Origin of the sequence: Formosa sp. Hel1_31_208, from assembly GCF_900104785.1 — a bacterium.
GTDB lineage: Bacteria > Bacteroidota > Bacteroidia > Flavobacteriales > Flavobacteriaceae > Psychroserpens.
Map to the genome: position 1 here is coordinate 32,501 of NZ_LT629733.1, position 230,686 is coordinate 263,186.

Consider the following 230,686-nt stretch of genomic DNA (forward strand, 5'->3'; position numbering starts at 1 on the left):
AACTCTTTGATATAAGATCGTATTATCCAGCGCAAACTTGCCTAATTTGATTTCCTTTTCTAATTTTACTTTTAATAAACTGATAGATTGATCTATCTGTGTTGGTTTAATTGCATTTAAATCTTCATTAAATCTAAATAACGAGAAATTATCAAGATTTGAATATTGAACAGACAAACTTACTAGCTTTTGAGATTCAAATTTAAAACCAACATTCTTTGTCTTCTCATTTTTAAAACTTTCAGTATTATTCCAATTATAATTAATATAATCGCTTTGATATAATAAGAGATTATAATTAGCCGCATTTGTATTAGCATTAACATTTCCTATTAACTTAATATCATCGCTGTATTGATATGAAGCCTTTCCATTAAAAAAACTGCTATCAAAATCACCATAGATGTTTGTTTTAAATTCAAAATCAAAGTTTATCTTCCCTATTTGATTAATGTAATTGACACCTAGATTGACCAGTTGATCTTGTATTCGATTTGGAATTTGTATATTATTAATAAGCGTTACTTTATCATATCCGTAGTTGATATCATTATAACCAACACCTAAATTAAGGTCTCCCAAAAAAACATTCTTATAATTTACAAATACACTAGTTTCAAAATTTTCAAGGGTTACTCTATCTCTAATATTTGATTGATTAAATGATTCTCCAAAAAAGTCTTCGCTAGAGGTTTGATCAAATTGATAGTATTTATCTTCAAAACTAATGATATTCTTTATGGATAATGAACTATCTAAAGAGTCTTTCGCAGTTTTAATATTATATTGTTGATTTAAATAAAATCGTTTACCAACAAGAATATTCTCTGCATTTTGAAAATTAGGATCAAATACAGCTCTATCTATAAAATCTTCATTTCCTGAATTGAAATTTTCCAAATCTTCCGCCCTCAAACCACCATTTTCTTGATTCAATAAATCTTGCGTCGTGATATGCGCTTTAAAACTATATTTTTGATTCTTGGTTTTAAAATTCGTGGTAAATCTTAAATTACCTGTACTTGTTAATACGTGTTGGTAATTTCCGAGTGAACGAAGGCCCTTGTAAGCGATAGAAAAATTAAATTGTTTGGACGTGTTAACCGTAAAAAAGGCATCAAGCAGTTGTCCTTGTTTAAACGCGGTTTTAAAAAATAACTCAGTTAAAGGTGTTGGGACTTCATAATACTTAGTATCCTCCGCCTCCATGTAATTAAAATGTCTCGCTCTCGCACCAAACTGTGGCAATACATGTCTGTGATTGAAATCTCGAGTTAGTTGGTTATAGCCTTGACCTATATTGGCTAATGGCATTAAACCGAAATTATCTTTTCGCAGATAATTGAATTTATACGCTTTTTGGAGAGTAAGTGACGTATCCACTATACTCTCATTTCCATTAACACCAAACAGTTTGTACTGTTCTATTGATGCTTTATCTTTAAAGCCTTTCACTTTATTTTTCTTAGATAAAGAGTCATTTTGATCAAATTGCTTAGACTGGTTTTTGTCTAATGCAATCGTCTTTTGCGCAATGACCTGATTTACAGCAAAAAGCAAACATAATAAAACAATAATGTACTTTTTCATTTATTACTCTTATGTGAAGCAAAAATAGTTAGAAATAAAAAACAACATAAGCTTTTAACAATTTATGTATGTTTGGCTATTTAAAAGCATAAAAAAAGGCCGAAGTAAACTTCAGCCTTTTTTCAAATTATATTAAGATGTTTAATTTACTATTGCTTAGTAAATGTAAACATGTACTCTCCAAAATTTCCTAAAGGTCCAACAGCTGTGATTACACCGTCATTAGTATAAGAAGTTGATTCAATTGTCATTGTACTAAATAAAGCCAATTCCAAAGGAGATTCACTAAAGCTTACATTGAAGTTACATGTATCAAAGTTCATGATTGTACCATTCGCCATGTATGTATCAAATCCAGGAGAATTATTTACAATTACAGAAGTTTCAGTCACATCATCGGTATTTACGAACATATCTAATTGATATGATTCTCCGAAGAAGAAAGTAAGTCCGTTTGGCCCATTAGGTGGTCCTGTGAACATTTCTACTACATCATACGTTCCTTCGAAACTATTGATATCAATAGGACATGGTGTAGAGATTCTATAGCTAGTAATACTACCATCATCTAAACCAATTTGTACGCCATTATTATCTACAGCCGTTAAAACAACATCAAATACAACAATTTCATCTAAATCACCTACTCCACTAAAATTAAGTGTTATAGGTACTACTCTAGAATTACCATTTACAGATGTAGGCTCTGGTGCAGCAAAAATACTTGTTCCCGTAGAAACAATGCCACTAAAATCACCCTGTACCGCTACTAAATCATAACTAATTGTTAGTCCGTTTGGATACTGAGGTACTCTTACCGATACTGGTAAAAGTAATTCTTCAGTAATGATAGAGATTGTTGTTCCACTTGTAGGTGTAGAAAATTCTACCCATCCAGTTGTTGGATCACTTGTGAATCTATTCTCTTCATCATCCTCACAACTTGAAAGTGTGAAAACCAGAAGAACGAAAGGTATAAGTTTTAATATGTTTTTCATAATATGTGTGTCTTATTAAATTATTTATTACTCTGCGTTTATAGTAAACATATCTGAATTCTCCGCTCCAAAGTTACCTACCGCTCCTGCATAAGAAACTACAGGTTGCGCCGCACAGAACAGATTGTAACTACCAGTTGTATTTCCATCAAATAAACCATCTCCGAAAGAATCAAAGAACGTCATTGTATAATCTCCTGGCGCTAAACTAATAGCTGTAAGTTCAGTTGTACCAGCTCCGCCATCAGCGTATGGTCCTCCAGATTCAACAACAGCTCCAGTTGCATCATCTACTATTTCCCAAGTATTTTCTGAACCAAAGTTATCAAAGTTGATTTCTAAAGTTAAGTCAGAACATATAAACTCATCAATATCAAATTCTCTTAGTAATGTATAAGCTATACCTCCAAATGCCTGAACACCGTCTGGTACATCTAAATTAATTACTAACAAATATTCTACGAAATCTTCTAAACCATCATAATTAAAAGTTACATCCAATGTACCTTCATGAGAGTTAGCAGGAATAAACACAGATCCTAATGAATAATCACTTGCATCTAAATTTGTCTGGTCAGTATCAACCGCTACGTTAAACGTTCTATCTTGTGCTGAAACTGTTGTTGAAAACACCTCAGTCGTAGCTGTAATACCACCTACAGGTACCGAAATATCCAATACTTCAGTTCCAAAACCGATACCGGTTTGTCCTGTTGCTGGGTCAAAAATAGTAGACTCCGTTTCATCACATGCAGTGAATAGAAGCGCTACTATACATAATTTTATAAAAATTCTCATAATTTAATTTTTTTTGTTATTAATAGTTAGGCGCTTGTTGAGCTGCAATTACCGGGTTAGCATTAATTTCCGTAGTTGGAATAGGGAAGATCCACTTTTCCGACGTAATTGCTAAATCGCATGGTACTGCACCTTCACAATCAGAAGCATCTCTAGTAATACCATCATTAGTTATAGCTCTTACTCTTTTAATGTCATTATATCTATGACCTTCAAAAGATAACTCCAAACGTCTTTCAGCGATGATATCATCTATTGCCTGACCTAAAGTACCATAAGGTGATACTGTAGCTGCAGGGTTTCTAATTGTTCTTACAGCAGAAACATCTCCAGCGGCTAAACCAAACTGTGTTGTCTTAGCATAAGCTTCAGCTCTAATTAAGTAAGCTTCAGAAACTCTCATTGCTTTAAAATCGTTGATCGCTTGAGTATCTGCATTAATAGGATATTTTCCAATAATGAAGATATCGTCATCTGGCGTACTTGCAGGATCAATATTCACACTACGTCTAATATCAGTAGATTCATATAATCCAGCTAATTCGTTAGACATTTCAATAAATGGTCCAGGACCAGTAAAGTTCCAGATAAAGTTTAAACCTAAGTTAAAACCTTGTACACTATCATACTTCCAAATTACTTCTGTAGTATCTGCATCTTCGTTAAACATATTGAAGTACTGACCTGCAGTTGCTAAAGGATAGTTATTGATAATATTTGTAGCGAATCCAATTGCACCTTGATTATCTCCAGTTTCTAAAGCTATTCTAGCTCTTAAAAAGGTTACAAAATCTGGAGTTGCATAATTAATATCAGTTGTACCAGAAGGGAATAAAGCCAACGCCTGATTCAAATCTGCTTCAATGGCTGTTAAAACTTCTCCTGTAGTGTTTCTTGCAGGAGTTGCATCAGCAGAAACATAATCTACATAAGGCACACCTAATGACGTATTATCTCTTATGTCTAAACCATAGTACAATAATAAATCATAATGAATTAACGCTCTAAACGCATATGTTTGGGCTAGAATATTATTATACTGAGCCACTTCTGCTGTAGTTGGTGAGATACCAGCTGCTGCAGCTAACAATCTGTTAAAATCATTTAAAGTTGAATAATGAGACGTCCAAATTCCACGGTCTCCACCATCAGCATTTAAAATCTGATTAAGCGTATTTAACTCTTGTCCACCGTTATCCACACCTAAAGCACAGTTATCAGTGAAAATTGAGTTGAATTCAACAAAATTATTCGGGTTATAATTCCCTATAGCTCCTGCTAATCCTAGTTGTAGGTCTCCTACCGTTCTATAGGCTGTTTCTTCAACCAACTGATCAATTGGAAATCTATCTAGCGAATCACTACAACTACTAAGTAGTACAGTAACGGCTAAAGTTAATATTGATAAATATTTTTTCATTTTTATTTTTTTTTAAAAAGTTAAGTCAAATCCTAATGTAAATGTTCTTGGCACAGGATAATCAAAGAACGTCGCTGACGAAGTTCCTTCAGGATCAAATCCTCTAAATTTCGTCCATGTAACTAAGTTTGTAGCTTGTACGAATACTCGAACACCAGTAAATACTTTAGTTTGTTCAAGTACTTTTCTATCTACACTATATGATAACGACACATTTCTTAAACGTAAGAACGAAGCGTCCTCTAAATATCTATCTCCATCAACAGCTCTTAGTCCTCCGAAAGCTAATGAAGGGATATCTGTAACTTGACCTGGTGTAGTCCATGCATTTAACATTGAAACTGATTGGTTAGCAAAACCTGCTAAACCAGCATCTTCAATAATTGCTAAAGAACTATTTTGTTTCCATCTGTCTGCTTGGAATGCAAATAACATATTCATAGAAAATCCTTTATATGAAATATCTGCTCCAAATCCACCAGTATAAGTAGGATCAAAGTTTTTATCTAAGTAAACAGCGTTATCTGGGCTGTATACATTAGTAACATTACCATCTACATCTAAGTATAAAGGCTCACCATTTGCAGGGTTAACACCAGCCCATCTTGGTAAGAACCAAGTGAATGCTTGTCTACCTTCTGCAATTCTCAGTGTGTTTCCTGTGAAACCACCTGGTAAACTTGTTACTTCGTTTTTGTTGTAGTTACCATTTGCGTTTAATCTAACAGACCATGGGTTCGTATCAGACTTTCTTAATAAATCATAAGAAATCTGAAGGTCAATACCTTGGTTTGTCATATCACCAACGTTTGTTTGAACAGAAGTTGTTCCAGTACCAGAGATTGACAATGGCTTACCTGCAAATAAATCTGTAGTCTCATTGTTATAGAAATCCAACTCACCAGTTAATCGGTTTTGCCAGAATCCAAAACTTAAACCAACATTCGCTTGGTTTGATGTCTCCCACTGAATAGCCGGATCAATCAATGTTCCTAATAAATAAGCATTAGCATTTTGATATCCAGCACCAGAATTTACAGTTTGTAAACCTTGGTAACGTGAACCAACATTTTGGTTACCTACAACACCATAACTAGCTCTTAGTTTAAGAGTCGATACCCAATCAACATTTTCCATAAATGCTTCATTGTCGATATTCCATCTACCAGCAACTGACCAGAATGTACCTTCTCTGTTTTCAACAAATCGAGAAGTTGCATCACGTCTTATAGATGCAGCAAAACCATATTTCCCATCATAATCTAAATCCATTGTAGCGAATATAGATCCTAAAGCGATTTCAGATTCTGAAGAGAATACACCTGGAATGTAGTTATAAACATCATTATCTTCACCTTCCGTTAAATCTCCAGCAGTAAAACCTGCTCCAGATCCTGGTAAGGCTGGGTTTAAACCAAATGCGGTATAACCGTCATTTTGTGTGTTCGTATAGTTATATTCACCAAAAACAGCAACGTTTAAGTTTAATTTTTCAGTGATATTATTATCATATCTCACGAATGCGTTAGCAATCATATTTGCGTTTCTGAAGAAACTTTCAGATTGAGAACCTTTTAATTCTGAACCTTGATTAGGAGTAATTACACCTCTAATACTTTCAGGAGCAGTGATAAATAATGACTCAACATTAGTATAATCAATACCGTAAGAAGCTCCAACTGTTAAATTTTTAGCAAAGTTGTAATCTCCAGATATTCTACCAACAATCTTAATCTCTGATTCTTGGTCAGTATTAAGGGCTGCAGTATTTAATGCAATATATGGTGTGTTTTGGAATCCATTGGCTCCATCAGCATTTAAAGATCCGTCTGCATTGAATGCTCCAGAACCTCCACCACTTGTTGGACCACTACCCCAAAGGTTAATTGAACCATCAGGATTATAAGGTGATTGGTAAGGCAAACCAATGTAAGGAACAATAAATGGATTATCTAATTGTCCACCAGTGTTTCCTCCTCTCGCTGCATCAACTACGAAGCTACTCACCGAGTAGTTCATTGTTAAGTTTGTAGCGAAATTAAATTTATTATCTCTTGAGCTTCCATTGAAGTTATTTCTAAAAGAAAAACGCTTCAAATCAGAACCAATAGTAATACCTTCTTGCTCATAGTAGTTAACAGATGAGAATGATGATGTATTCTCTCCACCAGTCGTTACTGTGATTTCATGAGATCTAGTCTTACCTCTTCTAAAGAAGATGTCTGTCCAATCTGTATTTGATTGATTTGCTATTAATGCAATTGCTGCATCATCTAAACTGTCACCAAACTGAGTGCCTGGTAAAAGGTCTCTTTGGAACGTTAAGAATTGCTGAGCGTTCATAACATCAAATCTAACTTGTGGCTCTATTGCAGTACCATATAAACTTCTGTACTGAACTTTTACACCAGAACCTTTCTTACCAGTTTTAGTTGTAATAAGAATTACACCACCTGCACCTCTGTTACCATAAATAGCAGTTGCAGCAGCATCCTTTAACACAGACATTGTTTCAATATCATTCTGGTTTAAACTACGGAAGTTATCCTGATCTACAGGAACACCATCAATAATGAACAATGGCTCAATATCACCATTTAGAGAGTTTCTACCTCTAATGATAATTGTTGCACTCTGTCCAGGTTGTCCAGAAGCAGTACTTACGTTAACACCGGCTGCTTGACCTTGTAGTAATTGGTCAATCGAGTTAATTGGTACTTGCTCAATAGATTCTGCAGATACAGTTGATAATGATGAGGATATCTTAGAACTGTTTGTCGCTCCACTATAACCTGTAATAACTACAGTTTCTAGTTCGGCTAGATCCTCAGCCATTTTGAGATTGATTGTTGAACTTGCTCCAACTGGCTTTTCAGCAGATTTCATACCAACGAAACTATAAACTAGTATTTCACCAGTACTTGCTTTGATAGAATATTTCCCATCAAAATCTGTTTGAACTCCACGTGTAGTTCCTTTTACTATTACACTTACACCCGGCAACGGCAATCCGTCCTCCGCAGATGTAACTGTTCCTGTGACCGTTTTCTCTTGTGCGAAAGAGAGTTGCATCACAAACGCCATAAATAGCGTCATTAACCATGTTAACTTTAATTTCATAAAACAATTATTTGAGTTAGTCTAGCGCAAACATCTTAATAATATATTAAATAAACAAGTATTTATGCCAAAAAAATGTTAACAACGGACGAAATATTTGAAATACATTTTTACGAGCGAAACCTTATAATTACTAGTAATTAGATACATAAAGTCAGAATAGGTTGCGTTAAAATTTTAACTTTGTTCAAACTTTAACATATTGGGACTCAAATCTTCTTTTTCAAATTTAAGTTTAGAATGCGGTACAGATGAAGCTGGACGCGGTTGTTTGGCTGGTCCGGTCACGGCGGCAGCCGTGATTTTACCATTAGCTTTCAAAAATTCAATTCTGAACGACTCAAAGCTGCTTTCAGAAAAAAATCGTTTACGACTTCAACCAATCATTGAATTGGAAGCGTTAAGTTATGCGTGTACTCATATTTTTCCAGAAGAAATAGATAAAATAAATATTCTTAATGCATCCATATTAGCCATGCAAAACTCTATTGATCAATTATCGGTCACTCCTGAATTTATAATAATTGATGGTAATAGATTTAAACCCTACAAAAATGTTCCATTTCAAACTATAGTGAAAGGCGATAGTAAATATTTATCTATAGCGGCAGCTTCAATTATCGCAAAGACACATAGAGATGCTTTCATGACAAAAATCCATGATGAATTCCCTATGTACAATTGGAAACAAAATAAAGGGTATCCAACTAAAGAACATCGCGCTGCTATTAAAAAATATGGAATAACGAAATACCATAGAAAATCTTTCAGATTATTACCCGAACAACTAAAATTAGAACTGTAACTTTTTATATTTGCAAAAATCACTTTCCATGAAAAACATCTGGTTCATCTGTTTTTGTGCTTCTCTTCTTTTAAATTGCAAAAACACAAGATCAAACACTGCTCATCCCATCGCTATTGTGCCAGAAAATGCCGAAATTATATTGAAAATCAATTCGGCCGAAAGTTTAGAAAACGGATTGAGAAACAATGCACTCATTAAAGGATTAATGAATTATAAAGAAATTAAAGACTTTAATTTACTCTTAGCTCCTTTCTATTCTATTAATGTTCACGAAAGCTATATTGCCATATCCGAAACTAATAAAGACAGTTTAGATCTCAGTTTTATTATACCTCTTTCCAAAAACAAATACACTCTTGATTCTATCCCTGGATTGCAAATAGATTTTTCTTTTGACAAAAAGAACAGCATCCATAAATTAACCTATAACGACAACACGTATTACAGCAAATTTATAGACAGCATTGTTTTTATATCCAACAATATCGAGTTAGCAAAAAACGCATCTAAAGCAAAGAGCGTAAAACCCGAATTTGAATCTTTCAACACCATAACTAATAATGAAAAAATGATTTCTGTTTTCATCAATCAAAATGAACAGAATCATAAATTTCAATTTTTTAAAGATTCAATACTGCAGAACAGTAAATTTTCAGATTACATGATTTTTGATAGTGAAATCTCTCAAAACGCGATTTTACTTAACGGAATTACCAAATCATCCGATTCTACCAAAAGTTTAATCAATATATTTAAAAATACAATTCCGCAAGCGAATAAATTAGCAATGGTACTCCCAGAGGACACAGAGTATTTTAAAAGTATCACTTTCAGCAATTACGATATATTAAGACAAAATTTAATCAATCATCACTTTCAAGACTCTTTAACTCTGAATTTCGATATTTTGGAAACTATTAGCGAAGCTGGATACACTAAAAAAAATAATGAAGAGGCTCTTGTCTTAAGATCAATCGATCCAACAATAACTTCAGGATATCTAACCGATGCCCCAATAAGCAACTATAGAGGTGTTTCTGTTTATGCTTTAGAAGACATATCTTTCTTAAAGCACTTTGCCCCTGTCTTAACAATTGATAAGGCCGACCTTTATATTACGATTGACGAATTCTTTATCTTTTCAAACGATATTGACTATTTAGAACACATTATCACAAATTACCAGAATAACACCATTTTATCTGAAAGCAATCACTTTAAAAGTTTAAATCAAAATTTAAGTGACGAAGCCTCACTTCTCATTTACACGAATTCATCAGCGCTAAATGATCTGATTAACTTCAATTTTAATGACGATATAAAACTAGACATATCGCGTTACAAGTCTTCGGCCATTCAATTTATTTATGATACTGATTTTGCTCATGTTAACGCTGCTTTGGTCACCCATAAAGGCAATGAAAAACGTCATTTTGTTAGTGAAGAATTGAACATTACTTTGGATGCTGAATTAATTGGAGCTCCTCAGCTTGTTAAAAACCATAAAAACGATCAAATGGACATTGTTGCACAAGATGTGAACAATAATTTATATCTCATTTCTAATGAAGGTAAGGTATTTTGGAAGAAACAATTAGACGGACATATTTTAGGCAAAATCAAACAAATTGATACGTACAAGAATGGACGGCTACAATTAGTATTTAATACGTCAAAGCGACTTTATGTGATTGATAGAAATGGAAAAGATGTTAATGCATTCCCTTTAAAATTTAATGACGCGATTACTCAGCCAGTTTCTGTCTTTGATTATGATAACAACAAAAACTACCGTCTATTGATTACTCAAGATAAATCCTTGTTAATGTATGACAAAAACGGAAAGGGAATATCAGGGTTTAACTATAAGTCGGCTAAAAACAGCATCTCAACACAGCCTAAGCATTTTAGAATTGGCAGAAAAGATTTCATAGTTTTTGCTGAAGGCAATCAATTAGAAATATTAGATCGTATTGGTAGAACTAGAATCGACGTTAAAGAACGCATTAGTTTTTCTAACAATGACGTCTTTTTATATAACAATAAATTCACTACGTCCAACAGCAACGGTGAGCTCCTGGAGATTAACCAAAAAGGAGCAATCGCTCACACTAACCTCAATGCGAATAGCGACCACAAAATAACCACAACCAGCAAAACACTCGTGGTATTAAATGATAACAAACTGACGATTAAATCTAAAACAATCGAATTAGATTTTGGGGAATTTACCGCTCCAAATATTTTCTATATTAACGATAAAATTTATGTCAGTGTTACAGATTTACAGTCGAACAAAGGTTATTTATTCGATAGTCAAGCCAAACCAATAGCCAATTTCCCAGTGTATGCAAATTCTGAATTAGAAATTCAAAATATTGATAACGACAATGCACTAGAAGTCATCACTAAAGGTGAAAAAGACGCCATTATCATCTACAAAATCCATTAATGGTTAGACGCGTTTGTTTTCTGCAATACTCAATACATAAGAACTATTTAGACATAGTTCTTTGCTGTTTAAAAAGGAATGTTTACCTTTAAACATGCTATTAATCAAATAATTACATTTCTAAAGAAGACTTTCAAAAGTTTCATCGAGAGCTGTTAAATACAGCAAACCTAAATTTTTAAAACATTAACACTCCTGCACAGCCTTACAATAACAAAGTTAAAATTGAACCTATTGGAGATCATGAAACAATTGAAAGCAAAGCTCGAAATAAACAGGTCATCGGCTTCAATTAATAAAAGACATTAACAGCAACCAAATCGCTCCCTAAATCTTAAGTGAAGCGCCAAAGTTTTCTTTGGCGTTTTACTATTTAATAAGCCTAAATTTTAGTAGTATTGTGACTTTAAATTTATGACATGATTAAACGCAATAAAGCCTCTATTTCTAAATGTATTCTTCATAAAGTCGGGAACAAATTTAATAGTACGAAAAACGCCTTTTCTGAACAGCCAATTGATTTTGAAGAAGTAAGTTATGATTTAATGCTACCTTATTTATTGCGACCATTTACTAATCTCGCTGAATCTTTTCGCTTTAATCATCATGCAAATATTGACTTAAATGAAATTAATAGCTATGCCACACAACTTCTAAATGATGATGCCAATTTTGTAGAAATATCAAAGCACATTGTTATGCACTTATTTGAGCAGTCTAATTCGGCTCAAATTAAAACTGGCGATGTTTTGGTATGCCTGTTTCATGATATCCAATATGAGGATTACCAAACTGATGCAATCGGTATTTTTAAAATTGAAAATAAATCACATTTCTTTCAAACCTATTTAGAAAATGGCAGCTTTGATATTATTACGCAAAAAGGAATCGCCACTAAAAAAGTAGATAAAGGTGTTTTGATACTGAATGCCGCCGACACTGAAGGTAAAATCGTATTAAGCGTGGATAACAACAACTATGATGCACAATATTGGATTAAAAGTTTTCTAAATATTAAATATCCAGACGATTCAAATCAGCATACCAAGAATTACATTGAAATGTGCCGGGAATTTTCAAAAGAAATCATGCAACCTCAATTTGGCGGACAACAGCAAAGTAATTTCTTAGCTAAAACAGTAGATTTTTTCAAAGAAAATGAAATTGTAAATGTAGAAACGTTTAAAGAAGAAGTCTTTGATGAAGAAGACACCATTCAGTTATTTGAAGATTATAAGAAAACCTACGAAACAGACCATAATATCCTAATTAGGAACCAGTTTGATGTCTCTGAAGTCGTTCTTAAAAAACAAAAGCAAAAAATTAAAACTGAAATCAAACTCGATACTAATATTCAAATCAAACTCGATGTTGATGCTCCTGATGCTTCAGCTGAATATCTAGAACGCGGTTATGATGACGAGAAAAAAATGCACTTTTATAAGGTGTTTTTCAATGAGGAAGGCTAAGATAATTGAAGGTTGCTATTATGTCGAAGTAATTATCAAACAAACTCAGCCTCGAATAAGGTTTTAAAATGTTTTAGTAAGGTTTCTTTCACCTGCTCTTCATCAACGGTTTGAACACCTAACTCAACATTTAAAGAAGACACTGCTTTACCACGAATTCCACAAGGAATAATATTATCAAAATACCCTAAATCGGCATTGACATTTAAAGCAAATCCGTGCATCGTCACCCAGCGACTAGCACGCACTCCCATAGCACAAATTTTACGAGCAAAGGGTGTTCCAACATCTAACCAAACACCTGTTTCACCAGGACTACGTTCGGTTTTTAACCCGTATTCAGCTAAGGTAAGAATTATAACCTCTTCCAAAAACCTTAGGTATTTATGAATGTCTGTGAAAAAATTATCTAAGTCTAAAATGGGATAACCTACAATTTGACCTGGCCCATGATAGGTGATATCTCCTCCTCTATTTATTTTGTAGAAGGTCGCACCCTTTTGGGTGAGCTGTGCTTCAGACAACAATAAATTGGACATATCGCCACTTTTACCCAGAGTGTACACATGAGGATGTTCTACAAACAAAAAATAGTTTTCTGTTTCTAAACCAGCGTTCTCTCGCCTGTTTTTTATTTTAGTATCTAAAATGCCTTTAAAAAGCACCTCTTGGTAATCCCAGGTTGCTTTAAAATCTTTAGACCCTAAATCTTCTAAAATTATATGCTTATTCAATGTTATTTATCTTCTAAAACGATTTCAAAATCTAACAACTCAGGATCTCTTAAAACGTCCATAAATCCAACATCTAATGTGACCGTTTTTCGATCTTCACTGTACATAGCGCCTTCTTTTGAAATTGATTTAACAGGTTTAGGAAAGTGATAATTAATCTTGTATCTAGACGATCCAAACATCATCGCAGCTTGCCCTAAACTATCCATAGCTTGCTGATGCTTTTCTTTATCAATTATCTTTGCTGTGCGCTTAAATACAGATCCATCAAATGAATAACTCACATCTGTTGACCCGTCGGATCCCAAACTTGAAAATGGACTAGATGACGAAGGATTATTCGAGGTTCCTCCTGCGCCTTGCATATCACTAAAGCTATTTAATGCCCCAAACACATCCTGAAGTTCGCTCGCATTATTGAATTCGGAAGTTAGATCAAACACCATTTTTTGACTTTCAGGATCTACAATCATATGCATACTAAATTTCTCCAGTGCTTTAAGTTTTTCCTGTTCTTCTTTTGGTAAAGTAGCTATACTATCTCTTTTCTCGTAAAGAAAATCTTTAAAAACGACAGTTGAGTCCATAGCTTTGTCCATTCCTGAAGCTTCATTACCTTCTCCCATTTCAGCTACCATTTTCATCATCTCTGAAGCGTCCATTGAAAATTCCATTTTTCCCGTTCCATCTTCATTGATATAAATATTTTCAGCAAACTGGCAACTAGTAAATCCGAGCATGAGTGCACACGCAAAACATATAAAAATTTGTTTCATTGTAAATTCGTCTTGATTTTGTGTAGCAAAGATACGATTTATCTTTCAGGATTATTCAGGATAACTAAGGCGGCAATAACGCCTGGAACCCAGCCACAAATCCATAGTAAAAAGACAATTAAAATAGAACCACAGCCTTTACCAATAACAGACAAAGGAGGAAAAATGATGGCGAGAAGTACTCTCCAGAAACTCATACTATTAATTTTTTTGATGATTGATGTAACTATTTGACGCAAAGTCATTGTATTTGTTACATCCATTGACTAGGACGATGCAAATTTCCTATTAGTTAAAAATATCTTAGTTTAGTGCTGTGAAGAATTTCATCTACATCATTGCTTTTTTATACTTCGGAAATTTAAGCTTTGCGCAGCATCGCTTTAACGGACATATCGATAATGATCAATGGCAAAATCAAGTATTCTTGTCTGTTATTGATGACTATCGCACACTTGAAGGAATCAATGATGAACAGATTATTAATAAAACTATTGCAGACAGCACTGGTTATTTTCAATTCACAGGCAATCAGTTAGAATCTGAACAACACATCTACAAACTCCATGTAGATAATTGCTCTTCATTAAATCAAGGTAGTAACCATTTTGAAGGGCATTGTTCTGACAGTAAGGATATTTTATTTATTGCGAAAAGCACGGATACAATTACATTCCCTTTGTCATTTGAAGCAGAGATGTTTTGTGATATTGTTTCAACCAATCCAAAAACGGCCACATTTATCAAAGTAGATTCTCTAAAAGAAGAAATGAAATTTGCCTATTCTGAATTTAGAAGCAAAGCGAACCGAGATTTAAACAATAAGAAATGGTTTAAAACACTTCAAGATTTCGGTCAGAACCTTAACGAACCACTTGCTGAATTATATATCTATGCATTTTTATCAGATAGAGGTAATCAATTGCACCACTACTATCTTGAAGACCTAAAAAGCAACACATACTATGATGAATTATTAGGACGGCTGCAAGACAATTATCCTAATTCAACTTATACCAAACAATACGAAGCAGAATTAAGCTCAGACAAATTTATCGTATCTCCTTCTTCGGAAAAAGAAATAGATTTCAATTGGGTTTATTTGGTCATTGGATTGTTAATTGCATCGGTATTATTAAATCTATGGTTTGTCTTTTCAGCAAAAAGAAGAAAAATAAACCAACATATTGAAGCTAAAGAGCAACTCACTAAACAAGAACAAAAAGTACTTGACTTGTTATTAAATGATAACTCTAATAAAGATATCGCCGAAACCCTTTTTGTTAGCGTAAGTACCGTAAAAACACATGTAAACAACATTTACAAGAAACTTAACGTGAATTCTAGAGACGAGCTAAAATTACTGTTTAACAGATAGTTACCAAATTCAACCCAGGTACTAGTACTCATTTCCACCCTATAATAGCCCTTGATGCTTAATTGTATTCATGATGTTTGCGATTCTATTAATCGTTAAAAACAGAAATTATGAAATCAGTTAAAACATCTATTATTCTACTATTTTTTTGTCTTGTTACAACCATAAGTTTTGCTCAAGATGACGTCAGCAATCAAGAGATTGGTGTGTTTGAATTCGAACAAGACACAATTGATTATGGTACCATTCAACAGCATGATAATGGCGTAAGAGTCTTTAAATTTACAAACCGAGGACTTGCACCAATAGTCATTTCTAAAGTAAAAACATCTTGTGGCTGCACGGTTCCAACTTATTCTCAAGCACCAATACTATCGGGAGAATCTGGCACTATCGAAGTTAAATATGCCACTAATCGGCTTGGAAAATTTTCTAAGACATTGACCATATTATCAAATGCCAAAAACAATCAAAAGCGACTTCAAATCAAAGGCAAGGTTATTAAAAAGGACTCAAAAACTATAAAATAAGAATTATGAAAGTAAGAATCCCACTACTCATAGCTTTCATGTTCTACATGACTATGACAGCACAAAACCTGAACAAAGAAATTGAAAATGAAGGAAACACACCTTTTCTCCTCGGAACTATTAATAAGGCAGGTTTAACATCTAACAATTATAACGCATGGTTCTCTGAAAATTATGATGCGTACAATTTAGAGCAAAATACTATTAACGTGCTAAGTTCGGCATTAAAAGACTTCAATATTACAATTTTTATGGGAACCTGGTGCGGTGATAGCAAGCGCGAAGTACCTCGTTTTTACAAAATATTAGAGGCCTGTAACTTCTCAGAGAACCAATTACGGGTAGTTGCATTAAGCGGACAGTCAAATATGTACAAACAAAGTCCAAATCATGACGAAGCTGGTTTAAATATTCATCGCGTCCCTACCTTTATTTTTTATAAAAACGGAAAAGAAATTAATCGCATCGTTGAATTTCCGGTTGAGACTTTAGAAAAAGACATGTATAATATTGTAACTACAAATACCTACAAATCCAACTATCAAATCGTCGCTACAGTTCATACCATTCTCAAATATGATGGGTTAAAGGGTCTTACAAAACAAAGTGAAAAACTCGTCGAGGAATACGAAGGTAACGTAAGTAATATGTTTGAACTGAATACCTATGGTCGTGTATTATATTTAAAGAACCAGTGGGACGAAGCCATTGAAGTTTTTAGATTAAACAATAAATTGTTTCCTAATAATCCTAGAACTTTTATGAGTTTAGCCAATACTATTTCAATAAATGGAAACCCAAAGCTAGGTCGTGACATATTAAAAAAAGCAACCGTATTATTTCCTGAAAATGAAAATCTAAAGGAAAATTTAGAGAACTTAAATTCGATGCGCTAACACATTTGAAATTAAACATAAAACACCCTTCACGTACATTAATCGTGAAGGGTGTTTACAAAATAGTTTTATACTTATTCACAAACCGCTTCTAGAGCATCTTCGATATTTCCAGGAGTACTCATAATTTTCATAAAGGTACCCATAGTCAAATCTGGCCAATGCAATGCAATTCTATATTTACCATGTAACATACTGGCTTTGTTTCCTTGTAAAATAATTTCATAAGGAAGAGCTGCAATATGAGCCTCTCCAATCTTTGGAAGAAAACTTGCTTCCCCTTCATCAGGACTCTCTAACCCTACACCAAAAACGGCTACTTTTTCTTCAGAATAAATCAACTTATATACCAGTTTCGTTTTGCCTTTTTTTGAATTCAAATTGTTTTGAATTGTAGTTAGGCCTTTTTCAAAAGAATCAAATTCATGCAACACGACAGGATCAGTAAAATATGGCATCATTATTTTGTAATGATATTTTTTAAGTTTATCTGCTTTTACTGTTCCACCAAAAGGGGTAAATTCATTTCCTATGCTGGATAAGGCTGTTTTTAAATCCTTAGAAAACTTCACAAACGTGCTTTTGTATACCTCATAATTATCCATTAGATAGGCTCTTAATATGTAATCTGGATTGGTGTAAGAGATGACTACATTACCATTTTTCTCTTCTAGCCCTACCTTAAAAATGGCCGCTAGAGCACCTCTGTCTTTAATTTTTACAACTTTTGTCTTTAAACCATAATTTGTAAAGGCTATAACCTTTAGTGTTGCCTTTTTTGATGGATTATAAGAACCTAAAACCTGAAATCCATTAGTTTTTAAAGTACTAATGACTTTATTTGATAAATTGTCTATAGATTCCGTGGATTTACCAACTTTTATATACGGTGACAGATCTTGTCCGAAAATATAGAAACCAAAAAACCCAAAAGCTATGAAGCTCAAAATATATTTTTTCATGATACAATATTTAGATATTTATTAACTTGTTTAATAATGCTTTATCACTTTTTAGAACAGGAACAAAACATCATATAAAGTAAAGCTTTTAGCATCAAATAAATTATGACTTATATCATAAGAAACTAGGTTAAAAACAAAGCGAGAACTTTTGTAATTGTGCAAAAGCAATCTTTAACTTCAAATTATTCAAAAAGAGTTCTTTCTATTTTTTAAAATAGCTTAATTTTGTTCCTTAAAATTTGGCAGTATGCAGCTTTCAGAACAAGAATTGGTAAGACGAGATAAACTCGCAAAATTAAGAGACTTAGGCATTAATCCTTATCCTGCAGATTTATTCCCTGTAGACCATACATCTAAACAGGTGAAAGACACCTTTGAAAACGGAAAAAAGGTAATTATCGCTGGTCGTTTAATGTCACGTCGAATTCAAGGAAATGCAAGTTTTGCTGAACTCCAAGACAGTGCTGGAAGAATACAAGTGTATTTTAACAGAGACGAAATTTGTACTGGTGATGACAAGAGCAAATACAACGATATTTATAAAAAATTGCTAGATATTGGTGATTTTATTGGTATTGAAGGTGAACTATTCACAACTAAAGTTGGTGAAAAAACGGTCATGGTTAAAGACTTCACTATTTTAAGTAAAGCGCTTAAACCATTACCACAACCACGTGTGGATAGCGACGGCATAGTACATGATGCTTTTACTGATCCTGAACAACGTTACAGACAACGATATGCCGATCTTGTTGTAAATCCACAGGTCAAAGAAGTCTTTGTAAAACGTACAAAATTATTCAATGCCATGCGCCAATTTTTTAACGACGCTGGTTATTTCGAAGTAGAAACACCAATATTACAACCCATTCCTGGTGGTGCCGCAGCAAGACCATTCACTACGCATCACAATAGCTTAGACATTCCGCTCTACATGAGAATAGCCAACGAATTATATCTCAAACGATTAATTGTTGGTGGTTTTGATGGTGTTTATGAGTTCTCTAAAAACTTCAGAAATGAAGGTATGGATAGAACACACAATCCAGAATTTACAGCCATGGAAATCTATGTGTCTTATAAAGATTATAACTGGATGATGCACTTCTGTGAACAATTACTTGAGCATTGTGCTATGGCAGTAAATGGAACCACTGAAGCAACTTTTGGCGAACATCAAATTGACTTTAAAGCGCCTTACCCTCGCGTCACAATGACCGATTCAATAAAGCACTTTACAGGATTTGATATCACCAACAAATCAGAAACAGAAATTCGTCAAGCCGCCAGAGACATGGGAGTTGAAGTGGATGAGACAATGGGCAAAGGAAAGCTTATTGACGAAATTTTTGGCGAAAAATGCGAAGGCAATTACATACAACCAACCTTTATTACAGATTACCCAAAGGAAATGAGTCCGCTATGCAAAGAACATCGCGAGAATCCCGAATTGACAGAGCGTTTTGAATTAATGGTATGCGGAAAAGAAATTGCTAATGCTTACTCTGAATTGAATGACCCAATTGACCAACGCGAACGATTTGAGCACCAACTAAAATTGGCTGCAAAAGGCGATGATGAAGCAACTGAATTTATTGATCACGATTTCTTACGCGCCCTAGAATACGGCATGCCTCCTACCTCTGGAATGGGAATTGGTATGGACAGATTAGTGATGTTCTTAACCAATAACCAATCCATTCAAGAAGTACTCTTTTTTCCTCAAATGAGACCTGAAAGAAAGCAAGTGGAAATGACCGAAGATGAAAAAACGGTATTCACCACATTGAAATCAAATTCGCCTATCGATTTAAATACACTTAAGTCACAATCTGGGTTAAGTAATAAAAAATGGGACAAATCTATCAAAGGGTTAACCAGTAAAAAAGTGGCTAAAGTAGTCAAGAATGATGATGGTTTGTTTGTGGAAATGGTCTAAATTGGGCCTATCTCAAAACAGATAAAATCTTCACAAGACATCAAGGAATTACTCGAAGTAATTCCTTTTTTTATGTAATCTCGGTCGTCATTTACTGCCATTACAACCCATCAGGGTGATACACATAAGCTGGTCCATATAATTTTGAATGACTTTAAATTACTCTTTTTAAAAGGAAAAAAACAACTTCATATCGAATTAAATTTTTGTTAAAAAAGATTTTTATTACATTCGCTATCAGCTATTAATCTCAAATTTTAACCCAAATGTTAAAACAAACCTATCTTTCAATTCTAGCAGTGTTCTTAGTGTTTTCATGTAGTAATGATGACGATTTAGTTGCAGCTTGCAATAGCGTTACTAACGTGACCTCTAATTCCATTACCAATAACTCTGCAACGATCACATGGGAAGAAGCGAATACAACGGCTTTATATACGTTAGAATACGGTACTTCCGGATTTATTCTGGGCACAGGAACTACGCTTTCTGAAACCAATACCACAGCAGAACTTACTGGCTTAGAGGCGAATACAACTTATGATGTTTATATCCAAACCATCTGTTCAGCGACTAATGTGAGCCTATACACCGATGTTTATAGCTTCACAACACTAGCTCCAAACGTTATCCCTGAGTTTAGAACAAACATGTCTGAAATGAATCTGTTTGTCGGAAACCTTGGAAATTTAGAGGTAACGCCTTATGCTTTTGAATACGATCTTAATACCAGACTGTTTTCAGATTATGCCCACAAACAACGTTTTATCGTATTACCTCCTGGTGAAAAACTAACCTATGACGGAGAAGGGTTACCATTATTTCCTGATAATTCCCTTATTGCAAAAACGTTTTACTATAACAATGATGAACGTGACTTATCATTAGGAACTCACATCATAGAAACTAGAATTCTTATTAAAATTAATGGCTCTTGGGAAACAGGTGACTATAAATGGAACGAAGCTCAAACTGAGGCTGTTCTAGATTTAAATGGAAGTATTGTACCGGTCACATGGATTGATTCCGAGGGATTATCGAATAGTATCAATTATGCAATTCCATCAGATACAGATTGTTTCACCTGTCATAGAATAAATACAGATAAAACACCAATTGGACCAAAAATGAGAACCCTCAATTTTAGTGTTGACGGTAGTAATCAATTACAAAGTTTAATTGACAATAACCTTCTAGAAGGTTTATCAGACCCTTCAACAGTTAGCATATTACCAAAGTGGGACGATGCTGTGAATTATACTTTAGAAGAAAGGGCAAGGGCGTACTTTGATGTCAATTGTGCACACTGCCATATTGAAGGTGGATATTGCGAAATTCAATCTACATTGAGATTAGACTTTGAAAGATCCCTTTCCGAATCAAATATTCAAAATAGAAGAAATAGTATTATCAATAGAATGTCTTTTTATAGTCAGGGTTTTAGTATGCCATTAATTGGAACGACTATTATTCATGAAGAAGGTGTTGACCTAATTCTTGACTACTTAAACACACTGGAATAAAATTAATTCCTACATATTAAAAAGAGAACCATAGATTAATGGTTCTCTTTTTGTTTTAACAAACTTGATTTATTACGTTAAAATAGTATTAAAACCAAAGTATCTTTTTTATCGGTGTAGCATATTTCTTATTTTAGGTGACTAATTTAAAAATCAACTACATTGAAACACTTATCATTTAAACTACTTCTGGTAGTCTCGTTACTTTTTTTTGCTGTTTCATGCTCCACAGCAAAAAAAGCAAGTAAAGCAAAAGCAGCAACTACAGCTGCCAAACCACCAGCAAAAAAGCCTGGAAAAAACGATCCAAAACCTTATAACAAAGTTATCACTAAAGACGCTAAAAGCGATGTTGGCCTTTTTACAGTACACCAAGTTGATGACAAACATTACTATGAAATCCCTGACAGTCTTTTTGATAGGGAAATGTTAATGGTAACTCGTATCTCCAAAACAGCTAATGGCTTAGGCTTTGGCGGTGGAAAATTGAGCGAGCAAGTATTGCGCTGGCAAAAGAAAGACAAAAAAATACTTTTGCGTATGGTCTCTCATCAAGTTGTTGCCGCAGACTCTCTTCCTGTAAGTGAGGCAGTAACAAACTCCAATTTTGAACCTGTTATTGCAACTTTTCCTATTAAGGCATTTAGTAAAGACTCTTTGAACATCGTAATTGACGTTACAGACTTGTTTTCTAAAGATGTAAAACCTTTAGGTTTTCCACAACGTAGAAGACAGCAATACAGAATTACACGTTTAGACGGCCAACTTTCATACATAGAAAGCATTAAATCATACCCAACAAATATTGAGTCTCGTACAGTAAAGACTTATTCGGCTGGTAATCCACCTTCAAATTCTAACACTGGAGCGATTACTTTAGAGATTAACAACTCAATGATTCTGTTACCTAAAGTACCTATGAAACGCAGAATGTTTGACCAGCGTGTTGGATGGTTTGCTAGAGGACAAGTTGATTACGGTTTAGATGCACAAGAAAGCAAAACCTTACGCTACTTAGATCGTTGGAGATTAGAAGTAAGAGATGAAGATATTGAGAAGTTTAAAAGAGGAGAATTAGTAGTCCCTAAAAAACAAATCGTTTATTATATAGACAGAGCAACTCCAGAACAATGGAGAAAGTATATCAAACAAGGTATTGAAGATTGGCAAGTTGCTTTTGAAGCAGCAGGCTTCAAAGACGCTATTATTGCTAAAGACCCTCCTACGAAAGAAGAAGACCCAGAATGGTCACCTGAAGATGCACGATACTCTGTAGTGCGTTATTTGGCATCACCAATACCAAATGCTAACGGACCTCACGTAAGTGATCCGCGTTCTGGAGAAATTCTTGAAAGTGATATTAACTGGTATCATAATGTCATGACCTTATTACGCAACTGGTATTTTGTACAAACTGCTGCCATTAATCCAGATGCAAGAAGCGTCGCTTTTAAAGATGAAGTTATGGGACGTTTAATACGTTTCGTATCTGCGCATGAAGTTGGACATACGCTAGGCCTACCTCATAACATGGGAAGTAGTGTTGCTTATCCAGTTGAAAAATTAAGAGATCCTGAATTCACTAGAATAAATGGAACCGCACCTTCAATTATGGACTATGCACGTTTTAATTACGTAGCTCAACCAGGTGACGAAGGCGTAGCTCTAATGCCTAATATTGGTATTTATGACAAGTATGCTATTAATTGGGGATACAGACCTATTTTAGACGCTGAGACTGCAGCAGATGAAAAGAAAACTTTAGATAGTTGGATTTTAGAGCATGCAGGTGACCCAATGTACAGGTTTGGAAGACAACAATTTGGTGTAATTGATCCTAGTTCTCAAACTGAAGACTTAGGAGATGATGCAGTTTTGGCATCAGAATACGGTATTAAAAACTTGAAACGCATAGTACCTAATTTAATAGAATGGACAGCTGAAGACGGTAAAAATTATGATGACTTAGAAACTATGTATGGCCAAGTTCTTGGACAATTTAATAGATATATGGGTCATGTTGCCTCTAATATCGGTGGAGTTTATGAGCATTATAAAACTTATGATCAAGAAGGTGCTGTCTATACTCATGTACCAAAAGATCATCAGAAAAAAGCAATGAAGTTTATTCAAGACCAATTGTTTTCAACACCATCATGGATGTTAGACACTAATATCTTTAATAAAATTGAAAGCGCTGGTAGCGTTGAGCGTGTAAGAGGTATTCAATCTAGAACTCTTAATAACATGTTAGATTTTGGAAGAATGGCTCGTATGCTGGAAAACGAAACAATCAATGGAAGTGATGCCTATGGCATGTACGATATGATGAAAGATTTACGTCGTGGACTGTTTAGTGAATTACGTACCGGCAAGAAAATTGATATATACAGACGTAATTTACAACGTGCATATATTGAGCGTATGGAATTTATTATGACAGAAGAGCAAAATATTCCTGCTGCATTTAGAAGATTCTTCGGAGGAACCTCTGTAAATGTGAGCCAATCAGATATTAGAGCTGTTGTTAGAGCAGAATTAAAATCATTACGTAGCTCATTAAGAGCGGCACGTGGTGGTGATGCTATGAGTAGAATTCATATTGCTGACGCCATAGAGCGCGTAAATAATATTTTAGATCCAAAGAATTAAATCGTCTTAAGATTATTCTCCTATAAAAGGCTTCAAATTACTTTGAAGCCTTTTTTTTATAATATCTGTTAGCAGCTTTACTTTAAAAGCTTATCAATAAACTTGGTATAAGCTTTAAATTCAATAAGATTATTATGGCCTCCACCTTCAACAGTCACTAAAATAGTACTTTGAATTGGGGCAACATTTTTTAACTTTTCCCCCGAACTAAATGGAACCACTTGATCATCAGTCCCATGAAACATCACAATTGGACATGTCACTTTCTTGATATAGTCATGCGATGGAAATTCGTATTTAAGCAGTGATTTTATTGGAAATATTGAAAAACGATGTTGGGCCACATCCAGTATACTATAATAAGGCGTTTCTAAAATGAGTTGTTTCGGGTCATTTTTCGCTGCCAAATAATTAGCAATACCTGTTCCTAAAGATCTCCCATATAAGGTGATGTCAGTTTCAGCATACTGATTTAGCAAATAATCGTAACAATACTGCGCATCATTATAAAGCGCTTGCTCACTCAGCTTACCTTCACTCTTTCCATAAGTACGATAATCCATCACTAAAACATCGTAGTTTTTCGCCACAAAATATTCTGTAATTTTCCCCCACCGACTTAAATCACCTGCATTGCCGTGAAAATACAAAATCACACCTTTAGGTGATTCGGCTTTAAAATGAATGGCATTGATACGCACATTCTCTTCAGGTTGTAGAAATAATTCTTGAAAAGGATAAGCGAACTCATATTCATAATCCTGAGGCAATGTTGTTGGGAAAAACATCAGTTTTTCCTGCAAAAAATAAAGTGAGGCACCTATCATGATATAGAGAACTAAAAAAACTTTAAAAACTGTTTTAAACTTTCTTTTTATTGAGTTTTGAGGAGTGGATGACATTAATACTTGTATTTTCTAGATCAATAGTTTTAGGTTTGCTATGCAATATATCTTCTAACATACTGTGATAGGATTCAAAATTATTGAGATTTTTATGTCCACCACCTATAACAGTGTGAATTTTAGTAAGATTTGGATTGACCTTAGACAATTTAACACTTGATTTATAAGGGATCAACTTGTCATTTGTACCATGAATAATATGTATTGGGCAACGTGCATATCGCAACCACTTATATGTTGGCAATGGATATTTCATGAGTAATGATAATGGCATAAATGGCATATAGCGTGCGGTGACCTTAGTCAGGCTATAATAAGGTGCATCAAGAATAAGCATTTTTGGATTATTCATAGATGCTAGTTTTGCCGCAAAACCAGAACCTAATGATCTTCCATAAAGAATAATACGATCTTCATTGGTTTGCTCCTTTAATTTATTATACACCAATTGTAAGTCTCGTTTTATGGCTTTTTGCGAACGCCTGCCTGTACTTTTTCCGAAGCCACGATAATCAACCATAACCACATTATAACCATGTCTAGTGAAATCTACAGCGAATTTACCCCAACCTTTTATGCTTTTAGAATTTCCTTTGAGATACAACACAACGCCTTTACTTTCACCTTTAGGGTAAAAACGCAATCCGTTAATAACAGCACCATCACGAGTTTCAAGGTTATATTCTTTTGTGACTTGATGCTCATAATCAAATTGAAAATCTGCAGGAAGCTTTTCAGGTTTGAATAAGACATAATCTTGCAAATAGTATAATGCTATACTAATTGCAATATAAATGGCAAGGACCGTAATTACTATAGACAACCAATATGGCATAACAAGATTTTGTTGCAACAAGATAGCAAAAATTTAGAACGCACTGGCTCTAGTCTTTTTCTACATAGGTCGCAATAGGAATATCATTAATGAAAACGTTGTCTAAAACGGCTTCACCATTTTTTACAAACACCAAGGCATAGGTGTTGTTTGGTACAGAATCGCGCTGTGAATCACGATAGGCTAGTTCAGCATCATAAGCTTTATGCTCATTCATATAAAATTCACTGAATGGATATCTAAAATCTAATGACTTATCATGCGCAGAGTAATAGTTAACTTTAGCCTTAACATATGGTCCTGTTTTAGGCTGATCTATACTTGCCAATATTGGTTTTGCAAACCCCAAACTATCTTCGATTATGGTAATGTAAACCTCTTGATGTCGTTGCCAATTTTCATTCTGCGCTTTAACACGTTCATTATCATAATTCAGAAAAATATACTTCCCTTTAAAAGGATCTGCAGGATCAATAGGTTCTGTTTTAAACTTGTATGCTTTTCCTGTTTTTAAAATTGACTCTCGATGTAAAATCATTTGGGTTGGAACAGCTACTTGTGCGATAGCTAAAATGATAAACAAGATATATATATATATGGTTTTCATAAGATTAGTTTTTTAGTGATGACGCATTCGTTTTCTGTTTTTTAAGCATGAAATAATTGGTGAGGAAAAAGCCAACACCTATTATAACAAACAATAATCCTCTAATCACAAAACTCATATTGGTATCGAAAAACCGGCAGGTCACCAAAGCTGTAATGATGAGAAGTCCGTAATTTAAAATTCCAAAATGGAATTTATCAGCTCCAATTTTAATGGTAGTAATTCCCAATGCTAAGATGATCAGATTGACCAATATGGTTCCAACAAATGATACGTTTAACCCTAACAGGTATATAGCCGTAAAAATGATAAACACAAATTGAAAGAGATTAAATCCTTTAATCCACTTTTTAGAATAAGAATGGAGTACCACAAATACATTTAGAACTAATAAAACGGCAGACACATAGTTTTCTTGAGCATTCAAGAAAAAATACTCGATGAACCAAAAGTCATCAAAACTCATAATAAGAAGCATAATTATAAGTCCTAAAGACCCAAAAATCACATACCCGTTACGTCTTAATTTTTGTTCGTCAAAGAATGGTATTTTTCCGAGGTTATAAAGAAGACTAAATAGCAATACATACATTAAAAATCCAAGCTCGGAGATATCATTAACAAAGGTTCCGAGTACAATTGTAATGCTCAAAGGAAAGAGCCAATTAAAAACAGAAGTGATATTAGCGCCATTTTGATGCTTTAACAGTTGCCAATAATGCGGAAACAGCAGTACTATCAAAACAAGATACAACCAGGGAGTATTCTCAACACCAGAAAAGCTATACCCTAATTCTATAGCATAAAAGGTTATGAGAATCATATTTAAAATAGCTAAGGCATTTGATTTGAGGAGATACACCAATGGCAAACTCAGCACAATCCATGTTAAGACATAATCACCTAAGTTTCCTGGTATATTATAAATTTGACTCACCAATGCAATACTCGAACCTATGGCGCAAAATAAGAATGTGCCCGAGGCTTCTTTCCATGTTTTACTCTTCTTTTTCAGTATAGAAAAAGACACTAGTATTTGTCCAATAACCAATGGTGAAAATGCAAACACCGTTTTTATTAGTCTGCTGAAGTTATCCCAATTATGAGCGAGAATTAGAATAATTCCCAAGCCCACTAATAAAGCACCTAATACACCAAATATCGTAAACAAACGATTAGGTGTATCAATTTTTTGCTCTTGGTAATACTGTTCTATTTTTGAAGCTACCTCTTTAGAGATCACTTCATGTTTTATCAAAGCTGGTAATTCCTTTATAATTTTAGAATTCATAATTCTTAATTTAAATAGTTTAGAAATACATCTGCAAACGGATCTTGATTTACTACGGTATAATAAAACAAAGCTCCCAACCAACCATGCAATAAGCCTAACACATAAAGGTTTTTAGATTTGAGATAAAAAAATCCATAGACTAAAGCTAGTATAAAAGTTCCAACTAACAACCATATGGAAGGATAATGCACCAGTGAAAAGAGAATTGCAGTAATTAAAATTACGCTCGTTTTCTTTAGGGTAATGGATTTCATTGTACTGAGATTACCTGCCACCAATCCTATGGTTAGAAATTGTTGAATGGTTCCCCATATAGGATACGTTAGTAATAATGGCAGAATGTGCCACGAAGCACTAAGTGTTCCCTGCAGATAGCCTATTATAATAAATATTATTACTGAAATGCTAGAAAAAGGAAGCATCAGCTTTAAGGCCTCTCTAAAATTATCTCTTTGAAACCCCCAATCTTTTAGGACTTGATGGTCCTTTTTATAACGATATAAAACATAACCAGTCCAAGCCAAAATAGTAACAACAACAAAAGGCAATCGCCAATTGAGATAATCCATAAAGATAAATTTCCCGGCACCTGTAAGAACCACTCCTAAAATTTCTAAGACGCGTACTTTGTCTGAAATAGGTCGTGTTAAACTAATGTTTGAGAAGTTAGTTAGATATGAAGTAAGTCTTGTTTTCATATAATGCATTATTTAAAACGGATAAGCCAAAAAGTTAAACGCAATCATAAAAAACAATAGAATAGCAAAGGTGATTTCTTTAACATCCATGTCGTTTATTTTTTTTGAAATAAATCGGTATGCAAAAGCAAAAACCACACCTAAAGTCATAAAAAACGGCACCGTTATCATAAACATCATACTTGCTTCTGCAGACGCACTTGACAATGTAGCTGCCATGATTAAAGTCAAAAAGCCTGAACATATTAAGGTCCAAAATTTATAAGAATCTTTCATTTTAATACATTTTAAAAGTTAAAACCCTCAGGCTTTAACACCTGAAAGGTCTTGGGTATAGGACCCATCATCAAAACAAAAAGATCATATAGACAATAATACCTTCGGCAATACCTGTTACAATGCTCATGCCCAGAATATCTTTAATCTTACTTTTCAAAAAGAACACGGTACTTAAAATCGCCATGATAGCCGCCAATAATATTTCCAAAGCATCAATTTTTGAGAGTAAAAAAGTAATCCCTGTGAATGTCGCAGTGATACCCAGAGTAATGAGGCAAAACTTAATAATCTCATCTTTTGTATAATTGCCTTCCTTGAAACCATCGCGTAAATCTCTGAGAATTGATAAGATGAATAACAAAGGTACTACCGATAAAAAAGGGGCAAAAATAACCTTAATACCTTTAACTATGGATAAATCATAATAAAAGAAGAATGCAATTGCCGTAAAGGCTAGCAAGCCTGTGACAATAATGGACTGAAATGTAAATAACAGTTCTCGTTTGTTCGAATTTGTTCTAGGTTTTGGAGGTTGCATAATTGGATTCATAATTTTAAGTTTTAATGATTTGACATAAATGAGTTACGCGGTTAGAAAAAACACATGAATAGCTAATGAAAGCAACACACCGCTTAAAACTCCGTTGACTTTTAAATTGTTGTATAAAATATAATTAAGTACATAACTACTTATGGTAGTGGAGTTAATCAAATGAGCAAAAATGAGATGATCTTCTAATTTCTGACCTGACATCCATTCTACAAATTGCATACTAAGAACACCTATGAGTACACTTAATATGAGTAAGATAGTCGCTGGCCTTTGGTTTTTGCGTTTATATTCGTCGGTGTTTTGAGGCAAAAAATGTTCTATAAGCACGAAACGCACAAAAAACAACATTGGAATTGGAAATAAAATAGATGCAATAATTTTAATGACATCTTTTACTGTTTTGATTTCGTCATATCCTAAAAACACCAAATAAATAAACACCACTACAGAAACTGCAGTCGTGATAATAAAGGCGGTATTGACTTGCTTAAGTTTCATCTTAGAAACCTGACAAATTATTACTAGCCAAGGTTCTGTTAGATAGCTCCCCAACGCAATGATTATAACTACTTACGATCTGGTTCTGAATCTGTTTTGAAAATATAACCACTGCACTTATCGCAATTATAAAAGCGGTGGTTTTAATAACTTGTTGAATTTGCATGTCCTTTTGTTTTGTTGATTATGGTACAAAGTTGCAACAGATAGGTCCTCAAAAAAATACAAGTTGCAATTATAACTGACGATATATTTTATAATAATCACATTATAAATATTACTTTTACTATTAATATTAATATTTAACTGACGATTTAATGACCGATTTAAATGCTATTGTGGCGACCTTATCTACGGAAGACGAGCAACGTTTTATTCAGTTTTTAGAAAGAAAAAACAAACGAAGCGATACTAAAAACATCCAATTGTTTAAACTTTTAGTATGCAATGAATTAAACTCAAAAGACATTTGTAAGACACTATACAGCAGCGACAATAAAGTGGCGTATCATGCTTTAAGAAAACGCTTGTATCAATCGCTTATCGATTTTATAGCGAATATCAATTTGGAAGAAGAGAATTCTATCGATATGCAAATTATTAAATACATATTAGCCTCTAGAACCTTTCTCATTCATAAACAACCTAAGATAGCATATCAAATTCTCGATAAAGCTGAAAATTTAGCGCATGAACATCAGTTATTTCCTATTCTGAATGAAATATATCACACCAAAATTCAATATGCCTATCTGCATCCATCCATTGATCTTGATGACTTGATATCCAATTTCCGAAATAATCAAAAACAACATTATATTGAAGAGGAATTAAACCTTGTCTATGCAAAAATACGTCGCACCTTAAGCGATATGACCTATAAAGGAAAAGTACTAGATTTTGAAACAATACTTAACAATGCCTTAGAGGAACACAAGATCGATATTTCAGAATCTCTATCTTTCAAATCCCTATATCAGTTAATAACCATTGTGAGTTTATCGGCTTTTGTTACCAATGACTATTTGAAAATCGAACCTTTCTTAATAGACACCTATCAAAATCTAAAAGATCATAAAACTAAAGAGAAACAGCTCGTATATCACATCCAAGTGGTATATATGATTGCGAATACGTTGTTCAGAAATAAAAAATTCGATCAGTCGCTACAATATTTAGATATCATGTCGTCATTAATGAAACAGCAACGGCATAAGTACTTATCAAGTTTTAAGCTTAAACACGATCTACTTTGTGCGCTTAACAACAACTACCTCAACAAACAAGACGATGCTATTAATCTTCTTGAGTCGGTAAAGCATACTAAACACTCCGATATTGAATCACTCCTAGACATTCATCTAGCTTTGGTCATGTTTTATATTCAAAAGTCAGATTTTAAAAGTGCTAAAAGTATTTTTTCAAAATTCTACCATACAGACAATTATTACATCGAAAAAGCAGGTAAGGAATGGGTCATTAAAAAAAATATAGCCGAAATTATTCTGTATTTGGAATTAGGAGAATTTAACTTAGTAGAATCTAGGCTACTGAGTTTCAAGCGTTCATATTTCAATTATTTGCAACAAATTAAGCAAGAAAGAGCAATTATTTTTATAAATTTAATTGAGTTTTATTTTAAAAAGCCAGAAGAAATTAGATCTGAAAATTTTAAAACTAAAGTAGAAGGCGCCTTTGACTGGGTAGATGAAAAACAAGAAGATATTTTTGTCATGAGTTTTTATGCTTGGCTAAAGAGTAAAATGGAAGCTAAACCACTTTATGAAACAACATTAGAATTGGTAAAAAAGGCGCAAACTGTTAATTAGAAGTTAAAACACCTAACGGGGTTTAAACTAATTTAAGCTATAACAGTCAAAGGAATATCAATTAAAAACGTAAAATATTAAATTAAAAACATTATGAAAAAATTAATATTAGTAGCCATGGCATTTATAACATTACAAGCCGTTGCGCAGGACAAACCTCAAGAAATGCAAAGAGCCAGCAAAAAGGAAGGCAGACAAATGATGAAAGACATGTCGCCCGAAGAGTTGGCCACAATTAGCACAAAAAAAATGACCTTAGCTTTAGATTTAAACGATAAACAACAAGCACAGGTAAAAACACTTTTTTTAGAGCAAGCAACTAACAGACCCAAAAAACGAGGAGCAAAAAAAGAACTCACTAAAGAAGAGCGAGTTAAAATGATGAATGATAGATTAGATGAACAAATTGCGATGAAACAAAAAATGAAATCTATCCTAACTAACGAGCAATACGTGAAGTATGAAAAAATGCAAGAAAGACGTTCGCAAATGGGTAATAAAAAACGTAGAATGAAAGAAAAACAATAATTTTTAAAATTTTATAATCATTAGAAAGCATCGATTTTTTAAGTCGATGCTTTTTTTTATCATAAAAATCGTTAATTTTAAAATCTTAATAATTGATATCAATACCACTACGATGAAAAAATTAATTACACTTTGCTTATTTTCCCTCGCAATTATGTTTAGCACTCAAGATGCAATTGGGCAAAACACTTTAGAAATCAATGCTGAAGCTAATACTAAAACTAAAGAACTAAGAAAAGTGATTAAGTTTGAGCAAGCTAAAATGCAAGATGTATACAAGGCCTATCAAGAATATGGAATTGCTTATAAAAAAATAAGTAACAACTTAAAAGACAATACAGAACGTTTAGAAAAAATAAACAAGGTATTTGACGAGAGATTAAAGAGCATTCTTACCGAAGAACAGTATGTGAAATATCTCGAATACTTTCGCGAAAGATAAGCACCATTAAAATAAAAAAGCGACTCATAATAGTCGCTTTTTTTATGGATTATAAAGACTGGGCCACCTTACTTACTGCTCTTATCGTTTCGTCTAAATCATCATAGCTTAATGCATCCGAAATAAACCAAGTCTCAAAGGCGCTTGGCGCAATGTAGATCCCTTCATTGAGCATACCATGAAAAAAGGCTTTAAAGGTGTCATTATTTCCTTTGGCCGCACTTTCAAAATCCACCACCTCATCTTTTGCAAAGTGTATTGAGATCATTGAACCTTCTCTATTAATCGTATGTATAATACCATGTTTTGTCAATACTTCCGCACATCCTTTATGCAAGTAGGCTGTTTTTTCTGCCAATCGCTCAAATAAGTCGTCATCAGAATCAATTGCATTAAGCATGGCCAATCCAGCAGCCATGGCTAGAGGGTTTCCACTAAGTGTTCCTGCTTGATAAACAGCCCCAAGTGGCGCTAAATGATTCATGATCTCGTTTCGAGCCGCAAACGCACCCACAGGCAATCCTCCTCCTATCACTTTTCCAAAGCACAAAATATCGGCATCAACACTATAAAGCTCTTGCACACCACCTTTAGCTAATCGAAATCCGGTCATAACCTCATCAAAAATAAGAAGGATATTGTGTGTCGAACAAAGTGCTCTTAAATCCTTTAAGAAATTTGGTTTAGTAGGAATACACCCCATATTTCCGGCAACTGGCTCAATAATAATACAGGCAATCTCTCCTTTATTGGCTTGTACTAATGCCTTTACATTTTCGATATCATTATATCTGGCTAATAAAGTATCTTTTGCTGTCCCCTGAGTAACCCCAGGACTATTAGGGCTTCCAAATGTCACTGCACCACTTCCGGCCTGAATTAAAAACGAATCACTATGCCCATGATAACATCCGGCGAACTTGATGATTTTTTCTTTTCCTGTATAGCCTCGAGCCAAACGAACAGCACTCATGCAGGCTTCTGTTCCAGAATTTACAAATCGTATTTTATCTACATTAGGAACCATAGACACAGCCAATTCTGCGATTTTTGTTTCAATCTCTGTTGGCATTCCAAACGATGTCCCATTTTTGGCCTTTTCGATAACTGCATTAACTACGGGATCAAAAGCATGACCCAGTATCATAGGTCCCCAGGAATTTATATAATCGATATAGCGATTATCATCTTCATCATACACATAGGCCCCTTTTGCCGATTTCGCAAAAAGCGGTGTTCCTCCAACGGCTTTAAAAGCACGTACCGGAGAGTTTACACCGCCTGGTATTACCTGTTCTGCTTCCTTAAATAACGCACTACTACGTTGATATAACATATTAATTAGATTTAATAATAAGAATTTGACCTAATATCAGGTCATTAGTTTCTAAATCATTTAAACGCTTAAGCTCCTCAACCGTTGTCTTGTATCGTTTAGACAAAGAATACAAGGTATCTCCTTTAACCACTTTATGATTCATCGAAACAGTTTCTGCGCTTACATAGTTTTCAGGTTTTCCACCCAAAACCATGGCGTCATAACTAGCCAGATTATAACGTTCAACTAGGCTTATTAGTTTTTCAGGATATTTCTTGTCGGTCGCATAGCCTGCAGCACGAAGCCCTTTTGCCCAACCTTCATAATCATCAGGCTTCAACTGAAACAACTTAGAATAACGACCTCGTGAGGTTAAAAATTCTGAATGGTCTTCAAAAGATAATTTGGCTTGATTATATTTTCTGAAACATTCCTGAGACTTATCATCATCATGATAGATTTTTTTCCCTTTCCAACCATGGCATTTTATTCCGAAATGATTATTTGCCATAACAGACAAACGTCCTTTTCCTGATCCAGACTCTAAAATTCCCTGAGCTAATGTTATACTAGCAGGAATTTTAGACTTGCGCATTTCCTCCATAGCTATTACACTGTAATTCGCAATATATAATTCAGTAGCATTAAGAGCAGGAGCATTATTAGGAGTTTCTGATGTTGGCGATGTAGTTTTTACAACGCGTTCAGTTTTTTGTTTGGTCTTTTCTTTTTTAGTTACAATTCTTTTTTTAGAACCACAACCAAACAACACTAAACTCATAAGACTCAATACTATAATTTTCTTCATAAATCTTAAACGATTAATGGCTTATTTTGTTGTTTTAATCTTTGATTCATCCCTTCTATTCCTAGTAGTCCACCCGTATGAATGGCTAGTATTTTAGAGTTCTTCGGAAAATAGCCTTTTTTGATTAAGTCGTAAATACCAAACATCATTTTACCCGTATATATGGGATCCAGAGGCACATTATTAGACCGCTTAAACGCATTAATAAATGCTATTAATTCGGTTGTAATTTTTGCGTACCCTCCAAAATGATAATTCGTATTTAGTTCCCAGTTTTTATTAGTTGCAAATTTACTAATTTCTTCTTGTAAAAAATCACCTTTTAAGGCCGGAAACCCAAGAATTTTTTGATGTGGTAAAGCTGAATTTATCAGTCCAGAAATTGTACCTCCTGTACCTACCGAGCAGCAGATAAAATCATAAGTTTTATCCCTTTCAGTAAGTATTTCTTTGCAACCTCTCACAGCCAAATCATTGGTACCTCCTTCCGGAATTAAATAAAAGTCTCCAAACTCTTTTTCGAGTTGCTTCAAAAACCCTTTAGATGTTTTGTGTCTATAGACTTCTCTTGACACAAATTTAAATTGCATACCACAAGTCTTTGCATACATCAATGTAGAGTTTAACTTGTCGGAATTCTCTAGTTCTTCGCCACGAATGATGCCTATGGTTTCGAATCCATATTCTTTGCCAGCAGATGCAACCGCTGCAATATGATTAGAATACGCCCCACCAAAGGTCAATAGCACTTGCTTTTCCAAGAGTTTTGCTTCAATAAGGTTGTATTTTAATTTTCGGTATTTATTACCAGAAATATAGGGATGAATTAAATACTCTGGTTTTATATCAACCTGATTATCAACATGTAAGTTCCTTTTGTCTTTGAATTGTATCATTTTATCGAATAAAATTACATTTAATCAGCTAAAAAAGCTAAAAAAACTATTTTTAACTTGGCTTATTTCTCACTCGTAGCTGTTTATTGAATAAACTGAAAACCAATGAGTTAATATCCCGAACCCAAATCTTTTGTATAATAACGTTTTTTCCTACTAAGACCAAGCCTAAAAACTTGAGGTTTTATACTGAAACAAAATCATATGAAAAGAAAATTACTATTAATTATAATTGTTACTACTTTTGTAAATTCATTAGTTGGAGCACAGGTTTCTATATTCTCAGAAGGGTTTGAAACAGCTACAGGTGCAGAGAATATAGCTAGCCCTTATTTGAGCTGGCAAAATGGTTTTTTCCCAACAACACCCCCAACAAACAACAACTTTTTCTGGGTATTTGACAATACTAGATGCAATGTTATATCTGGTAATTATTCAATGGCCGTAAGTGAAAATAGTCCGGTAACTACTGCCCCATTCCCAGAATATAGAACTACAAGAAATGCAGCGACATTAGTGTATCACACCACACCTATAGACGCAACAAATTATACAAATCTGACGCTAGATTTTAATTGGATATGTGAAGGTGAAGCTGGTTTTGATTTCGGAACCGTTTTATATTCTTTAGACCAAGCCAATTGGTTTGTTCTTCCTGGAGTATACCAAGGTCAAAGTACCGTACAAAATGTTACTAATTTAGATCTTTCAGTTCTTGACGGACAAGTTTTCTATTTAGCTTTTGGCTGGGAAAATGATGGTTCCTTAGGAAACTTCCCAGGGTTCATTATTGACGATATAGACGTTCAAGGCATTCTACTCTCGCCATGCACAACTCCTAATCAGCCAACAGTTTTAAATCTGACGCCTACAGGAGATACCATAAATGGTTCATTTACGGCAGCTGCGCCAGCACCAGACAACTATCTTGTAGTCGTTAGTACAAATGCAACAGCTCCAAATCCAACAAATGGAGCGGCTTACAACATAGGAGATACCATTGGCGCTGGATATACGGTAGTTGATAATGATGGCGACACCACCTTCACAGCAACTGGATTAAACCCATTAACCATTTACTACTTGTATGTGTTTTCATACAATAGTGCTTGTTTAGGTGGGCCTCAATACAATTTAGTGAACCCACTCACAGGGAATACCGTGACTACGAACTCTACGTATTGCACTCCAAATACAACTAACAATATCAACCTAAAATATATTAATGATGTCGAGTTCATAGGAACGTTAAACGATGTGGCAAATTTCAATAACAATACATCTACAACATCCAATGGTTATTCAGACTTCACTAGTTTAACCAATAGTGTTCAGGCACAAGGTGAAGGCGTTAATATCTATGTTGGATCTAATACGGGCAGAGGCAGATATAAGGCATGGGTAGATTGGAATAAAGATGGTGTATTCAATAATGATGCTTCCGAAATTGTTTATGATTCTGCAGGTATTCTAACAACAACAACGACATTCGGCTTCGTAATCCCAGCCAATCAAACCATTGGTGATTATAGAATACGAATTAGGTTCAATAATAATTACAGATCAAGTACAGGTGCGATTGAATTAGGTTCATATAACTTCACTGCCTGCGAACCATTTGACTTTGTAGATAATCCAGGACCAAATAACGATATATACAGATTCGGCGAAGCTGAAGACTACACCTTTACAGTTGTTGAAAGTTGCACTGCAAAAATCACAAGTATCACCGATGCATCGACTTGTGGACCAGGCCCTGTAAATCTTCAAGTAACTGGGAACGCTAGCGCTACAATATTCAATTTATACGAAGCAGAAACTGGCGGGAATTTGATAGATTCAAACAATACAGGTTCTTTCGCCCCCAACATAGCTACTACCACAATTTTCTGGGTAACAGCATCTGACGGTTCTTGTGAATCACTCAAGCGATTAAAAATAATTGGAACAGTTAATCCAATCACAGAATTAACAATAACACCTGGCGTCCCAGTTGTATGCGGGGAAGATGATATCATTGAAATTTCAGCAACAGGAGATATTGAATTGGCGTACCTAATAGACGAAGACTTTGAAGGTGGAGGATTAGGTGTGTTTTCAGTGGTAAACCTTATTGATAATGGTCCCATACAGAACAGTCTCACGGAATGGCAAAACCGAACCAGCACATTCGTGCCATCTCAACAAGTATGGTTCCCTGCAATTTCATCTGGTTTTGGAACTAATCAATTTGCTATGGCGACATCTGATGTAGCTCCAGCAACCGGATTCGTATATACTTCAATGGAATCACCAACTGTAGACTCATCTACATTTACAGATTTGACATTAAATTTCGACATGTATTTTTCTAAATATCTCACCGGTATAGATCCTGACCTTATCGAAATCTATGTTTCCACAAATGGAGGAGCCACATGGGCCTTAGTTCAAGATTACACAGATGACATAGGCTATGGAACTAGTTTCAATACTATTAATATTGACTTATCTGCATACATCAATGAACCAAATTTAAAAATATCGATAGATTATATCGCCCAATGGAGCGATGGCGTAGCAGTTGACAATATTCAGTTATATGGTTCAAGACCTTTAAATCCGTCTTTTACATGGACCGGTACTGTTGATGCCTATTCTGATGCGGCGGCAACAATTCCATATGTGCCAGGGTCAACAGCATCATCAGTTTATGTAAGACCAACTCTTACTCAATTAGAGCAATCAACATTCACGTTTACTGCAAATGCAACCTTATCCAATGGATGTACAATTACTAAGGATATAACAATTAATAATAACACTAAAATATGGAATGGCAGTCAAGGTACTTCTACATGGAATGACCCTGATAACTGGTCTCCTTCTGGCATACCAACAAGTGACAATTGTGTCATTGTAAAAGATGTAGGTGCATTGCCTGACCCTGTTCTTCTTGGACCTCCATTGCCACCAAGTCCAGCTTTTGCCAGAAATTTAATCATTAAAAATGATGGATATCTTGAACTTGAATCATCGACTTCGTTAACAGTGACCGATTGGATTACGGTAGAACCAACAGGTATATTTGATGTGCGAAGTGGTGCAAATTTAGTTCAAGTGACTAATGTTCCTGTGAATAATAATACCGGCAGTATCAATATGGAGCGCGAAGTGACAGGTTTGGCTTCTAATGATTATGTCTATTGGTCCTCAGCAGTGGAAAACTTTGGCGTTTTAGGGGTGTCACCAAGCAGTAACCCTGCTTTAATATTAAATTGGGTGCCAACCATTATAGGAAATGGCGTAGGAAATTATGGTGAATGGCAATCTACTGCGGAGAACATGATAGCGGGTAAAGGTTACGCAATTCGAGGGTTATTAGGTACCGCAACTGCAAATACTGCATTATTTTCAGGCCGACCTAGCAATGGCATTATAAATAGGGCTATTTCAAGAGGAAATTACAATGGTGTAGATTATCCTGGTGCTGGATCTACAATTGCAACCGCAATAGATGATAACTGGAATTTAGTTGGAAATCCATTCCCATCTTCAATTTCAGCTGATGACTTTATTTCAGCCAATGCTGCTATTATCGTTGACGATGTTAATCCAGCCATTGCTGGAACTGTTTACCTTTGGACTCACGCTTCAGCACCTAGTAATGCCGTTACTGATCCATTCTATGGTGACTACGTTTATAATTATAATCCTAATGATTATGTTGCATATAATATTACGGGCTCTACTCCAGCAGGATTTAACGGGTTTATCGGAGCAGGACAAGCATTCTTTGTTTTAATGGACAATGCCGCTGCGAGCCCATCAAATCTTCTATTTGATAATACCATGAGAAGTGGCGTGTACGATAACAATCAATTTTATAGAACAGATTCATCTGGAGATGATGAAACTCCCGCTGATATTGAAAAAAACAGAATTTGGTTAGATTTAATCAATACCAATAATCAAGCAGTTTCAACGCTTGTTGGATATATTTCAGGAGCAACTAATGACAAAGACCGACTTTATGATGGCGATCAATTTAGTGGGTCAGGCATGTTATTTTACTCCCTCATCAATGAAAATAAAATGGTGATTCAAGGACGAGCATTACCATTTGCAGAGCTTGACACAGTTCCTTTAGGGTTTGCCGTATCTCAAAATGGAAATTATTCAATAGCTATAAATCAAGTTGACGGTCTATTTAACACAACTAACCAAGACATTTTCATAGAAGACACACAAACCGGAGCAATTCATGACTTAAGACTAAGTCCGTATACATTTTCATCGGAAGCAGGAGAATTTAACAATCGGTTTGTTTTAAGATATACAGATGATACGTTATCGCAAAATGAAGTTAGTTCACTTGACGAACTTGAAATTATTGCACCTGAAGGCAAATATCTTAAAGTTACTTCTCAGTTAAGTTTGATAGCAGATATTATCATTTACGACTTACAAGGAAAGGTTGTTCTTAATACAAATGAAGTAAATCTATCTGAATATACTATAAGCACAAAACATATGGCTAATGGAGCATATATTGTAAAGGCTTCTCTTATAGATGGGAAAGAAAAAGTTCAAAAAGTAATTCTTAACCAATAAAAGTAAAATTTTCTTCTTAAAATATAAGTGTGGTTTATATATTCTGGTTCTTAAAATCATGATAGTCAATAGCACTGCGGTTTTTATCAATAAAAGGAAACGCTTTATCAAAAAAGCAAATAAATCTCTAAATTTTTGATGATATTATATATTTTTGGTTAAATTGAAACCCAAAACACCCTTAATCTATCTTATAATTCATGAACCTTTTTAAAACCATGTACACGCATGGCTTTAATAGTTATGTTTTAAATTTTAGATAAGATGATTAAAAAACTACCCATAAGAACTATTAATATTGGAAAAAACTCATTAATTCCAGTTTTAATCCTCACACTGAGTTTAATAACCAATTTCAGTAGTTATTCTCAAACCACTGTAATTGATCCAACTGGAGACGGAGGATTTGAAAATGGTGTAACTTTCGTAGCAAATGGCTGGACCTCTGACGCCCCAGCAACCACAAATACTAACCAATGGGTTTGTAGTACTGGTGCAACAACTGGTTTTAGTGGTATTCGGGCAGCATATGTGACTAATAACACCGCTGCGACACCACCACCACATACATATACAAATAATGTTACTAGAGTATCTCATTTTTATAGAAATGTGACTATTCCTGCAGGTGAAAATTCAATAACCTTAAATTTTGATTGGATAGCGCTTGCTGAAGTTGGATTTGATTGGATGCGAGTTTGGGCTGTTCCTACTACTTTTAATCCAACATACGGCAATCAAATAGGTGCTATAGGAACTGCACCAACAGGCAGAGTGCAAATAGGCGGTGATTTTAGTGGACAGAATACATGGGGCAATAGCACCTTTGCTATTCCTGCTGATTATGCAGGGATTACATTTCGTTTAGTTTTTGAATGGCGAAATGATGGCAGTATTGGAGGCAACCCTCCAATTGCAATAGATAATATTTCTTTAGTATCTGACATTCTAAGTGGATATTGTGCACCTGCAAGCGCGAGTAATGCGAATTATATTGACGATTTCTCTACATCTGGAGGTGTTTCAAATATAACAAATAATAATTCTGGTTATTCCGCTGGTGGTTATGCTGATAACACGAGCCAAATTGTTTCTAATTTTGCTGGAGGCACTATAAATTTTAATGCTGATTTTGTCTATGGTTTTATAGGAATGGGAGCTGGTATATGGATAGACTGGGATGGAGACTTTTTATTGAATGGCCCAGGTGAAATCATTTATTTATCGAATGCCTTTGTTGACTCCATTAATTACAGTTATGTGATTCCTGCAGGAACTCCAAATGGTACTTACAGGATGAGGATTTTAGCTGATTATTGGGAAACAGTAGTTGACCCCTGCACGTTTGATCCTTTTGGTCCATCAGGTGAAGCAGAAGATTACACGCTAGAGGTCTTAACTTTAAATTGTGTAGATGATCCTTCAAATATTGTAATCTCAAGTATTACAACGACTTCGGCAGATTTAAGCTGGGACGCTCCGGCATCCGCTCCAACCGACTATTTGTATTACGTTACAACGAACCCTATTCCACCTAATTTTAGTGATTTACCAATAGCCCCTGGAGGGACTTCTCCTAGTTCTCCAGTAACTCTAACACTCCTACCAGGTACTACATACTATGTATGGGTTAGATCTGACTGTGGTAGTGGTGATTTAGGTGCTTTTATTGGCCCTGAAACATTCACAACACTACCTGAACCTCCGGTAACTACTGGAGCAACTATTTGTCAAAATGGAACAGGAACAATTTCTGCCGTAGCTTCTTGTACTGCAAATACCAATACTAATACCATAAATGGTAATTTAGACTCATCTGTAGATAATGTTGCCATCCAACCACTAATCTTTATTTCTGATGCCGATGGCTGTGCTTGGGACGGTGCAGGTGACACTGCAAATTACACTCTAACAACCTTTCAGGTCACTACAAGTGGGATCTATTCATTTGCTTCAAACGCTCCTAATTTTGATGTTATGGGATATATTGTTGCTGACCCAAGTGGTCTTTTTAATCCAGGTTCTTGCGCTGGAGAAGGCGTAAACTGGGATTGGATTACTGGAGATGATGATTCTGGCGTAGGGCTGGAAGCTATTTTAACAGCAAATTTAACAGCTGGTATAACATATACACTTTACACAACAGCATTTGGAGGACCTGGGACATTAGAAACTGAGTCTTATACATGGAATGTAGCAGGGCCTGGAAGTTTAACTGTTGGAACTGCCGGAGTTTTAGAATGGTATACAGATGCTGCGGGTGGAACACCTATAGGAACTGGAACACCTTTTAATCCTGTTGGGGGACTTTCGGATTTATTGGATTCGGCCACCCCAGGAACATATACATTTTACGCGGCTTGCTCCATTGATTCTTCAGTTAGGACTGAAACTATTTTCGAAATCGTTGAGGGACCAACTGCAACAATTTCTGGATCTGGGACAGTGTGCGGATCGAGTAGTGTTGATATCACTGTGAATTTAACAGGCACACAACCTTGGAGTATAACCTATACAGATGGAACAACACCTACCACAGTAAATGGAATAACAACTTCCCCATATGTATTTAGTGTTTCTCCAACTTCTCCAACAACTTATACTTTAACAGCCACTACTGACGCAAATTGTGTTGCAAAACCACCAAGTCTACTTGGCAGCGCAGTTGTTTCTGGAGGTAAAATTTGGGACGGCTCTGAAGCCACAAACGACTGGATGGAACCATTAAATTGGTCTGATGATGCCATACCGACTGCAACAGATTGTGTAATCATTCCAGTTACTGGTAATAACCCTGTAATTTATGACAATGATAATGGTGATGGCTTAAATTTAACTATTGCAACTGGTGCCTCTTTAACATTGACATCAGATACAGATGCAAATAACTTTGCATCCTCTCTAACCATTCAAGATTTTATAGATATCCAAGGTACTGGAGTACTCACAGTTGAAGATGATGCCAGTTTGATACAGGTGTATGATAGTTCAACAGCAATTACTCCTTCGGCTCCTAATAGCGGAAATATAATACTTAATAGAAATACGGATATTAGGCAAACAGATTATGTCTATTGGTCAAGTCCTGTTCAAGGTTTTGATATTTCAAATGTTTACGGTGCTTTCACACCTACAAATTTTATTTATGAATGGGTACCTACTATTCCTACTGGTTTAATTACACCTCCACCTGATAACATCCCGATATGCTATGGTGATTGGAATCCTTTAAACTCTGGAGCAATGAATCTTGGTAAAGGCTACATCGTCAGAGGACCTTCAAATCATACCGCTACCGTTTCAACAGCCACTGCTGTATTTACCGGAGTACCAAATAATGGTGTTATTACCCAACCTATTAGCAGCGGGACTAATAATAATGCAAATACTTTTACATATAACCCTTACGGAGTGGACGTATTAACCGTTACAAATTTTGATGATAACTGGAATCTACTCGGTAACCCTTACCCATCTGCACTTGATGCTCAAACTTTTTTAACGCACCCGAGCAATTCTATTATTGAAGGGGCAGTTCACATATGGACTCATGGGAGCCAAATTGGTACTTTTACTGATTCGTTTTATGATGACTTTGAACTTTCTTATAATATTAATGACTATATCACTTATAATTTTTCTGGAACAAACACTTATAATGATGAATCATTTTCTGGTAAAATTGGTTCAGGTCAAGGCTTTTTTGTGCTCGCTTTGAATGATAGTGAAACAGCTAGTGTCACTTTCAATAACAGTATGCGTGACAGAAGCCATAGCAATACTGAATTTTATAGAACGTCCATAAACTCAACTGAAAGCGCTTCAAATTCAGACCCAATTGACCGCAACAGAATTTGGCTAAGCCTCATTGCAGCAGATGGTACAGCATCAAATATATTAGTTGGCTATATTGAAGGCGCTACTCAAGAAAAGGATAGATTATTTGATGCCTATAATAGAGAAGTCAATAGTTTGAATATGTATTCTATAATTGGTGATGAAGGGATGATCATTCAAGGAAGAGCTCTTCCTTTCGACGCTAACGACCAAGTACCATTAGGCACCATTCTTCCTGAATCAGGAGCATATAGTATTGTTATTAGCGGTTTAGATGGCTTATTTTCAGATGAAAATCAAACCATTTATTTAGAAGACACCTATACGAATACTATGCATGATTTAAGAGCTTCACCTTATACGTTTTCTGTTACTAACGGCATCCATTACAGTGATAGATTCATTTTAAGATATACCGATGACACTCTCAGCATTAATGAAATTGAAACGGGAACAGGGTTGACGATTATAACTCCTAAAAATGAATATATCAAAGTTAATTCTGATGGAAGTCCAATACAATCAATTATTGTATATGATTTATTAGGTCGCGTATTATTTGATAAAAAATCAATTAATCAATCCGAGTTTATTTTAGAAAATCACAACTTATCTGATGGCACCTATATTGTGAAAGCTACTCTAATAAATAGTATATCTAAAGCACAACAAGTAGTTTTAAAACATTAGATATTGATATATTTTTTAAAATTCAAAAAAGGCCTTGACTCGAGATAATTAAGGTCTTTTTCATTTGCATAGGCTTCTTTTTCAAATGAAATATTTTGATAAGCCTGTCTCCAATTTCTATGTTTGACTAATCGCACTATAAATTCTATCCCATAAAAGACATAAAAGGGTATGATAAGTAATTCTAATTGTTGTCTTAAATGAATACGCTCATGATTAATCAATTTCTGATTCGTCTTTAAATACTGATATTTTAGAATTACAAACGGAAATACGGTGATTCCAATATAACCTTTAGGTACCAAAAATTTAGAAATAAAAACCATATAATCTTACAATCAAAAATCTTTCCAATTTACATTATCTTTGTAATATGAAGAAGATAATTCCACTAGAGGATGGAGATTTTTATATGACGCCAGAAGGCTATCGTTGCTTTACAGCGCAGTATCTTTTAAAAAGAGGCTATTGCTGTGAAAGTGGATGCAGACACTGCCCATACGGTTTCGATAAAAATACCTTAAAAAAAAAGTAATGCAAACAACCAAATCATCATTTAAAGATCAAATAAAAGAAGGCATACCAAAGGTACTACCTGAACCAAAACCTCACGACGCCTCCATCAATCATGCTCCGAAACGAAAAACGATTTTATCGGCTGAAGAGGAAAAATTGGCACTTAAAAACGCACTTCGTTATTTCGATAAAACAAATCATTCCGTCCTAATTTCAGAATTTAAAAATGAATTAGACACCTACGGAAGAATTTATATGTATCGCTTACGTCCTGATTATAAAATGTATGCTCGACCCATCGAAGCATATCCTTCAAAATCAAAACAAGCAGCAGCGATTATGCTTATGATCCAGAACAATCTAGATTATGCTGTAGCACAACATCCACATGAATTAATTACTTATGGTGGAAACGGTGCCGTTTTCTCCAATTGGGCACAATACAGATTAACAATGAAGTATTTGTCTGAAATGAACGACGAACAAACGTTAGTGATGTATTCTGGTCATCCTATGGGATTATTCCCTAGTCACAAAGAAGCTCCGCGAGTTGTAGTCACCAACGGAATGATGATTCCGAATTATTCAAAACCCGATGATTGGGAAAAATTTAATGCTTTAGGTGTTACGCAATACGGACAAATGACAGCGGGAAGTTATATGTATATTGGTCCACAAGGTATCGTTCATGGGACAACAATTACTGTACTTAACGGCTTTAGAAAAATAAATAAATCTCCAAAAGGAAATCTATTTGTAACTTCAGGTCTCGGCGGAATGTCTGGTGCACAACCCAAAGCCGGAAATATCGCCGGATGTATCACCGTATGTGCCGAAGTAAATCCGAAAATCACACAAGTTCGTTTAGACCAAGGCTGGGTAGATGAAAAAATCACTGATTTAGAAGACCTAGTAGCTCGTGTGATTAAAGCAAAAAAAGCAAAAGAAACCGTCTCACTGGCTTACCTAGGAAATATCGTTGATGTTTGGGAAAAATTTGATGACGCCAATATTTATATAGACTTAGGTAGTGATCAAACATCACTCCATAATCCCTGGGCAGGTGGATATTATCCTGCCGATTTATCTTTTGAAGCCGCAAATGAGATGATGGCTCACGAGCCTGAAACATTCAAAACAAAAGTACAGGAAAGTCTGCGTCGACATGCTGCTACAATAAATAAACACACAGCTAAAGGCACTTATTTCTTTGACTATGGAAATGCATTTCTTTTAGAAGCCTCGAGAGCTGGAGCAGATGTCATGGCTCAAAATGGTATTGATTTTAAATATCCATCCTATGTTCAAGATATAATGGGGCCCATGTGCTTTGATTATGGCTTTGGACCGTTCAGATGGGTTTGTGCCTCAGGTAAACCTGAAGATCTTGCAAAAACTGACTTAATCGCTTGTGAGGTTCTAGAAACCATCAAAAAAGAGGCTCCAGAAGAAATTCAACAGCAAATGGCTGATAATATTCAATGGATTAAAGGTGCCCAACAAAATGAACTAGTGGTCGGTTCACAGGCGCGCATCTTGTATGCAGATGCCGAAGGTCGAATGAAAATCGCAGAAGCATTTAATGTTGCCATAGCAAATGGTGAAATTGGTATCGTTATTTTAGGTCGAGATCATCACGATGTCTCAGGAACCGACTCTCCATATAGAGAAACCAGTAATATTTATGATGGATCTCGATTTACAGCAGACATGGCCATTCATAATGTGATTGGTGATAGTTTTAGAGGTGCCACATGGGTAAGCATACACAATGGCGGTGGTGTTGGATGGGGAGAGGTGATTAACGGCGGATTTGGTATGGTTCTTGATGGTTCTAAAGAAGCAGCAATACGTATAAAACGCATGTTGTTTTGGGATGTAAATAATGGCATTGCGAGGCGCAGTTGGGCAAGAAATGATGAAGCCATTTTTGCCATTAAACGCGCCATGGCAACTGAGCCAAATTTAAAGGTAACATTACCTAATAAGGTTGATGACAATTTATTAAATTCACTATAACAAGAAAAAAATATTTGACTATGAAAAAATTACTAAAATTATTATCAATTGTGATGGTAACACTAGTTATCTCCTCTTGTAGTTCCGTTAGAGTAGCTGCTGATTATGACAAGGCTGCCGATTTTAATAACTATAAAAGTTTTGCTTTCTTTAAAACAGGTATTGATAAAGCAGAAATAAGTGACCTCGACAAACGAAGAATCCTACGTGCCATTGAAAGTGAACTATTAGCAAAAGGTTTTACCAAATCGGAAAATCCTGATATCCTTGTGAGCATTTTCACAAAATCTCAACAACGTGTAGACGTATACAATAATGCTTGGGGCATGGGTGCCTGGGGCTGGGGCGGTTTTGGCCCTTGGGGTGGTGGTTTTGGTCCGGGTTGGGGCTGGGGTTGGAACCAACAACCTATGGTTAGCACAAGATCAGAAGGCACTTTATTTATAGACCTTATTGATGCTAAAAAGAAAGAACTTATTTGGCAAGGCATGGGTACTGGATACTTACCACGAAATGTCGAAAAAAAAGAAGAACGAATTAATGAATTCGTTTCTAAAGTAATGGAAAAATACCCACCAAAAATGGAAAAATAGAAGACCTTACAAACTATCAAAAGCATCAATATCAAATTGATGCTTTTTTTATGTAAACCCTCCAATCTTTTTCACTTCATTTCTAAAACCCTATATTTGCCGACTTTTAAACGAAGTGTTATGATATTAGGCCAAACCACCAGAAAAAACTTTACTCAAAACCCGAAAAATGATATTCTTTCAGGCTTAACAGTAGCATTAGCTTTAGTACCAGAAGCGGTGGCATTTGCATTTGTTGCTGGTATTCCGCCGTTGGTTGGTCTTTACGGAGCCTTTATGATGGGTATTGTGACTGCACTTTTTGGAGGCCGACCTGGAATGATTTCTGGAGCCACTGGAGCTATGGCTGTGGTAATGGTTTATTTAATTCAAAAAGGAAATGAAGTAGGCCTTAGTTTAGATACACCTATAGATCAATTAGGGTTGCAATGGCTTTTTATCACTCTATTATTTGTTGGAGGGATCCAAATATTAGCCGGCTTATTTAAACTTGGAAAATTTGTGCGACTCATACCACATCCAGTAATGATGGGCTTTGTTAATGGTTTAGCCATTGTTATATTTATATCTCAACTTGGTATGTTCCCTAATGCTGTACCACATGACATTTCTTTTTTAAATAACACTTCAGAATGGTTTTCTGCTTTATTCTTAAATACTACCTTTTGGAAAATGATTGCTTTTATAGGGTTAACCATGGGCATTATGTTTGGCTTACCTAAACTAACAAAAAAGGTTCCAGCCGCTTTAATTGCAATTATTGTCGTGGCATGTATTACCATTTTTGGAGGTATTGAAGTCAATACTGTTGGTTCTTTTATAATAGAGAAAGGTGGTACTGGATTAGAAGGAAGTCTTCCTACTTTCCAAGACCAAATCTTTGGCCTATTCGGTACACTCGATGGTCATTTTATGAGCACTATTTTACCAACTGCTTTTGTGCTTGCAGCGATTGGTTTAATAGAGTCTTTAATGACACTTAATTTAATTGATGAAATCACCGAAACTAGGGGTAATGGAAATAGAGAGTGTATAGCACAAGGTGGTGCTAATATGCTAAATGGATTATTTGGAGGCATGGGAGGTTGTGCTATGATTGGCCAATCCATTATAAATGTTGATTCAGGAGGACGCGGACGACTTTCAGGTGCTGTTGCAGCGATTGCTTTATTGTGTTTTGTATTGTTTGGAGCACCGCTAATTGAACAGATTCCAATCGCAGCATTAATTGGCGTTATGTTTATGGTAGTTATAGGAACCTTTGCATGGAGTAGTTTCAGAATTATTAGAAAAATCCCTTTGTCTGACGCCATTGTTTTAATAGCAGTATCTGCCATTACTGTATGGCAGGATTTAGCGGTTGCAGTGATTGCTGGAGTTATTATTTCAGCACTAGTTTTTGCATGGAAAAATGCAACAATGATTAGAGCCCGAAAGCGTATTCAAAGTGATGGGACTAAAACCTATGAAATTTGGGGGCCTCTTTTCTTTGGGTCAGTTCAAAATTTTAATTCAAAATTTGACATTAAAAACGATCCTGAATCTATTGAAATCGACTTTGTAGAGTCTCGTGTTAGCGACCACTCTGCTTTAGAAGCCATATTTAACTTAGTTCATAAATACGAGGCCGAAGGTAAATCTATCAAATTAAAACATTTGAGTGAAGACTGTAAAATTTTACTTTATAAAGCAAGCCCGAAATTTAAGGAAGTCATTGTTGAAGACATTGATGACCCAAGATATCATCTAGCTGCCGATCCTGAAAAGTTCACAAAGCCACTTTCAGAATATAACATATAAAAAAAGCGACCTAAAAGGTCGCTTTTTTTATACTGTATCTTACTAATAAGCCTGTTTCTCTATATATACTTTATATTGTTCTGGTGATAATACTTGTTGTAGTTTTGAATTAATATAAACTTGCATTTTAGACTGTTTTGCTTGTCGTTCTTCAGTATTTTCAATAGTCTCGATTGCTTTCATTTTTTTATCAACAGCTACAAAAATATCATATATTTTTGTTTTTTGCTTTTCATCAAGCTTGGTGTGCCTTTTTAGTAAGTTAATGACTTTCTCTGCATTTTTCTTTACAGAAGAATCTGCATTTTCAATCGCTACTTTTTGTTTTTCCATCTTTGACTGTGCAAAGGAAAATTGGCTGCCCGCAAATAAAAAGCATGCGAAGCTCAATAATAGAAGTTGTTTTTTCATGATCTTAGTTAATATATTATTGGTTCAATATACAAAAATGAACTAAATTATCTGAATTTTAACACTTTAATAATTCAATAACTGCTCTATTTTATCTTTTACTTTTGATGTAGACGGGATCATTGTTTCTTCTAATGTTGAATTCAATGGAATTGCTGGCATATTCTCACTTCCTATAGTCATCACAGGAGCATCTAAATATTTAAAACATTCTTCCTGTATTTTACCAGCTAAAGCTCTGGCAAAACTATTATTGGAAGGCTCCTCTGTTACGACTAGGCATTTTCCAGTTTTTTTTACTGAAGCCATTATCGCGGCTTCATCCAGTGGAAATAAGGTTCTTAAATCTATAATCTCTATTTGATCTCGCATACCTAATTCACCGGAAGCATTATAGGCCCAATGCACACCCATTCCGTAGGTAACAATAGTACAGGTTTCAATATCTTCTTGTTTCCAAATTTCTTGTAATACCCATGCTTTTCCAAAAGGCAATACATAATCTTCTGAGGGCTCAACTGAAGTTGCTGTTAGTGTTCCCGGTACTTTTGACCAATACAAACCTTTGTGTTCTAATATCACCACAGGATTTGGATCATAATAAGCAGCCTTCATCAACCCTTTTAAATCTGCCCCATTACTCGGATAAGCTATTTTAATACCACGAATATTAGTAATGACGCTTTCCACGGAAGACGAATGATAAGGTCCACCACTTCCATAAGCGCCAATAGGCACACGTAAAATCATACTTACAGGCCATTTTCCATTAGATAAGTAACAACTGCGACTCACTTCGGTAAATAATTGATTGAGTCCTGGCCAAATGTAATCAGCAAACTGAACCTCAACAATAGGCTTTAATCCAACAGCGCTCATTCCAACTGTTGACCCTACAATAAAAGCCTCTTGAATAGGTGTATTAAAAACACGGTCGTCTCCAAATTTTTGTGCTAAAGTAGCCGCTTCTCTAAACACACCTCCCAGTCGTCCACCAACATCTTGCCCGTAGAGCAAACATTCTTTGTGTTTTCGCATCAATTCTTCAACTGCAAACAATGCACAGTCTACCATCACAACTTTATCTGCACCTTCTGGTTCACGAATTCCTTCTTCTTCGGAAATTAGCGTTGGCACAAAATCATGAGTAAATAAATCTTCAGGCTTCGGATCTTCAGCTTGTAACGCTTTTTCAAAATCAGAGGTCACATTTTCTTTTGCAGAACTCTCTAGACCTTCTACTATTTCCAGAGAAATTCCATTATCTAATAGCTGCTGTTTTAATACTGGATAAGGATCACGGGATTTAGCTTCTTCTAAATCGTCTCGATACCATTCCATCCGTACGCCAGATGTATGGTGATTTAACAACGGTACTTTAGCATGAATTAAAAATGGTCGCCGTTCTTTACGAATAGTAGCGATAACGCTCTCAACGGCATTGTAACTCTCTATAAAATTAGCCCCATCAATAGAAATAGCTTCTAAGCCATGAAATCCTTGTGCATATTCAAAGGCATTTTGCGCTCTAGTTTCTGCAGCATTAGCTGAAATATCCCAACCGTTATCTTGAACCAAATACAAAATAGGCATTTGCTTTAAGGCTGCCATTTGAAAAGCTTCCGCAATTTCACCTTCCGTTACTGAGGCGTCACCAAGACTACATACCACAAATGGTAAATCCTTAAGGGCTTTATCATCTAAACCTTGGAGTTCTTTATACTGCATCCCCATAGCAACTCCTGTTGCAGGAATGGCTTGCATGCCAGTTGCTGAAGATTGATGTGGGATTTTAGGTTTATCATCATCCTTTAGACTTGGATGCGAATAATAGGTTCTTCCACCAGAAAACGGATCCTCTTTTTTAGCCAATAACTGTAACATTAAATCATAAGGTTTCAATCCAAATGATAACAACATCGCATCATCTCTATAATATGGAAACGCATAATCTTGTGGTAATAACTGCATTCCTAAGGCCACTTGAATAGCTTCATGTCCTCGTGAAGTCGCATGTACATATTTTGAAACCTGCTTGAAGTTGGCTTCGTATAATTCTGTCATTGCTTTAGCAGTGCATAACGTCGAAAATCCTTTTTTTAGTATGTCTTTATTCATATCTAATGGCTGCTAATGCAGGAATCTTTTTATTTATTTTGTCATTCCGCACTATGAAACGCAATGACGTAATCTTTTTTTTATATTTCTCTATTCACATCAAATTGCTCAAAATAATCTGCTACACGACGAACAAAACTTCCACCTAGAAAACCATCAACCACACGATGATCGAAAGAAAGGGATAAGTACATCATACTTCTAATAGCAATTTCGTCTCCTTTTTCTGTAGTGATTACCTCTGGACGTTTTTTAATAATTCCCAATGCAAGAATAGCCACTTCCGGCTGATTAATAATTGGAGTGCCCATGACGCTTCCGAAGGTTCCAACATTAGATATTGTGAATGTGCTCCCTTGAATATCGTCTGCTTTTAAATTATTATTTCTGGCTTTATTAGCAAGTTCATTGACATCCGCTGCTAAAACTTTCAAATCTTTCGATTCTGCATCTCTAACAACTGGAACAATTAAATTCCCACTTGGTAATGCAGTCGCCATACCAATATTTATATTCTCCTTTACAATAATTTTATTACCATCAACAGAGGCGTTAATATTTGGAAAATCTTTTACTGCTTTGGCTACAGCTTCAACAAATAAAGGGGTGAATGTTAATCGCTCACCGTATTTTTCTTGAAAAGCAACTTTGTTAGCATTCCTCCAGTTGACCATATTGGTGAGATCAGCCTCAACATAAGCTGTTACATGAGGTGATGTATGTTTTGAATATACCATATGATCAGCTATCATTTGGCGCATACGATCCATTTCTATGATCTTCCCTTTTCCTTTATCGAATGAAAGCTGCGGAATGCGATAGACCGTAGGATCTTGAACTACTGGTTGCGCAAATTTATATGGTCGACCATCTTCTATATATTGAAATATATCGCTCTTACGCACACGTCCCTCTAGTCCTGTAGCGGGAATTCTAGCCAATTCTTCAAAACTTATGTGATGTTTTTTAGCAATTTCGACAACTAATGGTGAAAAGAAATGATTGGTATTCCCCAGGCTTAATTGATTCAAAGGCACTGTAGAAATCGGCTGAGGTCTTTTAGACGTTTTTGTTTTTTCAACCTTCTGGACTTCTGGTTTAGCCTCTGTTTTTTTTGTATCCTTTTTATGAGAAACTGAAACTTCACCATCCGTATTTATAACAGCTATAGTTGCTCCTATTTTAATGACATCATTTGCTTCGTACAAAATATCTTCAATAACTCCAGTAACGTTTGAAGGCACCTCAGAATCTACTTTATCTGTTGCTACCTCTAATAACATTTCATCTTCTTCTATGGTATCACCAACATTTTTAAACCAAGTAATAATGGCTGCTTCGGTAATACTTTCACCCAATTTGGGCATTTTAAATTCAACTTTCGACATAGTTATTTTTTCATAAAATCACGAAGTGTTTTGTAAACATCTTCTTGTATTTCCATATGTTTGGGTACCTCTCTTAAAGGCTCAACTTCTTTTAAACTCTCCTGACAATCAGCTGGTAATTGTTGATACAATTGTGTGCCTTTTGTTTTCCATTCTATCATTTCATCACTTACTTCTTTAATCACTTTAGCGGGATTACCAACTACTAAGCTACGCATTGGAATAATCGTTTTTGCTTTCACAAATGCCATAGCTCCAACGATACATTCATCTCCAATTTCAGCATCATCCATAATAACGGTATTCATTCCAATGAGACAATTTCTACCCAAATTAGCGCCATGAATAATGGCTCCGTGACCGACATGAGTACTTTCTTTTAAGGTAATTGACTTTCCAGGAAACATATGTACCGTGCAGTTCTCCTGAACATTGACGCCATCTTCTAAAATAATTTGCCCCCAATCTCCACGAATGGCAGCACCAGGACCTATATAACAATGTTTTCCAATGATAACATTTCCAGTTACTGCAGCCATAGGATGCACAAAACTGCTTTCATGAACTACGGGTGTATAGCCTTTGAAACTGTAAATCATGATTATTTAAATCCTTTTAATTTCTCTTTTGTGAACTCTGAAAGCACTAATCGTCCACTAGTTTGTGCACGTTCTGCTAATAAATCATCCCAATCATCTGTTCCTTTCCAAAACACTTTTTTCATCTCCATCATCGCCTCTGTATTATAGGTACATAAATGTTCTGCTGTTGCTTTTACAGCATCGTCTAATGCTTCTGTACTCTCATAGACATGTGTAAACAGACCTTTTTGTTTTGCCCATTCTGCGGGATAAAATGAATTAGCATCTATGGCAATTTGCGACATCGCACTTAAACCCATTTTACGTTCAATGGCTGGGCCAACAACAAATGGTCCGATGCCAATATTCAATTCACTCAATTTGATAGCAGCAAATTTTGTTGCCATACAATAATCGGTTGAAGCGGCTAAACCTACACCACCTCCAACAGTTTTGCCTTGGATGCGTCCGATAATAAATTTCGGACATTGACGCATGGCGTTAATCACATTAGCAAACCCAGAAAAAAACACTTTTCCAGTGGCTGGATCATTAATAGTGATGAGTTCGTTAAAACTTGCTCCAGCACAAAACGTTCGATCACCTCCACTTTTTAAAACAATAACTTTGATGTCATCATTTTGTCCAGCTTCAGTTATCGTCTGCGCTAGTTTTGCTAAAACATGTCCTGGTAAGGAGTTGTGTGCAGGATGAAAAAACTCAATGTATCCTACTTCGTTTTCTATAGTTTGTTTAACGTATGCTTCTGTCATGATAAATTATAATAATCCAAATTGTTCAAAGTGATGATTTAAATGTTTCCGTTCTAATAAATACCACTCGTATCTTTTTAATTCACCAAACACCATATTATTTAAAATAGCATCTGGATGTTCTTTGAAAAATGTGAGATAGGCTTGTCTTTGCGTCTTAAATTTTTCTATTGCTGTTACTAAGTCGTCATATCTTAACTGATCTAATGTGTCTTTTTCCAACAATGGAAATCTTGAATTCTGTGGAAACTTGTCGTAGTTATATAAACTATTTTTAACTTTTTCTAATATTTTTTCTGGTGTAGCCACTTCAAAATCTTGAATATCCCCAGCAGCAATTTTATACGTGTATTCTAGATGTTCAATCATATGTTGAGGGGTCATGATTCCCCATTTAGGCTTCGCATCCTCTTTCAATTTTGACAAACATTCTTCAATTTTCGCATCGGTCATTTCAATAAACGTCTCTTGCTTTTTTTGCACCATGGTTAAAATAGTAGCAATTGCTACTAACTCATCTTCGGCATCAAATACTTCAACGAACCATTTTACAATACCGCTCGGATGTTCGGCAGATGCCACATCACGATCTATTTTTTGTTTACATGTTAATCTTACATACACCGTATCATTATGATACAATGGTCGTAAGAATCTACATTCTTCTAATCCGTAGTTTGCTGCTACTGGTCCTTTATTTGGATATACAAACAATCCTGCTGCCGCTGAGATAATAAAATAGCCATGCGCAGTTCTTTTTTCAAAAATACTGCCGTCTAAAGAGGTGATATCTGTATGTGCGTAAAAATGATCCCAAGTCAAATTCGCAAAGTTGATAATATCAGTATCTGTAAAGGTACGCTTGTGAGTTTTGAGAGACATTCCTGGTTGGATATCTTCCCAATGGTATTGAAATGGATGTTGTTCTGCTTCCTTGTATTTAGCATTTTGTTGGTAAATACCTGTAATTTCAGTAATCGTTGTTGGAGAACCTTGAATGGCGGTGCGTTGCAAGTAATGTTTAATACCACGCATACCTCCCATTTCTTCTCCACCTCCAGCACGTCCTGGACCTCCATGCACTAAATAAGGTAAGGGTGAACCATGACCTGTACTTTCTTTTGCACTTTCTCTGTTGAGCACTAATATTCTGCCGTGATGACTTGCCGCATTTATCACATAATCTTTGGCTATTTTATCGTCATTAGTAGCTATTGAAGACACTAACGAGCCTTTACCCATTTGAGCTAGAGTAATCGCTTCATCTAGATTTTTATATGGCATTATGGTACTTACTGGACCAAAAGCTTCACGCTCGTGAATTACAGTATTTTGGAACGGATGATCAGTACGTAATAATATTGGACTAATGAAAGCACCTTTTTTCGCGTCTGCTCCAATGGTTTCAATTGTATCTAAATCACCATAAACAATTTGTGCTTCTTTTGCTAAATCATTTACTGAATCTCTTACCGCTTGCACTTGCTGATGACTTACCAGTGACCCCATTCTCACTTCTTTTAATCTTGGATCACCTATAGTGACTTTATCCAACGCTTTCCCAAGGGAAATTTGAACATCCTCAACTAAATTCTCAGGAACAATTATTCGTCTAATCGCCGTACATTTTTGTCCCGCTTTAACGGTCATTTCTTTACGCACTTCTTTAATAAATAAATCAAATTCTGGTGTTCCTGGAATAGCATCTTCACCTAATATCGAAGCATTCAATGAATCGGCTTCCATAGTAAATGGCACAGACTCTTGAATTAATCTAGGATGCGCTTTTAATAATCGCCCAGTTGCAGCTGAACCTGTAAAGGTTACTACATCTTGAGACTCTACAGTATCTAGAATTGATTTTACGGTGCCGTTAATAATCTGTAGTGCACCTTCTGGTAAAATCCCAGAATCAATAATTGTTCTCGCTACCGCTTCTGCCAAGTATGAAGATGATGGCGCTGGTAATACCACTGCGGGCACACCTGCCATCCAATTCACTGCACACTTTTCTAACATTCCCCATACTGGAAAATTGAAAGCGTTAATATGTACAGCTACCCCTTTTTTAGGCACCATAATATGATGAGCCATAAATCGACCACCACGCGATAAGTCGATAGGATCGCCTTCAACATGAAATGGCTGATTAGGAAACAACTTTCTTAAAGACGCATTGGCGAATAAATTACCAAAACCACCTTCAATGTCTATCCAGCTATCAACTTTCGTTGCCCCTGTTCTATAACTTAACTCATAAAAAGCATCCTTTCTTTTCGTCAAATACAAGGCTAAAGTCTTTAGCATGTTTCCACGCTCTTGAAAGGTCATTTTACGAAGTTTCTCACCACCTTGAGTTCTTCCGTAATTCAAAATTTCAGGGATATCTAGGCCTTCAATAGCGATACTTGTAAAGGCTTCACCAGTTATGGCATCGAGAATTGGAGTCCCTTCTTCTTTTCCACTGACCCATTGACCTTGAACGTAATGTTGTATTTTTTCCATAATTAAACGCGTTCTATAATTGCTGCATACCCTTGTCCGACACCAATACACATGGTGATTAAGGCATATTTTTTATTCTGTTCGTGTAACTCTAAAGCCGCAGAGTAGGCTATTCTTGCCCCAGTAACACCTAATGGATGACCAATAGCAATCGAACCTCCATTTGGGTTTAATCTCGAATCATCATCTGCCAAGCCCCAAGCTCTTGTGCAAGCTAATGCTTGAGCTGCAAAGGCTTCATTTAATTCAATGATATCCATATCTTCCATCGTCAAACCTGCTTTTTCCAAAGCCTTGTTAGACGCTTGAACTGGACCAATTCCCATGATTCTTGGTTCTACGCCAACCACTGCAGAACTTACTATTCTAGCTAATGGCTTTAAGTTGTATTTTTTAACTGCATCTTCTGATGCTATAATCGTTGCTGCCGCTCCGTCATTTAAACCTGACGAGTTTCCTGCCGTCACACTTCCACCTTCTTTTTTAAATGCCCCTCTTAGCTTTCCAAGAACGTCCAAAGATGTATTTGGTTTTACAAACTCATCTTTAGAAAATAGAATTGGGTCCTTTTTACGCTGGGGAATTTCAACGGTTACAATTTCTTTTGCTAATCGACCATTTTCTTGAGCTTTAGTCGCTTTCGTCTGGCTCCAATAGGCAAACTTATCTTGGTCTTCTCTTGAGATGTTATATTTCTCTACTAGATTTTCTGCGGTATTTCCCATGGCGTCAGTTCCATATAGTTCTTGCATTTTCGGATTGATAAATCGCCATCCGAAACTAGAGTCATACATTTTGGAGTCGTTACCAAAAGCACTTGAGGGTTTTGCGATGACGTATGGTCCACGTGTCATGTTTTCAACACCTCCAGAAATAAATAGGTCTCCATCGCCTGCTTTGATTGCGCGATTGGCATGAATAATTGCTGACAATCCTGAGCTACATAAACGATTCACTGTCTCTCCAGGAACGGTAAATGGCAAGCCTGCTAATAAAGATGACATTCTCGCAACGTTACGATTATCTTCTCCAGCTTGGTTTGCACATCCCATAATGACATCATCATAAGCTTCTTTTGGAATGTTTGGATTTCTTTTTACGACTTCGGAAATCACTAATGCTCCTAAATCATCTGTTCTTACAGCAGATAAGGTGCCTTTGTAATTTCCTATTGGTGTCCTTACTCCGTCTATTATATATGCTTCTTTCATTTGATGTTTTCTATTTTCTTTAATTGTTCAAATGTAATCTTCGATTTCATATTAGTCTTCCCAATCTTTTTGTGTTCTGTATACAACCCCTTTAAACAGTGCCACTAATTCATGTCCACGTTTCACTTCAATAATATTGAACCCAAGTTTCTTATTTACTTTTTCTATCACAGATTCTGCAACCAAATAATCGCCTTCATCTAAGGCCTCAATATGATTTATACTTGTCTCAATAGACACTGCGTATTTCCCATGTGTGTTGGCTGCAAAACCAAATGCGGTGTCTGCCAATGAATAACTAATTCCGCCATGGGCTTTGTTCATGCTATTAAGCATATCTTTTCGGATGGTCATGGCGACTTTACAGCGACCAATCTCACATTCTAAAATCTCGATCCCTAACCATTGGCTAAAGGCATCTTGACTTAACATTTTATATGGAATTTGCTCTCCTTTCATTTAAAAGAAGGTGTTATTCTCTTTATTCATTTTTCGTAATAATGGGCTACAACGGTATCTGTCTTCGTGATAATTGTCGTACAATTCATCTAATTTAGACACACACCAATCGATACCTTTTTCATCTGCCCATGCCAATAAACCTTTAGGATAATTAACTCCTTTTGTCATGGCATTATCGATATCTTCAGCTGATGCAATATTTAAAAACAGAGCATCTGCCGCTTCATTGATTAACATCACTAAAACACGATCAAATATGTGTTGTCCGAGTTTATTCTTTTGAGATTCTGAAACCAGTTTAGAATGACGAGGTACTATCTTACCATTTTGATCATAATCATAATAGCCTTTACCCGACTTTCTGCCGTAATACCCTGCTTCAGCAAATCGTTTTTGTGTGAATGCTGGTTTATATCTAGGATCAAAATAAAAGGCTGTAAAAACGGTTTCTGTAACCGTATAATTCACATCATTACCTATAAAATCCATGAGCTCAAATGGTCCCATTCTAAAACCTCCTATCGTCTTTAAACTCCAATCTATTGTTTCAAAATCAGCAATTCCTTCTTCATATAATCGTAAGGCTTCTCCATAGAATGGTCTAGCTACTCTATTGACGATAAAACCAGGTGTATCTTTGGCTACGGCCACCACTTTTTTCCATTCAGTAATCGTTTGGACCGATGTTTCTAGAACTGCCTTTGATGTTTGAATTGCTGGGATTACTTCCACCAATTTCATTAGAGGAGCTGGATTAAAAAAGTGAATCCCAATGCAACGCTCAGGTTTATTTAAAGCGGCTGCAATTGAAGCAATAGATAAACTGGATGTGTTTGATGCGATGATGCAATCGTCTGCTACATAGCTTTCCAATTCTGAAAAGACTTTTTTCTTGATATCAAGATTTTCTAGAATCGCTTCAATAGTCAAGTTTGAATCTGCTAACGCTTTCAAACTATCTACATAAGAGATATTAGATTGAATTCTATCTTTTTCAGCAGAATCGATACGCCCTTTTTCGATAAGACGTGATAATATTTTTTCTAGAGCAGCTTTAGCTTTATTTAAAGCAGCTTGATTAGTATCGTATAATTTAACGTTGCAACCAGCTGTAGCTGCTACTTGAGCGATACCACTTCCCATTGTTCCTGAACCTATAATGCCTACGTTCATATTTATTTACCTTTGAATTGTGGTTTACGTTTTTCAATAAAAGCAGCAACACCTTCGGCATAATCTTCACTTTGTGCCGCCTCAATTTGTAATTTTGACTCTAAAGCCAGTTGTTCATCTAGCGTATTTGTCATTGATTTATTAAATAACTCTTTAATTAACCCGAGAGCTTTTGTTGGCATATTCGCTAATTTTACTGCTGTATTTTGAGCTTCCTCCTCAAAATTTTCTAAAGCAGTCACTTTGTAGATCATACCTAATCGCTCGGCTTCTTCAGCAGTCACTTTATCGCCTAACATGGCTAAAGCCAATGCTTTTTGGAAGCCTATTAATCGTGGTAAAAAAAATGTTCCTGCACTATCAGGAACCAAACCAATTAGACTAAACGCTTGAATAAAGCTTACTTTTTCATGCGCAATAACAATATCACAAGCTAAAGCAATGTTTGCTCCTGCTCCAGCTGCCACGCCATTTACAGCTGCAATAATTGGTTTTTTAATACTTCTAATTCTGGCAATAATTGGGTTGTAATGTTCTTCAAGAATTTTTTTAAACCCCGGATTCAATTCTGGATTGGTGACTTCTTTTAAGTCTTGTCCTGCACAAAAAGCTTTTCCGTTTCCTGTGAGAACAATTGCTCTTACATCATTATTAGATTCGCAGTCATCCATAATAGACTGGAGGCTTAACGCCATTTCACGATTGAAACTATTAAATACTTCTGGTCTATTGAGCGTTATATACGCGACCTTATTTTCAATTTTTAATAGAATTGAATTATTGCTCATACCTGATTTTCTTATGCGTTAAGGATTAAGGCTTTGTTGGAGCTCCTTAAAATTTTTAATTTTAAGAGCGACTGCCGCAAGCCTGACCCTTGGGTAACGCTATACTTATTTTAAACATTTAAAATAGTCGAAAGGTTCTTGGCAATCCTCACACTGAAATTGTGCTTTGCAGGCCGTTGAACCAAATTGACTAACCATTCGTGTGTTTTGAGACCCACAATTGGTACATTTTACAATGCGCTTGCCATGAAGCAATACCTCTTTATCAGCATCGGCTTCTAAAGGAGCTGCTATCCCGTAATCTTCCAGTGCTTTTCGTCCGCGCGGTGTTATCCAGTCGGTCGTCCAAGCTGGATGCAAGATCAAGTCAATTTCAGACTCATAACCAGCATCTTTTAATGCTTTTTTAATATCATCTCCAATGACATCCATAGCAGGACATCCACTGTAGGTTGGTGTAATTTCTACTTTGACTTTTCCATTAATAATAATGGCCGACCTCACTACGCCCATATCCATAATTGACAACACTGGAATTTCAGGATCTGAGACCTTTTCCAGTATTGAAATTAAACTACCGTCTATATGTTGTTCTGTTGTTGTCATGTTTTTAAACCTCCCAGCTATGAGCGAGGCGACATTTCTTTTACCATTCCATGTTTGGATATGCGCGTTGCATGTATTGTAATTCGGCTAGGATATATCCCATATACTCTGTATGAATCCCATTTTTACCACCTTTTTGGAAGTACTTTAATTGAGGAACCTCCAATGTTGCTTCTCCCAACACTTCATTTAGACGTGTGTAATAGGCGTCTTTTAATGTCGTAACATCAACTCCAATGCCTTCAGCGACCATGGCTTTATCAGCATCAGTTTGATGAAATAACTCATCTGTATACCGCCAAAGATCATTAATGGCCTCTTGCATTTTTGCGTTACTCTCTTCAGTACCATCGCCTAGACGTTTGATCCAATCTGAGGAAAATCGTTCGTGATAGCTCACTTCCTTTATGCATTTATTAGCAATGGCTGATAAGGTTAAGTCTGTACTCTTTTGCAATTCTCCTAGAAATGCAAGGTGATATACATCAAATAAAAATTGCCTACCAATAGTAAAGGCAAAATTCGTATTGGGCTGTTCTACCAATAGTACATTTTTATAGTCACGCTCTTTTCTGAGCATTGCAATATCGTCTTCAGAACGCCCATCTCCGGCTATTTTTCCTGCATATTGAAAATAGCTTCGTACTTGTCCGAATAAATCTAAAGAAATATTGGTACAAGCAATATCAGTTTCTAAACTTGGACCATGTCCTGTTATTTCACCTAGGCGTTGACCGAGAATTAATGAATTATCAGCAATACCGAGGATATAATTATATAAATTTTCGTTTTTCATTTTAACTGTAAAACCTCTCGACTCTGCTCGAGGTGTTGTTTTAGTTATTGTTAATTATACAATTCCCACACAAGTTGGGACTCATAAGAGTATTACATGTGTTTTATCTCATCTGGCACATCATAAAATGTGGGATGACGATACACTTTATCTTGAGCAGGCTCAAATAATTCTCCGTTATTTTCAGGATTTGAAGCGGTAATATGTTTTGATTCTACCACCCAAATACTTACACCTTCATTACGTCTTGTATAGACATCACGGGCATTCTCTAGGGCCATTTCTGCATCTGCAGCATGGAGGCTTCCGAAGTGCCTGTGTTCTAATCCGTTTTTACTTCTCACGAAGATTTCCCAAAGCGGCCAGTTTTTTGTTGACATAAGCTTATAGTTTTAAACTGCTTGTTTTTCTTTTCTTGTTCGTTTTTTTTCTGCATGTACCATGGCAGCATCACGCACCCACTCTCCATTTTCCCATGCACCAACACGTGCTTTCATTCGTTCTTTGTTCATTGGACCGTGCCCTTTGACTACTTGCCAGAATTCGTCCCAATCAATAGCTCCAAAATCATAACTCTGACGCTCTTCATTCCATTTTAGGTCTGGATCTGGAATCGTTAAGCCTAAAACATCTGCCTGAGGCACCGTTTGATCAATAAATTGTTGGCGCAATTCATCGTTAGTTTTACGTTTTAATTTCCATTTCATGGACTGTTCGGTATGCACAGATTTGTCATCTGTTGGACCTAACATCATTAAACTTGGCCACCACCAGCGATTTAATGCGTCTTGAGCCATATCTTTTTGCTCAGGGGTTCCATTTGCAAGTTTTAACATGATTTCAAAACCTTGTCTCTGATGAAAGCTTTCTTCTTTACATACACGAATCATAGCTCTTGCATAAGGACCATAAGAGGTATTGCATAATGGCACTTGATTAATGATAGCGGCACCGTCAACCAACCATCCAACAGCACCCATATCTGCCCACGTAAGAGCAGGATAGTTGAAGATACTTGAATATTTTGCTTTACCAGAATGAAGTTGTTGGTACAATTCATCTCGAGAGACTCCTAAAGTTTCACATGCGCTGTATAAGTACAGCCCATGACCGGCTTCATCTTGCACTTTTGCCAATAAGGCTACTTTACGTCGTAACGAAGGCGCTCTGGAAATCCAGTTCCCTTCAGGTAACATCCCAACAATTTCAGAATGTGCATGCTGAGAAATTTGCCTAATATGTGTCTGTCGATACTTTTCGGGCATCCAATCTTTTGGTTCAATTTTCTCATCACGCGAAATGCGCTCATCGAATTGTCTTTCTAAACTTCTAATTTGTTCTTCACTCATAGTTTTTAGCTTTTAGCTGTTGGCTTGAGGCCACAAGCGAGTTTCTTTTTCTTTTTCATTTATGTTGATTGATGTAAACTTCTCATATCATTTATACATCAAAATCCACTACTACTTTTTCAGCTGTTGGAACAGCTTGACAACTTAATACGAGTTGCTGTGACACTTCTTTTTCGTCTAGTGCATAATTGATTTTCATTTCCACAGACCCCTCTATAACTTTACATTTACAAGTGCTACATACCCCTCCTTTACATGCAAAAGGCAAATCGGCTCCGGCATTTAAAGCCGCATCCAAAATATTATCATAATCTTTAGTCATGGTAAACTCAAATTCTTTACCACCATCAACAATTGTAATTTCTACACCATCAACATTTTGTTGCGCGAGACGTTCAGCCCTTTTAATATCTTCTTCTGACAATCCCGACACAAACAGCTCGAAATGCACCAGTTCTTTTGGTAGTCCCTTGTTTATGAGATACTCACTTACATAATTTACCATTTTTTCTGGACCACAAAGAAACACTTCACTTGTATCAGGAATATCGATAAATGTTTTTGTGAGAACTTGCATTTTATCGTCATCAAATCTTCCATTAAACAACTCGATATCTCGACGTTCTTTAGTTAAGAAATAGTAGATTTCTAATCTTCCAAAAAAGGCATTTCTTAGTTGCTCAAGCTCTTCTTTAAAGATAATAGATTTAGCCGTCTTATTTACATAAAACAACTTACATGTCGAATTTGGTTCTACTTTAAGATGTGTCTTTATCATGGACAAAACTGGCGTTATCCCGCTACCTGCAGCAAAGAATAAATAGTTTTTATGTTCTTCCGGTTTAACAGGAACTCCAAATGTTCCACTTGGCACCATCACTTCGAGATGGTCACCAGTTTTCAACTCTTCATTAATAAAGGTTGAAAATTTTCCGCCTGGAATTAGCTTAACCGCTACTTTCCATTCGTGTTCAATAGGACTTGAACACAACGAATATGATCGACGCACGTCTTCGCCATTGATATCAGCTTTTAAGGTCAAATGCTGTCCTTGTCTAAACTCATACACCTCCTTTAATTCTGAAGGAACCTCAAAAGTAACCACAGAAGTATCTTCAGTTTCTTTATATATATCTGCAACTTTTAAGTTGTGAAATTCTGCCATATCTAATCCTGAATCTTTTAACTAACACTTGTTAGTTTGGTGAACAAAGATACAAAATATAATTCTTAACTAATTGTTAATTCCTTCAATGAGAACATCACTAAGGCTCTGAGCTAAATCCTTTGCGTTAAGGTCTTCTTTTTTGGGTATCCATAGGTAGAGTGAACGCAATGTTGTAAGCATTGAAAACATAATAAGTTCTGGATTATTCTGTTTGACTTCAGCGGTAGAGATTCCTTCTTCTATAATCGCAAGAAAGTTCGCTTCATACTCATTTCTCAATTGCAAGTAATACTCCAATTGATCCTCGAGATGCATCCAATCATTATTTAATGATGCCATGCCATTTGTATTTAAAGCGGTAATATTGACATGTAATGACACAATTGCTTTAAGCTTTTCAATCGTGGATATTTCAGATAAAATAATAGTTTGCATTCCAGTTGTAAACGCCTCTGCAATATCAATAATAATAGCTTTTAGGATGTCTTGCTTAGAATTGATGTGGTTATACAAACTAGCGGCTTTCATGCCCATGGCAGTTGCTAAATCACGCATGGTCACAGCGCTGTAGCCCTTTTCTTTGAAAAGTCTAGCTGCGGTGGTGATAATTTCATCCTTACGTGTTTCTTGCTTCATTTAAAACTTAATATTTTGCAAGGCATCAATTTCAGTAATTGGAGACCCATCATACTGAAGTGTCCAGCCTAATGAATTCGTCAAAATATAGAATTTCGCTAATTCGCTAATTAATCGGTTTTGTGCATTCAATTTCAAGTCTGATGCTTCCACTTTCTTCATCAATGAGGCTCTAACCGTTGCTTTGATGTCATTATAGTCTTGAGCTTCAAATTGATTAAAGAAATCGGCCTGAATGTCATAATATTCAAAATCTGGACTGATTGTAATTTCTTCTTCTGGGATGGATAAAATTAGAAGTGTTTTGCTAGTTTCATCAATTTCATATTCTATTTGACTCAAATCGTAACCAATGGTGACATCGGCATTAACAATAACTATAGCTTGTTTTTTAGCTTCGAGTAAATCGCCAAATATGGCTTTAGAATTTTTATAGGTAAACACTTCACTAAAGTGACCTTCAGTCACTACAAGTTTACCAACATTTCTCACCTGTTCTTTTATAAGTGCCGAATGTTCTTGAAGCACCATCTTATCCTCTCTTTTATCTCCACAATATTTGAACGTGAACAAAATGATAAGCGTAATGACAACTCCAAAAACTATTTTTCTCATATCGACTACTTTTTAAGCTCTAACTTTTCAGCAAAATAATCACAAAAATCTTTCATAGTTGCGGTCATTTTTTCATCTTGCGTTGCTCTATAGAATGTATTGCTCATTTCAACTAGCGTTTGATGAAAAAATTGCTTCATTTCATCAACAGGCATATCTTTGGTCCAAAGGTCAATACGCAAGGTTTCTTTTGCATTCGAATCCCAAACTGCTAGCATCATTGCTTTCGCCTCTTCATTTGTAATCCCTCCATCTTCGGCGGTCCAATGCAATTGTTCTGGAACTTTATTTTCGTCTAATTGCACTTTAAGTTCAATAGTTGATGTATGATTCTTTCCCATTATTTAGGTGGTTTATAATTTGATTTATTAAATATTTCCGCTGCTTCAGTTTGCAACATTTCTTTGAGAGACACCTTATTATTTCTCATATAAGCTCTCACAATTTGCCAGCCCAAAAACTGACCTAGGCGTCCTGGAGTTTCATTATCAATCTCTAAATAAAATTTCGAGAATGGTGCATCTGCAATAAATCGTGCGGGCAAACTACTATCTGAATCGAATAACATTTCATTTTCTACAAAATGTGTCCATATCATATCTTCGTTAGCTATTGCAAATTCTAGTTGCTGTTCTGTATAACCTATTTTTTCAGCGTCCGTTTTAAAAGGAATCATTTTATCTTTAAAATACAATTGCTTTCCAAAAAATATCATTTCGTCTAACAAGGTCTTTTTCTCAGTTTGAAAAATTTGCTTTTCGCTATATGCCTTTGCCAGATCAACAACTATTTGAGAGGGCCTCATGTTTTCGGCCAGATATTGTGGAATATTATTGTAGAATTCATGATCACTCCCTAAATAATTATCTATGGCGACTAGAACAATTGTATCCGTAACGGCAATTTTAGTTCTGTATTTTACAAAATTGGTCAATGTAATTACTCGAGGCTCACGAAAACTTTTATCATAATATTTCAAATGTTGAAATAACCGTTGAATGTCTGTAGTTACCGTTTTGAAATCACCGAACTTGGTATTTGTTGCGTCGTGTAATGCTAACTGAAAAGAATCTCTCATTCGTTCTATCCAAATGGAATCGGGAATGTTTTTAGAAAACAAAAACGGGAAGCCCGATTTCAAACTTGATAATTCGTTTGGTTTTGCAGATGCAAATGCACGATCAAAACGTTCAACGATAAAACTAGTTTCAATTTTTGAAATTTTAGCCTCCAAGGCGTCATCACTTTTGCAACTCAAGAATGTGACTAATAATAGACTTAATATGGTAAATTGTTTCATATGTGACTTTACAAAAACTTAATTAGAGTAAATTTTTATAACTAACGCTATTACATTATTTTTGTTACGCAAAGGTACTTATTCTTTGCAAAAAATCTCATTAAAATGCAAACAGAAAAAGTTGTAGACCATATTGTAAATTGGCTAAAGAACTATGCCATGAATGCTCGTGTCAATGGATTTGTTATTGGAATTTCTGGCGGAATAGACTCTGCAGTTACCTCATCACTTTGCGCCAAAACAGGATTAGAAGTTTTATGCATTGAAATGCCAATTCATCAAGCCGCTAGTCATGTAAGCAGAGCGCAAGAACATATTACTCATTTGAAATCACGTTATTCTAATGTAAGAGCTACTCGAGTAGATTTGACACCTGTTTTTGAAGAGTTTAAAACCGAAGTCTCACTTGATGGCACACAAACTACTGTTGATATGGCTTTGGCTAATACGAGAGCTAGATTAAGAATGACTGCCCTATACTATCACGCGGGTCTACTTGGAATGCTAGTAGCTGGTACTGGGAATAAAGTTGAAGATTTCGGTGTTGGTTTTTACACAAAATATGGTGATGGCGGAGTCGATTTGAGCCCGATTGCCGATCTTCTAAAGTCTGAAGTCTATAAGATTGGTGAATACCTTGAAGTACCCGAATCCATTATGAAAGCAGCACCTAGTGATGGGCTTTTTGGCGATGCGCGTAGTGATGAAGATCAAATTGGTGCTTCTTATCCCGAATTAGAATGGGCCATGGAAATGAAAGATCAAGGACAAACAGAAGATGATTTTGAAGGACGCCAAAAGCAAGTGTTTCAAATCTTTATGAGATACAATCGCTCAAATACTCACAAAATGATTCCGATTCCAATTTGTGAAATTCCTAAAAATTTAAAGTAATCCTTGTCTTTATTGCCTTAAATTAAGGTTTATATTGATTTTTTTAGTAATTTTATAAGGCAAATCTCCACATTCTTGAATTTATTTTTTTAAGTTCTGGCACCTAATACCAAATAACCAACTAACTAACTAATTAATTAATATATTATGATCAAGGTACTCGTCGTTGACAATCATCCTATCGTAACTACTGGATTTAAACTTTTGTTTGAAAATCATGATGAAATTCAAGTTATAGGCACCGTTAGTAACGGTGTTGATATATTTGAATTTGTGAGACGGCACGATGTTGATGTTATTGTTTCAGAAATAGAACTTCCAGAGTTGAATGGAATTACAGCACTAAGAGCCATAAAAAAAGAACATGGCCACATCAATATTGTAATGTTTAGTTATCATCCTGAAGAAATTTATGCTATTAGCACTATAAAAGCTGGTGCATCTGGATATGTTTCAAAGTCCGAATCTATTGAAGTTATCATTAAAGCTATTAAAAAAGCTTATCAGGGTGAAATTCACTTAAGTGATAAAATGTCTAAACACCTCAATTACAATGACACCAAACAATCTAAAAGCAGAATTTACAAACGCTTATCAACTCGTGAAGTTGAAGTATTAAAATTGTTATCCTCTGGAAAAAAGAACAAAGAAATTGCTCAAGAACTGGATATTAATGAAAAAACAGTAAGCACCTACAAAGCTAGATTGTTTAAAAAGTTAAATGTTACAAATCTTATTGATTTAGTCAACCAAGGAAAGCAGTTAGACATTACATAATTCTCTCAACCTACAACCTTCCCCAGTTTTCTTGAGAGTAACATTTTTAAACCAACGTAGTCTTTTATATCCTCTAGAATGCTTCGTGAATTTGCGTTTTCTCTCAAGGTATCATTTTGATACTCTGATACTTTTTTATCAATCAAATAACATCTTAAGGTCAAAATGGTTTGTGTTACTAGCTGCGAAACTGTGTGCTTTTTTTCCTTCGGAATAATATTATTTCGTTCCCAATCATGTAATCTATAGCGCTCATCATTCATCAATATCGTGGTAACATCGCTCGCTAACTGTTGGTCGAGTTTGTTCACAAAATTTTTAGTTGAAAATTCAGGATCCTGATGCAACGTATCAATAATGGTATAGTATAGGGTCTTAAAATTCGGGTTTGAAAACTGCATTTCATCTTCTTGTAAATCCAGGTAAATTTTCTCAAAGACTTTCGCACTATGAATAACAGGCTCAAGGTCTAATTCACCATCTTCCGTTTCCTTTAAGACTAAATCTTCAAAGTCTTCGGTCTCGGTTCCATAGAGTAATAAAATCTCAATAATCTTACGTTCCAATTCGTATTGCAAATCTACTTTTGGTGCTTTAATTTCAGGTTTAACAACATCAAACGCTTTTTGTTGTGACTTGTAATTTTTGTTCGCTTCTTGTAACTCTTTTTTATCAATTTGAGCAAGCGTACTAAATAAGACATCTTCACTTATATCCATGATTCGTGAACACTCTTGAATATAGATCTCTTTTTTAATTTGATCTGGAATTTTAGCAATGCTATTAACAATATCTCTTATGGTTTCTGCTTTTTTTATTGGATCGTTATTCGCTTCTTTAATTAATAAAGAGGCTTTGAACTGAATAAAATCCTGAGCGTTACCTTTTAGATAGGTTTGAAGTTCTTCTAACGTATTTTGTTTTGCAAAACTGTCTGGGTCTTCTCCTTGCGGAAAACCACACACTTTGACATTCATTCCTTGTTCTAGAATGAGGTCAATACCGCGAAGTGAGGCTCTAATTCCAGCAGCATCACCATCAAAAAGCACCGTTATGTTATTGGTCAAACGGTTTACGAGTCTAATCTGCTCAGGGGTAAGCGCCGTTCCTGAAGATGCAACGACATTCTTGATTCCAGTTTGATAAAATTGAATGACATCGGTATAACCTTCCACCAAATAACAATTGTCTTCTTTTGCTATATGTTGTTTAGCATGATAAATTCCGTAAAGTATTTTACTTTTATGGTAGACTTCACTTTCTGGTGAGTTTAAATATTTAGCCGCTTTTTTATCGGCAGTTAAAATTCGACCTCCAAACCCGAGTATACGACCACTCATACTATGTATTGGAAACATCACACGACCCTTAAATCGGTCAAACTTCTTATCTGGTTTTACTATGGTGAGCCCAGTTTTATCGAGATAATCTATGAGATAACCTTTTTTAAGAGCTTCATCTGTAAAGCCTTGCCATTCGTCAAGACAATATCCTAAATTGAATTGTTTAATGGTGTCGTTGGTAAAGCCCCGTTCTTTAAAATAGCTCAAACCAATGGCTTGCCCTTGATCGGTTTTAAACATTACTCGTTCAAAATAATCTTTAGCAAATTCATTGACGAGATACAAACTCTCACGTTCATTAGCTTCTTGTTTCTGTTCGTCAGTTTGTTCTGTCTCTTCTATTTCAATATTGTATTTTTTAGCTAAGTATTTTATCGCTTCAGGATATGTGAAATGTTCGTGTTCCATTAAAAAGGTCACGGCATTTCCACCTTTTCCGCTAGAAAAATCTTTCCAAATTTGCTTAACGGGAGACACCATAAAACTTGGTGAACGTTCATCACTAAACGGACTCAAGCCTTTAAAGTTACTTCCTGCTTTTTTCAATTGCACAAAATCGCCTATCACCTCCTCAACTCGAGCGGTTTCAAATACTTGTTCTATGGTGGATTTTGATATCAATTTCTAAATTATTAGAGAACTGTAAATTTAGGCTATTATTAGAAAACAAAAAAGCTCCATGACGAATATACATGGAGCTTTTTATGGATTGATTGATTAGACTAATCCAAATCGAGTCGGAATCCTAATGAAATATTATTTTGCTCAACCGTTTGATCTTTAAAAAGTGGATTGAGATCATATTTAGCATAGAGTGCTAGGTCTCCAAAACCAACGTAGGCACTTAGACCATAAACAAAATTTGAAACATTATAGTTACGTCTAATCTTGTCTTTGACACGATCGCCATCTACTTTGTATTTTAATTTTTGCTGTGTTCCAACTCTGAAGCCACCATAAGCTCCTATTCCAACCTTAAATTGATTATCTGTGGTATATCTAATTCTGTTATCATATTCTCTCTTTCTTGACGGACCAAACTCAAGGTGCATTGGAAATACCAGATTAGTAACTCTAAATTGAGACTTGTTTAATTCTAAAGGGAATTCTTGTAATGTAGTTGCATTCCCATCTTGAACAAAGTAGAGATTATCCTTAATATTGAGTTTATTCCATTGAAATGAAAATCCATAATTCAATCGAAAAAAGTTAGAATCTTTCAATAAGCGTGTACTCCAAACCCAACCTAACTCCACAAATCCAGAACCACCGATTTTGTATGGTGAATCGTCCAAACTTTGACCATCAATGAGAGTATTATTAATTCCAATAGCAAAAAGAAGCTTATTACTTGTTCGAATATCATACTTAGGAGGTGTTTTATTCCCTGTGTTAATTGACAAGCCTATTCTACCTCCATTTTCGCTATCTGTCACAAAACCAATATAAGAGACATTACCACTGTCTAAATCTTCTTTATATGGATTTCTCTTTATTAATTCTATTCTTTTATCAATGATAGCTAATCGGTCTTCTATATTTGCAGCTCTTTTTTTTGCAGCTTCTTTTTTTAATTGCTCAGCTTCATCAGCAGTAATTTTACCATCATTTAATCTCTTATTAATGGCTTCTACTTCTGCCTTTAAGTATTCTCGTTCTTGAGTTTCAATATTCTTTTTTGTTTCTATTAAGGTATTAATCTGCATTTGTTTAAATGCATTTGAAGTTTCAATAATAGAATCTTTTTGTTTTTCTTGTGCCGTTACGCTGGTTGTTATAAAACAAAAGGTAAGCAGCACTACATACTTTGTAATAGTGTTCATAATGTTTGTTTTTTAATGATGAATATTAATTAATTGTTACGCTCGGCTACAGCAGTTTTTACCGTTTTATAACTTGATTTTAAAGTTTCAAATACTCTAGTTCTAAACGATTGTTCGAGATCATCTTCAACGTCTTGAAGTAATGCATTAGCGTCTACCGTTCGAGTTGTTTCATTATATATCTGTTGTCTGACTATATCTTTTTCTGCCTGTTTTAAAAGGTTTTCAATTTCGGCATCGGTAACGGTTCCATTTTTGGTTTCTAAATCTTTTATTTGGTTCACCACCTCAACTACCTTGGCTTCATCTAAGGTTAGTTTATTAACAGGCAATTCTTGTTTTTTGATTGCACGTTCATTCACCATCGCAACAGATTGTTCTGACGCACTTGTATTAATGAGTTCCTTTTGATTAGCATTTTCAACGTTCCTTCCTTCGGAAATAGCAGTTACTTGCACTTCCGTCTTTTGTATTATTAGGTTTTTCGTCGTTTCTATCTTTTCCGCTTTCACATCCTGAAGAGCATCGTCGTTTGAATTCGCCATTTCAGTTTGTTTGGATGCTTCCAGTTCTATACTTTCTTTATTTTTAGTAGCATTCTTAATTTCAGTATCGACGACTTTTGGCAATAGCGTTGCATCTTCCGAAGTATTGAAAAATAAGGTCGAGACAAACAATACACCAATGATACTAGCGGCTATTCCGATATATAAATACAGGCCTTTATTGTTCTTTTTGTCATGAGTGTTCAGTCTCTCAGCTAAGGAATTCCAAGCATCACTAGATGGTTCTAGTATTCGCTTTTCTAACTTATCTTTAATGTTCTCGTCAAACTTAATTGGTGCCATAACTTGTTGTGTTTATGTCCTTAATTTTTTTCTGAAGCATTTGTCGTGCTTTAAACAATTGTGATTTGGAAGTGCCTTCTGAAATGTTCAATAACTCTCCAATTTCACTGTGCTTGTAGCCTTCTATCGCATACATGACAAATACCATTTTATAACCTTCTGGAAGCTCATCAATGATTTGTTGAATTTGAGCAACTTCAATTTGAGACTCTACATTATTGTATTGCTCCTGATGGACAACTTCATCTTCAACAGAAAATTCTACATGTTTTTGCTGTCTCAAAAACGAAATAGATTCTCTAACCATAATTCGTCTTAACCAACCTTCAAAACTCCCTTCATTTTTAAAAGTTTTCATATGAGTAAAGGCTTTAAAAAACCCAGTTAACATCACAGACTCGGCATGTTGTATGTCTTTGATATAGTAGCGACAAACACTCAACATTTTTGGCGCATGAATTTCAAACAACATATGCTGAGCATCACGTTTTCCTTTTGCTGCTTTTTTAATAAGCGCTGTATTATTCTTCTGATGTAGTTGAATGACTTTCAAAATAACTTTCGTTTGGTCTTCTATTTATAAAGACGCAAAAATCGTGAAAAAGGTTGCCTAAGTATAGAAAAAAAATTATAATGCTTGATTACCAGTTAAATACATGTTATTTTTTTCTGTCTATAACGTAATTCACCATTAATTCTAAGGCTATTTTATACTCAGACTCGGGATAGTGATTTAAAATTTGAAGCGCTTCTTCCTGAAATTGCTTCATTTTAGAAACGGCATAATCGAGACCATCATTTGCTTTAACAAAAGTGATAACTTCCTTGACGCGCTTTTTGTCTTTATTGTGGTTTTTCACAGAATTGATTAACCAGGACTTGTCTTTTTTAGAACAATTATTGAGGACGTATATAAGCGGAAGCGTCATTTTTTGTTCTTTGATATCGATGCCTGTCGGTTTACCGATAGCCTCTTGACCATAATCAAACAAATCATCTTTGATTTGAAAGGCCATCCCAATTAATTCACCAAATTTTCGCATAGATTCAACATCGGGAGAATTAGGTTTTACCGATGCCGCACCCAAACTGCAACAAGCAGCAATAAGGGTTGCTGTTTTTTGCCTAATGATTTCAAAATAAATTTTTTCTGTAATATCTAATTGACGTGCTTTTTCAATTTGTAACAACTCTCCTTCACTCATTTCACGCACAGCGACAGAAATTATTTTTAGAAGATCAAAATCATTATTATCAATTGACAATAGCAAACCTTTTGATAATAGATAATCTCCAATAAGCACTGCTATTTTATTCTTCCAAAGAGCATTTATTGAGAAAAACCCGCGTCTGCGGTTACTATCATCTACCACGTCATCATGCACTAGAGTCGCAGTATGTATTAGTTCTATAACCGAGGCTCCTCTATAAGTGCGCTCGCTTACTTGTCCGTTATCAACCATCTTTGCCACTAAAAACACAAACATAGGTCGCATTTGCTTCCCTTTTCGGTTGACAATGTAATGGGTAATTCGATTTAATAACGCAACTTTACTAGACATGGAGAGCAAGAACTTTTGTTCAAAAAGCTCCATTTCATAGGCAATCGGTTGTTTTATTTGTTCAGTAATCTTCAATTATCGCGGGAATTCTTTTGTGGTTTTTACAAAATTACTAATTAAGTCGCTATAGAACTGAATAACTAAAAATAATTAGATAAAATTTAAGACTTAAAAAAAGCTGTTTTATAATTTTTGTATATTTAATAGCTAATTAATTCAAAATCCATACTTTATGAAAAAAATTACTTTATTATTTTTATGCTTAATCGCATTTCATTTTGGTCAAGCTCAAAATGATTGTGCTAGCGCATTACCAGTAACTGCTGGTACAACCACTGTGAGTGGTTATGATGGCGCCTTACCAAACCCAGATTGTGCGGAAAATGCCGGTCTAGACCCAAGAGAATTTGGAGAATGGTATGTGTTTACTGCCACTGTAGATGGTGTTGTTAATGTTACTACCGACATCCCAGCAAATATTGGAGGTGACACACGATTACATGTCTATTCTGGAACTTGTGTAGCCCTCACTTGTGTGGCTGGTTCTGATGATGTAGACGGAACTAACTTCCTTTCAGATGTGACCTTTCCTGTGACAATTGGTGAGACTTTTTATATCGCATGGGACAATCAATGGTCTGATGCTGCCTTTGATTTTGTTATAACAGAAACCAGTGTCTCTTGTAATTACACCTTACCATTTGCAGAAACATATGATGATGGAAATGCGTTTTCTGTCTGCTACATAACTGAAGATTTAGATGGTGACACCATTTCATGGATTTCACAACAAGATTTAGATTTAGATGGCGACTTAATCCCTGAAACATTTGCAACTAATGGTAATTCAACAGCAGGTGCTAAAGATGACTGGCTATTTTCTCCAGCACTAGACCTAACTGGCGGAACAGATTACACCGTAACGTCTATTTTTAATACCTTTTCAGGAAATGGAAGTTTAGAAGCATTTTTAGTGAATTCAGCGTCATCAGCTGCCACTATACAATTACCACTATTTTCTCAAACGAATATTGCACCAATGGGAGATTTTGCAACGTTAGAAACCATGGCTTATCAGGAAATTAATACGGTCATTCCGCCCACTGATGGAGACTGGCACATCGCATACCATTCTTTTGGCCCTGCTTCAAGCGGGTTCATTTTGCTATTTGATACAGAATTAGAAGCGACACTTAGTGTAGAGGAATTCAATTCTAATGTATTTACACATGCTTATAATAAAACAAATGACTTATTGAGTTTACAATCGTCTAACCTAGCGTTTGATGCTATTGTTATTTACAATATTCTTGGTCAAGAAGTCATTAACAAATCTTTATCCCAAACGGAAGAAACCGTGGAAATGAAGACATTGAAAGACGGTATTTATTTGGCTAACGTGTCCATACAAGGCCAAAGTAAAACGATTAAAATTCTAAAGAATTAAATAAAGTATTGTTTATTTAGAAAAAGCGACCAATTGGCCGCTTTTTTTATTAACTTTTATTTGCGAGTTGACCACATGCGGCATCAATATCTTTACCACGAGAACGTCTGACGGTTACGGTAATATGATTTGCTTCGAGCATAGCCACATACATGTCTATTGCCTTAGAACTTGCTTGTTGAAATTCGCCATCATCAATAGGGTTGTATTCAATTAAATTGACTTTACTGGGTGCAAATTTGCAAAAAGCAATGAGTGCCTCTACATCCTTTTCAGTATCATTGATGCCTTCCCAAACCACATACTCATAAGTGATTCGGTCTTTAGTTTTGGCATACCAATATTCTAATGCTTCTCTCAAATCTTCTAACGGAAATGTCGCATTAAAAGGCATTATTGATGTACGAACTTCATTTATTGCTGAATGTAACGAAACAGCTAATTTAAACTTAACGTCATCATCGGCCATCTTCTTAATCATTTTAGGCACTCCTGATGTCGAAACCACGATACGCTTTGGCGACATCCCTAGGCCTTCAGGGGAGGTAATCTTATCAATGGCTTTAAGCACATTATTATAATTCATAAGTGGTTCTCCCATACCCATAAATACAATATTGCTTAAAGGTCTATCAAAGTATAAACGACTTTCATTATCGATGGCTACCACCTGATCAAAAATTTCATCTGGATTTAGATTACGCATGCGTTTTAATCGTGATGTAGCACAAAATCTACAATCTAAACTACAACCTACCTGACTAGACACACAGGCTGTTGTTCGTGTTTTTGTTGGTATTAAGACAGACTCTACAACTAAACCATCATGAAGGCGTACTGCATTTTTAACTGTACCATCAGAACTACGTTGCATTTGGTCAACTTTGATGTGGTTAATCACAAAGTTGTCTTGAAGCTTTTGACGCGTTTCTATTGAGATATTCGTCATATCATCAAAAGAGTGGGCACCTTTACTCCAAAGCCATTCGTAGACCTGATTGCCTCGGAAAGCTTTATCTCCCTCTTTAACAAAGAACTCTCTTAACTGCTCTTTTGTTAATGCTCGTACGTCTTTCTTTTTAGTGTCCATAGATTATGCAAAAATAAACAAACCATTTTTGATTTTAGTTGATGATTTGAGCTAGTCGTTATAATTTCCGAAGCATAAAAAAAGCCTTACGATGACATAAGGCTTTGATTATAAACTATATGTGTAATTAAATAATCAACATTGCATCACCATAGGTGTAGAAACGATATTTTTCTTTAACCGCTTCCTCATAGGCTCTTTTCATAAAATCATGACCAGCAAATGCAGATACCATCATCAATAAAGTTGATTTTGGCGTATGAAAATTAGTAATCATACTGTTGGCAATGCTGAATTCATAAGGTGGAAAAATAAACTTATTGGTCCATCCAGAATATTCATTCAATAATCCGCTAGACGACACTGAACTCTCAACAGTACGCATGGCTGTTGTTCCAATGGCACAGACACGTTTTTTATCTTGAATTCCTTTATTTATAATTTCCGTTGCCTCTTTAGTAATAAAGATCTCCTCACTATCCATTTTGTGTTTAGACAGATCTTCTACTTCTACTGGATTAAACGTCCCTAGACCTACATGGAGTGTTACTTCTGGTAATTCTACACCTTTAATTTCAAGACGTTTTAATAAATGTTTTGAAAAGTGCAAACCAGCGGTTGGTGCTGCAACAGCACCTTCATTTTTAGCGAATATTGTTTGGTAACGCTCTTCATCTTCAGGTTCTACATCTCTCTTGATGTATTTTGGCAAAGGTGTTTCGCCAAGTTCGGTCAATTTTCTTCTAAACTCGCTGTAAGACCCATCATATAAGAATCTCAAAGTACGTCCTCTAGAGGTCGTGTTATCAATAACTTCAGCAACTAACGTTTCATCGTCACCAAAGTATAATTTATTACCAATTCTAATTTTACGCGCTGGATCTACTAAAACATCCCAAAGACGTTGCTCTTCATTTAACTCTCTTAACAAGAACACTTCAATTCTCGCTCCTGTTTTCTCTTTGTTTCCGTACAAACGTGCTGGAAACACTTTGGTATTATTTAAAATCATCACGTCACCTTCATCGAAATAATCAATAATATCTTTGAATAATTTGTGTTCGATGGTTTGATTTTTTCGATCCAGAACCATTAATCTAGACTCATCTCGAATATCGGAAGGACGTTCTGCTAATAATTCCTCAGGAAGGTCAAAATTAAAGTGTGATAATTTCATCTTTTAGTTTTTATGTATTTTAATTTTCAGATAAATTTCACCAAGGGTAATTGCCTTAAGTATGGCCTTAATTTTCTTGGTTCTTTTTATTTCTACTGTTTTTAGAAGTTGCAAATATACAATCTCGAGATAGGCGTTGTCAAGTAAAACGCCTTATTTATTTCGAAATTCTAAATCCTATGGTTTCCAAATCATTCCAAAACGCAGGATAGGACTTAGACACAACCTCATGGTCATCAATATTTAATGTTGTTTTTAATGCTAATGGCGCAAAAGCCATAGCCATTCTGTGATCGTTATATGTAGAAATGGAAATCCCAGTTTTTATCTTTGAAGACCTATGAAGTTTTAGAGATTTATCCGTAATATCAACCTGAGCCCCTAGTTTCTCTAATTCAATTTTAAGTGCAACTAATCTATCGGTCTCTTTAATTTTAAGTGTATGCAACCCTGAAAGGTAACATTCAAGACCTAAGCCAAAACAAGTAACCGCAATGGTTTGTGCTATGTCCGGCGCACTGTTAAGCTCAAAGCTCAAGGCTTGTTTGGTAATTTCATGTGTCTTTTTCAAGGTCATGATATTACCATTGAAAGATGTTGACACTCCAAATTCCTTGTAAATCCCTGTTAATACAGCATCCCCTTGTAAAGAATTGGGTTTATAAAATGAAAGTGCAATTTGAGTATCTATAGGACTCAGTGCAATGACACTAAAGAAATAGGATGCCGAGGACCAATCAGACTCTACCGTTAAGGTCTTAGATAGTATATTTTTTAACTGAGGCTTAACTGTTATAACTTGACCTTTAAAGACTGATGAGATACCTACCTGATTTAATAAACTCAAGGTCATTTTAATATAAGATACTGAGGTAATCTCGCCTTCTAATGTGAGTTCTAATCCGTTTTCTAAACGAGAAGCTATCAATAGTAATGCAGAAATATACTGACTACTCACATTGGCATGCAATGTGACTTTGTTATTGATTAGTTTTTTACCTTTTATTTTAAGTGGCGGGCAGCCATGTTGCTCTAGATAACTCACATCTGCCCCTAAGTTATTTAAAGCAGTTACTAAAATTTCTATAGGTCGTTCTTTCATACGATCAGAACCTGTAAGGATGACCTCTCGTCCTACTTGACATGCAAAATAGGCAGTAAGAAAACGCATTGCTGTTCCTGCGTGATCAATATCTATGACGTCAGCAGTAGACACGAGTCCTTTTGACATCACTTCACTATCATCTGAATTAGACACATTGTTAATTTTTAACTCGGGATAGAGTGCCTGTAGCAATAACAATCGATTTGATTCACTTTTAGAACCTGTGATTGTGAGGTTAGATTGTTTTTTAACTTCTGATTTATGGAGTTTTATTGTCATAAAAAAATTCCTGCTTAAGCAGGAATGGTTTATTTTAACTTATCGTTGTTGTGATGCCTATCGTGATCGCGTTTGGTTTTTTTGTCCATTTTCAAATCGAAAGCACTCTGTAAATCTATTCCTGTTTGATTTGCCAAGCACAAAACTACAAAAACTACATCGGCTAGCTCCTCACCAAGATCTTTATCTTTATCACTATCCTTTTCACTCTGTTCTCCATAGCGTCTAGCAATGATTCGAGCCACTTCTCCAACTTCTTCTGTAAGTTGCGCCATATTGGTAAGCTCATTAAAGTAGCGAACCCCATGTTCTTTTATCCACTTGTCTACTTCTGATTGTGCGTTTTTAATATTCATTATTCTTGTTTCTAATTAAGAACAAAGTTATTAAAATAATAAAACAAGGCATCGCAATATATTTAAACTCACTAACGAGGACATTAATTCCCCATTCTGAAAAGAATTTTTCCACACCAATAGGCGAGACTTTTATCATTCTAAACGGAAAGAAATATTTAGAGTTCTCAAATGGAATAAAAAAACCAACGCCTCGCCCTCCTGTGGTCATTGCATCTAAAATACCATGAGATACTGTAGATAAGAATAAGACGATCACAAAAATCGTTTTTCTAGTCTTTCCGAAGAAAAAAGCCAGCAATCCACTCCAAATAAACGCAAATAGTATAGAATGTGTAAACCCGCGATGGCCTAATGGATGAAGATAAGGAATGCCAAATTTAAAAGCCAACACATCTAAATCGGGAAATATAGCAGAACTAATAGCCAGAAAAACCAACAGCTTATTAGTCTTCGAATCTATGAGCTCAGTTGTGGTGTATGCAACCAATGCGTGACCAAAGAGAGATGCCATTAGGTTTTATCCTTAGTATCAATGATGATTGTTACAGGCCCGTCATTGAGCAACTCAACTTTCATGTCGGCTCCAAATTGTCCAGTTTGTACTTTTTTGTTTATGTCGATTTCCAACTGGGCGATAAACGCCTCATACAATGGAATGGCAATATCTGGCTTCGCCGCTAATATATAGCTTGGTCTATTGCCCTTTTTTGTACTTGCATGAAGGGTAAACTGACTCACAACAATGACATCGCCTTGAGATTGCAGAAGTGAGGTATTCATGACTCCATTTTCATCGGGAAAGATGCGAAGATTGGCAATCTTATTAGACAACCATTGAATATCGTTTTGTGAATCTGCATTTATTATTCCGAGAAGGATTAGTAATCCCGTTTTAATCTCAGCTACTTTTTGTCCTTTAATAGTTACTGAAGCTTGAGATACACGTTGAATGACTGCTTTCATATTATTGCTCTTCCCAATTATCGGTTCGGTAATGTTCGTCTTCGCCCTCTAAAATTTGCAGATAGCTTCGGTATCTCGAATAGGAAATTTCATCCTTATCTAAGGCAGCTTTAACGGCACATTTTGGCTCCTCAACATGAAGACAATTATTAAATTTACAATCTTGTTTGAGTTCGAAAAATTCTGGGAAGTAATCCCCAACTTCTTCTTTATCCATATCTACAATACCAAAACCTTTTATCCCTGGTGTATCAATAATTTTAGCATCAAAACTGAGGTCGAACATTTCGGCAAATGTTGTGGTATGTTGTCCTTGACTATGCTGCATTGATATGGCTTTAGTTTTCAAATCAAGATTAGGTTCAATGGCATTAACCAAGGTCGATTTTCCAACGCCCGAGTGACCTGCAAACATACTTACTTTCCCTATCATCAGGGCTTTCACCTTGTCTACATTTTTTCCAGTTTCCGCAGAAATACCTATGCAGTCATACCCGATCTTGCGATAGACATGTGCTAAATAGCGCACCTCGTCTAGGGTTTCCTCATCATAGGTGTCAATTTTATTAAACAGTAAAATTGTTTTAACTGAATACGCTTCGGCAGTCACTAAAAAGCGATCAATAAAACTCGTGAATGTTGGCGGATTGTCAATTGTAACTAGCAGAAATACTTGATCTATATTAGACGCAATGATATGTGTTTGTTTGGATAAATTAACCGACTTACGCACAATATAATTTACGCGATCATGAATTTTATGAATAACTCCTGTCACATCATCGTTATTGGTTTCTAGTTCAAAATCAACACGATCACCAACAGCAATTGGATTGGTGCTTTTAATGTCCTTTAGTCGAAATTTCCCTTTAATTCTGCATTGATAGGTAGCCCCTAAATTTGTTTTTACGGTGTACCAACTTCCTGTAGATTTATAAACGGTTCCAGTCATAATTTATGCAGTTGCAAATTAAGGTTTTTCATTTTAAGAATTAGCCGTATCTTAGATCAAATTTTTTATATAATATACAACATGAAAAAAATAGTACTATTAATTACCCTAATTTTTGTGTCATTTACAGACGCATTTGCCCAAGTGGAATACAAAATTATTACGAGTGTAGAATCTATTGTCCCTAATGGTTTAGGTCGATCAAGAATTGTATCAGCAACCGAAGATCGAGATTATAAAGAATATACTTCGCTGCGTTCTGATGACAAAAAAGAAGACAAGAGAAATAAAGCGGATAGAAGTGAAATTAGAGTTAAGAACTTTGAAGAAACAAAATTATTAAACTTTTACAACTTAGGTGGTATCCGTTTTCAGAATATTGCAGCTAACGATGCTGTTTTGACTTCAAAAGTAAATACAATGATTGAAGAAGGCTGGGAATTGGCTTTTGTCACCAGTGCTGTTGAGAGTGCGGGTAAAGGAGATGGTAACGGTATTTTTATCACACGTTTTATATTTAAACGAAACAAAGAATAACACTCATTATAACACCGTAAAAAGCCTCGAACAATCGAGGCTTTATTTTATTTAGTGGTTTATAATTTTTTCTTGATGATTAATTGATTCTTGGTGAATCGCCTTGAACATTCGTAAGATAAATTCTTCGCTTAACCCCTTTTCATCACCTTCCAAGACCATTTTACCTAAAATCTCATTCCAACGTTTGCTTTGTAAAACGGCTACGTTCTTTTGTTTTTTAAGCTCACCGATTCCATCAGCTACTTTCATACGCTTTCCTAACAGTTCAATAATTTGATTATCTACCACATCTATCTGAGCTCTTAAATTATTAAGCTCAGTATTATAAGCGGCTTCAGGGTCTGATTCTTTTCTAATTTTAAGATCTTCCATTATTTGGACTAAGGTCTTTGGTGTAACTTGTTGAGCAGCATCACTCCATGCATTATCAGGATCTGTATGTGTTTCAATCATTAATCCGTCAAAATTAAGATCTAAAGCGGTTTGAGAGACATCAAAAATCATATCTCTTTTTCCTGTAATATGAGATGGGTCATTAATTAATGGTAAGTCGGGAAACTTCGTTTGCAGTTCAATGGCTATTTGCCATTCTGGATTGTTACGGTATTTGGATTTTTCATAAGTTGAAAACCCTCTATGAATCACACCAAGATTTTTGATATTTGAAGATGCTAAACGCTCGATAGCACCTAACCACAATGGCAAATCTGGATTTACCGGATTTTTAACCAAAACAATTTTATCTGTGCCCTTCAGAGCATCTGCAATTTCTTGAACTATAAAAGGGCTTACTGTTGAACGTGCGCCAATCCATAATAAATCGATATCGTGTTCTAAGGCCAATTCAACATGATTTCTATTAGCCACTTCTGTGGCCGTTTTCAAACCAGTTTCTGATTTTACTTTTTGCAACCATTTTAAACCTAATGCACCTACACCTTCAAAATTCCCTGGACGTGTTCGTGGTTTCCATATGCCAGCTCTATAATAATTGACATCGGTATCTTTAAGCTCATGCGCTATTTTTAATACTTGATCTTCAGTTTCTGCGCTGCATGGTCCTGCAATTACTAATGGATGATTTAATCCTAAATCATCTAACCATGTTCTCATTTCTCTCTTATTCTCCATAATATTCTCTTAAGCAATTCCTTTTAAAATATCTTTAATTCGATTTGTGTTTTTCATTTCCTTATAGATTTCATCAAAATTATCAGATTCCATAAAGGCTTTGAATTGTTTTAAATTGTTAATATATTCGTCTAATGTTTCTACAACATTATTGCGATTTTGTTTAAAAATAGGAGTCCACATTTCTGGAGAACTCTTTGCCAAACGCACTGTACTCTCAAAACCAGAGCCCGCCATATCAAAAATATCACGTTCGTTTTTCTCTTTTTCGATAACCGTTTTTCCCAACATAAATGAACTGATATGTGATAAATGCGATACATAGGCAATGTGTTTATCGTGTGCTTCAGGATTCATATAGCGAATACGCATTCCTAAGTCTGAAAATAACTCTAAAGCTTTCTCCTGAAGTTTAAATGTTGTTTTTTCTACTTCGCAAATGATATTTGTTTTCTTCTGAAATAGTCCATGGATAGCCGCTTTCGGTCCAGAAAATTCAGTTCCAGCAATTGGGTGCATCGCCAAAAAATTACGTCGTCGTTCATGATTTACAACTGCATTACAAATCGGTAATTTAGTCGAACCTGCATCAATCACCAAGGTCGAATCTGAAATAGCATCCAACACTTTTGGTAATTCTATTACAGCTTTATCTACAGGAATAGAAAGCACAACCAAATCGGCATCTTTTAAATCCTCATAAGTCGCTTTCTTATCAATAATATGAAGTTCTAAGGCTTCATCTAGATGATGTTCTTTGGTATCTATTCCAAAAATCTGAGCTTCTTTATTAGTTGCCTTGATATCTAATGCTAGACTTCCGCCAATTAATCCAACACCTATAACATATATCTTGTTCATATTATTCTATCTCAATCGTTCTAATGCTTCCTCTAGTTCTTCTTGTGGCGCGCAAAGTGATATGCGAATATATCTATCTCCATTACTTCCAAAAATTGTTCCTGGCGCGATAAAAACTGACTTTTCTTTCAGTATCAGATCGACGTATTCTTCGGCATCAATGTAGTCGGGTAGTTTTGCCCAAACAAACAAACCTGTCGCACCTTTATCATACGTGCAATTCAAGGCTTCTGCAATTTGCCATACAATTTTTCGACGTTGTTCGTACACGCTATTTAAACTTAAGTACCACATTTCCGAACAGTTTAAGGCCTCAATAGCACCTTTCTGAATCCCTAAAAACATTCCAGAATCCATATTACTTTTAACGCGTAATACCGCTTTCACATACTCTGTTTTACCTAAGAGCATGCCAACACGCCAACCCGCCATGTTAAACGTTTTACTCAAGGAATTCAACTCTAAACATACCTCTTTCGCATCTTTATATTTTAGAATACTTCGCGGATAACGATTTAATATAAAACTGTAAGGATTGTCATTTACAATCAAAATATCGTTGCGTTTTGCAAAGGTGATTAAATCTTCAAACAACTTATTTGAAGCCTGTGCACCAGTAGGCATATGCGGATAACTGACCCACATTAATTTAACCTTTTCTAAACCTCTTTTTTCTAAGGCCACCAAATCTGGAAACCAATTGTTTTCTTCTGTCAAATCATAAGCAACAGGCACAGCGCCAACTAAATTAGTCACTGAATTATAGGTGGGATATCCAGGATTCGGGATTAACACCTCATCACCTTCATTTAAAAATGCTAAAGAAATATGCAATATCCCTTCTTTGCTTCCCATGAGCGGAAGGACTTCTGTTAACGGACTTAAAGGAACACCAAATTGTCTTTTGTAAAAGTTAGCAATAGCTTCACGTAATTCGGGAGTGCCTTGATAGCTCTGATACTTGTGCGCACCAGTTTCATTAAAGGTTTCCACAAGAGCATTGAGTACGCGTTCTGGTGGATTTAAATCTGGGCTACCAATTCCTAGATTAATAATAGGTTTTCCTTGTGACTGAAGCAATCTTACTTCTCGCAATTTCTTAGAGAAATAATATTCTTCTACATGTTTAAGTCGGTTCGCAATCTGTATCATAGTCTTGCATTTTTATATTCTCCCAATACTTTAAAATCTTGTGCCATAATTTCCATTATGGATTTTGCTTTATGATAATCACTATACATTTCGAATGTAACATCAACAAAAAAAGCATATTTCCAAGGTGTATCTATCTTCGGAAGTGATTGTATTTTAGTTAAATTTAACTTACAATCGCTTAATACGTTCAATATCGTCGCCAAACTTCCTCTTTTATGGTCTAGTTCAAATTTAACAGAGGCTTTATTAATCTCATCTTCTGAAATTTCAGAGTTTTGAGTTTTTACAATGAAAAAACGCGTTTCGTTATGTGTAATCGTTTGAATACTTCTCGCCACAATCTCTAAATTAAATAATTGAGCTGCCAATTCTGAGGCTATCGCTGCCACGTGTTTTGTTTGCGACTTTTGAATACGTTGTGCGACTTCAGCCGTGTCTTTATCTTCTATAAGCTTGATGTGTGGATATTGCTTAAAAAACGTCTTACATTGCAACAGTGCCATAGGATGTGAATATACTTCCTTAATATCATTTATCGACTGATCTGGCAAGGCCATCAAATGATGCTGAATATCTAAATAATGCTCCCCTACAATACGTAAATCATGTTGGTCAATTAATGCATAATTAGGGATGATAGATCCCGCAATTGAGTTCTCAATAGCCATAATCGCGGCACCATCTTTTTGATTTAAAATACTATCTACGACGCTATCAAATGACAAATATTCATTGACATTTATCGACTCATCAAAAAATTGCTGTGATACAATGTGATGAAAAGATCCTCTAATTCCTTGTATGGCTACTGATGTTATCATAAAAAAAGTCTCGATTTTCATCGAGACTCATATTATATTTATTGTTCATAAATTATACATATATCGCCTCTCTCTTTTCGTTAAAAAAGAAATAAAACCAGCTGTAATATGTATGATTTATTGAATTCATATCGTTATTAAAGTGCTAATGTACTTATTATTTTAAGAAATTAAAATTGTTATAACATAATTTTTAGGGTTGAAGAATGAGTTTTAAAGATTTAGCAATTTAAAGCATCTCCTGAGTAATAATTATTATTTTTGAATAAATAAATCGATGTATGTCAATTGAAGTAGCAAATATTTCTAAACTATATGGCGAGCAAAAAGCGCTAAACAATATTTCATTTTCTATAAACAAAGGTGAAATCGTAGGTTTTTTAGGACCGAATGGCGCAGGCAAATCAACATTGATGAAGATTTTAACCACTTATATCAATGCCTCCGAAGGTGTTGCTAAAGTGAGCGGTTTTCATGTGGAAACACAAAAACAAGATGTGCAACATAATGTTGGGTATTTACCCGAACACAACCCGTTGTATTTAGATATGTATGTAAAAGAATATCTAACATTTAATGCTGGCATCTACAAGGTTTCTAAATCTCGAATTCAAGAGGTCATTGAACTTACTGGTTTGACGCCAGAAACACATAAAAAAATTGGTCAATTATCTAAAGGTTATCGTCAGCGAGTTGGTATAGCGACTGCTTTGCTACATGATCCTTCAGTTTTAATTTTAGACGAACCAACTACGGGTCTTGACCCTAATCAACTGGTAGATATAAGACATCTAATTACCACTATAGGAAAAGATAAAACTGTATTTCTTTCGACTCATATCATGCAGGAAGTTGAAGCCATTTGTGATCGTGTCATTATTATTGATAAAGGAGTCATTGTTGCCGACAAAAAATTAGAGGCATTAAGAGATGATAAAGAGCAAACCGTTATTGTAGAATTTGACTATCGTGTGGAAGACACCTTTCTTCTAAAGCTCCCTAATGCCAAATTGGTTAAAAACACACATGGTTTTATTTATGAAATTACATTTGCCACAACCCAAGATATGAGATCTCATGTATTCGATTTTGCACATGACAATGATCTAAAAATTCTTCAGTTGAACCAAAAAAATGCGAGTTTGGAAAGTTTGTTTAGAGAATTAACTTCAAAATAAAGACTATTCAAAAATCAGCTGACCTGTATAGAATTGTTGCACATTCACGGCTAACGGCGTATTAACTAGAATAACATCACCTGTACTTCTAATTTCACCGGTTAATGATTGCTGTGCGTTAATAATCATATCATTACTACTGCGCTGAAAAATGGACACATCTTGTGCTACCAAATCACGTCCTTCAAATCGGGCGTCTCCTGAGTAATATCCAACAAATAAAGTCTCAACAAATCCACTTATATATATGGTAGATAAGTTATTAATCACAATATCTATAGCATCACAATCAACTTCTAAATCAAACATCCCATTGGTGTTTACACCATTATCTTCAATAAAGTCTTCAGAAACTAACTTAAGGGTTTCATAATTTAATACGCCATTACTACTCACGGTATAACTCGATCCATTTCTTATTTCAGTAAGATTTGGCGCACTCACGAATACTTTAGTAATCCCATAGTCTCTTGTGAGATTACATGCATTATCGTTAAATAGCTTTAATCTCCCATTTTCAACACGAACATCAATTTCAGGCATTAAATATTCACCAGTTTGAACTCGTACTTTTTGAGTTGGTGCATCTGTTACAATTAATTCTATACGAGGGTAAACGGTAATTTGTGAAAAGGCATCTACGCTGAATTCTTTTTCAATAATATCACCAGCATTTTGAAAGCAATCTGGCACATTTTCGCCGTTACATGATACGAGTAAAACCGCAACTACTATGTAAACTATTTTTTTCATAATCTTACGCCTATTCCAAATTCAACTGCTTCAGCTTTTGCTCCATGAGATTTAAGTGTTATGGCGCCAAAAAATGTGTCGCCAAAATAACGTTTCATTCCAACCCGATTGTACACCTGCCCCTCAAAATCGTATGGGTAATAGATATAATAGCCTAATTGTGTAATTATGGACATCTTATTAATAAATAATTCATGTCCAACAAATATACCAACGCGTTTCCAGTCTTCATCACCGGACACATTCAATTCGGGAAAAGCAACCGAATAAAAATAAATCAATTCCTCTAAAAACTTAGAAAAGAACACATCTGTACCCACTTGAATGGCGCTTTTACGATTTAAACGCTTATCGGCATATGCAGAGAAAATAAAGAATGGGTGTTGTCCTAATCCAATGACGTCACTTTCATTGACACCTGTGCGAAATACAAAGTTATATTTTATCTTTTCTGTATACTTTTTAGTTTCTGTTGAAGCCATATATTCTGGCTCATTTTCAGAATCGAACACATAATTAGTCCCAATATTAAAGGCAAAAGTATTAGTAGATGTATTTGGAGCCCTAAAATTCGCGTTAGAATAGTGAATTAAAGAAATTCCTGCTTGCAAGCCAAAACCCTTAAATATATTTTCTTTCTTATAATTAAACATAAGATAGGTCGTACTTAACAAATCTGAACCATAAGCACTATTTCTGAAGTTTGACACCTTATCATACGGATTTGTAGTATAGGCTACCCCTTGTCCGATTCTCAAATTAAGATTCCGTTTTAGGAAATAAAAGTTATAATGTGCATAGAGCCCGTAATTCTCACCGAGTGTCTCGTTTGCCATGTTTTGATACACCATCGAAAACCCCCAATCTGGATAGTTGAAACGACTTTCCCAATCATTAAATCCATAGGTTTTCCGGTTGTAAGCAAGAATAAAGCCTGTTGGATGTTCCGTTATTAAATGAGAAATATCAGGATTATGCTCTAGTATGGTTCCATAGAATATATTGGCGTCAATACTGAAACGTTTAGGGTCTTCATCTTGAGCACTTACAAGGAGGTAAAAAAAGCAAAATAAGTAGGATAAAAAGCCCTTCATTAAATTTAGTTATGGCACAAAAATAACAGAATATTTAGATTTCCTTGTCTTCTGCTACTTTAAAGCCACTTCTTCTTACCCAAGACACATGTAAGTCTTTGTTTATTAGACTATAAGCCTCACTAGAAGCGTACGCCACAGAACAATGTTAAAAATAAAATATGCAACTATAGATGAGTAAGGACGTTTAAGTTATCTATCCAAGTCTGCAATAAATGAATCGCCTCTTTAATAGAATATAGTATTTTCTTAAATAAACTGAGGGTTGCTATGGCTTCATCGGGTCCTATCCTTCTGCCTTTCTTGATACCATTTCAATAAGTTTTTCAACTTTGTTTCCGACAGAAAATTTAATATCCAAACTTTTTGCAAAATAATTAACTCTCGCTTTTATTTTTTTTACTTTTACGCCGTAATAATTTGGAGGAAAAATTTGTTCTGATTGCAACCTCATAAAAAAAATGCTAAAGCAGTTAGTTTAAGACTTCTTTAGCGACCAAGCAATCTCTACTAGTTTTTCAAAAACACACAAAACAAAAGGTTTATATGGCATATTTATTTACTTCGGAAAGTGTCTCTGAAGGACATCCAGATAAAGTCGCAGATCAAATTAGTGATGCGTTAATTGACAATTTTTTAGCTTTTGATCCAGAATCAAAAGTAGCATGTGAAACTCTTGTGACTACTGGACAAGTTGTACTTGCTGGTGAAGTGAAATCAAATACGTATCTCGATGTGCAAAAAATTGCGCGTGATACTATTAATAAAATTGGATACACTAAAAGCGAATATATGTTTGATGGCAATTCTTGTGGTGTCTTCTCTGCTATTCACGAACAATCTGAAGATATTAATCGTGGAGTAGATAGAGCAAATAAAGACGAACAAGGAGCTGGTGACCAAGGTATGATGTTTGGTTATGCAACTCGTGAAACAGAAAACTATATGCCTTTGGCTTTAGATCTTTCGCATCGCATATTAAAAGAGCTCGCCGATTTAAGACGTGAACATGAAGACATCACCTATTTACGTCCAGACTCTAAAAGTCAGGTAACTATTGAGTACAGTGATGATAATATTCCACAGCGTATTGATGCAATAGTGGTTTCAACACAACATGATGATTTTGGAGCTGATGAAGATATGCTTACCAAGATTAGAAAAGATATTGTCGACATTTTGATTCCAAGAGTGATCGCTAAATTACCCGAACATATTCAAGTATTATTCAATGACAACATTACCTACCACATTAATCCAACAGGGAAATTTGTGATTGGTGGACCTCATGGAGATACTGGATTGACTGGACGAAAAATCATTGTAGACACTTACGGTGGAAAAGGTGCTCATGGTGGTGGTGCTTTTTCAGGTAAAGACCCAAGTAAAGTAGATCGAAGTGCAGCTTATGCCACACGACATATTGCTAAAAATATGGTCGCAGCGGGTATTTGTGACGAAGTATTAGTGCAGGTGAGTTATGCTATTGGTGTGGTAGAACCTACTTCTATTTATGTTGACACCTATGGTACCTGTCCGTTTAATCTAACCGATGGAGAGATTGCCTCAAGAATTAAAAACATTTTCGATATGCGCCCTGCTGCTATCGAAAAGCGCTTAAAACTGCGCCAACCGATGTATAGTGAAACAGCAGCTTATGGTCATATGGGTCGCAAGTCTGAAACAGTAAGTAAAACATTTGAACAGCCAAACGGAGAACCAATAAGCCTGGAGGTTGAATTGTTTACGTGGGAAAAACTAGATTACGTAGATAAAATAAAAGCAGCGTTTGAATTATAAAAACGGATCATTTATGTAACAAAAAAGTCCTCTCAAAATAATTTTGAGAGGACTTTTTATTTCAAAGCATTTCGAGATATGACGCAACCAATTCCTATATTCTGCATCTTACATTTATATAACACTTAGGAATTTTTACCTTTTGACTGTTATATATAAAACAACGTTAAAACAACTTATATGAAATCAATGCAACAGTTATCAAAATCCATTACCCTCGTTTTAATTAGTATGTTACTTGTATTTTCCTGTGAAACCGATGATGGTCCGAGCACTCCACCAAATCAAAATCAAGGCCCAGACCCCACAGCTTTTATTCAAAATTTCGGAAGTGAAATCACAAGAGACTTTTTAGGAACCATCGTAGACACCAATAATAATCCCATTGAAAATGTGATGGTAAGTATTGGCTCTTCTTCAGTAATGACTGATAGCAATGGTGTGTTTATTATCAATAATGCAATTGTTAATCAGCGCTTTGGATATGTAAAAGCTGATAAAACGGGTTATATCCATGCGTCAAGAGCTGTTGTACCTAGCAGTGGTACGAATAAAATTCGCATTATGATGCTTCCAGAAACAGTGGCGGGAACTACTGCAAGTGGTACTCAAGAAACCATTAGCTTAGGAAATGGTGCTTCGGTTGCACTTGAAGGCGATTATATAAAACCTGACGGAACAATTTACTCAGGAAATGTGAATGTCATCATGCATCACTTAGATCCAGTTGATGAAGATATGCCAGATCAAATGCCAGGCATGTTATATGCGGCAAATGCACAAAATGAAGAGCGTATGCTGCAAACTTTAGGGATGTTAGCTGTAGAACTTAGAGGTGATGGAGGTGAAGATTTAAATCTGGCTGAAGGTTCAACTGCTGAAATCAGAGTACCGGTAGATGCGAGTTTAATTGCCACGGCTCCAAATACGATTCCGTTGTGGTATTTTGATGAAACCAATGGGTTTTGGATTGAAGAAGGTCAAGCAACTTTAGTAGGCAACGAATATATAGGAAATGTATCACATTTTTCATTTTGGAACTGTGATATTCCTGCTGAAGCGGTGAATTTATGTATTACGGCTTCAGATGAAACTGGTAGTTTATTATCAAATTTAAATATCACTCTAACGAGTAACACATTTGGCACTAGTAGTGGAAATACCAACGAAAATGGTGAAGTTTGCGGATTGGTCCCAAGTAATGAAACCCTAGAACTTAATGTCTATATTTTTGATGTTTGTGGTAACAATTCTATATATACTCAAACTATCGGGCCATTTAATGCAGATTCTTCTATAGGTATTGTTATTCCTGACAACCTTGATATCGTTTCTGAGACAGTTATTGGCACGTTTAATACTTGTAATGGTGATTCAGTAACAGATGGTTATGTGCAATTAGGTTTTGGCAATCAGGTTTTTACTGATGCCGTAACTGACGGAAATTTTGAAATCAATCTTATTAGATGTAATAGCTCTGATACGTTTTCAATTGAAGCGAGTGACTTTGTAAACCTTCAAGTGACTGATAGCATTAACTATACGTTTACCACCCCTTTAACAGACATTGGAACTATTTCTGCATGTAATGCGGTGACTGAGTTTATACAATATACAATTGATGATGGTGCTGAGAGCTTATTTATTGTAGATGGCATTTCGGCTGATTTCACAACATCAAGTCCGAATACAAACGGTCCGAGTTTAACTATCTTTGGGAGTCAACAAGAGTGTTTTTATTTATTCGGAGTACTTAATGAAGCACCTTATGTAGGCGAATACGGTTATTTAGAGTGGAACGATGTGACTTCTATTGGTTTTAATATTTCAGAATGCAACAATATTAATGACAACAATAATGGTATCGTATTCAATCTAACAGCCTTAGGCGACGTTGGAGAATATATCGATATCAACTTTAGTGGAAGTTATGAAGACTTTAATGGCAATCCACATACTATAACTGGTATTGTTCATGTCATAAGAGATAATTAATTAAAATTATTAGTACAAAAAAGCCTTCTCGATTGAGAAGGCTTTTTTTATATTTTAAAGTTTTGCTTATCCTCTACTTCGTCCCATACGATTGTTACGAAATTCTTGCATTTTAGTAACAATGGTTTCTTGATACGCTTTTTTCGTGATTTCTTTTCCTTTGTCTGGTGCTTGAATCTCTACTTTCTCTTCAGGGTTGATAACCAATTTAGAGCATAACATTGTCGTGTCTCCTGCACTTACTTCAAGTATTAATCCAGGAAGTCCCCAATATTCTGATGGACCATGACTTACGGGGATTTGAGGTGTATACCAAGCCTCAACTTCTGTCATTGGAATCTCTGTCTCTGTGGTTTCTCCTTCAGCTGTTTCTCCTTCTGCTTTATCTGCAGCTGGAGCGTTACGTCTTAGTTTATCCCATGAGAAGGCATACCATGTTAGATCATCACTAGGTATGGTCGCCGTAGCTTTAAAACACATATAGTTTCCAATTTGTCTCGACTCTGTGCCCATTTTCCATTCTATTGGCTGTAACTTATCTTTAACTAAAAAGCGCTTTCCATAAAACTCTTGGTCTTGTATCTGTACGTTATCTTTAACGTTCTTGTATTGTTCTCCTGCAGCAAAATTTTTACCCCAAGAATCTGTGGCACCAGACATGGCATCTAGCTTATCACCTTCATTAAATATAGATTCTTCTTTGTTGAAGGTTAAGATATATGTCTTTTCAAGTCTGTTTTTTAAACGTGCCATGACTTGCTTTTTTTGAGCTTCACTCATTCGCGCTCCCCAAGCTCCTAAATCCATAGTAGATTTTGAAATATAAGTTGCTTGTCCTTGAAAGTCTTGAGCATTAACGTTTAAAGTAAGTAGTAAACCTAACGTCAAAATGCCTATATGCTTCATACGTATTTTCATAATAAAAGTAAATAATTGATTAAATGTCTAACAAATCTAATCAATTGTTAAACAAATATTGTGTCTTTATCATAAAATTAACAGTATAATCCTTTCATCTCTCGGGTTTTAAAATAACCGAAGTCACCTCAAAAGAGGTGACTTCGGTTTTGCGTTAAGGATGGAAATGGCATCCTTTTGTTTACAAAAGATATAATGGACAGCCTGACCTCAACCTTGCATAACGTTTCGTTGTGAAAATGAGGGAACGCCCAAATTACGTTATAATGTATATATTACTCTAAATGTAATGAATCGCGGTTGAATAAACGTTGATGAATTAAATACTGAAATATTACCAGCACTATTGTTTATTCTAGCATCGATATCTAATAAGTTAGAGGCTTTTACTTCATATTCCCATTTTGCGTCTCTATCTTTTCTATAGGCTAAACTCGCATCCCAAGTTTGGAAGGATTGCGAAGGCCTAACACCATCATCTTGATTGGTATAGGTATAATCTGTTCTAAAGGTTAATGACTTCCATATATATGCATCAAATTCAATCGATGGTGCATTGGTAACAAATTTTGTTGATGTCGTACCTTGATCATTATTTGTAATAGAGTATTGATATCTCAATCGTACATTTGGTGCTTCTCTAAAATTAGTACGCAACTCTGGTGTATAAGATTGACTAAAGCTTTCACTTACTGTTCGCAAGTCTTGAACGAATTGGTTTCTTTTAGAGTAAGAAAAACGCACACCCATTCTAGCTCTAATCTTTTTAAAGGTACGTTCAACACGACCGAATACACTAGCGGTTTCATCTGCGAAGTTTGAATTGAAAAACGAACTTGTTCTAATGACATTATCAAAATTCGTTGCACTTCTAATTTGATCAATATTCTTACTATAATTTGCAATGGCAAATACGTTGGTATAATTAAAAAGATTGAAACTAAAATATCTCAAACTCAAGTTATGTGATAATGAGTTTTGCAATTCAGGGTTACCAAAACTAATATTGTTAAAACTGTTTAATACTAGGCCTTCAGCTAAACTATTAACATCAGTAAACGAGTTACTCATGTTGTAACGGAAGGTTAAGGTTTCGCTCTTTTTAAATTGAATTAAGGTTTCAAATTCAGGCAACACTCTAAAGAAATTATCTTTAAACTCTTCTCCAAATTGTGTGTTTTTGTTTCCGTATGCGTGTAGTGATAATCCAGGAGTAATTGTGAACTTTCCCGATTTTACACGGTAGCGGAATCCCAAATACACATCGCTAAAGTTGTACTCTGTATCATTTTCATTTCTTAGAAGATTGCCTTCGCTATCTGTTAATTCTGCTACGGGATCAAAAAATGAGCCATCATCTAAGAATTGAAATATGTTGGAATTAAAACGTTGATTACTTAGAATCGTACCTAAGGTGACATTAATATTACTCTTATTATTTAAGATATAATAGTAATCTACTTTAGCGTCTAATTGATTCGACTTGATTCGTCTGTCTTGATTAAGGTTATAACCAAATTGATCTCTATCAAATCCTAAAGCAGTAGCTGTATTATCAAAAGCATCCTGGTCTTGAGGATCGTCATCATTGTTTGTTGGGTCATTCACTAACAACGCATTATAAAATGGATCTTCATCTTTTATTAAATGCTGTGCTTCAAGTGCAAAAATATTCTTTTCGTCTAGCGTGTAATAATAGTTGAAATTTTGATTGATACTAAATGGTGTCACCTCTTCTAATTCATTTGTACCACCAACAACTGATGAGAATACATTTTGCCGTTCTGAATCTTTTGAAAGTCGACCAAGAAGGTCATAATCCATTTGATTATTAAAGTTAGGTTTGTAAGAGGCACTTAACTTTGCGACACCCTGGTTACTGGCCTCTCTGCCCGTTTGTACCGTTTCTTCATCGGGAATTCCTAAATCTGAATTGATATATCTCACAAAGCTTTCTTGACGTGTTCTTAAACGGCTACTGTTGTAGATTACAAATCCACTAAGATCTAAAGCTTTGTTTGGAGAATAACTAAAGTTACCTGCACCTAGCTTTGTTTCAATCTCTTGAGCATTACCAAGGTTGGTTAATCCTCCAAGTCCGTTATCCCCTAAATTAATGTTGGTTCCACTACCTTGGCTAGGACGTCTAAATCCACCTCCAAAATTTCTAATATCACGATTGGTCAATGCGACTTCACCGATATTATTCATATCACCTATGACGTTAATGCTATATTTCGGACTATAATAAAAGAGTTTAGGTTGTACCAAATACAATTCATTATCGGGAGCTGTTCCGGCGCCAACGGTAACATCACCAAACCAGAAATTCTCTTTTCCTTCTTTCAGTTTGATATTAATCGCCACATTATCTTGGTTGTTAGTCACGCCTCTTAATTGACCAACTTCTGAGTAATTTCGTAATACTTGAATTTTATCTACGGCATTTGAAGGAATATTTTTAGTCGCTAATTTTGAATCCCCATCAAAGAAATCTTTTCCATTTACCATCAATTTATTAACGACTTTACCTTCGACTTCAATTTGTCCGTCGTCATTAATTTCCACACCCGGTAATTTTTTCAGGACATCTTCAAGCTTTCGCTCTGAGCCATCTTTAAAAGAATCGGCATTATAAACTAGGGTATCACCTTTAATAGTTACAGGCATTTCATAGGTTAACTCTATTGCATCAAGGGCATTATCAAGTTGGAGCTTATAGTCCTTAGTAATATTTGTTTCCTTGGTTGTTATTTCTTCAGAAAGTGTCTTCATCCCAATATAACTTACCTGCACCGTGTAGGTCGTGTTTTTTTCAAGATCAAGTTTATAGAGCCCTTTATCATTTGTAATGGCATATGATGCCATTGCTTTAGTGGCTTTGTTAATTGCAATAACATTAGCAAGTTCTAGTGGGTTACCAATACTGTCTTTAATTACGCCTCTAACTGTCACTTGAGCACTAACTATACTTGTTACAAACAAGACTGTTAGTAGAATTAGTTTTTTCATCTGCTAATTTCTGTTTTTGGTTTGGTGAGTTTTTACATCCATACGCTAGTCATTGATTTAATTGACTACTGAACGCATGACTGTTTTTGGTTTGGTTATATTTAATTTTAAACTGATTTATCAGTGGATCATTCTAATTTAATTTCGACGCCCCCTTCCGCGTCCGCCATACATCTCTCTCATTTCTTCGATTTTATCTTTCATGATTTTATTATATTCATCACGAGTTACAATTTCACCTTTATCTGGCATTTGGATTTCAGCTTTATCTTTAGGGTTCATTATAATTTTGGTACAAAGCATGACCGTTTTATCTGCGGTAACTTCTAAGATTAAACCTGGTAATCCATGATATTCACCCGGACCTGTACTCACTGGAATTTGCGGTGTATACCAAGCCGTGACAACTACAAATTTTGGTACTTCAACACCATCAAAAATATTTTCAGATTTCGTTGTGGTTGAATCTGTTGCTACTGAATCTGTCTTTGTTGAATCTGTTGACTCTTCACTTTCATTCTTTTCATCATTACCTCTACCTCTTCTACGCATGCTCATAAAGTCCATCTCATCAACAGGTTTTGTTGTTGTTGCTTTAAAACACGTGTACTGGCCAATCTGTTTTGATTCACTACCGAGTTTCCATTCTAGCTTAGGTAAGGAATCTTTAACCAAAAATGATTTTCCAAAGAACTCTTGCTCTTGCAAGATTAAGGCTTCTTTTATATTCTTATATTGAGGTCCACCAGTAAAGCTACTCATCATACCTCCCCAACGACTACCACCAGATCCTGGTGCTGCAAGTTTATCTTCTTCTTTATAAGTGGATTCACTACGGTTAAAATTGAGTACATAGGTTTTTTCTAACATACTCTTCATTCGTTCTGCAATCTGCTTTTTTTGCTGTTCAGACATTTGACCGCCACCCCATCCGCTCATATCCATGGACGTTTTGGTTTGATAAATCGCTTGCCCTTGAAAATCTTGGGCATTTAAATTGAATGATAAAAGTAGGAGTAAAACCGCACTACTGAATTTAGTTACTAGTGTTTTCATGATAGAGTCAAGTCTTTAACTTGTTTAACAAAACTAAACAAGTATTAAACATAAGTTATTTATTTATAATAACATTAACGTTCAAAAATACTTTAATTAAACACATAAGACTTTAAAAACAAGCAATAGTTAACTATGAAAAGGTTAAAATTTTCTTAATTAATTTACTACCCTCCAATTCTAATCTCAACACGCTCACCATCACGACCATTGGTATTGACTCTTGTCCGTTCTTCCATTTCTTTTAGCTTTTTTTCCATGATTTGATCATAGGCATCTTGCATGATTTCTTTTCCCTTAACAGGTTCAGAAATATCTGTTGCGTTTTTTGGATTGATTACAATTTTACTGCATATTACTGTTTCGCTTCCGTCATTGACTTCAAGAATCAATCCTGGAAGTCCGTGATAATTTCCAGGTCCAGCACTCACTGGGATTTGAGGCGTATACCAAGCAGTAATTGTAATTAGTTTCATTTTAGGTTCCTTATCAGCTGTACTTAAATCTTTATCTCCATTAAAACTAATTCCGCTTTCGACATCTTCAACCTCACGGGTTGTTGTTGCTTTAAAACAGGTGTATTCTCCTATATTTTTAGTCTCCGATTCCAAGTTCCATTCAATATCTTTTAAATCATCTTTAATTAAAAACAGTTTACTAAAGGATTCGTTTTGATTGGTATATCGCTTTTCCTTGATATTCTTATATAGCAAATCAGAACCTCCAGAGCTCACCATAACCACGAAGCCTCCTTGTGGCTGCGGTGGCGCCAATGACTCTTCCTCTTTATAAATTGATTCCTCTTTATTAAAGGAAAGGATATAGGTTTTTTCAAATTGCTTCTTAAGCATTTCCATCATTTGTTGATGCATTTCAGAATTCACTTGAGTGCTGTCGAGTTTAATGTCAATTTTTCGTTTAGACTTGTAGGTAGCCTCACCTTGAAACTCTTGACCATTCACTTTTGTTATTAATAAAAGTGTTGATATAATGATTAATTTAACTACTAATTTCATCTGTTTGGATTTATTTATTTTGATAATATTTGATTGCAGCTTTTCTAATTTTCTTTAAACTTTTTAAAAAGCCATTTATATCCTTTGTGTTTCCAGTTACGCTATAAGATAATGTACTTTTAGCTCCGTTAGACATGTTGTTACCGTTACAAATAATTTCGAATGAAATATCTTCATTTTCTTTTACTTCTCCTAAAAGCGCCTTAATATCTTTTAAATCAAAAACAGCTTCCACTTCTTTGGCTGAATCAACCGTTACCGAAACTTTCAAATCTTTCAATTGAATGTCCTCCATGGTCACTTGGCCTTTGATATCTTGCGCATAACTCATGCTTACAGTGGCAATTAATAACCCTAAAATAGTTAATACTTGTTTCATTCTCTTTGGTTTTAATGATTAATACACTACAAATGTAATTGACACTATAATGGTTTTGCGTTAACCAGTGTTAACGTGTGTTAACCGATTAGTTTTTAACCGTTTTAACATTTACATTTGACCTATGAATGATTCTAAATACAAATATATACTCTATGTAATTGTCATTGTTATTCTTTCTACTATCGGCATACAGGCCTTCTGGAATTATAAGAACTATCAAACAAATAAGCAGCAACTAACTAAAGACGTGCAAACCAGTCTTGATAAAGCCGTAGACGATTATTATACCGCATTAGCTCAAAATACCACACTGGGTTTAAAACTTGAAGGAAACGCTCAAAAAAATGTCTTCGATGACGGTGGATTTCTCGACGAACTTTCTTTATCTATTGATGAATCTAACAAACGGTTTAATCACTTAGATTCTCTTAAAATTGGGGATTTAAAAGGAGTTACTGTATTAAGAGGGTTACAAATAGATTCTGTAGAAAAACTGGAAAAAAGTGAGAATAAAAGTATATCTCCAAAAGAGTTCAAACAAAAACTTAAGGAGATTAAGGCTAATTATGAAACGGACAGCTTTAAAGTCGATATCTCAGGCATTGAAATGCTTACCTCAAAAATCTTCATATCGATCAATAATGACACTTTGGATTTAAAGAAAATTGATAGCTTGTTCAAATCAGATTTAACCAGAAAAAATATAAATCTCGAATATCGCTTAGATTTCAATGACTCCATAGCAGAAGACCATAACAATATAAATCTATTGGAGTATAAGAACTCAGATAAAAACCATAAACTCGTTTTGAGCAATACCGCTAAATCTACATTACTACCAAAAAACAGTGAACTTAATATTTACTATGAAAATGAGACATGGGTGGTTTTAAAGCGAATTGTTTGGACTATTATCATTTCGACACTTTTAGTGCTCGCTGTTATTAGTTGCTTATTTTACCTATTGAAAATTATCAAACACCAAAAACAATTAGCCGAAGTAAAAAATGACTTGATTAGTAATATTACCCATGAATTCAAAACACCAATAGCCACCATAGGTGTTGCATTAGAGAGTATACAAAATTTTAATGCTCTAAATGATAAAGCCAAAACAAATAATTATTTAGACATGTCTACCCTACAACTCTCTAAATTAAATACCATGGTAGAAAAGCTTTTGGAAACGGCCACTCTAGACAGTGAAAACTTAGAACTCAATATTGACACTTATAATATTTCCGAGGTGATTACAGCGATAATTGACAAACATAAGATTCAGAATGATCTCAAATCTATACAAAGCAATATCCCTAGCGATATTATAGCAAAGGTTGATGTTTTTCATTTTGAAAACGCCGTTAACAACATTATTGACAATGCCTTTAAATATGGTGGTGATGACATTATTGTGGATTTGAAACAAAGCGAATCAAAAATTGAACTTACCATTTCTGATAACGGTCACTCATTATCTAAAACGAATAAAGAACGTATTTTCGAGAAATTTTATCGCGTCCCTAAAGGCAACACACATGATATAAAAGGGTTTGGGATTGGTTTGTATTATGCCAAAAAAATTATTGATAAGCACCATGGAAGTCTCACACTTGATCTAAAAAACAAACGAACCACATTTAAAATCTCCTTGCCCAATGTCTAAAATCACCATTTTACTCGCTGAAGACGAACCAGCATTAGGGCAAATTATCAAGGAGAGTTTAGAAACAAGAGACTTTCACGTACTTCTATGTGAAAATGGTGAATTAGCACTTGAATCATACCAAAAAGAATCCCCAGAACTTTTAATATTAGATGTGATGATGCCTAAAAAAGATGGCTTCACTTTAGCTAAAGAAATAAGAGCCATTGATGATAGGATTCCTATAATATTTCTCACCGCAAAATCACAAACTCAAGACGTCGTTGAGGGATTCACCATTGGAGGCAATGATTATTTAAAGAAGCCCTTTAGCATGGAAGAACTCATTGTTCGAATTAACAACCTACTCAACCGCACTAAAACTCAAAAAACTTCAGAGATTTTTGAGGTTGGAGCTTACACCTTCGATTTCCCGAAGCAACAATTACACTTCGAAAATGAATCGCAACAGCTCACACACAGGGAGGCACATTTATTATTTCATTTGATTAAAAACAAAAATCAGGTCTTAGATCGGTCATTAATTCTCAAAAAACTATGGGGAAATGACGACTTTTTCTCTGCTCGAAGCATGGATGTTTTTATTTCTAAACTGCGCAAAAAACTACAAAAAGACGAAAGTGTACAAATCATAAACGTAAGAGGATTTGGATATAAGTTGGTGAATTAAACGCCCATTGACCTGCGTTTTATTTACTATGGCATGAGTACTGAGATTACTAAACATCTAAATATGGATACATAATTTTTATAATTAAAAGTAGTTTGATTAATAATGGTTCAATTTTTGTATTTTTCAGTTCTATAAAAGTGATATGACAGTTCTAAGATATGTTTTGATGTTTTTTTCTACCCTAGCTGTTGGGCAATCAACTATGACATTAAATATCAAAGAGACTATAGCACTAAAAGCAGATCACATTGTTGCTGTTGACAACTTTGAAACGATCTATTATACGGTTAGCAATATCCTTTATAAAAAGCCAAAGAACCAGCCATCTATTAATTATAGCAATGTACAACTCGGGATTCCAACAACTGTAAATGCCTACAACCCTTTAAAAATCAATATGTTTTTTCAGGATTTTAATAGTGTAGTCATCTTGGACAATCGTTTAGCCGAAATTTATAAAATCGATTTTAATCAACTTCAACCTTATAGATTTGTAACGCATGTCTCAACGGGATATGACAATACACTTTGGGTTTTCAATCAAGAGATCCAACAACTAGAATTATACGATTATAAAACTAACAAAAGACGCATCACTACAGTTCCAGTACAATCCAATGTTTTAGATTTAAAAAGCGACTATAATTATTGCTGGATGCTTACTGAAAACTATCTATATCAATATACTTACTTTGGTAGTTTAATCTCTAAAATTGAAAACAAGGGCTATACTTCTATGGCGCTTAACAATGAAAATCTTGTTCTAAAATCAGATGCAAGCCTCTTTTATAAATCCAAAAAGAGTGATGCCATCATTCCGCTTAAAACACCAAAATTGTTAATAAATCAGTTTTTACTAACCAATGAAACCTTGTATATTTACGATTCTGAAAAACTCCACATATACCAATTAAAAATCGAATAGATATGCACGTTGCCGTCGCAGGAAATATTGGTGCGGGTAAAACCACACTCACGAAATTACTAGCAAAACACTTCAGATGGGAGCCACAGTTAGAAGATGTGGTAGACAACCCTTATCTAGACGATTTTTACAACCAGATGGAACGTTGGAGCTTCAATCTTCAAGTCTATTTTTTAAACAGTAGATTTCGCCAGGTGGCACAAATTCGTAAAAGTGGTAAAGACATTATACAAGATAGAACCATTTATGAAGACGCTCATATTTTTGCGCCTAACCTTCACGCTATGGGATTAATGACTAATCGCGATTTTGAAAATTACCGTTCATTATTTGATTTGATGGAAGGTTTTGTAGAAGGGCCTGACTTGCTTATTTATCTCCGTAGCTCAATTCCAAACTTAGTAGCACAAATTCACAAGCGAGGTCGTGATTATGAGAATTCTATAAGTATTGACTATTTAAGCCGTCTTAATGAACGCTATGAGGCATGGATTCATGGCTATGACAAAGGCAACTTGTTAATTGTTGATGTCGATAATTTAGATTTTGTGTCAAACCCAGAAGATCTTGGAGGCATCATTAATAAAATTGATGCACAAATTAATGGTTTGTTCTAGTGTTCGGATTTGGTTATTACGAGTCAATCTTGATAAGAACCCAGCATTTCTATTTTTTATAGAAGTTCTTGATAGATAAAAAACTAAATCACAATTAAGTGCTCGTTAATTTTTTATAAAGCCATTTAACTTCGCATGCTTAATGGCTTGGGCACTACTCTCAGCCAACAAAACTGGAATTTGATCATAAGCTTCGAATAGGTCTTTTATGCGTTGCATTTTCTTTTTATGTTTAACAACCCTTAAGTAGATGGCCGCAACTTGATTAGGAAATTCATTAGCGATGTCAAGATAAATATCAGCATCAGATTCACCACTATCACCGATAAGAATAAATTTTAAATGCGGATATGTTTTTAAAATATTGATAATCTCTTTATGTTTTTGAGGCTGATCTCCAGATTTCTTTTTAAAGATATCTTTAAAACTTCTCAGTAATATCGGACCTTTAGGAAATGCATTTTGCTTAAGAAAGAATTCAAGATAGCGGTAAAGATTCCACGGACTATGACTCACGTAAAAAATCGGATTTGCATTCTCTCCCGATGTGCCTCGATGTAATTTATGATAGAATTCGGCTGCCCCTTCCAATGGAATTCGGCTTGCAGCACTTTTGAAAATACTATTTAACAGTACCTTCCATTTTAAAGTAGATACCACACCCGTATGAATGATAGTATCATCAATATCACTGATAACACCATAATCAGCATTTTGAGAAGGAATTAATAGTTCTCCAGGAAAACGATTCGAATTCTGAATATGCCGCTTAATTTGAGGATCATCATAAGCCACTTCAAAATTTAACCACCCTTCTGCATTAGCCATTTCTGTTAGGCCATCGACCTTCTCATCAAATTTAAAATAACCGTGATCATCCGTAGAAGCTCTTAAAACAGGCCCTCCTGGTAGTTTAATTTTAAGAGCTGTATGCTTGATTTCATCGCTTTCAAAACGTTTCCATGAATTAATAAATAATCCAAACAAACCCTTTTGTTCCAAATTAACAGTTTCGTCTTCTAATGCACGACCACGCATATAGAAATGCGTAGCCGTACCATAACTTTGAAATGTAATAATTTGTAAAGGATCTTTTTTAAACACGCACCAAATAATTAAGTGTTCAAGATACTAAAATCGTAAATATGAGCGTGAGATTAATGATGCTTATTGAGTTCATTTTTGATAAATAACTCAATATCAGTCTTTAGCTGTTTAAGTTGATTCATAAGTCCATCATGTTTCTCTTTCAACAGAGCCTTAGACTCTTCCAATTTTGCCCTCTCATGCATAAGCCCATCAATTTGACAGTGCCCCAACTGATGTTCCAAATGTCCCATTTGATGATCAGTAGTATAAATCTTTGTAATTGTTGCACTGAACGAGGTTTTTAGACTACTAATTATTTCAGACTTATGAGGCATGAGGGCTATCAGTTTGTCTAAAGTGCTTTCGAACTTTACATTGACCCCTGAGTGAGCACAACCTAAACGAACGTTTCGCAATTCGTGAGTGCAAAGGGGCAAACGATCAAAAACCGTGACACTATCCATTGTTGAATATTTTGGTGTTCCGTCAGGATTAATTGCTACTCCTTCATGAAACATGCCGCATTTTACAACTTGCAGCTGTTCAATATTTTCATATATCGACTGTATATCACTAATTAAATTCACAAGTATAAAATTACCAATCATTTGGCATTTAGAATCAGGTATAAACACCTATTTCTAATCCAAAAAAAAAAGCCGCGATATACGCGGCTTTTTTATATTTATGTGAACGGAATTATTCTTTAATAACGTTCATTTCTTTAATTATTTTTTTCGAGTCTCCTTCTAAAACATCATTCGCCTTTTCAAAAGCTCTTAGTTGAGCTTCAACTTCAGCTTCAGTTCCAGAAAATAATTCTTCTTTAGTAACTTCTTCACCATTTTCAATGGTTGTATACGTAATGGTAGCTTCAGCTATGTCTTTAGACCCATCTACAACCATTTCAATTTCTGATTCGTTGTTTGCTAATCCTTCTTCCGATGTATGTCCACCTAAAATTGGAGCTATAACTAAACCGATTAAACAGGTTAATTTGATTAAGATGTTCATTGAAGGTCCAGATGTATCTTTAAATGGATCCCCAACAGTATCTCCAGTTACAGCTGCCTTATGAGCTTCAGAACCTTTGAAGGTCATTTCTCCGTTGATTTCTACACCAGCTTCAAAAGATTTCTTAGCGTTATCCCAAGCACCTCCAGCATTGTTTTGGAAGATTGCCCATAATACACCAGAAACCGTAACACCAGCCATATAACCACCTAACATTTCAGCGATAGCTAAATTATCCATACCAAATAACATTGGCAGAAAAGCAATAACTAAAGGAAATCCAATAGTTAATAACCCTGGTAACATCATTTCTCTTAATGACGCTTCAGTTGAAATCGCCACACACTTATCATATTCTGGTTTCCCAGTACCTTCCATAATTCCAGGAATGTCTCTAAACTGACGACGTACTTCTTCTACCATTTCCATAGCAGCTTTTCCTACTGCATTCATTGCTAAAGCAGAAAATACAACTGGTACCATACCACCAACAAATAGCATCGCTAAAACTGGTGCTTTAAAGATGTTAATTCCGTCAATTCCTGTAAACGTTACGTACGCTGCAAATAATGCTAGAGACGTTAAAGCTGCAGATGCAATAGCAAAACCTTTTCCTGTTGCCGCTGTTGTATTACCAACTGAATCTAAGATGTCAGTACGTTCTCTTACGATTGGTTCTTGTTCGCTCATTTCAGCAATACCACCTGCATTATCAGAAATTGGTCCGAAAGCATCAATCGCTAATTGCATAGCTGTTGTTGCCATCATTGCAGAAGCTGCTAAAGCTACACCATAGAATCCAGCAAATGCATAGGATGCCCAAATTGCTCCAGCAAATAATAATACTGAAGGAAATGTAGATATCATACCTGTTGCTAAACCAGCGATAATATTAGTTCCTGCTCCAGTAGATGATTGTTGTACAATATTTAAAATTGGTTTTTTGCCTAATCCTGTATAGTATTCAGTAACAGAAGAAATAACTGCACCTACAAATAATCCAACTAAAGTTGCATAAAACACTCGCATTGAAGAGATCTCTTGTAGACCTTCTCCGAAGAAATTCATTTTCATTGTTTCTGGTAACATCCAAGTTACTAATCCGAAACAAGCTGCAGCAACTAAAATAATAGATGTCCAGTTTCCAACATTTAAAGCGCCCATGACTTGAGCTTCTTTAGCATCGTTACTTTTTATTTTCACCAACATCGTTCCTATAACAGAAATAATAATTCCTGCACCAGCTATTGCCATTGGCAATAAGATTGGACCAATACCTCCAAACGCATCAGAAATAGATCCACCCATATCTTTAATCACATAGTTACCAAGAACCATTGCAGCTAAAACTGTTGCTACATAAGATCCAAATAAATCGGCTCCCATACCCGCAACATCACCTACATTATCACCTACGTTATCTGCAATAGTTGCAGGATTGCGAGGATCATCTTCTGGAATACCAGCTTCAACTTTACCCACTAAATCAGCACCTACATCGGCAGCCTTGGTATAAATACCACCACCAACTCTTGCAAAAAGAGCAATAGATTCAGCTCCTAATGAGAATCCAGCTAAGGTTTCTAGTACGATAGTCATATCCATTGTACTTGTCCATACACCTCCCATAAAGTAATGGAAGAAAAGTATAAAGAACGATGTTAAACCTAATACAGCCAATCCAGCAACACCAAGTCCCATAACTGTTCCACCGCCAAAAGAGATTTTAAGGGCGTTCGGTAAGCTAGTACGCGCTGCTTGAGTTGTTCTAACGTTTGTTTTGGTAGCGATTTTCATTCCGATGTTTCCAGCGAAAGCAGAAAATACAGCTCCAAAAACAAATGCGATTACAATTAACCAGTGAGTCGTTGGCACTATAAAAGATACAGCTGTTAGTGCAGCTGCTACGATTACAACAAAAATTGCAAGTAATCTATATTCAGCATTTAAAAACGCTAATGCACCTTCGTAGATGTGATCTGAAATTTCTTTCATTTTACCATCTCCAGCATCTTGTTTCATAACCCATAATTTTTTAATGATCATGTAAATTAATCCTAAAATCGCCAAAGCTATTGGCATGTAAATCATCAGTGATTCCATATAGTTTTATTATTTGATTAGTTTTTAACGTGTGCAAAAGTAACAAAATCAATGTTAATAGAAAAGCCCTTTTATTTAGAAAACAAAAGGGCTTTGTTGATTTATATATTTTTCCTTTTAAATTGTAAAATCACCATTGACTTTATGCTCGCTAATTTCGTAGCGATTAACACATTTATTAAGAATATCATAGGCTTCATCAGCATTCCCCCAGCCACCGACATCTACTCTCTTTTTCTCCAAATCTTTATAAACTTGGAAAAAATGTTCAATTTCTTTTATTTGATGAGGGTTCATATCGGCTAAATCATTCAAGTTATTCCAAATAGGATCAGAAACAGGCACACAAATTACTTTTTCATCTGGCCCTTTTTCATCGGCCATATGAAATACACCAATTGGTTTTACCTCAACCACACACATTGGAAATGTCGGTTCGCCTCCTAAAACTAAGACATCCAAAGGGTCACCATCTAAAGCTAATGTCTCTGGAATAAAACCATAATCAGCAGGATACATCATAGATGAAAATAGCATACGATCAAATCTGATTTTTTTTAATTCAAAATCATATTCATATTTATTACGACTTCCTTTTGGGATTTCAATTAGTACGTCGAAAGTCACTTTTCCTGCTGCTGTCATATTGTTATATCATTAAATTTTGGGATGCAAAGATAGTGTATTGTTTGGGCTGGACAATAAAATTAAGTTTGAGTTTATCAGAAAATTAATCGAACTTAGTTTCCGTTTAAAATAGGTGCCTCATCAAAAAAAAATTAAATATCAACATGAAATTTCGTACCCTTATTGGTTTTTCAATTCTAGTATTACTTACAAATCTCATAAATGCTCAAGACCTGTCAAAACATCAATGGAACAATAGAGTCCTATTAATAATAACCGAGGATACAGGAAATACTGTTTTTCAAAATCAAATTAATTCATTAAATAATCAAGACCAAGCATTAAAAGAAAGGAAACTCTTAGTGTATCAAATCTCACCAACCCATTATAAGATTGGCATTTCAGAGCATCATACTTGGACAGTAAGTCAAAAATTATATAGACAATTCAAAACGGAGAAAACATCATTTGTAGTACTACTCATTGGACTAGACGGCAGTGTGAAACAAAAACAAGATCACATATTAAATCCTAAAACACTTTTTAACATCATTGATGGCATGCCCATGAGGCTGTCTGAAATAAGAGGAAACAAATAGTTCAAAAACTTGATAATTACAGATATATTTGTGATCGGCTCTTTAAATAAAACGATATGCAAGATCAGTATTCCATTTTTAGAAAATTTAGAAGCTTAGAGGAAGCTATGGATATCAAAGCCCTCCTAGCTTCCAACGATATAAATTGTATTATTGATGATAATGTCCCAGCCGTAGACATTACTTTCGCTGGTAGCACTTTAAACAACCAAGTAGAAATTAGAATTAAACAAAACGACTTTGATAACGCCGAATCCGTTTTAGAACAACACTCCAAAACCTTTGTTAGTGATGTGGATAAAGATTATTATCTCTTTGAGTTTACTAATGAAGAGCTCTATGAAGTATTATTGAAATCTGACGAATGGAGTTCTTTTGATTATACATTAGCACAACATATTTTATCTGAACGTGGTAAGCATATTGATAAAGATTTACTGAGCTCTCTTAAAAAACAACGGTTAGCGCACTTAGCAAAGCCTGAAGGAAACCAAAAGCCTTGGATTATTTGTGGTTATTTCTTTTCAATCATTGGTGGATTTATTGGTTTAATAATTGGATATTTCCTCTGGACTTCAAAGAAAACATTACCTAATGGCCAAAAAGTCTATTCATATTCAGCCAAAGACCGGACACATGGAAAATACATCTTTTATATCGGGCTCATTTTCTTTCCTCTCATATTACTCTGGAGAATCCTTTATCAAAGCTACTAGAAGTTAAACCCAAAACTACCAGTGACACCAAATGGTCTCGCATCTGGAGTAGAAAGATAATTTCCTCTAAAGTTAAAATCGATGCGTAAAATTTTAAAAATATTACCAATGCCAAAACTGTACTCGTAATAAATATCTTGACTTGGTGCAACAAGTGGTGTTTCGGCAAGGTTACCAGTTGTGTTTAAGGCAATATTATCATTAGACAAGTCGCCCCAAACTCCGCGAACCCCTATTATAGCTCTTAGATTATATTTTTTTAGAAATGGGATTCGTGAAAATATACGTCCATTGAAATTGTGTTCTACATGTAAAGACGTATAGGTATCAGTCACGAATTCATAAAAATCTAATTGCGGAAATGTATTATAGATTGAGAAATATGATTGATTTCCAGGAACCACACTTAACAAAGATAATGGCACTTCTCCAAAGGTCTTCCCAGCCTCTATGGTAGTTGTTAAACGTCCGAATCCTCCAACTTGCCATGGTTGAATGTACGAGAATTGCACTTTGGTATAATCAAAATCACTATTAAAAATATCTTGATCTCCTCTTGTAATCTGAGTAAATAAACTTGCAAAACCATCATTCGCCACGCGACGTTCTACTCCAAATCCTGTCATTTTTCGCTTCGGAAAATAGGACAGCGATATCGCTGTTTCAAATTGCTTGACTTCGGAAGAAATTCCAGATGGTGACTCGGGATCATTATAATCTAAACTGAAAGTTGGTGATGCCGATTCTAAAGTTTTATATGTTCCACTCGTGCGAATAACAAAATTCCTTGCGGGTTCAATCTCAAGTGACATCGTTGTCAAATTGATACTGGTAAGCTTATCATTAACGGCTGTTCCTACAACAGCAGATGAGGCTAAACTTCTACCTAAGACATCTGTTGAAGCGGTTAAGTTTGCACCTATTTGCTCTACGTCACGACGGTTTCCTGCTGAGATGATAATTCGTCGTTTTTTATCTACCAGCCATTTTCCAGAAATACCATATTTGAATTTATCATCTCTAAATCCGTAGGCTAAAAACCCTTCAATACGCCAAAGATCATTGGGTCCAAAATAGGTACGTCCTCCTGTTCGAATCCGAGTCCCTTCAACCTCATTAAATCCAAAGGTTGAAAATATCGGACCGTAGTCAAAATTGATACTTGGAAATTCTATGTAACCTGAAGCCAAAATACTACCAATACTATATAAACGTTTAAATTTTTTCACCGTTTTTAGTGTATCTAGCATTTTATAAACCCCTTTTTCGTCTTTACTCAAGGATTCCATTCTGTTTTGTGTCCAAAACTTATCATCACGGTTATAGACATCTTCATTATAATTGTATACTTCAACATCATAGAACTTATCATCCTTGGGAATATCAAAGGTGTAATTATCATATAAAGTTGTACGCTTTCCGTAAACACCACGTGACTTTTCTTTTTTATTCAAGGCGAAATCAGACAACATATAGTCTCGCTTAATCAAGAATATAGAATCATTCAACACATCAAATTCCTGTTCGATATAAATTTCCTTTACCCAGTTAATATTTGCGCTTTTAGACGCTTGCAGATTGATGTCTTTAATGGCGTAGGTAGTATCATTGACCCAAAAATCACCTTTAAAAGTGAGTTCATTTTTTCGTCGTGGATAGTAAATGATGTTATAGCACCACTTATTGTCTATAAAGGCACTATCAGATAAGATATAATTATACGTCTGTATTCCCGTTCGCGACAAGGGACTTACAAAACTCTTATCGAAGAACTTCAAATAGTTATCGTAAATATCAAAATCGGCATACAAATCATCTATGAAATCAATAATAATTTGATTGTTACTAAAGCCTGAGTTTTTATTTCCTTTTATGTCTTCCTTTTCCTTGCTTAATAAATTATCACCATACACCTTACTCACAGATTCATTAATGAATATTGGTAAATATGTTTTTCCAGTGATTCTTGAGGTATCTACTTCTTTAAACACAAATTCCATACCTCTAAACAACTTACTTTTAATCAATGCACTATCTATAGTATTAAGATCAAACTCTACCTTTTCGTACTTATCATACTCATATTGCTTGAACTGTCCCAATCCGTTTTGCCGTTTGCGCTCCCAAATTTTCTGTAGAATTCGTATTGCTGGATTTTCAGAAGCTTTTTTAGATTGTTTTCCAGTAATGATTACGACTTCGTTAAGGGCATCTGCTTCTTCTTTTAATACGAATTTTAGATCGTAATTAACTTTTTTATCCAGTGTAATTTCTAGTTGTTGATAGCCTAAAAAAGAAACAACAACAATGTCCCAAGTATTGTCAGACTCAAGGTAGAAGAGCCCATTTTCATTAGTAATAGTACCCTCAGTTGAACCTTTAAAAAATACATTAGCAAAGGCAATGGGCTGATTGTTTTCATCATTTACATAACCACTTATTTTGGTTTGTGAAAACGCAATCGAACCACCTAAGAATAAAACAAGAATTAGTAGATTTAATTTCATAAGTAAAAAACTTCATCAACAATCGTGCTAATGAAGTTTTGATAACGCAAAAATTTGCGGTTTATTTATTTGTAAAGTACTTTTTTTACTGCTTTAATGACTTCATCTTTATTTGGCAACCACTGTTCTAATAAAACAGGTGAATAAGGTGCAGGTGTGTCTGCTGTATTAATTTTCACAATTGGAGCATCAAGAAAATCAAAAGCTTCAGATTGCACTAAATAGGTAATTTCTGTTGCGACGTTACCAAAAGGCCAAGCTTCTTCTAGAACTACGAGTCGGTTTGTTTTTTTAACCGATGCTACAATTGTTTTCCTGTCCATAGGTCGCACCGTTCGCAAATCGATAATTTCACAAGAAATACCTTCCTTCTCTAACTCATCAGCAGCTTTATAAGCTTCTTTAATGATTTTTCCAAAGGATACAATAGTTACGTCTGTTCCTTCACGTTTGATTTCGGCTACACCTAAAGGAATCGTATATTCACCTTCTGGCACCTCACCTTTATCGCCATACATCTGCTCACTTTCCATGAAAATTACTGGATCGTCATCACGAATAGCCGATTTCAATAAACCTTTTGCATCGTAAGGGTTTGAAGGCACGACTACTTTCAGACCAGGAGTATTTGCAAACCAACTCTCAAAAGCTTGTGAGTGCGTAGCTGCTAATTGACCAGCAGATGCTGTTGGTCCGCGAAATACAATCGGACATTTAAATTGTCCACCAGACATTTGTCTAATTTTTGCAGCATTATTTATAATTTGATCAATACCAACGAGAGAGAAGTTAAAGGTCATGTATTCAACGATAGGGCGATTTCCTGTCATTGTAGAGCCAATAGCAATACCTGCAAAACCTAGTTCAGCAATTGGCGTATCAATAACACGCTTTGACCCGAACTCATCCAGCATCCCTTTTGAAGCTTTATAAGCTCCATTGTATTCTGCAACCTCCTCACCCATTAAGTAGATGCTATCATCTCTGCGCATCTCTTCACTCATGGCTTCACAAATCGCTTCTCTAAATTGAATTGTCTTCATGTATTATTTTTTTACGAATAGCAAAAGTAATAATTATTGACCATAAAATAACAAGAAATTGAGCTTGAAAAACCGAATCAAAACCTAAAGAGGACGGAGACATTCTATATTTTGAATGGATTACACATGAAAAGTAAGAAAACATTAGTCAATTCAAATGATAAATATTTGAATTATTAATGATAAAGTGGGCTAATTATAAGAAATCTTCAACTAAAATCACTTAAACTCTAATTTTCATAAAATTTTATTATGCACGCATAGTAAAATTAGAATTTTTATAATTATCTTCGTGCTCTAGAAAAAACATTACTCAAAATAAATTATTTCGATATGAAAATATTAGTATGTATTAGTCATGTTCCTGATACGACTTCAAAGATTAATTTCACCGAAGGCGACACAAAATTTGACACTAATGGTGTTCAATTTGTGATCAACCCAAATGACGAATTTGGTTTAACTCGTGCCATGTGGTTTAAAGAAAAACAAGGTGCTAACGTTACGGTTGTTAATGTTGGTGGACCTGAAACTGAGCCTACCCTTCGGAAGGCATTGGCCATTGGCGCAGACGCTGCTATTAGAGTAAATACTGAAGCTAAAGACGGTTTTCAAGTGGCTAAAGAATTGACCAATGTTGTAAATGAAGGAGGTTATGATCTCGTTATTGCTGGTCGTGAATCTATTGACTATAATGGTGGAATGGTGCCAGGAATGCTTGCTGCTTTAACTAATGCTAACTTCGTAACAAACTGCATCAGTCTAGAAATTGAAGGCACAAATGCAACTGCAATGCGTGAGATTGATGGTGGTAAAGAGACCGTATCTACTAGTTTACCCCTAGTAATAGGTGGACAAAAAGGATTGGTTGAAGAAAGTGATCTTCGCATACCGAACATGAGAGGAATCATGATGGCACGACAAAAACCTCTCAATGTCATTGAACCTATTAATGCAAATGTAGAAACTACCGCCGTGAAATTTGAAAAGCCTGCTCCAAGAGGCGCAGTAACTTTAGTTGATGCTGATAATATTGATAAATTGATCAACTTATTGCATAACGAAGCTAAAGCGATTTAATTAACCCTTTAAACGAAAACACATGTCAGTTTTAGTATATACAGAATCAGAACAAGGAAAATTTAAAAAAACAGCATTTGAAGTCGCATCCTATGCCAAAGCTGTTGCTGATGCTATGGGAACTAGCGTTACTGCAATTACAATAAATACAGATGACGCCAACGAATTAGGTAATTACGGCGTTGACAAAGTATTAAATGTCAACAATGGTGATTTAAAAACATTTAATGCGAACTCATACGCAAGTGCAATCGCACAAGCGGCAAAACAAGAAAATGCTAATGTCGTTGTCATTAGCTCTAGTGCAGACAGCAAATACTTAGCACCAATATTAGCGATAGGTTTAGATGCCGGATATGCTTCAAATGTAGTCGAGGCACCTTTGAGTACTGCGCCATTCACTGTGAAGCGAACTGCTTTTACTAATAAAGCATTCAATATGACCACTATTGATACTGATGTTAAAATTGTAGGTGTTTCTAAAAACGCTTTCGGTTTAGTAGAAACGAATGGAAGTGTTGCTTTAGAAGATTTTACACCAACAATCCCTTCAACAGGAGTAACTGTAGAATCCGTTGATAGAGCTACGGATAAAGTAACCATAGCCGATGCGGAAATTGTAGTGTCTGGAGGACGAGGACTTAAAGGACCAGAAAATTGGGGAATGATTGAAGAACTTGCCGATGTCCTTGGAGCAGCCACAGCATGTTCTAAACCAGTATCCGATTTAGGATGGAGACCTCACAGTGAACACGTAGGTCAGACAGGAAAGCCGGTTGCATCTAACTTATACATCGCAATAGGTATTTCGGGAGCAATACAACATTTAGCAGGAATCAACTCCTCTAAAATTAAAGTGGTCATCAATACCGATCCAGAAGCGCCTTTCTTTAAAGCAGCTGATTACGGAGTAGTTGGTGATGCCTTTGAAGTTGTACCAGCACTCATTGAAAAATTAAAAGCATTTAAAGCTCAAAACGCATAATTTTTTATAAATTGTAGTTTGAAAAGGGCTGTTTTGATTTGGTTCTTTATGAATAAATCTGCATGTTGCAGTTTGGTAAAGTCCTAATTAAAACAGTTCTTTGTGTTTTATAAATTATGAGTCTAGTTAGATTAAATATCAAAGGAATATCATATAGCCAAACCCAAAATGGCGCTTATGCTCTAATTCTTAATGAAGTGGATGGTGATCGCAAATTACCAATAGTTATTGGAGCTTTTGAAGCCCAATCGATTGCTATCGCTTTAGAAAAAGAAATTAGACCTCCTAGACCCCTCACGCACGACTTGTTTAAAAATTTTGCAGATCGATTTGATATTGTTGTCAAACAAGTGATTATACACAAACTAGTTGACGGTGTATTTTACTCGAGTCTTATTTGTGAACGTGATAAAATTGAAGAAATTATTGACGCCAGAACAAGTGATGCCATTGCCCTAGCCTTGCGCTTTAAAGCGCCTATTTTTACGTATAAAAATATTTTAGACAAAGCCGGTATATACTTGAAAGTGAATCCTAAAAAAGAAAATGAAGATCAAGATTCAATTCTTGTTGATGACTTGGTCGTGGAAGAAATTGAAGCGAGCATCCAAGATAATTATATGGATAAATCTCTTGAAGAATTGAATACGCTCCTAGACGAAGCTGTCAAAAATGAAGACTATGAAAAAGCCGCTAAAATAAGAGACGAAATCTCCAAACGTTAATCCGATTCATATGAGACATTTTTTACTAGCTATTACAGCTATTTTTTTTGGAATTACGACAACACTCGGACAAGACTTAGAAAAAAAATGGCAGTTTGAAGCAATACAAAATGACACTGGCGAGTCTTTATTTGAAATTTCCAACTCTGATGTCTTAAACCTAAATAGTGGTGAATTTGACTATACATTAATAGCCAAAGATAATTTAAAAGCATCTGGAGATTACCTCTATCAAAATAACTTATTAGTGTTCTATTATTCTAAACCTAATGACACGATAAGACGCTATAAGATATCTGAACTTACCGATTCTACCCTCGTGTTTAAAGAGAATTCTATATCATATAAATTTATAAGCCCTAAAACTGATGAATTAGTTATACCAATAACAGATGTAGATAGCAATGGGATCATTCCGAGTCAGGGTTTTTCGATGAACAGCCTCTGGAGAGGCACACTGGGTATGGTGACCTTGATATTTGTTGCTTTTCTATTTAGTAGTAATCGCAGAGCTATCAATTGGAAAACAGTTGGAATTGGACTAGCATTTCAATTAATAATAGCCATTGGTGTTTTAAAAGTAGGGTTTGTAAAAACAATTTTTGAATGGGTAGGGCAGCGATTTATTGATTTGCTGGATTTTACAAAAGCAGGAAGTAAATTTTTATTTGAAGGCTTGGTTATGGACATGGATACCTTTGGATTCATTTTTGCATTTCAGGTATTACCTACCATTCTGTTTTTCTCTGCTTTGACCTCGGTTTTATTTTATTTAGGCATTATTCAAAAAGTTGTAAAAGCTATGGCTTGGCTCCTTTCTAAAACATTACAGATTTCAGGTGCTGAAAGTTTAAGTGTTGCGGGAAACATCTTTTTAGGACAAACCGAAGCTCCTTTGCTTATAAAAGCATACTTAGAAAAGATGTCAAAATCTGAAATTCTCCTAGTAATGATTGGTGGTATGGCCACAGTGGCTGGTGCTGTTCTTGCAGCATATATAGGTTTCTTGGGTGGTGATGATCCAGAATTGAGATTGGTATACGCTAAACACTTGTTAGCAGCTTCAGTAATGGCTGCTCCTGGCGCTATTGTGATTTCCAAGATTTTATATCCACAAACCGAAACAATAAATACCGATGTTTCAGTTTCTCAAGAAAAAATAGGCTCTAATTTATTAGATGCCATTGCTAATGGAACAACAGAAGGTCTTAAACTTGCAGTCAACGTTGGGGCCATGTTATTAGTTTTTGTCGCATTTATTGCCATGATCAACGGACTATTAGGTTGGGTTGGAGATGTGACTACTTTAAATGATTGGGTAGTAGCAAATACGCCTTATCAAGCACTATCTCTTGAGCTCATCTTAGGTTATGCTTTTGCACCACTCATGTGGCTTATTGGAGTGGCCACCGATGACATGGCCCTAATGGGGCAACTACTTGGAATCAAATTAGCAGCGAGTGAGTTTATTGGTTATATTCAATTAGCTGACTTAAAAAATGCAGCGAATGCAACGCATCTACAATATGAAAAGTCAATTATCATGGCGACATATATGCTCTGCGGTTTCGCCAATTTTGCCTCTATTGGCATACAGATAGGTGGGATTGGTTCTTTGGCACCAGGTCAGTGTACTTTGTTGTCAAAATTTGGAATGAAGGCTTTAATTGGCGGTACTTTAGCATCGTTAATATCAGCAACGATAGCAGGAATGATTATTGGTTAATTCAAGATTTTAAGATTATCTACTAATTGCAATATAATAGTTAATAACTTTTGATATAATAAAGGGTTGAACTCATGGAGATTCAACCCTTATTTTTATTTTTATTTTCTGAAAAATTTAAGTTAAACTAAAAGAAACTTCTGCTACTGCGGAACAGGCATATGAAGCAATATCACGATTTAGTTAAGCACGTTTTAGAACACGGCAACCAAAAAGAAGACCGAACAGGAACAGGTACAAAAAGTGTTTTTGGATACCAGATGCGTTTTGATTTGAGTGCGGGTTTCCCCATGGTAACTACTAAAAAATTACATTTAAAGTCAATCATTCACGAATTACTTTGGTTTTTAAATGGTGACACCAATATCAATTATTTAACTGAAAATGGTGTGCGTATCTGGAATGATTGGGCAGATGATAATGGCGATTTAGGTCCTGTATACGGTCATCAATGGCGTAATTGGAACAGTGATGATATCGATCAAATTAAAGACGTTGTGGATACATTAAAGAAAAATCCTGATAGCAGACGTATGTTAGTTTCGGCTTGGAATCCATCTGTTTTACCTGATACATCTAAATCATTTAGTGATAATGTGGCTAACGGAAAAGCTGCCCTACCACCTTGTCACGCTTTTTTTCAATTCTATGTGGCCAACGGAAAACTATCTTGCCAATTATACCAGCGTAGTGCAGACATCTTTTTAGGCGTCCCGTTTAACATTGCATCTTATGCATTATTCACGATGATGATGGCTCAAGTTTGTGGCTATGAAGCTGGTGAATTCATTCATACATTTGGCGATGCTCATATTTATAGCAATCACTTGGAGCAATTAGAATTGCAATTATCAAGAGATCTAAGACCCTTACCAAAAATGGTTATAAATCCTGAAGTAAAAGATATTTTCGGTTTTAAATTTGAGGACTTCACATTAGAGAATTACAATCCGCATCCACATATTAAAGGTGTTGTAGCAGTTTAAAATGTTTTTACAAAAATCACACATAACAGCATTTTTAGTTTTTAGTATTTCAGTTGCTGTTCAATAAACGTTCAAAAAAAAGCTTTCAGTGATGAAAGCTCTTTTTTTTATTGATTTTTAATTGCCATTATAATTATGAATTGATTTCCAATTTAAATGTATGAAAGTAACTATCGTACTGAAACGATTAGTTTCTTAGAAATACAAGGTTTGCTCTTTTGATGATTTTAGACTGATTATAGATTCATATCTGAAATAAATCGCAACGAAAACTGTTAGGTTATCAACAACAAAAACGGTTTTGTTTACTGATTTCCATCAGTTTAAACACTTAAACATTTTCGTAGACTCCCATTTTCCGTAGAAAAAAATAATTACAACCTTTACGTTAAAAAGACTAACTTTACAATTCATAATTTTTTAATTTATGTTCGGAAAAAAGAAACAAATTCCTGAAATAGATGCAGCCCAACTAGCACTTATTAAATACGCTGAAAAACGTATCAAACAGAAAAAACGCGTGTACCTTCATTTCGTGGTTTTTTTAATTGGAGCCGTCTTTTTGATTCTTGCCAATACCGTCTTGGGTATCGGAAAAGACATTAAAATTGCCGGTCTTGATTGGTTTGTTATTGCCATAGTATTATGGTTATTTTTATTTGTCTATCATTTTGTTCGTGTTTTTATTACACACTCTTTCATGGGTAAAGACTGGGAAGATCAACAACGTGAGGTTTTAGTAGCAAAGCAAAAAGAACGAATTGAAAAATTAAAGCTACAGTACCTAAAAGAAGAAACTGAAATTGCTAAATCTGAAGCTTACAACCAAACCTTAGATAAACAGATAGTAACTCAAAAAAAAAAATCTGAGTTAACAATTATCGTTGCCGCTGGAGAGAACAACGCCATAGGCAAAGACAACGACCTTATCTGGCATTTGAGTGATGACCTTAAACGTTTTAAATCCCTAACCAATGGTCATCACATTATCATGGGACGAAAGACCTTTGAAAGTTTCCCAAAACCTTTACCCAATCGCACACATATTGTCATAACACGACAAGAGGATTACAAAGCCCCAGATGGCGTGATTATTGTAAACAATATGGGCGACGCTCTTGATGCTGCACGTCTAGACCAACAGCCTTTTATTATTGGTGGAGGAGAAATATATAAACAAGCGATGCCTCTAGCTGATCGACTTGAAATTACACGTGTGCATCACAGCTTTGAAGATGCAGATACGTTTTTTCCAGTAATTGATTTATCAGTCTGGAAAGAAACACACAGCAAGTTTCATGAAAAAGATGACAATCATGAATTTTCGTTTACATTTTCAACCTATGAAAGGAACAACTAGTACTTAATAAAACGCTTTAAAAAATTCATGATCAAACAACTCCAACTCCGTATTACCCTTCAAGAAGAACGACAAGCGGATATTTTGATCAAGAAGGCTTCTCATTATCTCAATGTTAAAGTAGCCGATATTTCCGGTGTTAAAATACTTCGGAAATCGATTGACGCTAGAAAAAAACTCATCATTTTAAATTATAAAGTCGACGTCTATATCAACGAAAAACTTCCTGAAGATTCTGCTTTTGTATTTGATTATAAAGACGTATCCAAGGCAAAACCAATTCATATTATTGGTTTTGGTCCTGCAGGCATGTGGGCAGCGTTACGCTCTATTGAACTCGGCTATAAACCTATTGTTCTTGAACGTGGAAAAAACGTGCAAGACAGACGTCGGGATTTAAAAGCTATAAATCAAGATCATATTGTTAACGAAGATTCCAACTATTGCTTTGGAGAAGGTGGCGCCGGAACCTATAGTGACGGGAAATTATATACAAGAAGTTTGAAACGTGGCGACGTAAGAAAGGTATTCGAAAGCTTAGTATATCATGGTGCTACTGATCAAATATTGATTGATGCACATCCTCATATTGGAACGAACAAACTCCCAAAAGTCGTTAAAAACATTAGAGAAACTATCTTAAAATTTGGAGGTGAAGTCCATTTTGAAACTCGGGTAACCGATTTCAATGTTAAAAATGGTCTTATAAAGACAATCGTGCTACAAAACGGAGATGATATGAATGTTGATAAAGTTATTTTAGCAACAGGACATTCCGCTCGCGATATCTTTTATTTACTCAACGAAAAAAACATCCAACTAAAAGCTAAATCTTTTGCTATGGGTGTTCGCGCAGAACATCCACAACAAATTATCGATAGTATTCAATACCACTGCAAAGGTGAACAACGCGATGAGTTATTGCCTGCCGCGGCTTACAGTTTAGTCCATCAAGTAAACGATCGAGGTGTCTATTCATTTTGTATGTGCCCTGGAGGTTTTATCGTTCCTGCAGCAACAGCCAATGGTGAAGTTGTTGTCAACGGAATGTCGCCTTCAAAACGGAATAATGAATTTGCGAATTCAGGTATTGTCGTTGAAATCAATGCCGACAGAGACTTATACAAATATGAACATCATGGTGCGCTCAAAGGACTAGAATATCAAAAAGATTTAGAACGACTGGCTTTTACAGCTGGTGGAAGAACACAAACAGCACCAGCTCAGCGCTTAACCGATTTTGTTGAAGGTAAGCTATCTTCAGATTTAAATCCTACATCCTACCAGCCGGGACTTAAATCAGCCCCACTGCATTCGCTTTTACCAAAACTAATTGGAAGTTCACTTCGGAAAGGGTTTAAAGCTTTTGGAGAAAAAATGCATGGCTATTATACGGCTGAAGCTAATATTATTGGTGTAGAATCTAGAACCTCATCTCCTGTAAATATCCCTAGAAGTGAAAGTTTAGCACATCCTGAAATCTCTAATTTATTCCCCTGTGGTGAAGGTGGTGGTTATGCTGGTGGAATAGTTTCAGCTGCAATGGATGGCGAGCGTTGTGCAGAAGCCGCAACTAGACATGTATAGAATTAATCTGAGTTATAGTAGTCCCTCTTAATTTTAAGATATTATTCCTATTTTTGTCGCATAAAAATTGATTACAATGAACGCATATATATTTCCTGGTCAAGGCGCCCAATTCTCTGGAATGGGACTTGATCTCTATGAAAACTCTCCATTAGCACAAGAACTGTTTGAAAAAGCAAATGCTATTTTAGGCTTTCCAATAACAGACATCATGTTTGAAGGGACTCCTGAAGATTTAAAAGAAACGAAAGTGACACAACCAGCTATCTTTTTACACTCTGTGATTCTCGCGAAGACACTAGGTGATAGCTTTAAACCAGATATGGTAGCAGGTCATTCGCTTGGAGAATTCTCAGCATTAGTTGCTAATGGCGTGTTAAATTTCGAAGACGGACTTAAATTGGTTTCTCAACGCGCTCAAGCCATGCAAAAAGCTTGTGAACTTCAACCAAGCACAATGGCTGCTGTTCTGGGATTAGACGATGATATTGTAGAAAAAGTATGTGCAATGACTGATGGTATTGTGGTTGCAGCCAATTATAACTGCCCAGGACAATTGGTGATTTCTGGAGAAATAGATGCTATAAATACTGCTTGTGAAACTTTGAAAGAAGAAGGCGCTCGTCGTGCTTTAGTGCTTCCTGTTGGTGGTGCATTTCACTCGCCTTTAATGGAACCTGCTCGTGAAGAATTGGCTGCTGCTATTGAAAACACAACATTTAACAAACCGAATTGTCCAATCTATCAAAATGTAACCGCCTCTGCGATTATTGATGAAAATGAGATTAAAGCCAATTTAATTTTACAATTAACTGCCCCTGTGCGTTGGACTCAATCTGTACAGCAAATGATTACCGATGGCGCTGCGCACTTCACAGAAGTTGGACCAGGAAAAGTTTTACAAGGATTAGTCAAAAAGATCAACAGAGAAGTAGAAACTGCTTCTGCAACTTTAGAATCAAACGCATAAGCCCCTATGAAATTATCAAGAACTGCTGGCATAATTTTGCTTATAGCCTTTAATATTGCGATTGACCAAATTTCAAAGATTATGGCTAGAGCAAACATTGACCCTAATGAACGTATAAATGTTATAGGTGATTTCTTCATCATGATGAATGTTGAAAATACAGGTGCTTTCTTAGGTATGGGAAGCGATATGAATCCTACATTAAAACTGATCTTCCTTCTTGTTTTGCCTATTGGTGTCTTAGGTTATTTAATTTATTATATCCTTAAAACAAAATCTCTAGACCGCCTCAGTTTGATTGCGCTTTCTTGTATCGCTGGAGGAGGTGTAGCCAATGTATTTGATCGGATTGTCTATGGTTCGGTAACTGATTTTTTCTATCTACATATCAACGACACTTTAAGAACAGGCATCTTTAATGTAGCAGATATGTCGGTGACCTTTGGAATGATTGTTTTATTATTAACGACGTTATTTCCAAAAAAGAAAAATACACTTGAATAAAAAACCTCATTCAAAAATGATGAGGCTTTTTTAACTATCTAGCTAAACTAATATTTTCACAATCTTTCACTTCTCCATAATAGGTTTCGCGATATTTATGAATTGTTTTGTAAGGAATTTTTAAAAACTGTTTTTTAATATAGGTGACATTAGTTGTCAACTCTCCCATTTTTCTTGTGAACCTCACTTCTAGTTTTGTTTCACGTTTGATACTAATCAATTTCATTGGTTTTCATTTAGCATTAGTTTCAAAGAAACAAAGATGTCTGTTAATCACCAAGCTTTTAGCATTAAATGATTGTTAATCAATTTATTGAGCGAACACTCTTTAAAAATTAAGGGTAATCATTGAAAGAATCTTAGTATTAATCACAATGTATTACAAGTTTTATAATCTACTGTTTATAGACTTTCCCTTCCTTCATAACAAAAGTGACATTTTCCATAGTAGCAATATTTTTGGTAGGGTCACTATCTACGGCAACAATATCTGCAATAAAACCTTCTTTTAACTGTCCCAATTCATTTTCCATATCGAGTAATTTCGCATTCGTAATCGTGGCACTTTGTATTGAAAACATTGGTGACCATCCTACTTCAACCATATAAGCAAACTCTTTGGCATTTTCTCCATGAGGAAAAACACCTGCATCAGTACCAAAAGCGATTGGAACACCTTCCCTAAGCACCATTTCTAATGTTTCATCAAGCACTAGCATTGTACTTTCTATTTTTGGAAGAATTACGGGAGGATAGTAATTTGGGATTTTTGCTTTCTTTTCAACATAACGTCCTGCGGAAAGTGTTGGCACCAAATAGGCACCATATTGCTTCATTAAAGTCGCTGCTTCTTTATCCATAAACGACCCATGTTCTATCGTTTGAACTCCAGCCTTGATAGCGCGCTTCATCCCTTCTTTCCCGTGGGCATGGGCGGCAACCACCATTCCATATTCACGTGCTATTTTTACAATTTCATCCACTTCTTCTTGCGTAAATTGAGCGTTTTGACCATTTTTAGCCACACTCAACACACCACCCGTTGCGGTTATTTTTATTAAATCGGCTCCATTCTTATATCTCTGTCTCACGGCTTGCCTGGCATCTTCAACACCATTAATAACACCTTCCATTGGACCAGGATTACCCATTAAAGATTTCTTCCTTCCATTAGTAGGATCTGCATGACCTCCTGTAGTTGAGATAGCTTTTTCAGCAGTGAAAATTCGAGGTCCAGATACTTTTCCTTGAGCAATCGCATTACGCAAAGCGACATTGACTCCCGATCCTCCCAGATCTCTTACTGTGGTAAAACCAGCCATGAGGGTTCTATTAGCAATTTCAACTGAGGTAAATGCTACATCAGCCTCATTTTTTGTAAAAACATCTAAATACCTCGTCGGACTCGTTTCTCCTTCAATATGTACATGCATGTCTATAAGTCCTGGCATAACCGTTTTGCTTTTAAGATCAATAACGCTATCATCTGAAGCCTTCGGAGATATATATCCGTTCTCGATAGCAATTATTTTACTCCCAGATACTATGATTGTTCTTTCTGTTAAAATAGTTCCAGATTTCGTATCTATTAGTTGCCCACAGTGTAAATAGGTATTTTGTCCAGTTACTGATAGTGTCAGTAAAAGGATAATAAGTTGTAGTAATGATTTCATTATAGTTGAATTAAATATTTCTAATTTGTTTTTCCCAGTGCCATGCCGAACGTATTGCATCGTCAAGTGTTAATACTGCTTTCCAGCCTAAGATTTTATTTGCTTTTTCAGTATGTGCATAAGCCGAAATAACGTCCCCTTGTCGTCTTGGAGCAAATATATAGTTAAGTGACTGACCTGAAACACGCTCAAAAGTTTTAATAACTTCAAGCACAGAACTACCAACTCCTGTACCAATATTAAAGGATTCAAAATTAGAAGTGTTTTTGCCATTAAGTAGCCGTTGCAATGCCACAACATGAGCTTTGGCTAAATCTACAACATGAATATAATCTCTTATGCAAGTTCCATCTTCAGTTGGATAATCGTTTCCGAAGACAGATAAACATTCTCTGAGTCCTGCTGCCGTTTGCGTGATATAAGGTACTAAGTTTTGAGGAACTCCAATAGGTAATTCACCAATTTTTGCACTTGGATGTGCTCCAATAGGATTAAAATAGCGCAAAGCAATCGCATTGAGCTCAGGGTTTACATAGCAAGTATCCATAATAATCTCTTCTCCAATTTGCTTGGTATTTCCATAAGGAGATTCTGCTGGTTGCACAGGTGCTTTTTCAGTAATTGGCATTTCCTCAGCCTGACCATATACCGTACATGACGAACTAAAAATAAAATTTGACTCGTCGAGACCTATAACTTCCTTTAAGGTATAAATGAGTGTGTTTAAATTGTTTTCATAATAGTGTAAAGGCATTTGCACACTTTCTCCTACCGCTTTACTTGCCGCAAAATGAATGACGCCAGAAATATCTTTATGTTTTTGGAAAAATTGTTCAACTAGGGCTTTTTCTTTAAGATCTATGTTTTCGTAATTTGGAGTTTTTCCTGTAATTGAACTAATGCCTTTTAAAACATCGAGGGAAGAATTGGATAAATCATCAATAATGACAACTTCAAAACCCTCATTTTGTAATTCTACAACCGTATGAGAGCCAATAAATCCAAGCCCTCCAGTAACAAGGATTTTTTTCATACTAAGAATTGACAAAATTTTTCACAGTTGATGTTATGAATTCAATTTGATCATCATCTAACTCTGTGTGCATTGGTAAAGAAATCACTTCTTTTACCAACTGATTGGTCACTTTAAAATCGGCTTCATTATATCTAGAATCTAGATACGCTTTTTGGCGATGTAAAGGAATTGGATAATAAACACCACACGGAATACCTTTATCATTCAAATGTTTCACTAAAGCGTCACGATCGCCTTTTAGAACCCTTAAGGTATATTGATGAAATACATGACAATCACAGCTGCTACAAATTCCTAAACACTCTGATTTACCTGAAGGTGTAATTATATACTCTTCATTTGCAAAAGCAGTATTGTATGCTCTAGCAGCATTTTGTCGAGCTTGATTATAGTTATCTAAATGCTTTAACTTAATGTTTAAGATAGTAGCTTGTATAGAATCTAATCTCGAATTCACACCCACCACATCATGATGGTAACGTACATACATACCATGATTTACAACACCTCTAATTGTATGCGCTAAATCATCATCGTTAGTGAAAATAGCACCACCGTCGCCATAGCAACCTAAATTTTTTGAAGGAAAAAATGATGTAGAGGCAATATGTCCTATGGTTCCTGCTTTTGCTTTTCTGCCGTCTGTATATGTATATGTGGCCCCAATACCTTGAGCATTATCTTCAATAACAAATAAATTATTTGTTTGCGCAATATCCATTAGCGCTTCCATATTAGCGCACATTCCAAAAAGATGAACTGGAACAATAGCCTTTGTTTTTGGTGTGATTGCATTTTTAACAGCTTCAACATCAATATTGAAGGTTACTGGATCTACATCAACCAAAACAGGAGTCAGATTCAATAACGCGATTACCTCAACGGTTGCCGCGAAGGTAAAATCAGCCGTAATCACTTCATCTCCCGGCTTCAACCCTAAACCCATCATTGCAATTTGTAAAGCGTCTGTACCATTGGCACAAGGAATGACATGTTTAACCCCTAAATATTTCTCTAAGTTGTTCTGAAATTCATGAACCTTTGGTCCATTAATATACGCTGTAGAGTCTAAGACCTCCAAAACCGATTGATCTACCTCTTCTTTTATTTTGTTATATTGACCCTTGAGGTCAACCATTTGAATTTTTTTCATACCAGACGAAAATACAAAATTCATTAGCATTAAGCAATGAATTTATTTCAAAGAACAGTATTTTAGCATTAATCTAAACGATTAGATATTGTACAATTTAGGAATCTATATATTTTCTTTTACATTGAAGCTACTCGGCTTTTTCAATCCTAAGATCAAACGCGGAATTGAGGGTCGTAAAAACACCTTCAAAACACTTGAAGAAACAATTAACACTGCTGATAAAATCATTTGGTTTCATTGTGCTTCTTTAGGAGAATTCGAACAAGGATTGCCCGTTTTCGAGGTGATAAGAACTCAATATCCCAATCACAAAATTGTGCTTAGCTTTTTTTCTCCATCAGGTTATGACATTAGAAAAAACACCAATGTGGCCGATGTTGTTATTTATCTTCCGTTAGATACGAAAGCCAATGCAAAACGTTATGTGGAAATCGTACGTCCAGAATTTACGGTATTTGTAAAATATGATATTTGGCCTAATTTACTTCTCGAATTACAACGACAAAAACGGCGATCTATTTTAATTTCTGCATTATTTAGACCAGATCAATCTTATTTTAAATTTTATGGAGGAAAACGAAAATCTGCTTTACTTGCTTTTGAACACATCTTTGTTCAAAATGAGAATTCTAAAACTCTTCTCAATTCAATTCAGTTTCATTCTGTAACCATATCTGGAGATACACGGTTTGACAGAGTTGCCAATCAATTGTCACAAGTCAATACCCTTGACTTTATTTCAGAATTCAAAAATGATAGTACATGTATTGTTATTGGAAGTTCATGGACTGAGGATGAAGCTGTTCTTATTCCATATATAAATGCAAATGCATCGAAAGACTTAAAGTTTATCATTGCACCTCATGAAATTAAAGCTCACAATATAAAGGCAATTACTTCAAAACTGGAGGTAGATTTTGTGTTATTTTCTGAAAAAGATCATAAGCCACTAACAGACAAAACCGTTTTTATTATTGACACCATTGGCATTCTATCTAAAATCTACAGTTATGCTGATATTGCATATGTTGGCGGTGCCATGGGCCAAACAGGCTTGCATAACATCCTAGAACCAGCTGTATTTCAAGTACCTATCATTATAGGTAAAAACCATAATAAATTCCCTGAAGCTAAAGCTATGATCGAAAAAGCAGGGGTAATATCAGTAGCTGATAGAAAGGATTTAAGAACCGTTTTAGATTCACTCACGACATCTCCTCAAATGCGCGACGCATTAGGTAAAAAAAATTCAGAATTTATTGAAAAAAATAAGGGTGCAGTAGTCCAAATAACTAACTACATACGTATATAAGGCGACTATTGAATAATACTAAATTTCGATAAATGTTAAAAAATTAACAGTTATTCAATTTAAGTTATTAATTTCGTGAATTAACAATTACACTAAAACTATCAAAAATGAAAAAACTGATTTTAAACCTCGCATTAGTATTGGCACTTATAGTGTCTGTAACATCATGTAGAGAAACCAAAGAAGAAGCAGCTAAAGCTGGTGATGCTGTTGAAAATGCAGCAGATAAAGCTGAAGACGCTGTAAAAGATGCTACTGAAGCAACAGGTGACGCCATAGAAGAAGGTGCTGAAGACGTTAAAGAAGGTGCTGAAGACGCTGTAGATGCAGCTGGTGACGCTATGAAAGAAGGTGTTGACAAAATGAAAGAAGGCGCTGAAGATATGGCTAAAGACGCCAAAGACGCAGTAAAAGAAGGCGCTGACAAAGCTAAGGAGGAAGGTTCTAAAGCTTTAAATGATGCTGCAAACAAAGTAAAAGAAAACAACTAAATTAAAGTTGCTTTTATAAAAAAAGGGTCTGATATAATCAGACCCTTTTTTATTTATAATTATTCGTCTACTATTCATCTCCCTGTCGCTACAATATTCAAAATCAATAAAGATAAGAGCTATAACTTTAATTAGTTTTTTTAATACAAGCCCAAAAACGGAAATTGAATTCGTCTAGTCCTATATCAACAATTTGAAAAAAGTCAATCCGAATTATCAGATTGCTTTTTTCTTTTTAAAAGGGCTGATAGTCTTGTTCTTATGGTCATTTTAAAAAGAAAAAAGTCGAAACTTTCGTTTCGACTTTTCATCTGTACTGAAGACGGGACTTGAACCCGTACGTCCTAATGGACATTGGATTTTAAGTCCAACGTGTCTACCAATTCCACCACTTCAGCTTGGTATATTTTTAAGGCTTAGAGCGAAAGACGGGATTTGAACCCGCGACCCCCACCTTGGCAAGGTGATGCTCTACCCCTGAGCTACTTTCGCATTATAGCAATTTTTTAAATGAACGTTTATTGTAATTGCGAGCGCAAATTTAAGACTTTTCTTAGAAATCCAAAGCCTTTTACTAAAAAAAATACAGATTTTTTATGCACGTTTCTTTTTCAATAACATACGCTTAATTTCATTGAGTTTCATCAATGCTTCTACCGGTGTTAAAGTATCAATATCTATATTTACAATCTCCTCTTTAATCTGCTCTAACAAGGGGTCATCCAAATTAAAGAAACTTAACTGCATCTCATTATTTAGGGTTTTCACTTTATCGGTTAACTCCTCACTTGAGTGCGATTTTTCTAATTGTTTTAGTATTTTATTTGCACGATGAATGACCTGTTGTGGCATTCCTGCCATTTTAGCTACATGAATTCCAAAACTATGCTCACTACCACCTTCAACAAGTTTTCTAAGAAATAATACGTTATCCTTTAATTCCTTTACTGAAACATTAAAATTCTTGATACGATCGAAGGTTTCAGACATCTCGTTTAACTCGTGATAGTGGGTTGCAAATAAGGTTTTTGCTCTGCTAGGATGTTCATGTAAATATTCACTGATTGCCCAAGCAATAGAAATCCCATCATAGGTGCTAGTTCCGCGACCTATTTCATCTAAAAGCACCAAACTTCGCTCTGATATATTATTTAAAATCAAAGCTGTTTCATTCATCTCAACCATAAAAGTTGATTCGCCCATCGAAATGTTATCACTGGCACCAACTCTTGTAAATATTTTATCGGTCAATCCTATAGTCGCCACTTCCGCAGGAACAAAACTTCCCATCTGTGCTAATAATACAATCAAAGCTGTTTGACGTAAAATTGCCGACTTACCAGACATATTCGGACCCGTAATCATTATTATTTGTTCTTGTTCTCTATCGAGATACAAATCATTGGCTATATAAGGTTCTCCAGGAGGCAATTGTTTCTCAATAACTGGATGCCTTCCATTTTTTATATCTAATTCATGACCCTCAGTTAAAAATGGCCTTGTATAGTTATTTTGAATTGCCAGTTGTGCAAACCCAGTTAAGCAATCTAATTGCGCAATCAATGCTGAATTTTTTTGAACTGGCTTAATGTACTCCCCAATCCATTTCACCAATTCTGCAAATAACTGCTGCTCTATGGCTAAAATTCGCTCTTCAGCCCCTAAGATTTTAGTTTCGTATTCTTTTAACTCTTCAGTTATATAGCGTTCGGCACTTACTAATGTTTGCTTTCGTATCCAGTCTTCAGGAACTTTGTCTTTATGGGTATGACGAACTTCAATATAATAGCCAAACACATTATTAGACGCTATTTTAAGTGAGGTAATACCTGTTCGTTCACTTTCACGCTCTAACATTTGATTTAAATAATCTTTACCTGATGCGGATAGCTCACGAAGGTCTTTCAACTCAGCAGAAAAATCAGAAGAAATCGTATGTCCTTTTAGAATATTAACAGGTGCGTCCTCATTTAGAGTAGCTTTAATTCGTTCACGCAAGACTTCGCAATCATCTAATTGTTCTCCAATTAACTGTAAGGCCTTATTTTTAGTTTGAAGCGCAATGGCCTTTATGGGAACTATAGCTTCTAATGCATTTTTAAGTTGAACAACTTCTCGAGGTGTTATTTTAGCTGTAGCCACCTTTGAAATAAGGCGCTCAATATCTCCAATTTGTTTTAATTGATGCTGAAATTTTTGTAATGTAACTGTATCCTTTATCACATATTCTACAACATCATGACGCTGATTTATTGATGACAAATTCACTAAAGGCAAAGCCAACCATCGCTTCAATAATCGCCCACCCATTGGCGAAATAGTCTTATCAATCACATCAATAAGTGTCACTGCATTTTGGTTTGTAGATTGATATAGCTCTAAATTTTTAATAGTAAAGCGATCCATCCACACATGTTCGCCTTTTGTCAAGCGTTGAATAGATGTGATATGCTGTAATTTGTGATGTTGTGTTTCACCTAAGTAATGTAATACAGCTCCGGCGGCTACAATACCTTCATAAAGATCATCGATTCCGAACCCTTTGAGTGACTTTATATTAAAATGTTTTAACAAAGTCTCATTAGCATAATCATCTTGAAGTACCCAATCGTCTATATAAAATGTATGAAAATCATGACCAAAAGCGGCTGCAAATTTTTGTCGGTTTGGTTTGGATACCAAAACTTCACTAGGTCTAAAGTTTTGAAGCAATTTATCTACGTATTCTTCATTACCTTGTGATAAAAAGAACTCTCCCGTAGAAACATCTAAAAACGAGACACCAACCGCCTTTACCCCAAAGAATACAGCTGCTAGGAAGTTATTTGTTTTAGAATGTAATATATCATCATTGAGAGCCACACCAGGAGTCACCAATTCAGTAACGCCACGTTTCACAATAGTCTTTGTTTGTTTAGGATCTTCAAGTTGATCACAAATAGCAACACGCTCTCCGGCTTTAACCAGTTTTGGTAAGTAGGTATTAAGAGAGTGATGCGGAAAACCAGCCAATTCAATTTCAGTCTCACTTCCCGCTCCACGCTTGGTTAATATAATATCTAAAATCTTAGAGGCTTTTACAGCGTCTTGACCAAAGGTTTCATAAAAATCGCCAACTCTAAATAGTAATAAAGCATCAGGATATTTTACCTTGATGGCGTTATACTGCTTCATTAATGGTGTTTCTTTTTTTGCTTTCTTGGCCAAGGCTTGTCCTATTTTAAATTGTATTTTTGCTTAAATGATAAGATTGCTAATGTACTTATAATTTCAAGTTTTATAAAGTTCAAACCACATAAGTTATCTACAAAAAAGCTAAGATTTTAACATGCGAAAACTAAAAAATAGCGAACTCGACCGGTTGAATATTGACGAATTTAAGTCGGTAGAAAAAACACCTCTTATTATTGTATTAGATAATATTAGAAGCTTAAACAATATTGGTTCAGTATTTAGAACAAGTGATGCCTTTTTGGTTGAAAAAATTTATCTCTGCGGAATTACGGCAACACCGCCTCATAATGACATTAGAAAAACCGCGTTAGGAAGCACCAAAACCGTTGATTGGGAATACGCTGAACACACGCTAGATGTGGTGAATAAGTTAAAATCTGAAAACGTCAAAGTCATTTCTATTGAACAAGTTGAGCGTGCCATCATGTTAAACGACTTTCAACCTAAAATTAGTCAAAAATATGCCTTGGTGTTTGGCAACGAAGTGAAAGGCGTTACTCAAGACATCGTTAATGCTAGTGATTTGGTAATAGAAATCCCTCAATTTGGCACGAAGCATTCCCTAAATATCTCTGTGAGTTGTGGTGTTGTGGTTTGGGATTTATTTTCGAAAATGCAAAAAAAAGAAAAGGTGTCATTCTAAAAGCATTTCAGGATTTCAGAAGTGTTGATTCTATTTCAAATGAGGAGTAACATATTAGGTTCCACAAATCTCTCTCAATAACCATAAATAATCTTTACGACTACCAACAAAATCTTTATCTGAAACATCAATGATTTTCACATTGAGTTCAGTTTGGTTTTTTAAAAAATCTAAATAGCCTGCATTGATTTTCTCTAAATAGTCGTCATCAATATTCTGTTCGTAATCGCGACCTCGCTTTTTAATATTTTCTTGCAAACGTTGCGTATTTTGATACAAATACACATACAAGTCTGGTTTCGCAATATCCTTATACATAAGATAGAATAACTTTCGATAGAGTCGAAACTCATCTTCTGGCAAAGTGATTTTTGAGAAAATAAGGGATTTATAAATATCGTAATCGCTCACTATAAAATCCTTAAACAAATCTAATTGCGATAAGTCATCACTAATTTGTTGGTAACGATCGGCGAGAAAAGACATCTCTAACGTAAATGCATAACGCTGTGGTTCTTCGTAAAATTTTGGCAAAAACGGATTATCTGCAAAGCGCTCCAGTATCAATTTTGCATTAAAATCATATGAAATTTGATGGGACAAACTTGTTTTCCCTGCTCCAATATTTCCTTCAATAGCGATATAATTAAAATTAGAAAAATTAAACTGCTTCGACGGATTTTTCAACCAGATTTTAATGGCTTCTATTTCACTATTATCTTCACATTCAGCAGTTAATTCTAAAACGGTTTTTTCTAATTCAGGATGCTCAAATTTTGGAGCTATATCTTTTAAGGGTTGCAATACAAATTGTCGGTTTTGAAGTTCAGGATGCGGAATGACTAATCCATCTTTAGTAATGCGTTCAGCATTAAAAAACAAGATATCTAAATCGATAGTTCTAGCTTCGTAAGTTTCAGATTGCGTTTTTTCACGTCCTAATTTAACTTCAATAGTCTGTAATTTTTCTAATACCTCTTCCGAAGAAAATAGGGTTTCAATAGAAATGCAAGTGTTTAAAAAATCGTCACCTTTAAACCCTATTGCTGGTGTGTTATAGACTTTTGCGATGCTATTGACATTTCCTATTTCAGAAAAAATCAAATCCACAGCGTCTTGCAGATATTTTAACCTGTCGCCTTTATTACTACCAAGTGAAATGTATACGTGATGAGTTGAATTCATATAGCAGATCAAAATAATGAAAAGAAAATCACTTTAACGTATATTTGTATGAAGTTTTTATTCACAATTTATGACCTTAAAAGACAAACTTGCTGCACAGCGGATTTATCTATTTTTAGCGGCACTGTTTATCACCTCTTTAGTTGTTTCTAATATTATTTTTCAAAAGTTTTTTTATTGGTATCCTTTTGACGTAGAAATTTTTGGTGCGAAGTTGTTCGAGATTTCAGTAGGAATCTTACCCTATCCTATTACCTTTTTAATTACTGATCTTATTAGTGAGATTTACGGAAAGAAACAAGCGAACCAAGTCGTAGTAGCTGGAATTTTTGCTTCGGTATTTTCATTGTTGATTATCTGGCTAGCAGATAACGTTCCAGCGATTGAAAACTCACCAATTCAAGACGATTTATTTACTCGCGTTTTTGGAAATTCGGTAATCGCTGTATTTGCGTCTATGTCGGCGTATTTATTCGCCCAATTTATTGATATCCAAGTGTATCACTTTTGGAAACGACTCACTAAGGGTAAACACTTATGGCTGAGAAATAACTTTTCAACTTGGTTTTCACAATTTATTGATACGTTCTCTATTGTATTACTGTTATGCTCATTTGGAATTATCCCATGGGAAAATTTTAAAGGGTTATTAATTAGTGGATTTCTTTTTAAAGTGTTCGTTGCGGCCTTAGACACTCCTTTTCTTTATTTAGGAGTTTACCTGTTTAGACGGCGTTTTAATTTGAAAGTAAATGAAGATCTCAAAATAACATGAACACCCGAGATAGCAAGGTTTGGGTTAAAATTTTATTAAACTTTTGGTGAAATAGAGCCTAAATGATATTCTTACCGTATATAGATTACAAAACAACCTTATGAAGAAAACACTCAAGATTACAGGAATTTCTATTCTTATTATTCTATTCTTATTAATCGCCATCCCTTTTGCCTTTCAAGGCCAAATTAAGGATATGGTAAAAAACTTTATCAATGAGAACCTCAACGCTAAAGTAGAATTTAGTGATGTGAGTTTGAGTTTCATTCGTAGTTTTCCCCAAGCCTACGTAACTGTTGATAATTTAGTCATTACTAACTATAAACCCTTTGAGGACGAAACTTTAGCGACAGCAAAGCAAATCGCGTTTACAATGTCAGTAAAAGAATTGTTCAAAACCGCTAATGAAGATCCGATAATAGTAAATTCTATAAGTCTTGACGAAGTCCTTTTAACACTTAAAACGAATACACTAGGAGATAACAATTACGATATTTCCAAAGAAAACAATCCTAGCAAAACAGTCTCAGATTCAACCAGTAGTTTTTCATTTGATATTGAAGATTATAGCATCAATAATAGTGCATTGACCTATTTAAATGAAAGTTCAAACACCAAAATTTATATTACCGAGCTCAACCATTCTGGTCAAGGTACATTTTCAGAAACACAATCTCAACTCGACACTGAAACATCAGCGAATGTAAGCATGAACATTGATAGCACACAATATCTGAATCAAAATTCTATAAAATTGGATGCTCTTATTGCTATGAATCTTAAGGAACAGAAATATACTTTCATGGAAAACAAAGGGTATATTAATCAATTGCCTCTAGTTTTTGATGGCTATGTGCAACTCATAGAAGACGGACAAGAGATTGACATCGCTTTTGAAAATCCTGAATCTTCCTTTAAAGACTTTTTAGCAGTAATTCCTGAAGCCTATTCAAAAAATATATCGTCTGTAGAAACCTCAGGGGATTTTAAAGTCAAAGGTAAAATAAAAGGGCAAGTGACTGATACAACCATTCCGACATTAGATATTAATATCACCTCTAATAATGCTTCTTTCAAATATCCAGATCTTCCAAAACGGGTGAGTAATATTACGATCAATACTGTTATCAAAAACACTACGGGACAACTGGATGATACCTTTCTAGACATTAAAACCTTAAACTTCAAAATTGATGACGATGTCTTTAAGTCTAATGCTACAATCAGAAATCTCACAGAGAATATGTTGGTGAACGCTAATATCGATGGTACATTGAACTTAACTAAAATTACAAAAGCATATCCCATTGATTTTGACAAACAACTCAGCGGAGTCTTGAAAGCCAAACTAAATACCGCATTTGACATGAATGCCATTGAAGCCAATGCCTATGAACGCATAAAAAACAATGGTAGCCTTAGTATTACAGATTTCATTTTTTCTTCAGAAGACATTGTCAATCCGATTCAAATCAATAAAGCAGATATGACCTTCAATCCAGGTAATGTCTCACTTAATCATTTTGATGCTATCACTGGAACAAGTGATTTGAAGGCCACCGGATCGATTAAGAATTTACTAGGCTTCTTATTGAGTGATAAAAAACTTCAAGGAAACTTCAATGTAAACTCTAACAACTTCGTAGTTAGTGATTTTATGGTAGCAGATGCCTCCGTTGAAGCGTATAACAAAACAAGCTCAAATCGTGAATCTTTGAAAATCCCTGACTTCTTAGACTGCACAATTAACGCTAAAGCCGAAACTGTTGTCTATGACAATCTTCAATTAAAAGAAGTAACTGGCATTTTATTAATAAAAGACCAGGAAGCTACGCTCAAAAATTTAACTTCCAATTTATTTAATGGTGTTCTCGCACTTACTGGCAAAGTATCTACACAAACCGACATCCCTGTATTTGATTTGAATATGGGCGCTGAAGGTTTTGATATTTCCCAATCGTTTAAAGATTTAGAGCTCCTGCAAAACTTAGCTCCAATTGCCAAAGCTTTTGAAGGCAAACTCAATACTATGATTTCTTTAAGAGGAACGCTGGACAAAGAATTTACCCCGAAGCTGAGTTCTATTTCAGGTGACGCTTTTGCAGAATTATTGACCACAAGTATCAATAAAAATGAAGCTTCGGTTTTGAGTAAGTTAGATGGTGCATTAAATTTTATTGATTTTGACAAGATCAACCTAAAGAATCTTAAAACACAATTACAGTTTTCTGAAGGACAAGTATCGGTGAAGCCATTTAATTTAAACTATGAAGATATAACTATTGAAGTTTCAGGAACACACGGCTTTGATAAAACGTTAAATTACAATGCTATATTTCAGGTACCTGCAAAATACTTGGGTAGTGATGTAAATCGTTTACTCGGTAAAATTAATGATCCTGAAGTCAACAAGATCTACATTCCAGTAACCGCAAACATTACTGGAAGTTATACCAATCCAAATGTAAAAACGGATCTTACGAGCGGTATTAGCTCACTCACCAAACAACTTATTGAAATTGAAAAGCAGAAACTTATCGATAAAGGAACCGATAAAGTAAAAGGGCTTTTAGGTGGTATTTTAAGCGGTTCTAAAAACCAAACGACAAAAGACTCAACAGGAGTTAAAACTGATACTACAAAAACAACTGATCCAGTTTCAGATGGTGTCAAATCAATTTTAGGCAGCTTACTGAAAAAACGAAAAAAACAAAAAGACTCTATAAAAAATTAGTCGATTTTCCCAAAAATCGTTAATAAAACATTAAAAATTAGAAAAAACAGGGTCGTTTTCAGAAAGAACTGGTAATTTATTTGCTTTTGTCATTTTAAAAGTTATTATGTACTCTTGCAAACTTTTTAAACAGGACATTATATATGAGGCAATTAAAAATTACCAAACAAGTTACCAACCGTGAATCTAAATCTCTAGACAAATACCTACAAGACATCAGCAAATTACCGATGATTACTGCTGAAGAAGAAGTTGAACTTGCTCAACGTATTAGAGAAGGCGACCAACAGGCTTTAGACAAACTCACGACAGCTAACTTACGTTTCGTAGTTTCTGTTGCTAAACAATATCAAAATCAGGGATTAACGCTTCCCGATTTAATCAATGAAGGTAATGCTGGATTAGTAAAAGCTGCCAAAAGATTTGATGAAACCAGAGGTTTTAAATTCATCTCCTACGCAGTTTGGTGGATTAGACAAGCAATTTTACAAGCTTTAGCGGAACAATCTCGAATAGTTAGATTACCTTTGAACAAAATTGGTTCTATTAATAAGATCAATAAGACGTTCTCCCATTTAGAGCAAACTCATCAAAGAGCACCTAGTCCTGAAGAAATAGCTCAGGAGTTAGACATGACCGTAACAGAAGTGAAGCAGTCATTGAAGAACTCTGGAAGACATTTATCAATGGATGCTCCGTTGAAGGAAGGAGAAACCTCAAGTTTATACGATGTCGTAAAATCTGGAGAGTCACCAAATCCAGATCGTGATTTGATGAAAGAGTCTTTAAATGTTGAAATTAATAGAGCTTTAGATACATTATCTCAAAAAGAAAGTGATGTGATTCGTTTAAATTTCGGTTTAAGTGATGAGCCACCAATGACTTTAGATGAAATTGGTGCTACTTTTGATTTAACAAGAGAGCGTGTAAGACAAATAAGAGAAAAAGGAATCAAGCGTTTACGCCAAGATTCAAAAAGTAAAATATTAAAAACCTATTTAGGATAGTCCTAAAGATATAACCACAAGTATTACAATGATTAAAATTTTAGTAAAAGAAGGAGAAAGCATTGAACGTGCTTTAAAGCGCTACAAAAGAAAACACCGTAACGTTAAGACCATGCAAAACATTCGTGAAAATCAATTCTTCACCAAACCATCTGTAAAAAGAAGACGTGAAATTCAAAAAGCTGGTTATATCCAAAATATGAGAGATCAAGAGGATATTTAGTCCTTTTTCTTCCTCAATACATATTGAAAGGTGCATCTTAAAAAGATGCGCCTTTTGTTGTTTTTTATTGTTTCTAAAGTTGATCACTTAAATTCGTTCACATATTGAATTTAGTGATTTCTGTTGATGTCGAGTTAGAAAATGCAGGTTTACCAGCTAACCCTTACCAATAAAACGTATCAAAATATTAAGTCGCACTGGCCATCAATAAAGTATAAAGTGTTATACTCATAGATACTAAAATAACACATGCGATAAGACTACACTTATGATTGAAATTATCTATAATTCTCAATGCGACCGATTGGATAATCTTCGTAGAAGTCTTCGAAGGTTTTATCTGTAGTATAATTATCTTTCAATACTCGATAAACCATAATGAGGAGTAATAATTGTCCGATACAAGTTAATAGAAACACCCAATTAAAAGACATATCCATAGCAACTGCTATTGTAATTGTAACTAATAACATGGTCGTTAGTGCCACATAAAACATGACTGGAATTTTCATCATTTTTTATTTGCAAGATACTAATCTTTAGACTTTTAAAACGTGTTAAAGATTATAAAAAATCGTTAATATTATACGATTGTAAATTTCAAGACTAGGCCCTCATTACTTCGAATATTGAAAACGGTATCATCTTCAAAAATGAGATATTGCCCTTTAACACCTACTAATTTACCCGTATATGTATGTTCTTTTTCGATGTTCAGGCTTTTTGGTTTTTCGGGATATTTGTTAACTGGAAACTCCAAATTGGTTTCTGTATTTGACGTGATATAGTAATCTTTGGCTTCCTCTGGAATAAAACCCTTAAGTCGTTCACGCCATTCTACAAGGTTTTCATCTTCGATATCATTCTTAAGCATCTTTCTCCAATTGGTTTTATCGGCTACATAATCTTTAAGAGCAACTTCAGTGATACCGGCTAAATAACGGTTAGGGACTTCTACAATTTCAATGGCTTCATGAGCGCCTTGATCAATCCATCGCGTTGGGATTTGTGACTTTCTGGTTACCCCAACTTTTACGTTACTCGAATTCGCCAAATAGACAATATGTGGTTGCAATTGTACTTTCATTTCATATGCGAGATCTCGATCTTCTTTACCCAAATGCGCAGTGCTTAACTCTGGTCTCATGATCCAATCTCCTGCCTGAGGAATATCAAAAAAATCGGCTTTACAAAAGCCTTGACGATAAATAGGCTTATCTAATCCACATTTTAAACACTGGTGTTTTACAAACTCCAACTTAAGGGTTTTATCCAATAACTGATTCATATTCAGGAAATCATTCTCTAAGATTAGATAATATTGAATCGGTTCTGCAAACTCGGTTTGCATTTTTGTTAAAACACCTTGATAAAACATACGAAAAAAAGTATTATTTTTAGAGCATAAAGATAGTACAAAAATGCCGATTCCATTAGTAAATTCTATTGCTTCGTGGTTTTTAAAAAAGCGATTTCACCAAATTGAATTGTTTTTAAAATACCCAAACGAAGTACAAAATGAATTGCTTTTTCACCTCCTTACAACAGCTAAGGATACTGAGATTGGCAAGCAATATGAATTTGCTACAATCACTAATTACAAAACCTTCTGTGAGCGCATTCCAATTTCATCTTACGAGGACTGTCAGGATATGATAGAACGATCTCGACAAGGTGAACATAATATCTTTTGGCCTAATCCTATTAAGTGGTATGCTAAATCAAGCGGTACAACAAATGCGAAAAGTAAATTCATTCCTGTTAGTACTGAATCTCTGGAAGATTGCCATTATGCGGCTTCCAAGGATTTGTTATGCATGTATCTTAATAATAACGAAAACTCTCAACTCTTTACAGGTAAAAGTTTGCGTCTTGGTGGCAGTAAAGAACTCTACAAAGAAAACGGAACCGTGTTCGGAGATTTGTCGGCCATTTTAATTGATAATATGCCGTTCTGGGCGGAATTCAGCAGCACACCAAGTAGTAAAGTCTCATTAATGAGTGACTGGGAAGTAAAGATGCAAGCTATTGTTGAAGAAACCCGAAATGAAAATGTCACCAGTTTGGCAGGTGTTCCATCCTGGATGCTTGTATTACTAAACAACGTTTTAGACGCAACTGGGAAAGAGAGTCTTTTTGATATCTGGCCAAATCTTGAAGTTTATTTTCATGGAGGCGTAAGCTTTGTGCCCTATGTCGATCAATACAAAGTTATTTTACCTAAAGATAGATTTAGATATTATGAAATCTATAATGCTTCGGAAGGATTTTTCGCCATCCAAGATCAGAACAGTAGCAGTGAGCTGTTATTGATGTTGGATTATGGTATTTTCTATGAGTTTATTCCTATGGATAACTATGGAACTCCACAGCAGAAGGTAATTCCATTGAGTGATGTTGAAGTGGGTAAAAACTATGCAGTAATAATCACCACCAATGCTGGACTTTGGCGTTATAAGATAGGCGACACTGTGAGATTTACATCAATCAATCCTTATCGAATTAAAGTGTCTGGACGCACCAAACATCATATCAATGCCTTTGGCGAAGAATTAATTATTGAAAACGCTGAAGACGCTCTAAGGTCAGTTTGCTATTCAACAAATGCTGAAATTGTAGATTACACAGCAGCACCTATATTTATGCACGGTCGCGACAAAGGCTCTCATGAATGGCTGATAGAATTTAAAACCCCTCCAAAAAACCTCAACACCTTTAATGAGTTACTAGACAGTAAACTGAAATCTCTAAATTCAGATTATGAAGCCAAACGTTTAAATGATATGACTTTAAATATGCCAACCGTACATGTGGCAAGAAAACGTTTATTTTATGATTGGCTCAAACTACACAATAAACTTGGAGGACAACATAAAATCCCTAGGCTTTCTAATAGCAGGGAATATTTAGATGAGTTACTCTCATTGAATCAAAACACATAGTCATTCATCGGTAAAATCCGCAAATAGATTAGATTAATCGAATTTTGAACCGCTTTCATCTAAAAAACCGTTAAATCTTGTGTATTTCGTCTTAATGAGGTCTAACTTTATTACATAATTAATCCCAAAATCCCTCACAATGAAAACGCCTTTCCTCACGGTGTTTACTGTACTGTTTTGTATGGTATTCCCACCTACAGTTTCAAACACAAATAACGAGAATCCAAATCGCATTGATGATAAAAACAAAAGCGGTTTAGAATTTTACGTATACGATTCAAAAATTAATACAAAGTATTCTGAAATCCCTTCGGCCTTATTCAGAAATAAATTAATCCTAGTATCTTCAAAAAAAATTGGAGGACTTGGTAATGGTATTGACAAAAACACCAATGAACCATTCACAGAATTATTTTGTCTTGATGTTGATGCTTATGGCTCAGCTAAGAACCCGTTATTTTTTTCCAGAATAATCAATACTAAAAATAATGAAGGGCAAGTGGCCTTCTCACCAGATGAGAAAACGATGTACTTCACCAGAAGTCAGCGCGAAAACTCAAATAATTATCAATTATACAAAATAATACTTGAGGAGGAATCTAATGGTAATTGGCTTAATGAATCGGTATTACCAATCAGTAGTATTCATTATTCAATTGAAGATCCATTTGTATCAATTGATGGCACAGAGCTTTTCTTTTCATCAAATATGCCAGGTTCATTTGGTGGTTACGATTTATACGTAGCTCAAATTAATCCTGACGGTACGCTTGAACAACCTAAGAATCTTGGACCAAAGATTAATACGCGATTCGATGATAAATTTCCACACTTATCTAACGATGGAAAAAAATTATTCTTCTCTTCTAAAGGACATCAAGCTATAGGTGGATTTGATATTTTCGTAAGCTCAATTTCTGAAGATATTAAGACCCCAAGAAATCTGGGTACTGAAGTTAATTCGGAGTTTGATGAAGTTGGTTTTATGTTTATCAATGATGACCAAGGATTTTTCTCTTCAAACAAAGAAGACGGAAAAGGTAGTTTTGATATGTATCGTTTTAAGGCCAATGTCATCTACCAGCAATTACAAGGCATTGTGGTAAATGAAAAGAACGAACTTATCCCAAACACTACGGTCGTATTGCTCGACCCAGAAGGCAAGGAGTTAGATCGTCAAGTTACCGATATAGATGCGCATTATAATTTTAAGGTCAAAGCTTATGAGAACTATACAATTAAAGCTTTGAAAAAAGGATTCTCACCTTTGGAATCCACTTTTTCATCTTACCAAACCGATGCAATCATATATAAAGAAGTCTTAAAATTATCGGCTAAAGTCTCAGGAGTTGAGAGTCATTAAGGAACGGTTAAGGTATAAATCCGATGAACGACACGTTTTTTTTCTTCATAACGATTATTTAATAGGGTTCGTCTAAAACCTGCGATTTGCATTGTTATTATGGTATTAATGCTCCTATATTTACAATATATTAATTATTAAATACCATAAGATTTTAAGGTGTTCGATATCACGTAATAGACAAACCCACTCAAAATATTGTTCCGCAATATTAGTTATTAATCTAGAATACAAAAAAACCACTCTCGGGAAAGAGTGGTTATTTTTTTAATATGTTCTGAAATATTAAACTATGAAACTGCTTTCAGCTTTTTAAGTTTTGTCTTGGTCAATTTACTTTCAGCGTAAGATTTTGTGACATTCAATTTTTTATCATTTGAACTTGGCATTTCAAACATAGCATCGGTTAAAATTTCCTCGCATAGTGACCGCAAACCTCTGGCACCTAACTTGTACTCAATCGCTTTTTTTACGATATAATCAAGAGCTCCTTCGGTAATCGTGAAATCTACCTCATCCATCGTGAACAGTTTTTTGTACTGTTTGATGATCGCATTCTTTGGCTCTGTTAATATCGCTCTTAATGTATTTGCATCTAGAGGATCCATATATGTCAACACTGGTAAACGACCTATGATTTCAGGGATCAATCCGAAGTCTTTTAAATCCTTTGGAATGATATACTGAAGCATGTTATCTAGATCGGCTATATCGTCATCATGAGAGGCTTTATAACCAATGGCTGCCATATTTAATCGCTTAGAAATGTGGCGTTCAATACCATCAAAAGCACCACCTGCAATAAATAAAATATGCTCGGTATTAACTTCAATAAATTTTTGATCTGGATGCTTACGACCACCTTTTGGTGGCACATTAACTGTGGTTCCTTCTAGTAATTTCAATAAGGCTTGTTGCACCCCTTCACCAGACACATCTCTAGTAATAGATGGATTATCACTCTTACGAGCAATTTTATCAATTTCATCAATAAATACAATACCTCTTTCGGCTTTTTCTAGATTATAATCTGCCGCTTGTAATAATCGTGTTAAAATACTTTCAACATCTTCACCAACATATCCAGCCTCCGTTAAAACGGTCGCATCGACAATTGCCAGAGGTACATTAAGCATTCTAGCTATAGTTTTTGCCATTAAGGTTTTTCCAGTACCTGTTTGCCCAACCATGATGATGTTTGATTTCTGAATTTCAATATCATCATCAGTTGGCGGTTGTAATAATCGTTTGTAATGGTTGTATACCGCAACAGACATGACTTTTTTGGTATATTCTTGACCAATGATATATTCGTCTAGAAAGGCCTTAATCTCTTGTGGCTTTTTAAGCATTAATTCTGAGGACAATTCTGCATTATCAGATTGCTTTGATTCCTCTAAGACAATCCCATGAGCTTGCTCAATACAGCGATCACATATGTGCGCATCTAAACCAGCAATCAGTAAATTGGTTTCAGGTTTTTTTCGTCCGCAAAACGAACATTCTAATTCTTCCTTTGCCATAATTTATTTTAAGCTTAATGTTTCCGAAGAGACAATGAAGCGTATTTTTATTTTAACCTCTTGATAAAACTTCGTCTATCATTCCGTATTCTTTCGCCTTATCTGCTTTCATCCAATAATCACGATCACTATCGTCATAGATTTTGTCGTAATCTTGACCAGTATGCTTACTGATAATATTGTATAACTCCTCTTTGAGAGTTAATATTTCTCGTGCTGTAATTTCAATATCACTCGCTTGACCTTGCGCACCTCCTAATGGTTGGTGAATCATCACACGTGAATGCGTTAATCCAGAGCGCTTTCCTTTTTCACCAGCACAAAGTAAGACTGCTCCCATAGACGCTGCCATACCTGTACAAATAGTAGCCACATCTGGCTTAATAAGTTGCATCGTATCGTAAATACCTAAACCTGCATAAACACTTCCTCCAGGTGAATTGATATAAATTTGTATGTCTTTAGAAGCATCCGTACTTTCTAAGAACAATAATTGTGCTTGAATGATATTGGCAACCTGATCATTAATCCCGGTTCCCATAAAAATGATACGATCCATCATTAAACGCGAGAACACATCAAAAATAGCGATGTTCATTTGGCGTTCTTCAATAATGTTTGGCGTTAATGCCGTTGGATACATACTACTAATAATCTTATTGTAATATGTGCTACTGATCCCTTGATCTTTTATTGCGAATTTTTCAAATTCTTTTGCGTAATCCATATAGTGTTTTCAAATGTTTTTAGTGTGAACAAAAAAGCGTAAGACCTCTCAGTCTTACGCTCAAATATACTAATTTATACTGTAAACGTTTAACTGTAGAACTCTTTTACAAAATTGTCATAAGTTATTTCTTTTGTCTTGATGTTGGCTTCAGATTTGTAAAGGTTTAACAATTTCGTACTCATCAATTGATCAGACATACGCTTCACCTCATCTTTATTAGATAAGATACGAGCAGCAATACCATCTAACTCTTCATCTGATGGATCCATTTGACCAAATTGCGCCATTTGCATTTTGATCATCTCTTTAGAGTGTGCCTGTAAATCTTCGAACTTCACTTGAAGATCAAATTTCTCAATCAATTTTCCTTCAATCAATTGGTATCGCATACTCTTTTCAGACTTTTCGTATTCTTCTTTGGCTTGCTCTGCATCCATTTCTTCTTCACCTGCAGTTTGCATCCACTTCTGCAAAAATTCAGCTGGTAAATCAAATTTTGTGCTTTCTACTAAATGTTCAGTTACGTCATTTAAAAGTTTCTGATCACCTTGCTGAGTAAATTGCTTTTCAGAATCTACTTTTATTTTGTCTTTAAGTTCAGTCACAGAAGTCACTGTTCCTTTTCCAAATAATTTATCAAATAATTCCTGATCTAAATCGGCTAGTTCCCTAGTGTTTATTTCATTAATTGTAAAATTCACTTCAATATCTAAACCATGAGCATCGTCATGAGATACTTTTAGAAAGGTCATTAAATCATGAGAATCATTAAATAAGCCTTTGGTTTTTAATGCAATCACATCACCAGCTTTAGCACCAATGAATTTCTTCTCAGTAGCTTTTCCTTTAAATTTATCTAAAGTGATCGTTACTGAATTATTGATGTCTTTCTCCTCATTTGTAAAAACTCCTGTAATTTCAGAGGTTTTAGCAACTTCTGTTTCCGACACGATTTTACCATATTGTTTTCTGATATGCTCAACTTGATCGTTTAACATTTTATCATCTGCAACGATATTATAATGCGTAATCGCTTTTTTACTTTTTAAGTTCACTTCAAACTCAGGCGCTAGACCTAATTCGAACTCAAACGAAAATGCATCAGCATCCCAATCTAAATCATCTTGTGGTTTTGGTAACGGATTTCCAAGAACGTCTAATTTTTCTTCGGTTAAATATTTACCCAAAGCATCTTGCAAAAGTTTGTTGACCTCATCTACTAAAACCGCTTTTCCATATTGCTTTTTTACTAATGTCATTGGGACATGACCTTTTCTGAAACCAGGAATATTAGCCGATTTACGATAATCGCTTAATATTTTTTCAACTTTATCGCTATAATCTTCTTTAGCAATATCTACTTTTACCACTGCATTTAGTGAATCGATGTTTTCTCTTGTAATATTCATTTTTTACTATACTAAACCCATTATTGGGTGTTAAAAAGGGCTGCAAAAATACGATATTTTTTGCAACCCAACAATTTTTTAAGTGATTGTGTTTGAGACTATTTTTTCTTCTCTTCCTTTAAAAACGAATATGCAATTGACTGCGATATCGATAATAGAATACTAAACAATAATGCCGTCCAAAAGCCATCCACACCAAAGCCATCAATAAATCTATCGGCTAATAGCACGATGCACGCGTTGATTACAAATAAAAACAAGCCCAGAGTCAATATGGTAATGGGTATGGTTAATATTATTAAAATTGGCCTGACAATCGCATTAAGAAATGCCAAAACTGCAGCAACAATAAGTGCCGAGGTATAACCCGTAACTGCAACACCTGTTAGAAAATGAGCTAATAACATTACGATAGCAGCTGTAATTAGAAGTCTGATTAATAATTTCATCATGATTTAGTTTTGATTAACTAAATGTAATAAATTTTGTCACAGCATCGTAGAATTCATCAGGATTTTCAGCATGCAACCAATGTCCTGCATCACTAACAGTTACAATATCTGCTTGTGGAAAGTGTTGTGTAATTAATTTTGCATCCGTTGGCATGACATACTCGCTTTTGTCTCCTCGAAGAAATAGTGTTGGTTTATCATATTGAGCGTGAATGGGCAGCGCTTCCCCGACTTCGGAAACGTTCTCTTTTAATACATCAAGGTTAATTCTAAGTCCGAGCTGATCCTTTTCTACCCAATACAAATTCTTTAATAGGAACATACGAATTCCTATCTCTGAAACATACTGAGCTAAAAACTTATCGGCTGCTCCCCGACTTTTAATCGTTTTAAAATCCAAAGCACTCAATCCATTTAAAATAGCATCGTGATGGACGGGATAAAAACGCGGACTAATATCTGCCACCATTAATTTGGATACCAACTCAGGATATTCGGTTGCGAAGAGCATGGCTGTTTTTCCTCCCATGGAATGCCCAAGAAGTATTATGTTTTTTAAATTATATGTATCACAATACTGTTTTAAATCTTCAGCTAACACCTCATAATTAAATTCATCATCGTGAAAACTACGTCCGTGATTGCGTTGATCTACCAAATGTACCTCAAAACCAAATTCACTAAATCGGTTTCCTAATGTTTTCCAGTTATCGCTCATCCCCAGAAATCCGTGAAGTATAATAAATGGTTGCCCTTGACCTATGATATTTGAATGTAATGTCATGTTTACTATTTGAGTCGTTGCAAATACATTTGAATCACATTTTCAACTCCTAAATATAAACTTTCGGAGACTAAGGCATGTCCAATAGAGACTTCCAATAAATCAGGAATATGTGCTTTAAAAAACTGAATGTTATCTAAAGACAAATCATGTCCTGCATTCACTCCTAATCCGATATTATTTGAAAATTCTGCCGCTTTGGTAAAAATCTCTATTTCGTTTTTATTGCCCAAGCCATATTGATGCGCAAACGATTCGGTGTACAATTCTATCCGATCGGCTCCTGCAGCTTTAGCGCCTTCTATCATATCCAAAACAGGATCAACAAAAATAGAAGTTCGGATCCCGTTAGATTTAAATTCTGAAATTACTTCTGTTAAAAAGTCTTTATGTGTTTTCGTATCCCATCCAGAATTCGAAGTTAATGCATCGATTGCATCTGGCACTAAAGTCACCTGGGTTGGCTTTACCTCTAACACCAAATCCATAAACGACTTGATTGGGTTTCCTTCTACATTAAACTCGGTATAGACAACTGGTTTAAGATCTCTTGTATCCTGATAACGAATATGACGCTCATCTGGTCTTGGATGAACGGTTACACCTTCGGCCCCAAATCGCTGTACATCTTTTGCGAACTGCACCACGTTTGGCGTATTTCCGCCTCGAGAATTACGTAAGGTGGCAATTTTATTAATATTTACACTTAACTTTGTCATAACTAAATTTTATTCTGCAAAAATACAGAACTCCTATTAGTTCATGCTTTTTTGTAGTTATTTTTAATTAATTTGCACTAGATTTTTTTACAATATTATGCCTTTAAAAGAATACATTATTAACGATATCAAACCACTAAACATCGATGACAAGGTTAGTGATGTTCAAATGATTTTTAATGAGCTCACCTATTCTCATATTCCTGTTGAAAGTAATGGCACTTATCAAGGTTGTATTTCAGCAACTGATGCACACTGTTTCGAGTCACAAAAAACCATAGCTGATTGCAATTATGCCTTAGAAGGTTTTTATGTAAGACCTCAAACCAATTGGCTAGATGTATTAGAAACATTTGCTCAAAACAGTTGCAATATAATGCCTGTACTTGATGAACGCAATAACTATTTAGGGTATTATGAACTGAGTGATATTATTGGTTTATTTAATGAAACACCGTTCTTTGCTGAGCCTGGCGGAATCTTAATAGTTGAAAAAAGTATTCAAGATTATTCATTTAGTGAGATAAGTCAAATTGTTGAATCTAACGACGCGAAAATTCTAGGAGCTTTCATTTCTAAAATGGATGGTGACCTGATACAAATCACTTTAAAAATTGGCAACATTGGACTCAATGAGGTCATACAAACATTTAGACGCTACAGTTACAATATTATTTCTGGCCACGAAGAGGACACCTATGTGGAAAGTTTAAAAGAACGCTCAGATTACCTGAAGAAATACTTAGACATTTAGAGTATGAAAGTTGCCGTTTACAGTCAATATTACCCAGGAAAGTCTCTCGAATCCATTCAAGATCTATTTGATGTACTTCAGGATAATAAAGCAGATATCCATGTTGAAATAGCGTTTTATAAGCATGTGGCATCTGATCTTAATCTCACTGAATCACTTAACACCTTTTCTGAATTAAATAATAGCTTTGATTTGCTTATAAGTGTTGGTGGTGACGGGACCATTTTAAGAGCAGTCACTTACGTTAGAGATCTCGCTATTCCAATAGTTGGAATCAATACTGGCAGACTGGGGTTTTTAGCCACTATTCAAACAGAACATATAAAGGAAGCTATTGAGCAAGTTTTAAATGGCAATTATAAAACATCAGAGCGCACCTTACTTCGTGTAGAGACCTTCCCTGAAAACGAGACCCTACTAGATACTAATTTTGCTCTTAATGAAATTGCTGTAAGCCGAAAAAACACGACTTCTATGATTACGGTTGAAACTCATTTAAACAGTGAGTATTTAACATCGTATTGGGCTGACGGTCTGATTATCTCAACACCTACAGGCTCCACTGGATACTCCCTGAGTTGTGGCGGGCCAGTAATCACTCCTGAAGCCAATAATTTTGTACTTACACCAATTGCCCCACATAATTTAAACGCAAGACCTCTTGTAATTCCCGATGATACCTCAATACAACTGAAAGTAGATGGCAGAGAAGATCAATATTTAATGTCGCTAGATTCTCGGATTGTGACCTTATCAAATGACACTATCGTCACCATTAAAAAAGCCAATTTTGAAGTCAAAATGGTAGAGCTCTTAAATGAGAGTTTTATTGATACACTTCGGAAGAAAATGCTTTGGGGAGAAGACAAGCGAAATTGAGTTTATAATATACAATAAAATCTTACAAAATCTGTTTTCTGTAAGACTATTTGCCACAAATTACCAAAGGCAAATCATAATTGTTATATTTGCAAACTTTTAAAAATTTATGAGGTATTTAATCTTATTTTTATTGTGTGTATTTTTCCAACAAACGAGTCATTCTCAGATCTATGAGGTTGGTGTGTTTGCTGGTGGAAGTAATTTCATTGGAGATGTTGGTTCTACGAGCTATATCGCGCCAAACGCTCCTTCTTTTGGCTTATTATTAAAATGGAATCGCAGTCCGAGACATTCTTGGAGAGTGTCTATATTATATTCAGATTTAGTTGGTGATGACAGTAAATCAGATGACCCAAGGCGCATAGAACGTGGTTATAAATTTGATAGTAATTTGCTCGAAATCTCTGCTGGAATGGAATTTACCTTTTTTGATTTTGACCTACATACGAGCGGGATAAAATTTACACCTTATATTTTTTCAGGAATTACAACTGCAAAACACCCTAATTATTACTTTACACCAGCCGGTGAGCTTGAGTCTGAAAATAATGATAGTTGGGCCTTTGGAATCCCGATGGTTCTAGGTGTGAAATCGAATATTACAAATCACCTTATTTTAGGTTTTGAAGTTGGTGCACGTTATACGTTTTCAGATGAAATTGATGGTAGTGTCCCTGATAATCCAGATCTCGCTAATTTAAGTTTTGGAAACATCAACAGTAATGATTGGTATGTGTTTACTGGATTTACTCTAACTTACACGTTTGGACAGCGCCCTTGTTATTGCAATTTTTAATATGAACTTGAAAGATCAAATACAACCTGAAAAATTACCCAATCATGTTGCCATTATTATGGACGGCAACGGTAGATGGGCAAAACAAAAGGGTATGCTTCGCGTATTTGGTCATGAAAACGGGGCTAAATCTGTAAGAGATATTGTTGAGGTAAGTGCTGAAATAGGTATTAAAAACCTCACGCTCTACGCCTTTTCCACGGAAAACTGGAAACGTCCAAAACTAGAAGTGCAAACACTCATGAAACTCCTTGTGAAATCGTTAAAAAAGGAGATCAAGACCCTGCAAGACAATAACATACGCTTGTTAGCCATTGGTTGCCTTGAAGACCTTCCTAAAAAAGCATATCGGGAATTATTAGAAGTTATTGACAAAACCAAAAACAATTCACGTATGACACTTACTTTAGCCCTGAGTTATGGGTCTAGAGAAGAAATTGTTAAGGTTATAAAAGAATTAACAGATAAAGTTAAAAATAATATAATTTCCGTTGAAAGTATTGACGAATCAATTATAAATAAGCATCTTTACACGCATGATTTACCAGATGTTGATTTGTTGATTAGAACCAGTGGTGAACAGAGGATAAGCAACTTTTTGCTTTGGCAAATAGCTTATGCTGAATTATATTTTACAGACATTCTTTGGCCTGATTTTAAGAAGAAGGACCTTTACGATGCTTTGATTAATTATCAAAATAGAGAACGACGATTTGGAAAAACAAGTGAACAACTTAGCTAATTACTTACTTTTGAAAACATACATTAAAGCACTACTTATAGCATTTATTTTTATTACTTCAAGCAAAGTAGCTGCACAGCAAACCGATTTTAACCAAGGAATAAAATACATCTTAGAAGATGTAAAGGTGACTGGTAACACGAACTTTAACCCTTCTACCATTATTACATTCTCAAGACTAAAAATTGGAGAAGAAATTGTCATTCCTGGAGAACAAATTAGTAATGCCATCAAGAAGTTATGGGACTCAAACCTCTTCAGTAGCATTGATGTATATCTGGCCAAAACTGAAGGAAACAAAGCCTATTTAGAAATAAACCTTGTCGATCTTCCCGAATTAAATGAAGTCACTATCAAAGGTGTTAAAAAAGGTAAAATAGAAGGGCTCATTACAGAAAACAATCTTAAGAAAGGTGAAAAAGTAACAGAGAATCTTATAACGACTACCCGCAATTACATTAGCAACAAATACAAAAAGCAAGGCTTTTTAAATGCTAAAACATCGGTTAATATAAAAGAAGTGGTAGACTCTATTGAAAAAGCTAGAGTCGATATGTTGGTGTATATTGATAAAGGACAAAAGGTAAAAATCAATAAAATTATTTTTAATGGCAATGAAAAGATTTCTGATAAAAAACTCAGAAAGGCCATGAAGAATACGAAACAAAAAAATCCAATTCGTCTTTTAAAACGATCAAAATATATTAAAGACGATTATAAAGAAGACTTAGTGACCGTTATTGATGCCTTCAAAGAAAAAGGCTACCGTGATGCTAGAATTATAAAAGATTCTATCGGTTATAAAGATGATAAAACCATTACGCTATTTATTGATGTAGAAGAAGGTGATCAATACAAATTTGGAAAAATCTCTTTCGTTGGAAATGCCGTATTCTCTGATCAACAATTACAATCTATTTTAAAAATAAATGAAGGTGATACCTATAACGGCGTAGAGTTAAGAAAACGTATTGCAGATGAATCAAAGCCTGATGCAGTAGATATCACCAATCTTTACCAAGATAATGGATATTTATTTTCAACAATTAATCCTGTTGAAACGAGTGCCGAAGGTAATATTATTGATATGGAAATTAGAATTTCCGAAGGAAAACCCGCGTATTTCAATAATGTATCTGTTTCTGGCAATATTAAGACCAATGACCATGTCATTTATAGAGAATTAAGAACTAAACCAGGAACGCTGTATAGAAAAAGTGATGTGATTAGAACCATCCGAGAACTCGGGCAATTAGGTTTCTTTGATGCGCAGCAGCTAACACCTAACATGAAGAACTTCAATACTCAGGATGGTACAGTAGATATTGATTATGAGGTTGTAGAGCGTGGATCTAGCCAAATTGAACTTCAAGGTGGTTACGGTGGAGGTGGCTTTATTGGCACTTTAGGATTATCATTTAATAATTTCGCTTTAAAAGATTTATTTAAGAAAGAGGCATGGAAACCTATTCCTTCAGGTGACGGACAAAGTTTAGCCTTACGTTTACAAGCTTCAAGATTCTTCCAGACGTACAGTTTCTCATTTTCTGAACCTTGGCTGGGGGGCAAGCGCCCTGTGCAGTTATCAACTTCAATATCGTTAACTAAGCAGTTTCTATTTAACCCGATTACCAGAGATGCAGACCGAAATAGACGTTTTAATATACTTGGAATTTCTGTTGGCTTGGCGAAACGGTTAAAAGTACCAGATGACTATTTTACCTTGTCTCAAGCGATTGGATTTCAGCATTATGATTTAAAAAACTATAATACAGGTCTTTTTACCTTCGGAAACGGTTACTCGAATAACTTATCGTATACCATTGGATTAACACGTAATAACCTATTTACAGATCCTATTTATCCTGAAGGTGGTTCTAATTTTACAATTTCAGCTAAAGTATCATTGCCTTATTCATTATTTAATAATGTTGATTACGGAGCACTCAAAGAAGAAAGAGACGCCCTAGATCCAACCGATGTGGATGATGCTGCGAGAATTGGAGAAATAGATCAAGAACGCTATGACTGGCTAGAATTTTATAAAATAAAATTTCAAGGAGACTGGTACACAAGACTTTATGAACGCTTGATTTTACGTTCAAAAATGGAGTTTGGATTTTTAGGAGCGTATAATCAAGACAGAGGTGTTATCCCATTTGAGCGCTTCTTCTTAGGCGGTGATGGCTTAGGAAATTTCGCCTTAGACGGAAGAGAAATTATTCAGCTTCGTGGTTATCCTAACCAATCCTTATCGTCTCAGGATGGTGGATCTATTTATAATAAATTTTCGCTAGAATTAAGATATCCTATTACTTTAGGAGCACAGGCAAAAATATATGCCTTAACATTCCTAGAGGCTGGGTCATCATATGATAGTTTTAGAGATTTCAACCCGTTTAATCTTAATCGATCTGCAGGATTTGGTATCCGTATTTTTATGCCTGCCTTCGGATTATTAGGTATTGATTTTGGTCATGGATTCGATGCTCTACCGGGTCAAACGGTAAAGAACGGATGGGAAACTCACTTTATTATTGGACAGCAATTTTAATTTTGGCACGATATTTTCTATTAGTAAAATGACGATTTAATGTATGTGTTAAAATTTTTCAGAATTTATTTCGTTAATTTGAAAAACCAAACACTTTGACAGAATCGTAATTTAGTCTGTCATTTTAAAGTTTATAGACCATATCATAAATAATAAAATTATACAGATGAAAAGTAAAGTTCTTTTTTTAGTGACCATATTAAGTCTAATGAGCTTTGTTTCCAATGCACAACGTGGTGTTAGAATAGGCTACATTGATACTGAATATATATTACAAAATATACCAGAATACCAAGAAGCCAATACACAGTTAGATCAAAAAGTTCAGCAGTGGAAAACTGAAATTGAAAAACGTCTTTCAGTAATAGATTCTAAAAAGAAACAGTTGAACAGCGAAAGCGTATTGCTTACTAAAGAGTTATACGAGGAGCGTATGGAAGACATTTCATTTGAAGAAGCTGAAATCTTAGACTACCAACAAAAACGTTTTGGACCTAACGGTGATTTGATGATTCAAAAGCAACAATTGATTCAGCCAATACAGGATCAAATTTTTGCTGCAGTACAGGAAATTGCTGATGGCAAAAAATATGACTTCATCTTTGATAAGTCTGCCGATGTTGTAATGTTATATTCCGCAGAGCGATTTGATATTAGTGAGTTGGTAATTAGAAGTATTTCACGTTCATCAAAACGTACACAAGCGAAATCAAGAGCAGAACGTAAGCAAGCAGAGAAAGAAGATGTCGTTCCTATAGTAAATAAAGAACTTGACGAGCGCCAAAAGGCAATTGAAGATAAAAAAGCAGCTCGAGATGCGCAAATCGCTGAACGTCAATCGGCACAATTAAAACGAAGAGATTCACTTAAGGCTGCTGCTGCAGAGAGACGCCAAAAAATATTAGACGATAGAGCAAAAGCTAAAGAAAAACGTGATAGTACTAATGCAAGAAAAACAACACCTGCTGTAGAGAAAAATATGAAAAAAACAGATTCTACAGCAACGCAAGCGAAAACAACTAACACAGCCACAAAAACGCCAAAGCAAATAGCTGAAGAAAAGAGACAACAAAAGATTAAAGATCGTGAGGCAAGAAAGAAAGAGCTTGACGAGCGTAAGAAAAAAATATTAGAAGCAAGAAAAAAAGCAAAAGAAGAACGCGAGTCCCAGAAAAAAGAAACAGACTCCGTTCCTGATGATAACTAAAAACAATAATTATAACACGTAACAAATTTTAAAATGAAACACTTAAAAACCCTATTATTCGCAGCTATACTATTTGTTGGTACAACAAGCCTCGCAACAGCACAAAGTAAAGTAGCACATATAAATACCACAGAGTTAGTTCAGGCAATGCCGGAGATGCAAGCTGCGAAAGCAGAAATCGAAAAACTATCACAAACTTACGATGCACAATATAAAGAAATGGTAACTGAGCTTCAAAATAAGGTGAAGCAGTACAGAGCCGAAGTAGATACTAAAACTGAAGAAGAAAACACAAAACGTGCTCAGGAAGTTCAAGGTATCGAACAAGGTATTCGTCAATATCAAGCACAAGCACAAGAGGACTTAGCTAAGAAAGAATCTGCTTTATTAAAGCCAATTTTTGAAAAAGCGAAAGCAGCTATCCAAAAAGTTGCCACGGCAAAAGGCTTCAATTATGTACTAGATTCTACTGAAGGCGGAGGTGTACTTGTTGCTGCTGGAACAGACATTTTAACTGATGTAAAAAAAGAATTAGGATTCTAATTAAAATAATACTTAAATAAATAATTAAAAAAGCCACTTTAATAAGTGGCTTTTTTATTTTTGTTAGAAATGAGTACACAAGCTATTGGCATATTTGATTCTGGTATTGGAGGCACTTCGATCTTTCGAGAACTACATGGATATATGCCACACGAGAACACCATATATCTTGCCGATAGTAAAAATGCACCTTATGGCAGTAAAAGTGAGGCAGAGATTATTAAATTAAGTATCAAGAACACCGAACTGCTTCTTGAAAAGAATTGTAAGCTTATTGTCGTAGCCTGCAACACAGCAACAACTAACGCCATTAAATACCTAAGAACAACTTATAATGTCCCATTTATTGGTATTGAACCTGCTATTAAACCTGCTGCACTCAGAACCAAAACAAATGTTATTGGCATCTTGGCAACTAAAGGAACTCTAAGTAGTGCACTTTTTCATAATACTTCAGATCTATTTTCTAATGGCATAAAAGTCATTGAGCAGGTAGGCGAAGGGATAGTTCAATTGATAGAGGCTGGTCAAACGAATAGCGATGAAATGAAAACGTTATTAGAGACATATATGAAACCAATGATAGAGGCCGATATCGATTATCTTGTCTTAGGTTGTACTCATTATCCTTATTTGATACCGATGCTCTTAGAAATACTACCAAAACATATTAAAATCATCGATTCAGGTATCGCTGTAGCTAAACAAACAAAAGCAATTTTAGAGCAGCATGAACTCCTGAATAACAGAACAAATATTCCAAAAAACATCTTCTACTCCAATGGAAATGTGAATATTTTAAGATCAATTTTAAATGAAGAATTTGATGTGGAATATCTAGATTTCTAAAGGTTACAAAGTTGTCTATGTATCAAACTGTCATTCCTTAAACCAACTAGAATACTTGACATAATTATTGGCTATACGATCAATTTCACCAGAAATTAACTCGCGACTTATTGTCTTTACTTTTTTTGCTGGAACGCCTGCATAGATACTGCCAGACTCTACAATGGTGTTTTTCGTAACAACTGCTCCAGCGGCTATAATTGAGTTACTCTCTATTACGCAATCATCCATCACAATACTACCCATTCCAATTAATACATTATCGTGTAAAGTACATCCATGAACAATAGCATTGTGACCAATGGAAACATTGTTACCTATGGTTGTTGGCGATTTTTCAAAGGTAGCATGTATCACCGCTCCATCTTGAACGTTAACTTTATCTCCCATTTTAATAAAATGGACATCACCTCTAATCACTGCGTTAAACCATACGCTACAATGGTTTCCCATAGTTACTTCTCCTACAATGGTAGCATTTTCCGCGATGTAACAATCATTAGGAATTTGTGGATGAGTACCTCTTACTGGTTTTATAATTGGCATAACTTATTTAATTTAGACATACTAAATATCAGATTATTATTTGAAATAGGATAATAAATCTGATTTTTTAGAAGCAGACACCATGATTTGTTTGCCACTACTCAATATAACACTTCCACCTTTACCTTTAACGTATTTTGTCACCTCATTGACATTAACCAAATAACTCTTATGAACTCTTGCGAACCCACTATCAGACAGGGCATCCTCAAAATATTTAAGAGTCTTGCTTACAACTTTCTTTTTATTCGTATTCAGATAAATTTCAGTGTAATTATCATCAGCTTTACAGTACATGATATCCGCTGTTTCTAATACTTCAAATCCGTCTTGTTGAGGAATAGTGATTTTACCATTTACAGTATTCGTTTTTGGAACCAATACCTGATCTTGTAATGCATCTTCTTTGGTTTTGATTTCAGTGACATAATCTACCGCCTTAATCAATTCGTCAATTGATATTGGTTTCATCAAATAATAGGATGCGTGTGCATTTAAAGCATCAATTGCATAATGATTATATGCAGTCACAAATACCGTTTCAAAATCGACATCACCCACTTTATCTAAGAGATCAAAGGCATTTCCATAAGGCATTTCAACATCCAAAAAGACAAGGTCTAATTCGGTATTACGAATTAATACTAAAGCTTCGTTCACATTAGAAGCTTCTCCTAAAATCTCTACATTAGGACAATACTTATTTAGGTAATTTCTGAGAATATTTCTACTCGTTTCTTCGTCTTCGACGATAATTGCTTTTAGTTTCATTTAATCTTTTTTTAATGTTACAACGACTTTAGTTCCTGCATCTTCAGCGTCTTGAAAATCATCTATAAATACATCCACTTTGTCTTTGTACATATCATTAAGTATGGCAACACGTTTTTTAATATTACCCATACCTTTTGAATTCTGTTTCTGCTGATTAGCCGTTTTCAAGTCTTTTGAGCGCTCTCTTCCTATACCATCATCAGCAACTGTAATACTAATCTCATTATGACTTTTCTTTGCTATAGTAATTTGCAAATGCCCTTTTTTCGTTTTATAGCGTAAGCCATGCCATACTGCATTTTCAATATAAGGTTGTAAAAGCATTGGTGGAATTTGGTATTCAGTTACGGCAACATCTTGTTCAACAGTTAAATCATAATCAAACTTATCTTGAAATCTGAAATGCTCTAATTTGGTATATAAATCTAATAATTCAATTTCCTTTTCTAAGGGAATAAAATCCTCTTCGCTATTTTCTAAAACTGCCCGCATGAGAAATGAAAAATCAGAAAGGTATTTGTTTGCGGTTCGCTCGTCATTGCTTGCAATAAAACTATTCACAGAGTTTAAGGCATTAAAAATGAAATGAGGATTCATCTGACTTCGTAATGACTTGAGTGCAAGTAAATTGTTTGCAAGACGTTGTTGTTTGATATACTTAAACATGAATAATCCAGCAATCAATAATAAAATGAGCCCAATCACCAATGAGTAAATGATTAACTGCTGATTTTTATTGCGCTCACTGGCTAGACTTGTGGTTAATTCTCGATCACTTTCTAAACTGGTAATTCGATTTTGCTGCTCAATAATATTTCGCCTGAATCGATTCGCCTGAGACAATTCCTGTTCACGTTTAATATATAATTCATCTACCACTTGTTTGTATGCTTCAAAAGTTTCTTTGGCTCCATCGTAATCACCAGCATCTGCTAAAACATCAGATAATTTGCGTGTTGCATCTTTCTTGACTACCAAATCTCCTTTAGCATCTGCTTCTTCTCTACTTTTTTCTAAATAAGGAATGGCATTAGCATAGTCTTTTTGTAAAAAATAAGCGGTACCTATTTTATAGTTTTGTTTTTGAAGGGTTAACGGACTCTCATTTTCAATAATAGAATCTTTTTCTACATCTTTAACATCTTCAACAATTTGTTTGCGCAATTGAATTTCTTCCGAATAATTACGGTTCGTATTCTGAAAATCAGCAACAGTAACCTTCTCTTCGAGCGCTCGTTTTTTGGTCGCTCGTTCAGCTAGATTCAATGAATTATCAAAGAACTGTTCGGCTTTATCAACGTCTCCACTAAAATTATAAGCTTGTGCTATCTTAGAGTTAAGATCAACCACTTTAGGTTTAATCAAATGTTGATTTGCTACATTTAGTCCTTTTTTATAGGCCTCTACCGAAGCTTCATAATTTTTAATACTAAAATAGGCATCACCCAATCCTTCATATAAGGTCACTAATTGGTAATTACTTAATTCCTTTTTACTAATCCCATTATACGTATCAAGACTTTCCTGATAATTTTTATTCAATTCATAGGCTTTTGCAAGGCCAAGCTTTGCCTCATTAGCTACCGTGTTCTGAAGACTCATACGATAGTTAGTGACAGCCAAATCATGTTGTTTCCAATACATATAAACTTCGGCTAAAACTAAATATGCTTCGGCATTCTGTTTAAGTGATGTGCTTTGACCTAGAGCTTCTCCAACAAATTCAATGCTCTTTTCAACGTTTAATTTTTTATACTTAGTTACAGAATCAATCAAGATATTAAATGCTTTGATATCATTTTTAAATTTCGCATTTGTTACCTGATTTGAAACGGCTGGTTCAACTTCTACGGTAATACGCTCTTCACTCTCAATAATATAGTAGATGGTTTCAAAATCCTTATGTCGTATAATGAGTTCATCACCTTTTCTAGCTTTAATGGTAAAACTCCCATCCGGATTGGTGATTGTATAGGCACCTCCATTGACTTCAATATTCACTTTTGATATTGGCGCGTAAGTCCCACCCTCTCTTACCGATCCTCTAATGGTAAGGTATGGCAAATTCGAACGTGTTGTACCCTTAGAGTCTCTTTGCCCTTGTTGTGCGCTGCTGATTCCTGCTGGTAACAACAGAAGTACAACGAGTAAGTATTTAAGTATATGATGCATGAAAATGATTTGAACGGAATAAACTTACATACTTTAATCGATTAAATAAAATGGTTAAAGTATTCAAAGTGTCATATTAAACCATAAATAGATGCACTCACTCATTTGTTCTTGATACTCCCTCATCCAATAGGGCACTTCACTCAGTATTACTTTTTTACTAAAAAAGATGCCTATAAGTTTACCTCGTTAATCAAAAAATAATTTCAAATGAAAACAATATTTAGAACAATCGCTATCTCACTTTGTATGATTAATATATTATCATGCAATGCCAACGAAAAAAAAGAACAAGCACAAGTCGCTTTTATAGAACCAACAACTCACCATCTTCACAACCAATTTATTAAAGTCGCCTTACTTTTAGACACTAGTAATAGTATGGATGGACTTATTGATCAGGCTAAAGCGCAACTATGGGATATCGTTAATGAATTATCATACGCCAAATGCGGTGATGAAAAACCCAATTTACAAATCGCTTTATACGAATATGGTAATGATAATCTTAATAGTGAAGAAGGCTATATCCGTCAAGTTCTCGCCTTTAGTAGAGATTTAGATGAGATCTCAAAACAACTTTTTTCACTTACTACTAATGGCGGTAATGAATACTGCGGCCATGTCATTCAAACAGCTCTCAATCAATTAAATTGGGGTAAAAATGAAGATGATTTAAAACTTATGTTCATTGCTGGAAACGAACCTTTTACTCAAGGTAAAATCAACTATCAGGATGCCACTAAACAATCTTATAAAAAAGGTGTAAGTGTCAACACCATTTTTTGTGGAGATTATAATCAAGGTATTACGACGTACTGGAAAGATGGTGCAGAGCGCACAAATGGCGATTATATGGCGATTAATCACAACCAAGCAACAACGCATGTTGCGACGCCTTACGACGATAGAATTCTTCAACTAAATCATAAACTAAATAAGACCTATGTAGCTTATGGAAGTGTTGGACGACAAAAAATAGCACTTCAAACTGAACAAGACACAAATGCTATGGATTACAGCGAAGCAAATGCGGTGAGTAGAACCGTGAGTAAAAGTTCACACTTATATAAAAACTCAACTTGGGATCTTGTAGATGCCGCGAATGAAAAAGGCTTCAAGTATGAAGCTTTAAAGAAAGATGATCTTCCAAAAGATCTTCAAGAAAAAAGTGTTGCTGAATTAAAAAGATACATTACTAAAAAAGGATTAGAACGTGAGCAAGTTCAAAAGGAGATCAAACAATTAAATGAAAAACGGAGATTGTACATTGCATCACAACAAAAAGAAAATGATAACGGCTTAGAAAACGCCATGATAAAAGCCATAAAAACTCAAGCTAAAGAAAAAAAATATACATGGTAATTTGGGCATTACCCTCTTTCACTTTGTTTTAAAGAGGGTCGTGCTCTTGGTAGTCGCTTTCAATAAATAAAATTGAAGAGCTCCAACAATACCTCCATCACTAATGCAAAAAGTCTCGATATAAATCGAGACTTTTAATAATATATTGAAAACATTGTTTTCTAGTTAATAGCCGGACAATTACACTCGTACTTTTCTCGTCTACAATTAAAGTTATATCCTAACGTAATTTGATGAAATCCACCGTTGTTAAAGACAACAGAATTTGCTTGGTACGAGTATGTGTATGCGAAAACAAAATTATTATAGTCCACACCCAAAAATGGTGTGATATACTGTAACTTCTGGCTGCTAACTCCTGAACCATCTAAAAACTCAGCACCATCTAGACTTCTCCTATAAGATATTCCACCCCATAGTTTCCCAAAGTCCATTTTCTTATAGGCCTTAAAATTAACATCAATAGAAGCCTCTTCTGTAGCATCTCTATACATCAACATGATTGATGGCTCATAACTCCAATCGCTATTATATTTGCTAAAGGTATTTCCAGCAGAAAAAATATAAGTTCTTAAATTACTATAACTCAATCCTTGCTCATTAAAATTAATACCATCGTTGTTAAGGACGTTCTTTACCGTTGCATGTGCATAGAAATCAATTAAATGATACGAAAATCCAAAATCTACATTGAAATTTGTCGCACTCTGTTCTACTCCAGCAATAATAGGGTCAAAACCATCAGCTAAAAATTCTGTTTCATCCAGTTTATACTGTATAAAACCAGCACTTAAACCAAATGATAGCATATTTAAATCGATTTCATTTCGTGAAAACATCAAGTGATGCGCATATGTTAAGTAAGCGCCTGTTTGTGAGTGGTATCCATTTTTATCATTATATACAATGGCTCCAATGGCAGATGGTGAATCTCCTAGTCTACTATTTATACTTAATGTTTGTAAGTTTGGAGCTTCATCTTGACCAAACCACTGTGCACGTGCAGTTAATCTAACTTTAGCACAGTTTGCAACACCAGCCATAGATGGGTGAATGAGATAATAATTATCTGTTAAATAATCTGAATAAATCGGCAATCCTTCTTGAGCTGTTCCGACTAATGAAAACAGAGCTAAACTCGTTATTAAACAATACTTTTTTAAATTCATATGTTTTATCTTTTCAAGGTAAAATGGGCTTTAAATTCTTTACGTTCACCTGTTGAACGTTCATTATACTCAACTACAAACCAGTAATCACTCGTTGGCATTGGATTACCATTATAGGTCCCATTCCAACCTATTCCCGAAGGACTGAGTTGTTTGATTAACTTTCCGTATCTGTCAAATATATAAATTTTTGCATTAGGTTGGTTATCTATATCTGTTATGTTCCACGTATCATTATATCCATCTCCATTTGGTGTAAAGAATTTTGGATAATCCATAACCGTCACGTCATCACTGGCCTCTCCACAACCAATCTTATCTCTCACCGTTACGGTATGATCTCCTATTGATACATCTGTAAATATATTATCATCCTGCCATGGTCCACCATCTAAACTATACTCATAGTCTCCAGACCCCTCAACAGTAACTTCGATAACATGAACATCTGCAAAATCAAGACTTACAACTAATGCCATTACTGTTGGCGGTGAGCTCTCTATAACCTCAGTAATATCACTGCTCTCACACATTGTGTTTGGAGAACTTGTAACATCTGTAACAGTAACACTGTAGGTTCCGCCCTCACTTGGCATATAACTAGAGTCTGTTGCACCTGCAATCTCTGTACCATTAAAGAACCATACAAATGTGTATTGCCCTGTATCAAGTCCGGTTTCTAATACTGGAAGATTTAATACCTCGCTCCCATTTGTGTCAACACATAAAATATAGCTGTCTTCCAAATCAAATACTGGTAATGGATTCACCTGAAGTGTTAGTGGGGCTACAGCATAACAGATTGATGTGTCCATACCTGCGACATCTAGTGTGTCATTATCAACTCGAGCCCAGATCACTTGTGGGTTAACCACATTCTCATATAAAAATGGTAAGGGGTTCACACCCAGCTCTGCATCGGCCTCACTTGCATAATAGCTCACTATATAGTTCGCTGGATCTTGACCGTCTAATATTGCATCATTTTGAAGTGTTAAATCAAACTGCGCACTGTTATTCGTTGGATCATTATCATCATCCATCTCATCATCACAAATCTCAAATACAATTGGCTCCATATCACTATTAGCCTCAGCTGCCTCTTGAACTTCTATATTGAAACTCGGTGTACTTATAGAACAGCCCGTATCGTTATTTGTAATTGCTACAAAAATCTGTTGTGGATTGGTAAGGTTCGTATATGGACTCACTAGCGCATTGATTAGCGCATCAGCATCGGCCTGTGTCTCGTGATAAGTCACCGTAAACAAGGTAGCATCCTGACCGTTTAATACCTCTGCATCTTTTAACGTTAAATCAAAATCATAAAAACCATCGTTATTAAGCTCACATGCAATAAAGTCGGTCACCGCAACAACATCTGGTAATGGATTAACCAACAATGTAAAGTTAACTATGGTATAACATCCTGTGATATCATTTGTCACACGTACATAAATCAACTGTGGCGTACTGGTGTTGGTATACATCGTTGGATCTGCTATCGCATTGATCCCTTCTTCTGCATCCTCTAATGTCTCATGATAGCTTGGTGTTACTCCTACCTCTCCATTAAGTAATAATACTTCATTAGTGGTCAGATCAAATACCTCTTCCATATCGCCTGGATTGATATCATCACATAATACTAATTCTGGTAATACCTCTGTTGGTGTTGGGTTTGGTAATACGCGAATCGTTAAGGTAGTGAAGTCTACACAACCAGTATCGGTATCGGTAACTACTACATATAAGGTTTGAGGGTTGGCTGGCAATCCATTTACTGAAGTATTGGTATAAGCACCTGCATCTACTGCATTGGTCTGAGCCTGTGCATCTACATCAGTCTCATAATAACTTACACTCCAACTTGCTTCGCCTCCTGTAATCTCTACATCTTTTACTGTTAAGTCAAAGACTGTAATCTCATCATCTATCTCATCATCACATAGCTCTAAGGGTGTTGGCTGTACCGCTACTGGTGGTAGCTCTACCCGTAAGTCAAACTGACCTACATCTACACAACCGTTAATATTACTCACCAAACGTACATAAATCGTCTGAGGATTACTCGTATTGGTATAATTCCCAACATTGGCTATTGCATTGTTTCCTGTAAGAGCATCGGCCGCTGTAACATGATAAGTAAGTGTTACATCTGTCTGTCCTCCTAATATCTCTGCATCCTTGGTAGTCAAATCAAATTGAGTAATCCCATCTGAATTTGTATCACAAATCACATAGTCTACTATCGTTACTGGAACTTCTGGTGATTCTAGTACTCGGATTATTAAAACTTCCGAAGCATTATAACAACCCGTAACTGTATTGGTCGCTCTAATATAAATCATCTGCTCATCCATAACGATATTCGTGTATGGACTCGCTAGTGCATTATCTCCTGTCTCTGCATCTTGCTGTGTCTCATGGTAGGTAATGGCTATATCAAGCTCTCCTCCTATAATCTCCAAGGTCCTATCCTCTAAGTTAAATTCTGTAAATCCATCATTATCCTCATCACACTCCTCTAAATCTGTCGGAACTGTCGGTGATGGAATTGGATTAACCCTTAAAAGTATCGTAGCTGTGGTGCTTACAAAACAACCTGTAACATCATTTGTAGCGCGTACAAATATTGTTTGTGGGTTACTCGTATTCTCATATGGACTTGTTATTGCATTGGTATTATTATCTGCATCTGCCTGTGTCGCAAAATAGGTTAAACTAATCCCTGTCTGTCCGTTTAATATCTCATCAGTGGCATCCTCTAACATAAAGAATTCTACCTCATCTCCTGGATTATTATCATCACATAACTCTAGTGGTGCTGGCTGTAACAGTACTGGTAATGCATTAACGATAAGCTCTAAGGTCGTCAGTTTATAACATCCCGTAGCTGGATCAATATCCTCTACTCTAACCCATAGAATCTGATTAAACGCTGTGGTATTGGTATAATTCGCTGGAGTTGCAATCGGATTATTAGACATATCTGCATTCATCTCTGTCTCATAAAACGTTACCGTATACAAGGTAGGGTCTGCTAAGTTTTGTAAAATCTCTGGAATCTTACTGGTCAAATCAAACTGTGCAAAACCATCTGCTGATAAATCATCACAAACCTCTAAGGCTGTTGGTGCTGATCCCAATTGTGGGGTAGGACTAACAATTAACTGCAACTCTACTATAGTAGCACAGGCAGTAGCTATCGTTGAACTCTCCACACGCACATAAACCGTCTGTTGGTTCTCTACAATATTATTATACGGACTCGTAAGTGCGTTCACATTATTATTCGCATCTGCCATCGTCTCATGGTAACTTACCGTAAGAGCTGGGTCGCCTCCTGTTATCTCAATATCTTTACTCGTTAAATCAAAAACTCCAAATCCATCACTGTCTGGATCACAATATAATAATGGAGTTGGCGTATTGGCTATAGGTGCCTGCTCTACTACCAACTCTAATGTTGTCGTATCATAACAGCCCGTGTTGATATCCTGAACACGCACAAATACAATCTGACCGTTGAATAAATTCGTGTAAGGGATCGCTAATGGATTTAAATTATTATCAGCATCAAACTGATCAATATGATAACTTACAGAGTAGTTAGGATTGTTACCCGTAACCTCTACATTCTTTAGCGTTAAATCTATAATCGTAATACCATCTGGAGTACCATCATCACAAACCGCTAAAGGCGTTGGAGCAACCAATGCAGGAAGTGGATTCACTATTAAATCGAAACTACCAACACTATTACAATTGCTTGTAGTATTCGTAATATTGACAAAAATAGTTTGAGGAGTACTCGTATTACTGTATAAATTTGGTAACGGACTAGCCCCTGTCTCTGCATCGGTTTGAGTTGCGTGATAAGATACAGTAACGCCTGTTTGACCATTAATAGCCTCCATATCTTTAGTTGACAAATCAAAAACTTCTATTTCATCTCCGGGAGCATTATAATCACATAATTCATAGTTCGAAATCGCACTAACAGCAGGTAGGGGATTCACAACTAACAATAATTCAACCGTGTCAGCACAACCTGTGGTATCATCTTCTAATCTTGCTATTATGATTTGACTATTCGCGGAGAGATTACTGTACGGACTTGCTTGAGGGTTTACTCCTGTCTCTGCTTCGGCAACTGTCTCATGATATGTAACCGTCATTCCAGTTTGTCCGCCTAAAATTTCAGCATCTTTTAATATCAAATTAAATGTTGAAAAACCATCATTGTCATCATCACAAACTTCCAATGGAGTTGGAGTAATTGGAACAGGTAGTGGATTTACAAATAAATCCAAGGTCGTTATGTTATAACAATCTGTAGTGCCATTTGCTTCTACTCTTACCCAAATCGTCTGCGCGCTCATTACAGAATTCGTATATGGAATTGGTAATGGATTTACATCAGTATCGGCATCTACAAATGATAAATGATAAGACACGGTCACGGTTGCTGGATCAAGAGCAGCAATAACTTCAACATTAGTATCTGCTAGATTGAATGAAGCGAAGCCATCATTATTGTCATCACAAACTTGTTGAGGCGTTAAGGCTGCATTAATATTTAAGTTTACAAACTCTAAATCAAAAGAAGTGATTGCAAAACACTCTTGACTTAATTCACCAATACGAGCCCAAATAGTCTGTGGATTAGAAATATTAGTATATGGACTCGCTAACGGATTTATGTTATCTATAGCATCTTGTTCAATTAAATGATAACTAATGATAAATTCCGTTGGATCTTGAGCTCCCAGTATTTCAGAATCATTATCAGTTAATATAAATTCACCTGTGCCTGTTGTGCTGCAGATTGTTAAATTAGGAGGTATGTTTGCTACTGGAACAGGTTTATATTCAACGATTACAGAATCTGACGCCTGACAAGCTCCTGAGAAAATAACATCAACCGAATAAATACCTGCCTCAGAAACATCTAATGTAGAAGAGGTCTCACCAGGTATTTCAATTCCATCTTTATACCAAACATGTGTTGCAGTTGGTGCTTGAGTATCTAGAGTCACAATTTCTCCTCCGCACTCAGCGTTTCCGGCCACAATTGTAATATCGTCTCCCAGATCTCCACCCAAATTAAAACTCCCAGCCTGCAGAAAAACACCAGAATCAAGAGCAGTATCAGACGCATCTGCAACTACGAGCTTAATAGAATAATTATCTCCGGGTATCACTGGTGACTGAGCCGTAAATACAGCTGTTCTACCATCAAAGGCAATAGGAGGCCCATTATTTGGTGTATACCCTCCAAAATATTGTTCGTTAATCCCTGGACAAGCTCCATTATCCAAATGGATATTTGTTACTAAAATTGGTGTTGTTGTACCGGGTAATACTGCTAAGTTAGTTGTGTTTCCTGCCGAATCGGTCAATAGAAAAGCAAAGGCATCAGAGAAATTACACTCAAAACTACCCATATCATATTCTTCAGAAGCCATTAAAAATTCAAAGCTGATACTATCGGCTAAGGGGACAAAATCAAATTCGATTATACTTGCGTTATTAGAATTTATTCCAACAGCAGCATCCAATTCAGCATCTCCAGGCCAGCCAAATCCTCCAGCGCTCATCCCAATATTATTGGGCCCTCTTGCTTCACTGGCATTTCCTGATGTCATTATTATACCATCTGTAAATGGGAAATCACTTCCATTGCTAATAAAATATCCTATCCCATTGTCATCACCAAAATTAGTACCGGTAGAAAAGGTAATATTACTTACTTGGGCACAAGGACTATCTATCAAAACGTCTTGTATAAGTTCTTCAACGGTGAAGGTCGTTTGATCAATAACCACATTAGGTCCTAAAACAAATACGGTGATTGTTGTTGATTCTGAGCATCCTACCGGATTGTCATCAGTCACAGTTAGTGTTACTGTATACGTTCCGGGATTTGCATATATATTTGACACTGAAGTTCCAGTGCCAGTATTTGTATCACCAAAATTCCAATCATAAGTTGCACCTGTGCCATCAGAAGAAAACGTAGCACTTGCATTAAAATCTACTTGACCACCTGCATTAATTAGTACGACACCAGCTGCATTCACATCTGGCACGGTACTGTCAATGGAAGGTGTTATTGTTTGACATGGAACAGCACAAATAATATTTGCTGCCCAACCTGTAGTTGTTCCCATACCGTCCGATACAAACTCAATTGTAATACATCCACTTGTATTTCCTGCAGATGGTATAACTGTTCCAGGTCCAGCGACACCAGAATAAGTACCTATAACAGGCGCAGCAGTATCTGTACCATCATATAAGGTCATGACGTCAGCACTTAACTGGGTGTTAAATTCTGTAAATTCAAGTATAATAAATTCTCCTGCATTTAAAGAGCAAATAGTCGTTACAAAGTTTTCATTACTTCCATATGCTCCTCCTGCACCTCCTGAATCGTAAAACACATCAGGTGCACATCTATTAAAACTTCCAGATTGCATATTCAAGTCTTGCGAAAACGCATTGTAAGTCAACAATATAAAGAGAATGTAGAGTTTCTTCATAACCATCTAATAAATGTTCGAATTCATCATGAAACTTACAAAAATCCAGCCATTCATAAGACAAGACCTCCATATCGACGCAAGAATTGCAATAGAATTGATTATAGCAGATTCACAACAGAAACAGGTAGGTTTTCACAATAAAATCGAAATTTAGTAAAAATTAAGTAATTACATATTCAAAATCACTTTAAAAATGACAGTTTAACAGTAATTGATTTATACTGTTTTCACTAAAATAACTCTTGAAAAAGAATATTATTTTAAAGACGCGAGCCTTTTTTAATCGTTAGGATATTCTTAAAAAGATATTTTTTGAATTATTAGTTGCGTATTTTTGCAAAAATTAATGACATGGATAAGTATTCAATCTCTATAAAAGAAACCAGTAACCCAGCAATCATAAAGTTTGAAGCTGATAAGTTTCTAACACAACATCAAAGCTTTGAGTTTAATAATATTGACGAGGCTAAATCATCACCTTTAGCGCAACAATTGTTTTATTTACCGTTTGTAAAAAAGGTATACATCTCAAGTAACTTCATAGCTATTGAGCGCTTTAACATCATCGAATGGGTTGATGTTCAGAATGAAGTTTCGGAACAAATCGAAACCTATATTAATTCAGGCGAAACCATTGTTAATACTTCCGAAGTAAAAAAGAAAACTCCTGTAACGGTTTATGCCGAGAGCACCCCAAATCCATCAGTTTTGAAATTCGTTGCCAATAAAAAATTAGTAACAAGTTCACATGAGTTCACTTCGATTGACGACACTAAATACGCACCATTGGCCGCAGAATTATTTCATTTTCCGTTTGTTAAGAGTGTTTTTATAGATGAAAATTTTGTGTCCATTACAAAATTTGATGTGGCCGAATGGAATGATATCACAATGGAACTCCGTGAATTTATCAGAGTTTTTGTAGAAAATGGAAAGGAAATTATTAGTGCGAATGCACCACAGCCCGTTGAAAAAACAGAAGCCTATTTGAATAATAAATTCGAACAACATGATGACATTTCAAAAGAGATTATTAATATTCTTGAAGAATACATTAAGCCAGCAGTCGCTAGTGATGGAGGAAACATTGAATTTCAGTCTTACGATCCCGAGTCTAAAAAGGTAAAAGTTATTCTTCAAGGTGCCTGTAGTGGCTGTCCTTCATCTACCTTCACACTTAAAAATGGTATTGAAAATATGCTCAAGGAAATGTTGAAAGATAAAGTTGACACCGTTGAAGCTGTAAATGGTTAATAATCATTATTTTTATAGGTATTCATTAAAATGAGTTTAACCCATAAAAAAAAGAAAGATGGCAGTATTAAAAGTTATTGAAGTTTTATCCAACTCTGAAAAAAGCTGGGAAGATGCAACTCGTAAAGCAGTTAAACAAGCCTCGAAAAGTGTAAAAAATATTCGATCTGTTTATGTTCAAGATCAAAGCGCTATCGTCAATGGCGACGACGTCACTGAATTTCGAGTAAATGTTAAATTAACTTTCGAAGTAAAATAATTTAAATTAAAGCCTCTGAAAAGAGGCTTATTCAAAATAATTAAAGTCTTATTTATTTCAGGCATAATATTTGATGCCCAATAAAAAACAGATATTATGAAAACATCAATTTACACCTTATTATTTTCACTGACATTTTCTTTATTCATGAGCACATCAAGTGCCCAAAATACTGGTTCAAATCAAGCATTAATGGAAGCAGGAGTCTCTTTTGTAACAACCTTTGATGCTCGAGATATGAAAGCAAAAGGCAGCCCTTATTTAGTTGAAGACTTCTCTCCTGCAAAAATATCTATTGGTAACAACATGATATACAATGTAAGGTACAATGCTTTTAATGATGAGTTTGAAGTAAAAATAGATGAAGATAATATTCAGTCATTAAACAAAGACGTAGATAAATTGACAATTACTATGATTAATGGGAATGAAACTTTTGGAGCTATTAATTATACAGATGAGAAAACTGGATTGAACCGCGGTTATTTTTTGTTTTTAACCCCTGAAAATAATACCTCTAAATTATATATCAAAAAAGCGAAGAAATATATTGAAGCTAAGCCTGCTGTAACTGGTTACGATAAAGATAAGCCGGCAGAATTTCGAAATGTTAATGATACATACTTTATCTCTGTAAACAATGGTTATGCAATGGAGCTCCCTAGGAAGAAAAAAGAATTAGCCAATTTAGTTCCAGGCAAATCCAAAGAAATTTTGAATTTCATTAAAACAAATAAAATTAAGACATCAAATCAGCAGGATTTAATAAAACTAGTCAACTTTATGAATACGCTTTAGATAGATTAAGAATGAATAAAAACTGAACATTTTTTTTAAATCGTTCGGTTTTTTTTAATATTACACTTTAATAATAAAACTAGACAATGGATTTACAAAAATGGGTAGATAAAAGCTATGATCTCATTATAGACTTCGGGCCAAAAGTGATAGGTGCGATAATTATATGGATTATTGGTTCTTGGGTTATTAAAACCTTATTAAAAGCACTGCGAAAAGCAATGGAAAAAAGGGACTATGACGAAAGTCTTAAAAAGTTTCTTTTCAACCTTTTAAATTGGGCTTTAAAGATTGTTTTAATAGTAGTCGTACTTGGAACTGTTGGCGTAGAAACTACTTCATTTGCAGCTATCCTCGCTGCTGCTGGTCTTGCCATAGGTTTAGCACTACAAGGTTCGCTCGCTAATTTTGCCGGAGGTGTTTTAATTATGGTATTTAAACCAATTAGAATTGGTGATCTAGTAGAAGCACAGGGAGAAATAGGTGTTGTAAAAGAAATTGAAATTTTTACAACTAAACTTATAGGGCTTTCTAACAGAGAGATTATAATTCCTAATGCAGCACTTTCCAACGGCAATATTATCAATTATTCCACTGAAGGCACAAGACGTGTAGATCTCGTGTTTGGTGTTGGTTATGATTCTGACATAAAAAAAACCAAAGAAGTTTTAATGAACGTATTAACCGCCCATTCAAAAATACTAAAAGACCCTGCCCCAACTGTAAATGTTATGGAATTAGCAGATAGTTCTATCAATTTTGCTGTTAGACCCTGGTGTAATACCGAACATTATTGGGAGGTGTATTTTGAAGTAACAGAGCAAACTAAAGAGGCACTAGATGCTGCAGGAATAGAAATACCATTTCCACATCAAGTCGAAATTCAAAAACAAGGCTAAGATTTAGGTTTTATTGCAATGAAATCTTTTAGATAAAATGGCTCAAAATAGGCGACATCTTCGATGTCGCTTTTTTTATATTTCGCATAAGCCAAAGAACTCATCTCATTTGCCGAAGGCAATTTGTCATTAACAAATATTGCATCAGGATGCTGAATTAAGGTTTTTGTTTTCTCGACACCGTTGCCTACGAAATATACTTTCCCCTTATTTAAATAATTCTCAAATGAAAACTTATCGAGTATTTGCGCCTCTATAGGTCTAACTAAACTATAGGAACAGTCATAAATAGCAGAAAACACCTCAAGACGTCTTGCATCAAGCATGGATACAACTAATCCGTCGTCAAATTCAACCTGATGTGCCAAAGCCTCTAATGTAGAAATAGAAATCAAGGGTATTTCAAGAGCATAACACAAACCTTTAGCTGCAGAAACGCCTATTCTTAAACCAGTATAAGAACCTGGTCCTTTACTCACAGCTATAGCATCAATTTCGCTTTTTTGAATAGTTGCAGACTTAAGAACCTCATCTATAAATAGGTGCAACGATTCTGCGTGAGAATAATTAAGGTTCTTGTCTTCCTTTAAAACCAAAGTCTCCCCATCCTTAGATAGAGAGACTGAACAATTTGTAGTTGATGTTTCTATGCTTAATATATAAGACATTGATGGTTATTTAAACATATTTATTCTTCTGTTGGTGCTTCTTTTTCGTTAGGTTTATCACCTATCTTTTCGATTTTATCACCAGATTTCAATGTTTTTGACACAAGGTTATAAGGCCCCGTAATAATCTCTTCACCTTCTTCTAATCCTGAAATAATTTCAATATTAGTATCATCCTGAATACCTGTTTTAACCACTTTTAATTTAGCCACTCCATTATCATTAACAAACACACATTCAAACTTCTCTTCGTTTTCTGGCTTAATCTGTTCTGAGGCTGACTTCTTCCATGTTTTTTTAACTGAAGACGTATCTGTTTTGATTACAATAGAGCTAATTGGAACAGCCACTGTCTTATTTCTTTTATCTGTTATAACATCTACTGTAGCAGTCATACCAGGTCTAAATGGTGAATAACTATCAGGTTTTCCTTCTATCAGGTCTTGATACGATTCCTCTAAAATTCTAACTTTTACTCTAAAATTGGTCACCTGATCGGCGGTTAGGCTACCAGCAGCAGAATTTGCTATTTCAGTAACCACGCCCTTGAATTCTTTTTTCAAATAGGCATCAACTTCAACAATAGTAGAATCTCCAATTTGGACTTTAACTATATCATTTTCATTAACATCAACCTCAACCTCCATATTATTGAGATTTGCTACTCTTAAAATCTCAGTTCCTGCCATTTGTTGCGTTCCTACAACACGTTCTCCTAATTCTACATTAAGTAACGATATAGTCCCATCCATTGGTGCATAAATCGTAGTACGACTCAGGTTGTCTTGAGCTTCGTTAACTGTTGCAGCGGCACTTTTAACACTGTAAAAGGCTGAGTTTTTAGCTGCTTCCGCTGTTTCATAGGCAGCAATCGCTCGATCCCAATCTGCTTTGGATATGACACCTCTTTCAAAAAGAGTTTTACTTCTATCGTAATTTGCTTTAGCTTCTTTTAAGGATGCCTCGGCTTGATCTAATCCTGCTCTAATATTTTGATAAGTGGCTTGAGATCTATTGAGTGCTGATTGAATTAAATCAGGATTTACTCGTACTAACAAATCTCCTTTTTTAACTTGTTGTCCTTCCTTGAATGGAAGATCTAATATCTCACCAGAAACTTCACTAGATATTGAAACTTCAACTTCAGGGTAAATTTTCCCCGTAGCAGATACGGTCTCAACAATATCTACTAAGGCCACTTTCTCCACATTTACTTGTTTAAAGTTTCCTTTTTTACCAAAGAGCCCCATTTTTGATCCTACTACTAAAGCAAGCATTAATAGAACTACAACTCCAATAATAATTTTTGTTCTTTTAGTCATGGTTTTAAAACTTTAATTCAGTTGCAGGAATTCCGAAATATAATTCGAGAACCTTCAACTTAAATATATAATCGTATTTTGAACGATTTACTTCTATTCTTGCATTATCATATCTTAGCTTAGATTGACTAAAATCAAATGCATTTGTTAAGCCAACATCATAGCGTTCTTTAGCATAATCATAAGCTAATTGTTGAGATTGTAAAGCCAATTGTGCTGCTTCATAAGATTTCAAAGACCCTTTAGCATCTACATAAGCTTGATAAACGGTAGACTCCAAATCTAACTCTGCTTGCTCTAACTGAAATCGTGAACGTTCTAAATTTACTTTAGTCCTTTTGACGTTTGCTCGGGTGGCAAAACCGTTAAAAATGGGGATACTTAATTGAAGTCCATATCCAATACCATCATTTTGAGATAACTGATCTATAAATGGATCTGCAGTGGTTTCAGTCGTAATGGTATTCGGAAAGTCTGCAACTACCGCCTGACCAGTATCTTCAACAGTACCTATTTGTTGTGTTGAGAATGGGTTATCTGGATCTATAGATTGTCTAAAAGAAGTCGCATCAGTAAATCGGGTATCATAACCAAAAAATGCCGATAGGGTAGGATAATAACTCCCTTTTGCTATTTGTAAATCTTTTTCTGCCAATTCAACATTTTGCTCAGCTATTTTGATTTCTGAACGACTCTCTCTTGCCGCTTGAATAATTTCCGTAGCAGTTTTATTAGAGATTCCTAAGTCTACAACATCATAGCCTTCATCTTCAATATCAAAATTCTCATAGTCTTTAATTAATAACAATTGAGCCAAACTGATTAAAGAGATCTGCACAGCATTTTCAGCATTTACAATATTTTGTTTTTCACTTGCATCAGTTGCTTGAATCTCCAATAAATCACCACGAGGCAAAGAACCTGCTTCAACTAATTGTTCAGTTCGATTAATCTGTTCTTTGGTTACCTCATTTTGGGATTTAAGTACTTCCAAATTGGCTTTATTTAAAATAATCTGGAGATATCCATTTGCCACAAAAAGTGAAATATCATCTTTCATTTTATCCAAACGATATTGACTTGCTAGTTTAGAAATTTCAGCCCGTTGCATGGTTCTAATATTTCTTAATCCATCAAATAGTGTATATCCAACATTAATTCTGCCTGATGCCGACAAAAACGTTGTGGTTTGGGCGTTATTGGTTACTGGGTTAAAACTAAGTCCCGTATTTTCGTTAACACTACTACTGGCGCTTATACTTGGCAAAAAATTACCTGTCGCAGTCAATTTATCTATTTCTGCAGATTTAACATCCAATTCACTTTGTTTGACTGAGATGTTATTCTCTAAGGCGTACTCAACACATTCGATGAGTGTCCATTTTTTATTTTGAGCTTGTAAGCTCATTGTTATTAAAACAATAACTATGCTGACTAGTTTTTTCATAATTACCTATATGTCTCTGTAAATGTTAAAGTGTTACAATAAATGTTAAAATTATTATCGAGCATATTTTGGAATGCCTTGTATTTGATTCCAAACCTTAATTTTATCGTCTTTTGTGATGCCTTTTTTGACCTCCACAAAAATCCCATCACTAATGCCGAGCTCTATATCTTTTCTCTCAAATTGTTGATCACCAACTTCAATCTCGACAAATGGTTTTTTAGTCACTTTATCGTATTGTACTAATGCTTCTTTAATAGCCATAACGTTTTCAGCTTTTTCAAGAATAATAGATGCATTTGCACTTAATCCTGCTCTAATAAATGTGGACTCAATTGTTTTGAGCGAACCTTTAATCTCAAATTGTATTGCTCCATTTTCGGCAATACCTTTTGGAGCGATATAATCTAATATCGCATCAAACTTTTGATTTTCAATGGCTCCAACTGTAATTTCTAAAGGCAGTCCTTCTTTGATTTTACCAACTTCACTTTCGTCAATCTTACCTTCAAAAATCATTTTCTTCACATCTGCCAGCGACGCAATTGAGGTTCCTTCGTTAAAGTTGTTAGCCTCTATGACCTGATTTCCTGCTTTAACTGGCACATCTAAAATCATACCAGATACCGTTGCTCTCACTTGAGTTTGTGCAACATTCCCTAATCCAGAAGTTGTTCCTGTTTTTATTATATCATAGTTTTGACGGGCCTGTGTAACATTGATTCGCGATTGCTCTACTTGTTGCTTTGCCTGTAAATAGGTATTATTCACTTGGTCAAATTCATTGGCTGCAATTACCCCTTTATCAAACAACTCTTTTTGACGATCATAAATTGCTTTTTGGGTTTTAAAATTGATTTCAGCCGTTTCTAAAGAGGTTCTATTTGAGGCAATATTATTTTTTGCACTGGTTAAATTTGACACATTAGGAATGACTCTAATTTTAGCAATTAAGTCGCCTTGTTTCACAAATTCACCAGCTTCAATAAAAACCTCTTCTACTACACCAGAAATATTCGGTTTTATTAAGATCTCTTCTTTAGGCACAATACTTCCAGTAGCCATTGTTTTTACCACTATTGTTTGATTTGAAGCCATCTGTGTGGTATAAGTTATTGGGTCTTCTTGGTTTTTCTGCCACAGATAAATTAATGCTGTTGTGAAAGAAGCCACTATGACTATTAGTATAATAACTGTTGTTGTACGTTTCATCGTTTGATACTTGTCTTTAGTATTATTTATTATTATTCAATTCTTAAAGCGTCTACAGGTTTCATTTTAGTTGCACTATTAGCAGGAATTAAACCCGCCAATACGCCAGAAACAACTAATATTGTAAGTGCAGTAAACACTACTGGCATACCTACACTTGGATTTGCAAAATTTTCAATTGGACCACTCGTGGTTAACACATAATTCATTATCCAAATCACACCACCTGCAAAAGCAACACCTACCATTCCAGATAAGATGGTTAAGATTAAACTTTCTTGAAGGATTTGAGCTTTTATACTCCATGGTGTTGCGCCTAAAGCTCGTCGCACACCTATTTCTTTAGTCCGCTCTTTCACCACAATAAGCATAATATTACTTATTCCAATTATACCGGACATTAAAATAAGTGTCCCAACAAAATACCCTACAACAGTTAGAATGCTGAATAACCCATTTACTTTCGCAAATTGTTCTGATATATCTCTATGACCAAAAGCGCGCTCATCATTAGGGTGTACTGTATGTCTTGTTTTTAAAAAACTAAAAACCCTGTCTTTTATATTGGTAATATTATAATTGTCATGAGCTGTAATGGCCATCCAACTTACACGATCGCCATAGTTAAAAGCTTGACTAAAGGTTGTAAACGGAATGTAGATAGTATTCGCTTCTTCCTCTTTATCTCCTTGGCTATTTGGATTTTTAAAAGTTCCTACAACCATAAAGTTGACACCATTAATTTTGATATAAGACCCAATGACATCCTCTTCTTTATCATAAAGTGATCTCACTACATCAACACCAATAACACATGTTTTTCGTTTCGCATTGATATCCGAATAACTAACAAATCGTCCTTGAAGGATATCCATTGGAAGTTGATTAATGAATTCCGGATAATCACCATAAATTTGAAAGGCGCCTATTTTGGTCCCTCTGGTCACATTATTTCCACCTCTATAACCACCAAGAGAATTCCTTGGAGACACATATTTAAGTTCTGGAAATTCAGCTTTTATGGCATCAACATCTTCCAGTTTATAGTTAAATCTTCTTCCTTTAGGTAGACCTTTGTAAGGAATCGACGTGCGTTGTACCCATGTGAACATCGAATTCGTTGCAAAATCGCTAAAACCAGCTTCAACACCATTTTTCAATCCATTAGTCAAGGCAAGTAATAATACGAGAATAGTTATCCCCCAAAACACACCAAATGCTGTTAGAAATGTTCTAAATTTATTGGCTGTCAAGGCCTCTAATATTTCAATCCAACGATCTTTATTAAACATGTTATTCGTCTCTAAGTGCTACTATAGGTTTAATTTTAGCAGCGCGATAGGCAGGAATAAAACCTGCGACTGCGCCTGCTCCAACTAATATGAAAACCGTTATTAATGCCGTATTAAAATCTACTTGTGGGTATTTGATATAATCATTTTCAATGGTTGGCCCAACGATTTCTAACAAGCCTAAACCTATTATTAAACCAAAAAGACCTGAGAACATGGTTACAAATATGGCTTCTTGAAGAATCATTCCAATTATTGAAAATGGTTCAGCACCTAAGGCCTTTCTAATTCCTATCTCTTTAGTACGTTCTTTGACAATAATGATCATAATATTACCCACACCTACTACTCCTGCTATTATTGTACCTATTCCAACAAACCAGAATACAGCTTTTATAACATCGATTAAAGAATAAATTTTCTTAGCTTCTTCCAAGGTATTATCTACTCGAACTGCAGCCCTATCGTCGGGTGCAATAATATATTTTTGTTTGATATCTCCTTCTATTCCTGCCACTAAAGCGTTCGACAATTGCAAAGCATCATCTAAATCATCAGACATGGCTACAGTAAACGTCATATCTCTAATGCGGTCACCGCCATTAAATGCAATTTGAGCAGAAGAAATAGGGATGTAAACATTCCCTTCTTCACGTTCACCACCGGGATCTGTATATACTCCAATAACTTTGAAATTAATGCCAAATATAGAAATGAGTTCACCTATCGGACTCTTACCTTTGAATAATTCTATTTTCGCTTTATTACCTACAACAATGACTTTTCTTGATTCATCAAGATCTGCCTGATTAACAAAACGACCTTCGGTCATTTGGGCATTTTCTATAAATTGAAAATCCGGATAAACACCTCTAATGCTGTAATTACCTGATTCATTTTTGTAGTTTACCAGTCCGCCCCATATGGAATAACCTGCCGATTTGTATTCGAGATAGTCATTATAAGTGTTCGAGATGGTATAAAAATCTTCATTTTTAAGCTGTATGCGTCTATTTGGGTTTAAACCCTTATAACCTTTAGTAGTGCTTCGTGTTCTAATACTAATTCTATTGGTAGCATCACTCGAAAATTGTTCTGTCACTCCATTTTGAATCCCCGAACTAAACCCGAGGAGAACGACTAATATAAAAATACCAGAGGCCACAGAAACTCCCGTCAAGATAGTTCTTAACTTATTTTTCTTTAAGGTTTCAAATATTTCTTGCCAGCGCTCTATATTAAACATAGGTTTTTGCTCTAATCTGATTTACAGGGCTATCATCGATAATAATACCATCCTTAAGATTCACAATGCGCTTTGTCATCTGTGCAATGTCTGGTTCATGCGTTACAATAAGTATCGTTTTACCTTCATCATTTATACCTTGTATTAGATCCATTACCTCATGTGAGGTTACAGAATCCAGGGCACCCGTTGGCTCATCTGCTAATAATACTTTTGGGTCACTTGCTAATGCTCTAGCAATGGCAACACGCTGTTTTTGTCCGCCAGATAATTCACTTGGCAAGTGATGAGACCATTCTGCCAAACCTACTTTTTCAAGATAATGCTGTGCTTTTTCTATACGTTCTTTACGCTTTAGTCCTTGATAATAGAGCGGCATGGCTACATTATCTAATGCAGATTTATAATTAATTAAATTAAAGGATTGAAAAATAAAACCCAAAAATTTATTTCTATATCGCGCAGCTACCTTTTCATTTAGATTCTTAATTGGAACGCCGTCTAGAATATAACTTCCTTCATCTGCCTCATCTAACATCCCTAAGATATTCAGTAACGTAGATTTGCCAGATCCTGAAGATCCCATTATGGATACGAGTTCGCCTTCTTTGACATTAAAATTAATGCCCTTTAAAACGTGAAGCGAGTTGCTTCCCATATGATAAGATTTATGTAAATCTTTAATTTGAATCATAACATGGATGGTTAATTCACACAAAATTAACCAAATCTATAGGCGTATTATGCTAAGTATTTGTTAAGAATTACATTTTAGTCTAATATTTATAAGAGGTCTAAATATCAAACATGAGTCAAATGGATAAGGAATTTAGTGACTTTCCTTTTTTCTGCGGAAAAAATTCCAATATATAAGAAACCCGACACTCCCAACTAATAGATATGGAATCGCCATTAAATACATAATCCCATCATTCACTCCTTCGGCTGTTGTTTGCCCTTCTTCACTTTCTAAAACAGCTCTGCACATGGCACACTGTGCGTTTGTCTCTAAAAAAAAGACTAAGGATATTACTATGAAAACCACCTTACGTTTCATAAAGTTAGACGTAATAAGGTGATATCATCATATACACTATGACTCCTGTTACAGCAACATATAGCCATATAGGAAAGGTGATTTTAGCAATTTTTTTATGTCGTTCAAAATTATTGGTAATCGCTCTTACATAGGTAATGAGTACGAATGGAATGACGATAATAGATAGCAAGATATGGGTCAACAAAATAAAGTAATAGATATATTTAATTGCACCTTCGCCTCCAAACTTAGTTGATTCACTAGTCATATGATAGGCAACATACATGGCTAAAAATGCTACAGAAAGCATAATAGCAAATTTCATTAAGTTTTCATGTAGCTTCGTATTTTTATTCTTAATAGCCCACAATGCGATGAGTAATATAATCGCAGTGATAGCATTTATACTAGCATAGATAGGTGGTAAAAATGTTAAGGGTTCGACATTTGGGATTTTTACAGTAAATAATACCGCAACCACTAACGGAATTGTAACAGATAAAATGACAATCCATTTGTTATACTTTTTCTCTGCGGAAGGATTCTCGAGGTTACTCATTTTAAATTAATCTTCTTTTAATAGTTTGGCTATATCTTCTTTTAACATACTTATTTCTTCCATTTCACCATCTTCATCGGTTTGCTCCTCTTCGCTAATGATTCCCTTGTAGAATATTTTAGGGTTTCCAAAATCATCTTTTCGAGAACGCATAAATCCATTTTTATCGATAAGTGCAAAATTTCCAGAATGCTCAAAACCACCATCAACATCAGGATTTTCTCCAGCATATATATTAAATCCAACATTTGCTAAAGCATATATTGCGTCTTTATCTCCCGTCATTAAATGCCAATTAGGGTTCGTAATCTCATAATTGTCGGCATATGTTTTTAACACCTCAATAGTATCATACTCTGGATTGATTGTAAACGAAGCCACACCAAAGTCCTCGAAATCGGAAAAGGTATTTTGAATTTGAACCAAATTTCTATTCATTCTGGGGCAGATAGTTGGACAGGTCGTGAAAAAAAACTCAACCACATACACCTTTCCTTCGTAGTCTTTATTGGTAATGACCTTGCCATCTTGATTCATAAATGAAAAATAAGGCACTTTTTTGGGCTCACCATTTATCTCAAGAAACATGAGATCTGAGATCTGTTTTTCAGCCTCCTTTGAGACATCTTGACTTCTGCTTTCAGATCGGGTGATATCATCACCTTTTATTCGATTGATAATTCTTGGAATAAAAATGATTCCGAAGACTAAAAGAATAAAAGCAATTCCAATATAAGAGTAATTCGTTTTTTTTGTGCTCATAAAAACGGTCGTTTAGTTATCTTCAGTATTTAAGTCTTGTGCTCGTCTTGACGAAGAATCAAATTTTCCTTTACGTTTTTGACGGTACTCTGTGAATAGAATCCGGAGATCGTCACTCATTTTGTTTTTCATTTCATCTACCTCGATACAATCATATGAATATAAAGGATATATAACTGAATTATTTTCCAATTCAGTTTTATTTCTATCATCTAATCTGCCACGTTGTTTTAGATCTTTATCTACAATAAAGATGTGATCTGTGGATAAATTATCATCTAAAGGTTCTTCTGTTTTTAAACTCTGAAACAAGCTTTGAATATCATTTGGCTCGCCATACACATAATGCCAAAAGCGCATATCCTCATAATTATTGATTTCTTTCTGAAGCAAATCAGCTTTGGCTTGGTTTCCTTTTGGTAACACAATTACAATTTGAAATTTTTTAAAACCTTTAAACTTATCATACACTAATTCTTTCAAATTTGAAGCTGCGATAACATTGTCTATGGGTTCATTTCCAAAAAACCCCAGAACCGTAATATGATCTTCAAGTTTAATTTTTGAATCTGTGTTCGATGAGAAAAATTGTAATTCTGAAACCTTTTCATCAACAATTTCCAAAGGATTGTAATTATGTGTTGAAGGATATAACATCAACAAAAATGCTACTGGTAAAAAGAACAAGATACCTAGTACTAGATTTCGCTTCAGGTTATTTTTTTTCATCGCTTCAATTTTATAATTTATCTGTAATTTTATGAATATGCTTTAATCTTAAGAAGCTTCATAAACAAGATATTTCAACGTTTTATCTTAATTACAAAAATAAAAAAGACGGTTTACAAAAACCGTCTTTTCTGATACTTTATATTAATAATAACATATTAAAAATCTCTTTTAATAAAGCCTGAGGAATAAACACTTTCAATATAACCGCCTTCCTGCAATAGAATAAAAACAAGATAACAAATTAAGAAAACACCTGTCCAAACCACCATACGTCTTAAGGACTTCGTTTCATCTCTCATGTGCATGAAATCCCAAGTAATATAATATGCCTTAACAATCGTTAAGATGATAAAGATTAGGTTCAGGGTTTTCATGTATATAATAGGAGAAAATATAATATTTCCTAAGGTCGCGATAAATCCACCTTCAAAAGGAGACATGAGTGGAGACATTAACCCATGAGGTTTATAGATACCAAGTACTACTTCTATTCCAGTAACAAAAGTTAAGAAAACTAGTACACCCCAAATCTTTTGAGTATTGGACTTAAACTTCCAAAGACCTCTAAATATTTCTAATTTATGCTCGTGTGCCATTTTTATTCTATTATAAATATATTAAACTAGGTAGAAGAAAGTAAATACAAATACCCAAACTAAATCGACAAAATGCCAATATAATCCTACTTTTTCAACCATCTCATAGCTTCCTCTTCGTTCATATGTTCCAAGGATGACATTAAAGAAAATAATGATATTAATGACAACACCAGAGAATACATGAAAACCATGGAAGCCTGTGATAAAGAAAAAGAAATCTGCAAATAATGAAGTTCCATACTCGTTTACTTGAAGATTAGCACCTTCAACGACAATTTTGCCATTATTTTTTAATTGCTTTAATGATTCTTCTCTTGAAAGTACTGTTTTCTCACCTTCTTCATTAATATTTTGTGTTCTCACTAGGACGTTTGGATTAGCCACCAATCCGTTGTAAACTTCATCAACTGAATATGTTGGCAATATGCCTTCCTCAACAAACCAAAGTCCGTTATTACGTTCATGTTGCACACGTTCTCCATGTGCATCAACTGCAATATCTCCAACGGCTACCCTTTGACCATCTGTGTCTACTAACTGAAGAATGTTTCCTCCGTTAGTTTGTACTGCTCCATAATCACCTTTAATAAATGTTCCCCATTCCCAGGCTTGAGAACCAACGAAAATCAAACCTCCAATTACCGTCAAAAACATGTAAAGCGTTACTTTCGCCTTGTTCATATGATGACCAGCATCAACAGCTAACACCATAGTTACAGAGGACATAATTAGAATAAACGTCATGAACGCCACATAAATCATAGGATAATTCCCATGAAAAAATGGAACGTGCGTAAACACCTCATCTGCTATTGGCCAAGAGCCTATAAACTTAAATCTTGAAAATCCGTAAGCTGCTAAAAATCCTGAGAAGGTTAAGGCATCTGAAACGATAAAAAACCACATCATCATTTTACCATAACTAGCTTTCAAAGGTTGGTTGCCACCTCCCCAAGTTTTGCCTTCAGTTCCAGTATTCGCTACTGTAGTATCCATATAAAGCATTTAGTTGTTAAAAGTTGCACAAAAATAATCATTTTATCTATCTAAAAAAACATCCGTTTCCAAAAATTAAAAATTAAGACTTTAGTAGTTAAAATAGTCTCTATTAACTACTAAAAATAATCTCTCAATTACACTAAATATGACAAAAACAAAAACAGGAATATCCACAGTATATCAATAAAATGCCAGAAGGTAGCCGACAGTTGCATCCCTAAAAATTGTGTTGATGTATATTTTTGTTTAAAATGATTATAAATTACCACCAATAATGAGATAAGTCCTGCTGCAACATGCAAGATATGCACAAAGGCAATTACATAAATAAAACTCATTGTCACATTTGAAGATTCTCCAGTGAAATAATACCCCGAATCGACAATCTGATTAAACCCTTCAAATTGGCTAAATATAAATGCAAGACCCAGGATAAAAGTGGCTATTAACATTACTGTTGTTAACGCTCTGTTATTTGTTTTTATAGCTCTTTTGGCAAGTATAAAAGTAACACTACTTATCACAATGAGGATACAGCTTATTAGAAAAGCTTGTGGCATTTCAAAATCATTTAACCAGTCTTCTCGTTTTCTACTTACTAAAACAGCACTTGTTAAGCCTGCAAACGACATAATTAACGACATAATACCAAACCACAGCATCATGCGCTTTGCTCTGTCATTCTTCTCTTGAATTGTTCCTTCTGTTAAATCCATTTATCTTATAAATTTATCGACAACATATACAATTTGTAATAGTGTAATGTATGATACACTAGACAGCATCAATTGTTTTGCTGCCTTTGCCGTTCGTTTTTTAAATAGTTCAAATGCATAATACAACATCACCAAACCTAATACGAATACAATCACCGCTGCTACCATGGATAATTTCAAATCTCCTGTTACTCCAAAAACAGGAACTATAGAAATGAGTATCGTCCATATGGTATACATAATAGTTTGGACTGCCGTCCCTTTATCACGTTTTCTCGTAGGTAACATATAAAACCCACCTTTTTCATAATCTTCAAATAGAAACCAACCAATTGCCCAAAAATGAGGGAATTGCCAAAAAAACTGTAAGGCAAATAAAGTTCCTGGTTCAATACCAAAATCATTTCTAGCAGCTACCCAACCTAGCATAAAGGGTATTGCTCCCGGAATAGCTCCAACAAAAACGGCTAACGGTGTTTTTGTTTTTAAAGGTGTATACACACAGGTATATAAAAAGATGGAAATAGCACCATACATAGCCGTACGCTCATTAATGATGTAAAGTACCGTAATCCCTAAAATTGTAAATATGGTTGCGATAATAAATGCCGATTGCTTGCTCATACGTCCAGCAGGCACAGGCCTGTTTTTAGTACGATCCATTAAAGCATCTAAATCTTTTTCAATAATTTGATTATAAGCGTTCGAAGCTCCAACCATAAAATAACCACCAAATGCCAGTAAAACTAAAGTGTAGACATCAACTTCTATGGCACCCAACAAGTAGCCTGCAAGCGCTGAAAACACCACACTTATAGAAAGTCTCATTTTAGTGATTTCCTTAAAATCGGAAATTATTGAAGCTTTGGGGACAGATGTTTTCACAGTACTCAATACACGTCTTTTTATTGCGTCTGCAAAGATACTCTGAAAAAAGCTTTTGGGCAATTCTATTAAGAAATAAATAGGAACCAACTACTTTTATAATCAAGACAGTCAACCTTTATTTATCTTCATCGAAGATTTTTAAATTAAAAATCGTTGTACCAATTAAATAAATCTGTTCGGACACCAATATTAAACCATGCTGTATTGGTGTTTAATGCGGCAGCTGTATTTGCCTGTGGATCGTAATTCCTAAAAGTGACATTGGTGAACAATCTTAAATTAGTCACTGGATTAAGGATATATCCCGCTTGTAAATCGGCCTGAAACACATTAGTTGCATTTCCTTGACCAACTGTAATTCCTGTTTCAGCATTACGATCAACTTCACTTCGATATATATTACTGCCATAGTTTGCAAAATCATTACCCGTGTTAAAATCGAACCCTCGTTTTCCTAAAATCAACTTCGCATCTGTGAACCATCGTTTGTAATTATAGTGACCTATAAGAATAGCCTCGCTAAAATTAGCTCCCCAAAGATGTGCCATGGGTTGATTATTATGCGCATAATTAAGGACTATAGAATTATGAGAATAAGTATATGGGCGGACCCGGTTGTATTCAAACTGGAGTAATAAATTATCAACCTTAAACGCATCAAAATACTTCACTCCTAATTGGTATCCGAACTTATTCTTCCAACTTTTCTTTCCTCCTGTGATATCATTTAAAGAAAACTCATCTAGAATAAATTGTCCATAGACATTCACTTTGTTATTCCATTTGTATTTAGCCGTTGCTCCTAAGATTGCATTACCTGCGTCTTGACCAGTAGAAAACTCTATTGCACGATAAAAAATTACTGGATTTAAATAGTTAATATCAAAACCTCTATTATTGTCATTTGTCCAAAGTACCGATTCAAACAATCCAATGTTTAAGCGTTTAGAAACGTTCCAACTCAAATAATGATTAGCCATATATTTAGTTAAAAAAGCTCCATCTTCTGTAACTTCAGGTCTTACATCTCGAAGCCACATCCAAGTATTGGTATATTTTATTTTCCAAAATTTTGTATTTAGTTTTAAAAATGGGTAGGGACTAGCAACATCGCTTTGCAATAATGAACGATACCCATCACCGATAAAGTTTTTACCGTGACCGAACTGAATATTTATAAATTTGGCAGGTGAATAAGACAAATACCCTTCAGCTACTGGATAATCATATCCGTCATTTTTAAAACGTTTAGATAAGCCACGACCTGGAACAATAGGTTCTCCTCCTGAGGCTGCAAGAGCGTCTGCATAAGCGTTAAAGTATTGTGCAAATCGTCCTTGACTCTCATAGATGGATGCTGAAAATGTAAACTTTTTGCCTAGACCTCCTTGTATAAAAATTCCTCTGGTATTGTTATATGTTGTGCTAAAATCTGCTTCAGTATCGGTTCCTAGCTGTAAATCAAAAACAGGATCTGCGATAAACCAATAATCTTTGCCTTGTAAAGTCACCAAATGTTCATTCCATAATTTTCTACTCCACCAACTATCACTGCCTTTAATAAGTGCTTCTTTTTCAGCTTTAAAATCATAATACGGAGACACATCATCATACATAAATGGTTTAGCTGCGGTATGACTATTCGTACCCAATCCATTCATGTCTTGATCAAATCTCGCATAATAATTGTGCGTAAAGGGGATATTTAACTGACTGCTATATTCTAACTTCTGATAAGGTATGATGCTATCGCTAACATTGATGTATTCTTTACTAACATCCTCATTTAGACTACTTCCTTTTGTAATTTTTAATGACGTGTCTTCAACTTGTTTTGATTGAATTTCTGCAGGATTAACCAATGGTATATTGATTCCTAATGAATACTGAAAAAAGGTAGGTTTACCATTATAGGTTCCTGGAGTAACTTTAGGTAAATCTTGGAATACACGCCTAGCTTCATCTTTTAGTTCATCATAAACTGCATCGATATAAAGGATTGTGATTTGCCCTTCTTTATCGACTTCAAAAAGCAATTTAATTTCACCCTTGTAACTATCATCATTTACAACCTGAGGCACTTTAAATGACTTAAATATTTCGGTATTGATTTTATTATTAAAACATGCTTTGAGCTCATTAATTGGCTGTGCTTCACAACCAGGATATACTGGTGATTTTTCAAAATTTGAAGGCTCTTGAGCCCTGCAAATACCTACAAACATTAAAACAAAAAGCAATAAGATTTTCTTCATAAAACAAACGCATCATTAGTTGACGAAAGATAGCTTTTTTTTTCAAAATGAAAATCATAAAAAAAGACGGTTTAAATTAAAATTTAAACCGTCTTTTTTTACTGGGTAATTATGTTAATTCGCATTAAAAACTATAGGTAAATTATATATAACAGATACTGGTTTTTTACTTTGGTAACCAGGTTGCATTTGAGGAATCTTATTCGTCACTCGATTTGCCTCTTTTTCAAGACCTGGATGTGGAGCTCTTGTTAGTATATCTGTAACGTTTCCATTTTGATCTATCTTAAATTGAACTGTTATGCGCTGCTTGCCAGACAAACCGTATTTGGATGCTATGTCGGTATCAAATTTTCGCTGTACAAGTCTCCCAATCTTTTCATTCATACATTTAATTCGATCTTTATTAGTGGTCATTTTTTCACAACCTGGATATACTGGGACAATTTCAACATTTGTAAGATCAAAGGGTTTATTACTGTTAACAGGATCTGCTGGTTTTTCAATTTTTCCTAAAGCATTTGGATCTATTGGCTCTTTCGTTGGTTCTGGGGTTAGATCAATAACCACTGGATCTATTGGGTCCGTGTTTTCTATAATAGCAAACTTTGGAGTTATGACCTTTTTAACCTGTTTTTTCACAGGTTTTGATTTGGGCATGTCCGGCTCAGGAATATAATTTTTAGGGTCGTAAGTATAATCATCAGAGTCTAAAGGCTCAAGGTATGCTGAATCCATACTTTTGGTTTCGAATTTCATTTCGAATAGACCATAGGTTGCCAACAAACACATAATGAGTCCGATTTGAAAATACAACGTCGTGTTTTTTTGTAAATTTGCATCGTGCTTGTGTGATTTTGGCACTAATTTATTGCTCTGATCAGCAATATTGTGCGATTTTGTAAAATCTTTCATAATACTTAAATTTAAAATGTTAATATTATGAAAAAATCGCAATAAGCATACCAAAGTAAAAATCCCATCTAATTAATTTAGATGGGATTTTGAATTATACTAATAATAACTGTTTTTCTAGTCTTGCACTTGGAATAAAATTGGCAGTGAATAAGGTACTGTAACAGCCTTTCCTCTCTGCTTTCCTGGTTTCATTTTTGGAAGTAAGTTAATTACTCGCTTCGCTTCTTTTTCTAAACCTGGATGCGGTGCTCTTGCTTGAACCCCTACAATGTTTCCTGTTTTATCTATTTTGAAAATCACGTTAATACGTTGTCTTCCTGATAGCCCTAGGTCGCCTGCTAAATCTGTATTAAACTTTTTATTTACAAACTTGCTGATTTTATCAGACATACATTGCTTTTTCGCATTATTGCCTTTTTCTTTTTCACAACCTGGAAAGATTGGTACGTTTTCAATGACAGAAAATGGAACTTCTATATCTTCTTCAACCTCTTCAACTTCGATTTCTTCAACCTCAACAATTTCTTCTTCTTGATCTGTTTCTGTTGATTCAATTACCGTTTCTTCAATTTCTTTTTCATCTTCAACAATTTCAATTTCTTCAGGTACCACTGGAGGCGGAGGTGGCGGTGGAGGTGGAATTAATTCTTGTTGTGTAATTGGAATTTCTTCTTCATCTAAATCATCTAAATCTAATTTTCCAATATCAATATTTGACTTCTCATATGACTTATAATTTATTGTCATATAAGTCAAAGCCATCATTAATGCAAGACCTACGGCAAAATAGAGGGAACTATTTCTGCTAACATCTGCCTTTGTACTTTTTTTAGGTTCCATGTGCTTCAAATTTTTTAAGGAATGCTAATTTAACTAATAATTTACTAAAAACGCAAGCTATTAATTTAAATTTAACTTTCGATTTGTTCTTATGTGTAAGACTATAGATGCACAGCTAACTCCTAAGGCGTTGGCAAGTGCATCATAAACATCAAACGTTCGGTAAGATGTCAAGACAGTTTGTAAAACTTCAAGAATGATGCCATAACAAATTACAGCCAATGCTGAAAGCAGAATAACCCGCTTTATTTGGATTACTTTAAAGTAATTATAAACCAGTATTGTAAATAAAAAGTAAGCAAAAAAATGGTAAATTTTATCATCAAAAGAGAATCCCAGACTAGGTATACCACCCAAATGCATCAAACTCCCCATGGTCAATCCAATTACATAGAGAACCATAAGAGCTAGAGCCCATTTTTTAAGCGCCAACCACAGCTTTGTAATCATCAGCAGATAACAAATTATCTATCTCTGAATCATCAGAAATTTTGATTTTAATCATCCAACCGTCACCATAAGGATCTGTATTTACCTTTTCTGGTTCGTCTTCAAGATTTTCATTGAACTCAACAATTTCGCCAGATAAAGGCAGAAATAAATCTGAAACTGTTTTCACTGCTTCTACAGTCCCAAACACTTCTTCAATATCTAAGGTCTCATCGAGTGTTTCTACTTCAACATAAACGATATCTCCGAGTTCACCTTGTGCAAAATCTGTTATGCCAACCGTGGCAATATCACCTTCAATTTTGACCCACTCGTGATCTTTGGTGTATTTTAAATCTGATGGTATATTCATCTTGTAAATAAATAATTAATGTATGGCTACAAAAGTAATTTTTTTAGACTGTATTTACTACTTAATTTCCAAAATTGTATCGCAATGTAAATCCTGATCTAATTGTAGTTTGTGGAAATGCAGTTGATATTTCAAATTCGGAAAACGTGTAGTCAAAATAGAATATGGCTGTTAAGGCCTTAGTAAAGGCGTAATCTGCAGTATACTTGAGCCCCCAAACAGTTTGACCTTGAGTAATTTGATTATTATCGATATCAAGATATCGAATAATGGTTTTATTATTTCTAACCGAAATATCGGCTTTCATATTTAAATCACTTTTAATCACTTGCCTTGGTCCAGCTAATTTGGATCTAATGCGAAGATCTTTTATTCGGTAACCTAGTCCTAGAATGTATTCATTACCTTGTATTTCAGTAAGTAAATTGTTATCAAAACTCAATGATAAAATTCTGTCCTTTCGCATTTCAGCAAGAATTTTAATTGAATTTTTCATTTCAAAGTCTAATCTAAATAATGGACTAAACTGCTCTTCTAAGTTAATGTTACTAAATACTGTTCGGTTCTTAAAGTTTCCTGATTGGTCTAAAACATCTGGATCCTGATCTTCATAAGCCACTCCAGGTTGCAGTAATTGCGGATTTAAATCCAAGTTAGTTCTAAATTGATTAATTGTATAACTAGAACGATATCCATGTGTGATTGAGAAACGTTTAAAATTCTTTTTAAACCATTTCATTTTCATGAATCCAGTATATTTTAACTGCCAATTAGGGATTGGAATATCTCTAAAGGCGGACAAACTAATCTTGTCTGGACTCGTCCCTTTGTAAGCGGCTAAAAACGACGGTAATAATACGGCTTGACTATTTTTTCCAAATCCTAAGGGGTATCCCTCACCATCTACCGCGAAGTTATCATTGCCATAAAAATTTCTCGCCAAACGTCTCGCCACAACTAATCGATTTGATCTAAAGTCTTCAAAAGGCGCAGACTGGGTTTCATCACTTGCACTAAATGCTGTTTTAATTAATGCAGTTGAAATATTAAAGTTTCCGAAGGCATTTGTAATAAGTGGATTATAATCTAGCACACCATCAGATCCTGGGTTGCCGTTAGCGTCAATAAAATCTTCAACCCTAAAGTTTTGTGTTGTGTTTTCAGAGTACACTCGACCTCCTGTTAAATCAATATTCAAATCTTTTATTAATTCTATATCTGCTGAAATGTCTAAAACTCTATTGGTAGTCTCACTGTATTGTTGATTGAAGTTAGGGAATACGGTCAACCAACCATTCTCTGCTGCCAATTGTCTGATATCTCTTTGACTTCCAAATGTATAACCGAGAGTTGGCTTAAGGGTTCCAATAAATCCAGGTGTACGTAAATAACCCGGTAAGAAGGAACCATTATTTTCAGTGTAGTTAATTTGTACCCGCTTCACTGCTGTGATTAAATCTATAGCTCCGTTTAAGATGGTAGAACCTGCACCTTTTTTACTTTCAGCTGGATTGGTCTTAGTTGGAGCATTAGGTTTACCGTCTTTACCGAGCGCTCCAGGTGTAGCCCTCTGACTTACTTTTGATCTTGTCTTCTTTTTAGTTAAACCAACATATTTGTATAAAGTCTCAAGGTTAAATGTTGAATTAATATTATGTGTGTTTGCATTTTGAATGCTGTTCCCCAAATTATAATTTGAGAAGGATCCATCATCGTTTTCAATACTTAAATTCTGATTTAAATCAGACCCTTTTGTCCATTGAAAATCTCCAGTATAAGAATACGTAGCGCGCATAAAACTCAAGGTTGGAATTTTATACAATGGAATCTCATAATTTAACTGCAATTGCTGACTTTGAATATTAGGGTCTCCCAAATCAAAGAATCCATCCCACACGTCCAAATTTGGATCTTGTCTGCCATTGAGTTGATCATCAATAAAGTAATTTCTAACAATATTGGTATTCGCAGCCGTAAAATTCATACTCAAGGCCTTGGTCAAGTTGTAATTGATGACGTATTGCGTATTGAAATTATAATTTCTTCTGAATAACTCTTCCAATCCAATATTATCGCCTGCCAGATCTACTTCTCTAAACTTCTGTTTATTAAACTGACGAATGATATCTGTATTTACAGAAAAGCTTGTTGGAACAGGATTAAAGTTAAAGTCTTTTAGTATTTTCCAATACTTCCCTCTAAATAATGAATCATTTTTCTTAAATGGTTCTATAGGAGTAGAATTGAAGCTATAGTTATAATTCACTCCTGCTCTTACATTTTGATTTAAAGACCGTTCAATCTCAAAGTCACGTCGTTCTTCTTTGTTATAACTATAGTTAAATGTCAAATTCTCAACATCATAAAATCTAGGTGTCTTATCTGTAGTCCTATTTTTTCTAACACCAATAAAATTGATACTCTTACGTTTGGTATAGTTTTCATTGACCTTTAAAATAGAATCTTGATTGGTTGTATTATCTAATTGTGTCTGTAATTTTATATCTCTATAGAATTCATCATATTCAGGAGTGATGATTTGCTCACCTACTGCATAATTAAAAGGCAGTTGAATTCCCCACTTTTTAGGTAAAAGTTGACCTAAGTTCAGGTTAGTTACTACGTCGTATTGTTCTACATCTTCACGACTACGTTCGTTTGGACGTTGTTCTACTGAACCAAACCCAATGGTGCTTTTTCTTCCTGTTGCACTAACATTAGCAAAATCTGCAAAATTAGCATCCATTGCTGCTACTGCAGCCCAACCACCTTCATTATCTAAATCAGCGAGTCGTAATTCATTAAACCATATTTCACCACAAGCATTCATTCCATTATTACCTGGATTCTTAACTCCAACCATCAACACTCTCACTTCACCAAAATTAGGATTACCAATAATAGCTACTCTTTGTTGTCCTAAGGTATATGCATCAAATTCTCCTACCTCTGTCAATTCACCATCACTAAGATCGTAGAATGTTGGGTCTAAATTTGCCAGAGTTCCATTAGCAATTCCTAATGATTTGACTTGTTCTAAAATATCTAAATCAATATTGATCTCATTGGCTTCTGGCCATACTGCTTCTGCAGATGCGAAACCTGTTGACACTTGTAATGGTACTTCAATCTGATAATAATTCTGAGTAAAATCATTACCCATTCTTATAAATCCGACCAACTCACCATCATTTAATGTTCCTGTTTCTCCTTCTTCAGCGTGAATAAACATACGTAGTTTGTTATACTGACGCATGTCTACATTTATATTTTTAAATACTCCTCTAGAATCTTCAGGTTCTAACTCACAAACCTCCACTTGCAGTGATTGTTCATTTTGTCTTATGATATTGTTATTATTATTTAATTGTTCTAAGACAACTCCTGGAGGCAAGACATAATTACCATCATTTTCCTGAAGCCCTACAACTCCAACACTAAATTCTGTATTATCACTGTCATTATTTGGCTCATCATCTAAGGTTAAACGATAACGTCTCCAATCACTTCTTACTAAATCTAAAGTTGCAAATCGCAATACCGTTGTTTCTGTAAAATCCTCTAAGAACAAACGAGCAAAACGCACCGATCTAATATCGGAGATCCCGCCAATAGCTGTTCTACTCGGGCCTTCTCCTATTGGAATTCTAAACTGATACCACGTCACAGTCTCCGTTTCTCCATTTGGCAAAGTTACTTGACGTTCTTTAATATCATTTATTTGTGGGTTACTATCATTTAAAGCACTTGGTGTGACATCTATTTCATATTGAAAATAGCTGTCAATTGTATTCATAGTGTTATCTCTATTAATATCTTCCACATCTGGTTGCGGCGTAGATCCACGATTAGTATCTGTGAACACATCTGGAGAGTTGCCCTCTAGACCATTATATTTTTTGTAGCGTTCAAAAATATCTCCTTCCGTATTCAAATAATAGGTGTAATTATCCTTTGCTGGATCTGTCAAACCTTGGTAAGCGCTATAAAATGGCGCAAGTACTGGGTTGTCAGTAGGTGTTTCCTCTAAGTCATCATAACCATCGTATCCTACATCTTGATTAGCACGTTCTGCGCCACCTGTAGAAAAGGTATATATTAATGATTGATTACTAGGAACTACAGTACCGTAAGATGTTGGTGTAAAGCCACTAACATCACCATTTTCTGGCAGACCATTTTCGTATTGCTTTTTACCATCCTTAATTATATCCTCTGAAATATTTCCTAGGTTGACAAATAATTTTCCTCCTTGGTTAGATGAATCGTCATCGTCTAAAAATGGATCTTGTATCCAAAATTCAATATATTCTACATTGGCTTGTTCAAAATCTGTAGACGTGATTTGTCTGGTGATCCCTGCCCAACTATTTTGTGGATTGGTCAAAGTTTCTGTACCAATATTAATACCTGTAGTTTGGAAGTTATATGGACCTCTTTCCGTTGGGTAATATACAAGATCTAGCGTATTAATCACCGTTGGCTGTCCTTGAGCAATATCTTGTTGAGGGAATACTTCATCAATAAATACACGTCGTGTATATAAATTTGAAACATCATCATCACTGATGTCATTAGGGCGTTGATTACTATAAAATATAGGATCAATTGTATACCAGTTCATAAGTGCACGATCAAATCCATTTTGTATGCCTGGGTTGTTTACTGGATCATTTTCTGAAACACCATTAATGGTTCTCGGTCTACTGGATAAAAACCAGGCTTGCGGTGATAATAAATCAATGGCGCCTTGTGTGCCTTCAAAATCATCTACATATGCGGTTGCTTCATTGTTGAAATCTGTTCCTTTTGGAGCACCTGGAGCTAAATAAGCAAATTCTCCTCTCACCGATAAGTTAGATGGTGCATCGGTATCAATATTTGGCAATTTATTCACCAATCTTGTAAAGAATGGAACTTCAGTTGAATAGTTACCATTAAATCCAAAAATAGTGTTATTGATTGGTTCTGAATTGAAATTGGCCTTTTGTGTAATTGGTCGCTCGTTTAAGTTTAACAAAGTAGCTCCTAAAACAAAATTCTCATTGAATTGGTGTTCAATATTAATTCCTGTAAAGCGACGCGTCTGCTGACCAAAAACAGCATTATTCTCTACGGAAACATTAATAGGAATGTTTGAAGATTTTAAAGCTTCATCAATAATAAACACTCGTCCTATTTGATAATTCACGGTGTAGTCTTGACCTTCAACAAGGGTTCGCCCTCCTGCTGTCACAATCACAGATCCTCTTGGTACGTTGAAAGCTCCCAAAGGGATACCGTCACCTCCAGAAGATTTATAGCGACCTTTAATCTGGAATTTATTCTTTTCAGCTTCGTCTAAAGCAGCTGTTTTCGTTTGTTTATACAGGATATCAAAAACGTACTTTTCTTGATTCAGGTTAGTATAGGTTTCTAATTCGTAGTCTGCGTCATTATTGTTCGGATTTCCATCATCATCCAAAATATCAAAGAGGTAGCGTCCAAATGGCTCCACCTTTGTAAAGATGATTTTTCCATTCTCAGCCAATATGGTTTTTCCTTGCACGAAATCAAAGAATCCATCTCCACCTGCTTGTGGATCATTATTAAAATTAAGTCGATCTAAATGAAACAGTCGAATAAGCGGTGTATCAATGATCTCTCCATCATCGGTGGTATCAAAAGGCGAGTTATTATTAAATACTGGAAAAGAGGTTCCTTCGACAGGTGCAATATAATTTAAAGGCGATGCCTCAGTATAAAATATATTAAGTCTGAAATCATCTTGATCCAACTGAAAAGCGCCAGTATCGTAGATATTTTTCATCATTAAATCCCATATTGGCTGATTAACATCGGTGATAGGACTCTTCAACATTTTAACAATCAAACTCTGCGTAGAGCCCTCAGCAATAACAAAACTGTCATTGATACCATCAGCATTTACATCAGGACCGTTATCAATAATTCCATTGCCATCTACATCGGAATCGGTTTGGTCGTTGATGCCATCGCCATCAGTATCTGTACCATTATCGTTTACACCATCATTATTGACATCAACATCTGCAACGTTTGGAATACCGTCATTATCGTCGTCATTATTTGTTGCTGTAGAATTCACACCATCATTAGCAAATTCACCAACTTGATATACTTCTCCACCTACGGTATATTGGAACGCAACTGCAACAATTTCATCATTGAGTAGCCGTTGATTTAAGGATATATAACCTAATTGTGTGTTTAATGCATAATCTCTTCCTTCCTGCAGTTTTCTGGCATTTTCTAATTTTCCGAAATCAAACCCTTCATTTGAAGGTGTCAAAATACCTTGCTCTGCAGTTGTAATATCTCTAACAGATGGCGATAAAAATGATCCAGCACCTCCAATATTTGTTGGGTCAAAGGCATTATTTCCATTATCAGGAAATTGAGAGCCTGAAGGGTTTACAAATCCTCCTGGTGGAACACCTCCATTTAAACCAATAGTTTCAAATTCTCCTAAATCTTGTAATGCCACTATATTTCTAACATTATCTGTTTGGTTACTTCTATTAGTTACCCAAACTTCAACTCTCGTAATCTGAATATTGTTATTTATAAACGGATAACGAAGCATAGCTTCATCATAAGTATTTCGGAAATATTGTGCTAAAAAGTAGTGTCTGTTTTCATCATAATCTCTAGCAAAGAACTCAAACTCTTCAAGTGTTCCACCTCCTTGTGCGGTGACAGATTGTGATTGTGATTGTTGTTCAGAAAAAATAGCGGTTACTCTGGTCTTCCCAAATTGAAGTTCGGTTTTTACTCCAAATAAACTTTGAGCTCCGGTAATCAACGAACTATTCAATGGCATATTTACGTTACCAACTTCTATTTTCCTAACAATATCATCTTCGGTAGGCGTGTATTCTAATTTAACTAAGTTTTGAAAATCAAAAGTTGATTCTGTATCATAATTTGCAGTCACTTGGAGACGCGTTCCAACTTTCCCCAGTAAACTCAAACTGATACGTTGATCAAAATCGAAGGTGAAATTGCTACGGTTTCTTGGTGAGAATGTTGGATTATCTTGCTTGGTGAATAAGATTCCCAAATCCATTTCTACCGAGCCTTGCGGTATCACTTCAATCGTGTTTCCTCCAAATAAGGTTTCAAAAAATCCCGAATCAATATAAAACTCAGGTAACAAATTCTTTTGTTCATCTTCAGCACCATCTTTTTTTCCTTCAGCAGCATCAATCTTTTGCTTATAATACATCCGTTGCTGCTCCATCAACACTAATTTTTGATATTCGGCAGGGGTTAAAATAATTGGATAGTTTATATTAAATCTTCCTACCGTTTCGGTATAAATATAACGATTGGTTACTGGATCATAGGTTTATTTAGATACAATACTTTGTGGATTTGGAATTGATATTCTACCTAAAGAAAAGCCCGTTTTAGTTGTATCTTGAGTTGTAGTTGGTGTTGTCTGTGAATGACCAAATTCACTAACCAATAGCAAGGTAAGTGTAAAAAAAAGGCGATATAATGATTTTAATAAAGTTGAGTTAGTTGTGATCAAATTTTATAAATTTTTTAAAGCTTCTTTGATAATTGTTTCTACTGTCGCGTCCGGTTGTTGAGACACAATTTTATCCACAATACGTTCAGACTGCTTTTTGGCAAATCCTAAAACTTCTAAAGCAGATAACGCTTCATCTTTGTTTGTATTGTTTTTATTAACAGAAACTTCGTCAATATCATATACTTTAAGAACTTTGTCTTTTAAATCTAAAATAACACGAGCTGCAGTTTTTGCTCCAATCCCCTTTATTGATTGAATCAAAGGCACATCTCCATGGGCAATTCCTTCTTTTACCTGCTGAGGGGACAATGAAGACAACATTGTTCGTGCTGTATTTGCTCCAATACCACTGACCGAAATTAAAAGTCGAAATATTTCACGCTCTGCCATGGATGAAAACCCGTACAAGGTATGCGAATCCTCTCTAACAATTAAGTGCGAATATAATTTCAGCGCTTCACCATCTGGTATTTGTGAATACGTGTGTAACGAGATATTCAAAAGGTAGCCTACACCATTACAATCTATAACAACATCTGTCGCATTCTTTTCTACTAATCTTCCTTGAATATGCGTAATCATTTACTCACTTGGGTTAAAAACTCAAATGTAATAAAATTATTTACATTTCAAAGGCGATTACGATGCTAAACCGCTACGTTTATTTGCTTCCTTTTTTTCCTTTTGTTGTGCGTCTATAACAGCTATGGCAGCCATATTTACGATTTCATCAACACTAGCGTCTAACTGAAGGATATGTACAGGTTTTCTCATCCCCATCATTATCGGCCCAATAGAGTCGCTCTTATTAAGTTCTTTAAGTAGCTTATATGTGATATTAGCAGATTCTAAATTCGGAAATATTAAGGTGTTTACTTTTCGTCCTGCTAATTTTGAAAATGGAAACATATCCTGCAGCATTTCCTTGTTTAGTGCAAAATCAGATTGCAATTCACCATCAACAATAAGATCTGGATGTCTTTTATGCAGGTAACTTACTGCTTCCCTTACTTTAGTCGCTGTTTGATCTTTAGAGGAACCAAAATTTGAATACGAAATCATGGCCATAACAGGTTCCATACCAAACATTTTTACAATACTTGCTGTCATTTGGGCAATTCTTGTTAAATCGTTTGCAGAAGGATTAATGTTTATCGCAGTATCACTCAAGAATAATGGTCCGCGTCGCGTCATCATAATATTTGTTGCTGCTACTCTTGTCGCTCCTGGAGCCAAACCAATTAGTTCCATCATTGGCTTAACTACCGATGGGTAGCTTCTAGAATACCCAGAAATCATTGCATCTGCATCACCTTCGTTCACCATCATTGCGGCAAAATAATTACGCTCACGCATGATTTTCTCAGCAGAATACAAAGTAACTCCATTGCGCTTTCGCTGTTGCCAATATACTTTCGCATATTTGTTTTTACGTTCGGTTTCATGATCGCTCTTAGGATCTATAATCTCTAAATCGGCTTCAAATTCAATCTCTTCCATTAAAGACAGAATGATATCGCGACGACCAAGTAAAATAGGTGTAGCAATGCCTTCATCAAAAACAATCTGAGCTGCTTTTAAAACATCTAATTGATCTGCCTCAGCAAAAACAACGCGTTTCGGATTTAACTTAGCCCTATTCATTATAAGTCTAACAATTTTATTGTCTGACCCTAATCGCTCCAACAATTCTTCTTTGTATTTCTCCCAATCTTCAATTGGTTCTTGAGCGACACCACTTTCCATAGCGGCTTTAGCTACTGCAGGTGGCACTTCAGCAATAAGTCTTGGATCGAATGGTTTTGGAATGATATAATCACGTCCAAAAGTTAATCGGGTTTCTCCATAGGCAATATTGACTTGCTCAGGCACAGGTTCTTTAGCTAAATTTGCTAAAGCATAAACCGCCGCCATTTTCATCGCTTCATTGATTTTTGTCGCTCTTACATCTAAAGCGCCTCTAAATATAAATGGAAATCCAAGAACGTTATTGACTTGATTAGGATGGTCACTTCGACCTGTTGCCATGATAATATCGTCACGCGTATCAACCGCTAACTGATATTTAATTTCAGGATTAGGATTCGCCATGGCAAATACCACGGGGTTTTTAGCCATTGCTATGAGCGTCTCAGGCTCTACAATATCTGCCATAGATAAACCAATAAACACATCGGCATCTTTCATGGCTTCGTATAATGTGTCAATTTTTCTATGTGTTGCAAATTCTGCCTTTTCCTCTGTTAAATTGTCTCGATCATCTCTAATAACTCCCTTACTATCTAGCATCACCATATTCTCTCGCTTTGCGCCACAAGCTTGGTACAATCTTGAACAAGATATCGCTGCAGCTCCTGCACCACTAATCACGATATTAACATCTTCTATTTTCTTTTCAGTAAGTTCCAGAGCATTTAACAGCGCCGCAGCCGATATGATTGCGGTACCATGTTGATCATCATGCATTACTGGAATATCTAATTCTTCTTTGAGGCGACGTTCAATTTCAAAAGCTTCGGGTGCTTTTATATCTTCTAAATTAATACCTCCAAACGTAGGCGCAATCATTTTGACTGTTTGAATAAACTCATCTACATTTTCAGTATCTACCTCAATGTCGAACACATCAATATCCGCAAAGATTTTAAAGAGTAAGCCTTTCCCTTCCATGACAGGTTTAGAGGCTTCAGGTCCAATATTACCAAGACCTAAAACTGCTGTTCCGTTTGAAATCACAGCCACTAAATTACCTTTAGCTGTATACTTATAGACATTATTTTTGTCTTTTTCAATCTCTAAACAAGGCTCTGCAACACCTGGTGAATATGCCAAAGATAAATCTCTTTGGGTCGCATATTTTTTTGTTGGAATGACTTCAATCTTTCCTGGTTTTGGTTTAGCGTGATATATTAAGGCCTCTCTTCGCTTACTTTGCTTGCTCATATACGATGTGTAAATTATTTAATTTGTATTATACCTGACGACAAATCGAATAACAAATGTACGTGTTTTATGAGAAAGGTACTGATAGCTTTTTAGAATTATTATTATTTTAAAAACTTTATATTACGGGTCAACCCTTCAAACTTAGTGCGTTTTACAGCGCTATTTTTAAACACCTTATTGAACGTGTCTTTGGTGATTTCTTCCCAATCTTTTTTGGTCATTGACAATACTTCGGAGTGCGGATTAAACAACGGTTCGTTATGTGCTTTTGAAAAGCGATTCCACGGACAAACATCCTGACACACATCACAACCAAACATCCAATCGTCAAACTGCCCTTTAAACTCTGAAGGGAGATTCTCTTTTAATTCGATAGTGAAGTACGAAATGCATTTGCTTCCATCAACCACATAGGGTTCTGTTATGGCTTGTGTTGGACAAGCGTCAATACAGGCCGTACAAGTACCACAATGATCGGTTGTTGCATGATCATATTCTAGCTCTAAATCGATAATAAGTTCTGCAATAAAATAAAAGGATCCTATTTGTTGGGTCAATAGGTTGCTGTGTTTACCAATCCATCCTAATCCAGACTTTGCCGCCCAAGCTTTATCTAATACAGGCGCCGAATCTACAAACGCGCGGCCGTGGACGTCTCCAATTTCATCCTTTATAAACTGTAATAACTGTTTCAGTTTGTCCTTAATTACAAAATGGTAATCGGTTCCATAAGCATATTTTGACAGTTTATAACTTTCAGTGTTTTGAATTTCAGCGGGATAATAATTGAGCAATAAAGAGACGACACTTTTAGAACCTTCTACAAGTATTGTTGGGTCAAGGCGCTTATCAAAATGGTTCTCCATATATCGCATTTCGCCATGCGCATTATTCTTAAGCCACTTCTCTAATCGCGGTGCTTCTTCTTCCAAAAATTCGGCCTTACTAATACCACAAGACAAAAAACCGAGGCGTTTGGCTTCGGCTTTAATGATATCTGAATGTTTGGCTTTGTTCACCCTCAAATTTAAACCATTGTGATTAGAAAACAATGCTTAAAAACTGGATTCGTTTTATAAATTAATCACATCCCATATCTATAGAAGATTGTTCATCTGCATTAGGAAAACAATTTCCAGAGGGTAAGTCTAATGGTTCATAACGTTGCAGATTATTATCATACAAGGCATTTTCTAAAAATAGTACAATATAATCTACTTCTTCCTCAGTTAAATTTAATGGTGTAAAAAGCGGTGATAATGCCGCAGAAGGCACATTCATATTTTCTTGAATACCCTCGTTTTTATAATCCACAACATCTTTTACAGTCGTAAGACTTCCGCCATGTCCAAAAAACGACACATCTTTTAGATTATATAACTGAGGTGTCTTAAACTTGTAATCATCTTCAGAATTTCCAGTAAAACCACCTCGACCTCTTTTTGTGGCATCATCAACGCCATTAATGACGTCTGGCCCTTCAAGGTCTTTCATTCCTAAAGCATAGAAATCCATACCATTTAATCCAGGTCCTGAATGACAAGCATAACAGTTGGCTTTCCCATAGAATAATATAGCTCCTTTAGTTTCATCTTCATTTAAAGCAGATTCATCACCTCTCAACCATTGCTGAAATGGTGCTTGATTAGGTAATACTGTTCTTTCGTAAGCCGCTATAGCTAAACCAGCATTAACTCTTGTATAACGTTCGGCAGGCGCTACATTGGGAAACGCAGCATCAAACATATCTTTATATGTTGTACTGAAAATGAAATCTTCATCTATAAGTAAACGATGCACATTCAATCCTGCAATCGCTTGTGTCTCTACACCTTCAAATCCTAAATTATTAGTTTCTTTCGGAGTTCCCGTGGTCCAATTTGCTTCGGTACCTTGATTTATCCCAGATGCTCCAAACTGACCATTCCACAACATCACTTCTTGGTATGCTGCATTGAGTATGGTTGGGCTTCTAATAGGTTGTATGTCTAGATCTTCATCCAGATACATTGCATTTTTATGACGACTTTCTCCAAAAATACCAAATCCTTCACCCCCTTCTCCTATACCTTGTTTAATCCCACTTTGAAATCCAGCTGAAGCATGATGACAACTGGCACAAGAATAGGTATTCATACTTTCTTCCATATTCGGGTTTTTGGCAAGTCCAGTTTCATGAAATAGAAATTTTCCTAAAGTAACTTTTGCCTCTGTAATAGGATTATTAACATCACTTGGAATCAAATTAAATTCGTTAGAATAGGGTAAAACAAGTGCTTCCTTAGCTCCATAAAGATCAACTAATCGCTGCTCTAGAAAGCTTTCTGCGGGTATCTGCACATAATTGTCATCTGAAGAACAGGACGTAACAAATGCTAATAGCACTACTGATAATATTGATAATAATTTTGACTGGTTCATTTTGATTGGGTATTGTTAGGACTGAAATGTAGAAATAATTTTATTAATTTTTTAAAAAAATAGATTAAAGTTCCATTTTATAGGATTTCAATAAGCGCTTAGCGTTAAGTCGCTTAAAAAACAAGACGAACAGTATTGCTATTAGTTAATTATGAGCCCTTGGTATAAACTTTAAGAAGGCATTTTTAGGCTTTAATGTAATTAGAGGTGTAATTTCAATAGCCTCAAAATCAGGTTCTATCTTAAACTGGTGTACCAATTCAGTTATGGCTATAATCATTTCAAACATTGCAAAATTATTACCAATACATTTTCGCGGTCCGGCACCAAATGGAAAATACTGCGATGAATATTTTCGGCCACCTTCAATAAAACGTTCTGGCAAAAAGGCTTCAGGTTCGTTCCATAATTCCGGATGACGATGAATTTCATAAACGGAAAACAAAAGATTCGAACCGGCTTCAAAATGCATTCCATTGAAATCATCAGCTGAAATATTGACCCTATCAATAAAATATGCTGGTGGATATAGACGCATGGCTTCTTCCAGGACTTGCTGACAAACTTTTGAATGCATAACCGTTGCCATCAAGTCTGCCTTGTCTGCTTTTAGTTTTGTTGCCTCTGTTTTAATCTTTTCCTGCCACTCGGGATGAAGTGCTAACAATTGACATGTAAAGGTAAGCGCATTAGATGTGGTTTCATGACCTGCCGTAAATAGGATTAAAATTTCATCAATAAGTTGTTCTTCATCCATTGCTGTACCATCATCATATCTTGCGTCAAGGAGCATATCTAAAAGGTCATTTTCTTTGGTATGAGATGTTCTTCTTTCATTAACTATACGCCTTAATATTTCTCTGGCTTCACTTGTCAGTTTAAGGTGTTTTTCAATTTCACCACTGGCTTTGAACCACCATCCAAGATAGGGTTGGCGTAATTCTCTAACTAGCATTTTTTGAGCCGTCTCTGTTATATATTGGAGTCGATTAATATCCTTTTGATCTGCTGCACTGCTAAATAAGGATTTTACAACCGTTTGAAATGCGAGGTCATTGAGTATAGGAAAAATATCTATAACGACATTTGGTTTTATGCAATCATATTCAGAAAGAATTGCATTTTTTATGGATTCCAATAAATGTTGTAACTGTTTTTTGTGAAAAGCGGGCTGTATAAGTTTTCGTTGTTTTTTCCAGTGATCTCCTTCAGAAGTCAGCAAACCTTTACCGACATACTTCACTAAATCTTCTGTTTGAATTTTAGATTTAACAAAGTTTTTATGGTTCTTTTGGAGAACATACTCCATAAACGCAGCATCTCTGCAAAAAAAGATATTCGTCTTAAATCCGATTTTGAGTTTAAATATATCTCCCTTTTCAATAAAATTTTGATGATGAAAGGGTAATGGGTTTTTAAGAATCTCTAATGAGTGCTTCAAAAATCGTGATAAAGGAACTGCAGGTATTTCTCTGGGTGTATGCATTAAATCTATTTCCTATAATGGTATGATGTCATTCTGAAACAAGTACAGAATTCAGTGGCTATTTTTAAAATAACCCTCCTTGAATAGTCCCTTTAATTTTTCCGCGGTGTTTATAAGCTAATTCAGTCACTTCTCTGCCTCGTGGCGTGCGCATAATAAAGCCTTGTTGAATTAAAAATGGCTCATAGACCTCTTCAATAGTTTCAGCACTTTCACTAACAGCTGTTGCTAAGGTCGTAATACCTACGGGGCCACCTTTAAACTTGTCAATTATGGTTTCCAAAATTTTATTGTCCATTTCATCCAGACCATGTGCATCAACATTAAGTGCTGCTAAAGCAAATTTGGCGATTTTAATCTCAATATTGCCATTGCTTTTAATTTGAGCAAAATCTCTAACTCTTCGCAATAAGGCATTTGCAATTCTTGGAGTCCCACGACTTCTTCCCGCAATTTCTACCGCAGCCTCCATGGTCATAGGTACATTTAAAATTGAAGCACTACGTTGCACAATGGTAGTTAATAATTCAGTGTTATAATATTGAAGTCGACTTTGAATGCCGAAACGAGCACGCATTGGCGAGGTTAAAAGTCCGGAGCGTGTTGTTGCTCCAATAAGGGTGAACGGATTTAAGTTAATTTGTACTGTCCTTGCGTTTGGTCCAGACTCGATCATAATATCAATCTTATAGTCTTCCATAGCAGAATATAAATACTCCTCAACGATTGGACTTAATCGATGTATTTCATCAATAAAAAGAACGTCTCTTTCATCTAAATTAGTCAACAAACCAGCTAAGTCCCCTGGTTTATCTAGAACAGGGCCAGATGTGACTTTAATGCCTACATTGAGTTCGCTTGCTAATATATGCGCTAGTGTTGTTTTTCCTAAACCAGGAGGGCCATGAAACAAGGTGTGATCTAATGCTTCATCTCTACCATTCGCTGCTTGGACAAAAATCTGTAAATTTTCTAAAACCTGATCCTGACCCGTAAAATCATCAAAGGATAAGGGTCTAAGTTTTTTTTCTACTTCTATTTCTTCGGGAGAAAAATGTTCGTCTGTTGGATCTAGATTTTCATTCATGTTACACAAATATAAACAAAAAGCCTTTCGATAATTACGAAAGGCTTTCTAATAATATACTATATATAAATGTTAATGTTGTAGTTCTTCTTCTCCATCTTTTAAAGGAACGTTTTGCGGAACAAAATCTTCATCGTGTCCGGGCTTACTGTAATCATAAGGCCAGCGGTGAACATGAGGGATTTCTCCCGGCCAGTTTCCGTGGATATGCTCAACTGGAGCTGTCCATTCTAATGTATTTGAACGCCATGGGTTTTGCTCTGCTTTCTTTCCGAAGAAAATACTACTTATAAAATTGTACAAGAACACTAACTGTACTGCACCACCAACTAGGGCAAACATTGTAATCACGACGTTAGCATTAGCAGTGTCATCAAATAATGGGAAATTAGAATTTGTATAATAACGTCTAGGTAGACCAGCCATCCCTATAAAGTGCATTGGGAAAAATACACCGTAGGCACAGATTGCCGTCACCCAAAAATGTATGTATCCTAAATTCTTGTTTAACATACGGCCAAACATCTTTGGAAACCAGTGATATATACCCGCAAACACACCATAAAGTGCAGAAATACCCATTACCAAGTGGAAATGCGCTACTACAAAGTACGTATCATGAACATTAATATCTAGAGCACTATCTCCTAAAATAATTCCTGTTAAACCACCTGTGATGAATGTAGATACTAATCCAATAGAGAATAACATTGCTGGATTCATCTGAAGGTTACCCTTCCAGAGTGTGGTTATATAGTTAAACGCTTTTACTGCGGATGGAATCGCAATCAATAAGGTTGTAAATGTAAATACCGATCCTAAGAAAGGATTCATTCCCGAAATGAACATGTGGTGACCCCAAACAATCGTTGATAAGAATGCAATTGCGAGAATTGACATAACCATGGCACGGTAACCAAAAATTGGCTTTCTTGAATTTGTTGAAATTACTTCCGATGAAATACCTAGGGCTGGTAATAATACAATGTATACTTCAGGATGTCCTAAAAACCAGAATAAATGTTCAAATAATACTGGAGAACCTCCTTGATAATGTAATACTTCACCTTGAATAAATATATCTGATAAGAAGAACGATGTTCCGAAACTTCTATCCATGATTAATAATAAAGCTGCCGATAATAATACTGGAAATGAAACAACACCTATAATAGCGGTTACAAAGAACGCCCAAATTGTTAATGGCAGTCTTGTCATAGACATTCCTTTTGTTCGTAAATTAATAACGGTAACAATATAGTTTAACGACCCTAATAAAGAGGACGCAATGAATATTGCCATAGAGACTAACCATAAAGTCATACCCATTCCGGAACCACCTTGAGCCATAGGTAAGGCGCTTAAAGGCGGATAAATAGTCCATCCAGCGGCTGCAGGTCCAAACTCGACAAAAAATGACAATATCATAATTACACATGATAAAAAGAATAGCCAATACGATATCATATTTAAGAATCCCGAAGCCATATCTCTAGCCCCTATTTGTAAAGGGATTAATAAATTACTAAAAGTACCACTCAAACCAGCCGTTAGCACAAAAAACACCATTAAAGTACCGTGAATCGTCACTAGTGCTAAATAAATATCTGCACCCATAACGCCATCTGGAGCCCACTTTCCTAACAAAGCCTCAAAAATCACATTAGGCTCTTCTGGCCATGCAATTTGTAGACGCATCATTAGAGACATTAGAATTCCAATAATTCCCATGACAATTACACCAGTAATTAAATACTGCTTGGCAATCATTTTATGATCTTGACTAAAAATATATTTAGTCACAAAAGTCTCCTTATGGTGATGATGTCCGTGGTCGTCGTGTGCGTGAGTATCTGCGTGTGCTGACATAATCTATTTTCTTTTTTTTAAAATCTTTTAGTTAGTTAAAGAGTTATCGAATGTTTTCTGCTCTTTAATCCAAGCGTTATATTCTTCTTCTGTCTCTACAATAATCTTCATTTGCATATTGTAGTGTGATTTACCACAGATTTTATTACATAGCAATAAGTAATCAAATTCATATAGTAATTCTTGTCCTTTAGCTTCGATTTCATCTTTATTTTCAGAACGTATGGCATTAATATTTGCCACTTTTTCGGCAATATCAGGATTTAATCGCATGTCCTGTGTTGTTACTGTTGGTGTGAAACCAAACTGAGTTATCATACCTGGGACGCAATTCATCTGCGCTCTAAAGTGAGGCATATATGCTGAATGCAACACATCTTGTGAGCGCATTTTAAATAATACAGGTCTGTTTACTGGTAAATGTAATTCTGTTGTAATAATATCATCTTGTGAATTAGGATCAGACTCGTCTACTCCCAAGATATTTGCGCGATCAATATCAATTAATCTTACATTAGCCATCCCTAAAGTATTGTCTTCTCCGGCATATCGGGCCTTCCAGTTAAATTGCTGTGCATATAATTCAATCACTAAAGGATCTTCGCTTTCATCCACATTCATGATACTGGTCCAGGTAAACAATCCATAAATAATTAAACCTGCTAGAACGATTACAGGAATGAATGTCCAAATCGCTTCTAAGGTATTATTATCTGCATAGAACAGTGCTTTACGACCTTTTTCTCCTTTGTATTTAAAAGCAAAATAGTGCAGTAAAAACTGAGTAACAGTTTGAACGATAAAAATAACCACCATCGAAATGATCATTAAATTATCAACATCTTTACCGTGTTCTGAAGCCGCATTGGATACTAAGGGCAAATCTCCTAAGTACCAAAAACTAGCAATGGTTATGGCATAAATGAAGATTAAGAATCCCATCATCAAATAACCATTTAATCTATTGTCTTTATCATTCGCTACTTGACTATTAGATGCCCCAACTTGCGCTAAATCAAAGATCTTAACCATTTGCCATATCGCAACAGCTATGAAAAGTACTATTATAAGTGTTAAAAAAGCAGTCATTGTCGTTTCTGTTCTTTATATATTTTATTAATAATGGAAATGTTCACTTTCTTTTATGAACGGATTACGTTTAGCTAATAAAGGTGCTTTGGTTAACGCTGTAAACACAATAAATATGAATAATCCTGCGAAAAGCAGTATTGAACCTATTTCTGGAATCCCAATGAACCATCTATCTCCAACTGTAGCCGGCATAATCATATTAAACACGTCGATATAATGTCCGCATAAAATTACAATACCTGCCATTACTACAAACCATGGAATACGTTTATAATCGCTATTCATTAATATTAATAGTGGGAATACAAAATTCATTACTACCATACCCAAGAATGGCAATTGATAATCTTGGAATCGTGTTACAAAGTATGTGACTTCTTCTGGAATATTTGAATACCAAATGAGCATAAATTGTGAGAACCATAAGTACGTCCAGAAGATACTTATACCAAACATGAATTTTGCTAAATCATGTAAGTGACTATCATTAACAAAAGGCAGATGACCTCTAGACTTTAAATACATGGTCAACATTGCTATTACAGTAATTCCACTTACAAACATTGATGCGAAAACATACCATCCAAATAGTGTTGAGAACCAGTGTGGGTCTACACTCATAATCCAATCCCATGACATCATAGATTCAGTATAAATATAAAATACTAAGAACCCTGCAGCAATTCTAAATGATTTTTTAAAGTTTTTATTATCGTCTGCATTATCTTGAGCAATTGAAAACTTACGTGCAAAATGTCTATAAAGTGACCAACCTGCAATAAAAATTAAACCTCTTATGATAAATCCCTTCAAATTTAAGAATCCTGATTTACCCGCTACTAGTGCATCATATTTATCACTTGTAGGGTCTACCATATCTGGATCCATCCAAATGAATATGTTATAGTGTCCTATTGTTCCTGAAGCAACAGCAATACCTAATACTATTAATGCTCCAGGTAGTACATAAGCTGTAATTGCTTCCATGACTCTAAATAATACTGGAGACCAACCTGCCTGTGCAGCAAACTGTATTGCATAGAATGCTAAAACTCCCAGCGCGATCATAAAGAAGAAAAAGGCAGCTACGTACAATGCTGACCAAGGTCTGTTGTGTATTTGATGCAAAACATGCTCTTCATGGCTCATTTTATGGCCCTCCTCGGCATGAGCTTCATCGCCATGGGCATCTACATGTGATGCTTCTTCAACATGTGATTCTTCCGCATGACCTTCAGAGGAATGTGCTTCTCCGTGACCGTCGTGTTCAGCAGCAAGCAATACTTTGACATCCTCTTCAGTTTTATATTGATGCGAATCCCAAAAGCCATAACTAACACCTAATGCTCCGAGGATCATTAGGATTATAGATGCCATTTTTAATCGATTTGAAATTGTATACATATCTCTATTCTAAATCTTTAACTATCTTATTTTTCTAGGTCTGCTTTTAACTTAAGTACGTAATCGACTACTTGCCAACGCTCTTCTTCATTCAATTGATTAGCATATGAGCCCATTGCATTCTTACCGTAATAAATAACATGATAAATACTTCCAGCGGTTATGGCGCGACCGGCATCGTCATAGCTTGGCACACCTAGTATTTTTTCTCTTTTAACCAATTTACCTTGTCCTTTCCCCTTATTCCCGTGGCAAATTCCGCAATACACATCATATAATTCTTTTGCTCTTGCATCATCAATTTGTATTGAATCTAAAGGGCTCACTAAATTGGCTTTTGCAGAATTGTAACCATCGTTTGTATTTTCATATTCAAAAGGCATATGACCTCCTCTAGGAATGGTTCCTTCAGCCGGTAACTGTGCTTCTACACCTCCGGGAAAAGCATCAGACTCCTGATAGGCTTCGTAACTCACTGGTTCGTACATATTCGGCATATACTGGTAATTTGGTCTTGAGTTCTTTTGACAAGCAACAACACTCGCAAACACCATTAATACTACTATTATTTTAAATAAGCTTTTCATCTGTATAAGTTAATGCGCTTTATCAATTAAATTTATCTCGACAGCTCCTGTTTCTTTTAACAAGTCTGAGAGTTCTTTTTCGTTGTTATGAACAGAGATTTCCATTAGAAAATGGTCATCAGTTGTTCTTGGGTCTGGATTCTCTGCTTTCTTGAATGGCCACATTCTACTTCTCAAGTAAAAGGTAATAACCATAAGGTGAGCTGCAAAAAATACTGTAAGTTCGAACATTATCGGTACGAATGCAGGCATGTTTTCGATATAACTAAAACTTGGTTTACCACCTATATCTTGGGGCCAATCTTGAATCATAATAAAATTCATCATCACAATAGCAACAGCTAGACCAACGCAACCATACATAAACGACGTGATTGCAATTCTCGTTGGAGCTAAACCCATTGCCTTGTCTAGTCCATGTACTGGAAAAGGCGTATAAATTTCTTCTATATGATGATGCGCAGACTTTACCTTTTTTACGGCAGCCATAAGAACATCGTCATCAGTGTAAATAGCGTGAATTACTTTTGAAGCTTCCATGTACTATTTTTAGTTTATTAATTTTTTAGCTTGTCCTGACCAATCATCACGTTCAGCTCTTCCTGGGAAGGAACCTGTAATAGCATCTAACAAGTCATATTCTCTTTTTGTCATTTTACTCACTTGGACAAATGTATAAATACCAATACTATTCAGTACTTCTTCCATTTTTGGACCGATACCATTTATTTGTTTCAAGTCATCTGCAGTTTGGGTTTTTGAATCAAAGGCTCCAATACTACCTAATAAATCATTTACTTTTGCCGAATTATCATCAATAGAAGGTGCTTCTGAACTACTTTTTGTTATTGCCGCCGGAACACCCGATGTTCTTTGGTCAGAACCGGTACCAACTAAACTATCTCCACGTTCTCTAATTTTCTTGTAACGTTCACCTGAAGATTTTAAAATCGTTTTTACTTCTGCTTGGGCAATCACCGGGAACGTTCTAGCATATAGTAAGAATAATACAAAAAAGAATCCTATGGTTCCTATGAAAATCCCAATATCTACAAAAGTAGGAGAGAACATTGTCCAAGATGATGGTAAGTAATCTCGGTGTAATGATGTCACAATAATTACGAAACGCTCAAACCACATTCCTACATTTACCACAATTGATATAAAGAACGAGAACATGATACTTGTTCTAAGCTTTTTAAACCACATAAACTGCGGAGAGAATACGTTACATGACATCATCATCCAGTAGGCCCATGCATAAGGTCCTGTTGCCCTATTTAAGAATGCGTATTGTTCATATTCTACTCCTGAATACCAAGCGATGAATAGTTCGGTGATATATGCCACACCAACGATTGAACCCGTAATCATAATGACAATATTCATTAACTCAATATGTTGTACGGTAATATAATCTTCTAAATTACATACCTTTCTCATGATAATCAAAAGTGTGTTTACCATTGCAAACCCTGAGAAAATAGCTCCAGCAACGAAGTATGGAGGGAAAATCGTAGTATGCCAACCTGGTATCACTGAGGTAGCGAAGTCAAAAGATACAATAGTGTGTACCGAAAGTACAAGTGGCGTTGCTAAACCTGCAAGTACTAATGAGACTTCTTCAAAACGTTGCCAATCCTTTGCGCGTCCTGACCATCCAAAACTCAATAACGAATATATTTTCTTTTGAAAAGGTCTTACTGCTCTATCGCGAATCATCGCAAAATCTGGTAACAACCCAGTCCACCAGAATACAAGTGACACTGATAAATAAGTTGAGATTGCAAATACATCCCAAAGTAAAGGTGAATTAAAGTTTACCCACAAGGAACCAAATTGATTTGGAATAGGCAAAACCCAATAAGCCAACCATGGTCTTCCCATGTGAATGATTGGGAATAAACCTGCTTGGATTACAGAGAAAATTGTCATTGCTTCTGCAGAACGGTTAATTGCCATTCTCCATTTTTGACGGAAGAGTAAAAGTACAGCAGAAATTAAAGTTCCTGCGTGACCAATACCAACCCACCAAACGAAGTTAGTAATATCCCAAGCCCAACCAACGGTTTTGTTCAAACCCCAAGTTCCAATACCTGTAGAAATCGTATAGATAATACACCCTATTCCCCAAAGGAATGCGACAAGTGCGATTGAAAATACAATCCACCAAGCTTTGTTTGCTTTTCCTTCAACAGGCGCTGCCACATCCACCGATACATCGTGATATGATTTTTCTCCTGTAACTAAGGGTCTTCTAATAGGTGCTTCGTAATGAGACGCCATAATCTATTATAATTGTTTCTTAATTAATTTTTATGCTTCTTTTGTATTTCTCACTTTCGTATGATACTGAACATTTGGCTTAGTACCGACACTTTCTAATAAGTGATACATACGATCATCTTCTTTTAGTTTTGCAACTTCACTATCATGATCATTAATGTCTCCAAATTTGATTGCACCGCTACTACATGCTGCAGAACAAGCTGTTTGGAATTCTCCATCTTTAATCACTCGTCCGTCACGTTTTGCATCAAGAATTGTCTTCTGTGTCATTTGTATACACATAGAACATTTTTCCATCACACCACGAGAACGTACTGTTACGTCTGGGTTTAGCACCATACGACCTAAATCATCATTCATATGGTAATCAAACTCGTCATTTTTGTTATATAGGAACCAGTTGAAACGACGTACTTTATAAGGACAGTTATTTGCACAATAACGTGTTCCAACACAACGGTTATAAGCCATATGGTTTTGACCTTGTCGACCATGTGAAGTTGCCGCCACAGGACAAACTGTTTCACAAGGCGCATGATTACAATGCTGACACATTACTGGTTGAAATGCAACTTGCGGATTATCAGATGCATTCTCTAATTCACCAAATCCTCCTAATGAACCTTGGTCTCCCCAAAGTCCAGAGAACTCATCTTTCTTTGTATTATCTTCAGTAAATGTTTCTTCCGAAGAGTAATATCTATCAATACGTAACCAATGCATATCACGACTACGTCTAATTTCTTCTTTACCAACAACAGGAACATTATTTTCTGCGTGACATGCAATAACACATGCTCCACATCCTGTACAAGAGTTAAGATCAATAGCTAGATTGAAATGATGGCCTATAGAACGATCAAATTCCTCCCATAAATCAACCTCAGGAGATGTTACTGGTGTTTCCTCATGGTTTAATGACACCTTCGGAACCGGATTCCAGTACTCTTTATTTTTCGTATTGAAAATCTCTAATGTTGTTTCTTTAATGATATCTCCACGACCCATTAACGTATTTTGCAGCTGAACACATGCAAATTTATGCATTCCAGATGCTTTGCTGACTGATACGCTTTGAATCGTATCAAAGTTCTGGTATAATGCGTATGCATTAACACCTGTCTTCATGTCGTCTTTTAAACCTTCAGCTGTTCTACCATAACCTAAAGCTAATCCGACAGACCCCTTAGCCTGACCTGGCTGAATGATGACTGGTACATTCTTTACGGTAACACCATTGACTGTAACATCAGCATAGCTGCCATTTAATGCGCCTGTAGCGTCATACTCATTGACTAAGTTTAAAGACTTAGCATCACTAGCAGAAACCATTAGGTAGTTATCCCAAGATGTTCTTGTTATAGGATCAGGGAATTCTTGCAACCAAGGGTTATTAGCTTGCTGCCCATCACCCATTCCAGTTTTTGTATAGAGTTGTAACTCCATCCCTTCTGATTTCGCAGAAGATGCTATAGCTCTTGCCGCTGCTCCTGCGCTTGAGGCAGGTGCTGCAGATTCTGAGCCTTCAGATTCTGTCACAGCATCTGCTGTATCTTCAGTTTCTGTAGCAATTGAACCTACATAAACACCATCTTGTAAGGCTTGGTTAAATGAAGAATCTGTTAAAATTCCTGTTCCCCAAGTCTCTTTAATGTATTCACGGTAACTCATATCATTACCAGTCCACTTTAATAAAGCTTCTTGAAATTGACGAGTATCAAACAACGGACGAATTGTCGGTTGCATTAAACTGTAATGTCCTTTTTTAAGTTCAACATCTCCCCAAGATTCAAGATAATGTGGAGTTGCTGCTATATATTGGGTCATTGAAGATGTTTCGTCAACTTTCATCGAAAACGCAATTGACAATTCCGTTTTCTTTAAACCTTCGGCAAATTCAGCTGCATTTGGAAGCGAATACATTGGGTTAACACCACTCATTATGATACCTCCAATACGTCCTGCTTTCATATCAGTTACTAATTGAGCAACTGCTTTATTATTTCCTTGTCTTGTTAAAATAGGAGTAGACGAATCACACACTTTACTTCCTAGAGCTTTATTAATAGCTAATACTACTGTTTGGGCATTAACATCTTGTATACCAGTTACAATAACACCAGTACTTCCTGCTCTCTTTAATTCTGATGCTGCTTTTTGAACCGCATCATTTATATTTTGTGGTAAATCTGTTGAAACAGATCCTCCAACTACTAAACTATATAATTTTGCTAATACTTGTTTTTGCTGACTTGGAGTCAACGGTACACGTTTATCTGCATTAGCTCCAGTAAGAGACATATTTGATTCAAACTGAATATGGCGCGACATTTTGCCTTCTTTTGGCACACGTCCTTTAGCATATCCTGAATCAAATCCACCGCCTTGCCAATCCCCTAAGAAATCTGCACCAACAGAGACAATGGTCGTAGCTTTCGAAAAATCATAATTTGCCAACGCTCTAGTACCATACATCGCTTGAAAGGCATCTAAGGCTGGTGATTCTGAAACTGCATCATAAACTACATGACGTACATTTCCGAATTTCTCTTTAAACTCTGAAATTAACTTTGAAGTTGATGGGCTTGCATAAGTTTGCGTTAACAATACGATTTCCTTACCAGCAGCACTCAGGCCTGTTAAGGTTTTTGAAGTTTCTTCATCAAAAGACGACCATAAAATGTCGTTTCCGCCTTTCATAGCACCTTTGACTCTTAAACTATCGTATAAATCTAAAACAGAAGCGTTAACTCTTGCATTAGCACCGTTATGTGTTTTTGCTAAGTTGTTGTTTTCAATTTTAATTGGACGACCTTCACGTGTTTTTATTAAAACACTTGCAAAATCAAAACCATTAGCAATCGTAGTTGCATAGTAGTTAGCCACACCAGGAATAATTGATTCTGGTTGCACTACATAAGGAATAGATTTAATTACAGGTCCTTCACAAGCGGCTAATGATGCAGCTGCTGTACTGAAACCAACATACTTTAAAAAGTCACGACGCGTAGTAGATGAAGACTCTAAAGATTCTTTATCTCCTAAAAACTCACTTGCTGGAATCTCTTCCACAAATTCGTTTTGCTTGAGCGTCTCAACAATAGAGCTGTTTTCGTTTAGCTCTTCAACACTTTTCCAGTATTTCTTGTTTGATGACATATTATATAAATGAATTACTTCTTATTAATTGTTATTAGTAGTGACACTTACCACATTCCAGACCACCCATTTGAGCGGCTGTGAGTTTGTCTACACCATATTTCTTAGATAATTGCTCGTGTATTTTTGTGTAATACGCATTATCTTCAACTTTTACATTTGTTTCTCTGTGACAGTTAATACACCATCCCATTGTTAACGGAGCATGTTGATACATCACTTCCATTTCTTCTACTGGTCCGTGACATGTTTGACATTGCACACCAGCAACAGAAACATGTTGAGAGTGATTAAAGTAAGCAAAGTCTGGCAAATTATGAATTCTTACCCATTTTACTGGCTGTGTTTCTCCAGTATATTGCTGCTCATCTTCATCCCATCCTACCGCTTTGTATAATTTTTGAATTTCAGCATTATAATCAACGCCATATTCTTCAATACCTTCTTGTTGGGTCACTTCAGCTACTTGATAAATAGACTTATGACAGTTCATACAAATATTTAATGACGGAATACCTGAATGCTTACTTACTCTTGCAGAAGAGTGACAGTATTTACAATCGATACCATTTTCTCCGGCATGAATTCTATGTGAATAATGAATAGGCTGCACTGGCTCATAGCCTTGATCTACACCTATTTGAGATAGGTATCCGTAAACAAAATACGCACTGGCCAATAGTAAGAAAATCACAGAGACCAATACCAAGAATTGATTTTGTACAAAAGCTTTCCAGATTGGCAACCCTTTATCTTTTTCAACTGCTGTAACACCTTTTTCCTCAGCAAAACGATTTAAAGTTTGTCTTACTAAGACTAAGGCAATTGCTAGCAGTGCAAATAGTATAGCTAGTGCTCCTAAGATGATTTTACTTGAAATACCTTCTTCAGATGAGCCCTTGCCCGCTACAACTACAACTTCTTCCTTCTTTGGCGGTTCAGCAGCAGTATAAGCTAAAATATCTGTAATATCTTGATCTGACAATTGTGGAAAAGCAGTCATGGCAACGCCATTGTACTCATTGTAAATTTGGTTTGCATAGGCATCACCAGATTTAACTAATCCAGCACTGTTGCGAATCCATTTGTTTAACCACTCTCTATCTAAACCTTGTTCTTCAGAAAGACGCGCTTCAACATTACGTAATGCTGGACCTGTCATTTTTCTATCGAGTTGATGACAAGCAGCACAGTTTGTATTGTATAAAGTTTTTCCTTTTGCAGGATCGCCCTCTTGAGCAGTGAGTGAAGTGGAAAACGTAAGTAAAATAACCAGTCCTAAGTAAGGAATCTTTGAGGCTAATTGACGGTAAATCACCTGTATCATATTGTTAGTTGAATTATCTTCTAAACTTTGGTATGATTTTTTCATTAATACTATTGAAAAAAACGTTTGTAAAATCTCAGGCAAAAATAATACTTATAGTCCGTTTTATAAATGTTACATATGTGTTAATTGCTAATTTATACGGATTCTAAATAATATTTTAGAGGTGAAATTAGTTATTATTTATCACTAAGGAAACAACACTTAAAAAAAAACGTTTTCTTTGTATCAAATTTCAAAATATATGAAAATTAATAAGCTAAAAATCACCATATTATTCCTTGCGTTTTTCGGCATGGCTAACTTGGCTCTATCTCAAGAAGGAACCGTAACAATTGATCAAGACAACGACATCACCAAATTATTGGAATATAAAAAAGATGTTAAAACGGTGGATCTCTATAAAATTCAGTTAGATTTTGGTTCACGCTCGGAAGCTATAAGTTTGCGAGAGACGTTTCAGAGTGCTTTCTCACAGTGGCCTTCTGAATTGGTCTATGAAACTCCAAATTATAAAGTATGGGTTGGGAATTTTAGCACACGCTTAGAAGCAGATATTGCTTTATTGAAAATAAAAAAGAAGTTTTCTAAAGCGATGGTTTTTGAACCTAAGAAGGACGACTAATTCTTATTAAATGATGACATAAAAAAAGCGACTACATGTAGTCGCTTTTTTTATATCATATGTAACCTTTTATTTCAGTTTCTTTTTAACTTCAACTTCTTGGAAGGCTTCAATAACATCATCAATTTGAATATCGTTATAGTTTTTCAATTGAATACCACAATCGTATCCTTTCGCAACTTCTTTAGCATCATCTTTGAAACGCTTTAATGAAGTTAACTCTCCGGTATGAATTACAACGCCATCTCTAATAAGACGGATTCCTGAATTTCTATATATTTTACCAGTAGTCACCATACAACCTGCAATTGTTCCAATTTTAGAAATCTTGAAAGTTTCTCTAATTTCAGCAGTACCAGTAATTTCTTCTTTTAGCTCCGGAGATAACATCCCTTCCATTGCGTCTTTAAGATCATTAATAGCATCGTAAATTATTGAGTACATTCTGATATCAATTTCTTCTTTATCAGCAATTTGACGCGCATTACCCATTGGTCTCACGTTAAATCCAATAATAATTGCATCAGAAGCAGTTGCCAATAACACATCACTTTCTGTAATGGCACCAACACCTTTATGTATGATATTAACTTGTATTTCTTCAGTGGATAGTTTTTGGAATGAATCTGTTAAAGCTTCCACAGAACCATCCACATCACCTTTAAGGATGATATTTAATTCTTGGAAATCTCCGAGTGCAATTCGACGTCCAATTTCATCTAGTGTAATATGACGTTGTGTTCTCACCGATTGCTCACGTTGTAACTGTGTTCGCTTTGCTGCGATTTGTTTGGCTTCACGTTCATCTTCAAAGACATTGAATTTATCACCCGCTTGAGGTGCTCCATCCAACCCTAATATAGATACAGGTGTTGAAGGCCCTGCAGCTTCCACTTCATTTCCACGTTCATCATGCATGGCTTTCACTTTACCACTGTTTTTGCCTGCGAGTACGTAATCTCCAACTTTTAATGTTCCGGCTTGTACTAAAATCGTTGAAACATATCCACGACCTTTATCTAAGAAGGCTTCTACAACCGTGCCTGATGCATTTTTATTTGGATTAGCTTTAAGCTCTAATAACTCGGCTTCTAGCAATACTTTTTCCAATAATTCTTTGATACCTGTTCCATTTTTAGCTGAAATATCATGAGATTGAATTTTTCCACCCCAATCTTCAACCAATAAGTTCATTTGTGCTAATCCTTCTTTTACTTTTTCAGGATTTGCTCCAACCTTATCAATTTTATTAATTGCAAAAATAATCGGCACTTCTGCTGCTTGAGCATGAGCAATTGCCTCTTTCGTTTGCGGCATGATTGAATCATCAGCAGCAACTACAATAATTGCTAAATCGGTGACTTGAGCACCACGCGCGCGCATTGCGGTAAAGGCCTCGTGACCTGGTGTATCTAAGAATGCTATTTTTTGTCCGCCTTCTAATTGAACGCCATAAGCTCCAATATGTTGTGTAATTCCACCTGATTCTCCGGCTATTACATTTTCTTTACGAATATAATCCAGTAAAGAAGTTTTACCATGATCAACGTGACCCATTACAGTTACAATTGGCGCTCGTGTTACTAGATCTTCTGGCTTATCTACTACTTCCTCAATCGACTCTTCAATATCAGCAGTAACAAAATCAACTTTATAGCCAAATTCATCTGCAACTACAGATAAGGTTTCAGCATCTAAACGCTGGTTCATGGTCACCATCATCCCGAGCGACATACATGCCGAAATAATTTCGGTAACCGAAACATTCATCATGGTCGCTACTTCATTAGCCGTTACAAATTCTGTCACTTTTAGAATTTTGCTTTCTGCAGCTTCTATTTGTTGATCAATTTCAGACTGTTCTCTATGTTGTTCTCTCTTCTCTCTTCGATATTTAGCGCCTTTTCCTTTACTCGATTTTCCTTGAAGTTTCTCTAAGGTTTCACGGACTTGTTTTTGTACGTCTTCTGCACTTGGTTCTGCTTTTACAGTAGATGTTCGTTTACCAGCTTGAGATTTGCCTTTAAAGCCACCTCTTTGATTACCTCCACGATTACCTCCTCTATTATCGCCACCAGCAGCAGGACCTTTACTAATTCGGCGTCTTTTCTTTTTATTATCAGAATCTGTATCTGTCTTCTTCTCTTCCTTTTTCTTCTTTGGTTTATTAAATTGAGATAAATCAATTTTATCACCTGCGATTTTTGGGCCTGAAAGTTTTTTATATTGTGTCTTTAACGTTTCTTCAGTTGGCTCGGCACTCGCATCTTCTGTTTTTTCAGCTTCAACCTCTTTTACAGGTACTTTCTTCTCTTTTACAGGTGCTTCTTTAGGCTTAGCAACTTCTTTGACTGGCTCTTCAGCTGGTTCTTCTTTCGCTTTTACTTTTACTTCTTTTTGAACTTGCTCTTTTTTTGGAGATTCTTTAACCACCTCAGATTCAGGAGCAGTTTTAGGCTCTTCTTCTGGCTTATTCAGGTCAATTTTACCAACCTGCTTCGGTCCGCTCAACTCCGCCTTTGCTTTAACGACTTCACGGCTTTTTGCGTCTCTTTGAGCCTTTTCTTCCAATTCACGCTCGCGTTGCTCTCGTAACTCTTCCTTTTCTTTTAACTTTGCTTCACTAACTTCTAAAGAAGCTACTTTTTTATTAGCGTCAGTCTGAAATTCGTCGGAAAGAATTGCGTAAACCTCTTCTGATATTTTCGTATTAGGACTCTTCTCTACCTCGACACCTTTTGATTCTAAAAAATCAACAGCACGATCAATAGAGATATTCAATTCCCTTAATACTTTATTTAATCTAATTTGAGCCATAAATTGCTTGTAATATAACTTAAAAATCTATTCTACCAAAGTAACATGTTTTTGTTACACTGGTATTATTCTTCAAATTCTTCCTTAAGAATTCGAAGAACATCTATAATTGTTTCTTCTTCTAAATCGGTACGTTTTACAAGATCTTCAACATCTTGCTCTAACACACTTTTAGCAGTATCTAAACCTGCTTTACTAAATTCTTCGATAATCCATCCTTCGATTTCATCTGAGAATTCCGATAACTCCACATCTTCTTCAGCACCTTCTCTAAATACGTCAATCTCATAGCCGGTTAATTTTCCAGCCAATCTAATGTTGTGACCACCTCTACCAATGGCTTTTGACACCTCTTCTGGCTTTAATAACACCTCAGCGCGTTTATTTTCTTCATCTAACTTAATAGACGTTACTCGTGCAGGACTTAAGGCCCTAGTGATAAATAACTGTAAGTTATTGGTATAGTTGATGACATCAATATTTTCATTTCCTAGCTCACGAACAATCCCGTGAATTCTAGACCCTTTCATCCCAACACATGCACCAACAGGATCAATTCTATCATCATAAGAATCAACCGCCACTTTAGCCTTTTCACCTGGTATTCTTACCACACTCTTGATAGTGATTAATCCATCAAATACTTCAGGAATCTCTTGCTCAAACAGTTTTTCTAAAAATGCAGGTGACGTTCTAGACATGATGATTGCAGGCTTATTACCTTTCAATTCAACACTTTCTATAATTCCTCTTACATTTTCACCTTTTCTAAAAAAGTCTGAAGGGATTTGTTTATCCTTAGGAAGTATGATTTCGTTACCTTCATCGTCCAATAAAATAATCGCTCTGTGACGAATATGATGCACTTCAGCTGAATAAATCTCACCTTCAAGCTCTTTAAATTGCTTATAGATGTTTGTGTTATCATGTTCATGAATTTTAGAAATCAAATTTTGGCGTAAAGCCAAAATAGAACGACGTCCTAAATCCACTAATTTCACTTCTTCAGCAACATCTTCACCAACTTCAAAATCTGGTTCTATTTTTTGTGCTTCAGTTAATTCAATTTCTTGATTTGGCTCTTCTACTTCACCATCGGCTACAACAACTCGATTTCTCCATATCTCCAAATCTCCTTTATCTGGATTTATAATAATATCAAAATTATCGTCATCACCATATTTCTTTTTCAAGGCATTTCTCAATACATCCTCTAAAATCGCCATTAACGTTACACGATCTATTAATTTATCGTCTTTAAATTCTGAAAAAGAATCAATTAACGCAATATTTTCCATAACTATGAATTAAAATTTTATTACAACTTGAGCTTTCGAAATCGTGTCGTACGATATTTCAGCTTGCTTTTTTACGGTTACTTTTCCTTTACCAACAGGTTTAGGCTCCCTCACTTTCCACTCTAAAAGAATTGCATCCTCATTAGCTTCGGTAAGCGTTCCTTCTATAGTATCGTTAGTTGTGGTTTTTACACTTAAGATTCGTCCCACATTTTTTTTATACTGTCTTTTATTTGTAAAAGGTGCCGTAGCTCCTGAAGACTGAACCTCTAAAGAAAAATCCTCTTCTTCTCTATCTAAATTATGCTCTATACCACGGCTAATAAACATGCAGTCTTCAACCAAAACACCATTATCACCGTCAATTACAACTTTGATTGTGTTGCCTTGTAAGACCTCGAAATCGATTAAAAACAGGTCTTCACGCTGGTTTAATGCATCATCTAATAATTGTTTTACCGTATCCTTGAACATTTTTAGTATAAAAAGAGCGGACTTCCCGTCCGCTCATTATTCTTTTTCTTCAAACAACGCTGCAAATATACAACATTTTAATTGATTTTTGCAAAGATGCTCGTTTCGAATTTTATTATTAAATTTAGGAGACTCTAAATAACTCAATCCTTATGAAAAAAATATTAGTTCCGACAGATTTTTCGCTTGAAGCAGAAAATGCCTTAAAAGTAGCTTCACAAATCGCTAGAAAACATGGTAGTGAAATTTATTTGCTGCATATGCTCGAAATCCCTTTGCAGGAGATAGATACTGTGAATAGTCAGGCTGATGTTCCTGAAGTGATGTTTTTTATGAGAATGGCGCATCAAAAATTTGAAGACATCATGAATAGCGAACATCTGAAAGGATTAACCGTTCATGAAATTGTTAAACCTGATGGTTCATTCAATGGTATTTCTGAAATTTGCAAGGAACACGGCATCACAATGATTACTATGGGTTCACATGGTGCTAGTGGTATTAAAGAAATGTTTGTTGGTTCTAATGCCGAAAAAGCCGTTCGTAATTCCGAAGTACCCGTGCTCGTCATTAAAAATGATCATGACGACTTTAGTATTGATGACATCGTTTTTGCATCAGATTTTAAGAATGATAATAAAGAAACCTACAGACAGGCTACAGAATTTGCCACTGCTTTTGGCGCGCAACTGCATTTGCTCATGGTAAATACTGCCAGTAATTTTACAACAACCAAAAAAGCTAATGATAGAATTAATGAGTTCATTGAAGACTATAGCTTCAAAAATTTTACTATTACTGTTTATAACGATGAGTCTGTAGAGAAAGGTGTACTTAATTTTTCTAGACAAATAGATGCTGATTTAATTGGAATTAGTACGCATGGGAGACAAGGTATCGCGCACTTTTTTAACGGAAGCATAAGTGAAGACTTAGTAAATCACGCCAAAAGGCCAGTGATTACCTTTAAAATTTAATCTTGAAATAAGTGTATAAAAAAAGTCTTCCAAATTTGGAAGACTTTTTTGTTGGCCCACTAGGGATCGAACCTAGACTCTTTGGTACCAAAAACCAATGTGTTGCCAGTTACACCATAGGCCAATCTCTTAAAGAGGGTGCAAATTTATAACAAAGTTTTATTTGTACAAACAATTTATTATAAAATAATCAAAAAATGGTAACGTTTACTTAAAATCAATAGGGTTTATGATATTTATTATTAAATTCGCTCGCATCAAATAGACTAGCTTTATGACACATTTCAACTTCAAGAAATGGAATACCATCCTTGGATGGCTCGCTTTTACAATAGCCTTAATCACATATGCTTTAACCATTGAGCCCACTGTTAGTTTTTGGGACGCTGGTGAATATATATTGACCTCATCAAAATTACAAGTTGGTCATCCCCCTGGAGCACCTTTATTTCAAATGTTAGGAGCCTTTTTCTCAATATTTGCACTAGAACCGTCCCAAATTGGAATGATGCTTAACATGATGAGCGCTGTATCTAGTGCTTTTACAATTTTATTCATGTTTTGGTCTATTAGTCTATTATTGAGAAAACTTGTGGCCGTTTCAGATCCAAAAGAAGTAAATGAGACTAAGGGCGTTTTATCTAAAAACCAATATGTAGCCATTTTAGGAAGTGCTTTGGTTGGAAGTTTATCTTTTACTTTTACAGATTCTTTCTGGTTTAATGCTGTTGAAACAGAAGTATATGCAATGGCAACCTTAATTATGGCCATTCTATTCTATTTAGGCTTGTGTTGGGAACGCGACATGCATAAACCAAGAGGGCATCGCTGGCTCATTCTTATTGCCTTTGTTATTGGACTTTCATTCGGAGTTCATTTTATGGGATTACTTACTATTCCTGCATTAGGCTTAATATATTACTTTAAAAACCATAAAACGGTTACGCCTAAAACCTTCATTTTGGCCAATATTATTTCTGCGGCCATACTATTGTTCATATTTAAGTTGTTATTGCCTAATGCACTTCGATTGTTTAGTGCTTCGGAAATATTCTTTGTCAATACCATTGGGCTGCCTTTTAACTCAGGCTCAATAATTGCTGGTGTTGCGCTTATAGCCGCATTTTATTATGGTTTAAAATATACCAGAGACAAAGGATATAAATATGCAAATACGCTTACCTTGTGTTTAATTTTTATTTTTATTGGATTTTCCTCTTGGACCATACTACCTATTAGGGCTAATGCCAATGTAATAATCAATGAAAATAATCCATCGAGTGCCCGAGAACTTTTAGCGTACTATAATCTCGAACAATATCCCGAAACACATTTATTTTACGGACCATTATTTACCGATCAATATTCTGGCTTAGATGAAAACAACCCTTATTTGGACGATAAACCCAAGTATGAAAAAGACTATGAAAAAGGAGAATATATCATTGTAAACAATTGGAAAAACGCAAAACAAAACTATAATTCTAAACACGCACAAATACTTCCTAGAATGTGGAGTGGGGAACATGCTGAGAATTATATGATGTTCACCGGTTTACTAGATTTCAAAATTAAACCTGAATACCAAATGGAGAATCAGGTAAGAGCCTTAGTCAATGACTTTAGGAAAGAAGTCTCACAAGGTAAAGTCGATTATGAAGATTATCATAATTTTCTCAAACAATTTGGACGCGATTTCTTGGAAATTGAAAAACCCTCTTTTGGTGACAATTTATATTATATGATTGATTATCAATTTGGTTATATGTATTGGAGATATTTTATGTGGAATTTCTCGGGAAGACAAGACGATATTCAAGGAAAGTATGATAATTTACACGGCAATTGGATTAGTGGGATTGACCTTATAGACGAATGGCACTTAGGTATGTCACAAGATAATTTACCAAGTGATGTCGCTAATAATAAAGCACGAAACAACTATTATTTACTGCCTTTAATATTAGGAATTATCGGATTTCTTTTCGTCTTATCTAAAGATCCTAAACGTTTTTGGGTGCTTCTCGTATTCTTTTTATTTACTGGTTTGGCCATTCAATTCTATACTAATGTAAGACCATTTGAACCGCGTGAACGTGATTATTCTGTAGTAGGCTCCTTTTATGTCTTTGCTATCTGGATAGGCTTTGGCGTCTATGCCATTTATGATGTCATTCGGAAATATGCAAACTCTAAATTCTTGGCTCCTGCAATTACAGTAGTATGCTTAGTTTTAGTTCCTGGAATTTTAGCAGCAGAAAATTGGGATGACCATGACCGCTCTGAGCGCTATACAGCGCAAGCAATGGCTCGCAAATACCTAGAGTCCTGTGCGCCAAATTCGATTTTATTTACCATTGGCGACAATGATAGTTTCCCTCTATGGTATCTGCAGGAGATTGAAGGCGTACGAACTGACGTTCGAGTAGTAAACACCAGTTTATTCCAAACCGATTGGTATATCGATCAAATGAAACGCAAAGCGTATGACAGTGACCCGATACCTTCGCAATTAACACACGACCAATATAAATTTGGTACACGTGATTATATCATGAAAAATGAAATCACAAAAGACACCTTCCTTATTAAAGATTTTGTCGACTTTATCTCTAGTGACGACCCAAAATACAAATTAGCGTACGCACTAAAAGCCACGGGAGAGGATCCATCTGTTTATCCAGCACAATTGTTAAACTCCAATTATTTACCAACAACAAATGTTAGGGTGCCTGTAATTAAATCTAATGTCTTAGAAAGCGGGATTGTTAAAGCGAAGGATGAAGATAAAATCGAGCCCTATTTAGACATTAAAATCACAGGAAGTGCCTTATATAAAAATCGTTTGTTAATGCTAGATATCATTGCAAATAACGACTGGAAACGTCCAATTTACTTTACAGGAGGCGCCTTTAGTGACGAAGACTATATCTGGATGAAAGACTACCTTCAACTTGATGGATTGTGCTACAAATTAGTGCCTATTAAAACACCCGTCGACAAGGCAAATCCTTTTGATATGGGCCGTGTAGATACCGAACTCATGTACGACAAGGTGATATCTTGGGATTGGGGAAATAGCGGTAGTGATAAGATTTATCATGATGTTGAAACTCGTAAAAACGGAATTACTTATAGAGGCAATCTTGCAAGACTTATGGAAAAGCTTATTCAGGAGGACCAATTGGATAAAGCAGAAAAAATTGCTGATTTAGCCATGGAAAAAATGCCCGTAGATAAGTTTGGCTTTTACACACTCCTTGAACCATACATCAGTGGTTATTATGAAATCGGTAAGGAAGAAAAAGCACGAAAACTATACATCGAAGTGTCTAGAAAATATCAAGAAAAATTAACCTATTGGAGTGGATTAACGATAGAGAATCAAACACGCTATCTCGATGAAATCGTTACCGATATTGAATGGTACAGAAATTTAGTTGACATTTTAGTCATCTATAATGATAAAGATTTTGCCATGGAAGAAACTGAAAAGTTTAATAACTACTTGAAGCTCTTCAAACACTTCATGGGTGAAGAAGAACCTGAAAACGAACCAAATTCAGAACTGGAAGGTAGAGATATACCTTCCGACACCATAGATAAAATTCTGGGAATTCAACAATAGTATTTTGAAAATTACTCCAATAAAAACACCAGTTGTAGCCAAAAAGATGTTCCCAAACTATGTTTGGGATGTTGCTACAACTCAAAAGGAGCTATACTTAACCTTTGATGATGGCCCTACTCCAGATATTACGACATGGACGTTAGAAATCCTTAAAACCCATAATGCTAAGGCTACATTTTTTTGTATTGGCGACAATATTGAAAAACATCCTGATCTTTTTCAAAAATTAATCAATGATGGCCATGGCATAGGAAATCATACACAACACCATATAAAAGGTTGGAAAACTAGTAGCAGCGACTACTTAACTGAAGTTGAAAAAACCCAATCTACAATTGATAAGTACTTCATACATAACACCTCTAAATTATTTAGACCACCATACGGACAAATAAAACCAAAACAAGGCAAACAACTGATCAATTTAGGGTACCGTATTATCATGTGGGATGTGCTATCATTTGATTGGGATCATACGATTTCCGAAGAAAAATGTTTAGAAAATGTAATCTCTAAAAGTAAGCCAGGTAGTATCATCGTATTTCACGATAGTATAAAAGCCTCAAAACGAATGAAATATGCTCTTCCAAAAATATTAGAAGAATTCAGTAAGAAAGGATATGTGTTTAAAGCGTTGTCTTAAATAGAATTAAATGTACTCCTGTACTATTCCAATGAGCGTATTCGCATCTTGTTCACCACTATGCCTCCATTTCATTTCACCATTTTTATAAATGATAAGCGTAGGTAGACCTTTAACACGCAAAGCTTCAGCTAACTCTTTGTTTTTATCAACATCGATTTTAATCACTTTTGCTTTGTCACCAAGAGCAGCAGCAACATCTCGCATTACGGGATGCATAGCAGCAGATTGCTCATTCCATTCTGTAAAAAAATCTAACAGAACAGGAATATCAATATCTATAAGTTCCCCAAATTTTGACATAGATTTAATCTTTTAAATCATACTTGATATTACAAACCTACATAAATTTTTGATTATCCTTTAAATAAAATAATCTAGTAGGTTCACTATGAATTCTTTATAAAAATAAACAATTTCGTAGTAAATATAACATTTCCACGCTATTATGCATTATTGCTTCCCTTTTTAAGTGTAATTACAGTCACTTCAGGCCAAATACCTACACGACCAGGATATGCCAAGAAACCAAATCCTCTATTCACATTTATATATTGTCCTAATTGCTCATAAATCCCTGCCCAATGTTTATAACGCCATTTTACAGGACTCCATTTCACCCATCCTGGTATTTCTATTCCAAATTGCATGCCATGCGTATGGCCACTTAAGGTCAAGTGATAATGATAATCATCAGTGATGACACACTCTTCCCAATGGCTTGGATCGTGACTCAATAATATTTTAAAATCTTCAGAATCAATATTTTCAGTTGCTCGCCTTAAATCTCCTGCTTTTTTGAATCCTCCTTTACCCCAATTCTCCACACCAACTATCGCTATGCGTTGACCGTCTTTTTCAATAAACCGACTTTCATTGAGCAAAAGTTCATAACCCATATCCTTCTGGATTTGCTTAAGGTCATTCAAATTTTTACGCTTTGCTTCTTCTGATTCCCATCTCACATAATCGCCGTAATCGTGATTTCCAAGTACAGAAAAAACACCATCTTGAGCTTTTAAACTTCCGAAGAGGTCTTTCCACGGTAACATTTCACTCGCTTTGTTATTTACCAAATCACCAGTAAACATAATCGCATCAGACTTTTGTTCGTTAATGAGATTAATACCATATTCGAGCTTTTCGCGATTATCAAAACTACCAGAATGTATGTCACTAATTTGAGTTATTCTATAACCATCAAAAGCTTCTGGTAAATCCTCAAAATGCAGGGTGTAATTCAAAACACGAAAATCATACTTGCCTTTATACATTCCGTAAAGTAAAGAGGAAAAAGGTATTGCTGCCAAGCCTAACGCAATTTGACTAATAAATCTTCTTCGTGAAGGCATATAAAATGTCTCTTTACTAACGAGCTTATCATATAAACCGAAAACAAATCTTAGAATATCTTCTCCAATAAGAATGGGGACAATCACCAAGCTAATGGACATAAACGCCAACAAAAATCCAAAAGCATAACTTTTGGTTGGACTCAGCACTCGTCCTTCAGAACCAATAGAAAACTGATAAATAAAATTTCCCGCAATAAGCACAGCTATAGCTATGAACAGAAACTGCAACCAAGTAAATTTAGTAACTGTTTTAATGGCCTGAAATCCGTAAAAGGTGAGTAGGCTATAAATGAATATAAAAATAACCCAACGGAGCATAGATTAAGTTTTTTTCAAAGATAAGGCATTTTAAAAAGGAACTTAGTCCATAATATTTATTTAACGATCCCTTAAGATTTACTATCTTTTGAATCGATTTAAAGACGATCACATGAAACCTTTTTTTTCAATCCTATTAATAGCGCTTGTTTTGACAAGTTGCACAGAAAAATCTGTAATTGAAATCGCTGTAAAAGACCAGCCTCTTATCAAATATGTCAATCCG

At 35.3% G+C, this 230,686-nt stretch carries 194 protein-coding genes, 3 tRNA genes and 1 pseudogene (2 of these 198 cut by a window edge); 67 read left to right on the plus strand and 131 right to left on the minus strand.

Features of this window, described 5'->3' with window-relative positions:
* From BLT57_RS00145 to BLT57_RS00165, 5 genes are all read right to left on the minus strand, one after another.
* Window positions 1-1,590: the 5' portion of a putative porin gene (locus BLT57_RS00145; protein ID WP_091420556.1), read on the minus strand. It extends 369 nt beyond the left edge of the window; 1,590 of the gene's 1,959 nt are visible here — the first part of the coding sequence; the start codon lies at window positions 1,588-1,590; its stop codon lies off the left edge, out of view.
* A gap of 149 nt (window positions 1,591-1,739) precedes the next feature.
* Window positions 1,740-2,588, minus strand: a complete 849-nt coding sequence (locus BLT57_RS00150) for a hypothetical protein (RefSeq protein WP_091420560.1) — start codon at window positions 2,586-2,588, stop codon at window positions 1,740-1,742.
* Window positions 2,589-2,615: 27 nt separating this feature from the next.
* Window positions 2,616-3,386: a hypothetical protein gene (locus BLT57_RS00155; RefSeq protein ID WP_091420563.1), complete on the minus strand. Its 771-nt coding sequence runs from the start codon at window positions 3,384-3,386 to the stop codon at window positions 2,616-2,618.
* A 19-nt stretch (window positions 3,387-3,405) separates the two neighbouring features.
* The gene (locus tag BLT57_RS00160; RefSeq protein WP_091420566.1) at window positions 3,406-4,806 is read right to left on the minus strand and encodes a RagB/SusD family nutrient uptake outer membrane protein; all 1,401 of its coding nucleotides are present in this window, start codon (window positions 4,804-4,806) and stop codon (window positions 3,406-3,408) included.
* Between the two features lie 12 nt (window positions 4,807-4,818).
* Window positions 4,819-7,926, minus strand: coding sequence for a SusC/RagA family TonB-linked outer membrane protein (locus tag BLT57_RS00165; protein WP_091420570.1), 3,108 nt, complete (start codon window positions 7,924-7,926; stop codon window positions 4,819-4,821).
* Window positions 7,927-8,128: 202 nt separating this feature from the next.
* Here BLT57_RS00165 and BLT57_RS00170 point away from each other — a divergent pair, with 202 nt between their 5' ends.
* The 3 genes from BLT57_RS00170 (at window position 8,129) to BLT57_RS00180 (ending at window position 12,655) form a co-directional block, all read left to right on the plus strand.
* A complete protein-coding gene (locus BLT57_RS00170) occupies window positions 8,129-8,731 on the plus strand; it encodes a ribonuclease HII (protein ID WP_091420574.1) in 603 nt (200 codons plus the stop codon).
* A gap of 28 nt (window positions 8,732-8,759) precedes the next feature.
* Window positions 8,760-11,186, plus strand: coding sequence for a hypothetical protein (locus BLT57_RS00175; RefSeq protein WP_091420577.1), 2,427 nt, complete (start codon window positions 8,760-8,762; stop codon window positions 11,184-11,186).
* 419 nt (window positions 11,187-11,605) lie between these two features.
* Window positions 11,606-12,655: a nucleoid-associated protein gene (locus BLT57_RS00180; protein WP_091420581.1), complete on the plus strand. Its 1,050-nt coding sequence runs from the start codon at window positions 11,606-11,608 to the stop codon at window positions 12,653-12,655.
* A 35-nt stretch (window positions 12,656-12,690) separates the two neighbouring features.
* Here the strand turns inward: BLT57_RS00180 and lipB are convergent, their stop codons facing one another.
* From lipB to BLT57_RS00195, 3 genes are read right to left on the minus strand one after another with little or no spacing between them, the layout of a single operon-like run.
* Entirely contained in the window at window positions 12,691-13,389 is a 699-nt protein-coding gene (lipB, locus tag BLT57_RS00185; protein WP_091420584.1) for a lipoyl(octanoyl) transferase LipB, read from the minus strand.
* A 2-nt stretch (window positions 13,390-13,391) separates the two neighbouring features.
* Entirely contained in the window at window positions 13,392-14,165 is a 774-nt protein-coding gene (locus BLT57_RS00190; RefSeq protein ID WP_091420588.1) for a hypothetical protein, read from the minus strand.
* A gap of 38 nt (window positions 14,166-14,203) precedes the next feature.
* On the minus strand, window positions 14,204-14,362 hold the full coding sequence (locus BLT57_RS00195; protein WP_091426573.1) for a YqaE/Pmp3 family membrane protein: 159 nt from the start codon (window positions 14,360-14,362) through the stop codon (window positions 14,204-14,206).
* 119 nt (window positions 14,363-14,481) lie between these two features.
* Here BLT57_RS00195 and BLT57_RS00200 point away from each other — a divergent pair, with 119 nt between their 5' ends.
* The 3 genes from BLT57_RS00200 (at window position 14,482) to BLT57_RS00210 (ending at window position 16,969) form a co-directional block, all read left to right on the plus strand.
* Complete coding sequence (locus BLT57_RS00200; RefSeq protein WP_231928731.1) at window positions 14,482-15,543, plus strand: response regulator transcription factor; 1,062 nt, start codon at window positions 14,482-14,484, stop codon at window positions 15,541-15,543.
* Window positions 15,544-15,653: 110 nt separating this feature from the next.
* Window positions 15,654-16,073 carry a DUF1573 domain-containing protein gene (locus BLT57_RS00205; protein WP_091420592.1) on the plus strand — a complete coding sequence of 140 codons (420 nt, stop codon included), beginning with the start codon at window positions 15,654-15,656 and terminating at the stop codon, window positions 16,071-16,073.
* A 5-nt stretch (window positions 16,074-16,078) separates the two neighbouring features.
* Window positions 16,079-16,969 carry a thioredoxin family protein gene (locus BLT57_RS00210; protein ID WP_091420595.1) on the plus strand — a complete coding sequence of 297 codons (891 nt, stop codon included), beginning with the start codon at window positions 16,079-16,081 and terminating at the stop codon, window positions 16,967-16,969.
* A 74-nt stretch (window positions 16,970-17,043) separates the two neighbouring features.
* On the opposite strand, the gene BLT57_RS00215 is transcribed toward BLT57_RS00210, so the two are convergent.
* Window positions 17,044-17,931, minus strand: a complete 888-nt coding sequence (locus tag BLT57_RS00215) for a hypothetical protein (RefSeq protein ID WP_091420598.1) — start codon at window positions 17,929-17,931, stop codon at window positions 17,044-17,046.
* Between the two features lie 250 nt (window positions 17,932-18,181).
* Between BLT57_RS00215 and lysS the strand changes: the two genes are divergently transcribed.
* The 3 genes from lysS (at window position 18,182) to BLT57_RS00230 (ending at window position 24,048) form a co-directional block, all read left to right on the plus strand.
* Entirely contained in the window at window positions 18,182-19,873 is a 1,692-nt protein-coding gene (gene lysS, locus BLT57_RS00220) for a lysine--tRNA ligase (RefSeq protein ID WP_091420601.1), read from the plus strand.
* 266 nt (window positions 19,874-20,139) lie between these two features.
* Window positions 20,140-21,396 (plus strand): fibronectin type III domain-containing protein, encoded by a 1,257-nt coding sequence (locus BLT57_RS00225; protein ID WP_157717086.1) that lies wholly within the window; start codon window positions 20,140-20,142, stop codon window positions 21,394-21,396.
* Between the two features lie 162 nt (window positions 21,397-21,558).
* On the plus strand, window positions 21,559-24,048 hold the full coding sequence (locus BLT57_RS00230) for a zinc-dependent metalloprotease (RefSeq protein ID WP_231928732.1): 2,490 nt from the start codon (window positions 21,559-21,561) through the stop codon (window positions 24,046-24,048).
* A gap of 77 nt (window positions 24,049-24,125) precedes the next feature.
* Here the strand turns inward: BLT57_RS00230 and BLT57_RS00235 are convergent, their stop codons facing one another.
* The 8 genes from BLT57_RS00235 to BLT57_RS00270 form a co-directional block, all read right to left on the minus strand.
* A complete protein-coding gene (locus BLT57_RS00235) occupies window positions 24,126-24,950 on the minus strand; it encodes an alpha/beta hydrolase (RefSeq protein ID WP_091420604.1) in 825 nt (274 codons plus the stop codon).
* Window positions 24,910-25,788: an alpha/beta hydrolase gene (locus tag BLT57_RS00240; RefSeq protein WP_091420608.1), complete on the minus strand. Its 879-nt coding sequence runs from the start codon at window positions 25,786-25,788 to the stop codon at window positions 24,910-24,912. Before BLT57_RS00240 ends, BLT57_RS00235 begins: the two co-directional genes overlap by 41 nt.
* A 49-nt stretch (window positions 25,789-25,837) precedes the next feature.
* Window positions 25,838-26,395 carry a GDYXXLXY domain-containing protein gene (locus BLT57_RS00245; protein ID WP_091420613.1) on the minus strand — a complete coding sequence of 186 codons (558 nt, stop codon included), beginning with the start codon at window positions 26,393-26,395 and terminating at the stop codon, window positions 25,838-25,840.
* Between the two features lie 4 nt (window positions 26,396-26,399).
* On the minus strand, window positions 26,400-27,686 hold the full coding sequence (locus tag BLT57_RS00250) for a DUF2157 domain-containing protein (protein ID WP_091420615.1): 1,287 nt from the start codon (window positions 27,684-27,686) through the stop codon (window positions 26,400-26,402).
* Window positions 27,687-27,691: 5 nt separating this feature from the next.
* Window positions 27,692-28,387 (minus strand): CPBP family intramembrane glutamic endopeptidase, encoded by a 696-nt coding sequence (locus BLT57_RS00255; protein ID WP_157717087.1) that lies wholly within the window; start codon window positions 28,385-28,387, stop codon window positions 27,692-27,694.
* Window positions 28,388-28,399: 12 nt separating this feature from the next.
* Window positions 28,400-28,663 (minus strand): hypothetical protein, encoded by a 264-nt coding sequence (locus BLT57_RS00260; RefSeq protein WP_091420623.1) that lies wholly within the window; start codon window positions 28,661-28,663, stop codon window positions 28,400-28,402.
* A gap of 70 nt (window positions 28,664-28,733) precedes the next feature.
* Window positions 28,734-29,216, minus strand: coding sequence for a hypothetical protein (locus BLT57_RS00265; RefSeq protein WP_091420626.1), 483 nt, complete (start codon window positions 29,214-29,216; stop codon window positions 28,734-28,736).
* Between the two features lie 33 nt (window positions 29,217-29,249).
* Window positions 29,250-29,717 carry a hypothetical protein gene (locus BLT57_RS00270; protein WP_091420629.1) on the minus strand — a complete coding sequence of 156 codons (468 nt, stop codon included), beginning with the start codon at window positions 29,715-29,717 and terminating at the stop codon, window positions 29,250-29,252.
* A 317-nt stretch (window positions 29,718-30,034) separates the two neighbouring features.
* Between BLT57_RS00270 and BLT57_RS00275 the strand changes: the two genes are divergently transcribed.
* The 3 genes from BLT57_RS00275 (at window position 30,035) to BLT57_RS00285 (ending at window position 32,516) form a co-directional block, all read left to right on the plus strand.
* Entirely contained in the window at window positions 30,035-31,546 is a 1,512-nt protein-coding gene (locus BLT57_RS00275; RefSeq protein ID WP_091420632.1) for a hypothetical protein, read from the plus strand.
* A 93-nt stretch (window positions 31,547-31,639) separates the two neighbouring features.
* Window positions 31,640-32,074 (plus strand): hypothetical protein, encoded by a 435-nt coding sequence (locus BLT57_RS00280; protein WP_091420635.1) that lies wholly within the window; start codon window positions 31,640-31,642, stop codon window positions 32,072-32,074.
* 112 nt (window positions 32,075-32,186) lie between these two features.
* On the plus strand, window positions 32,187-32,516 hold the full coding sequence (locus BLT57_RS00285) for a hypothetical protein (protein WP_157717088.1): 330 nt from the start codon (window positions 32,187-32,189) through the stop codon (window positions 32,514-32,516).
* A 49-nt stretch (window positions 32,517-32,565) separates the two neighbouring features.
* Here BLT57_RS00285 and hemL read toward each other — a convergent pair whose 3' ends face one another.
* From hemL to BLT57_RS00300, 3 genes are read right to left on the minus strand one after another with little or no spacing between them, the layout of a single operon-like run.
* On the minus strand, window positions 32,566-33,852 hold the full coding sequence (hemL, locus tag BLT57_RS00290; protein ID WP_091420642.1) for a glutamate-1-semialdehyde 2,1-aminomutase: 1,287 nt from the start codon (window positions 33,850-33,852) through the stop codon (window positions 32,566-32,568).
* A gap of 1 nt (window position 33,853) precedes the next feature.
* Window positions 33,854-34,642 carry a glucosaminidase domain-containing protein gene (locus BLT57_RS00295; RefSeq protein ID WP_091420645.1) on the minus strand — a complete coding sequence of 263 codons (789 nt, stop codon included), beginning with the start codon at window positions 34,640-34,642 and terminating at the stop codon, window positions 33,854-33,856.
* A gap of 5 nt (window positions 34,643-34,647) precedes the next feature.
* A complete protein-coding gene (locus tag BLT57_RS00300; RefSeq protein ID WP_091420648.1) occupies window positions 34,648-35,538 on the minus strand; it encodes a 1-aminocyclopropane-1-carboxylate deaminase/D-cysteine desulfhydrase in 891 nt (296 codons plus the stop codon).
* Between the two features lie 204 nt (window positions 35,539-35,742).
* Here BLT57_RS00300 and BLT57_RS00305 point away from each other — a divergent pair, with 204 nt between their 5' ends.
* Window positions 35,743-40,131 carry a GEVED domain-containing protein gene (locus BLT57_RS00305; RefSeq protein WP_091420651.1) on the plus strand — a complete coding sequence of 1,463 codons (4,389 nt, stop codon included), beginning with the start codon at window positions 35,743-35,745 and terminating at the stop codon, window positions 40,129-40,131.
* Window positions 40,132-40,395: 264 nt separating this feature from the next.
* Window positions 40,396-44,658, plus strand: coding sequence for a GEVED domain-containing protein (locus BLT57_RS00310; RefSeq protein WP_091420654.1), 4,263 nt, complete (start codon window positions 40,396-40,398; stop codon window positions 44,656-44,658).
* On the opposite strand, the gene BLT57_RS00315 is transcribed toward BLT57_RS00310, so the two are convergent.
* A complete protein-coding gene (locus BLT57_RS00315) occupies window positions 44,655-44,984 on the minus strand; it encodes a hypothetical protein (RefSeq protein ID WP_091420658.1) in 330 nt (109 codons plus the stop codon). The genes BLT57_RS00310 and BLT57_RS00315 overlap by 4 nt on opposite strands.
* 47 nt (window positions 44,985-45,031) lie before the next feature.
* Between BLT57_RS00315 and BLT57_RS14100 the strand changes: the two genes are divergently transcribed.
* The 4 genes from BLT57_RS14100 (at window position 45,032) to BLT57_RS00330 (ending at window position 49,586) form a co-directional block, all read left to right on the plus strand.
* Window positions 45,032-45,193, plus strand: coding sequence for a DUF5522 domain-containing protein (locus tag BLT57_RS14100; protein WP_172827421.1), 162 nt, complete (start codon window positions 45,032-45,034; stop codon window positions 45,191-45,193).
* Entirely contained in the window at window positions 45,193-47,193 is a 2,001-nt protein-coding gene (locus BLT57_RS00320) for a urocanate hydratase (RefSeq protein WP_091420661.1), read from the plus strand. Before BLT57_RS14100 ends, BLT57_RS00320 begins: the two co-directional genes overlap by 1 nt.
* A 20-nt stretch (window positions 47,194-47,213) precedes the next feature.
* The gene (locus BLT57_RS00325) at window positions 47,214-47,786 is read left to right on the plus strand and encodes a DUF4136 domain-containing protein (RefSeq protein WP_091420665.1); all 573 of its coding nucleotides are present in this window, start codon (window positions 47,214-47,216) and stop codon (window positions 47,784-47,786) included.
* A gap of 120 nt (window positions 47,787-47,906) precedes the next feature.
* Window positions 47,907-49,586, plus strand: coding sequence for a SulP family inorganic anion transporter (locus BLT57_RS00330; RefSeq protein ID WP_091420668.1), 1,680 nt, complete (start codon window positions 47,907-47,909; stop codon window positions 49,584-49,586).
* Between the two features lie 42 nt (window positions 49,587-49,628).
* Here the strand turns inward: BLT57_RS00330 and BLT57_RS00335 are convergent, their stop codons facing one another.
* The 19 genes from BLT57_RS00335 to gldB all read right to left on the minus strand — a co-directional run bounded on the left by BLT57_RS00335 (window position 49,629) and on the right by gldB (window position 67,466).
* Window positions 49,629-49,997 carry a hypothetical protein gene (locus tag BLT57_RS00335; RefSeq protein ID WP_091420670.1) on the minus strand — a complete coding sequence of 123 codons (369 nt, stop codon included), beginning with the start codon at window positions 49,995-49,997 and terminating at the stop codon, window positions 49,629-49,631.
* Between the two features lie 66 nt (window positions 49,998-50,063).
* Window positions 50,064-52,115: a thiamine pyrophosphate-dependent enzyme gene (locus tag BLT57_RS00340; protein WP_091420672.1), complete on the minus strand. Its 2,052-nt coding sequence runs from the start codon at window positions 52,113-52,115 to the stop codon at window positions 50,064-50,066.
* A gap of 80 nt (window positions 52,116-52,195) precedes the next feature.
* A complete protein-coding gene (locus tag BLT57_RS00345; RefSeq protein WP_091420675.1) occupies window positions 52,196-53,503 on the minus strand; it encodes a dihydrolipoamide acetyltransferase family protein in 1,308 nt (435 codons plus the stop codon).
* 2 nt (window positions 53,504-53,505) lie between these two features.
* Window positions 53,506-54,102: a transferase hexapeptide repeat family protein gene (locus tag BLT57_RS00350; protein ID WP_091420678.1), complete on the minus strand. Its 597-nt coding sequence runs from the start codon at window positions 54,100-54,102 to the stop codon at window positions 53,506-53,508.
* Between the two features lie 2 nt (window positions 54,103-54,104).
* On the minus strand, window positions 54,105-54,857 hold the full coding sequence (locus BLT57_RS00355) for an enoyl-CoA hydratase/isomerase family protein (protein ID WP_091420681.1): 753 nt from the start codon (window positions 54,855-54,857) through the stop codon (window positions 54,105-54,107).
* 6 nt (window positions 54,858-54,863) lie between these two features.
* Window positions 54,864-57,362 (minus strand): phenylacetic acid degradation bifunctional protein PaaZ, encoded by a 2,499-nt coding sequence (gene paaZ / locus BLT57_RS00360; protein WP_091420683.1) that lies wholly within the window; start codon window positions 57,360-57,362, stop codon window positions 54,864-54,866.
* 2 nt (window positions 57,363-57,364) lie between these two features.
* A complete protein-coding gene (gene pcaF, locus BLT57_RS00365) occupies window positions 57,365-58,573 on the minus strand; it encodes a 3-oxoadipyl-CoA thiolase (RefSeq protein WP_091420686.1) in 1,209 nt (402 codons plus the stop codon).
* 51 nt (window positions 58,574-58,624) lie between these two features.
* A complete protein-coding gene (locus BLT57_RS00370; protein WP_091420689.1) occupies window positions 58,625-59,032 on the minus strand; it encodes a PaaI family thioesterase in 408 nt (135 codons plus the stop codon).
* Window positions 59,033-60,208 (minus strand): 3-hydroxyacyl-CoA dehydrogenase NAD-binding domain-containing protein, encoded by a 1,176-nt coding sequence (locus BLT57_RS00375; protein WP_091420691.1) that lies wholly within the window; start codon window positions 60,206-60,208, stop codon window positions 59,033-59,035. It abuts the gene before it with no gap.
* 2 nt (window positions 60,209-60,210) lie between these two features.
* Complete coding sequence (locus BLT57_RS00380; protein WP_091420694.1) at window positions 60,211-60,996, minus strand: enoyl-CoA hydratase-related protein; 786 nt, start codon at window positions 60,994-60,996, stop codon at window positions 60,211-60,213.
* Window positions 60,997-61,101: 105 nt separating this feature from the next.
* Window positions 61,102-61,602, minus strand: a complete 501-nt coding sequence (gene paaD / locus BLT57_RS00385; protein WP_091420697.1) for a 1,2-phenylacetyl-CoA epoxidase subunit PaaD — start codon at window positions 61,600-61,602, stop codon at window positions 61,102-61,104.
* A 40-nt stretch (window positions 61,603-61,642) separates the two neighbouring features.
* Window positions 61,643-62,398, minus strand: coding sequence for a 1,2-phenylacetyl-CoA epoxidase subunit PaaC (gene paaC, locus BLT57_RS00390; RefSeq protein WP_091420699.1), 756 nt, complete (start codon window positions 62,396-62,398; stop codon window positions 61,643-61,645).
* Window positions 62,399-62,490: 92 nt separating this feature from the next.
* The gene (gene paaB / locus BLT57_RS00395; protein ID WP_091420702.1) at window positions 62,491-62,778 is read right to left on the minus strand and encodes a 1,2-phenylacetyl-CoA epoxidase subunit PaaB; all 288 of its coding nucleotides are present in this window, start codon (window positions 62,776-62,778) and stop codon (window positions 62,491-62,493) included.
* A gap of 12 nt (window positions 62,779-62,790) precedes the next feature.
* Window positions 62,791-63,747, minus strand: coding sequence for a 1,2-phenylacetyl-CoA epoxidase subunit PaaA (gene paaA / locus BLT57_RS00400; RefSeq protein ID WP_091420705.1), 957 nt, complete (start codon window positions 63,745-63,747; stop codon window positions 62,791-62,793).
* Window positions 63,748-63,838: 91 nt separating this feature from the next.
* Window positions 63,839-64,912, minus strand: a complete 1,074-nt coding sequence (locus tag BLT57_RS00405; protein WP_091420709.1) for a 2Fe-2S iron-sulfur cluster-binding protein — start codon at window positions 64,910-64,912, stop codon at window positions 63,839-63,841.
* A 69-nt stretch (window positions 64,913-64,981) separates the two neighbouring features.
* The gene (locus BLT57_RS00410) at window positions 64,982-65,551 is read right to left on the minus strand and encodes a TetR/AcrR family transcriptional regulator (RefSeq protein WP_091420712.1); all 570 of its coding nucleotides are present in this window, start codon (window positions 65,549-65,551) and stop codon (window positions 64,982-64,984) included.
* A complete protein-coding gene (locus BLT57_RS00415) occupies window positions 65,552-66,166 on the minus strand; it encodes a DUF4230 domain-containing protein (protein WP_091420715.1) in 615 nt (204 codons plus the stop codon).
* A 5-nt stretch (window positions 66,167-66,171) separates the two neighbouring features.
* Window positions 66,172-66,507 (minus strand): gliding motility protein GldC, encoded by a 336-nt coding sequence (gldC, locus tag BLT57_RS00420; protein ID WP_091420719.1) that lies wholly within the window; start codon window positions 66,505-66,507, stop codon window positions 66,172-66,174.
* Window positions 66,507-67,466, minus strand: coding sequence for a gliding motility lipoprotein GldB (gene gldB, locus BLT57_RS00425; RefSeq protein ID WP_091420722.1), 960 nt, complete (start codon window positions 67,464-67,466; stop codon window positions 66,507-66,509). Before gldB ends, gldC begins: the two co-directional genes overlap by 1 nt.
* Before the next feature lie 105 nt (window positions 67,467-67,571).
* Between gldB and nadE the strand changes: the two genes are divergently transcribed.
* Complete coding sequence (gene nadE / locus BLT57_RS00430) at window positions 67,572-68,360, plus strand: NAD(+) synthase (protein WP_091420725.1); 789 nt, start codon at window positions 67,572-67,574, stop codon at window positions 68,358-68,360.
* Between the two features lie 147 nt (window positions 68,361-68,507).
* Window positions 68,508-69,137, plus strand: coding sequence for a response regulator transcription factor (locus tag BLT57_RS00435; RefSeq protein WP_091420729.1), 630 nt, complete (start codon window positions 68,508-68,510; stop codon window positions 69,135-69,137).
* A gap of 5 nt (window positions 69,138-69,142) precedes the next feature.
* Here BLT57_RS00435 and dnaG read toward each other — a convergent pair whose 3' ends face one another.
* From dnaG to BLT57_RS00460, 5 genes are all read right to left on the minus strand, one after another.
* The gene (gene dnaG, locus BLT57_RS00440) at window positions 69,143-71,101 is read right to left on the minus strand and encodes a DNA primase (RefSeq protein WP_091420733.1); all 1,959 of its coding nucleotides are present in this window, start codon (window positions 71,099-71,101) and stop codon (window positions 69,143-69,145) included.
* A gap of 101 nt (window positions 71,102-71,202) precedes the next feature.
* The gene (locus BLT57_RS00445; RefSeq protein WP_091420735.1) at window positions 71,203-72,303 is read right to left on the minus strand and encodes a hypothetical protein; all 1,101 of its coding nucleotides are present in this window, start codon (window positions 72,301-72,303) and stop codon (window positions 71,203-71,205) included.
* 29 nt (window positions 72,304-72,332) lie between these two features.
* On the minus strand, window positions 72,333-73,151 hold the full coding sequence (locus BLT57_RS00450; RefSeq protein WP_091420737.1) for a hypothetical protein: 819 nt from the start codon (window positions 73,149-73,151) through the stop codon (window positions 72,333-72,335).
* The gene (locus BLT57_RS00455; RefSeq protein ID WP_091420740.1) at window positions 73,138-73,704 is read right to left on the minus strand and encodes an RNA polymerase sigma factor; all 567 of its coding nucleotides are present in this window, start codon (window positions 73,702-73,704) and stop codon (window positions 73,138-73,140) included. Before BLT57_RS00455 ends, BLT57_RS00450 begins: the two co-directional genes overlap by 14 nt.
* 106 nt (window positions 73,705-73,810) lie before the next feature.
* Window positions 73,811-74,788 carry a polyprenyl synthetase family protein gene (locus BLT57_RS00460; RefSeq protein ID WP_091420745.1) on the minus strand — a complete coding sequence of 326 codons (978 nt, stop codon included), beginning with the start codon at window positions 74,786-74,788 and terminating at the stop codon, window positions 73,811-73,813.
* Window positions 74,789-74,945: 157 nt separating this feature from the next.
* Here BLT57_RS00460 and BLT57_RS00465 point away from each other — a divergent pair, with 157 nt between their 5' ends.
* Window positions 74,946-76,160, plus strand: a complete 1,215-nt coding sequence (locus BLT57_RS00465) for a T9SS type A sorting domain-containing protein (RefSeq protein ID WP_091420747.1) — start codon at window positions 74,946-74,948, stop codon at window positions 76,158-76,160.
* Between the two features lie 49 nt (window positions 76,161-76,209).
* Here BLT57_RS00465 and rlmN read toward each other — a convergent pair whose 3' ends face one another.
* The 7 genes from rlmN to rsgA all read right to left on the minus strand — a co-directional run bounded on the left by rlmN (window position 76,210) and on the right by rsgA (window position 82,085).
* Window positions 76,210-77,250 (minus strand): 23S rRNA (adenine(2503)-C(2))-methyltransferase RlmN, encoded by a 1,041-nt coding sequence (gene rlmN / locus BLT57_RS00470; RefSeq protein ID WP_091420750.1) that lies wholly within the window; start codon window positions 77,248-77,250, stop codon window positions 76,210-76,212.
* A 127-nt stretch (window positions 77,251-77,377) separates the two neighbouring features.
* The gene (gene queA, locus BLT57_RS00475) at window positions 77,378-78,427 is read right to left on the minus strand and encodes a tRNA preQ1(34) S-adenosylmethionine ribosyltransferase-isomerase QueA (protein ID WP_091420751.1); all 1,050 of its coding nucleotides are present in this window, start codon (window positions 78,425-78,427) and stop codon (window positions 77,378-77,380) included.
* A gap of 157 nt (window positions 78,428-78,584) precedes the next feature.
* Entirely contained in the window at window positions 78,585-79,811 is a 1,227-nt protein-coding gene (locus tag BLT57_RS00480) for a 3-phosphoshikimate 1-carboxyvinyltransferase (protein WP_091420754.1), read from the minus strand.
* Between the two features lie 29 nt (window positions 79,812-79,840).
* A complete protein-coding gene (locus BLT57_RS00485; RefSeq protein ID WP_091420755.1) occupies window positions 79,841-80,167 on the minus strand; it encodes a nucleotide pyrophosphohydrolase in 327 nt (108 codons plus the stop codon).
* Entirely contained in the window at window positions 80,157-80,681 is a 525-nt protein-coding gene (locus BLT57_RS00490) for a metal-dependent hydrolase (protein ID WP_091420759.1), read from the minus strand. The genes BLT57_RS00485 and BLT57_RS00490 overlap by 11 nt, the downstream gene beginning before the upstream one ends.
* Window positions 80,681-81,133, minus strand: coding sequence for a D-aminoacyl-tRNA deacylase (gene dtd / locus BLT57_RS00495; RefSeq protein WP_091420761.1), 453 nt, complete (start codon window positions 81,131-81,133; stop codon window positions 80,681-80,683). Before dtd ends, BLT57_RS00490 begins: the two co-directional genes overlap by 1 nt.
* Before the next feature lies 1 nt (window position 81,134).
* A complete protein-coding gene (rsgA, locus tag BLT57_RS00500) occupies window positions 81,135-82,085 on the minus strand; it encodes a ribosome small subunit-dependent GTPase A (RefSeq protein ID WP_091420763.1) in 951 nt (316 codons plus the stop codon).
* An 81-nt stretch (window positions 82,086-82,166) separates the two neighbouring features.
* On the opposite strand from rsgA, the gene BLT57_RS00505 reads away from it, so the two are divergent.
* Window positions 82,167-82,622, plus strand: a complete 456-nt coding sequence (locus BLT57_RS00505; protein ID WP_091420766.1) for a hypothetical protein — start codon at window positions 82,167-82,169, stop codon at window positions 82,620-82,622.
* A 51-nt stretch (window positions 82,623-82,673) separates the two neighbouring features.
* On the opposite strand, the gene BLT57_RS00510 is transcribed toward BLT57_RS00505, so the two are convergent.
* The 4 genes from BLT57_RS00510 to BLT57_RS00525 are packed head-to-tail and all read right to left on the minus strand — an operon-like array spanning window position 82,674 to window position 86,593.
* On the minus strand, window positions 82,674-83,756 hold the full coding sequence (locus tag BLT57_RS00510; RefSeq protein ID WP_091420768.1) for a bifunctional 3-deoxy-7-phosphoheptulonate synthase/chorismate mutase type II: 1,083 nt from the start codon (window positions 83,754-83,756) through the stop codon (window positions 82,674-82,676).
* A gap of 9 nt (window positions 83,757-83,765) precedes the next feature.
* Complete coding sequence (locus BLT57_RS00515) at window positions 83,766-84,617, minus strand: prephenate dehydrogenase (RefSeq protein WP_091420774.1); 852 nt, start codon at window positions 84,615-84,617, stop codon at window positions 83,766-83,768.
* A gap of 6 nt (window positions 84,618-84,623) precedes the next feature.
* Window positions 84,624-85,769: a pyridoxal phosphate-dependent aminotransferase gene (locus BLT57_RS00520; RefSeq protein ID WP_091420777.1), complete on the minus strand. Its 1,146-nt coding sequence runs from the start codon at window positions 85,767-85,769 to the stop codon at window positions 84,624-84,626.
* Window positions 85,766-86,593: a prephenate dehydratase gene (locus BLT57_RS00525; RefSeq protein ID WP_091426580.1), complete on the minus strand. Its 828-nt coding sequence runs from the start codon at window positions 86,591-86,593 to the stop codon at window positions 85,766-85,768. The genes BLT57_RS00520 and BLT57_RS00525 overlap by 4 nt, the downstream gene beginning before the upstream one ends.
* Window positions 86,594-86,874: 281 nt before the next feature.
* Between BLT57_RS00525 and gldA the strand changes: the two genes are divergently transcribed.
* Window positions 86,875-87,771, plus strand: a complete 897-nt coding sequence (gldA, locus tag BLT57_RS00530) for a gliding motility-associated ABC transporter ATP-binding subunit GldA (protein ID WP_091420780.1) — start codon at window positions 86,875-86,877, stop codon at window positions 87,769-87,771.
* Between the two features lie 3 nt (window positions 87,772-87,774).
* Here the strand turns inward: gldA and BLT57_RS00535 are convergent, their stop codons facing one another.
* Together BLT57_RS00535 and BLT57_RS00540 are read right to left on the minus strand one after the other, a co-directional pair.
* Window positions 87,775-88,524 (minus strand): head GIN domain-containing protein, encoded by a 750-nt coding sequence (locus BLT57_RS00535; protein ID WP_091420783.1) that lies wholly within the window; start codon window positions 88,522-88,524, stop codon window positions 87,775-87,777.
* The gene (locus BLT57_RS00540) at window positions 88,521-89,618 is read right to left on the minus strand and encodes an acyloxyacyl hydrolase (RefSeq protein WP_091420786.1); all 1,098 of its coding nucleotides are present in this window, start codon (window positions 89,616-89,618) and stop codon (window positions 88,521-88,523) included. Before BLT57_RS00540 ends, BLT57_RS00535 begins: the two co-directional genes overlap by 4 nt.
* Window positions 89,619-90,164: 546 nt before the next feature.
* Here BLT57_RS00540 and metK point away from each other — a divergent pair.
* Together metK and BLT57_RS00550 are read left to right on the plus strand one after the other, a co-directional pair.
* The gene (gene metK / locus BLT57_RS00545; protein ID WP_091420788.1) at window positions 90,165-91,418 is read left to right on the plus strand and encodes a methionine adenosyltransferase; all 1,254 of its coding nucleotides are present in this window, start codon (window positions 90,165-90,167) and stop codon (window positions 91,416-91,418) included.
* Window positions 91,419-91,598: 180 nt separating this feature from the next.
* Window positions 91,599-93,413: a hypothetical protein gene (locus BLT57_RS00550; RefSeq protein WP_091420789.1), complete on the plus strand. Its 1,815-nt coding sequence runs from the start codon at window positions 91,599-91,601 to the stop codon at window positions 93,411-93,413.
* 66 nt (window positions 93,414-93,479) lie between these two features.
* On the opposite strand, the gene BLT57_RS00555 is transcribed toward BLT57_RS00550, so the two are convergent.
* The 5 genes from BLT57_RS00555 to BLT57_RS00575 form a co-directional block, all read right to left on the minus strand.
* Window positions 93,480-94,331 (minus strand): GLPGLI family protein, encoded by an 852-nt coding sequence (locus BLT57_RS00555; protein ID WP_091420790.1) that lies wholly within the window; start codon window positions 94,329-94,331, stop codon window positions 93,480-93,482.
* 261 nt (window positions 94,332-94,592) lie between these two features.
* Window positions 94,593-97,343, minus strand: a complete 2,751-nt coding sequence (locus BLT57_RS00560; protein WP_091420791.1) for a TonB-dependent receptor — start codon at window positions 97,341-97,343, stop codon at window positions 94,593-94,595.
* A gap of 138 nt (window positions 97,344-97,481) precedes the next feature.
* Window positions 97,482-98,399, minus strand: a complete 918-nt coding sequence (locus BLT57_RS00565) for a GLPGLI family protein (RefSeq protein ID WP_091420793.1) — start codon at window positions 98,397-98,399, stop codon at window positions 97,482-97,484.
* A 167-nt stretch (window positions 98,400-98,566) separates the two neighbouring features.
* The gene (locus BLT57_RS00570) at window positions 98,567-99,415 is read right to left on the minus strand and encodes a GLPGLI family protein (RefSeq protein WP_091420794.1); all 849 of its coding nucleotides are present in this window, start codon (window positions 99,413-99,415) and stop codon (window positions 98,567-98,569) included.
* Window positions 99,416-99,425: 10 nt separating this feature from the next.
* On the minus strand, window positions 99,426-99,794 hold the full coding sequence (locus tag BLT57_RS00575) for a hypothetical protein (RefSeq protein WP_091420796.1): 369 nt from the start codon (window positions 99,792-99,794) through the stop codon (window positions 99,426-99,428).
* A gap of 124 nt (window positions 99,795-99,918) precedes the next feature.
* On the opposite strand from BLT57_RS00575, the gene BLT57_RS00580 reads away from it, so the two are divergent.
* The 4 genes from BLT57_RS00580 to BLT57_RS00595 all read left to right on the plus strand — a co-directional run bounded on the left by BLT57_RS00580 (window position 99,919) and on the right by BLT57_RS00595 (window position 103,675).
* Window positions 99,919-101,460, plus strand: coding sequence for a sensor histidine kinase KdpD (locus BLT57_RS00580; protein WP_091420799.1), 1,542 nt, complete (start codon window positions 99,919-99,921; stop codon window positions 101,458-101,460).
* Window positions 101,453-102,130 carry a response regulator transcription factor gene (locus BLT57_RS00585; protein WP_091420802.1) on the plus strand — a complete coding sequence of 226 codons (678 nt, stop codon included), beginning with the start codon at window positions 101,453-101,455 and terminating at the stop codon, window positions 102,128-102,130. The genes BLT57_RS00580 and BLT57_RS00585 overlap by 8 nt, the downstream gene beginning before the upstream one ends.
* 169 nt (window positions 102,131-102,299) lie before the next feature.
* Window positions 102,300-103,058 carry a hypothetical protein gene (locus BLT57_RS00590; protein WP_231928733.1) on the plus strand — a complete coding sequence of 253 codons (759 nt, stop codon included), beginning with the start codon at window positions 102,300-102,302 and terminating at the stop codon, window positions 103,056-103,058.
* A gap of 2 nt (window positions 103,059-103,060) precedes the next feature.
* On the plus strand, window positions 103,061-103,675 hold the full coding sequence (locus BLT57_RS00595) for a deoxynucleoside kinase (protein ID WP_091420815.1): 615 nt from the start codon (window positions 103,061-103,063) through the stop codon (window positions 103,673-103,675).
* 105 nt (window positions 103,676-103,780) lie between these two features.
* Here BLT57_RS00595 and BLT57_RS00600 read toward each other — a convergent pair whose 3' ends face one another.
* The 4 genes from BLT57_RS00600 to BLT57_RS00615 all read right to left on the minus strand — a co-directional run bounded on the left by BLT57_RS00600 (window position 103,781) and on the right by BLT57_RS00615 (window position 108,526).
* On the minus strand, window positions 103,781-104,779 hold the full coding sequence (locus tag BLT57_RS00600) for an App1 family protein (RefSeq protein ID WP_231928734.1): 999 nt from the start codon (window positions 104,777-104,779) through the stop codon (window positions 103,781-103,783).
* A gap of 53 nt (window positions 104,780-104,832) precedes the next feature.
* Window positions 104,833-105,351, minus strand: coding sequence for a hypothetical protein (locus tag BLT57_RS00605; RefSeq protein ID WP_157717089.1), 519 nt, complete (start codon window positions 105,349-105,351; stop codon window positions 104,833-104,835).
* A 112-nt stretch (window positions 105,352-105,463) separates the two neighbouring features.
* Window positions 105,464-107,881: a sodium-translocating pyrophosphatase gene (locus BLT57_RS00610; RefSeq protein ID WP_091420825.1), complete on the minus strand. Its 2,418-nt coding sequence runs from the start codon at window positions 107,879-107,881 to the stop codon at window positions 105,464-105,466.
* A 117-nt stretch (window positions 107,882-107,998) separates the two neighbouring features.
* On the minus strand, window positions 107,999-108,526 hold the full coding sequence (locus BLT57_RS00615) for an inorganic diphosphatase (RefSeq protein ID WP_091420828.1): 528 nt from the start codon (window positions 108,524-108,526) through the stop codon (window positions 107,999-108,001).
* Window positions 108,527-108,672: 146 nt separating this feature from the next.
* Between BLT57_RS00615 and BLT57_RS00620 the strand changes: the two genes are divergently transcribed.
* Window positions 108,673-109,107 carry a DUF4174 domain-containing protein gene (locus BLT57_RS00620; RefSeq protein WP_091420834.1) on the plus strand — a complete coding sequence of 145 codons (435 nt, stop codon included), beginning with the start codon at window positions 108,673-108,675 and terminating at the stop codon, window positions 109,105-109,107.
* Window positions 109,108-109,163: 56 nt separating this feature from the next.
* Complete coding sequence (locus BLT57_RS00625; protein WP_091420837.1) at window positions 109,164-109,823, plus strand: hypothetical protein; 660 nt, start codon at window positions 109,164-109,166, stop codon at window positions 109,821-109,823.
* Here BLT57_RS00625 and BLT57_RS00630 read toward each other — a convergent pair.
* On the minus strand, window positions 109,820-112,330 hold the full coding sequence (locus BLT57_RS00630; RefSeq protein WP_091420841.1) for a DUF5686 and carboxypeptidase-like regulatory domain-containing protein: 2,511 nt from the start codon (window positions 112,328-112,330) through the stop codon (window positions 109,820-109,822). The two genes, BLT57_RS00625 and BLT57_RS00630, sit on opposite strands and share 4 nt — an antisense overlap.
* 65 nt (window positions 112,331-112,395) lie before the next feature.
* Window positions 112,396-113,373, minus strand: a complete 978-nt coding sequence (locus BLT57_RS00635; RefSeq protein WP_091420846.1) for a pyruvate dehydrogenase complex E1 component subunit beta — start codon at window positions 113,371-113,373, stop codon at window positions 112,396-112,398.
* A 333-nt stretch (window positions 113,374-113,706) separates the two neighbouring features.
* Between BLT57_RS00635 and BLT57_RS00640 the strand changes: the two genes are divergently transcribed.
* The 9 genes from BLT57_RS00640 to lspA all read left to right on the plus strand — a co-directional run bounded on the left by BLT57_RS00640 (window position 113,707) and on the right by lspA (window position 123,296).
* A complete protein-coding gene (locus tag BLT57_RS00640) occupies window positions 113,707-114,453 on the plus strand; it encodes an electron transfer flavoprotein subunit beta/FixA family protein (RefSeq protein WP_091420850.1) in 747 nt (248 codons plus the stop codon).
* A 22-nt stretch (window positions 114,454-114,475) separates the two neighbouring features.
* A complete protein-coding gene (locus BLT57_RS00645) occupies window positions 114,476-115,438 on the plus strand; it encodes an electron transfer flavoprotein subunit alpha/FixB family protein (protein ID WP_091420854.1) in 963 nt (320 codons plus the stop codon).
* A gap of 116 nt (window positions 115,439-115,554) precedes the next feature.
* A complete protein-coding gene (locus BLT57_RS00650; protein WP_091420857.1) occupies window positions 115,555-116,163 on the plus strand; it encodes a bifunctional nuclease family protein in 609 nt (202 codons plus the stop codon).
* A gap of 10 nt (window positions 116,164-116,173) precedes the next feature.
* Window positions 116,174-117,889 carry a nucleoside transporter C-terminal domain-containing protein gene (locus BLT57_RS00655; protein WP_091420860.1) on the plus strand — a complete coding sequence of 572 codons (1,716 nt, stop codon included), beginning with the start codon at window positions 116,174-116,176 and terminating at the stop codon, window positions 117,887-117,889.
* Between the two features lie 161 nt (window positions 117,890-118,050).
* Window positions 118,051-118,875, plus strand: coding sequence for a thymidylate synthase (locus BLT57_RS00660; RefSeq protein ID WP_091420862.1), 825 nt, complete (start codon window positions 118,051-118,053; stop codon window positions 118,873-118,875).
* Between the two features lie 427 nt (window positions 118,876-119,302).
* Window positions 119,303-120,235, plus strand: a complete 933-nt coding sequence (locus BLT57_RS00665; RefSeq protein WP_091420865.1) for a dihydrofolate reductase — start codon at window positions 119,303-119,305, stop codon at window positions 120,233-120,235.
* Window positions 120,236-120,262: 27 nt separating this feature from the next.
* Window positions 120,263-121,822: an NAD(P)/FAD-dependent oxidoreductase gene (locus tag BLT57_RS00670; protein WP_091420867.1), complete on the plus strand. Its 1,560-nt coding sequence runs from the start codon at window positions 120,263-120,265 to the stop codon at window positions 121,820-121,822.
* Between the two features lie 76 nt (window positions 121,823-121,898).
* Window positions 121,899-122,792 (plus strand): ACP S-malonyltransferase, encoded by an 894-nt coding sequence (gene fabD, locus BLT57_RS00675; RefSeq protein WP_091420870.1) that lies wholly within the window; start codon window positions 121,899-121,901, stop codon window positions 122,790-122,792.
* 6 nt (window positions 122,793-122,798) lie between these two features.
* The gene (gene lspA / locus BLT57_RS00680; protein WP_091420874.1) at window positions 122,799-123,296 is read left to right on the plus strand and encodes a signal peptidase II; all 498 of its coding nucleotides are present in this window, start codon (window positions 122,799-122,801) and stop codon (window positions 123,294-123,296) included.
* 34 nt (window positions 123,297-123,330) lie between these two features.
* Here lspA and BLT57_RS00685 read toward each other — a convergent pair whose 3' ends face one another.
* The 4 genes from BLT57_RS00685 to BLT57_RS00700 all read right to left on the minus strand — a co-directional run bounded on the left by BLT57_RS00685 (window position 123,331) and on the right by BLT57_RS00700 (window position 127,158).
* Window positions 123,331-123,522 (minus strand): hypothetical protein, encoded by a 192-nt coding sequence (locus BLT57_RS00685; RefSeq protein WP_091420877.1) that lies wholly within the window; start codon window positions 123,520-123,522, stop codon window positions 123,331-123,333.
* Window positions 123,523-123,691: 169 nt separating this feature from the next.
* Window positions 123,692-124,969, minus strand: coding sequence for an amidohydrolase family protein (locus BLT57_RS00690; RefSeq protein ID WP_091420882.1), 1,278 nt, complete (start codon window positions 124,967-124,969; stop codon window positions 123,692-123,694).
* A gap of 10 nt (window positions 124,970-124,979) precedes the next feature.
* Window positions 124,980-126,002 (minus strand): UDP-glucose 4-epimerase GalE, encoded by a 1,023-nt coding sequence (gene galE / locus BLT57_RS00695; protein ID WP_091420886.1) that lies wholly within the window; start codon window positions 126,000-126,002, stop codon window positions 124,980-124,982.
* Window position 126,003: 1 nt separating this feature from the next.
* Complete coding sequence (locus BLT57_RS00700; protein ID WP_091426582.1) at window positions 126,004-127,158, minus strand: DegT/DnrJ/EryC1/StrS aminotransferase family protein; 1,155 nt, start codon at window positions 127,156-127,158, stop codon at window positions 126,004-126,006.
* 88 nt (window positions 127,159-127,246) lie between these two features.
* Between BLT57_RS00700 and BLT57_RS00705 the strand changes: the two genes are divergently transcribed.
* Window positions 127,247-128,473, plus strand: a complete 1,227-nt coding sequence (locus BLT57_RS00705; protein WP_231928735.1) for a 3-deoxy-D-manno-octulosonic acid transferase — start codon at window positions 127,247-127,249, stop codon at window positions 128,471-128,473.
* Window positions 128,474-128,580: 107 nt separating this feature from the next.
* On the plus strand, window positions 128,581-128,964 hold the full coding sequence (locus BLT57_RS00710) for a hypothetical protein (RefSeq protein ID WP_091420889.1): 384 nt from the start codon (window positions 128,581-128,583) through the stop codon (window positions 128,962-128,964).
* A gap of 314 nt (window positions 128,965-129,278) precedes the next feature.
* Here the strand turns inward: BLT57_RS00710 and BLT57_RS00715 are convergent.
* The 3 genes from BLT57_RS00715 to mutS form a co-directional block, all read right to left on the minus strand.
* Window positions 129,279-129,362: transfer RNA gene (locus tag BLT57_RS00715), tRNA-Leu, on the minus strand.
* Window positions 129,363-129,384: 22 nt separating this feature from the next.
* Window positions 129,385-129,456: transfer RNA gene (locus tag BLT57_RS00720), tRNA-Gly, on the minus strand.
* A gap of 102 nt (window positions 129,457-129,558) precedes the next feature.
* Window positions 129,559-132,171, minus strand: coding sequence for a DNA mismatch repair protein MutS (gene mutS / locus BLT57_RS00725; RefSeq protein ID WP_091420893.1), 2,613 nt, complete (start codon window positions 132,169-132,171; stop codon window positions 129,559-129,561).
* 121 nt (window positions 132,172-132,292) lie between these two features.
* Between mutS and BLT57_RS00730 the strand changes: the two genes are divergently transcribed.
* A complete protein-coding gene (locus BLT57_RS00730) occupies window positions 132,293-132,841 on the plus strand; it encodes an RNA methyltransferase (protein WP_091420896.1) in 549 nt (182 codons plus the stop codon).
* A 54-nt stretch (window positions 132,842-132,895) separates the two neighbouring features.
* Here the strand turns inward: BLT57_RS00730 and folK are convergent, their stop codons facing one another.
* Window positions 132,896-134,026 carry a 2-amino-4-hydroxy-6-hydroxymethyldihydropteridine diphosphokinase gene (gene folK / locus BLT57_RS00735; RefSeq protein ID WP_091420899.1) on the minus strand — a complete coding sequence of 377 codons (1,131 nt, stop codon included), beginning with the start codon at window positions 134,024-134,026 and terminating at the stop codon, window positions 132,896-132,898.
* A gap of 70 nt (window positions 134,027-134,096) precedes the next feature.
* On the opposite strand from folK, the gene BLT57_RS00740 reads away from it, so the two are divergent.
* From BLT57_RS00740 to rpsU, 4 genes are all read left to right on the plus strand, one after another.
* On the plus strand, window positions 134,097-134,801 hold the full coding sequence (locus BLT57_RS00740) for a queuosine precursor transporter (protein WP_091420903.1): 705 nt from the start codon (window positions 134,097-134,099) through the stop codon (window positions 134,799-134,801).
* A gap of 100 nt (window positions 134,802-134,901) precedes the next feature.
* On the plus strand, window positions 134,902-137,535 hold the full coding sequence (locus BLT57_RS00745) for an AsmA-like C-terminal region-containing protein (RefSeq protein ID WP_091420906.1): 2,634 nt from the start codon (window positions 134,902-134,904) through the stop codon (window positions 137,533-137,535).
* A 143-nt stretch (window positions 137,536-137,678) separates the two neighbouring features.
* Window positions 137,679-138,542, plus strand: a complete 864-nt coding sequence (locus tag BLT57_RS00750) for an RNA polymerase sigma factor RpoD/SigA (RefSeq protein ID WP_091420908.1) — start codon at window positions 137,679-137,681, stop codon at window positions 138,540-138,542.
* 28 nt (window positions 138,543-138,570) lie between these two features.
* Window positions 138,571-138,765 carry a 30S ribosomal protein S21 gene (gene rpsU, locus BLT57_RS00755; protein WP_028873183.1) on the plus strand — a complete coding sequence of 65 codons (195 nt, stop codon included), beginning with the start codon at window positions 138,571-138,573 and terminating at the stop codon, window positions 138,763-138,765.
* A 278-nt stretch (window positions 138,766-139,043) separates the two neighbouring features.
* On the opposite strand, the gene BLT57_RS00760 is transcribed toward rpsU, so the two are convergent.
* Window positions 139,044-139,280 carry a hypothetical protein gene (locus tag BLT57_RS00760; protein ID WP_369825389.1) on the minus strand — a complete coding sequence of 79 codons (237 nt, stop codon included), beginning with the start codon at window positions 139,278-139,280 and terminating at the stop codon, window positions 139,044-139,046.
* A gap of 68 nt (window positions 139,281-139,348) precedes the next feature.
* Window positions 139,349-140,143: a DUF2797 domain-containing protein gene (locus tag BLT57_RS00765; protein ID WP_091420914.1), complete on the minus strand. Its 795-nt coding sequence runs from the start codon at window positions 140,141-140,143 to the stop codon at window positions 139,349-139,351.
* Between the two features lie 43 nt (window positions 140,144-140,186).
* Between BLT57_RS00765 and BLT57_RS00770 the strand changes: the two genes are divergently transcribed.
* Window positions 140,187-141,707: a GH3 auxin-responsive promoter family protein gene (locus BLT57_RS00770; RefSeq protein ID WP_091420917.1), complete on the plus strand. Its 1,521-nt coding sequence runs from the start codon at window positions 140,187-140,189 to the stop codon at window positions 141,705-141,707.
* Window positions 141,708-141,846: 139 nt separating this feature from the next.
* The gene (locus tag BLT57_RS00775) at window positions 141,847-143,070 is read left to right on the plus strand and encodes a PD40 domain-containing protein (RefSeq protein ID WP_091420920.1); all 1,224 of its coding nucleotides are present in this window, start codon (window positions 141,847-141,849) and stop codon (window positions 143,068-143,070) included.
* 290 nt (window positions 143,071-143,360) lie between these two features.
* Here the strand turns inward: BLT57_RS00775 and clpX are convergent, their stop codons facing one another.
* From clpX to BLT57_RS00805, 6 genes are all read right to left on the minus strand, one after another.
* Window positions 143,361-144,593, minus strand: a complete 1,233-nt coding sequence (gene clpX, locus BLT57_RS00780) for an ATP-dependent Clp protease ATP-binding subunit ClpX (protein ID WP_091420923.1) — start codon at window positions 144,591-144,593, stop codon at window positions 143,361-143,363.
* A gap of 52 nt (window positions 144,594-144,645) precedes the next feature.
* Window positions 144,646-145,320 carry an ATP-dependent Clp endopeptidase proteolytic subunit ClpP gene (gene clpP, locus BLT57_RS00785; protein WP_091420929.1) on the minus strand — a complete coding sequence of 225 codons (675 nt, stop codon included), beginning with the start codon at window positions 145,318-145,320 and terminating at the stop codon, window positions 144,646-144,648.
* A gap of 89 nt (window positions 145,321-145,409) precedes the next feature.
* On the minus strand, window positions 145,410-146,732 hold the full coding sequence (tig, locus tag BLT57_RS00790; RefSeq protein WP_091420932.1) for a trigger factor: 1,323 nt from the start codon (window positions 146,730-146,732) through the stop codon (window positions 145,410-145,412).
* A 98-nt stretch (window positions 146,733-146,830) separates the two neighbouring features.
* A complete protein-coding gene (locus BLT57_RS00795) occupies window positions 146,831-147,181 on the minus strand; it encodes a phage holin family protein (protein ID WP_091426586.1) in 351 nt (116 codons plus the stop codon).
* Between the two features lie 16 nt (window positions 147,182-147,197).
* Window positions 147,198-147,968 carry an alpha/beta fold hydrolase gene (locus BLT57_RS00800; protein ID WP_091420935.1) on the minus strand — a complete coding sequence of 257 codons (771 nt, stop codon included), beginning with the start codon at window positions 147,966-147,968 and terminating at the stop codon, window positions 147,198-147,200.
* A gap of 5 nt (window positions 147,969-147,973) precedes the next feature.
* Window positions 147,974-148,687, minus strand: coding sequence for a pyridoxine 5'-phosphate synthase (locus BLT57_RS00805; RefSeq protein WP_091420938.1), 714 nt, complete (start codon window positions 148,685-148,687; stop codon window positions 147,974-147,976).
* 97 nt (window positions 148,688-148,784) lie between these two features.
* Between BLT57_RS00805 and BLT57_RS00810 the strand changes: the two genes are divergently transcribed.
* The 8 genes from BLT57_RS00810 (at window position 148,785) to murI (ending at window position 157,014) form a co-directional block, all read left to right on the plus strand.
* Entirely contained in the window at window positions 148,785-149,441 is a 657-nt protein-coding gene (locus BLT57_RS00810; protein WP_091420941.1) for a CBS domain-containing protein, read from the plus strand.
* A gap of 3 nt (window positions 149,442-149,444) precedes the next feature.
* Window positions 149,445-150,320 (plus strand): NAD kinase, encoded by an 876-nt coding sequence (locus tag BLT57_RS00815; protein WP_091420944.1) that lies wholly within the window; start codon window positions 149,445-149,447, stop codon window positions 150,318-150,320.
* Between the two features lie 109 nt (window positions 150,321-150,429).
* Complete coding sequence (locus BLT57_RS00820) at window positions 150,430-151,119, plus strand: DUF6089 family protein (RefSeq protein ID WP_091420948.1); 690 nt, start codon at window positions 150,430-150,432, stop codon at window positions 151,117-151,119.
* A 1-nt stretch (window position 151,120) separates the two neighbouring features.
* Window positions 151,121-151,861: an isoprenyl transferase gene (locus BLT57_RS00825; protein WP_091420951.1), complete on the plus strand. Its 741-nt coding sequence runs from the start codon at window positions 151,121-151,123 to the stop codon at window positions 151,859-151,861.
* The gene (locus BLT57_RS00830) at window positions 151,833-154,415 is read left to right on the plus strand and encodes an outer membrane protein assembly factor (RefSeq protein WP_091420954.1); all 2,583 of its coding nucleotides are present in this window, start codon (window positions 151,833-151,835) and stop codon (window positions 154,413-154,415) included. The genes BLT57_RS00825 and BLT57_RS00830 overlap by 29 nt, the downstream gene beginning before the upstream one ends.
* A gap of 166 nt (window positions 154,416-154,581) precedes the next feature.
* A complete protein-coding gene (locus BLT57_RS00835; RefSeq protein WP_091420956.1) occupies window positions 154,582-155,622 on the plus strand; it encodes an OmpH family outer membrane protein in 1,041 nt (346 codons plus the stop codon).
* Between the two features lie 33 nt (window positions 155,623-155,655).
* On the plus strand, window positions 155,656-156,165 hold the full coding sequence (locus tag BLT57_RS00840; protein ID WP_091420959.1) for an OmpH family outer membrane protein: 510 nt from the start codon (window positions 155,656-155,658) through the stop codon (window positions 156,163-156,165).
* 69 nt (window positions 156,166-156,234) lie between these two features.
* Window positions 156,235-157,014 carry a glutamate racemase gene (gene murI, locus BLT57_RS00845; RefSeq protein WP_091420961.1) on the plus strand — a complete coding sequence of 260 codons (780 nt, stop codon included), beginning with the start codon at window positions 156,235-156,237 and terminating at the stop codon, window positions 157,012-157,014.
* A gap of 30 nt (window positions 157,015-157,044) precedes the next feature.
* Here the strand turns inward: murI and BLT57_RS00850 are convergent, their stop codons facing one another.
* The 3 genes from BLT57_RS00850 to BLT57_RS00860 are packed head-to-tail and all read right to left on the minus strand — an operon-like array spanning window position 157,045 to window position 160,506.
* Window positions 157,045-157,560 (minus strand): gamma carbonic anhydrase family protein, encoded by a 516-nt coding sequence (locus BLT57_RS00850; RefSeq protein ID WP_091420964.1) that lies wholly within the window; start codon window positions 157,558-157,560, stop codon window positions 157,045-157,047.
* Window positions 157,561-157,596: 36 nt separating this feature from the next.
* Window positions 157,597-158,331, minus strand: a complete 735-nt coding sequence (locus tag BLT57_RS00855; protein WP_091420966.1) for a LytTR family DNA-binding domain-containing protein — start codon at window positions 158,329-158,331, stop codon at window positions 157,597-157,599.
* Window positions 158,332-160,506 carry a histidine kinase gene (locus tag BLT57_RS00860; protein ID WP_091420969.1) on the minus strand — a complete coding sequence of 725 codons (2,175 nt, stop codon included), beginning with the start codon at window positions 160,504-160,506 and terminating at the stop codon, window positions 158,332-158,334. It lies immediately after the preceding gene.
* 210 nt (window positions 160,507-160,716) lie between these two features.
* On the opposite strand from BLT57_RS00860, the gene BLT57_RS00865 reads away from it, so the two are divergent.
* On the plus strand, window positions 160,717-161,871 hold the full coding sequence (locus tag BLT57_RS00865; protein WP_091420970.1) for a VWA domain-containing protein: 1,155 nt from the start codon (window positions 160,717-160,719) through the stop codon (window positions 161,869-161,871).
* 161 nt (window positions 161,872-162,032) lie between these two features.
* On the opposite strand, the gene BLT57_RS00870 is transcribed toward BLT57_RS00865, so the two are convergent.
* Entirely contained in the window at window positions 162,033-163,040 is a 1,008-nt protein-coding gene (locus BLT57_RS00870; protein ID WP_091420973.1) for a type IX secretion system membrane protein PorP/SprF, read from the minus strand.
* Between the two features lie 5 nt (window positions 163,041-163,045).
* Entirely contained in the window at window positions 163,046-169,588 is a 6,543-nt protein-coding gene (locus BLT57_RS00875) for a choice-of-anchor L domain-containing protein (protein WP_091426588.1), read from the minus strand.
* Between the two features lie 354 nt (window positions 169,589-169,942).
* On the opposite strand from BLT57_RS00875, the gene BLT57_RS00880 reads away from it, so the two are divergent.
* From BLT57_RS00880 to BLT57_RS00895, 4 genes are all read left to right on the plus strand, one after another.
* Window positions 169,943-170,845 (plus strand): NifU family protein, encoded by a 903-nt coding sequence (locus BLT57_RS00880; protein ID WP_091420976.1) that lies wholly within the window; start codon window positions 169,943-169,945, stop codon window positions 170,843-170,845.
* 58 nt (window positions 170,846-170,903) lie between these two features.
* Window positions 170,904-171,104: a dodecin family protein gene (locus BLT57_RS00885; protein ID WP_091420979.1), complete on the plus strand. Its 201-nt coding sequence runs from the start codon at window positions 170,904-170,906 to the stop codon at window positions 171,102-171,104.
* A 96-nt stretch (window positions 171,105-171,200) separates the two neighbouring features.
* Window positions 171,201-171,902 carry a hypothetical protein gene (locus tag BLT57_RS00890; protein WP_091420983.1) on the plus strand — a complete coding sequence of 234 codons (702 nt, stop codon included), beginning with the start codon at window positions 171,201-171,203 and terminating at the stop codon, window positions 171,900-171,902.
* Between the two features lie 86 nt (window positions 171,903-171,988).
* Window positions 171,989-172,801: a mechanosensitive ion channel family protein gene (locus tag BLT57_RS00895; RefSeq protein WP_091420986.1), complete on the plus strand. Its 813-nt coding sequence runs from the start codon at window positions 171,989-171,991 to the stop codon at window positions 172,799-172,801.
* On the opposite strand, the gene tsaB is transcribed toward BLT57_RS00895, so the two are convergent.
* The 35 genes and pseudogenes from tsaB to BLT57_RS01070 all read right to left on the minus strand — a co-directional run bounded on the left by tsaB (window position 172,798) and on the right by BLT57_RS01070 (window position 218,322).
* Window positions 172,798-173,469: a tRNA (adenosine(37)-N6)-threonylcarbamoyltransferase complex dimerization subunit type 1 TsaB gene (tsaB, locus tag BLT57_RS00900; RefSeq protein WP_091420989.1), complete on the minus strand. Its 672-nt coding sequence runs from the start codon at window positions 173,467-173,469 to the stop codon at window positions 172,798-172,800. The genes BLT57_RS00895 and tsaB overlap by 4 nt on opposite strands.
* A 20-nt stretch (window positions 173,470-173,489) precedes the next feature.
* Window positions 173,490-174,791, minus strand: coding sequence for an efflux RND transporter periplasmic adaptor subunit (locus BLT57_RS00905; protein WP_091420991.1), 1,302 nt, complete (start codon window positions 174,789-174,791; stop codon window positions 173,490-173,492).
* A 4-nt stretch (window positions 174,792-174,795) separates the two neighbouring features.
* Window positions 174,796-176,238, minus strand: a complete 1,443-nt coding sequence (locus BLT57_RS00910; RefSeq protein ID WP_091420995.1) for a TolC family protein — start codon at window positions 176,236-176,238, stop codon at window positions 174,796-174,798.
* 54 nt (window positions 176,239-176,292) lie between these two features.
* The gene (locus BLT57_RS00915; RefSeq protein ID WP_091420998.1) at window positions 176,293-177,450 is read right to left on the minus strand and encodes an efflux RND transporter periplasmic adaptor subunit; all 1,158 of its coding nucleotides are present in this window, start codon (window positions 177,448-177,450) and stop codon (window positions 176,293-176,295) included.
* A gap of 32 nt (window positions 177,451-177,482) precedes the next feature.
* On the minus strand, window positions 177,483-178,742 hold the full coding sequence (locus BLT57_RS00920) for an ABC transporter permease (RefSeq protein WP_091421001.1): 1,260 nt from the start codon (window positions 178,740-178,742) through the stop codon (window positions 177,483-177,485).
* A gap of 1 nt (window position 178,743) precedes the next feature.
* Window positions 178,744-179,988 carry an ABC transporter permease gene (locus tag BLT57_RS00925; protein ID WP_091421004.1) on the minus strand — a complete coding sequence of 415 codons (1,245 nt, stop codon included), beginning with the start codon at window positions 179,986-179,988 and terminating at the stop codon, window positions 178,744-178,746.
* Window positions 179,981-180,682, minus strand: a complete 702-nt coding sequence (locus BLT57_RS00930) for an ABC transporter ATP-binding protein (RefSeq protein WP_091421008.1) — start codon at window positions 180,680-180,682, stop codon at window positions 179,981-179,983. Before BLT57_RS00930 ends, BLT57_RS00925 begins: the two co-directional genes overlap by 8 nt.
* A gap of 135 nt (window positions 180,683-180,817) precedes the next feature.
* The gene (locus BLT57_RS00935; RefSeq protein ID WP_091421011.1) at window positions 180,818-181,045 is read right to left on the minus strand and encodes a hypothetical protein; all 228 of its coding nucleotides are present in this window, start codon (window positions 181,043-181,045) and stop codon (window positions 180,818-180,820) included.
* Between the two features lie 4 nt (window positions 181,046-181,049).
* Entirely contained in the window at window positions 181,050-181,586 is a 537-nt protein-coding gene (locus tag BLT57_RS00940; RefSeq protein ID WP_091421014.1) for a DUF420 domain-containing protein, read from the minus strand.
* Window positions 181,587-181,592: 6 nt separating this feature from the next.
* Window positions 181,593-182,348, minus strand: a complete 756-nt coding sequence (locus BLT57_RS00945) for an SCO family protein (protein WP_091421017.1) — start codon at window positions 182,346-182,348, stop codon at window positions 181,593-181,595.
* Between the two features lie 12 nt (window positions 182,349-182,360).
* A complete protein-coding gene (locus BLT57_RS00950; RefSeq protein ID WP_091421020.1) occupies window positions 182,361-183,077 on the minus strand; it encodes a hypothetical protein in 717 nt (238 codons plus the stop codon).
* 158 nt (window positions 183,078-183,235) lie between these two features.
* Complete coding sequence (locus BLT57_RS00955) at window positions 183,236-183,676, minus strand: cytochrome C oxidase subunit IV family protein (protein WP_091421024.1); 441 nt, start codon at window positions 183,674-183,676, stop codon at window positions 183,236-183,238.
* A gap of 21 nt (window positions 183,677-183,697) precedes the next feature.
* Complete coding sequence (locus tag BLT57_RS00960) at window positions 183,698-184,675, minus strand: cytochrome c oxidase subunit 3 (protein ID WP_091421028.1); 978 nt, start codon at window positions 184,673-184,675, stop codon at window positions 183,698-183,700.
* A gap of 137 nt (window positions 184,676-184,812) precedes the next feature.
* Window positions 184,813-185,394, minus strand: coding sequence for a cytochrome c oxidase subunit 3 (locus BLT57_RS00965; protein WP_091421031.1), 582 nt, complete (start codon window positions 185,392-185,394; stop codon window positions 184,813-184,815).
* The gene (cyoE, locus tag BLT57_RS00970; RefSeq protein ID WP_091421035.1) at window positions 185,395-186,288 is read right to left on the minus strand and encodes a heme o synthase; all 894 of its coding nucleotides are present in this window, start codon (window positions 186,286-186,288) and stop codon (window positions 185,395-185,397) included.
* 137 nt (window positions 186,289-186,425) lie between these two features.
* Window positions 186,426-188,537 (minus strand): gliding motility protein RemB, encoded by a 2,112-nt coding sequence (locus tag BLT57_RS00975; RefSeq protein WP_091421038.1) that lies wholly within the window; start codon window positions 188,535-188,537, stop codon window positions 186,426-186,428.
* Window positions 188,538-188,651: 114 nt separating this feature from the next.
* Window positions 188,652-189,452 (minus strand): energy transducer TonB, encoded by an 801-nt coding sequence (locus BLT57_RS00980; RefSeq protein ID WP_091421040.1) that lies wholly within the window; start codon window positions 189,450-189,452, stop codon window positions 188,652-188,654.
* Window positions 189,453-189,569: 117 nt separating this feature from the next.
* Window positions 189,570-190,295 (minus strand): energy transducer TonB, encoded by a 726-nt coding sequence (locus tag BLT57_RS00985; RefSeq protein ID WP_091421043.1) that lies wholly within the window; start codon window positions 190,293-190,295, stop codon window positions 189,570-189,572.
* A 60-nt stretch (window positions 190,296-190,355) separates the two neighbouring features.
* Window positions 190,356-190,745: a VanZ family protein gene (locus BLT57_RS00990; RefSeq protein ID WP_091421046.1), complete on the minus strand. Its 390-nt coding sequence runs from the start codon at window positions 190,743-190,745 to the stop codon at window positions 190,356-190,358.
* Window positions 190,717-191,097, minus strand: coding sequence for a glycine cleavage system protein GcvH (gcvH, locus tag BLT57_RS00995; protein ID WP_091421049.1), 381 nt, complete (start codon window positions 191,095-191,097; stop codon window positions 190,717-190,719). The genes BLT57_RS00990 and gcvH overlap by 29 nt, the downstream gene beginning before the upstream one ends.
* Before the next feature lie 61 nt (window positions 191,098-191,158).
* Window positions 191,159-198,652 (minus strand): annotated as a pseudogene (gene sprA / locus BLT57_RS01000) (cell surface protein SprA).
* A 3-nt stretch (window positions 198,653-198,655) separates the two neighbouring features.
* Window positions 198,656-199,237 (minus strand): Holliday junction branch migration protein RuvA, encoded by a 582-nt coding sequence (gene ruvA / locus BLT57_RS01005; RefSeq protein ID WP_091421053.1) that lies wholly within the window; start codon window positions 199,235-199,237, stop codon window positions 198,656-198,658.
* A gap of 57 nt (window positions 199,238-199,294) precedes the next feature.
* Window positions 199,295-201,598, minus strand: coding sequence for an NADP-dependent malic enzyme (locus BLT57_RS01010; protein WP_091421056.1), 2,304 nt, complete (start codon window positions 201,596-201,598; stop codon window positions 199,295-199,297).
* 104 nt (window positions 201,599-201,702) lie between these two features.
* Entirely contained in the window at window positions 201,703-202,626 is a 924-nt protein-coding gene (gene queG, locus BLT57_RS01015; RefSeq protein WP_091426589.1) for a tRNA epoxyqueuosine(34) reductase QueG, read from the minus strand.
* A 55-nt stretch (window positions 202,627-202,681) separates the two neighbouring features.
* Window positions 202,682-204,022 carry a cytochrome-c peroxidase gene (locus BLT57_RS01020; RefSeq protein ID WP_091421060.1) on the minus strand — a complete coding sequence of 447 codons (1,341 nt, stop codon included), beginning with the start codon at window positions 204,020-204,022 and terminating at the stop codon, window positions 202,682-202,684.
* Between the two features lie 145 nt (window positions 204,023-204,167).
* Window positions 204,168-205,508, minus strand: a complete 1,341-nt coding sequence (locus BLT57_RS01025; protein WP_091421064.1) for a cytochrome P450 — start codon at window positions 205,506-205,508, stop codon at window positions 204,168-204,170.
* 64 nt (window positions 205,509-205,572) lie between these two features.
* Window positions 205,573-206,595, minus strand: coding sequence for a Holliday junction branch migration DNA helicase RuvB (ruvB, locus tag BLT57_RS01030; RefSeq protein WP_091421067.1), 1,023 nt, complete (start codon window positions 206,593-206,595; stop codon window positions 205,573-205,575).
* Between the two features lie 72 nt (window positions 206,596-206,667).
* Window positions 206,668-208,464 (minus strand): cbb3-type cytochrome c oxidase subunit I, encoded by a 1,797-nt coding sequence (locus tag BLT57_RS01035; protein ID WP_091421070.1) that lies wholly within the window; start codon window positions 208,462-208,464, stop codon window positions 206,668-206,670.
* Between the two features lie 27 nt (window positions 208,465-208,491).
* On the minus strand, window positions 208,492-209,553 hold the full coding sequence (locus tag BLT57_RS01040; RefSeq protein ID WP_091421074.1) for a cytochrome c oxidase subunit II: 1,062 nt from the start codon (window positions 209,551-209,553) through the stop codon (window positions 208,492-208,494).
* Window positions 209,554-209,580: 27 nt separating this feature from the next.
* Complete coding sequence (locus BLT57_RS01045) at window positions 209,581-210,960, minus strand: quinol:cytochrome C oxidoreductase (protein WP_091421077.1); 1,380 nt, start codon at window positions 210,958-210,960, stop codon at window positions 209,581-209,583.
* Window positions 210,961-210,986: 26 nt separating this feature from the next.
* A complete protein-coding gene (locus BLT57_RS01050; protein WP_091421080.1) occupies window positions 210,987-211,547 on the minus strand; it encodes a cytochrome c in 561 nt (186 codons plus the stop codon).
* Window positions 211,548-211,556: 9 nt separating this feature from the next.
* A complete protein-coding gene (locus tag BLT57_RS01055) occupies window positions 211,557-212,087 on the minus strand; it encodes a DUF3341 domain-containing protein (protein ID WP_091421082.1) in 531 nt (176 codons plus the stop codon).
* Between the two features lie 9 nt (window positions 212,088-212,096).
* Window positions 212,097-213,833 (minus strand): NrfD/PsrC family molybdoenzyme membrane anchor subunit, encoded by a 1,737-nt coding sequence (gene nrfD / locus BLT57_RS01060; RefSeq protein WP_091421085.1) that lies wholly within the window; start codon window positions 213,831-213,833, stop codon window positions 212,097-212,099.
* A gap of 30 nt (window positions 213,834-213,863) precedes the next feature.
* On the minus strand, window positions 213,864-216,995 hold the full coding sequence (locus BLT57_RS01065) for a TAT-variant-translocated molybdopterin oxidoreductase (protein ID WP_091421088.1): 3,132 nt from the start codon (window positions 216,993-216,995) through the stop codon (window positions 213,864-213,866).
* Between the two features lie 34 nt (window positions 216,996-217,029).
* The gene (locus BLT57_RS01070) at window positions 217,030-218,322 is read right to left on the minus strand and encodes a c-type cytochrome (protein WP_091426590.1); all 1,293 of its coding nucleotides are present in this window, start codon (window positions 218,320-218,322) and stop codon (window positions 217,030-217,032) included.
* 244 nt (window positions 218,323-218,566) lie between these two features.
* Between BLT57_RS01070 and BLT57_RS01075 the strand changes: the two genes are divergently transcribed.
* Window positions 218,567-218,947, plus strand: coding sequence for an SPOR domain-containing protein (locus tag BLT57_RS01075; RefSeq protein WP_091421091.1), 381 nt, complete (start codon window positions 218,567-218,569; stop codon window positions 218,945-218,947).
* Window positions 218,948-219,016: 69 nt separating this feature from the next.
* Here BLT57_RS01075 and infB read toward each other — a convergent pair whose 3' ends face one another.
* The 3 genes from infB to rimP form a co-directional block, all read right to left on the minus strand.
* A complete protein-coding gene (gene infB / locus BLT57_RS01080; protein WP_091421094.1) occupies window positions 219,017-221,764 on the minus strand; it encodes a translation initiation factor IF-2 in 2,748 nt (915 codons plus the stop codon).
* 65 nt (window positions 221,765-221,829) lie between these two features.
* Window positions 221,830-223,062 (minus strand): transcription termination factor NusA, encoded by a 1,233-nt coding sequence (nusA, locus tag BLT57_RS01085; RefSeq protein WP_091421097.1) that lies wholly within the window; start codon window positions 223,060-223,062, stop codon window positions 221,830-221,832.
* Between the two features lie 9 nt (window positions 223,063-223,071).
* On the minus strand, window positions 223,072-223,536 hold the full coding sequence (gene rimP, locus BLT57_RS01090) for a ribosome assembly cofactor RimP (RefSeq protein ID WP_091421098.1): 465 nt from the start codon (window positions 223,534-223,536) through the stop codon (window positions 223,072-223,074).
* Window positions 223,537-223,688: 152 nt separating this feature from the next.
* On the opposite strand from rimP, the gene BLT57_RS01095 reads away from it, so the two are divergent.
* Complete coding sequence (locus tag BLT57_RS01095) at window positions 223,689-224,513, plus strand: universal stress protein (protein WP_091421102.1); 825 nt, start codon at window positions 223,689-223,691, stop codon at window positions 224,511-224,513.
* 51 nt (window positions 224,514-224,564) lie between these two features.
* Here the strand turns inward: BLT57_RS01095 and BLT57_RS01100 are convergent.
* Window positions 224,565-224,637 (minus strand) — tRNA-Gln (locus tag BLT57_RS01100).
* Between the two features lie 150 nt (window positions 224,638-224,787).
* Between BLT57_RS01100 and BLT57_RS01105 the strand changes: the two genes are divergently transcribed.
* Both BLT57_RS01105 and BLT57_RS01110 read left to right on the plus strand, forming a co-directional pair.
* The gene (locus BLT57_RS01105; protein WP_091421105.1) at window positions 224,788-228,141 is read left to right on the plus strand and encodes a DUF2723 domain-containing protein; all 3,354 of its coding nucleotides are present in this window, start codon (window positions 224,788-224,790) and stop codon (window positions 228,139-228,141) included.
* A gap of 4 nt (window positions 228,142-228,145) precedes the next feature.
* On the plus strand, window positions 228,146-228,787 hold the full coding sequence (locus tag BLT57_RS01110; protein WP_091421108.1) for a polysaccharide deacetylase family protein: 642 nt from the start codon (window positions 228,146-228,148) through the stop codon (window positions 228,785-228,787).
* Between the two features lie 6 nt (window positions 228,788-228,793).
* On the opposite strand, the gene BLT57_RS01115 is transcribed toward BLT57_RS01110, so the two are convergent.
* Together BLT57_RS01115 and BLT57_RS01120 are read right to left on the minus strand one after the other, a co-directional pair.
* A complete protein-coding gene (locus BLT57_RS01115; RefSeq protein ID WP_091421112.1) occupies window positions 228,794-229,090 on the minus strand; it encodes a co-chaperone YbbN in 297 nt (98 codons plus the stop codon).
* Between the two features lie 143 nt (window positions 229,091-229,233).
* A complete protein-coding gene (locus BLT57_RS01120) occupies window positions 229,234-230,460 on the minus strand; it encodes a metallophosphoesterase (RefSeq protein ID WP_091421114.1) in 1,227 nt (408 codons plus the stop codon).
* Between the two features lie 112 nt (window positions 230,461-230,572).
* On the opposite strand from BLT57_RS01120, the gene BLT57_RS01125 reads away from it, so the two are divergent.
* Window positions 230,573-230,686 carry the beginning of a GH92 family glycosyl hydrolase gene (locus BLT57_RS01125; RefSeq protein WP_091421118.1) on the plus strand. The gene runs 2,835 nt beyond the window's last position, so 114 of the gene's 2,949 nt are visible here — the first part of the coding sequence; the start codon lies at window positions 230,573-230,575; its stop codon lies off the right edge, out of view.

Coding starts and splice junctions, on each gene's coding strand:
- BLT57_RS00150 (WP_091420560.1), bottom strand. CDS start 2,588: ATGAAAAACATATTAAAACTTATACCTTTCGTTCTTCTGGTTTTCACA.
- BLT57_RS00155 (WP_091420563.1), bottom strand. CDS start 3,386: ATGAGAATTTTTATAAAATTATGTATAGTAGCGCTTCTATTCACTGCA.
- BLT57_RS00160 (WP_091420566.1), bottom strand. CDS start 4,806: ATGAAAAAATATTTATCAATATTAACTTTAGCCGTTACTGTACTACTT.
- BLT57_RS00165 (WP_091420570.1), bottom strand. CDS start 7,926: ATGAAATTAAAGTTAACATGGTTAATGACGCTATTTATGGCGTTTGTG.
- BLT57_RS00175 (WP_091420577.1), top strand. CDS start 8,760: ATGAAAAACATCTGGTTCATCTGTTTTTGTGCTTCTCTTCTTTTAAAT.
- BLT57_RS00180 (WP_091420581.1), top strand. CDS start 11,606: ATGATTAAACGCAATAAAGCCTCTATTTCTAAATGTATTCTTCATAAA.
- BLT57_RS00190 (WP_091420588.1), bottom strand. CDS start 14,165: ATGAAACAAATTTTTATATGTTTTGCGTGTGCACTCATGCTCGGATTT.
- BLT57_RS00195 (WP_091426573.1), bottom strand. CDS start 14,362: ATGAGTTTCTGGAGAGTACTTCTCGCCATCATTTTTCCTCCTTTGTCT.
- BLT57_RS00205 (WP_091420592.1), top strand. CDS start 15,654: ATGAAATCAGTTAAAACATCTATTATTCTACTATTTTTTTGTCTTGTT.
- BLT57_RS00210 (WP_091420595.1), top strand. CDS start 16,079: ATGAAAGTAAGAATCCCACTACTCATAGCTTTCATGTTCTACATGACT.
- BLT57_RS00215 (WP_091420598.1), bottom strand. CDS start 17,931: ATGAAAAAATATATTTTGAGCTTCATAGCTTTTGGGTTTTTTGGTTTC.
- lysS (WP_091420601.1), top strand. CDS start 18,182: ATGCAGCTTTCAGAACAAGAATTGGTAAGACGAGATAAACTCGCAAAA.
- BLT57_RS00225 (WP_157717086.1), top strand. CDS start 20,140: ATGTTAAAACAAACCTATCTTTCAATTCTAGCAGTGTTCTTAGTGTTT.
- BLT57_RS00235 (WP_091420604.1), bottom strand. CDS start 24,950: ATGTCATCCACTCCTCAAAACTCAATAAAAAGAAAGTTTAAAACAGTT.
- BLT57_RS00240 (WP_091420608.1), bottom strand. CDS start 25,788: ATGCCATATTGGTTGTCTATAGTAATTACGGTCCTTGCCATTTATATT.
- BLT57_RS00245 (WP_091420613.1), bottom strand. CDS start 26,395: ATGAAAACCATATATATATATATCTTGTTTATCATTTTAGCTATCGCA.
- BLT57_RS00250 (WP_091420615.1), bottom strand. CDS start 27,686: ATGAATTCTAAAATTATAAAGGAATTACCAGCTTTGATAAAACATGAA.
- BLT57_RS00255 (WP_157717087.1), bottom strand. CDS start 28,387: ATGAAAACAAGACTTACTTCATATCTAACTAACTTCTCAAACATTAGT.
- BLT57_RS00260 (WP_091420623.1), bottom strand. CDS start 28,663: ATGAAAGATTCTTATAAATTTTGGACCTTAATATGTTCAGGCTTTTTG.
- BLT57_RS00265 (WP_091420626.1), bottom strand. CDS start 29,216: ATGAATCCAATTATGCAACCTCCAAAACCTAGAACAAATTCGAACAAA.
- BLT57_RS00270 (WP_091420629.1), bottom strand. CDS start 29,717: ATGAAACTTAAGCAAGTCAATACCGCCTTTATTATCACGACTGCAGTT.
- BLT57_RS00275 (WP_091420632.1), top strand. CDS start 30,035: ATGACCGATTTAAATGCTATTGTGGCGACCTTATCTACGGAAGACGAG.
- BLT57_RS00280 (WP_091420635.1), top strand. CDS start 31,640: ATGAAAAAATTAATATTAGTAGCCATGGCATTTATAACATTACAAGCC.
- BLT57_RS00285 (WP_157717088.1), top strand. CDS start 32,187: ATGAAAAAATTAATTACACTTTGCTTATTTTCCCTCGCAATTATGTTT.
- hemL (WP_091420642.1), bottom strand. CDS start 33,852: ATGTTATATCAACGTAGTAGTGCGTTATTTAAGGAAGCAGAACAGGTA.
- BLT57_RS00295 (WP_091420645.1), bottom strand. CDS start 34,642: ATGAAGAAAATTATAGTATTGAGTCTTATGAGTTTAGTGTTGTTTGGT.
- BLT57_RS00300 (WP_091420648.1), bottom strand. CDS start 35,538: ATGATACAATTCAAAGACAAAAGGAACTTACATGTTGATAATCAGGTT.
- BLT57_RS00305 (WP_091420651.1), top strand. CDS start 35,743: ATGAAAAGAAAATTACTATTAATTATAATTGTTACTACTTTTGTAAAT.
- BLT57_RS00310 (WP_091420654.1), top strand. CDS start 40,396: ATGATTAAAAAACTACCCATAAGAACTATTAATATTGGAAAAAACTCA.
- BLT57_RS00315 (WP_091420658.1), bottom strand. CDS start 44,984: ATGGTTTTTATTTCTAAATTTTTGGTACCTAAAGGTTATATTGGAATC.
- BLT57_RS14100 (WP_172827421.1), top strand. CDS start 45,032: ATGAAGAAGATAATTCCACTAGAGGATGGAGATTTTTATATGACGCCA.
- BLT57_RS00320 (WP_091420661.1), top strand. CDS start 45,193: ATGCAAACAACCAAATCATCATTTAAAGATCAAATAAAAGAAGGCATA.
- BLT57_RS00325 (WP_091420665.1), top strand. CDS start 47,214: ATGAAAAAATTACTAAAATTATTATCAATTGTGATGGTAACACTAGTT.
- BLT57_RS00330 (WP_091420668.1), top strand. CDS start 47,907: ATGATATTAGGCCAAACCACCAGAAAAAACTTTACTCAAAACCCGAAA.
- BLT57_RS00335 (WP_091420670.1), bottom strand. CDS start 49,997: ATGAAAAAACAACTTCTATTATTGAGCTTCGCATGCTTTTTATTTGCG.
- BLT57_RS00340 (WP_091420672.1), bottom strand. CDS start 52,115: ATGAATAAAGACATACTAAAAAAAGGATTTTCGACGTTATGCACTGCT.
- BLT57_RS00345 (WP_091420675.1), bottom strand. CDS start 53,503: ATGTCGAAAGTTGAATTTAAAATGCCCAAATTGGGTGAAAGTATTACC.
- BLT57_RS00350 (WP_091420678.1), bottom strand. CDS start 54,102: ATGATTTACAGTTTCAAAGGCTATACACCCGTAGTTCATGAAAGCAGT.
- BLT57_RS00355 (WP_091420681.1), bottom strand. CDS start 54,857: ATGACAGAAGCATACGTTAAACAAACTATAGAAAACGAAGTAGGATAC.
- paaZ (WP_091420683.1), bottom strand. CDS start 57,362: ATGGAAAAAATACAACATTACGTTCAAGGTCAATGGGTCAGTGGAAAA.
- pcaF (WP_091420686.1), bottom strand. CDS start 58,573: ATGAAAGAAGCATATATAATAGACGGAGTAAGGACACCAATAGGAAAT.
- BLT57_RS00370 (WP_091420689.1), bottom strand. CDS start 59,032: ATGAAAGGAGAGCAAATTCCATATAAAATGTTAAGTCAAGATGCCTTT.
- BLT57_RS00375 (WP_091420691.1), bottom strand. CDS start 60,208: ATGAACGTAGGCATTATAGGTTCAGGAACAATGGGAAGTGGTATCGCT.
- BLT57_RS00380 (WP_091420694.1), bottom strand. CDS start 60,996: ATGAGCAATAATTCAATTCTATTAAAAATTGAAAATAAGGTCGCGTAT.
- paaD (WP_091420697.1), bottom strand. CDS start 61,602: ATGACAACAACAGAACAACATATAGACGGTAGTTTAATTTCAATACTG.
- paaC (WP_091420699.1), bottom strand. CDS start 62,398: ATGAAAAACGAAAATTTATATAATTATATCCTCGGTATTGCTGATAAT.
- paaB (WP_091420702.1), bottom strand. CDS start 62,778: ATGTCAACAAAAAACTGGCCGCTTTGGGAAATCTTCGTGAGAAGTAAA.
- paaA (WP_091420705.1), bottom strand. CDS start 63,747: ATGAGTGAAGAACAAATTAGAAGTTTAGAAAGACAATTCGATGAGCGC.
- BLT57_RS00405 (WP_091420709.1), bottom strand. CDS start 64,912: ATGGCAGAATTTCACAACTTAAAAGTTGCAGATATATATAAAGAAACT.
- BLT57_RS00410 (WP_091420712.1), bottom strand. CDS start 65,551: ATGAAGCAAGAAACACGTAAGGATGAAATTATCACCACCGCAGCTAGA.
- BLT57_RS00415 (WP_091420715.1), bottom strand. CDS start 66,166: ATGAGAAAAATAGTTTTTGGAGTTGTCATTACGCTTATCATTTTGTTC.
- gldC (WP_091420719.1), bottom strand. CDS start 66,507: ATGGGAAAGAATCATACATCAACTATTGAACTTAAAGTGCAATTAGAC.
- gldB (WP_091420722.1), bottom strand. CDS start 67,466: ATGAAACAATTTACCATATTAAGTCTATTATTAGTCACATTCTTGAGT.
- nadE (WP_091420725.1), top strand. CDS start 67,572: ATGCAAACAGAAAAAGTTGTAGACCATATTGTAAATTGGCTAAAGAAC.
- BLT57_RS00435 (WP_091420729.1), top strand. CDS start 68,508: ATGATCAAGGTACTCGTCGTTGACAATCATCCTATCGTAACTACTGGA.
- BLT57_RS00445 (WP_091420735.1), bottom strand. CDS start 72,303: ATGAACACTATTACAAAGTATGTAGTGCTGCTTACCTTTTGTTTTATA.
- BLT57_RS00450 (WP_091420737.1), bottom strand. CDS start 73,151: ATGGCACCAATTAAGTTTGACGAGAACATTAAAGATAAGTTAGAAAAG.
- BLT57_RS00465 (WP_091420747.1), top strand. CDS start 74,946: ATGAAAAAAATTACTTTATTATTTTTATGCTTAATCGCATTTCATTTT.
- rlmN (WP_091420750.1), bottom strand. CDS start 77,250: ATGGACACTAAAAAGAAAGACGTACGAGCATTAACAAAAGAGCAGTTA.
- queA (WP_091420751.1), bottom strand. CDS start 78,427: ATGAAATTATCACACTTTAATTTTGACCTTCCTGAGGAATTATTAGCA.
- BLT57_RS00480 (WP_091420754.1), bottom strand. CDS start 79,811: ATGACAATAAAACTCCATAAATCAGAAGTTAAAAAACAATCTAACCTC.
- BLT57_RS00485 (WP_091420755.1), bottom strand. CDS start 80,167: ATGAATATTAAAAACGCACAATCAGAAGTAGACAAGTGGATAAAAGAA.
- BLT57_RS00490 (WP_091420759.1), bottom strand. CDS start 80,681: ATGGCATCTCTCTTTGGTCACGCATTGGTTGCATACACCACAACTGAG.
- dtd (WP_091420761.1), bottom strand. CDS start 81,133: ATGAAAGCAGTCATTCAACGTGTATCTCAAGCTTCAGTAACTATTAAA.
- rsgA (WP_091420763.1), bottom strand. CDS start 82,085: ATGACTGGAACCGTTTATAAATCTACAGGAAGTTGGTACACCGTAAAA.
- BLT57_RS00505 (WP_091420766.1), top strand. CDS start 82,167: ATGAAAAAAATAGTACTATTAATTACCCTAATTTTTGTGTCATTTACA.
- BLT57_RS00510 (WP_091420768.1), bottom strand. CDS start 83,756: ATGGAGAATAAGAGAGAAATGAGAACATGGTTAGATGATTTAGGATTA.
- BLT57_RS00515 (WP_091420774.1), bottom strand. CDS start 84,617: ATGAACAAGATATATGTTATAGGTGTTGGATTAATTGGCGGAAGTCTA.
- BLT57_RS00520 (WP_091420777.1), bottom strand. CDS start 85,769: ATGATACAGATTGCGAACCGACTTAAACATGTAGAAGAATATTATTTC.
- BLT57_RS00525 (WP_091426580.1), bottom strand. CDS start 86,593: ATGATAACATCAGTAGCCATACAAGGAATTAGAGGATCTTTTCATCAC.
- gldA (WP_091420780.1), top strand. CDS start 86,875: ATGTCAATTGAAGTAGCAAATATTTCTAAACTATATGGCGAGCAAAAA.
- BLT57_RS00535 (WP_091420783.1), bottom strand. CDS start 88,524: ATGAAAAAAATAGTTTACATAGTAGTTGCGGTTTTACTCGTATCATGT.
- BLT57_RS00540 (WP_091420786.1), bottom strand. CDS start 89,618: ATGAAGGGCTTTTTATCCTACTTATTTTGCTTTTTTTACCTCCTTGTA.
- metK (WP_091420788.1), top strand. CDS start 90,165: ATGGCATATTTATTTACTTCGGAAAGTGTCTCTGAAGGACATCCAGAT.
- BLT57_RS00550 (WP_091420789.1), top strand. CDS start 91,599: ATGAAATCAATGCAACAGTTATCAAAATCCATTACCCTCGTTTTAATT.
- BLT57_RS00555 (WP_091420790.1), bottom strand. CDS start 94,331: ATGAAAATACGTATGAAGCATATAGGCATTTTGACGTTAGGTTTACTA.
- BLT57_RS00560 (WP_091420791.1), bottom strand. CDS start 97,343: ATGAAAAAACTAATTCTACTAACAGTCTTGTTTGTAACAAGTATAGTT.
- BLT57_RS00565 (WP_091420793.1), bottom strand. CDS start 98,399: ATGAAAACACTAGTAACTAAATTCAGTAGTGCGGTTTTACTCCTACTT.
- BLT57_RS00570 (WP_091420794.1), bottom strand. CDS start 99,415: ATGAAATTAGTAGTTAAATTAATCATTATATCAACACTTTTATTAATA.
- BLT57_RS00575 (WP_091420796.1), bottom strand. CDS start 99,794: ATGAAACAAGTATTAACTATTTTAGGGTTATTAATTGCCACTGTAAGC.
- BLT57_RS00580 (WP_091420799.1), top strand. CDS start 99,919: ATGAATGATTCTAAATACAAATATATACTCTATGTAATTGTCATTGTT.
- BLT57_RS00585 (WP_091420802.1), top strand. CDS start 101,453: ATGTCTAAAATCACCATTTTACTCGCTGAAGACGAACCAGCATTAGGG.
- BLT57_RS00590 (WP_231928733.1), top strand. CDS start 102,300: ATGTTTTTTTCTACCCTAGCTGTTGGGCAATCAACTATGACATTAAAT.
- BLT57_RS00595 (WP_091420815.1), top strand. CDS start 103,061: ATGCACGTTGCCGTCGCAGGAAATATTGGTGCGGGTAAAACCACACTC.
- BLT57_RS00610 (WP_091420825.1), bottom strand. CDS start 107,881: ATGGAATCACTGATGATTTACATGCCAATAGCTTTGGCGATTTTAGGA.
- BLT57_RS00615 (WP_091420828.1), bottom strand. CDS start 108,526: ATGACAGCAGCAGGAAAAGTGACTTTCGACGTACTAATTGAAATCCCA.
- BLT57_RS00620 (WP_091420834.1), top strand. CDS start 108,673: ATGAAATTTCGTACCCTTATTGGTTTTTCAATTCTAGTATTACTTACA.
- BLT57_RS00625 (WP_091420837.1), top strand. CDS start 109,164: ATGCAAGATCAGTATTCCATTTTTAGAAAATTTAGAAGCTTAGAGGAA.
- BLT57_RS00630 (WP_091420841.1), bottom strand. CDS start 112,330: ATGAAATTAAATCTACTAATTCTTGTTTTATTCTTAGGTGGTTCGATT.
- BLT57_RS00635 (WP_091420846.1), bottom strand. CDS start 113,373: ATGAAGACAATTCAATTTAGAGAAGCGATTTGTGAAGCCATGAGTGAA.
- BLT57_RS00640 (WP_091420850.1), top strand. CDS start 113,707: ATGAAAATATTAGTATGTATTAGTCATGTTCCTGATACGACTTCAAAG.
- BLT57_RS00645 (WP_091420854.1), top strand. CDS start 114,476: ATGTCAGTTTTAGTATATACAGAATCAGAACAAGGAAAATTTAAAAAA.
- BLT57_RS00650 (WP_091420857.1), top strand. CDS start 115,555: ATGAGTCTAGTTAGATTAAATATCAAAGGAATATCATATAGCCAAACC.
- BLT57_RS00655 (WP_091420860.1), top strand. CDS start 116,174: ATGAGACATTTTTTACTAGCTATTACAGCTATTTTTTTTGGAATTACG.
- BLT57_RS00660 (WP_091420862.1), top strand. CDS start 118,051: ATGAAGCAATATCACGATTTAGTTAAGCACGTTTTAGAACACGGCAAC.
- BLT57_RS00665 (WP_091420865.1), top strand. CDS start 119,303: ATGTTCGGAAAAAAGAAACAAATTCCTGAAATAGATGCAGCCCAACTA.
- BLT57_RS00670 (WP_091420867.1), top strand. CDS start 120,263: ATGATCAAACAACTCCAACTCCGTATTACCCTTCAAGAAGAACGACAA.
- fabD (WP_091420870.1), top strand. CDS start 121,899: ATGAACGCATATATATTTCCTGGTCAAGGCGCCCAATTCTCTGGAATG.
- lspA (WP_091420874.1), top strand. CDS start 122,799: ATGAAATTATCAAGAACTGCTGGCATAATTTTGCTTATAGCCTTTAAT.
- BLT57_RS00685 (WP_091420877.1), bottom strand. CDS start 123,522: ATGAAATTGATTAGTATCAAACGTGAAACAAAACTAGAAGTGAGGTTC.
- BLT57_RS00690 (WP_091420882.1), bottom strand. CDS start 124,969: ATGAAATCATTACTACAACTTATTATCCTTTTACTGACACTATCAGTA.
- galE (WP_091420886.1), bottom strand. CDS start 126,002: ATGAAAAAAATCCTTGTTACTGGAGGGCTTGGATTTATTGGCTCTCAT.
- BLT57_RS00700 (WP_091426582.1), bottom strand. CDS start 127,158: ATGAAAAAAATTCAAATGGTTGACCTCAAGGGTCAATATAACAAAATA.
- BLT57_RS00710 (WP_091420889.1), top strand. CDS start 128,581: ATGAAAAAACTGATTTTAAACCTCGCATTAGTATTGGCACTTATAGTG.
- BLT57_RS00730 (WP_091420896.1), top strand. CDS start 132,293: ATGCGAAAACTAAAAAATAGCGAACTCGACCGGTTGAATATTGACGAA.
- folK (WP_091420899.1), bottom strand. CDS start 134,026: ATGAATTCAACTCATCACGTATACATTTCACTTGGTAGTAATAAAGGC.
- BLT57_RS00740 (WP_091420903.1), top strand. CDS start 134,097: ATGACCTTAAAAGACAAACTTGCTGCACAGCGGATTTATCTATTTTTA.
- BLT57_RS00745 (WP_091420906.1), top strand. CDS start 134,902: ATGAAGAAAACACTCAAGATTACAGGAATTTCTATTCTTATTATTCTA.
- BLT57_RS00750 (WP_091420908.1), top strand. CDS start 137,679: ATGAGGCAATTAAAAATTACCAAACAAGTTACCAACCGTGAATCTAAA.
- rpsU (WP_028873183.1), top strand. CDS start 138,571: ATGATTAAAATTTTAGTAAAAGAAGGAGAAAGCATTGAACGTGCTTTA.
- BLT57_RS00760 (WP_369825389.1), bottom strand. CDS start 139,280: ATGATGAAAATTCCAGTCATGTTTTATGTGGCACTAACGACCATGTTA.
- BLT57_RS00765 (WP_091420914.1), bottom strand. CDS start 140,143: ATGTTTTATCAAGGTGTTTTAACAAAAATGCAAACCGAGTTTGCAGAA.
- BLT57_RS00770 (WP_091420917.1), top strand. CDS start 140,187: ATGCCGATTCCATTAGTAAATTCTATTGCTTCGTGGTTTTTAAAAAAG.
- BLT57_RS00775 (WP_091420920.1), top strand. CDS start 141,847: ATGAAAACGCCTTTCCTCACGGTGTTTACTGTACTGTTTTGTATGGTA.
- clpX (WP_091420923.1), bottom strand. CDS start 144,593: ATGGCAAAGGAAGAATTAGAATGTTCGTTTTGCGGACGAAAAAAACCT.
- clpP (WP_091420929.1), bottom strand. CDS start 145,320: ATGGATTACGCAAAAGAATTTGAAAAATTCGCAATAAAAGATCAAGGG.
- tig (WP_091420932.1), bottom strand. CDS start 146,732: ATGAATATTACAAGAGAAAACATCGATTCACTAAATGCAGTGGTAAAA.
- BLT57_RS00795 (WP_091426586.1), bottom strand. CDS start 147,181: ATGAAATTATTAATCAGACTTCTAATTACAGCTGCTATCGTAATGTTA.
- BLT57_RS00800 (WP_091420935.1), bottom strand. CDS start 147,968: ATGACATTACATTCAAATATCATAGGTCAAGGGCAACCATTTATTATA.
- BLT57_RS00805 (WP_091420938.1), bottom strand. CDS start 148,687: ATGACAAAGTTAAGTGTAAATATTAATAAAATTGCCACCTTACGTAAT.
- BLT57_RS00810 (WP_091420941.1), top strand. CDS start 148,785: ATGCCTTTAAAAGAATACATTATTAACGATATCAAACCACTAAACATC.
- BLT57_RS00815 (WP_091420944.1), top strand. CDS start 149,445: ATGAAAGTTGCCGTTTACAGTCAATATTACCCAGGAAAGTCTCTCGAA.
- BLT57_RS00820 (WP_091420948.1), top strand. CDS start 150,430: ATGAGGTATTTAATCTTATTTTTATTGTGTGTATTTTTCCAACAAACG.
- BLT57_RS00825 (WP_091420951.1), top strand. CDS start 151,121: ATGAACTTGAAAGATCAAATACAACCTGAAAAATTACCCAATCATGTT.
- BLT57_RS00835 (WP_091420956.1), top strand. CDS start 154,582: ATGAAAAGTAAAGTTCTTTTTTTAGTGACCATATTAAGTCTAATGAGC.
- BLT57_RS00840 (WP_091420959.1), top strand. CDS start 155,656: ATGAAACACTTAAAAACCCTATTATTCGCAGCTATACTATTTGTTGGT.
- murI (WP_091420961.1), top strand. CDS start 156,235: ATGAGTACACAAGCTATTGGCATATTTGATTCTGGTATTGGAGGCACT.
- BLT57_RS00850 (WP_091420964.1), bottom strand. CDS start 157,560: ATGCCAATTATAAAACCAGTAAGAGGTACTCATCCACAAATTCCTAAT.
- BLT57_RS00855 (WP_091420966.1), bottom strand. CDS start 158,331: ATGAAACTAAAAGCAATTATCGTCGAAGACGAAGAAACGAGTAGAAAT.
- BLT57_RS00860 (WP_091420969.1), bottom strand. CDS start 160,506: ATGCATCATATACTTAAATACTTACTCGTTGTACTTCTGTTGTTACCA.
- BLT57_RS00865 (WP_091420970.1), top strand. CDS start 160,717: ATGAAAACAATATTTAGAACAATCGCTATCTCACTTTGTATGATTAAT.
- BLT57_RS00870 (WP_091420973.1), bottom strand. CDS start 163,040: ATGAATTTAAAAAAGTATTGTTTAATAACGAGTTTAGCTCTGTTTTCA.
- BLT57_RS00875 (WP_091426588.1), bottom strand. CDS start 169,588: ATGAAGAAACTCTACATTCTCTTTATATTGTTGACTTACAATGCGTTT.
- BLT57_RS00880 (WP_091420976.1), top strand. CDS start 169,943: ATGGATAAGTATTCAATCTCTATAAAAGAAACCAGTAACCCAGCAATC.
- BLT57_RS00885 (WP_091420979.1), top strand. CDS start 170,904: ATGGCAGTATTAAAAGTTATTGAAGTTTTATCCAACTCTGAAAAAAGC.
- BLT57_RS00890 (WP_091420983.1), top strand. CDS start 171,201: ATGAAAACATCAATTTACACCTTATTATTTTCACTGACATTTTCTTTA.
- BLT57_RS00895 (WP_091420986.1), top strand. CDS start 171,989: ATGGATTTACAAAAATGGGTAGATAAAAGCTATGATCTCATTATAGAC.
- tsaB (WP_091420989.1), bottom strand. CDS start 173,469: ATGTCTTATATATTAAGCATAGAAACATCAACTACAAATTGTTCAGTC.
- BLT57_RS00905 (WP_091420991.1), bottom strand. CDS start 174,791: ATGACTAAAAGAACAAAAATTATTATTGGAGTTGTAGTTCTATTAATG.
- BLT57_RS00910 (WP_091420995.1), bottom strand. CDS start 176,238: ATGAAAAAACTAGTCAGCATAGTTATTGTTTTAATAACAATGAGCTTA.
- BLT57_RS00915 (WP_091420998.1), bottom strand. CDS start 177,450: ATGAAACGTACAACAACAGTTATTATACTAATAGTCATAGTGGCTTCT.
- BLT57_RS00920 (WP_091421001.1), bottom strand. CDS start 178,742: ATGTTTAATAAAGATCGTTGGATTGAAATATTAGAGGCCTTGACAGCC.
- BLT57_RS00925 (WP_091421004.1), bottom strand. CDS start 179,988: ATGTTTAATATAGAGCGCTGGCAAGAAATATTTGAAACCTTAAAGAAA.
- BLT57_RS00930 (WP_091421008.1), bottom strand. CDS start 180,682: ATGATTCAAATTAAAGATTTACATAAATCTTATCATATGGGAAGCAAC.
- BLT57_RS00935 (WP_091421011.1), bottom strand. CDS start 181,045: ATGAAACGTAAGGTGGTTTTCATAGTAATATCCTTAGTCTTTTTTTTA.
- BLT57_RS00940 (WP_091421014.1), bottom strand. CDS start 181,586: ATGAGTAACCTCGAGAATCCTTCCGCAGAGAAAAAGTATAACAAATGG.
- BLT57_RS00945 (WP_091421017.1), bottom strand. CDS start 182,348: ATGAGCACAAAAAAAACGAATTACTCTTATATTGGAATTGCTTTTATT.
- BLT57_RS00950 (WP_091421020.1), bottom strand. CDS start 183,077: ATGAAAAAAAATAACCTGAAGCGAAATCTAGTACTAGGTATCTTGTTC.
- BLT57_RS00955 (WP_091421024.1), bottom strand. CDS start 183,676: ATGGCACACGAGCATAAATTAGAAATATTTAGAGGTCTTTGGAAGTTT.
- BLT57_RS00960 (WP_091421028.1), bottom strand. CDS start 184,675: ATGGATACTACAGTAGCGAATACTGGAACTGAAGGCAAAACTTGGGGA.
- BLT57_RS00965 (WP_091421031.1), bottom strand. CDS start 185,394: ATGGATTTAACAGAAGGAACAATTCAAGAGAAGAATGACAGAGCAAAG.
- BLT57_RS00975 (WP_091421038.1), bottom strand. CDS start 188,537: ATGAAGAAAATCTTATTGCTTTTTGTTTTAATGTTTGTAGGTATTTGC.
- BLT57_RS00980 (WP_091421040.1), bottom strand. CDS start 189,452: ATGAAAGATTTTACAAAATCGCACAATATTGCTGATCAGAGCAATAAA.
- BLT57_RS00985 (WP_091421043.1), bottom strand. CDS start 190,295: ATGGAACCTAAAAAAAGTACAAAGGCAGATGTTAGCAGAAATAGTTCC.
- BLT57_RS00990 (WP_091421046.1), bottom strand. CDS start 190,745: ATGATTACAAAGCTGTGGTTGGCGCTTAAAAAATGGGCTCTAGCTCTT.
- gcvH (WP_091421049.1), bottom strand. CDS start 191,097: ATGAATATACCATCAGATTTAAAATACACCAAAGATCACGAGTGGGTC.
- ruvA (WP_091421053.1), bottom strand. CDS start 199,237: ATGATTACGCATATTCAAGGAAGATTAGTAGAAAAGAATGCGACAGAT.
- BLT57_RS01010 (WP_091421056.1), bottom strand. CDS start 201,598: ATGAGCAAGCAAAGTAAGCGAAGAGAGGCCTTAATATATCACGCTAAA.
- BLT57_RS01020 (WP_091421060.1), bottom strand. CDS start 204,022: ATGAACCAGTCAAAATTATTATCAATATTATCAGTAGTGCTATTAGCA.
- BLT57_RS01025 (WP_091421064.1), bottom strand. CDS start 205,508: ATGCATACACCCAGAGAAATACCTGCAGTTCCTTTATCACGATTTTTG.
- ruvB (WP_091421067.1), bottom strand. CDS start 206,595: ATGAATGAAAATCTAGATCCAACAGACGAACATTTTTCTCCCGAAGAA.
- BLT57_RS01035 (WP_091421070.1), bottom strand. CDS start 208,464: ATGTCAGCACACGCAGATACTCACGCACACGACGACCACGGACATCAT.
- BLT57_RS01040 (WP_091421074.1), bottom strand. CDS start 209,553: ATGACTGCTTTTTTAACACTTATAATAGTACTTTTCATAGCTGTTGCG.
- BLT57_RS01045 (WP_091421077.1), bottom strand. CDS start 210,960: ATGTATACAATTTCAAATCGATTAAAAATGGCATCTATAATCCTAATG.
- BLT57_RS01050 (WP_091421080.1), bottom strand. CDS start 211,547: ATGAAAAGCTTATTTAAAATAATAGTAGTATTAATGGTGTTTGCGAGT.
- BLT57_RS01055 (WP_091421082.1), bottom strand. CDS start 212,087: ATGGAAGCTTCAAAAGTAATTCACGCTATTTACACTGATGACGATGTT.
- nrfD (WP_091421085.1), bottom strand. CDS start 213,833: ATGGCGTCTCATTACGAAGCACCTATTAGAAGACCCTTAGTTACAGGA.
- BLT57_RS01065 (WP_091421088.1), bottom strand. CDS start 216,995: ATGTCATCAAACAAGAAATACTGGAAAAGTGTTGAAGAGCTAAACGAA.
- BLT57_RS01070 (WP_091426590.1), bottom strand. CDS start 218,322: ATGATACAGGTGATTTACCGTCAATTAGCCTCAAAGATTCCTTACTTA.
- BLT57_RS01075 (WP_091421091.1), top strand. CDS start 218,567: ATGAAAATTAATAAGCTAAAAATCACCATATTATTCCTTGCGTTTTTC.
- infB (WP_091421094.1), bottom strand. CDS start 221,764: ATGGCTCAAATTAGATTAAATAAAGTATTAAGGGAATTGAATATCTCT.
- nusA (WP_091421097.1), bottom strand. CDS start 223,062: ATGGAAAATATTGCGTTAATTGATTCTTTTTCAGAATTTAAAGACGAT.
- rimP (WP_091421098.1), bottom strand. CDS start 223,536: ATGTTCAAGGATACGGTAAAACAATTATTAGATGATGCATTAAACCAG.
- BLT57_RS01095 (WP_091421102.1), top strand. CDS start 223,689: ATGAAAAAAATATTAGTTCCGACAGATTTTTCGCTTGAAGCAGAAAAT.
- BLT57_RS01105 (WP_091421105.1), top strand. CDS start 224,788: ATGACACATTTCAACTTCAAGAAATGGAATACCATCCTTGGATGGCTC.
- BLT57_RS01115 (WP_091421112.1), bottom strand. CDS start 229,090: ATGTCAAAATTTGGGGAACTTATAGATATTGATATTCCTGTTCTGTTA.
- BLT57_RS01120 (WP_091421114.1), bottom strand. CDS start 230,460: ATGCTCCGTTGGGTTATTTTTATATTCATTTATAGCCTACTCACCTTT.